The sequence below is a fragment of the Chryseobacterium metallicongregator genome, assembly GCF_031324065.1.
Taxonomy (GTDB): Bacteria; Bacteroidota; Bacteroidia; order Flavobacteriales; family Weeksellaceae; genus Chryseobacterium; species Chryseobacterium metallicongregator.
On the sequence record NZ_JAVIXS010000021.1, the window covers coordinates 1 to 230,686 of the forward strand.

Annotated in this window: 221 protein-coding genes, 2 tRNA genes and 2 pseudogenes (1 of these 225 cut by a window edge); 129 read left to right on the forward strand and 96 right to left on the reverse strand. The window is 36.2% G+C overall.

Annotated elements, in window-relative coordinates; translation table 11 throughout:
• Positions 1-206: pseudogene (locus REB14_RS22310) on the reverse strand (OmpP1/FadL family transporter); the annotation flags it as partial.
• 458 nt (positions 207-664) lie between these two features.
• Between REB14_RS22310 and REB14_RS22315 the strand changes: the two are divergent.
• The 6 genes from REB14_RS22315 (at position 665) to REB14_RS22340 (ending at position 8,787) form a co-directional block, all read left to right on the forward strand.
• Positions 665-2,074 carry a PSP1 domain-containing protein gene (locus REB14_RS22315; protein ID WP_309523339.1) on the forward strand — a complete coding sequence of 470 codons (1,410 nt, stop codon included), beginning with the start codon at positions 665-667 and terminating at the stop codon, positions 2,072-2,074.
• The gene (locus REB14_RS22320; protein ID WP_034691774.1) at positions 2,067-2,531 is read left to right on the forward strand and encodes a gliding motility lipoprotein GldH; all 465 of its coding nucleotides are present in this window, start codon (positions 2,067-2,069) and stop codon (positions 2,529-2,531) included. Before REB14_RS22315 ends, REB14_RS22320 begins: the two co-directional genes overlap by 8 nt.
• A gap of 6 nt (positions 2,532-2,537) precedes the next feature.
• Positions 2,538-4,916, forward strand: coding sequence for a transglycosylase domain-containing protein (locus REB14_RS22325; RefSeq protein WP_034691777.1), 2,379 nt, complete (start codon positions 2,538-2,540; stop codon positions 4,914-4,916).
• Between the two features lie 75 nt (positions 4,917-4,991).
• Positions 4,992-6,533 (forward strand): protein adenylyltransferase SelO, encoded by a 1,542-nt coding sequence (locus REB14_RS22330; RefSeq protein WP_309523340.1) that lies wholly within the window; start codon positions 4,992-4,994, stop codon positions 6,531-6,533.
• An 86-nt stretch (positions 6,534-6,619) separates the two neighbouring features.
• A complete protein-coding gene (locus REB14_RS22335; RefSeq protein ID WP_079240020.1) occupies positions 6,620-7,435 on the forward strand; it encodes a T9SS-dependent choice-of-anchor J family protein in 816 nt (271 codons plus the stop codon).
• A gap of 74 nt (positions 7,436-7,509) precedes the next feature.
• Complete coding sequence (locus REB14_RS22340) at positions 7,510-8,787, forward strand: DUF6080 domain-containing protein (protein WP_309523341.1); 1,278 nt, start codon at positions 7,510-7,512, stop codon at positions 8,785-8,787.
• A gap of 55 nt (positions 8,788-8,842) precedes the next feature.
• Here the strand turns inward: REB14_RS22340 and REB14_RS22345 are convergent, their stop codons facing one another.
• Entirely contained in the window at positions 8,843-9,400 is a 558-nt protein-coding gene (locus tag REB14_RS22345; protein ID WP_034691785.1) for an SPOR domain-containing protein, read from the reverse strand.
• A gap of 184 nt (positions 9,401-9,584) precedes the next feature.
• Here REB14_RS22345 and REB14_RS22350 point away from each other — a divergent pair, with 184 nt between their 5' ends.
• From REB14_RS22350 to ypfJ, 13 genes are all read left to right on the forward strand, one after another.
• Positions 9,585-10,943, forward strand: coding sequence for a c-type cytochrome (locus REB14_RS22350; RefSeq protein ID WP_047426932.1), 1,359 nt, complete (start codon positions 9,585-9,587; stop codon positions 10,941-10,943).
• 23 nt (positions 10,944-10,966) lie between these two features.
• The gene (locus REB14_RS22355) at positions 10,967-14,026 is read left to right on the forward strand and encodes a TAT-variant-translocated molybdopterin oxidoreductase (protein ID WP_034691789.1); all 3,060 of its coding nucleotides are present in this window, start codon (positions 10,967-10,969) and stop codon (positions 14,024-14,026) included.
• Between the two features lie 25 nt (positions 14,027-14,051).
• Entirely contained in the window at positions 14,052-15,449 is a 1,398-nt protein-coding gene (gene nrfD / locus REB14_RS22360; protein ID WP_034691792.1) for an NrfD/PsrC family molybdoenzyme membrane anchor subunit, read from the forward strand.
• Entirely contained in the window at positions 15,436-15,957 is a 522-nt protein-coding gene (locus REB14_RS22365) for a DUF3341 domain-containing protein (protein ID WP_034691794.1), read from the forward strand. Before nrfD ends, REB14_RS22365 begins: the two co-directional genes overlap by 14 nt.
• Position 15,958: 1 nt before the next feature.
• Positions 15,959-16,648: a c-type cytochrome gene (locus REB14_RS22370; RefSeq protein WP_034691797.1), complete on the forward strand. Its 690-nt coding sequence runs from the start codon at positions 15,959-15,961 to the stop codon at positions 16,646-16,648.
• Between the two features lie 8 nt (positions 16,649-16,656).
• A complete protein-coding gene (locus REB14_RS22375; RefSeq protein WP_034691800.1) occupies positions 16,657-17,988 on the forward strand; it encodes a hypothetical protein in 1,332 nt (443 codons plus the stop codon).
• A gap of 141 nt (positions 17,989-18,129) precedes the next feature.
• Complete coding sequence (locus REB14_RS22380) at positions 18,130-19,146, forward strand: hypothetical protein (protein WP_079240019.1); 1,017 nt, start codon at positions 18,130-18,132, stop codon at positions 19,144-19,146.
• Between the two features lie 116 nt (positions 19,147-19,262).
• The gene (locus REB14_RS22385) at positions 19,263-20,462 is read left to right on the forward strand and encodes a hypothetical protein (RefSeq protein ID WP_079240018.1); all 1,200 of its coding nucleotides are present in this window, start codon (positions 19,263-19,265) and stop codon (positions 20,460-20,462) included.
• 3 nt (positions 20,463-20,465) lie between these two features.
• Positions 20,466-21,002 (forward strand): adenine phosphoribosyltransferase, encoded by a 537-nt coding sequence (locus REB14_RS22390; RefSeq protein ID WP_309523342.1) that lies wholly within the window; start codon positions 20,466-20,468, stop codon positions 21,000-21,002.
• Positions 21,003-21,230: 228 nt separating this feature from the next.
• Entirely contained in the window at positions 21,231-21,938 is a 708-nt protein-coding gene (locus tag REB14_RS22395; protein WP_079240016.1) for a YfgM family protein, read from the forward strand.
• A gap of 3 nt (positions 21,939-21,941) precedes the next feature.
• Positions 21,942-22,460: a 6,7-dimethyl-8-ribityllumazine synthase gene (gene ribH / locus REB14_RS22400; protein WP_034691815.1), complete on the forward strand. Its 519-nt coding sequence runs from the start codon at positions 21,942-21,944 to the stop codon at positions 22,458-22,460.
• A 168-nt stretch (positions 22,461-22,628) separates the two neighbouring features.
• A complete protein-coding gene (locus tag REB14_RS22405; protein WP_079240015.1) occupies positions 22,629-24,707 on the forward strand; it encodes an alkaline phosphatase family protein in 2,079 nt (692 codons plus the stop codon).
• Positions 24,708-24,772: 65 nt separating this feature from the next.
• Entirely contained in the window at positions 24,773-25,636 is an 864-nt protein-coding gene (ypfJ, locus tag REB14_RS22410) for a KPN_02809 family neutral zinc metallopeptidase (protein WP_079240014.1), read from the forward strand.
• Positions 25,637-25,702: 66 nt separating this feature from the next.
• Here ypfJ and REB14_RS22415 read toward each other — a convergent pair whose 3' ends face one another.
• Positions 25,703-26,560 (reverse strand): GLPGLI family protein, encoded by an 858-nt coding sequence (locus tag REB14_RS22415; protein WP_309523343.1) that lies wholly within the window; start codon positions 26,558-26,560, stop codon positions 25,703-25,705.
• A 12-nt stretch (positions 26,561-26,572) separates the two neighbouring features.
• Positions 26,573-27,511: a GLPGLI family protein gene (locus REB14_RS22420; protein ID WP_309523344.1), complete on the reverse strand. Its 939-nt coding sequence runs from the start codon at positions 27,509-27,511 to the stop codon at positions 26,573-26,575.
• A 212-nt stretch (positions 27,512-27,723) separates the two neighbouring features.
• Here REB14_RS22420 and REB14_RS22425 point away from each other — a divergent pair, with 212 nt between their 5' ends.
• The 4 genes from REB14_RS22425 (at position 27,724) to sufD (ending at position 32,045) form a co-directional block, all read left to right on the forward strand.
• A complete protein-coding gene (locus tag REB14_RS22425; protein ID WP_027372006.1) occupies positions 27,724-28,053 on the forward strand; it encodes a HesB/IscA family protein in 330 nt (109 codons plus the stop codon).
• Between the two features lie 83 nt (positions 28,054-28,136).
• Positions 28,137-29,585 (forward strand): Fe-S cluster assembly protein SufB, encoded by a 1,449-nt coding sequence (sufB, locus tag REB14_RS22430; protein ID WP_034691827.1) that lies wholly within the window; start codon positions 28,137-28,139, stop codon positions 29,583-29,585.
• Positions 29,586-29,829: 244 nt separating this feature from the next.
• Positions 29,830-30,573 (forward strand): Fe-S cluster assembly ATPase SufC, encoded by a 744-nt coding sequence (gene sufC / locus REB14_RS22435; RefSeq protein ID WP_034691829.1) that lies wholly within the window; start codon positions 29,830-29,832, stop codon positions 30,571-30,573.
• Positions 30,574-30,737: 164 nt separating this feature from the next.
• The gene (gene sufD, locus REB14_RS22440; protein ID WP_079243818.1) at positions 30,738-32,045 is read left to right on the forward strand and encodes a Fe-S cluster assembly protein SufD; all 1,308 of its coding nucleotides are present in this window, start codon (positions 30,738-30,740) and stop codon (positions 32,043-32,045) included.
• A 76-nt stretch (positions 32,046-32,121) separates the two neighbouring features.
• On the opposite strand, the gene REB14_RS22445 is transcribed toward sufD, so the two are convergent.
• Both REB14_RS22445 and REB14_RS22450 read right to left on the reverse strand, forming a co-directional pair.
• Positions 32,122-33,045, reverse strand: coding sequence for a DUF3078 domain-containing protein (locus REB14_RS22445; RefSeq protein ID WP_079240011.1), 924 nt, complete (start codon positions 33,043-33,045; stop codon positions 32,122-32,124).
• A 227-nt stretch (positions 33,046-33,272) separates the two neighbouring features.
• Positions 33,273-34,199 (reverse strand): DUF3078 domain-containing protein, encoded by a 927-nt coding sequence (locus REB14_RS22450; protein WP_079240010.1) that lies wholly within the window; start codon positions 34,197-34,199, stop codon positions 33,273-33,275.
• 251 nt (positions 34,200-34,450) lie between these two features.
• Here REB14_RS22450 and REB14_RS22455 point away from each other — a divergent pair, with 251 nt between their 5' ends.
• From REB14_RS22455 to REB14_RS22470, 4 genes are all read left to right on the forward strand, one after another.
• Positions 34,451-35,218, forward strand: a complete 768-nt coding sequence (locus REB14_RS22455) for a rhomboid family intramembrane serine protease (RefSeq protein WP_309523345.1) — start codon at positions 34,451-34,453, stop codon at positions 35,216-35,218.
• Between the two features lie 33 nt (positions 35,219-35,251).
• A complete protein-coding gene (gene dprA, locus REB14_RS22460) occupies positions 35,252-36,361 on the forward strand; it encodes a DNA-processing protein DprA (protein ID WP_309523346.1) in 1,110 nt (369 codons plus the stop codon).
• Positions 36,362-36,551: 190 nt separating this feature from the next.
• On the forward strand, positions 36,552-37,910 hold the full coding sequence (gene gdhA, locus REB14_RS22465; RefSeq protein ID WP_079243812.1) for an NADP-specific glutamate dehydrogenase: 1,359 nt from the start codon (positions 36,552-36,554) through the stop codon (positions 37,908-37,910).
• 130 nt (positions 37,911-38,040) lie between these two features.
• Positions 38,041-38,409 (forward strand): iron chaperone, encoded by a 369-nt coding sequence (locus tag REB14_RS22470; RefSeq protein WP_079244037.1) that lies wholly within the window; start codon positions 38,041-38,043, stop codon positions 38,407-38,409.
• 44 nt (positions 38,410-38,453) lie between these two features.
• Here REB14_RS22470 and REB14_RS22475 read toward each other — a convergent pair whose 3' ends face one another.
• From REB14_RS22475 to REB14_RS22495, 5 genes are all read right to left on the reverse strand, one after another.
• A complete protein-coding gene (locus REB14_RS22475; RefSeq protein WP_034691849.1) occupies positions 38,454-38,756 on the reverse strand; it encodes a hypothetical protein in 303 nt (100 codons plus the stop codon).
• A gap of 236 nt (positions 38,757-38,992) precedes the next feature.
• Complete coding sequence (locus tag REB14_RS22480) at positions 38,993-39,481, reverse strand: YkgJ family cysteine cluster protein (RefSeq protein ID WP_309523347.1); 489 nt, start codon at positions 39,479-39,481, stop codon at positions 38,993-38,995.
• On the reverse strand, positions 39,482-40,453 hold the full coding sequence (locus REB14_RS22485) for an ion channel (protein ID WP_309523348.1): 972 nt from the start codon (positions 40,451-40,453) through the stop codon (positions 39,482-39,484).
• 347 nt (positions 40,454-40,800) lie between these two features.
• Complete coding sequence (locus tag REB14_RS22490; protein WP_309523349.1) at positions 40,801-43,920, reverse strand: M60 family metallopeptidase; 3,120 nt, start codon at positions 43,918-43,920, stop codon at positions 40,801-40,803.
• A 451-nt stretch (positions 43,921-44,371) separates the two neighbouring features.
• Positions 44,372-45,364, reverse strand: a complete 993-nt coding sequence (locus REB14_RS22495) for a hypothetical protein (RefSeq protein WP_079243808.1) — start codon at positions 45,362-45,364, stop codon at positions 44,372-44,374.
• Positions 45,365-45,565: 201 nt separating this feature from the next.
• Here REB14_RS22495 and REB14_RS22500 point away from each other — a divergent pair, with 201 nt between their 5' ends.
• Positions 45,566-45,946, forward strand: a complete 381-nt coding sequence (locus REB14_RS22500; RefSeq protein ID WP_309523350.1) for a group III truncated hemoglobin — start codon at positions 45,566-45,568, stop codon at positions 45,944-45,946.
• Positions 45,947-46,011: 65 nt separating this feature from the next.
• On the opposite strand, the gene REB14_RS22505 is transcribed toward REB14_RS22500, so the two are convergent.
• The 9 genes from REB14_RS22505 to hflX all read right to left on the reverse strand — a co-directional run bounded on the left by REB14_RS22505 (position 46,012) and on the right by hflX (position 55,482).
• Positions 46,012-47,082: a calcium:cation antiporter gene (locus tag REB14_RS22505; RefSeq protein ID WP_034691860.1), complete on the reverse strand. Its 1,071-nt coding sequence runs from the start codon at positions 47,080-47,082 to the stop codon at positions 46,012-46,014.
• Between the two features lie 66 nt (positions 47,083-47,148).
• Complete coding sequence (locus REB14_RS22510; protein ID WP_309523351.1) at positions 47,149-47,487, reverse strand: DUF6122 family protein; 339 nt, start codon at positions 47,485-47,487, stop codon at positions 47,149-47,151.
• A gap of 28 nt (positions 47,488-47,515) precedes the next feature.
• On the reverse strand, positions 47,516-48,754 hold the full coding sequence (locus REB14_RS22515; protein WP_309523352.1) for a hypothetical protein: 1,239 nt from the start codon (positions 48,752-48,754) through the stop codon (positions 47,516-47,518).
• Positions 48,755-50,773, reverse strand: a complete 2,019-nt coding sequence (locus REB14_RS22520; RefSeq protein WP_309523353.1) for a hypothetical protein — start codon at positions 50,771-50,773, stop codon at positions 48,755-48,757.
• A gap of 17 nt (positions 50,774-50,790) precedes the next feature.
• Positions 50,791-51,459, reverse strand: coding sequence for a hypothetical protein (locus REB14_RS22525; protein WP_309523354.1), 669 nt, complete (start codon positions 51,457-51,459; stop codon positions 50,791-50,793).
• Between the two features lie 132 nt (positions 51,460-51,591).
• A complete protein-coding gene (locus tag REB14_RS22530) occupies positions 51,592-52,308 on the reverse strand; it encodes a DNA alkylation repair protein (RefSeq protein WP_309523355.1) in 717 nt (238 codons plus the stop codon).
• An 8-nt stretch (positions 52,309-52,316) separates the two neighbouring features.
• On the reverse strand, positions 52,317-53,603 hold the full coding sequence (locus tag REB14_RS22535) for a cation:proton antiporter (protein WP_079243800.1): 1,287 nt from the start codon (positions 53,601-53,603) through the stop codon (positions 52,317-52,319).
• A 20-nt stretch (positions 53,604-53,623) separates the two neighbouring features.
• Positions 53,624-54,259: a DUF4919 domain-containing protein gene (locus tag REB14_RS22540; protein ID WP_079243799.1), complete on the reverse strand. Its 636-nt coding sequence runs from the start codon at positions 54,257-54,259 to the stop codon at positions 53,624-53,626.
• On the reverse strand, positions 54,259-55,482 hold the full coding sequence (hflX, locus tag REB14_RS22545; RefSeq protein ID WP_079243798.1) for a GTPase HflX: 1,224 nt from the start codon (positions 55,480-55,482) through the stop codon (positions 54,259-54,261). The genes REB14_RS22540 and hflX overlap by 1 nt, the downstream gene beginning before the upstream one ends.
• Positions 55,483-55,675: 193 nt before the next feature.
• Here hflX and REB14_RS22550 point away from each other — a divergent pair, with 193 nt between their 5' ends.
• The 4 genes from REB14_RS22550 to REB14_RS22565 all read left to right on the forward strand — a co-directional run bounded on the left by REB14_RS22550 (position 55,676) and on the right by REB14_RS22565 (position 59,962).
• Positions 55,676-56,383, forward strand: a complete 708-nt coding sequence (locus REB14_RS22550) for a LytR/AlgR family response regulator transcription factor (RefSeq protein ID WP_238594324.1) — start codon at positions 55,676-55,678, stop codon at positions 56,381-56,383.
• 150 nt (positions 56,384-56,533) lie between these two features.
• Positions 56,534-57,007: a T9SS type A sorting domain-containing protein gene (locus REB14_RS22555; protein WP_079243797.1), complete on the forward strand. Its 474-nt coding sequence runs from the start codon at positions 56,534-56,536 to the stop codon at positions 57,005-57,007.
• 6 nt (positions 57,008-57,013) lie between these two features.
• Complete coding sequence (locus REB14_RS22560; protein ID WP_079243796.1) at positions 57,014-59,536, forward strand: beta strand repeat-containing protein; 2,523 nt, start codon at positions 57,014-57,016, stop codon at positions 59,534-59,536.
• A gap of 6 nt (positions 59,537-59,542) precedes the next feature.
• Complete coding sequence (locus tag REB14_RS22565; RefSeq protein WP_079243795.1) at positions 59,543-59,962, forward strand: hypothetical protein; 420 nt, start codon at positions 59,543-59,545, stop codon at positions 59,960-59,962.
• A gap of 105 nt (positions 59,963-60,067) precedes the next feature.
• On the opposite strand, the gene REB14_RS22570 is transcribed toward REB14_RS22565, so the two are convergent.
• On the reverse strand, positions 60,068-60,502 hold the full coding sequence (locus tag REB14_RS22570; RefSeq protein WP_238594323.1) for an META domain-containing protein: 435 nt from the start codon (positions 60,500-60,502) through the stop codon (positions 60,068-60,070).
• A gap of 86 nt (positions 60,503-60,588) precedes the next feature.
• Here REB14_RS22570 and REB14_RS22575 point away from each other — a divergent pair, with 86 nt between their 5' ends.
• The 3 genes from REB14_RS22575 (at position 60,589) to REB14_RS22585 (ending at position 64,709) form a co-directional block, all read left to right on the forward strand.
• Positions 60,589-62,793, forward strand: coding sequence for a S46 family peptidase (locus REB14_RS22575; RefSeq protein WP_079243794.1), 2,205 nt, complete (start codon positions 60,589-60,591; stop codon positions 62,791-62,793).
• A gap of 80 nt (positions 62,794-62,873) precedes the next feature.
• On the forward strand, positions 62,874-63,350 hold the full coding sequence (locus REB14_RS22580) for a YdeI/OmpD-associated family protein (RefSeq protein ID WP_309523356.1): 477 nt from the start codon (positions 62,874-62,876) through the stop codon (positions 63,348-63,350).
• A 132-nt stretch (positions 63,351-63,482) separates the two neighbouring features.
• Positions 63,483-64,709, forward strand: a complete 1,227-nt coding sequence (locus tag REB14_RS22585; RefSeq protein WP_079243792.1) for a spondin domain-containing protein — start codon at positions 63,483-63,485, stop codon at positions 64,707-64,709.
• Positions 64,710-64,776: 67 nt separating this feature from the next.
• Here the strand turns inward: REB14_RS22585 and REB14_RS22590 are convergent, their stop codons facing one another.
• The 3 genes from REB14_RS22590 to REB14_RS22600 form a co-directional block, all read right to left on the reverse strand.
• The gene (locus REB14_RS22590) at positions 64,777-65,067 is read right to left on the reverse strand and encodes a hypothetical protein (RefSeq protein ID WP_079243791.1); all 291 of its coding nucleotides are present in this window, start codon (positions 65,065-65,067) and stop codon (positions 64,777-64,779) included.
• Positions 65,068-65,226: 159 nt separating this feature from the next.
• Complete coding sequence (locus tag REB14_RS22595) at positions 65,227-68,334, reverse strand: non-ribosomal peptide synthetase family protein (RefSeq protein ID WP_309523357.1); 3,108 nt, start codon at positions 68,332-68,334, stop codon at positions 65,227-65,229.
• A gap of 442 nt (positions 68,335-68,776) precedes the next feature.
• Positions 68,777-70,312 carry a YifB family Mg chelatase-like AAA ATPase gene (locus tag REB14_RS22600; protein WP_079244034.1) on the reverse strand — a complete coding sequence of 512 codons (1,536 nt, stop codon included), beginning with the start codon at positions 70,310-70,312 and terminating at the stop codon, positions 68,777-68,779.
• Between the two features lie 282 nt (positions 70,313-70,594).
• Between REB14_RS22600 and REB14_RS22605 the strand changes: the two genes are divergently transcribed.
• Both REB14_RS22605 and REB14_RS22610 read left to right on the forward strand, forming a co-directional pair.
• Positions 70,595-71,803 carry a PepSY-associated TM helix domain-containing protein gene (locus tag REB14_RS22605; RefSeq protein WP_309523358.1) on the forward strand — a complete coding sequence of 403 codons (1,209 nt, stop codon included), beginning with the start codon at positions 70,595-70,597 and terminating at the stop codon, positions 71,801-71,803.
• A 10-nt stretch (positions 71,804-71,813) separates the two neighbouring features.
• Complete coding sequence (locus tag REB14_RS22610; RefSeq protein WP_309523359.1) at positions 71,814-73,937, forward strand: TonB-dependent receptor domain-containing protein; 2,124 nt, start codon at positions 71,814-71,816, stop codon at positions 73,935-73,937.
• Between the two features lie 133 nt (positions 73,938-74,070).
• On the opposite strand, the gene REB14_RS22615 is transcribed toward REB14_RS22610, so the two are convergent.
• The 16 genes from REB14_RS22615 to REB14_RS22690 form a co-directional block, all read right to left on the reverse strand.
• Positions 74,071-75,273, reverse strand: coding sequence for a hypothetical protein (locus REB14_RS22615; RefSeq protein ID WP_309523360.1), 1,203 nt, complete (start codon positions 75,271-75,273; stop codon positions 74,071-74,073).
• A gap of 6 nt (positions 75,274-75,279) precedes the next feature.
• Complete coding sequence (locus tag REB14_RS22620; RefSeq protein ID WP_309523361.1) at positions 75,280-77,640, reverse strand: TonB-dependent receptor; 2,361 nt, start codon at positions 77,638-77,640, stop codon at positions 75,280-75,282.
• 320 nt (positions 77,641-77,960) lie between these two features.
• Positions 77,961-80,255, reverse strand: a complete 2,295-nt coding sequence (locus tag REB14_RS22625) for a multicopper oxidase domain-containing protein (protein WP_309523362.1) — start codon at positions 80,253-80,255, stop codon at positions 77,961-77,963.
• A 10-nt stretch (positions 80,256-80,265) separates the two neighbouring features.
• Positions 80,266-80,727: a heme-binding domain-containing protein gene (locus REB14_RS22630; RefSeq protein WP_309523363.1), complete on the reverse strand. Its 462-nt coding sequence runs from the start codon at positions 80,725-80,727 to the stop codon at positions 80,266-80,268.
• A gap of 2 nt (positions 80,728-80,729) precedes the next feature.
• Positions 80,730-81,371 (reverse strand): DUF3347 domain-containing protein, encoded by a 642-nt coding sequence (locus REB14_RS22635; RefSeq protein ID WP_099049869.1) that lies wholly within the window; start codon positions 81,369-81,371, stop codon positions 80,730-80,732.
• A 31-nt stretch (positions 81,372-81,402) separates the two neighbouring features.
• Positions 81,403-82,287: a DUF3347 domain-containing protein gene (locus tag REB14_RS22640; protein ID WP_309523364.1), complete on the reverse strand. Its 885-nt coding sequence runs from the start codon at positions 82,285-82,287 to the stop codon at positions 81,403-81,405.
• Between the two features lie 99 nt (positions 82,288-82,386).
• The gene (locus REB14_RS22645; RefSeq protein ID WP_309523365.1) at positions 82,387-82,776 is read right to left on the reverse strand and encodes a hypothetical protein; all 390 of its coding nucleotides are present in this window, start codon (positions 82,774-82,776) and stop codon (positions 82,387-82,389) included.
• Positions 82,777-83,243: 467 nt separating this feature from the next.
• On the reverse strand, positions 83,244-84,206 hold the full coding sequence (locus tag REB14_RS22650; RefSeq protein WP_309523366.1) for a T9SS type A sorting domain-containing protein: 963 nt from the start codon (positions 84,204-84,206) through the stop codon (positions 83,244-83,246).
• 42 nt (positions 84,207-84,248) lie between these two features.
• Complete coding sequence (locus tag REB14_RS22655) at positions 84,249-85,646, reverse strand: outer membrane beta-barrel protein (RefSeq protein WP_079243780.1); 1,398 nt, start codon at positions 85,644-85,646, stop codon at positions 84,249-84,251.
• Entirely contained in the window at positions 85,639-86,205 is a 567-nt protein-coding gene (locus REB14_RS22660; protein WP_309523367.1) for an RNA polymerase sigma factor, read from the reverse strand. Before REB14_RS22660 ends, REB14_RS22655 begins: the two co-directional genes overlap by 8 nt.
• A 103-nt stretch (positions 86,206-86,308) precedes the next feature.
• Positions 86,309-86,887, reverse strand: coding sequence for a DUF4840 domain-containing protein (locus tag REB14_RS22665; protein WP_079243778.1), 579 nt, complete (start codon positions 86,885-86,887; stop codon positions 86,309-86,311).
• A gap of 256 nt (positions 86,888-87,143) precedes the next feature.
• A complete protein-coding gene (locus REB14_RS22670) occupies positions 87,144-88,559 on the reverse strand; it encodes a TolC family protein (RefSeq protein ID WP_079243777.1) in 1,416 nt (471 codons plus the stop codon).
• Positions 88,546-91,704, reverse strand: a complete 3,159-nt coding sequence (locus tag REB14_RS22675; RefSeq protein ID WP_309523368.1) for an efflux RND transporter permease subunit — start codon at positions 91,702-91,704, stop codon at positions 88,546-88,548. The genes REB14_RS22670 and REB14_RS22675 overlap by 14 nt, the downstream gene beginning before the upstream one ends.
• A 29-nt stretch (positions 91,705-91,733) precedes the next feature.
• Positions 91,734-92,855 carry an efflux RND transporter periplasmic adaptor subunit gene (locus REB14_RS22680; RefSeq protein WP_309523369.1) on the reverse strand — a complete coding sequence of 374 codons (1,122 nt, stop codon included), beginning with the start codon at positions 92,853-92,855 and terminating at the stop codon, positions 91,734-91,736.
• 272 nt (positions 92,856-93,127) lie between these two features.
• Entirely contained in the window at positions 93,128-93,892 is a 765-nt protein-coding gene (locus REB14_RS22685) for a LytR/AlgR family response regulator transcription factor (protein ID WP_034691944.1), read from the reverse strand.
• Positions 93,889-95,007, reverse strand: a complete 1,119-nt coding sequence (locus tag REB14_RS22690) for a sensor histidine kinase (RefSeq protein WP_309523370.1) — start codon at positions 95,005-95,007, stop codon at positions 93,889-93,891. The genes REB14_RS22685 and REB14_RS22690 overlap by 4 nt, the downstream gene beginning before the upstream one ends.
• A gap of 229 nt (positions 95,008-95,236) precedes the next feature.
• Between REB14_RS22690 and REB14_RS22695 the strand changes: the two are divergent.
• Positions 95,237-96,061, forward strand: a pseudogene (locus tag REB14_RS22695) (universal stress protein).
• A gap of 141 nt (positions 96,062-96,202) precedes the next feature.
• Here REB14_RS22695 and REB14_RS22700 read toward each other — a convergent pair.
• Complete coding sequence (locus REB14_RS22700; protein ID WP_309523371.1) at positions 96,203-97,072, reverse strand: ATP-grasp domain-containing protein; 870 nt, start codon at positions 97,070-97,072, stop codon at positions 96,203-96,205.
• A gap of 245 nt (positions 97,073-97,317) precedes the next feature.
• On the opposite strand from REB14_RS22700, the gene REB14_RS22705 reads away from it, so the two are divergent.
• The 10 genes from REB14_RS22705 (at position 97,318) to REB14_RS22750 (ending at position 104,211) form a co-directional block, all read left to right on the forward strand.
• Complete coding sequence (locus tag REB14_RS22705) at positions 97,318-97,863, forward strand: hypothetical protein (protein ID WP_079243771.1); 546 nt, start codon at positions 97,318-97,320, stop codon at positions 97,861-97,863.
• Positions 97,864-97,877: 14 nt separating this feature from the next.
• Positions 97,878-98,522: a hypothetical protein gene (locus REB14_RS22710; RefSeq protein ID WP_079243770.1), complete on the forward strand. Its 645-nt coding sequence runs from the start codon at positions 97,878-97,880 to the stop codon at positions 98,520-98,522.
• A 13-nt stretch (positions 98,523-98,535) separates the two neighbouring features.
• On the forward strand, positions 98,536-99,306 hold the full coding sequence (locus REB14_RS22715) for a sensor histidine kinase (RefSeq protein ID WP_079243769.1): 771 nt from the start codon (positions 98,536-98,538) through the stop codon (positions 99,304-99,306).
• Positions 99,303-99,947: a response regulator transcription factor gene (locus REB14_RS22720; protein WP_079243768.1), complete on the forward strand. Its 645-nt coding sequence runs from the start codon at positions 99,303-99,305 to the stop codon at positions 99,945-99,947. The genes REB14_RS22715 and REB14_RS22720 overlap by 4 nt, the downstream gene beginning before the upstream one ends.
• Before the next feature lie 270 nt (positions 99,948-100,217).
• Positions 100,218-101,063, forward strand: coding sequence for a caspase family protein (locus tag REB14_RS22725; protein WP_309523372.1), 846 nt, complete (start codon positions 100,218-100,220; stop codon positions 101,061-101,063).
• Between the two features lie 72 nt (positions 101,064-101,135).
• Positions 101,136-102,146, forward strand: a complete 1,011-nt coding sequence (locus REB14_RS22730; protein WP_309523373.1) for a trypsin-like serine peptidase — start codon at positions 101,136-101,138, stop codon at positions 102,144-102,146.
• Between the two features lie 160 nt (positions 102,147-102,306).
• Positions 102,307-102,816 carry a hypothetical protein gene (locus tag REB14_RS22735; protein ID WP_309523374.1) on the forward strand — a complete coding sequence of 170 codons (510 nt, stop codon included), beginning with the start codon at positions 102,307-102,309 and terminating at the stop codon, positions 102,814-102,816.
• On the forward strand, positions 102,813-103,160 hold the full coding sequence (locus REB14_RS22740) for a tRNA-binding protein (RefSeq protein WP_079243765.1): 348 nt from the start codon (positions 102,813-102,815) through the stop codon (positions 103,158-103,160). The genes REB14_RS22735 and REB14_RS22740 overlap by 4 nt, the downstream gene beginning before the upstream one ends.
• Positions 103,161-103,179: 19 nt before the next feature.
• Positions 103,180-103,881, forward strand: a complete 702-nt coding sequence (locus REB14_RS22745) for a 3'-5' exonuclease (protein ID WP_079243764.1) — start codon at positions 103,180-103,182, stop codon at positions 103,879-103,881.
• A 3-nt stretch (positions 103,882-103,884) separates the two neighbouring features.
• Entirely contained in the window at positions 103,885-104,211 is a 327-nt protein-coding gene (locus REB14_RS22750; protein ID WP_047376050.1) for an SUF system Fe-S cluster assembly protein, read from the forward strand.
• Positions 104,212-104,262: 51 nt separating this feature from the next.
• On the opposite strand, the gene REB14_RS22755 is transcribed toward REB14_RS22750, so the two are convergent.
• Together REB14_RS22755 and REB14_RS22760 are read right to left on the reverse strand one after the other, a co-directional pair.
• Positions 104,263-105,099: a sulfurtransferase gene (locus REB14_RS22755; RefSeq protein WP_309523375.1), complete on the reverse strand. Its 837-nt coding sequence runs from the start codon at positions 105,097-105,099 to the stop codon at positions 104,263-104,265.
• A 203-nt stretch (positions 105,100-105,302) separates the two neighbouring features.
• Entirely contained in the window at positions 105,303-106,151 is an 849-nt protein-coding gene (locus REB14_RS22760) for a hydroxymethylglutaryl-CoA lyase (RefSeq protein ID WP_062672973.1), read from the reverse strand.
• A 187-nt stretch (positions 106,152-106,338) separates the two neighbouring features.
• Between REB14_RS22760 and pepT the strand changes: the two genes are divergently transcribed.
• The 7 genes from pepT to REB14_RS22795 all read left to right on the forward strand — a co-directional run bounded on the left by pepT (position 106,339) and on the right by REB14_RS22795 (position 112,630).
• A complete protein-coding gene (gene pepT / locus REB14_RS22765; RefSeq protein WP_309523376.1) occupies positions 106,339-107,586 on the forward strand; it encodes a peptidase T in 1,248 nt (415 codons plus the stop codon).
• 6 nt (positions 107,587-107,592) lie between these two features.
• Positions 107,593-108,159, forward strand: coding sequence for a hypothetical protein (locus REB14_RS22770; RefSeq protein WP_309523377.1), 567 nt, complete (start codon positions 107,593-107,595; stop codon positions 108,157-108,159).
• A gap of 155 nt (positions 108,160-108,314) precedes the next feature.
• Entirely contained in the window at positions 108,315-109,622 is a 1,308-nt protein-coding gene (locus REB14_RS22775) for a hypothetical protein (RefSeq protein WP_309523378.1), read from the forward strand.
• Between the two features lie 157 nt (positions 109,623-109,779).
• Entirely contained in the window at positions 109,780-110,022 is a 243-nt protein-coding gene (locus tag REB14_RS22780; RefSeq protein ID WP_079243758.1) for a hypothetical protein, read from the forward strand.
• A 151-nt stretch (positions 110,023-110,173) separates the two neighbouring features.
• Entirely contained in the window at positions 110,174-110,767 is a 594-nt protein-coding gene (locus REB14_RS22785; RefSeq protein WP_309523379.1) for a porin family protein, read from the forward strand.
• A 77-nt stretch (positions 110,768-110,844) separates the two neighbouring features.
• Positions 110,845-111,915, forward strand: a complete 1,071-nt coding sequence (locus REB14_RS22790; protein WP_079243756.1) for a sensor histidine kinase — start codon at positions 110,845-110,847, stop codon at positions 111,913-111,915.
• Complete coding sequence (locus REB14_RS22795; protein WP_079243755.1) at positions 111,896-112,630, forward strand: LytR/AlgR family response regulator transcription factor; 735 nt, start codon at positions 111,896-111,898, stop codon at positions 112,628-112,630. Before REB14_RS22790 ends, REB14_RS22795 begins: the two co-directional genes overlap by 20 nt.
• A 53-nt stretch (positions 112,631-112,683) precedes the next feature.
• Here REB14_RS22795 and REB14_RS22800 read toward each other — a convergent pair whose 3' ends face one another.
• From REB14_RS22800 to REB14_RS22820, 5 genes are all read right to left on the reverse strand, one after another.
• Entirely contained in the window at positions 112,684-113,592 is a 909-nt protein-coding gene (locus REB14_RS22800) for a DUF6268 family outer membrane beta-barrel protein (protein ID WP_309523380.1), read from the reverse strand.
• Positions 113,593-113,677: 85 nt separating this feature from the next.
• Complete coding sequence (locus REB14_RS22805; protein WP_145953326.1) at positions 113,678-114,913, reverse strand: multidrug effflux MFS transporter; 1,236 nt, start codon at positions 114,911-114,913, stop codon at positions 113,678-113,680.
• Between the two features lie 169 nt (positions 114,914-115,082).
• Positions 115,083-115,901 (reverse strand): helix-turn-helix domain-containing protein, encoded by an 819-nt coding sequence (locus tag REB14_RS22810; RefSeq protein ID WP_309523381.1) that lies wholly within the window; start codon positions 115,899-115,901, stop codon positions 115,083-115,085.
• Between the two features lie 92 nt (positions 115,902-115,993).
• Positions 115,994-117,046, reverse strand: a complete 1,053-nt coding sequence (gene thiL, locus REB14_RS22815; protein ID WP_079243751.1) for a thiamine-phosphate kinase — start codon at positions 117,044-117,046, stop codon at positions 115,994-115,996.
• 95 nt (positions 117,047-117,141) lie between these two features.
• Entirely contained in the window at positions 117,142-117,636 is a 495-nt protein-coding gene (locus REB14_RS22820) for an acyl-CoA thioesterase (protein WP_034692066.1), read from the reverse strand.
• A 114-nt stretch (positions 117,637-117,750) separates the two neighbouring features.
• Here REB14_RS22820 and REB14_RS22825 point away from each other — a divergent pair, with 114 nt between their 5' ends.
• From REB14_RS22825 to REB14_RS22845, 5 genes are read left to right on the forward strand one after another with little or no spacing between them, the layout of a single operon-like run.
• Positions 117,751-118,953, forward strand: coding sequence for a BaiN/RdsA family NAD(P)/FAD-dependent oxidoreductase (locus tag REB14_RS22825; RefSeq protein WP_079243750.1), 1,203 nt, complete (start codon positions 117,751-117,753; stop codon positions 118,951-118,953).
• A 31-nt stretch (positions 118,954-118,984) separates the two neighbouring features.
• Entirely contained in the window at positions 118,985-120,286 is a 1,302-nt protein-coding gene (locus REB14_RS22830) for an alpha/beta fold hydrolase (RefSeq protein ID WP_079243749.1), read from the forward strand.
• A 19-nt stretch (positions 120,287-120,305) separates the two neighbouring features.
• Positions 120,306-120,707, forward strand: coding sequence for an energy transducer TonB (locus tag REB14_RS22835; protein ID WP_079243748.1), 402 nt, complete (start codon positions 120,306-120,308; stop codon positions 120,705-120,707).
• Between the two features lie 5 nt (positions 120,708-120,712).
• Complete coding sequence (locus REB14_RS22840) at positions 120,713-121,351, forward strand: DUF2306 domain-containing protein (protein WP_079243747.1); 639 nt, start codon at positions 120,713-120,715, stop codon at positions 121,349-121,351.
• The gene (locus tag REB14_RS22845; RefSeq protein WP_079243746.1) at positions 121,348-122,268 is read left to right on the forward strand and encodes a YARHG domain-containing protein; all 921 of its coding nucleotides are present in this window, start codon (positions 121,348-121,350) and stop codon (positions 122,266-122,268) included. The genes REB14_RS22840 and REB14_RS22845 overlap by 4 nt, the downstream gene beginning before the upstream one ends.
• A 24-nt stretch (positions 122,269-122,292) precedes the next feature.
• Here the strand turns inward: REB14_RS22845 and REB14_RS22850 are convergent, their stop codons facing one another.
• From REB14_RS22850 to REB14_RS22860, 3 genes are all read right to left on the reverse strand, one after another.
• A complete protein-coding gene (locus REB14_RS22850; protein WP_309523383.1) occupies positions 122,293-122,694 on the reverse strand; it encodes a ribosomal maturation YjgA family protein in 402 nt (133 codons plus the stop codon).
• Positions 122,695-122,766: 72 nt separating this feature from the next.
• Positions 122,767-123,423 (reverse strand): thioredoxin family protein, encoded by a 657-nt coding sequence (locus REB14_RS22855; RefSeq protein ID WP_309523384.1) that lies wholly within the window; start codon positions 123,421-123,423, stop codon positions 122,767-122,769.
• Between the two features lie 11 nt (positions 123,424-123,434).
• The gene (locus REB14_RS22860) at positions 123,435-123,923 is read right to left on the reverse strand and encodes a TlpA family protein disulfide reductase (protein ID WP_079244031.1); all 489 of its coding nucleotides are present in this window, start codon (positions 123,921-123,923) and stop codon (positions 123,435-123,437) included.
• 135 nt (positions 123,924-124,058) lie between these two features.
• Between REB14_RS22860 and REB14_RS22865 the strand changes: the two genes are divergently transcribed.
• The 4 genes from REB14_RS22865 (at position 124,059) to REB14_RS22880 (ending at position 125,689) form a co-directional block, all read left to right on the forward strand.
• Positions 124,059-124,889: a hypothetical protein gene (locus REB14_RS22865; RefSeq protein ID WP_145953325.1), complete on the forward strand. Its 831-nt coding sequence runs from the start codon at positions 124,059-124,061 to the stop codon at positions 124,887-124,889.
• A 113-nt stretch (positions 124,890-125,002) separates the two neighbouring features.
• A complete protein-coding gene (locus tag REB14_RS22870) occupies positions 125,003-125,164 on the forward strand; it encodes a bacteriocin (protein WP_145953324.1) in 162 nt (53 codons plus the stop codon).
• Between the two features lie 44 nt (positions 125,165-125,208).
• The gene (locus REB14_RS22875; RefSeq protein WP_158521395.1) at positions 125,209-125,364 is read left to right on the forward strand and encodes a hypothetical protein; all 156 of its coding nucleotides are present in this window, start codon (positions 125,209-125,211) and stop codon (positions 125,362-125,364) included.
• Between the two features lie 157 nt (positions 125,365-125,521).
• Positions 125,522-125,689, forward strand: a complete 168-nt coding sequence (locus tag REB14_RS22880; RefSeq protein WP_157885766.1) for a hypothetical protein — start codon at positions 125,522-125,524, stop codon at positions 125,687-125,689.
• Positions 125,690-125,723: 34 nt separating this feature from the next.
• Here the strand turns inward: REB14_RS22880 and mutS are convergent, their stop codons facing one another.
• A complete protein-coding gene (mutS, locus tag REB14_RS22885; RefSeq protein ID WP_309523385.1) occupies positions 125,724-128,318 on the reverse strand; it encodes a DNA mismatch repair protein MutS in 2,595 nt (864 codons plus the stop codon).
• Positions 128,319-128,444: 126 nt separating this feature from the next.
• Between mutS and REB14_RS22890 the strand changes: the two genes are divergently transcribed.
• A complete protein-coding gene (locus tag REB14_RS22890; protein WP_079243741.1) occupies positions 128,445-128,975 on the forward strand; it encodes a GNAT family N-acetyltransferase in 531 nt (176 codons plus the stop codon).
• A gap of 182 nt (positions 128,976-129,157) precedes the next feature.
• Here REB14_RS22890 and REB14_RS22895 read toward each other — a convergent pair whose 3' ends face one another.
• Complete coding sequence (locus REB14_RS22895) at positions 129,158-130,036, reverse strand: cupin-like domain-containing protein (RefSeq protein WP_079243740.1); 879 nt, start codon at positions 130,034-130,036, stop codon at positions 129,158-129,160.
• Between the two features lie 265 nt (positions 130,037-130,301).
• Here REB14_RS22895 and REB14_RS22900 point away from each other — a divergent pair, with 265 nt between their 5' ends.
• A complete protein-coding gene (locus tag REB14_RS22900) occupies positions 130,302-131,180 on the forward strand; it encodes a bestrophin family protein (RefSeq protein ID WP_079243739.1) in 879 nt (292 codons plus the stop codon).
• 12 nt (positions 131,181-131,192) lie between these two features.
• Here REB14_RS22900 and REB14_RS22905 read toward each other — a convergent pair whose 3' ends face one another.
• The gene (locus tag REB14_RS22905) at positions 131,193-131,792 is read right to left on the reverse strand and encodes a hypothetical protein (protein WP_238594322.1); all 600 of its coding nucleotides are present in this window, start codon (positions 131,790-131,792) and stop codon (positions 131,193-131,195) included.
• Positions 131,793-131,847: 55 nt separating this feature from the next.
• Here REB14_RS22905 and REB14_RS22910 point away from each other — a divergent pair, with 55 nt between their 5' ends.
• From REB14_RS22910 to REB14_RS22955, 10 genes are all read left to right on the forward strand, one after another.
• On the forward strand, positions 131,848-132,468 hold the full coding sequence (locus tag REB14_RS22910) for a toxin-antitoxin system YwqK family antitoxin (protein WP_079243738.1): 621 nt from the start codon (positions 131,848-131,850) through the stop codon (positions 132,466-132,468).
• 5 nt (positions 132,469-132,473) lie between these two features.
• On the forward strand, positions 132,474-133,004 hold the full coding sequence (locus REB14_RS22915) for an RNA methyltransferase (RefSeq protein WP_309523386.1): 531 nt from the start codon (positions 132,474-132,476) through the stop codon (positions 133,002-133,004).
• A 187-nt stretch (positions 133,005-133,191) separates the two neighbouring features.
• The gene (locus REB14_RS22920; RefSeq protein ID WP_034694191.1) at positions 133,192-133,845 is read left to right on the forward strand and encodes a CBS domain-containing protein; all 654 of its coding nucleotides are present in this window, start codon (positions 133,192-133,194) and stop codon (positions 133,843-133,845) included.
• 1 nt (position 133,846) lies between these two features.
• Entirely contained in the window at positions 133,847-134,713 is an 867-nt protein-coding gene (locus REB14_RS22925) for an NAD kinase (RefSeq protein ID WP_034694189.1), read from the forward strand.
• A gap of 70 nt (positions 134,714-134,783) precedes the next feature.
• Positions 134,784-135,854 (forward strand): class II fructose-bisphosphate aldolase, encoded by a 1,071-nt coding sequence (fbaA, locus tag REB14_RS22930; RefSeq protein ID WP_079243736.1) that lies wholly within the window; start codon positions 134,784-134,786, stop codon positions 135,852-135,854.
• 90 nt (positions 135,855-135,944) lie between these two features.
• On the forward strand, positions 135,945-136,799 hold the full coding sequence (accD, locus tag REB14_RS22935; protein WP_047426596.1) for an acetyl-CoA carboxylase, carboxyltransferase subunit beta: 855 nt from the start codon (positions 135,945-135,947) through the stop codon (positions 136,797-136,799).
• A gap of 54 nt (positions 136,800-136,853) precedes the next feature.
• The gene (locus tag REB14_RS22940) at positions 136,854-137,363 is read left to right on the forward strand and encodes a DUF6973 domain-containing protein (protein WP_079243735.1); all 510 of its coding nucleotides are present in this window, start codon (positions 136,854-136,856) and stop codon (positions 137,361-137,363) included.
• A gap of 298 nt (positions 137,364-137,661) precedes the next feature.
• On the forward strand, positions 137,662-139,065 hold the full coding sequence (locus REB14_RS22945) for a nucleoside recognition domain-containing protein (RefSeq protein WP_079243734.1): 1,404 nt from the start codon (positions 137,662-137,664) through the stop codon (positions 139,063-139,065).
• Between the two features lie 54 nt (positions 139,066-139,119).
• Positions 139,120-139,485, forward strand: coding sequence for a four helix bundle protein (locus REB14_RS22950; RefSeq protein WP_309523387.1), 366 nt, complete (start codon positions 139,120-139,122; stop codon positions 139,483-139,485).
• Between the two features lie 35 nt (positions 139,486-139,520).
• Positions 139,521-139,913, forward strand: a complete 393-nt coding sequence (locus REB14_RS22955) for a hypothetical protein (protein ID WP_309523388.1) — start codon at positions 139,521-139,523, stop codon at positions 139,911-139,913.
• Positions 139,914-139,928: 15 nt separating this feature from the next.
• Here REB14_RS22955 and REB14_RS22960 read toward each other — a convergent pair whose 3' ends face one another.
• The 4 genes from REB14_RS22960 to REB14_RS22975 form a co-directional block, all read right to left on the reverse strand.
• On the reverse strand, positions 139,929-140,819 hold the full coding sequence (locus tag REB14_RS22960) for a ferric siderophore ABC transporter substrate-binding protein (RefSeq protein WP_309523389.1): 891 nt from the start codon (positions 140,817-140,819) through the stop codon (positions 139,929-139,931).
• A gap of 35 nt (positions 140,820-140,854) precedes the next feature.
• A complete protein-coding gene (locus tag REB14_RS22965) occupies positions 140,855-141,253 on the reverse strand; it encodes an ExbD/TolR family protein (RefSeq protein WP_047426583.1) in 399 nt (132 codons plus the stop codon).
• A gap of 11 nt (positions 141,254-141,264) precedes the next feature.
• Positions 141,265-141,969, reverse strand: coding sequence for a MotA/TolQ/ExbB proton channel family protein (locus REB14_RS22970; protein WP_047426580.1), 705 nt, complete (start codon positions 141,967-141,969; stop codon positions 141,265-141,267).
• Positions 141,970-142,141: 172 nt separating this feature from the next.
• Complete coding sequence (locus tag REB14_RS22975; protein ID WP_309523390.1) at positions 142,142-142,603, reverse strand: hypothetical protein; 462 nt, start codon at positions 142,601-142,603, stop codon at positions 142,142-142,144.
• A gap of 169 nt (positions 142,604-142,772) precedes the next feature.
• On the opposite strand from REB14_RS22975, the gene REB14_RS22980 reads away from it, so the two are divergent.
• Positions 142,773-144,569: a DUF885 domain-containing protein gene (locus tag REB14_RS22980; RefSeq protein WP_309523391.1), complete on the forward strand. Its 1,797-nt coding sequence runs from the start codon at positions 142,773-142,775 to the stop codon at positions 144,567-144,569.
• Positions 144,570-144,647: 78 nt separating this feature from the next.
• Positions 144,648-145,094 (forward strand): DinB family protein, encoded by a 447-nt coding sequence (locus REB14_RS22985; protein WP_185117006.1) that lies wholly within the window; start codon positions 144,648-144,650, stop codon positions 145,092-145,094.
• 177 nt (positions 145,095-145,271) lie between these two features.
• On the opposite strand, the gene REB14_RS22990 is transcribed toward REB14_RS22985, so the two are convergent.
• On the reverse strand, positions 145,272-145,892 hold the full coding sequence (locus tag REB14_RS22990) for an endonuclease III domain-containing protein (protein WP_309523392.1): 621 nt from the start codon (positions 145,890-145,892) through the stop codon (positions 145,272-145,274).
• Between the two features lie 33 nt (positions 145,893-145,925).
• Between REB14_RS22990 and bcp the strand changes: the two genes are divergently transcribed.
• Positions 145,926-146,375 carry a thioredoxin-dependent thiol peroxidase gene (gene bcp, locus REB14_RS22995; protein ID WP_079243729.1) on the forward strand — a complete coding sequence of 150 codons (450 nt, stop codon included), beginning with the start codon at positions 145,926-145,928 and terminating at the stop codon, positions 146,373-146,375.
• A 91-nt stretch (positions 146,376-146,466) separates the two neighbouring features.
• Here the strand turns inward: bcp and REB14_RS23000 are convergent, their stop codons facing one another.
• Genes REB14_RS23000 through REB14_RS23020 form a run of 5 tightly spaced genes read right to left on the reverse strand, consistent with a single transcriptional unit; the run spans position 146,467 to position 150,663 of the window.
• The gene (locus tag REB14_RS23000; protein ID WP_079243728.1) at positions 146,467-147,000 is read right to left on the reverse strand and encodes a GNAT family N-acetyltransferase; all 534 of its coding nucleotides are present in this window, start codon (positions 146,998-147,000) and stop codon (positions 146,467-146,469) included.
• On the reverse strand, positions 146,969-147,631 hold the full coding sequence (locus tag REB14_RS23005; RefSeq protein ID WP_079243727.1) for a hypothetical protein: 663 nt from the start codon (positions 147,629-147,631) through the stop codon (positions 146,969-146,971). Before REB14_RS23005 ends, REB14_RS23000 begins: the two co-directional genes overlap by 32 nt.
• Before the next feature lie 32 nt (positions 147,632-147,663).
• A complete protein-coding gene (locus tag REB14_RS23010; protein WP_238594320.1) occupies positions 147,664-148,746 on the reverse strand; it encodes a mannose-1-phosphate guanylyltransferase in 1,083 nt (360 codons plus the stop codon).
• A 2-nt stretch (positions 148,747-148,748) separates the two neighbouring features.
• Positions 148,749-149,339 (reverse strand): SprT-like domain-containing protein, encoded by a 591-nt coding sequence (locus tag REB14_RS23015; RefSeq protein ID WP_309523393.1) that lies wholly within the window; start codon positions 149,337-149,339, stop codon positions 148,749-148,751.
• Position 149,340: 1 nt separating this feature from the next.
• Positions 149,341-150,663 carry a TolC family protein gene (locus tag REB14_RS23020; RefSeq protein ID WP_309523394.1) on the reverse strand — a complete coding sequence of 441 codons (1,323 nt, stop codon included), beginning with the start codon at positions 150,661-150,663 and terminating at the stop codon, positions 149,341-149,343.
• 183 nt (positions 150,664-150,846) lie between these two features.
• Between REB14_RS23020 and REB14_RS23025 the strand changes: the two genes are divergently transcribed.
• From REB14_RS23025 to REB14_RS23045, 5 genes are all read left to right on the forward strand, one after another.
• Positions 150,847-152,091, forward strand: coding sequence for a bifunctional folylpolyglutamate synthase/dihydrofolate synthase (locus tag REB14_RS23025; RefSeq protein WP_309523395.1), 1,245 nt, complete (start codon positions 150,847-150,849; stop codon positions 152,089-152,091).
• Between the two features lie 42 nt (positions 152,092-152,133).
• Positions 152,134-152,208, forward strand: a tRNA-Val gene (locus REB14_RS23030).
• Between the two features lie 33 nt (positions 152,209-152,241).
• Positions 152,242-152,316, forward strand: a tRNA-Val gene (locus tag REB14_RS23035).
• Positions 152,317-152,377: 61 nt separating this feature from the next.
• Positions 152,378-152,857 (forward strand): hypothetical protein, encoded by a 480-nt coding sequence (locus REB14_RS23040; RefSeq protein ID WP_309523396.1) that lies wholly within the window; start codon positions 152,378-152,380, stop codon positions 152,855-152,857.
• Between the two features lie 69 nt (positions 152,858-152,926).
• Complete coding sequence (locus tag REB14_RS23045) at positions 152,927-154,048, forward strand: hypothetical protein (RefSeq protein ID WP_079243722.1); 1,122 nt, start codon at positions 152,927-152,929, stop codon at positions 154,046-154,048.
• Here the strand turns inward: REB14_RS23045 and REB14_RS23050 are convergent.
• From REB14_RS23050 to REB14_RS23065, 4 genes are read right to left on the reverse strand one after another with little or no spacing between them, the layout of a single operon-like run.
• The gene (locus REB14_RS23050; protein WP_079244027.1) at positions 154,038-154,961 is read right to left on the reverse strand and encodes a glycosyltransferase family 9 protein; all 924 of its coding nucleotides are present in this window, start codon (positions 154,959-154,961) and stop codon (positions 154,038-154,040) included. The genes REB14_RS23045 and REB14_RS23050 overlap by 11 nt on opposite strands.
• A 50-nt stretch (positions 154,962-155,011) precedes the next feature.
• On the reverse strand, positions 155,012-155,431 hold the full coding sequence (locus tag REB14_RS23055; RefSeq protein ID WP_079243721.1) for a SufE family protein: 420 nt from the start codon (positions 155,429-155,431) through the stop codon (positions 155,012-155,014).
• Between the two features lie 44 nt (positions 155,432-155,475).
• Entirely contained in the window at positions 155,476-156,573 is a 1,098-nt protein-coding gene (locus tag REB14_RS23060; RefSeq protein WP_079243720.1) for a glycosyltransferase, read from the reverse strand.
• The gene (locus tag REB14_RS23065) at positions 156,573-156,797 is read right to left on the reverse strand and encodes a uroporphyrinogen decarboxylase (RefSeq protein WP_079243719.1); all 225 of its coding nucleotides are present in this window, start codon (positions 156,795-156,797) and stop codon (positions 156,573-156,575) included. The genes REB14_RS23060 and REB14_RS23065 overlap by 1 nt, the downstream gene beginning before the upstream one ends.
• Before the next feature lie 151 nt (positions 156,798-156,948).
• On the opposite strand from REB14_RS23065, the gene REB14_RS23070 reads away from it, so the two are divergent.
• Entirely contained in the window at positions 156,949-159,483 is a 2,535-nt protein-coding gene (locus REB14_RS23070) for an ATP-dependent Clp protease ATP-binding subunit (protein WP_079244026.1), read from the forward strand.
• A gap of 145 nt (positions 159,484-159,628) precedes the next feature.
• Here REB14_RS23070 and REB14_RS23075 read toward each other — a convergent pair whose 3' ends face one another.
• Positions 159,629-160,156, reverse strand: coding sequence for a hypothetical protein (locus REB14_RS23075; protein WP_079243718.1), 528 nt, complete (start codon positions 160,154-160,156; stop codon positions 159,629-159,631).
• Between the two features lie 193 nt (positions 160,157-160,349).
• On the opposite strand from REB14_RS23075, the gene mnmA reads away from it, so the two are divergent.
• Both mnmA and REB14_RS23085 read left to right on the forward strand, forming a co-directional pair.
• The gene (gene mnmA, locus REB14_RS23080; RefSeq protein WP_079243717.1) at positions 160,350-161,537 is read left to right on the forward strand and encodes a tRNA 2-thiouridine(34) synthase MnmA; all 1,188 of its coding nucleotides are present in this window, start codon (positions 160,350-160,352) and stop codon (positions 161,535-161,537) included.
• A gap of 126 nt (positions 161,538-161,663) precedes the next feature.
• Positions 161,664-161,873 (forward strand): hypothetical protein, encoded by a 210-nt coding sequence (locus tag REB14_RS23085; protein WP_079243716.1) that lies wholly within the window; start codon positions 161,664-161,666, stop codon positions 161,871-161,873.
• Positions 161,874-161,936: 63 nt separating this feature from the next.
• Here the strand turns inward: REB14_RS23085 and REB14_RS23090 are convergent, their stop codons facing one another.
• Complete coding sequence (locus REB14_RS23090; protein WP_309523397.1) at positions 161,937-162,287, reverse strand: DUF2207 domain-containing protein; 351 nt, start codon at positions 162,285-162,287, stop codon at positions 161,937-161,939.
• A gap of 14 nt (positions 162,288-162,301) precedes the next feature.
• Positions 162,302-163,039: a glycine-rich domain-containing protein gene (locus tag REB14_RS23095; RefSeq protein ID WP_309523398.1), complete on the reverse strand. Its 738-nt coding sequence runs from the start codon at positions 163,037-163,039 to the stop codon at positions 162,302-162,304.
• Between the two features lie 113 nt (positions 163,040-163,152).
• Here REB14_RS23095 and REB14_RS23100 point away from each other — a divergent pair, with 113 nt between their 5' ends.
• From REB14_RS23100 to REB14_RS23110, 3 genes are all read left to right on the forward strand, one after another.
• Positions 163,153-164,049 carry a hypothetical protein gene (locus REB14_RS23100; protein WP_079243713.1) on the forward strand — a complete coding sequence of 299 codons (897 nt, stop codon included), beginning with the start codon at positions 163,153-163,155 and terminating at the stop codon, positions 164,047-164,049.
• A gap of 100 nt (positions 164,050-164,149) precedes the next feature.
• Entirely contained in the window at positions 164,150-164,347 is a 198-nt protein-coding gene (locus REB14_RS23105; protein ID WP_145953323.1) for a hypothetical protein, read from the forward strand.
• 170 nt (positions 164,348-164,517) lie between these two features.
• Positions 164,518-165,744 (forward strand): DUF6051 family protein, encoded by a 1,227-nt coding sequence (locus tag REB14_RS23110; RefSeq protein ID WP_079243712.1) that lies wholly within the window; start codon positions 164,518-164,520, stop codon positions 165,742-165,744.
• Positions 165,745-165,836: 92 nt separating this feature from the next.
• Here REB14_RS23110 and REB14_RS23115 read toward each other — a convergent pair whose 3' ends face one another.
• The 10 genes from REB14_RS23115 to REB14_RS23160 form a co-directional block, all read right to left on the reverse strand.
• Positions 165,837-166,580, reverse strand: a complete 744-nt coding sequence (locus REB14_RS23115) for a LytR/AlgR family response regulator transcription factor (protein ID WP_081906405.1) — start codon at positions 166,578-166,580, stop codon at positions 165,837-165,839.
• Between the two features lie 60 nt (positions 166,581-166,640).
• Entirely contained in the window at positions 166,641-166,916 is a 276-nt protein-coding gene (locus REB14_RS23120; RefSeq protein ID WP_079243710.1) for a 2TM domain-containing protein, read from the reverse strand.
• Positions 166,917-166,946: 30 nt separating this feature from the next.
• A complete protein-coding gene (locus REB14_RS23125; protein WP_079243709.1) occupies positions 166,947-167,243 on the reverse strand; it encodes a 2TM domain-containing protein in 297 nt (98 codons plus the stop codon).
• Between the two features lie 125 nt (positions 167,244-167,368).
• Positions 167,369-167,938, reverse strand: coding sequence for a methyltransferase family protein (locus REB14_RS23130; RefSeq protein ID WP_079243708.1), 570 nt, complete (start codon positions 167,936-167,938; stop codon positions 167,369-167,371).
• Between the two features lie 46 nt (positions 167,939-167,984).
• The gene (locus REB14_RS23135) at positions 167,985-168,290 is read right to left on the reverse strand and encodes a 2TM domain-containing protein (RefSeq protein ID WP_309523399.1); all 306 of its coding nucleotides are present in this window, start codon (positions 168,288-168,290) and stop codon (positions 167,985-167,987) included.
• A 4-nt stretch (positions 168,291-168,294) separates the two neighbouring features.
• Complete coding sequence (locus REB14_RS23140; RefSeq protein ID WP_079243706.1) at positions 168,295-169,608, reverse strand: 2TM domain-containing protein; 1,314 nt, start codon at positions 169,606-169,608, stop codon at positions 168,295-168,297.
• A gap of 138 nt (positions 169,609-169,746) precedes the next feature.
• The gene (locus tag REB14_RS23145) at positions 169,747-170,406 is read right to left on the reverse strand and encodes a hypothetical protein (protein WP_079243705.1); all 660 of its coding nucleotides are present in this window, start codon (positions 170,404-170,406) and stop codon (positions 169,747-169,749) included.
• A gap of 50 nt (positions 170,407-170,456) precedes the next feature.
• Positions 170,457-172,703 carry a TonB-dependent receptor gene (locus REB14_RS23150; protein ID WP_309523400.1) on the reverse strand — a complete coding sequence of 749 codons (2,247 nt, stop codon included), beginning with the start codon at positions 172,701-172,703 and terminating at the stop codon, positions 170,457-170,459.
• Between the two features lie 92 nt (positions 172,704-172,795).
• Positions 172,796-173,698: an AraC family transcriptional regulator gene (locus REB14_RS23155; protein ID WP_079243703.1), complete on the reverse strand. Its 903-nt coding sequence runs from the start codon at positions 173,696-173,698 to the stop codon at positions 172,796-172,798.
• Positions 173,699-173,784: 86 nt separating this feature from the next.
• Complete coding sequence (locus REB14_RS23160) at positions 173,785-174,435, reverse strand: 4'-phosphopantetheinyl transferase family protein (RefSeq protein ID WP_079243702.1); 651 nt, start codon at positions 174,433-174,435, stop codon at positions 173,785-173,787.
• 243 nt (positions 174,436-174,678) lie between these two features.
• Here REB14_RS23160 and REB14_RS23165 point away from each other — a divergent pair, with 243 nt between their 5' ends.
• On the forward strand, positions 174,679-175,182 hold the full coding sequence (locus tag REB14_RS23165; RefSeq protein WP_062672846.1) for a superoxide dismutase family protein: 504 nt from the start codon (positions 174,679-174,681) through the stop codon (positions 175,180-175,182).
• Between the two features lie 53 nt (positions 175,183-175,235).
• Here the strand turns inward: REB14_RS23165 and REB14_RS23170 are convergent, their stop codons facing one another.
• The gene (locus REB14_RS23170; RefSeq protein ID WP_079243701.1) at positions 175,236-177,365 is read right to left on the reverse strand and encodes a carboxy terminal-processing peptidase; all 2,130 of its coding nucleotides are present in this window, start codon (positions 177,363-177,365) and stop codon (positions 175,236-175,238) included.
• 343 nt (positions 177,366-177,708) lie between these two features.
• Here REB14_RS23170 and REB14_RS23175 point away from each other — a divergent pair, with 343 nt between their 5' ends.
• Positions 177,709-177,879 (forward strand): lmo0937 family membrane protein, encoded by a 171-nt coding sequence (locus REB14_RS23175; RefSeq protein WP_110008970.1) that lies wholly within the window; start codon positions 177,709-177,711, stop codon positions 177,877-177,879.
• 289 nt (positions 177,880-178,168) lie between these two features.
• Entirely contained in the window at positions 178,169-178,957 is a 789-nt protein-coding gene (gene surE, locus REB14_RS23180) for a 5'/3'-nucleotidase SurE (protein WP_309523401.1), read from the forward strand.
• A 52-nt stretch (positions 178,958-179,009) separates the two neighbouring features.
• Here surE and REB14_RS23185 read toward each other — a convergent pair whose 3' ends face one another.
• From REB14_RS23185 to REB14_RS23195, 3 genes are read right to left on the reverse strand one after another with little or no spacing between them, the layout of a single operon-like run.
• The gene (locus REB14_RS23185; protein WP_079243699.1) at positions 179,010-180,413 is read right to left on the reverse strand and encodes a radical SAM protein; all 1,404 of its coding nucleotides are present in this window, start codon (positions 180,411-180,413) and stop codon (positions 179,010-179,012) included.
• 10 nt (positions 180,414-180,423) lie between these two features.
• Entirely contained in the window at positions 180,424-180,660 is a 237-nt protein-coding gene (locus REB14_RS23190) for a hypothetical protein (protein WP_079243698.1), read from the reverse strand.
• Positions 180,657-181,412, reverse strand: coding sequence for a prolipoprotein diacylglyceryl transferase (locus REB14_RS23195; protein WP_309523402.1), 756 nt, complete (start codon positions 181,410-181,412; stop codon positions 180,657-180,659). Before REB14_RS23195 ends, REB14_RS23190 begins: the two co-directional genes overlap by 4 nt.
• A gap of 61 nt (positions 181,413-181,473) precedes the next feature.
• Between REB14_RS23195 and REB14_RS23200 the strand changes: the two genes are divergently transcribed.
• A complete protein-coding gene (locus REB14_RS23200; RefSeq protein ID WP_309523403.1) occupies positions 181,474-182,514 on the forward strand; it encodes a GMP reductase in 1,041 nt (346 codons plus the stop codon).
• Between the two features lie 43 nt (positions 182,515-182,557).
• On the opposite strand, the gene REB14_RS23205 is transcribed toward REB14_RS23200, so the two are convergent.
• The 5 genes from REB14_RS23205 to REB14_RS23225 form a co-directional block, all read right to left on the reverse strand.
• Complete coding sequence (locus tag REB14_RS23205; protein ID WP_309523404.1) at positions 182,558-183,877, reverse strand: DUF6056 family protein; 1,320 nt, start codon at positions 183,875-183,877, stop codon at positions 182,558-182,560.
• Positions 183,878-183,880: 3 nt separating this feature from the next.
• A complete protein-coding gene (fabG, locus tag REB14_RS23210) occupies positions 183,881-184,624 on the reverse strand; it encodes a 3-oxoacyl-[acyl-carrier-protein] reductase (protein WP_034694056.1) in 744 nt (247 codons plus the stop codon).
• 175 nt (positions 184,625-184,799) lie between these two features.
• Positions 184,800-186,311, reverse strand: coding sequence for a WG repeat-containing protein (locus REB14_RS23215; RefSeq protein ID WP_309523405.1), 1,512 nt, complete (start codon positions 186,309-186,311; stop codon positions 184,800-184,802).
• 6 nt (positions 186,312-186,317) lie between these two features.
• A complete protein-coding gene (gene rsmI / locus REB14_RS23220) occupies positions 186,318-186,992 on the reverse strand; it encodes a 16S rRNA (cytidine(1402)-2'-O)-methyltransferase (RefSeq protein ID WP_076595170.1) in 675 nt (224 codons plus the stop codon).
• Between the two features lie 2 nt (positions 186,993-186,994).
• A complete protein-coding gene (locus tag REB14_RS23225) occupies positions 186,995-188,482 on the reverse strand; it encodes a hypothetical protein (protein WP_079243693.1) in 1,488 nt (495 codons plus the stop codon).
• A gap of 61 nt (positions 188,483-188,543) precedes the next feature.
• Here REB14_RS23225 and REB14_RS23230 point away from each other — a divergent pair, with 61 nt between their 5' ends.
• The 6 genes from REB14_RS23230 (at position 188,544) to REB14_RS23255 (ending at position 197,310) form a co-directional block, all read left to right on the forward strand.
• Complete coding sequence (locus tag REB14_RS23230) at positions 188,544-189,131, forward strand: thymidine kinase (RefSeq protein WP_034694049.1); 588 nt, start codon at positions 188,544-188,546, stop codon at positions 189,129-189,131.
• Positions 189,132-189,329: 198 nt separating this feature from the next.
• On the forward strand, positions 189,330-191,777 hold the full coding sequence (locus tag REB14_RS23235) for a bifunctional UDP-N-acetylmuramoyl-tripeptide:D-alanyl-D-alanine ligase/alanine racemase (RefSeq protein ID WP_309523406.1): 2,448 nt from the start codon (positions 189,330-189,332) through the stop codon (positions 191,775-191,777).
• A gap of 2 nt (positions 191,778-191,779) precedes the next feature.
• On the forward strand, positions 191,780-193,939 hold the full coding sequence (locus tag REB14_RS23240; protein WP_309523407.1) for a patatin-like phospholipase family protein: 2,160 nt from the start codon (positions 191,780-191,782) through the stop codon (positions 193,937-193,939).
• A gap of 5 nt (positions 193,940-193,944) precedes the next feature.
• Positions 193,945-194,364 carry an rRNA maturation RNase YbeY gene (gene ybeY / locus REB14_RS23245; protein WP_047426469.1) on the forward strand — a complete coding sequence of 140 codons (420 nt, stop codon included), beginning with the start codon at positions 193,945-193,947 and terminating at the stop codon, positions 194,362-194,364.
• 147 nt (positions 194,365-194,511) lie between these two features.
• Positions 194,512-196,374 (forward strand): tRNA uridine-5-carboxymethylaminomethyl(34) synthesis enzyme MnmG, encoded by a 1,863-nt coding sequence (gene mnmG, locus REB14_RS23250; protein ID WP_309523408.1) that lies wholly within the window; start codon positions 194,512-194,514, stop codon positions 196,372-196,374.
• A gap of 114 nt (positions 196,375-196,488) precedes the next feature.
• On the forward strand, positions 196,489-197,310 hold the full coding sequence (locus REB14_RS23255; protein WP_079243689.1) for a class I SAM-dependent methyltransferase: 822 nt from the start codon (positions 196,489-196,491) through the stop codon (positions 197,308-197,310).
• A gap of 1,570 nt (positions 197,311-198,880) precedes the next feature.
• Here REB14_RS23255 and REB14_RS23260 read toward each other — a convergent pair.
• Positions 198,881-200,071 (reverse strand): phosphoglycerate kinase, encoded by a 1,191-nt coding sequence (locus REB14_RS23260; RefSeq protein WP_079243688.1) that lies wholly within the window; start codon positions 200,069-200,071, stop codon positions 198,881-198,883.
• Positions 200,072-200,715: 644 nt separating this feature from the next.
• Here REB14_RS23260 and rpiB point away from each other — a divergent pair.
• The 7 genes from rpiB (at position 200,716) to tsaB (ending at position 207,509) form a co-directional block, all read left to right on the forward strand.
• Positions 200,716-201,150, forward strand: a complete 435-nt coding sequence (gene rpiB, locus REB14_RS23265; RefSeq protein ID WP_027372149.1) for a ribose 5-phosphate isomerase B — start codon at positions 200,716-200,718, stop codon at positions 201,148-201,150.
• A 336-nt stretch (positions 201,151-201,486) separates the two neighbouring features.
• Positions 201,487-203,640, forward strand: a complete 2,154-nt coding sequence (gene rnr, locus REB14_RS23270) for a ribonuclease R (RefSeq protein ID WP_309523409.1) — start codon at positions 201,487-201,489, stop codon at positions 203,638-203,640.
• 248 nt (positions 203,641-203,888) lie between these two features.
• Positions 203,889-204,575 carry a LysE family translocator gene (locus tag REB14_RS23275; RefSeq protein ID WP_034694031.1) on the forward strand — a complete coding sequence of 229 codons (687 nt, stop codon included), beginning with the start codon at positions 203,889-203,891 and terminating at the stop codon, positions 204,573-204,575.
• Entirely contained in the window at positions 204,572-205,501 is a 930-nt protein-coding gene (locus REB14_RS23280) for a S66 peptidase family protein (protein WP_309523410.1), read from the forward strand. The genes REB14_RS23275 and REB14_RS23280 overlap by 4 nt, the downstream gene beginning before the upstream one ends.
• A 42-nt stretch (positions 205,502-205,543) precedes the next feature.
• Entirely contained in the window at positions 205,544-205,915 is a 372-nt protein-coding gene (locus tag REB14_RS23285; protein WP_309523411.1) for a YraN family protein, read from the forward strand.
• Between the two features lie 82 nt (positions 205,916-205,997).
• Positions 205,998-206,747 carry an SDR family NAD(P)-dependent oxidoreductase gene (locus REB14_RS23290; protein WP_309523412.1) on the forward strand — a complete coding sequence of 250 codons (750 nt, stop codon included), beginning with the start codon at positions 205,998-206,000 and terminating at the stop codon, positions 206,745-206,747.
• Between the two features lie 81 nt (positions 206,748-206,828).
• Positions 206,829-207,509 carry a tRNA (adenosine(37)-N6)-threonylcarbamoyltransferase complex dimerization subunit type 1 TsaB gene (gene tsaB / locus REB14_RS23295; protein WP_079243681.1) on the forward strand — a complete coding sequence of 227 codons (681 nt, stop codon included), beginning with the start codon at positions 206,829-206,831 and terminating at the stop codon, positions 207,507-207,509.
• Positions 207,510-207,526: 17 nt separating this feature from the next.
• Here tsaB and porW read toward each other — a convergent pair whose 3' ends face one another.
• The 4 genes from porW to REB14_RS23315 all read right to left on the reverse strand — a co-directional run bounded on the left by porW (position 207,527) and on the right by REB14_RS23315 (position 212,066).
• A complete protein-coding gene (gene porW / locus REB14_RS23300) occupies positions 207,527-210,088 on the reverse strand; it encodes a type IX secretion system periplasmic lipoprotein PorW/SprE (protein WP_309523413.1) in 2,562 nt (853 codons plus the stop codon).
• A gap of 148 nt (positions 210,089-210,236) precedes the next feature.
• Positions 210,237-210,800: a Maf family protein gene (locus REB14_RS23305; protein WP_079243679.1), complete on the reverse strand. Its 564-nt coding sequence runs from the start codon at positions 210,798-210,800 to the stop codon at positions 210,237-210,239.
• A gap of 8 nt (positions 210,801-210,808) precedes the next feature.
• Positions 210,809-211,327 (reverse strand): KdsC family phosphatase, encoded by a 519-nt coding sequence (locus REB14_RS23310; protein WP_034694018.1) that lies wholly within the window; start codon positions 211,325-211,327, stop codon positions 210,809-210,811.
• Positions 211,317-212,066, reverse strand: a complete 750-nt coding sequence (locus REB14_RS23315) for a Rossmann-like and DUF2520 domain-containing protein (RefSeq protein WP_309523414.1) — start codon at positions 212,064-212,066, stop codon at positions 211,317-211,319. The genes REB14_RS23310 and REB14_RS23315 overlap by 11 nt, the downstream gene beginning before the upstream one ends.
• Positions 212,067-212,246: 180 nt before the next feature.
• Between REB14_RS23315 and REB14_RS23320 the strand changes: the two genes are divergently transcribed.
• The 5 genes from REB14_RS23320 (at position 212,247) to lepA (ending at position 216,917) form a co-directional block, all read left to right on the forward strand.
• Positions 212,247-212,798 (forward strand): RNA polymerase sigma factor, encoded by a 552-nt coding sequence (locus tag REB14_RS23320; RefSeq protein WP_034694015.1) that lies wholly within the window; start codon positions 212,247-212,249, stop codon positions 212,796-212,798.
• A gap of 76 nt (positions 212,799-212,874) precedes the next feature.
• Positions 212,875-213,357 carry a hypothetical protein gene (locus REB14_RS23325; RefSeq protein ID WP_309523415.1) on the forward strand — a complete coding sequence of 161 codons (483 nt, stop codon included), beginning with the start codon at positions 212,875-212,877 and terminating at the stop codon, positions 213,355-213,357.
• A 6-nt stretch (positions 213,358-213,363) separates the two neighbouring features.
• A complete protein-coding gene (locus tag REB14_RS23330) occupies positions 213,364-213,876 on the forward strand; it encodes a hypothetical protein (RefSeq protein ID WP_034694012.1) in 513 nt (170 codons plus the stop codon).
• A 100-nt stretch (positions 213,877-213,976) separates the two neighbouring features.
• Positions 213,977-214,996: a hypothetical protein gene (locus REB14_RS23335; protein WP_309523416.1), complete on the forward strand. Its 1,020-nt coding sequence runs from the start codon at positions 213,977-213,979 to the stop codon at positions 214,994-214,996.
• A 124-nt stretch (positions 214,997-215,120) separates the two neighbouring features.
• Positions 215,121-216,917 carry a translation elongation factor 4 gene (lepA, locus tag REB14_RS23340; protein ID WP_079243675.1) on the forward strand — a complete coding sequence of 599 codons (1,797 nt, stop codon included), beginning with the start codon at positions 215,121-215,123 and terminating at the stop codon, positions 216,915-216,917.
• Between the two features lie 48 nt (positions 216,918-216,965).
• On the opposite strand, the gene REB14_RS23345 is transcribed toward lepA, so the two are convergent.
• Complete coding sequence (locus tag REB14_RS23345; protein WP_079243674.1) at positions 216,966-217,607, reverse strand: DUF1579 domain-containing protein; 642 nt, start codon at positions 217,605-217,607, stop codon at positions 216,966-216,968.
• A gap of 123 nt (positions 217,608-217,730) precedes the next feature.
• Here REB14_RS23345 and REB14_RS23350 point away from each other — a divergent pair, with 123 nt between their 5' ends.
• From REB14_RS23350 to REB14_RS23430, 17 genes are all read left to right on the forward strand, one after another.
• Positions 217,731-218,426 carry an NUDIX hydrolase gene (locus REB14_RS23350; RefSeq protein ID WP_309523417.1) on the forward strand — a complete coding sequence of 232 codons (696 nt, stop codon included), beginning with the start codon at positions 217,731-217,733 and terminating at the stop codon, positions 218,424-218,426.
• 379 nt (positions 218,427-218,805) lie between these two features.
• Positions 218,806-219,348: an NADAR family protein gene (locus REB14_RS23355; protein ID WP_309523418.1), complete on the forward strand. Its 543-nt coding sequence runs from the start codon at positions 218,806-218,808 to the stop codon at positions 219,346-219,348.
• A gap of 33 nt (positions 219,349-219,381) precedes the next feature.
• Positions 219,382-219,930, forward strand: a complete 549-nt coding sequence (locus tag REB14_RS23360; RefSeq protein ID WP_309523419.1) for a 2OG-Fe(II) oxygenase — start codon at positions 219,382-219,384, stop codon at positions 219,928-219,930.
• 77 nt (positions 219,931-220,007) lie between these two features.
• Positions 220,008-220,343 (forward strand): hypothetical protein, encoded by a 336-nt coding sequence (locus REB14_RS23365; protein WP_309523420.1) that lies wholly within the window; start codon positions 220,008-220,010, stop codon positions 220,341-220,343.
• Positions 220,344-220,345: 2 nt separating this feature from the next.
• Positions 220,346-221,191, forward strand: a complete 846-nt coding sequence (locus tag REB14_RS23370; RefSeq protein ID WP_309523421.1) for a hypothetical protein — start codon at positions 220,346-220,348, stop codon at positions 221,189-221,191.
• 31 nt (positions 221,192-221,222) lie between these two features.
• Positions 221,223-222,293 carry an adenylosuccinate synthetase gene (locus REB14_RS23375; protein ID WP_309523422.1) on the forward strand — a complete coding sequence of 357 codons (1,071 nt, stop codon included), beginning with the start codon at positions 221,223-221,225 and terminating at the stop codon, positions 222,291-222,293.
• 94 nt (positions 222,294-222,387) lie between these two features.
• Positions 222,388-222,858, forward strand: coding sequence for a macro domain-containing protein (locus REB14_RS23380; RefSeq protein WP_079244025.1), 471 nt, complete (start codon positions 222,388-222,390; stop codon positions 222,856-222,858).
• A 53-nt stretch (positions 222,859-222,911) separates the two neighbouring features.
• Entirely contained in the window at positions 222,912-223,334 is a 423-nt protein-coding gene (locus tag REB14_RS23385; protein WP_309523423.1) for an ADP-ribosylation/crystallin J1, read from the forward strand.
• A 75-nt stretch (positions 223,335-223,409) separates the two neighbouring features.
• Positions 223,410-224,045, forward strand: coding sequence for a DUF4291 domain-containing protein (locus REB14_RS23390; RefSeq protein WP_309523424.1), 636 nt, complete (start codon positions 223,410-223,412; stop codon positions 224,043-224,045).
• The gene (locus REB14_RS23395; RefSeq protein ID WP_309523425.1) at positions 224,042-224,551 is read left to right on the forward strand and encodes an O-acetyl-ADP-ribose deacetylase; all 510 of its coding nucleotides are present in this window, start codon (positions 224,042-224,044) and stop codon (positions 224,549-224,551) included. The genes REB14_RS23390 and REB14_RS23395 overlap by 4 nt, the downstream gene beginning before the upstream one ends.
• A complete protein-coding gene (locus tag REB14_RS23400) occupies positions 224,548-225,132 on the forward strand; it encodes a hypothetical protein (protein WP_309523426.1) in 585 nt (194 codons plus the stop codon). Before REB14_RS23395 ends, REB14_RS23400 begins: the two co-directional genes overlap by 4 nt.
• Complete coding sequence (locus REB14_RS23405) at positions 225,129-225,815, forward strand: SIR2 family NAD-dependent protein deacylase (protein WP_309523427.1); 687 nt, start codon at positions 225,129-225,131, stop codon at positions 225,813-225,815. The genes REB14_RS23400 and REB14_RS23405 overlap by 4 nt, the downstream gene beginning before the upstream one ends.
• Positions 225,815-226,780: an ADP-ribosylglycohydrolase family protein gene (locus REB14_RS23410; RefSeq protein ID WP_309523428.1), complete on the forward strand. Its 966-nt coding sequence runs from the start codon at positions 225,815-225,817 to the stop codon at positions 226,778-226,780. The genes REB14_RS23405 and REB14_RS23410 overlap by 1 nt, the downstream gene beginning before the upstream one ends.
• A 13-nt stretch (positions 226,781-226,793) precedes the next feature.
• Positions 226,794-228,824 carry a tetratricopeptide repeat protein gene (locus REB14_RS23415; RefSeq protein WP_309523429.1) on the forward strand — a complete coding sequence of 677 codons (2,031 nt, stop codon included), beginning with the start codon at positions 226,794-226,796 and terminating at the stop codon, positions 228,822-228,824.
• A complete protein-coding gene (locus tag REB14_RS23420) occupies positions 228,821-229,363 on the forward strand; it encodes an RNA 2'-phosphotransferase (RefSeq protein ID WP_079243662.1) in 543 nt (180 codons plus the stop codon). The genes REB14_RS23415 and REB14_RS23420 overlap by 4 nt, the downstream gene beginning before the upstream one ends.
• 1 nt (position 229,364) lies before the next feature.
• A complete protein-coding gene (locus REB14_RS23425; protein WP_309523431.1) occupies positions 229,365-230,093 on the forward strand; it encodes a metallophosphoesterase family protein in 729 nt (242 codons plus the stop codon).
• Positions 230,094-230,223: 130 nt separating this feature from the next.
• Positions 230,224-230,686: the start of a M14 family metallopeptidase gene (locus REB14_RS23430; protein ID WP_309523432.1), read on the forward strand. It continues 1,262 nt past the right edge of the window; the window shows 463 of its 1,725 coding nt (coding positions 1-463); it begins with the start codon at positions 230,224-230,226; its stop codon lies beyond the right edge, outside the window.

The window sequence follows — 230,686 nt, forward strand, 5'->3', positions numbered from 1 at the left end:
TGTGTATAAGAGACAGCCACTATACTCAGTTTGGAAGGGATAAATGACATACCCGCCGGGTTAAAGAATGTCACACTCGCGTCTTCGGCATGAGCACTAGTATGCGCCATTGCCAATTGTTTTACCCCTTGCAGGGAAACTCTGAAGCCTCCTGCGTAAGATAGAACTCCCGCCAATAAAGCAGTTGATACTAATATTTTTTTCATAGACTATTATTATATAAGCCAAATATAAAATTATTTTGAATACGTCTGTTAATATTTGCTAATATTTTAAACAATATCCCAAAAGAAAACTATGTTTAAAATAATAACTCTAAGGAAATAAACCACAAAATAATCATTATGAAAGTCTTAAATAGATTAAAAAACTAAACATCATTTACTGTTTAATTCTAAACAACCGTTTAACATTAAGTCTTAACAGCCTCAAAAAGCATTAGCAGGAAAGCAAAATGATAATAAATGTTAAATTAAACAGAGCTGGAATAAAAAGATTAAATTAAAAAAATAGTATGCCCTTTACTTCCTTAAATGGCAGCCTTTAACGATCATTCTTACTCAAAATAGGAAAATGTTTTATCTCCAATTCAGGTTATTTAACTATTTTAGAATCTCATAAAGATAAAAATACATAAATTTGCAGATTATAAATAATAGAAAATATGAGTTGTGGATGTAAAACATCCGGCGATTCTGCACATTCTTGCGGCCCTAAAAAAACCGCAAATGGCTGTGAAAATGTAAATACCTGCGGGAATAGTTATAAATTAAGTGTTTTTGACTGGCTTTCTAACATCAACAATCCGGCACCAAACAGGTGTGATTTTGTGGAAGTTAGATTTAAAAACGACAGAAAATCGTTTTATAAGAATGTAAATAATATTCCTTTACATATAGGTAGCGTAATTACAGTAGAATCAAGTCCGGGACACGATGTAGGCGTAGTAAGCCTTACGGGAGAATTAGTAAAGATTCAGATGAAAAAGAAAAAGTTTTCTGAAGAATCGGCACTCAAAATATACAGACAGGCCAACCAAAAAGATCTTGAGGTATGGCAGGAAGCAAGAAAAAAAGAAGATGGCGTAAAGCTTGAAGCAAGAAAAATTGCCCAGAGATTAGGCCTTGAAATGAAAGTTACAGACGTAGAATACCAGGGTGACTCCTCAAAAATCACCTTTTATTACACTGCTGATAACCGAGTGGATTTCAGACAACTAATCAAAGATTACGCTGGAGCTTTCCGTACTAAAATCGACATGAAACAAATCGGTTTCAGACAGGAAGCTGCCAAAGTAGGTGGAATCGGATCTTGCGGACGTGAACTTTGCTGCTCTACATGGCTTACAGACTTCAGATCTGTAAACACCAATGTTGCAAGATATCAACAGCTGAGTATCAATCCTCAGAAACTGGCAGGGCAATGCGGTAAGCTTAAATGTTGTCTTAACTATGAGCTTGACAGTTATTTGGATGCATTAAGCAACTTCCCTTCTTCTTCAACGACTTTGGAAACAGAGAAAGGAAAAGCATTCTGTATTAAAATCGACGTTTTCAAAAAGAAAATGTGGTTTGCTTATGTAGACAGTTCAATTGCATGGTATGATTTTGACATCGACCTTGTTAAAAAATTGATTTCAAAGAATAAAAGAGGAGAAAAAACACTTCCTCTTGAAGACCTGAAACAACCGGAAACCTCTACTCACACGATCGATTTGATCCAGGAAAACAATGTGGATCGTTTCGAAAAGAAAAACAGAGGAAACAACAGGAACAGAAACAACCAGAGCAACCAGAATAAACAAAATAACAACCAGCAAAGTCAGGGTCAGGGCCAAGGACAAAAAAGAAACAGACCTGAAAGGCAAGAGAGACCGGAAAGATCTGAAAAAACCGAAAACCCAAATGCTCAATCTGCAAATCAGCCTAGACCTCAAAAGCAGCACCCACAGCAAAAAGCACCTGTGGAAAAAGCAGTGAATAATTCTGACGCTGATAAAAAGCCACAGAGCAACAATCCGAATAAGAAAAAATTCAAAAAGAAATATCCTCCAAAAAAAGATAACAATGCATAAAATTTTAGGATTACTTTCACTTATCCTTTTCTTTAGCTGCAACTCTTCCTCAGGAGGAGATGTCATCATGAATTCCGTTGATAACAAATGGAATAAGAAAAGTGAACAAAAATTTAATCTTGAAGTTTCAGATCCGCAGAATCCTAAAAACATTATATTTGTCGTAAGAAATAACAACACTTATCCTTACAGCAATATAAGGTTTATAGTGAATTTCACCAATCTCCAGAACAAAAAAAAGGAAACAGACACCTTGAATTATGTTCTGGCTAAACCAAACGGAGAATGGCTTGGTACAGGGTTTGGTGATACGAAGGAAACTTTGTTTCAGTATAAAGTAAATTACCAGTTCCCAGGAAAAGGGAAATATGAAATCAGTCTTACTCAGGCGATGAGAAATGACAACCTTCAGGGAATTGAGGATATTGGGGTAAAAATAGAAACGGCTAAACCGTAACCATAAATGGAAGAAAACAAAAAAAATGCAGGAAATAAGGGGAAAACATTTCCTCTGCCTCCCAAGAAAAAGAAAGACACCTCCTGGAGAAAATGGGTTTCGTTTATTTGGATCGGACTCATTGCGGTAGTTCTGGGAATTTCAGGGCTTTTCTTTTCGGTTTCTCAAGGATTCCTTGGGGAAATGCCTGATGTAAAAGAACTTGAAAACCCGGATATCTTTGTTGCTTCTGAAATCATTTCTTCAGACGGAGTAACTTTGGGTAAATTCGAAAAAGAAAAGACTCAGCCAATCGTTTATAAAGACCTTCCTCCTTATCTTATTTATGCCCTACAAGCTAAAGAAGATGAGCGTTTTAAAGAACACTCAGGAATAGATTTATACTCTGTTGCCAGAGCCGTTGCATATGGTGGTGGACGTGGTGGAGGTTCTACCATTACCCAACAGCTTGCCAAACTTCTTTTCACAGGAAATGCTTCTCAGAATAAAGTTCAGAGAGCATTCCAGAAACTGAAAGAATGGGTAGTAGCAGTAAGTCTTGAGAAAAGATACACCAAAGAAGAAATTATCACTCTTTATTTCAACAAATTTGACTTCCTTTTCAACGCTAATGGTATTGAAATGGCTTCCAGAGTTTACTTTAACAAGAAAACATCTGAACTTACATTACCAGAAGCTGCAACATTTGTAGCAATGCTTGAAAATCCAAGAAAAAACAATCCTTACAGATATCCTGAAAAGGCTAAAGAAAGAAGGAATGTAGTATTGGATCAAATGCAGAAAACCGGATATATTGATGCTGCAACTTATGAAAAAGCAGCCAGTACTCCGATTGAAGTAGACTTCCACCCTATCAAAAGCATCACGGATGGATATTCTGCTTATTACAAGTTCTATCTGAGAAAAGAGATTGACAAATATCTTGAAGCTCATGAAAAAGAAACCGGTAAAAAACTTAACCTTTACAAAGACGGTTTAAAAATATATGTTACTCTTGATTCTAAAATGCAGAAATATGCAGAAGAGTCAATCAAAGAGCACTTAACAGATCTTCAGAAGAGATTTGATGCAGAACAGAGAGGAAGAAAGAACAGACCTTTCTACTATCTTAATGATAAACAAATCAAAGACGTAATGGTTCAGGCTATGAAAAGAACCGGCCGTTACAAATTGCTCAAAGCTGACGGAATGCCTGAGGATTCTATTATGATGGAGTTCAAAAAACCTATCAAAACTTCACGATTCACATGGGCCGGAGAAGAAGAGGTGGAAATGTCTCCATGGGATTCTATCAGATACCATAAACAAATTGCACAGGCAGGTTTGATGTCTATGGTTCCGGGAACCGGAGAAATCAAAGCCTGGGTAGGTGGTATAGACTGGCAGCACTTCCAATATGATCATATCAAGCAAGGTAAGAGACAGGTAGGATCTACATTCAAACCTTTCGTATACGCTACTGCTATTATGAAACTGGGAATGACTCCTTGTTCCGCTGTTTCTAACGGAACCTATGATCACAACGGGTGGCACGTACCGGGAAGAGGCGGAATGCTTACTTTAAAAGATGCATTAGCACACTCTCAAAACCCTGTTGCTGCAAGACTAATTGAAATGACAGGAGTGGACGCTGTAATCCAGACAGCAAGAGATCTGGGAGTAACAGAAGATATTCCTAGAAACAATACCATCGCTTTAGGTTCATCAGACATTACGATTTACGAAATGCTAGGTGCATACAGTACTTTTGCCAACTATGGTAACTACAACAAACCAGAGATGATATGGAGAATTGAAGATGCCAACGGTAGAGTTATCAAGGAAGTAAACGTAGAGCCAAAAGAAGTAATGAACCCAATGTATGCCTACACCATGATTGAACTGATGAAAGGTGTTGCACAATACGGAACTGCTTCCGGAGAATTAGGAAGAAGAGGAATCTCAAAAGCGGTAGAAATTGCTGCTAAAACAGGAACAACTCAGAATAACTCCGATGGATGGTTTATGGGAATCACACCAAAACTGGCAACCGGAGCATGGGTTGGATGGGAAGACAGAGCAACCCACTTCTTTGGAACAGGTGAAGGTCAGGGTGCGAGAATGGCACTACCGATCTGGGCAATTTTCATGAAAAAAGTATGGGCTGATAAGAGTTTAGGAGTAACTCCTGATGACAAATTTGTAAAACCTTCAGACTGGAAAGACGGATGTTCGAACCTTAAAGGACTAAGCGGAGGATATGGAGACGATGGAAGTCTTCAGACGATCGATGAGATCAAAAATCCAAGACCAGCAGATCCAACGCCTAAAAAGCCAACAGAAAAGAAAGAGGACAACATCAATGAAAACCTTCATTCTAATGATGAAGTAGATTTCAATAAATAAATTCTCTTTTAGAAATACACAAGACCTTTCAATAATTTGGAAGGTCTTTTCTTTTATAATTAATACCTTTGAAGGATGAATATCGAACGTATCAGACAACCATTTATTGAAACTTTTCCCGGTGATTTTTCAAACAATCCCATGCAGAGAAACACACCAAAGGTTTTATTCGCCACCATTAAACCTGCAGGCTTTGATAAACCTGAACTTATTGCTTTTAACGAAGCTTTATCAAAGGAAATTGGCTTAGGAAAATATGAAGATAAAGACCTGAACTTTCTGGTGGGAAATAACCTTCCGGAAAACGTTCGAACCTATGCCACAGCGTATGCAGGGCATCAGTTCGGAAACTGGGCAGGACAGCTTGGAGATGGAAGAGCTATTCTTGCTGGTGAAATTACCAATGAGGCAGGAAAAAAGACCGAAATCCAATGGAAAGGAGCCGGAGCAACTCCATATTCCAGACATGCTGACGGAAGAGCCGTATTGAGATCTTCTGTACGCGAATATCTTATGAGTGAAGCCATGTATCACCTAGGCATTCCTACAACAAGAGCACTTAGTCTGGCTTTTACAGGCGAAGATGTGATACGTGATATCATGTACAGTGGAAATCCACAGCTTGAAAAAGGTGCAGTGGTTATCAGAACTGCTGAAAGCTTTTTACGTTTCGGTCATTTTGAACTTATGTCTGCCCAAAGAGAATACAACAATCTTCAGGAGCTTGCCGACTTTACCATTGAAAACTATTACCCGGAAATCACATCTACTGACAGTAAGAAATACAGAGACTTTTTTGAAAACATCTGCACCCGAACGGCTAACTTAATGGTTGAATGGTTCAGAGTAGGCTTTGTACATGGAGTGATGAATACAGATAATATGTCAGTTCTGGGATTAACCATTGATTACGGCCCTTATTCCATGATGGACGAATATGATTTGAATTTCACACCCAATACAACAGATCTTCCGGGAAGAAGATATGCCTTTGGAAAGCAGGGGCAGATCGCCCAGTGGAATCTTTGGCAGCTTGCTAATGCTCTTCATCCATTAATCAAGGACGAAAAGTTTTTAGAAGATACTTTAAATAATTTCGGAACTTATTTTTGGGAAGCTCATGACCAGATGCTCTGTAAAAAGTTTGGTTTTGATCAGCTTCAAAAGGATGATGAAGAATTTTTCACCAATTGGCAGGGATTAATGCAGGAACTTCAGTTAGATTACACCTTGTTTTTCAATCAACTGAAAAAAATAACCCAAAACACAAACATACCAGAACATTTTAAAGATGTCTCTTATATTATTCTGGATGAAGTAAAGCTGGAAAAGCTAAATAGTTTTATCAAAAGTCATGAAGCAAGAAAAGCTTTAAACACCATTTCGGAAGAAGACTCTTTAGCCATGATGGAAAAAACAAATCCAACATTTATACTCCGAAATTATCTTCTCTACGAATGTATTGAAGAGATCAGCAATGGCAAAAAAGAGATGTTGGAAAAACTCATTAAAGCCCTCGAAAATCCATATCAGGAAATATACCCTGAGTTCTCCGCCAAAAGACCGTCTGGATACGATGATACTGCCGGATGTTCCACACTTTCATGCAGTTCGTAATTAACAAATATTCATAAAAAACCAAAAAACATGTAATTATTTTCATTTTTTTATTACATTTACTAACAACTTTAAACGTAAACCAAATGAAAACAAAATTACTATTCCTTTTCCTAATCTCTTTTGTATTTGGAAATGCACAGATTCTCACAGAGACTTTTCAGGGTACGACATTTCCTCCAACAGGATGGACAACCGGAACAAATGTGGCTTCAAGACCTTGGGGATTTACCACTATCATATTTAATGCAACCGGACAAGCAACATTCAATATCACAGGTGGAAAATCTGCTTGCATAGGATGGATTGCCGATTCACAGGATGCTCATTTAACAAGTCCTTCCTTCAGTTTAGTAGGGACAACAAGTCCGGTACTAAAGTTCAATGCTAAAATTGGATACGAATACATGGTTGATCCAAATCCTAACGGAGATTTAAAAGTAGAGGTATCCACAGATGGAGGAACTACCTGGAATCAGGTATGGGTTGAAGAAGACTATGGAGTATATACTGATTATGAAACACTAGCGATTACCGTGAGCTTAGCCTCATATGCAGGGCAGGCCAATGTTAAATTCAGATTCCATTATGTTGCCAATGATGCAGACAGCCTTTCTATAGATGATGTACAGGTTTTAGCAAGTGCTACATTAGCTACTCAGGAAGCCAATGCTAAAGTAAAAGACTTCACAAACATTTATCCAAACCCTACAAAAGGAGAAATCAATATAAAAACAGACAAAAAAATCAAATCTGCCACAGTAATTGATGCAAGTGGAAAATCTCTGCTCAACAATACTTCAGAAAGATTGGATATTTCTTCACTTCCAAAAGGAGTCTATCTATTAAAAGTAGACTTCTCAGACGGAACTTCCAAAACCGAGAAAGTAATCAAACAATAACAACGTTTATACAAACTTTTATAACCACCAAAATTGGTGGTTTTTTTATTTTACTTTTGCAAAAAATTTGACCCGTGTCTTTTATCAAAACAAAATTTATCAATTTTCTTAAACTGGTTTTCCCATCCACCTATACCGAGTTGGCGGTATTTCTGTTTTTCATAGTCTGTTATGGAATTCTGGGATCTTATATTGCCCTTCATTACAGGATTATTTTTGACAGCAGGATTCCGTGGGATGCTTACTTCAGTTTTGATAATAAATCAATCCTTATGACAGGAGGCAGTTTTGAAAGACATCCTCTATCCTACTATTTTTTCAACTGGATAAGAGAATTCTCGCTATTTATTTCAGGAGGAAAAACGGATGCCAACTTCAGACTTACGCTGGCATGGCTCAGTAATATTATCATTACATTAAATATTATTCAGGTATTTAAATATTTAAAGAATATCATTCAGCTTCCTTTATGGCTAAGCCTTTTAATCATATTATTCTTTGGAGCTTTTTCCACTAATATCATCTTGTCTTTTACTCCGGAGAACTTTACCTACACCTTATTTTTACTATCGCTATACAACTACTATGCGGCAATCAAACTAAGGAAAGAAGAGAAAATACCTGCTACTGCTTTATCACTGGCTGGAATTACTATCGGAGGGCTTACTATTACCAACTTTGTAAAAGTTTTCATTCCACTTATTTTTGAGAAAGGCATTTTTACCAACTGGAAGAAATTTGGAAATGCAGTTTTAAGAGTGGCAATAGCTGTTATCTGTTTTGTACTGCTTTATCTGAACAGAATTGATTTTAAATATCAGAATATCTTTTCAAAAACCAACCAGCAATATGAAAAGTTTTCCAATGTAGAATCTATGCCGACATGGGATATGATTCTTTCATTCTTTTTCGGAGGCAATATTCTTTTCCCGGGATTTATTATGTCTGACAAACATAATATGAAAGGGTTTAATTTCAAAGGACTTTACATGGATGTTTATTCATCGCCCCTTTCCTACTTTTTCATCGGCACATTATTAATCCTGATCAGTTGGAGTTATTTTAAAAACTTTAAAAACAAATGGGTTCAGGTTATCGTCATTTCATTTTTAGTTGACCTCATTATCCATTGTGTAATGAGGTTTGGTCTTCACACTTCCTATATTTATGGAGGACATTTTGTTTTTGTATACCCTCTTCTTTTAGGATGGCTCTTTTTTGCCTACAGATCTTCACCTAAAATGATGTCGTTTTTAACATTAACAATGGTTGTATTGTTTATCTATCTGATCGTCAATAATACCTTCAGAATGGCAGAGTTCTTCTGGTTTATGGAAAATTATTATCAATAAAAAAAGCTGAGAAAATTTCTCAGCTTTTTGTTTTTTATGTTGAAATAAATTCTTCCTATTTTGCTTCTGCACAGAAAATTCTATACTGTACTGCTACTGCAGATTTAAAGTATTCTCTGATTTTGGAAAGATCACTGGCTGCACTTTGTTTTGTGAAATAACTTCCAGCTAAAATCTTATAATTTGGTCTTAAAGAAGCATCCGTCTCTACTTTCAGATTCGGGAATCTTTTTCTGAAATAAGACTTCACCTCATTAGCCTCCTCATTACTTTTCACCGTTGTAATCTGGATTTTGAACCCTAAAATTCTAGGATTTTTCTTACAGATTTCAGCATTCGTAAGTTCTCTGCTCGGCACAAAGATCTTAGGCGGTTTTGTATTGATTCCTGTAGAAATTCCACTATCATTATTACTGAAATCTTTAGGAGAATTTGTTGGAGCAACTTTCGCACACTTTCCTTCAATTCCTTCCAAAGCAGCATTTATTTTGGAATCCATTGTCATAACAAGCTCTGTTCCTGACAGGGTATCCTTTTTAACAACTTGTTGTGCTTCAATATTATAAAATCCAAATAATGATAATATCGAAAATATTTTGATTAGATTTCTCATTTAAACTTGTTTCCGCAAATTTATACAAATTAAAAAACTATACCAAACTGGTTATTTAGAATCAATACAAATTAAACGTAAATGATATTTTCCCTTTTCGATATACCGTTAAATTCCTGTTAAAAATATTATTTTTGCGGAATTGATTGAATGTTCAATAATTTACTAACATAAGATAATTTAAATGATTAGTTGGAGAAAGCATTATAAAAAAACGTTGATCGCAATAGGCTTATTGCTATCAACCAGTGCTTCATTTTACGGGCAAGACGGCGATCCTAAAAACGGAGAGAAACTTTTCAAAGCGAATTGTACTGCATGTCACGCGCTGGACAAACAAGTTGTAGGACCACCACTAAAAGGGGTTGTAGAACGAGTAAAGACAGAAGGTGGTGTAGACAAAGATTGGCTTCACAAGTGGATCAAAGACAACAAAGCTCTAAGAGCTTCTGGGGATAAATACGCCAATGAGATTTTTGAAAAGTTTAACAAGACTGAAATGCAGGTCTTTCCAAATCTTACAGATAAGGATATTGACGACATTTTAGCTTTCACAACTAACCCTCCTGCTCCGGAGGAGAAAAAACCGGAAGCAACTCCTGCAACTGACGCTACTGCGGCAGCTCCTGCAGACAAAACTACAACAAACGTTGTCATCATTTCACTTTTAGCGATCGCAGGTTTACTGGTTTGGATCTTGGTTAAACTAAGACAATTGGTAAAACTGGGTCAGTCTGAAGATTTAGCTGGACTTAATGAAACAAGAGTTCGTTCTTTCAGTGAAATGTACGAGAAGTTCCACTTCATTGGTAAAGGTCTATTGGCAATCCTTGCTATTTTAGCCGCTTACGGAGTATGGAACTGGTTAATGTGGATTGGGGTTTACAAAGGGTACAAACCTGAGCAGCCTATCTACTTCTCTCACAAAATCCACGCTGGAGAACAGAAAATTGACTGTCAGTTATGTCACTCTAGTGCTAAATACGGAAAAGTATCTGAGATTCCTTCTATGAACGTTTGTATGAACTGTCACAGAACAATTTCTGAATACAACGCAGATCACTACATGGAGCCAGGAAAAGACAAGGCATTCTATGACGGAGAAATCCAGAAGATCTACGCTGCAACAGGTTGGGATCCTGCAAAACAACAGTACACAGGAAAAACACAGCCGGTTGAATGGACAAGAATCCACAACATGCCAGACTTCGTTTACTTCAACCACTCTCAGCACGTAATTGCTGGAGAACAAGCGATCATCAATTCTTTCAACAAAAAGAATCCTAACAACAAAATTGATGTTGTATGTAAAGCTTGTCACGGTAAAATTGATACAATGAATGTTGTTCAAATGGCAAACGACTTTACTATGGGATGGTGTATCGAGTGCCACAGAACGACTGAAGTTGATATGAACAACGGTTATAATAAAGAGTACTTCAAAAATCTACATGACAAGTTGAAAAAACAATATCCACAAGATGGAGGTAAGATCACTGTAGATGCAATTGGAGGTCTTGAGTGTGGTAAATGTCATTATTAATAACTAAAAAATTAGAAGTATAAATGGCTTCAAACAAAATACAATTCAGAAGTATTCATGAACTTAAAGATCCAGCTTTGAATAATAAGCTGGCTCAGAAAGAGTTTCAGGAAGAAATTCCGGTAGAAGATTTCCTTGGAGATGCTGAGAAAAACGGATCAAGTACTTCAAGAAGAGATTTCCTTAAATTACTAGGATTCTCTACAGCAGCAGTTACATTAGCTGCCTGCGAAGCTCCGGTAATCAAAACGATTCCTTATGTGGTAAAACCGCATGACATTATTCCGGGAATCCCTAATTATTACGCTTCAACATATTTTGACGGTTTCGACTTTGCTAGTGTTTTAGTAAAAACCCGTGAAGGTAGACCTATCAAAATTGAACCAAACCCGGCTGGTGGTGATTTAGGTAAAACTAACGCAAGAGCTCAGGCAAGTGTACTTTCTCTTTATGATAACGATAAAGTAAAGCAGCCTAAACTAGACGGTAAAGATGAAACTTTCGATAAAGTAGACAGTTTCGTTATCAAAGGTTTGGAAGAAGCTAAAGCGTCAGGCAAAAAGATTGTTGTTTTATCACACTCTTTTGCTTCACCAACTTTCAAAAAGTTATTCGCTGAATTCAAAGCTAAATATCCTACAGCTGAATTAGTAACTTATGATGCTTTCCCTTACTCTGCAGGATTAGATGCAGCTCAGGAAGTATTCGGACAAAGAGCATTACCTGTTTATGACCTTAACGGTTCTGAATTGGTAGTTTCTTTCCAGGCTGATTTCTTAGGAGATTATAACGCTTCAAGCTTAGAGACTTCTTATGCAGCAGCTAGAAAACCAGGAGCAAGCATGTTGAGACACATCCAGGTGGAGTCTAACATGTCTTTAACTGGAGCTAATGCTGACTCAAGATACAGATTAAAACCAAGTGCTGTAAACAAAACGTTAGTGGAAGTTTACAATGCAATCGTAGGTGGCGGTACTACTGATAAGACTGCAACTGAAATTGCTAACGAATTGAAAGCAAAAGGAAGCAAAGCTGTTGTTTTCGCTGACGGTTCTAAAGGAGCACAGGTTTTAGCACACTTAATCAACCAAAAATTAGGTTCAGTAGCTTTCACAGGTAAGGCAAACTTCCTTAAAGAATTCAACGGTGCTAAATACCAGGAATTCTTAGGATGGGTAAACGGTGGACAAGTTGGTGTATTAATTACAAACAACGTAGACCCTATCTACTCTCATCCAAAAGGAGAAGATTTCAAAAAATCTTTATCAAAAGTTCCTTACGTAGTTGCTGTAGCAGATAAGAAAAATGAAATGTACAAAGCAGCGAAAGCTGTAATTCCGGTAGCTAACTGGTTAGAGTCTTGGGGAGATATCGAACCACAGACTGGAGTATATTCATTAATGCAGCCTACGATCCAGAAAATCTACAAATCAAGACAGATTGAAGAGTCTCTATTGGTTTGGAAGAATGGTAAAAACAATGCAGCAAATAACTACTACGATTATTTAAAAGCAAGCTCTGCTTCTCTTTTAGGTGGTACTTCTTTCAACAAAGCATTGTATAACGGTATCAACGCTTCTACGAATGCAACTTCTCTTGCTTATGCAGGTGGAAACGCTGCTCAGGCTGTTGCTGAACTAGGAAACTTTAAAGCTTCTGAATTAGAATTAGTATTATACACTAAGACTTCAATGGGAGATGGTACTCAGGCAAATAACCCTTGGTTACAAGAGTTACCTGACCCAATCACAAGAATGTCTTGGGATAACTACCTTACAATTTCTCCTAAAGATGCAGAGAAATTTGCAATTGACAACGATCTTAACGCAAGAATGCAGCTAGATGGTTCTATTGTAAACCTTACTGTAAACGGAGTTAAAATAGAAAACGTTCCTGTATTCGTACAACCAGGACAAGCTGAAGGATCTGTAGGTCTTGCACTTGGTTATGGTAAGAAAAACTCAGGAGCAACTGCTGATACTGGTGTAAATGCTTATCCTTTATTTGACGGTTCTAACCTTGTTCTTTCAGGTGTTAAAATTGAAAAAACAGGAGAAGATCACGAGTTCGCAGGTATCCAGCTTCAAAATACATTAATGGGTCGTTATGAAATCGCGAAGGAAGTTCCTTTAGCTGAATTCATTAACGTTGCTTTTGATGACGAGCACAAAGGATGGAACAAGCCTTTGGAATACCACACGATCAGCGGAGCACTTCCAGCGAGAAAAATCGACCTTTGGGATGCTTTTGATGATACAGATGGTCCTCACTTTAACTTATCTATTGACTTGAACTCTTGTACTGGTTGTGGAGCATGTATCATTGCTTGTCAGGCAGAAAACAACGTTCCTGTAGTAGGTAAAGAAGAAGTAAGGATGTCTAGAGATATGTACTGGTTAAGAATTGACCGTTACTACTCTTCAAGACAGAAAGTAGAAGTTTACGAAGGATTGAAAGAAGGAATGGCTGTACCAGAATTGTACGGTACTGCTTTCGGAGACGGAGGTGCATTAAACCACCCTGCAGACAACCCGGATGTAATCTTCCAACCAGTAATGTGTCAGCACTGTAACCACGCTCCATGTGAAACTGTATGTCCGGTAGCAGCTACTTCACACGGTAAGCAAGGTCAAAACCATATGGCTTACAACAGATGTATCGGTACCAGATATTGTGCAAACAACTGTCCGTACAAAGTAAGACGTTTCAACTGGTTTACTTATAACCTAAATGACAAGTTCGATTTCAACATGAACAACGATTTAGGAAGAATGGTACTTAACCCGGATGTAGTTGTAAGAACTAGAGGGGTAATGGAGAAATGTTCAATGTGTATCCAAATGACTCAGAATACTATTCTTGAGGCTAAGAAAGAAGGAAGAAGAGTGAAGGATGGAGAATTCCAGACTGCTTGTTCTAAAGCTTGTTCTACTGGAGCAATGACATTTGGAGACATGAATGATAAAGATTCTTCGATTAGAGAGCAATATGCATCTAACAGAAGATATTATTTACTAGAGGAGATCGGAACAAAACCAAACGTGTTCTATCACACTAAAGTAAGAAACAGAGTAGAAAAATAAAGTTTAAATAATAAATAGGTAAAAAATGTCAGGACATTACGAAGCTCCGATAAGGGAACCTCTAATTATTGGTCACAAAACTTATCACGATATTACAGAAGATATCGCACGACCTATCGAAGAAAGAGCAGGTAAATTATGGTGGATCTCATTATATGCTGCACTAGTTCTATTCCTCTATGGATTCGGCTGTATCGCTTACACTATCGGGACAGGTATTGGAGCATGGGGGCTTAACAGAACTATTAACTGGGGTTGGGATATTACCAACTTCGTATGGTGGGTAGGTATCGGTCACGCCGGGACCCTAATCTCCGCAGTATTATTATTATTTAGACAGAGATGGAGAATGTCTGTAAACAGATCTGCAGAGGCGATGACGATCTTTGCGGTTGTACAGGCAGCAATCTTCCCTGTAATCCACATGGGTAGAGTTTGGGTTGGATACTGGGTATTCCCTTTACCAAACCAATTCGGTTCTCTTTGGGGGAACTTTAACTCTCCTCTACTTTGGGACGTATTTGCGATCTCTACGTATTTCTCAGTATCAACTGTATTCTGGTTCATGGGACTAATCCCTGACTTTGCAATGATCAGAGATAGAGCTAAGACTCCTTGGACTAAGAAAATTTATACATTCCTTGCATTCGGTTGGGGTGGTAAAGCAAAACACTGGCAAAGATTCGAAGAACTTTCTTTGGTTCTTGCAGGTTTGGCAACTCCACTTGTATTCTCAGTACACACCACCGTATCATTTGACTTCGCGACTTCAGTAATTAAAGGATGGCACTCAACAATCTATCCTCCTTACTTCGTTGCTGGTGCAATCTTCTCAGGATTTGCAATGGTACAGACACTATTGTTGGTTGCAAGAAAAGTGTGTCACTTAGAAGAGTATATTACAATGTATCATATCGAAATCATGAACATCGTAATCATCTTAACTGGTGGTATGGTAACTGTAGCTTACGCAACTGAATATTTCATCGGATGGTACTCCGGATCTAGATTTGAAGATTTCACATATCTTTCTCCAGGTGCTGCTGTAGGACCTTACTGGTGGGCATTCTGGTCATTGATCATCTGTAACCTTGTTATTCCTGCTTCTTTCTGGTTCAAGAGACTAAGAACGAACATTATCTGGACATTCATTGTTGCATTAATCATCAACATCGGTATGTGGTTCGAGCGTTTTGATATCATCGTTATCAACCTTTCAAGAGACTACTTACCAGGGTCATGGACAATGTTTAAGCCAACGATCATTGATGTAGGTGTATACTTAGGAACTATCGGATTCTTCTCTGTATTATTCTTATTATATGCAAGAACGTTCCCTGTAATTGCACAGGCTGAATTAAAATCGATTTTGAAAATCTCAGGTGAAACTTATAAAGCAAAAGAAGGAGATGAGCACCACTAAAATTGTATACGGACTTTATGCTGACGACGACGATTTAATGAACGGCGTTAAAGCATTCAACGATAAAGGAATCGCAATTAACGAAGTTTATACTCCGTTTCCGGTTCACGGACTAGACAAAGCTTTAGGTTTAAAGAAAACTAGAATTTCTGATGCCGCATTCTTATATGCTCTTTATGGGGTTACTATCGGTGCTACTTTAACCTGGTATGTAATGAACCACGACTGGCCGCAGAATATCGGTGGTAAACCAGCTTTTGACTGGGGACACAACATGCCTGCATTCGTAGTTCCAATGTTCGAATTAATGGTATTCTGTGCCGCTCACATGATGTCTTTAACTTTCTTAGTTAGAAACAAAATGTATCCAGGAGCTCCAGCTCAGAACCCGGATCCAAGAACGACTGATGATAAATTCATGATGGAATTTGTAACTGAAGATGTAGAATCTGTAAAACAGTTGCTTATTGAAACTGGAGTTGAAGAAATAACTGTTAAAGACGCTTAAAATGAAAAAGAATGTATTAAAAATTACAGCGGTTTTAGGTTTAACTACAGTTTTACTTAACTCTTGCGGACCAAAGGAGAACACTCCGTTGGTATATTTCCCGGACATGTATTTTCCGGTAGCTTATGATCCATTGATGAAAGCTCAGGACGCTTATTCAGATCATGAAAATGAAATTCCTGCTTTTGTTAAAAATAATGGTGCAACAGGTCTTTCTCCGGTAGAAGGATCAGTTCCTCAGAATAAAGACGGAGTTTTTGAAGAAAGCTTATTACCTAAAAACGTTGACGAGTATAACGCAGGGTATGAAGCATCTAAAAAACTTACAGCATCTCCTTTGAACCCAGCTAATGCAGCTAAGGATCTTGAAAGAGGTAAAATATTGTTTGATCACACTTGTGCTGCATGTCACGGTACAGGAGGTGATGGACAAGGACCTATCGTTCAAAGTGGAGCATTCTCTGGAGTACCAAACTATGCTGACAGAGAAATTACTGTAGGATCTGTTCATTATGTATTAACAAACGGTAGAAATGCCATGGGATCTTATGCGGGACAATTGAACGCAGGAGACAGATGGAGAGTAGCAATGTATGTGATGAGTGCTTTCAAAAAAGGAGCAGCAGCACCGGCAGCAGCTACAGCGGCGGCACCAGCAACAACTGAAACGACTACCGAAACTAAAAAATAAGAAAAGAAATGTATAGTTTTTCACCAAAATTAAAATCAACTTCTATAATACTTCTTGTTGTAGGTTTAGTTCTTTTCGGTATTGGTTTCTTTTTGAACAAAGGAATTTCTACTGAGAAAATAGAACAAATGATGGAAGCTGTTCATGCTTCAGGTCATACTGCTCCTACACACTCAAGTGAAATGGTTGGACCTCAGGATCACGCTGCTCACCTTGAGCACGCTACATTACAGGTACACAACCAGCCTTTAGCAGCAATACATTTTGTAGCTGTATTTTTCTTTGGAGTGAGCTGCTGCGTATTATTCTTCTATTCTATTCAGCACGCTGCACACGCAGGATGGCCAATCATCATTACAAGAGTAATGGAAGCTATTGCTTCTTATATCCCTTACGGTGGTGCAATCTTAGTAATCCTGATGATCTTAAACATCACTCATAATGGTCACTTATTCCACTGGATGGACCCTGAATTGACAAACCCGGATTCTCCGCATTTTGATGTGATCTTATTCGAAAAGAAAAAATTCTTAAATATTCCTTTCTACGCAGTAAGAACTTTAATCTATGTGATTGGTGCTTCTTTCTTCGCTTGGAAATTAAAAGCTCAGTCTAAGAAAGTAGATGAAACTAAGTCTAAAGTAGAGTACCAAATGCTTTACAGATGGGCAGTAGGATATATCGCATTCTTCGGATTTGCTTCTGCAGCTTGGGCTTGGGACTGGTTGATGTCTATTGACCCTCACTGGTATTCCACAATGTATATCTGGTATTCAATGGTTAGCTGCCTTTCAAGTGGTATCGCTGTAATCATTCTATTAAGTGTTTATCTTAAGAAAAATGGTTTCTTACCACAGTTCAATGATAACCACTTACACGATTTAGGAGTATTCCTTTTCGCTACAAGTATGCTTTGGACATATACATGGTTCGCTCAGTTCATGCTTTACTGGTATGCAAACGTTCCGGAAGAGGTTAACTACTTCTTCGGTAGATTCCAACACTACTCTCCTACTTTCTTACCGATGTTGATCATCAACTTCTTATTACCACTATTGGTATTAGTAAGTAGCAGCATCAAGAGAAACTATAAAGTAGTTACTACAATGGCAGTAGTAGTGATCTTAGGGCACATCTTAGACTACTTCAACATGGTAATGCCGGGAACAGTAGGACCATACTGGAACACTCCTGAAGTATTCTTGTTAATCCTTGGAGCAATCCTATTCGTAGCTGGATTATTTATGTTTACTGTACTTTCAGCTTTATCTAAACTGAAGTTGATTCCTACAGGAAACCCATTCTTACATGAATCTGAAATTTATGAGTATCCTTTCTAAGGACTTGTAACAAAATAAAATTATAAAAGACTGATTGTTAAAACGATCAGTCTTTTTTTATGCATACCAATCTGCAGGCAACCATTCTGAACGTTATGCGTCTCTATAATGAGATCAATAAACTAAAAACAAAATCTTATTATGAAAATAAAACTTTGCCTTTACTCGTTTTTCATTTTTCTGTTTAGCTTTATTCAGGCACAGACCATCACTTTCGTTTCTGAAAAAAGTAATACTCCCCTTCCCAGAGTTTCAGTGTTTGGGAAAGATGGAACTATTCTGGCATACTCAGATATCGAAGGTAAGATTAACAAACAATCATTGTCCCCCTCGCAGGAAAAGTTTCAGCTTGTCTATAATAATTTTCCGGTTGCCACTTTATCATATGCAGACTTTGAGCAATCCATTATAAAAATCAATGACCAGGTAAAGGAAATTGAAACTGTAGTTATCAAAAATAACAAACCTGCCAAATACATTTTTATCAAAGGAAATTTTAATGCTTACGTGACCGTAAATAATAAACTGAATAGTTATACCGACGGAATTGTAACCTATATTTTTGACAACAAAACAAAAAAACTAAAAAGTACCAATGTTGAACAATACAGGGTTTTCAGATTGACAGAACCTAAAAACGAGAAAAAACAGACTTCATCATGGGATTATGGAAATTCTCTACAGATTCCAAAACTTAAAAATGTAGGAAACCCGGAAGAATATAAAACAAAAAGAAATATCATCAGAGAATTGAAAGGTGATCGTAAAGATCAGATTGAGGTAACAGGAGGAGCGCTTCAGGAAAAAGAATTTTCTTTCTTCGGATATAGATTTTATGATATCAGAACAATTCTTAATATGTCCTTTGAAAAAGGAACAGAAAAAACATTGAAAGATTTCCTTGAATACAATGAACTTGTTTTTGTAAAACTTAAACACAAAAGTGAACCTGAATACAATCAGATTGCCGTTTACACAAATTTCTATCCTACAGAACTCAGCTTCAATAACGACAATGATATTGAAAAAGTAAAATTTGATAAAGAAAACAGTAATTACAAAACTTCTTACTGGCAGGATCCTTCATTCCCAAATATGCAGACTATCTTCAGCAATTTTTTCAAAGGAGACTTAAAAGAACAATCCAATAAAAAGTAAAAATATAGGATTATGGCTACTGTGAAAAAGAAATAAAACAAGCTATAAAACATAAAGTAAAAATAAAATCCAGTATTAATAAAGGTTTTATTAAATTTGCAACAAACCAAATAAAAATGAAAAAGTTTTCTTTTCTACTTGTTTTCAGTCTGTTGCTTTTTACAGCATGTAAGAAAGATCATGTAGATGCTACGAATACTAAAACACTGCAGTCAAGTATCAATGATATGACTTCCAGTTTACCTACCATTAAGCAGATTAAGTTTAATGAAGCTCTTTATATCCTTAAAACATTTGGGGTAGAGGCAGACGGTGATATCAATGAGCTAAAAGCCCTTGGAAAACTGATTAACGGGAAGAAAGTTCCTGAAATCATGTCATTGGCTGATGAAATTGCACAAAAAAACGGAATAGAATGGGCAAGTACTGCCCCACCATCACTTGGAGAAATGAATATCTTCGGGGATGATAAAGCTAAAGAAAGTGATCCTAATGATGTAAAAGCAGGATCATTAAGCCTTGTGACAAGACCTACAGGAGATGACGGAACCGGAGCGCCTACAGCGATTCAAATTGTTCCAAGACTTGTAGATGCGGCCGGAAACCCTGTATCATTCACAGGAGCTGGTCTTGAAGCAACTCTTGAAGTCTACAGTAACGGTGTAAGATTGGCTACTGCTAAAAACCTGATGCAGGATAATAACTTTAAAGGATTCAACTTAAAGTTCTCATCTATCCCTGCTGCAAAAGTAGTGGATAACAAAATTGACATCACGGTTTCAGTAAAAACAACAGCCAAGACTTTCAAAATGTCTAAAATCGGTCTTGATGTAAATGCAGCAGCTCTGAAAGTTCCTGCAATCCCAAAAACTGATTCAACAGCAGTGACTGAGCAACCAAGCGCGGTGGTAGATCCAAACAATCCAACAGCGACTCCTGGAGCAACTACAGATCCTGCAACAGCTACTCCTGCAACGCCTGCTGCTCCAAAGCAACCGACGGCAGACCCCAAAAATACAGTCACGAAGTTTTTGAACAGCGTAAGTTCTCAGAATTTAAAAGCAGCTTACGAAACAGCCAGTAACCCAAGCTGGGGAAGCTATGAATCTTTCTCAAATCCTACTTCAGGTTTTGGATCTGTGAAAAATGTAAGCGTAAAAAACATTACGACTAATGGGACATCAGCTAACAGTGCCAGCGTAAATGCTACTTATGATGTAACGGATAAAAGCGGGAAGACAACTTCTCTAAAAGTAACTTTCGGGCTTAAAAATGTAAATGGAGACTGGAAAATTTCCAGCTATAAAATCAATTAATAAATGGCTTCAGCAGAACTCATCAAAAGATTAGAAGAAACAATTGAAAATATCCCAGATTTTCCGATTCCGGGAATACAGTTTAAGGATATTTCACCCATCTTTTTAGACCCAAAACTTTACGAAGACGTTATTTCAGATCTTGTAGCCTTCAGTAAAGGAAAGATAGACGCAGTCTGCGGAATTGAAAGCCGTGGTTACCTTTTTGGAATCGCAATTGCTGTAGCATTGGAAGTGCCATTCATCTTAATCAGAAAAGCAGGAAAACTTCCACCACCAGTCATTTCAGAAAAGTATGATCTGGAATATGGAAGTGCCATTATTGAAACCCGTGAAGGACAGATAAAACCCGGACAAACAGTTTTAATCCACGATGACCTTTTAGCAACAGGAGGAACTACTGAAGCTGCTGCCAAGTTGGTAGAAAAACAAGGAGCAATTGTTTCACAGTTTAGTTTTCTTATCGGCTTACAAGGTTTGAATGGTGATGAAAAACTGAAAAAATTCGGGGCAGAAATCTACCATATTTTAGGATACTAAGATTTAATATATATGCTTCGACAAGTTCAGCATGACAACGCTAATCATTTACTGTGAGATTAGAACAAACAGTATTAGAAGTGTCTTGATGAGCCTGTCGAAGCATCTTTTTTTAATAAATTCATCATCCAAGATTAACAATTCACAAGATTTCCTCAATAATACTCATAAAGTATTTTGTAAATCTCTCAGAAACAATTAAATTTGCATTTCAATTTTTAAAAACTTATGGCAAAATTGGGAAAGAGTGCTCAGAACGAGCAAGAAGGTAAAGAAACAGTTGAGTTCTTTAAAGACCTTGACAGAGAAGCTTTAAACACTGAAAGATTTGTTGAAAAATATTCAAAACCACTTGGTTTTATATTTGGAGCTTTGATTTTAGGAGTTTTAGGATTCTTTGCTTACAAGCAATTTGTAATTGCTCCAAAGAACACTGAAGCTGTAAAAAGTTTCCTTGCTGCTCAGAAAAACCTTGCTGAAGGTAAAGATAAAGATGCTTTGGGTGGAAAATCTGCTGCTAATCCTGGTTTTATAGGGACAGCAAATGAATATGCTTCTACTGAAATCGGTAAGCTTTCTTCTTATAATGCCGGTTTATTAAAATTCAAAGAAGGAAAGTTCCAGGAAGCTTATGATCTTTTAGATAAATTCTCTTCCAAAAACAAGACTTTAATGGCAATGAAGTATGGTGCTATGGCAGATGCAAAATCAGGTCTTAACAAAAATGATGAGGCTTTAGGTTTGTTAGATCAGGCTGCATCGGCATCTGATGATCCTTATACAACATATTATTTCACAAGAAAAGCAGGTATCGTTGCATTGGGATTAAAGAAAAATGCAGAAGCTAAAAAATACTTCTCTGCAATTGATGAAAAATATCAGGACTACGACAACGGAATGTCTGATTCTTATATTGAAATGACTAAATATTATTAAAAAATGGCAACAGTTAATCTATCCGATTACAAGCCACTTCATATAACTAATGCCGAAGATTTTTCTATCGGCATTGTTTTTTCTGAGTGGAATGATTTTGTAACTTACAATCTTCGTGATGCAGCTTTGGAAATCCTTGAAAAAGAAGGGGTAAAACCTGAAAACATCAAACTTTTCCCTGTACCAGGAGCCTTCGAATTAAGCTATGCAAGCATGCAGCTTTGCAAAGAGAGAAAATATGACGCAGTAATCTCTATCGGATGTGTGATCCGTGGGGAAACTCCTCATTTTGATTATGTATGTTCTGCAGTAGCACAGGGAATTAAAGACTGTAATATCATGACAGATACTCCAACTATTTTCTGTGTATTAACGGATGATAACAAAGAACAATCTATTGCGAGAAGCGGTGGAGATCTTGGAAATAAAGGAGTAGAAGCAGCCGTTACAGCTCTTAGAATGATTGATTTCAAAAAGAAATTATCTGATAAAAAAGGAAATATTGGTTTCGGACATTCTTAACCAATAATTTGCTTCGACAATATAATGGGACTATTTTTTAATAGTCCTTTTTTATTAGTATATAAATAATTCATAAATCTTATTAATAAAAAGGATGTTTTTCTTTTTTTCTGTCAAAAGTTCTCTACAAAAACTATCTTTGTGAAAATTAATAAAGACAGACACTACATGTTTTTAAAAAAAATAAAACCCTTCCTGTATTTAGGAATTTTCTATCTTATTATTTCATTGATAATAAGAACAATATTCTTTTTTCATCCTATTACTACCGCTAGTTTTGGATTTTTCGAAGTCGTAAAAGTTTTGCTCATAGGTCTGGTGAATGACGTTTTTGTTTTCATATTGGCCAGCTCTATTCTCGCCCTTTACTTCCTCTTTCTTTCCAATTCAAAATATAAAAAGCCTTACGGCTATCTTATTTTGGGAGCATTAGTTCTATTCTTCCTTTATATCTGGCTTGTTCCGAACAATATTTTCAAGCAGTATGGAGGTTCTATCATGGAAATTGCCCTTGTTTTCGTAGGAATAAAGACTCTTTTCTTCGGATTGATGCTGTTTCTTCCTACACAAAGAATTAAGATCCGTAATACATTATATTTCATTACATTACTATTATACGTTCTTCTGATTATTTTTAACGGAGTAAGTGAATACTTCTTCTACAATGAATTTGGGGTTCGTTATAATTTTATTGCTGTAGATTATCTTATTTATACCAATGAGGTCATTGGGAATATTATGGAAAGTTATCCGGTTGTTCCGTTATTTTCTGCCATCATGATCGTGACCCTTGCCATCACATGGTTTATTTATAAGAAAACAAAAGATGAATTGCTTGAGCTTCCCGATTTTAAACAAAAAATGGTTCTTCTGGGCAGTTTTATGGTACTATGTGCGCTGAGTGCACTGGCAATACCGTCTTTGATGCAAATCAAATCTGACAATGTTTTCGCAGACGAAATTGAAGCTAACGGACTTCCTAAGTTCTACTGGGCATTTACCCATAATGAGCTGGATTATTTCCAGTTTTACTCACAAATTAACCAACAGCAGGCCGAAAAGAATTTCTTAAGCCAATATCCACAACATACGTTATCAAGGACTGTAGCTGCTGAACAACCGGAAGTGAAGAAAAATGTAGTATTGATCTCTATTGAGAGTCTTTCTGCCGATTTCATGGAACACTATGGTAATACGCAAAAAATTACTCCTTTTCTGGATAGCCTTGCTGATAAATCATTAATGTTTACCAATCTGTATGCAACCGGAAACAGAACGGTTCGCGGCCTGGAAGCTTTGACATTATGTATTCCTCCTACCGCTGGAGAAAGCATCATCAAAAGAGATGACAATAAGAATAAATTCACAACCGGAAGTGTTTTCAAGTCTAAAGGATATGATGTTAAATTCTTATACGGCGGCTATAGCTATTTCGATAATATGCAGGACTTCTTCGGAGGAAACGGCTACGGTATCGTAGACAGAAATAACTTTAAACCTGAAGAAATTACTTTTGCCAATGTTTGGGGTGTTGCGGATGAAGATATGGCCAGAAAGGCTATTCAGGTGATGAATGCCGAAGCCAAGTCAGGAAAGCCGTTTTTCAATCACTGGATGACAGTTTCCAATCACAGACCGTTTACATATCCTGACGGAAGAATCGATATTCCTGGGACAGCAAAATCCCGTGAAGGCGGTGTAAAATATACGGATTACTCGCTTAAATTGTTCTTCGATATGGCTAAGAAACAAGACTGGTATAAAAACACAGTTTTTGTTATCATTGCAGACCACTGTGCATCCAGTGCCGGAAAAACAGAGCTTCCGATGGATAAATACAGAATTCCTGCTATGATTTTCTCTGAAGGATTTATTCAGCCGCAGAAATTCAATGCATTGATGTCTCAGATAGATGTTATGCCTACACTTATGGGATTATTAAATTTCAACTATCAGTCTAAATTTTTGGGCCAGGATGTCTTCAGACAGGAATTCCAACCTAAAGCATATGTGGCAACCTATCAGGATCTAGGATTTATCAAAGGAGAGCGTTTAACTATTATTTCGCCAGTAAAAAAAGTAAAACAATACTCCTTAGAACTGGAAAAAAGTGACCTGAAACCGGAATTCAAGCTGTATTACGACGAAAAATTATTAAAAGATCCAGATCAGAAACTGGTAGATGATGCTGTATCAGCTTATCAGTCTACGTCTTACTGGCTCAAAACAAAACAACTCAACAGATAAATATCTAGATATTTTCGCTTATAATCTGGTGTAAAATATTTAAATTAACCCATAAATTTATTGATATGAAATGGACAGACGACAGAGGCGGAAACGTTGATGACCGCCGTGGTTCAGGAGGCGGAAGTGGAGGTATGATTGTAGGAGGCGGACTCGGAACCTTAATTATAGCAGCCATCGTATTCTTTTTGGGAGGTGATCCGTCCGGTATTTTGAATTCCGGAGGAATACAGCCTTCAGGCAATACAGGAGAACAAAGAGAACTGACTGCCGAAGAAAAACAAATTGGAGAAATGGTTGATATGATGGCCAAATGGAATATTCTTACCTGGGATCAGATTTTTAAGGAAAATGGAATGACTTACAGTGCTCCTGAAGTGGTTCTTTTTGAAAATACAACTTCTTCAGCATGTGGTACAGCGCAATCTGCCATGGGACCTTTCTATTGCCCGGCCGATCAGAAAGTTTATATGGACATGAGTTTTTTTGGTGAGCTTCAGCAAAAATTCGGAGCTAAAGTAACAGAATTTACGGTAGCTTATGTTCTTGCCCACGAAGTAGGACATCATGTACAGACTCTCTTGGGAACTACTCAGAAAGTGGATGCGCTAAGAAGAAGCGGAAGATATTCCGAAGAACAGATGAACAGAGTATCCGTTGCTACAGAGTTACAGGCTGATTTCTATGCCGGAGTCTGGGCAAAAAGAACCAATGACAGCAAACATATTCTTGAACCCGGAGATATAGAATCTGCCATAGATGCTGCAGAAGCCGTTGGAGATGATAATATTCAGAAAAGAGCACAGGGATATGTGAATCAGGAAAGCTTTACCCATGGATCATCTGCACAACGTAAAGAATGGTTTATGAAAGGTTACAACACTGGTGATATCAGACAAGGTGATACTTTCAACCAACTATTAAAATAGTTTTATCACAATTATTGTGATGATATAAAATAAAATGCGGTCTTAGCTTAAGACCGCATTTTTTATTTATTGCAATTCGATTGGATTGGAATTTTTCTTGGCTTCTTCTTTTACCCTTTCTTCCATTCTCTTTCTCATATCGGAAGGATTCTGGTTTCCACCACCACCTCCGGGACCTCTCCCACCTCCGCCTACTCTCATCGGAGCACTGATCCCTCCTGCACCCTGACTCATGAATGACATTGGATCAGTTTTAAACTTTTGCTGCTGCTTTAAATAATCTGTTCTTTTTACTTTTAAAGTATTTCCAAACTGGTTCAATGTTGGAAACTCAGCAATTTTATAGTTTTTCATTAAATCAAAAGAATAATCTCCTTTATCATCTTCCACTTTTACAATCAGTCCAGGAAGCCCTCCGAACTTATAAGGTCCGTCCTGATAAGGAAGATCTGTCGTAAACCATGCAGTCCATTTTCTTCCTCCAAACTCGGTTTCAGCTTTCTGAACTTTGTAATCGCCAATTTTTCTGGTTTCTGATCCAATTTTCCAGTTCAGAGGTCTGTCTTCTTCATAGGAATAGATATCACGACCAATTCTGTCTTTGAAATAGGTCTTTTGATTTGTTTTATCTTTTTCAATGGAATAGTTGATATTGGTTCTCAATCCTTCCATCTGATCTCTGTTGATACTTCCTCTTCCGCCCCCACCTTGAAATGCTTTTTGCATAATGGAGTCTCTTTTGATTCTGTTTTCAGAATAAAACACTGATTTTTCCGGAGAAATATCCAGATAAGCATTTTCAGTTTTGATATCTGTTTTATTTTCAGCATCAGGCTTCATAGTCACCTGATACACAAACCTGTTTGTCTGTGCAGAAACATTCTGTATGAAGAGTGCCAATGCGATAATACCTAATTTTTTCATTTATATTTTTATTTATTTTAATTCAATTGGATTCTGTGCTATATTGGTAAAAGAAGGTATTTCTACAGATGAGCCTTGTGACATGGGTATTCCCTGATTGACTCCACCCATTCCGCCTCTGTGCATTCCACCACTTCCGTTGCCGCCTCCTCTCATTCCACCACCGTTCATTCCGCCGCCATGTTTTCCACCTCCGAAGTTCATATTTCCATCACCATTATTCCCGGCCATCGCTTTTTTGTTTTTACCAAACTCCAGTTCAAATGCTGCTTTATCACCATGGAAATTAATTCTTGTACTTTGCTTAGCATCAGCATTTATCTGTTCTTCAAAAGCATTTTTAAGCGTAAGCTTTTTCACAAGATCAAATTTATAATCTCCTTTGTCATCCTCCAGTTTTACAATCAGTCCTGGCAATCCTGAAAACTTGTAAGGACCGTCAGACAGTGGAATTTCTTTAGTAAACCAAGCTGTCCAGACTCTTCCTCCAAACTCGGCAACTGCTTTTTGGGCAGAATATCCATTCTGTTTCTCAATCATATTAGTGATTTCCCATTTTACAGGTCTGTCTTCCTGATAATAAATTTGTTTTCCGGAAGCCTTCTCATAATAATACACTTTCTGATCCGGAATGGTCTTAGTAATGAAATATTCAAAAAATGTAGGTTCAAAATGTTTTTTTCCTTCCATTTTTGAAAAATCTTTTTCCTCTTTCTTGTTTTCCTTTATTTCTGATCTTAGTTCTGCAAAAAGAGAGTCTCTTTTCAATTTATTTTCACTGATGAATAAGGAACGATCTCCTTTAACATCCAGAAAAGTTCTCTCACTTTTCATACTTACCAGATTGATTGAATCCGGATTTACCAAGGTTTCATAAACAAATCTGGTGGTCTGTCCATAGGATACAATGGTGAAAAACAATACAAAAAAAACTATTATTTTTTGTTTCATGACCAATTTTCTTTATAGATCGAAAATAAGATTCAAGGTTAAATCCTTAATGAAATCTTCACATTGAAAGGCTAAATTTATTATTTTTTAACATAATTTATCCTCTCAGAAATTGCTATTAATAACAGAATCATTAAAATAGATATCTTCGATTTGAGATTGCGGAAATTAGTTCGTATTTTTGCATCATTAAATCATTCTAAATAAATACAATGATAAAAGTATCAGACTATGCAAAGGAGAAAGCCATCCAGTTAATGACAGAAGATGGTTTTAACCCTGCTGAAGATTATATAAGAGTAGGGGTGAAAAGCGGCGGATGCTCTGGTTTAGAGTATGTTTTAAAGTTTGATAACCAAAAAACAGACACAGATCAGATTTTTGAAGATAATAACATTAAAATTATTATAGATAAAAAATCCATCCTTTATTTAGCAGGAACAACTCTTGAGTATTCAGGAGGATTGAACGGAAAAGGGTTTGTTTTCAACAACCCGAATGCATCCAGAACATGTGGGTGTGGGGAATCATTTAGTCTTTAGAGAAAAGACATTAGATCCTAGATTTCAGACCTCAGAGCTACTCTGGATTCTGAAATCTAAAATCTGAAATCTAAAAAAAAGTAATGAGTAAATATACAGAAGACGATTTAAGAGTCGATCTAGAAAATAAAAAATATGAATTCGGTTGGGAAACGAAGATTGATTATGAAGATTTCCCGATTGGTTTAAATGAGGACATCATCCGTGCCATCTCTGCTAAAAAAGAAGAACCGGAATGGATGACTGAATGGCGATTGGAATCTTTCAAAATCTGGCAGAAAATGGTAGAGCCTGAATGGGCCAATATCAAATATGAAAAACCAGATTTTCAGGCAATCCGTTATTACGCTGCTCCTAAAGTAAAGCCAGAACTGGCAAGTCTTGACGAAGTAGATCCTGAGTTGTTGAAGACATTCGCAAAGCTAGGGATTAATATCGAAGAGCAAAAAAGACTTTCCGGAGTTGCCGTAGATATTGTAATGGACTCAGTTTCTGTGAAAACCACTTTCCAGGATACATTGGCAGAGAAAGGAATTATTTTCTGTTCCATCTCTGAGGCTATTAAAAACCACCCTGATTTAGTAAGAAAATATCTTGGAAAAGTAGTTCCAAGAGGAGATAACTTTTATGCAGCATTGAATTCCGCAGTATTTTCTGACGGAAGTTTCTGTTATATTCCTAAAGGGGTAAAATGCCCTATGGAACTTTCTACTTATTTCCGTATCAACCAGGCAGGAACAGGACAGTTTGAAAGAACGCTTCTTGTAGCTGATGAAGGAAGTTATGTTTCTTATCTTGAAGGGTGTACAGCTCCATCAAGAGATGAAAACCAGCTTCACGCAGCAGTTGTAGAGCTTATTGCTTTAGACAATGCCGAGATCAAATATTCAACGGTACAGAACTGGTATCCTGGTAACGAAGAAGGAAAAGGAGGTGTATTCAACTTTGTAACGAAAAGAGGACTTTGCGAAAGAAATGCAAAAATCTCATGGACACAGGTAGAAACAGGTTCTGCAGTAACATGGAAATATCCGTCTTGTATCCTTAAAGGAGACAATTCTATCGGAGAATTCTACTCTATTGCAGTTACTAACAACCACCAGTATGCAGATACAGGAACAAAAATGATCCACATCGGAAAGAATACCAAATCAACGATTATTTCAAAAGGTATTTCTGCCGGGAAATCACAAAACTCATACAGAGGACAGGTGAAAGTAATGCCTTCAGCAAAAGGAGCAAGAAACTTCTCACAATGTGACTCTTTATTGATGGGTAATGAATGTGGAGCTCATACTTTCCCTTATATTGAAATCAAAGATCCTACAGCACAGTTAGAGCACGAGGCAACGACTTCAAAGATTGGGGAAGATCAGATTTTCTACTGTAACCAGAGAGGTATTGATACAGAAAGAGCCATTGCTCTGATTGTGAATGGTTTCAGCAAAGAAGTTTTGAACAAGCTTCCAATGGAATTTGCTATTGAAGCTCAGAAATTACTTGAGATTTCATTAGAAGGTTCAGTAGGATAATATGATCAAAAAAGAACCCTTCAGATAAAAACAAACTGATTTTAAAGGCAAGGTTTTCAGAGTTTTTATCTGATGATCAACCGTTATAAACGGAAATATAAGTTATAATCTTCGTTGAAGATTATTATAAACATAAAATATAAAAAGCTTCTGTCCGTCTATTGAGGAGATATCCTAATACAAAGACGATGTGTACCTAAAGGAAAGAAGCTCATACAATTATAAAAAGCAAAAGTTAGCAAGAATGTTACAAATTAAAGACCTTCACGCCAAAATTGAAGATGGCGCAGAAATATTAAAAGGTATTAATCTTGAAATAAAGCCGGGCGAAGTTCACGCGATCATGGGACCCAACGGAGCTGGTAAATCTACCCTTTCTTCTGTAATCGCAGGAAAAGAAGATTACGAAGTGACTGGTGGAGAAATTCTTTTCGAAGGACAAGACATCAGTGAAGAAGCTCCTGAAGATAGAGCTCACAAAGGGATTTTCCTTTCTTTCCAGTATCCAGTGGAAATTCCGGGAGTTTCTGTAACGAACTTTATCAAAGCTGCTTTGAACGAGACGAGAAAAGCAAACGGACTGGAAGAAATGCCGGCAAAAGAAATGCTTGCATTAATCCGCGAGAAATCTGAAAAATTAGGAATTAAAAAAGATTTCCTTTCAAGATCATTGAACGAGGGATTCTCCGGAGGTGAGAAGAAAAGAAATGAAATTTTCCAGATGATGATGCTTAATCCTAAGCTGGCTATTCTTGATGAAACAGATTCAGGATTGGATATCGATGCTTTAAGAATCGTGGCAGATGGAGTAAATCATTTTAAAAATGAAGGGAATGCAGTTCTTTTGATTACGCACTATCAGAGATTGCTAAACTATATTCAGCCTGATTTCGTTCACGTTTTAGCAGATGGAAAAATCATCAAAACAGGTGACAAGTCTTTAGCATTAGAACTTGAAGAAAAAGGTTACGACTGGCTTCTTAACTAAGAAGAATATATATTATTTCAGAGATAACCTTTTTTCACACTCATTCATACAATGTAGCAAAAAAGAGTCTCTACTATTAAAAATTGGGTTTCCTATTCCTCGGAATAACAATATTTTAGTTAATAAAAAAAGAAAAAATGGTGCAAACCACAGATATACCAGTAATGGCATTAAAAGAACAAATTATAGAGAACCATAATGAATTTTTGGAGAGTCTTCGTCACAGGTTTCTGGACGACAGCAGAAAAGCTGCTCTTCAAAGATTTGCAAACCTTGGTTTTCCGACAAAAAAAGACGAAGAATATAAATATACCAATCTAAAGGAAATCACGGAAAAAAGCTACAACTTCTTCCCGAAAGAGAGCCACAATATCACTAAAGAGCAGTTTGATGAACTGCACCTTGGAGAAGAAAACTTTGATTGGATTGTTTTTGTAAACGGTAAGCTTCACAAAGAGCTATCTAAGGTTTCTATTGAGAATGTAGAATTCCTTTCATTTAATTATGCATTGAATGATGAGAAGCATAAAGAGGTTTTTGAAAAGTATTTCAATACGATTGCTTCCAAAGAACAGGCTTTTACGAACCTGAACCTTGCTTACTGCAAATATGGTTTCTTCCTTAAAGTTCCTAAAAATGTAGTGATTGAAAAGCCAATCCACGTTTTTTATATTTCTCAGAATCAGGAGGAAAACACGTTTTACAATACAAGAAACCTTTTGATCGTAGAAGAAGGAGCTAAAGTAGAGGTCATTGAAAGCCATCACAATTTTGACAGCACTTACGTATTAACAAACTCTGTAACGGAGATCTTTACATACCCTAATGCAAAGGCTGACTGGCACAAACTTCAGAACGATAACAACACAACCTATCTTATCGACAATACTTTTGCAAGACAGGAGAAAGACAGTTTAACAACGGTAAACACATTCTCTTTCGGAGGTAAACTGGTAAGAAACAACCTTGATTTTATTCATAATGGATCTAATATCAATTCATTCATGAACGGAATCACCATTATCGGGAAAGATCAGTTGGTAGATCACCATACGGCGGTTCACCATAACTTCCCGAACTGTGAAAGTTACCAGAACTACAAAGGAATCTTTGATGGGAATGCTCACGGAGTTTTCAACGGAAAAGTTTTTGTGGACAAAATTGCTCAGAAAACAAATGCTTATCAGCAGAATAACAACGTATTGCTAAGCGAAGGGGCAAGTATTGATACCAAACCTCAGTTAGAAATCTTTGCAGACGATGTAAAATGTTCTCACGGTTGTACAGTAGGTCAATTGAATGAAGATGCTTTATTCTACCTGAGAGCAAGAGGAATTTCTAAAAAAGAAGCTCAGGCATTACTTTTATATGCTTTCGCTAATGATGCAATGCAAAACATTGATATAGAACCTCTAAAAGATAAAATTTCCAAGCTATTAGCTGAAAAATTAGGAGTTGATATAGAATTCTAAGACTTATATATATTGATACAAAAAGCACTTCTTTTCGAAGTGCTTTTTTATTTTTATTACAGATTATCTTTCTGTTTTATTTCTTTAACCAACCTTGGTTATCTTTATTATCCGAACGTTTCTTACCATTATCAAAATTATAAGCCAATCCTACGCCTAAAGTCTGCTTCAACTGGGTCTTCCATATCTGATTATGATCATACAAAAGATCCAGGGTAACATTGGTAGAAATATATTTATTGATTTTCATGCTTAAAACTCCGCTGTATCCAAGAACCAGTCTTTCCGGATGATCAAGATAATTTGAAAATACAGAAGCCGTATTCAGCAAGGTAATGTTCTCCATAATCTTCAGCTTATACATTGCTGTTCCCAGGAAACCGAATTGGAAAAGAGAAGAATCTCCATCATTTTTAAGACCATAAGTTCCCGCTTTCTGAAGATCTTCGTCTAAAACAAAAGTCCATCTTGCATTTGCCGGGCGTAAAGTCACGGTAAGATTGTCATTAGGACGATAAGTAACCCCAGCTCCTACACTCAGATATCCGGGAGCCATAAAATTAGAAATCTTTTTAGCATCAGGATTATTTCCATCTTCATAACCCGGAGCAAACTGAGTCTGAAGCCCTGCGCCTGCAGACAAATACCAATGCTTGGCAAATTCTCTACCATAGTTTGTAGACAGGTTAATAACATCCTGAGTCTTTCTTACTCCAGTTCCCTGCGTGTTATTTTGTCCGTAACCCAGAATAATAATATTTTCCCAAAGATCTTTCCCTTTTTCATACGTCAGGTTGTAATTAACACCAGCAAGCCACCCAACATTGTTGGCTCCACCTCCTACCCAGTTTGAAAAGGCAGCCTGATTAAGCATTAATGTATTTTGTCCCTGAATAGACCATGCTTTAACGGTGTCTGATGCCGGAGTTTCTGTCTTAGCCTCCTGAGCGAACGCTACAACCCCAAAAGAGATAGAACTGATCAATAAAAGTTTTTTCATAATGTTGATTTATTACAAATGTATAAATAATAATTTACGCCATCATAAAATTCACTTTAAAATGAATTTAACATAATCGAAAACAATATTACAAACAACTGAAAACAAGAGATTTACAACCAAAACCATTAACTATCAAACTTAAATCAACTTAAAACTACAGTATTTTAAAAAGAAAAAACACCTCATTTTTGAAGTGTTTTTAATTATAAAATAAGTTTTCTAAACTATTTTTTGATCCACCACTGGCTATCTTTACGATCAGAACGTTTTACCCCATTTTCCAGTGTATACGCAAATCCGATTCCAAGAGTCTGCTTCAGCTGTGTTTTTTCTATCTGATTATGATCGTAGAGTAAATCTACTGTTACATTGGATGAAATATATTTATTTACCTTCAGGTTTAATAGAGCTCCATAGGCAAGAACCAGCCTTTCCGGATGATCAAGATAATTTGAAAAGACAGAAGCTGTATTGGTTAAATAAATATCTTCCATTATTTTTAGTTTATACATGGCTGTACCCAGAAAACCGAATTGTAATAAAGAAGTATCTCCATCATTTTTTAAACCATAGCTCCCTGCTGTCTGAAGGTCTTTATCCAATACAAACGTCCATCTGGCGTTGGTAGGACGCAAAGTTACCGTAAGATCATCATTGGGCCTGTACGTGATACCCATCCCGACGTTTACATAGCCAGGAGCCATAAAGTTTGAGATTTTTTTGGCTTCAGGGTTATTTCCATCTTCATATCCTGCCGCAAACTGTGATTGCAAACCAGCTCCTAAAGAGAAGTACCAGCTTTTCGAAAATTTTCTCCCATAATTGGTAGAAACATTGATAACATCCTGTGTCTTTCTGATTCCAAGTCCTTTTGTATCATTCTGACCATACCCAAGAACAATGATATTTTCCCAGAGATCTTTGTCTTTTTCATAGGTGAGGTTATAATTGGTACCGGCTAGCCATCCGACGTTGTTGGCTCCACCTCCAACCCAGTTTGAAAAGGCAGCCTGGTTAATCATTAATGTATTTTTTCCTAAAACCGACCAGTATTTAACAGTGTCTACTACTACGGAATCTTTTTTCAATTCTTCTTGTGCACTAGCATATATTCCTATAAAACAGGAAAGAATCAATAAAAACTTCTTCATTACTCTAAATAATTTTCAATGCAAAAATATTAATATAATTTTTTTTAAAGGTAAATTCAGCTGTAAAAGAATCGAATTTCAATAAAGTTTAATCTCCTCATAACAAGATATTTCTATAAAATCAATGCCAAAATAATAAGTTCAAAAGTTAAATTTAATACCTTTTGTCTTAAAATCAGATCGGTAGGAACGAATTCATCGACAAATTTTCCGAAATTTATTATTGGCTTTTGATTTGACGTAAAATCCACATGTTCAAAAATGTAATTTCCAAAAGAGCGGTTATATACCCATTACTGATGCTTTCAGCGATGTGGTTCGGGTATTTTTTACAAATGCAGGGCTTTTTTCAAAGCTGTTTTGGAGCCATTATTCCTCTCTTACCTGAGGGATTGCTTGGCGTGGTTACTTCTCCCCTTTTACATGGAAATATTGATCATATTATAGGAAATTCTATTCCCATAGCAGCACTTATGTTTTTGCTGTATCAGTTTTATCCATTGGTTGCCAACAAAGTCTTTATCATCGGCTGGCTGGCAACGGGACTTTTGGTATGGCTTCTTCCTCCCATTGATATTCTTACAGGTGAATATATGTACACTTGTACCATCGGAGCCAGTGGTGTAGTTTATGTACTCGCTTTTTTCCTATTCTTAAGCGGGGTATTTAAATGGAATACGAAACTTCTCACTATTTCAATGCTTGTTGTGCTTTATTATGGCAGTTTGATTTGGGGGATGCTTCCCGAAGAATTGTTTTACAATATGCAGGAACCGAGTAAAATTTCATGGCAGGCCCATCTTTCCGGAGCTGTAGTAGGCAGTATTATTGCATTTGCTTTTAAAAATGTCGGCGAAAAGAAGAAAAAGTTCATCTGGGAGTTTCCGAATTATTACAGCGAAAAGGATGATAAATTGTGGCAGGAATACAAAGAAAATCATCCTGAAGACTTTATGGAACTTCCTTACAAGAAAAAAGATGATATATGGGATCATTTGGATGAATTGAGAAAAAGATAAAACTTATTTCATTACATTTGAAAAAAAACACACATGACCTCCGAAGAATACTTTTATGCCATCGCCCTCCACGAATGCAGCCAGATTGGTGATATTCATTTTCATAAACTTGTCCGTACTTTTGGAAGCGCTCAGGAAGCCTGGAAAAGAGCAAAAAAAGAATATAAAAGACTGGAAGGAATAGGACAAAGAACAGTCTCGGATATTGGAAATAAGTCTCATTTGAAATTCGCAGAAGAAGAATTAAATTTTTGCGAAAAAAATAATATTCAAATCAGGTTAAAACATCTCAAAGAAATCCCTTCTCTACTTAATGAATGTAATGATGCTCCGGCTATTCTTTATCAAAAAGGGAATATTGAGAATGCACTGCCCAAGGTAAGTATTGTAGGAACTCGAAATATGACAACTTATGGAAAACAGTTTATTGAAGACTTCTTCAAAGCAACACAATCTTCAAAATATACATCTGTAAGCGGTCTTGCTTTAGGCATCGACAAAGAAGTTCACGAACAGTCTATTTGTCATCAAAAACCCACTGTAGCAGTTCTTGCACATGGTTTTCAATATTTATATCCGGCAACAAACAGAAAACTTTCTGAGAAAATTTTACAGGAAGGAGGTGCATTAATAACGGAGTTCAGCTCTTCCAGAAAGCCAGATCGGGAAAACTTCATCCAAAGAAACAGAATCGTGGCAGGAATATCTCCGGCAACTATTGTAGTGGAAACAGGTTTTGGAGGAGGTTCTGTGAGCACAGCAACATTTGCTAATGATTATAACCGTGATGTTTTTGCTCTGCCTGGAAAAATTACGGAAAGCAATAGCCAGGGATGTAATCAGCTGATTTTCCATAATAAAGCAACCGCTATTTCTACCATAAAAGATCTTATTGGACTCCTTGGATTAAATGATCCTAAAGAAAAAATAGAAGAGTTATTTCCTTATAGCGAGACAAAACCACAATTATCTGACAATCAGAAATTAATATATCAATCTATTCAATCTTATCCTCAAATTTGTTTAGACGATCTCTCACTGAGAATTGATCTCCCTACCCATAAAATCTTACCAATAATTTTAGAATTGGAACTTTTAGGGAAAGTAAAATCATTTTCCGGGAGGCAATTCATCGCAATTTAAGATTTAACGATTTCTTAATATTGCATTATTTCACATATAACATTTCATTTTTAATAAAATTTGAACATAAATTATCAATTTAATAATATTACGGAACATTATTATTTAATTTTTAACAATGTTAAAATATAGTATTGTGAATCTTGAAAAAAAAATTAAATTTGTTGACAATAATATTCAACCTTAATATATGGAACAATATAATATTGACCAGAAAATCCAAGAGTTTATTGCAAAAATTGAAGCAAAAAATCCTAACGAACCGGAATTTTTACAGGCTGTAAAAGAAGTTGCCGTAACCGTAATTCCATTCATTGCTACTAAAAAAGAATATACCGGAATGAAGCTGCTTGAAAGAATGGCTGAAGCTGAAAGAATTATTATTTTCAGAGTTCCATGGGTTGATGACAAAGGAGAAATTCAGGTTAACAGAGGTTTCAGAATTCAAATGAACTCTGCTATTGGACCATACAAAGGAGGAATCCGTTTCCACCCTACTGTAAACTTATCTGTTCTTAAATTCTTAGCGTTCGAACAAGTATTCAAAAACTCTTTGACAACTCTTCCAATGGGAGGTGGTAAAGGAGGTTCAGATTTCGATCCACAAGGAAAATCTGATATGGAAGTAATGCGTTTCTGCCAGGCTTTCATGACCGAATTATGTAAGCACATCGGCCCTGAAACAGACGTACCTGCAGGAGATATCGGTGTTGGAGCAAGAGAAATCGGATATTTATTCGGTCAGTACAAGAAAATCAGAAATGAGTTTACCGGAGTTCTTACAGGAAAAGGTCTTGCTTATGGAGGTTCATTAATCCGTCCTGAAGCTACAGGATACGGTGTAGTATACTTCGCAGAGCAGATGCTTAAAACGATCGGACAGAATTTCCAGGATAAAATCGTAACAGTATCAGGTTTCGGAAACGTAGCTTGGGGAGTTATCAAAAAAGCAACTGAACTAGGAGCTAAAGTAGTAACAATCTCTGGACCAGACGGATACATCTATGATAAAGACGGTATCAGCGGAGAAAAGATCGATTATTTATTGGAGCTTAGATCTTCAGGAAATAACAGAGCTGAAGACTATGCTAAAAAATATCCTTCAGCTGAGTTCCATGCTGGAAAACGTCCTTGGGATGTGAAGTGTGATGTTGCTTTCCCTTCTGCAACTCAAAACGAACTAGATTTAGATGATGCAAGAAAATTAGTTGAAAACGGATGTGTTTGTGTAACTGAAGCGGCTAATATGCCTTCTACACTAGATGCCATCAACTATTTCTTAGACAATAAAGTATTATTCTCTCCTGGTAAGGCTTCCAACGCTGGAGGTGTTGCTACATCAGGATTAGAAATGACTCAGAACTCTATCCGTCTTAACTGGACTTCTGAAGAAGTTGATGCAAGATTAAAGGAAATCATGATCGGTATCCACAAAGCTTGTAGAGACTACGGAAAAGACGAAGACGGTTATGTAAACTACGTAAAAGGTGCAAATATTGCCGGCTTCGTAAAAGTAGCAGAAGCAATGTTGGCTCAAGGAGTTGTGTAACAAAAAAAACAAAGGTTGGGAAAAACTCCCGACCTTTTTTGATATAGCCTGTTCCCGGGATAATGGGAAAAAAGTAAAAAGTGAAAGGAGAAAGCGCTGCTATATGCAGTGCTTTTTTTATTTTTATATCATGCAAAACACCTTTAAAAATATTGATGAATACATTCTTCTGTTCCCGATAGAAGTACAGAAAAAATTGATTGAACTCAGAAAAGCCATCCATTTACAGATTCCGGATTTGGAAGAATATATTGGATATCAGATGCCTGCTTTTCGATACAAAGGAAAACCATTAATTTATTTTGCGGGATATAAAAAACATATCGGATTCTATCCCGGAGCTGAAGGTATCCGTAATTTTGAAAAAGATTTTAAAGAAAGAAAATATAAATTTTCAAAAGGGGCCGTTCAATTTCCAATCACTGAAAATCTGCCACTGGATCTGATCACTAAGATCCTCCGGTTCAAAACAAAAGAAATCGAACAAAAAAAATCCTGAAATACAAGATTTCAGGATTCCGACTAGTGTTTGCTAAAGTGCTTTTACTTTTTCTTCTTTTTGTCTTTCTTCTCTTCTTTAGGAGCATCTGCAGGTTTAGTGGCATCAGTAGGCGTTGTACTTACTGATGGATCCGTTGCAGGTGCAGTTTCCATTGTAGTTGCAGGTGATTTTTCCTGTTGATTCTTCTGATCCGAAGGACTTGTAGTCTGTGTATTCGGTTGTTGAGTTTGAGTTGTCGTAGTGTTATTAGTAGAAGTATCGGCCGGCTTTTGTGGTGTTGATTGTGCTGATACTGCGATTACTCCGACTAATGTAAACGCTGCCGTTAAAAATAACTTTTTCATAATGTAATATTTAAATGATTGTTTAACTTAAACGAGTCATCATTTATAAAATTATGTGTAAAAGACTTATTTAACGTACTTTATAATTATTTAAGAGGAATTTGCAAAAATCAGTTCAGATGATTGGACTGGAAGCGAGATGCTGGAAACTGGAAGTTTATTTCAGTGAAAATATTAGCTGAAATGGTCTATTATCAAGACTTCCTGCTTCAAGCATCCAGCTCCCCGCCTTAGGTTTACTTCGTCACATTCTTCATCATTTTTTCTACGAATTCAAATGCTGCAGGACAGATAACAGTATTTTTCAGCATCAAATTATTGATCTGATAAATCTTTTTACGGTCTGTATGAGGATATTCACGACAGGCTTTTGGTCTTACATCGTAGATAGAACATGTATTATCGTTGTTCAGAAAAAAACAGGGAAGATTCTGTAATACTTTATCATTATCTTCATCTACTCTTAAAAACTTTGCTTCAAAGTCTGCAAACTTCATTCGAAGATGTTTGGAAATTCTTTCAATATCTTTTTCGGTATAGAGAGGTCCCGTTGTTTTGCAGCAATTGGCACACTGCAAACAGTCTATTTCTTCAAAAACTTCATCATGTGTTTCCTGCACTATATAATCGAGATTTTTGGGCGGTTTTTTCTTTAATCCGTCCAGAAATTTCTTGTGTTCTTTCTGCTTTTGTATCGCCTGTTTTTTATAAAAATCTAAATCCATTTATTCTTTGTTTCTCACGGACTCCGGAAGTTCTTCTTTTTTATACTCGTTAATTTTATCCAGATCCAGTACCGTTGAAAGATTTTCTTTGTTTGGATAATACATCGGAACAAATTTAGCTCCGTATACAATTTCTCCTGTAGTATACGACGATCTTTGAACCACCGTATTTGAAAAGACTTCGTCAAATGCGCGTACCTGTACGATAAGCTCAATATCTGTATTTTTAAAATCTTCTTCAGAAAAACCGTAAAACGGAGAGTTTTCATCAATTTTATGCACTACAGTCCAGTTGAGAGCCAAAGTATTGATCTTACTCATCTGCGTGGTAAGTCTGTAAAAATTACTTTTGGCAACTCCATTTTCCATAACCTCAATGGCTACAGTAACAATTACGTCTGCATCCGTCAATGCATTATTTTTATAGGGAGCAAGCCTGAACATCAATGCTGAAGATTCCTGAAAAGGAGCAATAACTGCAATATCAGAAAATCTAAGGTATGCACGAGGTCTTGAAAATCTTCCATAAAAAAGTCCTGTTGCAATGGCAAAGGTAAGCAATCCCAGAAAAGCTTCAAAAGTTGCTACAAGACTTGCCAAAAATCCTACCGGAGCGATTCTCCCATATCCAACCGTGGTGAATGTCTGAGAACTGAAGAAAAAGACATCAATAAATTCATTGAGTGGATCACTCTTATCTATTCCTGTAAGGTGCTCTACCCCAATCAGGTAATAGATCATGGCAAACAGTAGATTAATGAGAATATAAGCGATAACCAAATAAGAAATAAATCGAAATGAGGATAAATTCAGCATGGTGTGATACCAGCTTAACCTGTTGAACACATTCACACCCCTTCTCTGAACATTCGGGAGACCATCTTTATTGATGAACCTTCCTGAGGCATTGGTTCCGAAACCACTGTTCTCCGCATTTTTCTGACGGATCTTTTTTCTGAATCCTCCTGTCATTTTTTAATCATTTTGACTTTGTTATATTATGATTTTCCTCTACCAATAAGCCAGTTGATGATTAGCTCTTTCTTTCAGCATACAGATATTTTAAAAGGTAAAGGTAAGAATAGAACGCATTATGATGCTTAATTTTTTAAGTAATCATTTTTTAAAATTACTTATTAGATGATAGATGATTTTACTATGGACTTTCTATAAAATTTTTACTCAAAATGAATAAAAAAACAGCAGAAATTCAAAATTTCCTGCTGTTTATATCATCTTAATTAAATCTCAATTACGTAATAGTTTTTAATGTGCGTCCAATTGGATAATATCAAATTTCGGCAAATTAATTACAAATATTATTCTTTAATAATCTTAGAGTTATATTTATTGGTTTCATCATTTATTGAAATAACATAAATTCCAGTTTTCAAATCTTTTATTTTATCATTAATTTCCTTATTTATTTCACTTAAAGAACCTTTTGCTGAAATCAATAATGTTCCTGCCATATCATATAATTCTGCATTCAAATTTTCTCTTGAATTTTTAATATGAATAACCAGTTTTTGTCCATTTTTTAAAGGATTCGGATAAACAATAAATTCATTATTATTTGTCTTACTATCCTTAACAGCTAAAGTATTTGCCGGATACACAAGAATTTTTTGTCCGTTATATCCTACTGCATAAACTTTCAAAGCATTAGAAGGGAAATCAACATATGTATTTGCCAATGTAGTATCTCCCGTTCCCACAATAGAAACACTGATGAGCTGGTTACCTGCATCATAAGTTTCAAATGCAACCGCATTATTCCACTTAGAATTATTTACCAATAAAAATTGACCTTGTGCATTGTTTACAACCTGAGCCCCAATTCCTGTAATTCCTGAAACAGGCAGAAGATTCTTATATGCATTCACGCTATTTGCCGAAAGATAATTAATTACAGGAGATATCGGTTTTGCATATTCCTTCATTAAAACATAGGTTTTCACATCATCAATCATACTTTGTGTAATCGTAAGCTGACCGTTTGAGTAATCTGAAATTGTGGCATTAATAGGCTTTAAAAACCCTGTATTGGTAAAGAAATCTGTAAGGTCTTCCTGCACAGCGTCACAGGTATTTTTCACAAAATTCATAACCATTTGCCCTTGGGTAAGCTGGGTTTCGTTTGTATTTCTTACTTTCTCGGCTACTATAGCAAACCAATGTGCATAATCTACTCCGGGAACGGCAGGTGTAACCGTAGGTGTCTCTTCATCCGACATATCTGAATCAAATGCAAGCGTGGAAGCACTTTCTGAGGCACCCGCCAATTGATAATATAATTCTAATTGCCAAAACGGAATAAGGCTTCTGAAATTTGCGTCAGCAGGATTCACATAATCTGTTCTGAACTGATCCATAATACTCTTCCCGTTAATTTGGGTTTGAATAATAATTTCTCCAAATCTGTTTCCTACCACTTTAGGAAAGGCCGTTTTATCAGCAATTTCACCTTCTAATCTAGTAAATCTGTTGGCTCCTGTTGGTGAATACAAATTGTAATATGCCCATAGTGAATATATATTATTTGTGATTTCTGTTGTTCCAACCCATTTTAAGCCGGGTCTTACCTGATTGATATGGCCTAATTCATGAGCTACACCCCAAAAATCCAGTCCGGTTGCTGAAGTAGAGTTTGAAAGTCCCCAAGTAAGATCTAGATGAGCTCCTAAGCCTCCTGCATACCATCCTCCTAAAGATTCTGTATAAACAAGCTGTCTGTTTTTAAGATTTTTATTGAATTTAAAAAAGCCCATCATTTCTCTCTCAGATTTAACAATTGCATCGTATTTATCGATTAAAGGCTGAGCTGTAGTGAAATGGAAATTGCTTACGACAGACTTATCAATTAGCAGTTTCGTATAATACCCTTCTATATCAATTTTTGGATATACATCATTAGTTAGCATTTCAATCCATTCTGCAGACGTTGTACCTTTTTTATATATGCCATTTACAATCCCTGCTGTGATATTTGCCGATATGGGCAATGCATTTACATCATCCGTATAATATGAAATGTACCCGAGTCCGGCATTTATAATATTAATAATGTTCAGCCCATTTTTCAATTCATAAGATTTTTCAGGAGAAGAACCTTCAGTAGCAAAATCTCTTACTTTTAAATAAACTTTGTTTGTAGTTGTAATATCTTTTGCAAAAATAATGGCTGTTGTATTTTTCTGAAACGTAATTCCTGTTGGGTTTTCATAGCCGTTGTAATTTGCTATTTTGTACTGATTGTTTATTGATTCAATTGTTTTATATGCGCTAAAAGTCTGAACTCTGTATTTTCTATTGTAGGTATTATTAAATAAGCACTGCGCTAACCCTTTAATGAAAGGTGAGGAAATTGCATCAATATCCTGTTGGGTTACAGTTGGTTTTAAAGTACTGAAAATAGTATCATTAAAAATATTTGAATAAGCTGAAGGATTAAAACTATTAGGACTGGCCTGAAAAAACTCCATTTCAGCACAGCTGGCAAAATCGTTTTTGCCATCCAGAACCTCAATTTTTATATTTAAAGGAGTAATTGCAGAAGGAAAAACTACAGTTTTAATGGTACTCGTTTGTCCAAAATTTTGAGTAGCAATATCAACATAAGCAGGATTAGAAATGGTATTATAACTTATTTTTATATTTCCGAAAAGGCCATTTGGCCCGCCATCTTGTCTTGGGGTGTACCTTAAATAATTCATAGATGTCAGCCCATCAAACTTATAAATCAGAGAAATAGGAAAAGTGGCTGCTGTTGCACTCCAGCTACAATGATAAAGCGTATTGACGTCACCATCAAAGGATTTCTCTATATTTTCTCCCGATTGGAAACTTGAAGCCGAAGACCCTGCCACTTGCGGCAACACAGGGATATCCGCATACGCTGAAAACTCATTGGTTGGAAGTGTACATTCTGTTTGTATAGGATCCATCTGTTCTTCAGAATAAAACTCCATCTCTGCACAACTTGAAAAATTATTTTGAGCACTTAGAACATCAATCCTAATAACATCTGGATGAACAATTGCTGTTGGCAAATCTATTGTTTTTGCCATATTATCAGATGCCCAGGAAATAACTCCGGTTGCTGTTATAAAAACAGAAGGATTGGATTGCGTAGAATAGGAAATCTTCACACTGGTCCATATTCCATTAGGGCCTGTTGTTCTGGGTTTGTATACCAACCTTTTTACACTTTTTACCCGACTGGAAAATTTGAAATTTAACTGATCCGGCAGTGCTGTACTCAAATTATACCGGGAATGATAAAGTGTATTTACATTATTATCATTACACATTCCTGCTTCCTGTCCAGGTTCTGCTGGTTGTAATGAACTTGCATAAACTACTGGCATTTTATATTGCTGAGCAAAAACTATCTGTAAAAAGAATAGAAATAAAAGAGTAAAAGAATTTTTTTTCATCTTGTTGTAATTTTGATTAATAAAATTTATTCAAAGCTAATTACCATAAAAGCCATGTAATAGAAAGATTTCCAACGTGATATTGCTGTGTCAAAATGATTGAGTAAAGAACGAAAGCTGTCGCGTCATGCATTAGATCTTTCTATAGCCTATCCTATTCTATTTCTATAAAAAATTTCATCAAAAAACTCTCGGTGAAAATCATCTTGAGGGCAAATATTAGCTGCCAGATCATTTTTCTATTATAGCTTTACCAAATACTTATACATCATACTAAAAGTTTTATTTCTAAAATTAAGAATTAAAATAATTGCAAAAATTTATACCTACCTGTTTTTAATTATACACCACCAGTTGAATTATTCTGTCCCGAATCCGCTATACATTAAGCCGCTAAAATGACAAAAAATAAAAGTAACACTCTACTTTTCCTTTTTTGATAAGAGTAATTCTATATCTTTTGTGCCGGTGATTCCAGTACAGTAACACTTACATTGCTGACAGATTTTACTACTCCTGATTCTCCATGTATATTAGAAAGAAAATTAGGGAAGCTTTCAATAGGAAAAGCCCAATAATAATGTCCATCTACCGGAGAAGGAAAATTGGCCTGCAATCTTCCCTTTAATTTCATAGGTACAAAGTATTCAACAGATGATCCTTTTAACTTCGTCAGGACAGAAATTGATTTTTTAGAATGAGCAGGAACAATGGTTTTGTAGCTGCTGGTCTCAGTAATTTCTTCAGAATTTTCTGTACCTTCCGTTGTATCTCCTCCCACAACTACTTTTGTACTTGCAGAAGCTTTTGCCACTAACGGAATATCAACGGATACTGATGCTGCCACTTCAAATGAACCTGAAACAGTCCGCTTCCAGGAAGTAGAATATCCTTTTTTATAAGAATAGGTTACTGTAATTTCACTTTCTCTGTCCCCATTATTAATGGCTTCTGTAGTATAAGCATTATCCGGTAAATCTACTCCGTCAGTTTTTATGGATACCTCAGGAGTTCCTAAAACAATGGAAACATCAGGATTAGGAGCCGTGTTCCGTACATCTCCGTCTACAGAAAGGTCAGGATTAAATATAATTCCGTCCGGAACCTGACCAGAATAAGCAAAAACATTTTTCAATCTCGTCCTTTCACCGGAATAACTAATATCATATCCCATATCCTTCAGATGATTGGATTTGAAAGGGATTTCGCGCTCTTCATTAGATGAACTGTAATTGGTCCTAAAACTATTATTACATGGCAATTGAAAGTCATTTACGATTTTCCAGCCTTGCTGAAGCATCTCTGTCTCAGTAAACTGTGATTTCTTTACTTCAGAATAATTTACTTTTTCTGAATCATCATTCATAGCACTCACTTCATCCCTTGAACATGATACTGAAAACATCAGTAAGAGAATACAAATAGAATTGATTTTTTTGATCATTTTAATAATTTTTTTAGTGTTTAATAATTAAATTTACAAAAAATGAATTCCTTTGAGGTGTTTTTTTGCGAATTAATCAAATTTTAATCTTTCCCAATTTTCCATTATTTTATAATACGTTGTACTCTAAAATACTGTTTACATGAAATTTATCAATTTCGCGACTGGAATTTTTAATACGAATTGTACTAACTTTGAACTATGAAAAAGCTTGAATCAAGAGAAGATATTGAACACCTTGTCAATTCATTTTACAACAAAGTTGTTAAAGATGAAACCATTGGATTCTTTTTTAATGATATTGCTAAAGTAGATTGGGACAAACATCTTCCTAAAATGTATTCTTTCTGGGAATCTATTCTTTTTGGGCAGATGAGCTATAAAGGAAATCCAATGGGTGTCCACTTCCCGATTAATGAGATACAGGCTATGGAGCAGAAACACTTTGACAGATGGCTGCTGCTTTGGCGTACTACTATTGAGGAAAATTTCGTAGGAGAAAATGCCGATATGGCAATCTATAAATCCGAGAATATAGCCAAACTGATGGCTTTCAAAATGGAGTTGGCGAGAAGATTATAATGCAATGTGGGGAGTGGGGATACGAGTTAAAAAATTCCAGAATTGATCAAATAATAATTGCTTTTTTAAGGAACGATTACCGTAAAGATATAGGCTGCCAAATTCACCAACAGAACAGTCCCGTACAGGATATTTGTTTTTCCACGACTTAAAGATAGCATCACAATAAATACGGATAAAGAAAGCAGGATAATGTCTTTTTTATCCAATCCTAATACAAGTGGGATATCATACATAATGCATACCGCTGAAACCGCAGGAATAGTGAGACCGATACTTGCCAGAGCTGAACCCAATGCCAGATTCAAACTGGACTGAATTTGATTGGCTCTTGCTGCACGGATCGCTGCTACGCCTTCAGGAAGAAGAACTACAGCAGCAATAATTACACCAACCAGAGATTTTGGAGCTCCAAGACTTTGCACCATTCCTTCTATTGTATCAGACAATCCTTTGGCCATAAGTACAACAATAACAAGGCAAATCACCAAAAAGACAAAGCTGATAAGTGTTTTAGGTAATGAAGGAATATAATGCTCTTCAGGATGCTCATCAGGAACAATAAAATAACTTCTGTGGCGCACAGTCTGCACCATCAGGAAAACCCCATAAATGGCAAGACATGCAATGGATATAAAAATAAGCTGAGCTTCGTTGTAGAATGGTCCGTTGACACTTGAAGTAAAATTGGGAAGAACTAGGGTAAGTACCAGAATGGAAACAATACTCACCAGATAAGTAGTTGCTGAAGTTCTTGCAAAGAACTGTTCATGATATTTAACGCCACCTACCAAAATACATATTCCCAAAATTCCGTTAAGAATAAGCATTACGGCAGCAAAAACGGTATCTCTGGCCAGCGTGATCGCCTGATCTCCGCCGGCAACCATCAGCGAGATGATAAGTGCCACTTCAATAATGGTGATACAAAGTGCCAGAATAATGGTTCCAAAAGGCTCCCCTACTTTATGAGCTACAACTTCAGCATGATGCACTGCTGACAAAACGCTTCCGATTAATAAAATACCGGCAAGGATATCATAAAGAACACCACTTCCCATCAATCCGGAAAAGTAGTATCCTACCGCCAGAATAGGAAAAATATAGGTATAATGTAAAAGTTCTTTTAGTCTCATATCTTGACTACAAAATACAAAAAATCTATAATAATTTCAATATTAAAAGAAAATATTAATGATATTTTAATGAGGCCAGAAGTTAAAGTCCTGATAATCTGTAAACATATGAAACAGAAGCCCAATTCCTATAATCCTTATATTTCCTTTAAAGAACAGCAGCAAAAAATACACCGCAATGGCATAATAAGAATGTAAAAAATGAAAACCTATGCTTCCTCTTGTCGGATCAAAAATAGGATTGGCAAAAAGATGGTCCAGATCTACCAGCATGGTAGCAAGAAGAATAAAATATGCCTTTTTCCAATTTTTACGATAAAAAACCAATGCAATAAAGACCGGAAAAACGAGATGTAAAAAATAATGAGTAAAAGTTTTGAGCAATGCAATGTCTGATGGAGCCATTAATGAAAATTTTATTCTGTTTCTATGCTTACCACCGTAAAATTAATGGTAATTCTCCTTTCTTCGCTTTTATTTTTATCCAATAATTCTGAGCCTTGTTCCCATACAATACGTAATCGATGTCAGAAATGATCCTTTTCTCAGTGTTACTCAATGTTTTCAAAGAGGAATATAACAAAGCATTATTTCTGATTAGCAGGTAATTTTCTTTGAGCTGGGGAGATAATGATACGGATTTTCGGGTTGACTTTATGATAACCCCTTTATTATTCTTTTTGATTTCGTTGGGTTGAAAAGGAATTGCCGTGAATTGATTATCTTCATTGATCCACTTTTTAGACTGAAAGTATTCCCAGGTCTTTTCGGGATCACTACTTACAATATCAATGGTATAATTCGGTTGGGTAATTTTTTGGAAGGTCTTCTTTTCAACTTCATTGAAATTATCATCATATTCATAACTGATAATAGTATCATTGGCCTGCTCTAGATTTGCAGTGGCTTTTAAGGAAACAGCCTGTGATGAATCTGCGATACTCTTATTAAAAAAACGGGTAAAGTTTCTGATGTTTTCCTTGTCCAGCTCCAGTTCCAGAAATTGATTTCCTTTCTGAAGCTTAGAAGCAATTGTATTAAAAGTCTCAAGATCTGAGTTATTTCTGATCTCAATTTCGTCATCATTTAACTCAATAGAAAAGCTGTGAATTTTCTTGCCTGAAATGAATGAAATACTTCCCGATGTATTTTGAATAAAACGGTCTGCCTCCCAAACATGGTGTACAGAATTCTGAAGAAGCTTTTTTTGAAGGTTTTCAAAAGCATGATCTGAAGTTCCTACAATACAATAATTTCCTTCTATCATAAAGAAAAACTGCTCCTTCTGAAAACGGTTATTTCCTTTAGCAACAAAACTTTGTTTCTTTAAATAGGTGATGAATTTTTGCGAATCTTTAAGCTCTAAAACGCTGTACCATTCTGAAAATTCAGTGTCTTTAACGTGGAATATCTGCAGAAAATCCGGAATTCTGATCCCTGAATTTTTCAATGAACCGGAGGTTTTACTTTTTGCTTTGCTTCCGGACCATTTTGAAGGATGGGTTACTAAGCTGAAGAGGTATTGCCCCGTTAATTTCTTTGTGTCGATTAAGACGACTGCATCTGCATTATCAGGAATATATTGAAGGCTTTTATCTTTGTGAAAAGCTACAAAATATACTGCAACAGCCAGTAATAAAAATAACGGGACAATAATCTTCTTTTTGTTCATCTATAAAATTTGAGGCTTCTTTTCTGTTTCTTTAGCTTTAAAAACCTGATCGAATATATCAAAGAAATACATTAAGCTGTTTTCTGAAGAATCTTTGATGTTATAGTTCATCTCAGTCTGGATACTTTCTCCTTTTACTTCAGTTTTATAATACAACTCTCCTACATTTTTTTTGATCGCCTCTAATGTTTTTCTTTCTTTCGGACTTTTGAATTCTTTATCTAATCCTGTTAAAAGCTTCTGGATATCCAGTCTGCCGGACAATGGATATTTAGCGGAATCTTTGGCCCATTTTCTGGAAATATCAGATTGGTTTACCGGCAAATTATTATCTGCTGCACTCATCAGATACACTACTCCATCCTTCACAGTAAAAAACAACTGATCTACATATCCTCCGTTTTTCTCTTCTTTAAAGGTGTAAAGGTTTCCTTTTTTAGAGAATCTCTTAGACAGTTTTTTGTTGGTTGTCAGCAAATCAAAAATACGATTCCAGTACCCTTCATTCTCTGTTGCAAAAGCGAAAGTGAAGTTAGGAACAGCTATTTCTTTTGTTTTCTTTACTTCTTTTTCATTGAAATCAGCATCGTATTCGTAATCGGTGTATTCTACGGTTTTGGATTTCAATTCATTCAAAACAAAGATTCCGTTTCCTGGTGCAATTTTGGTAATTGCTTCTTCATCCAGTACAATTTTCATGGTTTCCATAATCAGCTCCATTTCTTTTTTGTACTCATTTTCTCCAGAGTTCTGAAGAAGACTGTACATCATATCAAAACATTTTGCCCCATTTACATTCATGGCATAGTAACCAACACTTTTCTCATTGATCAGCTCCAGCAGCTTTTTGTTTTTCTTCCCTTTATAAATGGCAGAAATATTCTTTTGAATGTCAGCATTTTTGTGCTGATAATTGTTAACCAGCCTTACTTTATCTTTGTCAAAGTACAGATTGTATGCATAGTTGGAATTGTACATGTTTTTGAAAAACTGTCCGTAGCCGTAGTACTTCGTCATCTTTCCGTAGATTCCTTCGTTTACAATCCTTCCATAGTCTGTGTATACAAAAACATCGGAATTGGCATCTCGGAATGACAGCATTTCTTTAGGCACTTCAATTTCTAAATTTGAACTGAAATATTGGTCAAAACGATCTTCTGCGTTCTTTTTAACAACCCTGAAGTTTTCTCTGCGGATAGAATCCTGTTCTTTCTGAAAAGCTTTTTCTTCTTCCTCATCATAAGCGTCTTCAGGCATTTCTTCTCCGTTTTCAGAATTTTCAGCAGTTTCTTTCTCTGCAGGATATTTATGATGTTTCTCCAGGTATTTGATATCTTTCTGGATTCTTGCAATCTCGTTGTTGTTATCTTTTATACTTTCTTTCAGATACTTGATATCATCCTTCAGACTTTTGATTTCTTCTTTATAATCAAAAGGTTTTTCCGGTTCTTCTGTATACACTGTATCTCCCGGCTCTGCATAAGCGGAGTCAACCACTGCAACAGCAGTACTGTCTGCAACTGCTTCCTCTGCCCAAAGATTCTTATAAGGTTTTGTATAGCTGATCATGCTCAGAACAGCACGGCTTCCGTTCCACGCTACAAAAATATCATCGTTGATATCTACATAAGAATAGTTCTTTCTGCTGGAAACTTCCTGTCCTTTTTTCTTTACAGAATTAATGAATTCCTGAAACTTTTCCTTATTGTCAATGATAAAATGGGTATTATAGGCTTTAATAGAGTCATTAAAACTTGCATAATGGTATTGAACAGCATCGTATTTGATTCCTGTTTTGGAATAATCTGTCCATGAAAGATTTTCTTTGCTCTTTTTGCTGAGCTCATGCAGCAAAGGATTCAGTTTATTCCAGTTGATTTTATTATTAAGTTGTTTTCCGTTAACTTCCATATAAAATACGGCATCGGAAGGAATTTTCATGCTGTTTTGGGCTAAAATCAATGTAAAGCCAAAGAGAACGAAAATAATTGTTTGCGTTTTTAAAAAGATAGATTTCATGACTATAGTTTAGAAATTTATTGAAAAAGAATGGTGTTTTGTATTTGTTTTTTCTGAAGGATTAAATCCAGGATATCTGCTTCCAGTTTAAGAGCCTTTTTGTTGGGAGAAAGCACGTAATTAGTATTAGTTTGTGATTTCACTGGATTTTCAAACTGCATGATGGAAGTATACCGAGCATCGTTAAAAACTTCTTTATCACCCTTACTCATCTTGTCATAATCAGCCTTGAAAGTATTGACTTTATTCCTTGTCAAGGTCTTTTTCTCAAGATTTTGGCTGTACACCTGAGTTGGAACCATTTTACCCAATATTTTCTGGGTTTTCAGTTTTTCCAGGCCTGCATTGATGTTTTCAATTTTTTTGAAATTACAGCTCAGCTTGATGATGTAACTATCAAAATCCATAGATGTTTTCACATTACTGATTCCTGGTGTTGCTTTAAAAATTTTGGCAGCTTCATTGATTTTATTTTCAATTTCTGCCTTTTTAGGAACTTTTTTTCCGTTGATGGTTTCCATCTTAGAGATAGAGGCCAGTCTTGTTTTGCTCTTGCTGGCGTTAAGGATAATGGTATATTCTCCTGTCCCGTCAGCTTTTATATTCACTTTATCAAGAATATCAAAACAGCTTGTCAGAAACAGTAAAGGAATACATAGAAGAAATAATCTGAGATTTTTTTTCATGATTAGGTTTAAAAGCACAAAATTACTCAATTCTGACCTTAAATCCTTATAATCTTTGATTTTTTGGGCATAAATAGCTGTTTCCCGGTACTTTTTCAGGGGAAAATACGGTGCTATTCCGTATATTATTTTTTATACTCGTCCTTTAAGATAATCCTGACGAAGATCTTCATCCAGTTTTTCAATAGCATACCGAAGACAGGTTCTCGGCATTTCTTTGTAATACTGATTCAGAAAGCTGATCAGCTCGTCTTCATTTTTATTTCCCATTTCCCTTAGCAACCAACCGTTTGCCTTGTGCATCAAATCATGGGGATGTTTAAGATTTCTGGTTACGAATTCTTTGGTCAGATTAAATGAACCCTTTTTTATATAGTGCATAGTTCCCACTACAGCAATTCTCTTATGCCACATTTCCTCAGATTCCGAAAGTTCTACAAGAAGGCTTTCTTTCTGATTTTCAAAAGCATACCTTCCTAAAATCTTATAACAGGTAGAATCTACCAGATCCCAGTTGTTCACATAAGGAAGATGATCCAGGTAAAAAGTGACCACTTTTTCTTTTACCGCCTTATCTTTTGTTTTCTCAAACTTTGAAATCAGCATAAAAAGAGCCGTCAGCCTATGCTCATGGTATTCTGAAGAAAGTAATGTACTGAGTTCTTTTAAATCTATTTTCGAATAATATTCTTTGGCTACAGAGCGCTGATCCGGAACTTTCACTCCCAGAAACAAGTCGCCTTCACCATATTCACCTTTTCCTGTTTTGAAGAATCTTGGAAAAAATTCAGCCTTTTCAGGAATGGATAAAACAGCGAGTGCTTCCTGTATTTCTTTAACGATGCTCATATGACAATTTAAGCGTTTTCTTCTACAACAATATTTTCCTGCTCTTCCTCTTCTTTGGCAATCTTATTAGGGTTCGCCACTTTAGCAATGGTAAGTCCCTGAACAATGATCGAGAATACTACAACGCAATAGGTAATACTTAAAATAATTTCACTGTATTCACTTTTAGGAATAGACATCGCCAATGCAATGGAAACTCCTCCTCGAATTCCTCCCCAAACCAGAACTTTTACCGTCTGCGGACTGAAACTTCTTCTCAGGGAAGTAAATTTTGTAGGCCCCCAGATAGAAATAAATCTTGCAAACAGAACGACCACAATGGCAACTACGCCCGGAATCATGAAATGTCTGAGATCTTTAATCATCAAAAGTTCAAATCCGATGAACAGGAATAATACTGCATTCAGAATTTCATCAATCAATTCCCAGAATTTAATCAGATAGTCCTGAGTAACTGATTTCATTTTGAAACTTCTGTTGAAGTTTCCCATAAACAATCCTGCAGCAACCATCGTCAATGGCCCTGAAATATGCATTTGACGGGCAATAAGATACCCTCCCATTACAACAGAAAGTGTTACTAATACGGAAATAATATAATCATCCACTTCACGCATCAATCTTGAAGTAACCCATCCTAACAGAACTCCAAGTAAAAGACCTCCTCCGGCTTCTTTAAGCAGAAGCAATCCGATTGTTTCAACACTCAGATCCACTTCTTTTCCGATCGCCAGCTGTAAAATCACCGTAAAGACCACAACTGCCATACCGTCATTGAAAAGAGACTCTCCAGCTACTTTTGTTTCCAGTGATTTGGATACCTTAGCTTGTTTCAGTACACTCAGAACTGCTACCGGATCGGTAGGTGAAATCAAAGCTCCAAAAACAAGACAATAGATAAAAGGAAGTTTTACCCCTACATAAGGAAGCAGATAAAACATTCCGAATCCTACCACAAAAGTAGAAATCACAACACCTACTGTGGAAAATATCACTACAGGTCTGAACTGTTCTTTCAGATCATTAATATTAATATGGATTCCCCCTGCAAAGAGTAGAAAATTAAGCATAGCACCCATCAACACTTCCGTAAAGTCTATACCATTCATGAGGTTGTGAAGATGTCCGAAAGTTCTCGGAAGAACCGTTTCTCCAAACAGTACCAGAAAAATTGATACTACAATGGCGATTACCATAATTCCGATGGTACTTGGAAGTTTTAAAAACCTATAGTTAAGATAGGCAAATATTGATGCTAATACGATTAATGCTGAAAATGAATAATATAATTCCACTAAGTGTTTTTATTTTAAGATTAATTGGTTAGTTCCAAATAGAGTATTTTGATATAAATTTGATTCCCATCCTTTTCCCAGATGTCAAACATGGCATCTTTAGAAGTTTTCGAACGTCTTGTGTAGTCTTGTCCTATATTCAGAATATTCAGCAGAATGTATTCATCTCCTACAGAATTGACGACATAAGCTGTTTTTTCTGACTTTCCGTCTCCTGAACTTCTTATCCCTTCAGTAAGGGTACGGAATTGGTTCAGATGATGGATAAAGTTATTTCCATCCTTTACAGAATCGTAAGCCCTGAGAAGAATCAGCAGTACATCCAGGTTGGTAGGATCTTTATCATACAAAGCTTTTCCCTGTTTGATACAATCCGCAAAATTGTTTTGTTTAAAGGCTTCTACCAGACTTTTAAAGCGATCATCTGATGTACTTATTTTATCGTTTCTAAAATTTCTTCCGTAGTACAGATATTGAGATTCTATACTGTCCAGAGCTTTAGGATATCCTTTAAATTTGAAAATAAGCTTGTCGTAATTGTACGGAGAGTCGGAAGTCCTGAGACTTTTCTCAATAGCTTTTAAATCAATTTTGGATTTCTGGCTGAATCCAAAAACCGAAAACAAGATGACTAAAAGAAAAAAATGGTATTTCATTAATCGTTGCTTTCTTCTTCGTCGTTGTCGAAATATTCGAAAAGGAAATCGTTGTATGGGAATCTGGAAATATGAATTTTCATCACCTCATCATAGATCATTTTCTTCATTTCCGGGAAGTTTTCCTTCGTTAATGCAGAGATGAAAACTGTTGGATACTTAGATTTTGCCATCCAGGTCTTTTTCCACTCTTCCAGAGAAATATTTTTACGGGTAGAAGGCGTAAGATCATCTTCATCCTTTTTCTCATAGCTGAAATCATCAATTTTGTTGAAAATCATAATCATTGGTTTCTGATGAGCATTGATCTCCATCAGGATATGATTTACGGATTCTATGTGGTCTTCAAAGCTTTCGTGAGAAATATCCACCACATGAATCAAAAGATCAGCTTCACGAACCTCATCCAACGTAGATTTAAATGATTCTACCAGCTGAGTAGGTAGTTTTCTGATGAATCCTACTGTGTCTGTCAACAAAAACGGAAGATTTCCAATCACCACTTTTCTTACGGTGGTATCAAGGGTTGCGAATAATTTATTTTCAGCAAAAACCTCAGATTTTGAAATAGAATTCATCAAAGTAGACTTCCCTACGTTGGTATATCCTACCAAAGCGGCACGAACCACTTTTCCACGGTTGTTACGCTGAGTAGCCATTTGCTTGTCAATCGTCTTCAGTTTCTCTTTCAACAAGGTAATTCTGTCACGGATAATACGACGGTCAGTCTCAATTTCCGTTTCTCCGGGACCTCTCATCCCAATTCCCCCTTTCTGACGCTCAAGGTGGGTCCACATTCTTGTCAATCGTGGTAAAAGATACTGATATTGTGCCAATTCCACCTGAGTTCTTGCATAAGAAGTCTGTGCTCTTTGGGCAAAAATATCAAGAATAAGATTGGTACGGTCCAGGATCTTAACTTCCATATCTCTTTCCAGGTTTTTAAGCTGTGAAGGAGAGAGTTCATCATCGAAAATTACAGTTCCGATCTCATTTTCTTTTACATATTCTTTTATCTCAATGGCTTTTCCGCTTCCGATAAAGGTTTTGGAATCAGGCTGAGTTAATTTTTGGGTAAAACGCTTTTGTACGGTTGCTCCGGCTGTGAAAGCTAAAAACTCCAGTTCATCTAAATACTCCGTCAGTTTTTCTTCGTCCTGATTTTGGGTAATAACACCCACCAAGACTGCTTTCTCATAGTTATGTTCTTTCTTTTCTAACATTAAGTTCTGTCTATGTTTATGATTTTTACAAGTTAATATTTTTCAGAAAAAAAACAAAATCAATTTTTATTTAATAACATATTTTAATATAAATTTAAGTTTACTGGCGAATGATATATAAAAAATCAATAACTTTATGTAATAAAATTCTGATTTTTAAATATTTAAATTAAAAACTAATCTCCGGAATATCATGATTACGCATATCAGATGTATGATTATTGATGATGATGAACTGGACAGGCTGGTTCTTCAGCATTATATCAGGCAATATCAAAACATTGAAATTGTTGCCACTTTTGACTCTGCAGAAAAGGCGGTTTCCTATCTTGACCTTCCTGTTGATCTCCTGATTACTGAAACCAATTTAAAGGGTATGAGTGGTCTTGAACTCCGCACGTTAGCCCATAAGATCCCTGCCTGTATTTTCGTAAGCTCACATCCTGAGCTGGCTGCCGGAGCTTTTGAGATTAATACTTTAGATTTTATTACCAAACCTCTTACAGCAGAACGCTTTCATCATTCCATGGAAAAGCTTTTGGATTTTTTTGAAGTAAAGGAAAAATGTGAATGTTATGATGCTATGGTGGGAGAAAACTGTATCAAAATAAAAGAAGGAGGCCATATTCATCAGATTAAAATGAAAGATATTCTCTATCTGGAAGCTCTGAAAGATTATACAAGAATTATCACTCTTGAAAAAAATCACTGTATTTTAAACTCTCTGGGAAATCTTCTGCAAAAAAACTTTTTTGATTCTTTTGTAAGAATACACAGAAGCTATGCCGTTCCGCGCCATCTTATCCGAGGGAAAAGCTGTCATGAAATAGAGCTTACACACCACATAAAACTCCCTATTGGCCGTACTTACAAAGACAATCTGTCTTTTTTTAATCCTTAAAAAATCTAACTATAATTCACAAAATGCCATTGGTCGATTATTTCTGCCGTTGGTCTATTTTCTTTCCAATTGATTGAGATAGGTGGTAATTTAGTCTTCCCAAATTCCCCAAGAAAAACACATATCTATTAATCACCAAAACTGTTATCCATGGAAAGAATATCTATTTATTGTATTATTCTGTCTGTCTTCTCCATCCCCATACTACACGCTCAATCTGCAGTTTTAGCAGCGGGATTGGATGCATCAGCAGTTAATGGTTTTGTTTCGTACAGTGTAGGTCAGACCACCTATCTGGAAAAAGGAACAGGACAAGTTCTGGAAGGCGTTCAGCAGCCTTACGAAATTATCACCCTTACCACTATTGAAAACCCTTCTGAACAGAATGGCATTTTGCTCTATCCTAATCCTTTCAGAGATTATTTGTATTTAGATTTTACGTCAAATAGTTTCAAAGGGTCAGAATACCAGTTATTCGATTCCCAAGGCAAACTGGTAAAAAAAGATAAGATCTCACAATCAAAATCTGAACTTAATTTCTCCTCACTTCCTTCTGCTATGTACATCATCAGGATTACCCAAAATGGAGAAAATATTAAAACTTTTAAAATCATTAAAAAATAAAATGCCATGAAAAAAATATTATCACTGTTTTGGATCCTGACAGGTTTCTTTATGGGACTTTCTCAGGCTCCGGAAAAAATGAGCTATCAGGCTGTCATGAGAAATGGTTCCGGACAACTCCTAGTCAATCAAGGAATTGCCGTGAGAGCAAGCATATTACAGGGATCTCCTGCCGGAGCCGCAGTCTATTCTGAAAGACTTACCGGAAACACCAATGCCAACGGACTTATCAGCCTTGAAATAGGAACAGGAACTGTACTCACCGGAACATTTGCCACCATCGACTGGCCTGCAGGAAGCTATTACTTAAAAACAGAAACTGACCCGGCAGGAGGAACCAGCTACACCATAGTAGGAACCAGCCAGTTGCTAAGTGTTCCTTATGCGATGTATGCCAAATCCGCTGGTGGTGGAGGCGGAAGTTTTACAATTCCCTATACTAACACCGTTAATAATGCTTCTACTTTATTTTCATTAACCAACGATGGCGATGGAACATCATTAGAAGGTAATAACAACACAACAACCTCCAATATTGCAGCAGTAAGAGGAGTTGTTACCAATGTAGCTCCCGGAGGATTTTCTTCAGCGGTTCGTGGTATTAATAACGGAACCGGCGGACTTGGAGTAGGTGTATACGGAAGCCAGGCCGGAAGCGGATGGGGTGTTTATGGTACAACACCTAATGGCTTAGGAGTTTATGGAAACGCCACCGGAAATGGTTTTGGAGTATATGCAAACAGCAATACAGGAACAGGTCTTAATGCTACCAGTAATAACGGAATCCCTGCGAGCATTTCAATCCTCAATAACGCGAATAATAATGTTGCTCTTAGTGCATCAAGTGTAGGAAATGGTACGGTTGTAAATGTTACTACCACCGGAAACGGAGCCGGAGTAAGAAGTTCTACCGGAGCAGGATTTGGGGTACACGGAATAACTTCTGCACAGACATCCGCGGGTGTTATAGGTGACAACAACGGCGGTGGTGAAGCAGTAGTGGGTAGAACTACCAGTGATATCGCCGGAGCTGTAGTAGGCCGTAATGACGGAGGCGGATATGGAGTCAGAGGTTTTGTTGCTACCAATACATCCGGAACTGGTATCGGTGTTTACGGGCAGGTAGGCTTAAATAACAGTACTGGTCGTGCCGGAAGATTTGAAAATTTTAACCAAACAAATACTACAGGGAATACTTTTGAGGTAGAAACGAATGGAAATGGAAATATTCCGGACAATACCCAGGGAAATGCAGCCTCTTTTCTAGTTGACAATACCAATAGCGTTGGTGCAGCAGTAAGAGGAGAAGTAAATACTATTTTCGGAAACTTTGGTGCCGCCGCAATTTTTGGAATTTCTTCAGGAACGGGAGGACGCGCAGGTTTATTTTATGCCTCAAATCCTTCAGGAAACGGAGCTTCATTGATTGCCCTTACTGATGGTAACGGAAATGCTATCACCGCCAATGCAGGAAAAGACGGAAATGGTGTTGAAACCAATATTGACGGAGCAGGAAATGCTCTCTATGCATGGGTTCCTTCTTTTTCTACCGGACGAGCTGGAAGATTTGAAATCTTCAATGAGAATAATACCAGTGATGTTATAACAGTAAACACAATTGGAAATGGTATTGCAGGGAATTTTAAAGTAGATCGAACCACAGGAACTTCAGCAGCAGTGAGGGGAGAAGTAAATTCACAGTTTGCCAACTTCGGTACTGCAGGGATTTATGGAATATCTTCCGGTACAGGAGGATATGCAGGTTTATTTCATGCCAGTAATCCTGCCGGAAACGGCCCTGCTCTGATTGCTATTGCAGATGGTAACGGGAATGGTATAACAGCCAACGCATCCAATACCGGAGATGGTGTAGAAACCACTGCAGATGGAACAGGAAGTGCGATCTACGCATGGGTTCCTAATTTCGGAGAAGGACGCGCTGCAAGATTTGTGAATTACAATACTGCCAATACCAACCCTCCTCTTACAGTAGAAACCCGCAGTAACGGCTCTATTGCTGTATTTAGATCCGGAAATCCGGGTGCAGTGAATGTGGCAAGAATCAATTCTGCGGGACGTGGATTTTTTAATGGAGGAACTCAAAACAGTGGTGCTGACGTTGCTGAAGCATTTGATGTCAATGGTCATATTTCTGAATATGAGCCTGGTGATATTCTTGTCATCTCAACGAAAGCAGACAGAACTGTTGAAAAATCTTCAACTCCTTATTCCACTCTTGTTGCAGGTGTATATGCCACAAAACCGGGTGTACTGCTTACAGAAGAGCATATTGACACTGACATTTCCGATAAAGCTCCAATGGGAGTCATTGGGGTAATCCCTACCAAAGTATGCCTTGAGAATGGAAAAATAAAAAGAGGTGACCTGTTGGTAACTTCATCCAAACCAGGTGTTGCAATGAAAGCCAATATCAAAATGGTAAAAATTGGACAGGTAATCGGAAAAGCGCTTCAGGATTATGACCAAAAAGAGATTGGAAAAATTCAAGTATTAGTCAACATAAAATAAACCGTCATGAAAATAGCATATATTATCCCATTATTATTTCTAAGCACTTTTATTTATGCTCAGGAAAGTAAAAAAACGGTTCCTGTAGAAGAAGATCAGGCTCTGGTTGTAAAACAGGCAAAAGAACAACAGGCTGCCCAAATTCAGGCCGCTAAGGAAAGAGCTGAAAAAAATGCAGGAAGTACAGGTTTGGCTTCTGATCAAGGTCTGGAGGTAAAAAAACAGGAATCCAAGCCTAAAGCAGCTGCAGATAATTCAGGAAAGCTTCTCCCCAATACAGCAAGTCTTGAAGACATTAAAAAAACAATCCCCAACAGACAGGCATATCACAATACTATAAATTCTAGGAACACAAAAATGACAGTTACCGGGCTGCCTAACACAGCAACCCTGGAAGAAATAAAAAAAACGATTCCAAAAAACTAATGACTCTCAAAAGCTAATAACCGCAAAAAGCTGATAACCAAACTAGATTTTTCAAACAAAGAAGTCCGCTGCAATGCGGACTTTTTATATGATAATAGGCCATTATTAATCCCAGTCAGCAGCTACAAATTTCATTGAATTCCCCTGATCATCGGATAACGTAAGAAAATGTCCCTCGATAGAATAATGAGTCATGGTCTCAATCTTTTTCTGAAAATAGCTTTCAAGATTCATATCCTGACAGGCTTTCATTGTACTTACTCCTTTTGAAAACTTTACTTTTCCTCCTTTTTTAAATTCAGAAACAAAAGACATCCGGTTACATCCCATGTAAGCATTTGCCTGAATTTTACCCTTCATCATATTACCTGTAAGATTCATTTCGGCTTTATTGGCGATCAGTTGATCTCTTGAAAAACCATCCAGTGAAACCAGCATCCATTGTCTTTGAAGGGCAGGATTTTTATCCGACATTACAGAGCAATTCAAAACAACACCTAAAAGTAAAACTGCAAAAAGTGAGAATAGTATCTTTTTCATTCGGATTATCATCCCATTTTCATACCATTCGGGGACAGAATCTCGTAAAAATTAGTAAATTAGCGACACAAAAATTATTTTATAAAATGAAAAGACTATTTCTACTATTCACTTTCTTACTGGGCTTTGCTCAGATGAGGGCGGATGAGGGGATGTGGCTGCTAATGCTCATCAAAAGACTTAACGGTGTTGATATGCAAAAAGAGGGTCTACACCTTACGCCTGAAGAAATTTATTCTGTAAACAATTCAAGTTTAAAGGATGCTATCGTAAGTTTCGGTGGATTCTGTACAGGTGAAATTGTTTCTGATAAAGGACTTATATTTACCAACCACCACTGTGGTTATGGTGCAGTTGCTGCGGCTTCTACACCAGAAAAAGATTATTTGAAGAACGGTTTCTGGGCAATGAAACAGAAAGACGAATTCAATGCAAAGGATCTTTATGTAAGATTTTTAGTGAGAATGGATGATGCTACGCAAAGAATCAATTCTAAACTAAACAACAATATGACCGGAGCAGAGAGAAAAGCTGTTATTGATGCTGAAACAAAAGCAATCCAGACAGAAAACTCTGAAAACGGGAAATATACTGTAGTAGTAAGAGATTTCTTCAATGGAAATGAATTCTACTATTTCGTATATCAGGATTATAAAGATATCAGATTAGTAGGTGCTCCACCTTCATCATTAGGAAAATTCGGGGGAGATACAGACAACTGGGAATGGCCAAGACACACTGCTGACTTTACAGTTTTCAGAGTATATGCTGATGCTGCAGGAAACCCTGCTGAATATTCTCCAAGCAATACTCCTTTGAAGCCTAAGCATTTCCTTCCGGTTTCTCTTAAAGGAATTAAGCCTGGTGACTTCTCGATGATCTTAGGATACCCTGGAAGAACAAACCGTTACCTGACTTCTTACGGAATTCAGCAAATGGTAACTAAAGATTACCCGGCATGGGTTGAAGCTTCTAAATTGGCTATGGATGTAATGAAAAAGTACATGGACAAGGATAAAGCAACTCAGCTTAACTATGCTTCTCAATATGCTTCTGTAGCTAACTACTGGAAAAACAGACAAGGAACTATCGACGCAGTAGAGAAAAACGGAACAATTTCAGACAAGCAAAAGATCGAAGAAACTTACAATAAGTGGGCTGCAATGCCAGGAAACGATCAATACAATGGCGTTTTAGAAGATATTGGCACTTATTATAAGCAAGTATCTGATAGAAATGTTGAAAGAAACTATGCTTCTCAGTTTTCAAGAAATGCAAAATATATTACCCTTGCATTACAAGTAGGTTCTGCACTTAAAGCTTATGCTGCACAGGATATGCAGGGAAGATTAGCAATGAAAGCTAAAACTGAAGCGGCCATCAAAGCTGCTTATGAAAACTTCAATCCATCTTTGGAAGGAGAAATGCTTGCTGCTATGACCAGTCTTTATCAGGCGAGAGTTAAAAACCCTGACGTTGCTTCTGCTACTATTTTAGGGTTAGATGCTAAAACAGTTTCAAATTTAGCTTACTCTTCAATCTTTGCTAATAAGACTTCTGCTACAAACTTCTTATTGAACCCGGATGCTTTGAAACTTGATGCTGATCCACTTTGGAAAGCAGCTAACGGAATTGTTGCTGATCAAAAAATAAGCATGGAAAGATTTGTTAAAATAGATGATAATTTTGCAAAAAACAACCGTATGTTCTTAGCAGGTCTAATGAAGGCTATGCCTGAGAAAAAATTCTATCCGGATGCTAACTCTACTATGAGATTAACTTACGGTACAGTAGATAAATTACCTATCAGAAATGACAGAAACTATTTCGGTATTACGGATAACTACTATACGGATATGACTGGTCTTGTTGGAAAATACAAGAAAGGTGACGAAGAATTCGATCTTCCTCAAAGAGTGATTGATCTTTACAACCTTAAAGATTTCGGACAGTATGCTGATGCTGCAGGATATATGCCTGTAAACTTCCTTTCTAACAACGATATTACAGGAGGTAACTCTGGTTCTCCGGTAATTGATGGAGACGGAAACCTTATCGGTATTGCTTTCGATGGTAACAGTGAAGCATTAAGCGGTGATATTGTATTCGAGCCTGAATGGCAGAAAACCATCAACGTAGACGTTCGTTTTGTTCTTTGGACAATCGATAAATATGCTGGTGCAAGAAGATTAGTTGACGAATTGAAGCTTGTAAGAGATGCAAACACTCCAGCTGATACAAAAACTAAAAACTCAGGTACTACAACAACACCTAAAAAAGTTAAAAAATAATTATCTCATTTGATATATTTTTGAAACCGTGAAATTTACTTTCACGGTTTTTTTATTTTTGATTCTTAAAATATTTTATCATGAAGCTTAACCCTATTGAATTCATAGCCATTATTCAGCAGAACGGAGAAATGAATGCTGCATTTGTAGAATTTCCATTTTCTACAGAGGAATTGTTTCATACAAAAGGACAGGTAAAAATTAAAGCCCTGTTTGATGATAAGATTGAATACCGCGGAAGCCTTGTCAAAATGAAATCCAACTGTCATATTTTAGGACTGACTCAGGAAGTAAGAAAGATATTGGGTAAGACTTTCGGAGATAAAGTCTCTGTTGCTCTTACTGAAGATAAGGAGGAAAGAGTGGTTGAAATTGCAGATGATATCGCTTCTGTTTTTAATGAAAATCCGGAAGCAAAAGCCTTATTTGACAAGATGAGCTATACTCACAAAAAAGAATACATCCGCTGGATTGAAGAAGCCAAGAAAACGGAAACAAGAGAGAACAGAAAAATAAAAATGATCCAGATGATTCTGAATGGGAAAAACGGGATATAGACCGCTTTACTTTTCCCTCTCAAAACGATACATTTAAAAAAAATTGAATTAAGAAAATATTTTTTGTCAGGATCTCAAAAAGTAGCCGACTATAGTTACAGATATCAATTGTAACTATAAAAATTTACTTTTATGAACAAATTTATTTTCAGAACATCAATTTTAGCTGCAGCTACTCTAGCTGCATTTTCCTTAACTTCATGCAGTGATTCTAATAACGACATGATGATGGACATCGGTTTTCAAAGATCCATTACTTTTGAAAACGTTGTAACTCCCAAAGATTTTGTAGAAAGCGGAAGTTTTCAGGGAACAGGAACGCCTCCTATTATTTTACCCGGTCAATCTGTTTCTATTAAATTCAGTGCAGGAAAAGCACAGGCTTTAATGTTTGCAACGATGTATGGAGCTTCAAAAGACTGGTTTTTTGCATCCCAGCAGCCGGGTATCAAATTGTTTGATGCTAATGGAAATGCTATTACCGGAGATGTTTCTTCAAGTGTCCGATTGTGGGATAACGGAAGTAAAGATGACACCACAGGGCAGGTTGAAAGCAAGCCCATTATGCAGGTTCCTAATGTCAATGCTTCACAACTTATGAAGCTTAATCTTACTTACAATGACGTAACTTCAGAATTTACCCTGACAATTACCAATACCTCCGGCGGAACAGCCAACGAAACTCCTTTTTCTCCCGGTGTATGGGCAGTTTCCAATTATAACGGATCTCAACTGCTGAACAACGCTCCGTTTTTTACACCTAACGCTTTATCCAATCCTGAAATCACAGATATTGCTCAAATGGGAAATATCAGTAAAATGATGACAAAACTGAATGCCAATACAGGAATTATGACGGGGCTTTCTCCTGCTCTGGTGGTTGTTTATCGTGGTGATAAAAATCCAATTTATGAATTAGGCAAATTAGACAGTGGAATGGGACTGAAAGATATTGCCCAGTTTGGAAATGTAGCCAAACTTCAAAACAGTTTAAAATCTTTACCTAATGTAAAAGGAGTATATGTTGCAGGAAATGCGCCTGTAACTCCTGGAAGTAAGGTAACCACCAACTTTAATGCTGAGCCAGGTGATAAAATTGCCTATGCAACCATGTTTGGCTTTTCCAATGACTGGTTCTATGCCAATGAACAAAGTATTGATGCTAATACTAAAGGAGACCTCAGCTTAAAAACTTCATTATTTGATTCCGGGACTGGTATTGACCAATATCCGGGTGCGGGAAATCATCAGGCATTGTTTGGTGGAACCCCACAAAGTGAAAATAAGACTATTTCCAAGGTAGGAAACTTTTATCCTGTTCCTGCGGTACAGAATGTGATTAAAGTAACAATCAATTAATCTGCAGATAAATAAAAGATCAGACCTTATTGTCTGATCTTTTTTCTTTATAGAAACCTATACCTGATTATAGCTTTAGCTGGCCTTCCAAATATTGTTCTCCTCCTCCATTGGTAACCGTTATAAAACCTTCATATTGGCTTACCTTCACACCCAGATCATTGTTTATTTCCTTAAAATATCCAGCTTTTTCTTTGTTATAGATTGTATCTCCCTGCCAAAGAAATTTTGCAGACTGTCCTGTTTTATTGTGAAATGTAAGAGCTTTCAATGAGTTTGTAAATCCCTCGGATCTAAGATCTACCACTGCACTTTCATTTGCTGCAAAATCTTTAGACAATACAATAATATTATTCATTTATTTTTCTCAGGTTTTCGGTTAATTAAAAGCTGAGCAATACTTTCTCATTGCCCTGATACAAATGTCATTCTCCACTACGACAAAACTTGACGTATTTGCTCGCCAAAAATTAAAAGCCCAAACATATTCTGCCTGAGCTTTTCAATTATTAAAATACTATTCAACCGGAATTCCCAGATATTGTAAATAGGAATCCAACAGTTTTTTATCAAATACCGGTTCCTGAATGCCTGAACCCTTCAAATATTGAATAACATTGGAGCAATCCCATACGTAAGTGTTCTGGTAAAGCTCTACAGTAGATAATCCTTCATGCATATTGTCTCTGAAAAGACTGGTCAACGGATACAAACGGTTTTTACTGTCATCTTCCCATTGTTTTCTCCATTCTTTATAAGGAAGGTCTTTGAGTGTGAAAGGATAATATTTTTTCATGAGTCCAAAGAAGTCTTCCAAAGTAAGATTGGTTTCAGGACGGGCAATCAGGTTGAATTTCTTCCCTATTGCTTCTTTATTTTTCGTGATATGAGCCATGGCTTTCGTCATATAATCTACGGTAATAAGACCTTCTCTAAGCTCAGTGAGCGCGGGATAAGATTTGAATTCTATACAATTTTTCACCAATCCGGACCACCATTGATAAGATGCACTTGCGCCTGTTTTACTGTGACACATGGCATATCCGAGACGGTAAGTAATCAATGGCAGCCCTTCTTTTGCGGCTAAATCAGCAACGGCTTCCATCACCCATTTACTTCTTACATAACCAATATCTTTACTTACAGACATCAGGTTTTGTTCAATATCATCAGATTCCAACATTACTGTTTTTCCTGTAAATACATGCCCCCAGCTGTACACGGAAATAGTTGACAGCAAAGCGAGACATTTTGTTCTTTCTGCTCCTGCCAGTTTGATGATTTCCCTTAGTCCTTCTACATTCGGTGCTTTCATATAAGAATAGGGTTCGATGAAGTTAACTGAGCTTCCGGAGTGGTAAATCAGATCAGTTTGTTGAGCCAGTTTTGTAAATGTTTCTTCTGAAAGCCCTAAAGATGGTAAAGCCAGATCTCCAATAACAGGAATAATTCTTGATTTCTGTTCTACATGTTGAGGAATATGATATTGTTTAAAACACCTGTCAATTTTTTCCATTGCATAAAACTCATCCTGAGCCCTTACGAGACAATAAATATCAGCATTTGTCGTATCAAGAAGCTCCTGTAACAGGTGAATTCCTACAAAACCTGTGACACCTGTTAAAAATATTGTTGTTGGATTTTCCACCTGCTGAGGATCAAATCCACCTGCAAAAACAGTTCCCGGAGCAAGATAAACATCTTTCTGGAGCTCAACATATGGTTCTACATCTTCCATGGGGATTGATTCCCTTGTCTCTTTGGACCTGTTAATAAGAACTTCTGACAGTTGCTGCAATACGGAATACTGATATATATCCCGCAGATACACTTTTACATCCAGCTTTCTTTGTAAAGCAACCGCTACCGTTGCAACCAACAGAGAGTTTCCTCCAATGTCAAAGAAATTATCTGTGATATTGATGACAGGGCGTTCCAATGCAGACGACCAGACATCTGCAATAATTCTTTCGGTTTCGTTGGTTGGTGGCTCAAATGAAATCAATTCTTTAGCTTCTTTGTCGGCCAGATCTTTTAAGACCTGCGTATCTGTTTTTCCATTTGCTGTTAACGGAATTTTATCTATAAAAATAATTTGTGCGGGAATCATGTAGCCCGGAAGCTCTTCTTTCAACGCATTTCGGACTGATGAAATATCTGCTATTGCTCCAGGAGCCAATACAATAAAGGCAATCAGATATTTGGTACTTCCTTCCGTTTCTTTACCAATAACCATAGCTTCTTTAATGTTTTCATGCTGGATCAATGAACGTTCTATCTCTCCGAGTTCCACTCTGAAGCCACGAATTTTTACCTGATTATCAATCCTTCCCAAGAATTCAATATCACCATCCGGATTCCATTTGGCCAAGTCTCCTGTACGGTAGATTTTCTCTGCTTCATTGAATGGGTTAGTTATGAATTTAGCATCAGTAAGTTCTTTATTATTAAGATATCCTTTTGCTAAAAGATTTCCTCCAATACAGAGTTCTCCTACAGCTCCTACAGGCAGCAATTCCTTATTTTCTCCCAAAATAAATGCTTTTGCATTGGCAATCGGCCTGCCTATAGATGAAACATATTTCCCACTAATATCTTTCACTTTTTTATAAGTAGCATATACAGTACATTCTGTGGGACCATAATAATCTACCAGCTCGTAGCTTAATTCTGAAGTAAGCACTGGTTTTAGCTTTTCTCCTCCAGTAAAGAGATATTTCAGTTTCAGATCATGATAATTACCGGAATAATTAACGACAGACGGAGCCAGAACAGAGGGTACAAAACCATGGGTAATCTGATTTCTTCCATAATAATCAAGTAAAGCAAGTGCATCCGTTCTGTCTTCATTATCAGCAATAAAAATAGTGGCTCCGGAAGCAAGAGCAGACCACATTTCCCATACAGAGATATCAAATGCTAACCCTGCAACAAGAGTTAATTTTGAGCTATGATCCACATGAAAATGATGATTATGCCATGTTACCAGATGTTGTATAGCCTGATGGTCCACCATCACACCTTTGGGCTTACCCGTTGAGCCTGAAGTATAAATTGTGTATGCCAGGGCATTCTGATGAATATTAATTCCTGGATATTCTGATGATAAATGATTAAGATTCTCCATATTACTTAGATCAAATACTTTTATCTTTTCAGTTTCTGATAAAAGTTCTCCAAGAATTTGATTGGTAATAATAAGTTCAGCAGAGGTATCAGAAAGAATATATTCTACTCTTTTCACAGGATAAGCAGGGTCTATCGGAACATAGGCTGCACCTGTTTTGATAACTCCAAGTATCGCAATGGCCCATTCCAAAGAACGGTCCAGCCAGATGGGAACATATTTTCCTTCTTTGATACCACGACTCAATAACAGGTTGGCGAGCTGATTGCTTCTATGATCCAACTCTCCGTAAGTAATCTCTTGATCCTGGTAAACCACGGCAGTCTTATCAGGATGGAAGATAGCCTGTTTCCGGAAAAGAGATTCCAAAGTATCTTCATGATGATAATCCCAACCGGTTTTATTGAACCTGTTGAGTAATTTTTCTCTGTCTTCAGAGGACAATAATACTGTTGAACCTGATGACAGACTTTCTAATGAGGGAATGGTGTTTGCCATAATAATTTGATTTGGTTTGGGTTAAAAATTTGTAAAGTGGGATTTCAATTATAGAAAACATCTAAAAAATAAAGACATGAGGGATAACCACCGTTTATTTACTAAATGTGTTTCCTGTTAGTTTATCAAAACTGAATGATATAGGGTATAAACCTACCTCTCTATGAGAGGGACGGCAGGCCGTATTCAAACGTTATGTATCTATTCGAAAAAGAAGGAAGAGTTTGTTTCATCTATCCTTTATAAGTGGGATACACCTCCTACGTAGTATTTATGAATTTGATTTCCATAATATAATATTTTAAATAATTTGGTAATCAAACCTAACATAATATTTTAACTTATGCGTTACATAATTACTATGTTAACTTCACATATAAGAATTAAACTTATGAAAATAAAACTGAGTATTTAGTTTTAAATCAATTAAATAGAACAAAAATCAAGCGTTCCAGAATTCACGATCCAAACTTCTGTATTGTATGGCTTCGGAAATATGATGGGACAGAATATTTTCGGATTCTTCAAGGTCTGCTATTGTTCGGGCTACTTTAAGGATCCTGTCATAAGCTCTTGCTGAAAGATTGAGTTTCTCCATCGCTAATTTGATGAGGCTGAAAGAGGTTTCATCCAGTTCACAATAGGCTTCAATTTCCTTAGGTCCTATTTGGGCATTACTGCTGATATTGAGGCTTTGATATCTTTTATTCTGAATATCCCTTGCTTTCAAAACCCGCTCTCTGATATCTTTGCTCTTCTCTCCTTTTCTTTTCTCGGAAAGTTGCTCAAATTCTACTTTCTGAACTTCGATATGGATGTCTATTCTATCTAAAAGCGGCCCTGAAAGTTTGTTCATATACCGCTGCATTTCATAAACAGATGAGGTATTATTAGGATCATCGGGAAAGAATCCGCTTGGACTGGGATTCATAGAAGCTACCAACATAAAACTTGCGGGATAGTTTACCGTAAATCTGGCTCTTGAAATCGTTACTTCCCGATCTTCCAAAGGCTGTCTCATGACTTCCAGCACTGTTCTCTTAAATTCGGGCATCTCGTCCAGAAACAAAACCCCGTTATGAGCAAGAGAGATTTCTCCTGGTTGCGGATAACTTCCTCCTCCCACCAGTGCAACATCCGATATGGTATGATGTGGAGATCTGAAAGGACGAACTGTCATCAATGATGTTTCTGTTCCTATTTTCCCGGCTACAGAATGAATTTTTGTTGTTTCCAAAGCTTCTTTCAATGTCAATGGAGGCAAAATACTGGGAACTCTTTTGGCCAGCATTGTCTTTCCGCTTCCGGGTGGACCGATCAGAATAATATTGTGTCCACCAGCTGCAGCCACTTCCATTGCTCTTTTGGCTGTTTCCTGACCTTTAACTTCGGAGAAATCGAAAGGAAAATCATTAATCCTTTCATGAAATTCTTTTCTGGTATCCAAAATCATTTTCTCAAGAGGCTTTCCTTCGTTAAAAAAATCAATAACCTCTCTGATATTTTCAACTCCGTACACTTCAAGTTCATTGACAATAGCTGCTTCCCTTGCATTTTGTTTGGGCAGGATGATTCCTTTAAAGCCTTCTTCTCTGGATTGGATCGCAATGGGTAAAACACCTTTAATAGGTTGTAAACTTCCGTCCAGTGAAAGCTCTCCCATAATAATATAGTCTTTAACATTCTCAGCGAGTATTTGATCTGAAGCAGTTAAAATACCAATAGCAATACTGAGATCGTAGGCAGAGCCTTCTTTTCTAAGGTCTGCAGGAGCCATATTAATGGTAATTTTCTTTCCAGGAATTTTAAATCCTACATTTTTCAGGGCTGCAGAAATTCTATAACTGCTTTCCTTAATAGCGTTATCAGGAAGCCCTACGAGATGATATCCTACTCCTCCGGTATCTACATTCACTTCAATAGTAATGGTCTGTGCAGCCACTCCATGAATGGCACTTCCATAAATTTTGATCAGCATGGTGTGTTTTTGAAGTAAAAATAAACAATATAATATTTTGAAAATCTGAAAGTTACAAGAATTATTTTCTATAAGAATAAGCATATTTAAAAACATATTAATAAAAGAGCATTGAGGTATCTTCTTCAAAGCTATTAGGATGTCTATGTTGTTCAGATAGCATACATCCTAATAAAAATCAGGTTTTAAGGGAGAAATAAAGTTATCTCTCTGTTTAGAATTAATATAAATAAAGTTATATTTGTGGCTTATTTATTTTTAATAAGACTAAATAGACATAAAATGCAGCAGATCGGTCATAAAAAAACCAAAGGAACCTTCAAAAAATATATTCTGAAAGCTCATTTATGGCTCGGGTTATTATCAGGTATTATTGTATTGATAGTTTCGCTGTCAGGTGCATTTTTTGTTTTCAATGAAGACATTACCGCTGCCTTGCGCAAGGAAACAACCTTTCATGGAGAAAAAGATATTCAGCATAAGAAGCCAATTCCTATACGCGAGTTAAAAGATATTGTGAATGCCCAGCTGAAAAATGAAATCGTAAAAACAGATGAAGTCACCATTCCTATAGATCCTGCCCGTTCTTATCAGTTCGGACTGATTAAAGTCAATGAAGAAGGTTGGAATCACTTTAATACCTTTATTGTTTATAAAAACGTTTATGTAAATCAATACACAGGAAATGTGCTCGCCATATATGATGTAAAAAATAATCCTTTCTTCATATGCATGACTCTACACCGCTCATTGTTGCTAAGCAATAAAATTGGTGGTACTATCGTGGGAATATCGACCATCATCTTTGTAATAATGTTGATTACCGGAATTATCCTATGGTGGCCGAAAAATAAAAAAATGCGTCAACAGCGTCTATGGTTCCGTTGGGAGAAGGTAAAAGGCTGGCGACGTAAAAATTACGATGTACACAATATCCTTGGGTTTTATGCCTCTTTTCTTGCGATTGTTGTAGCTATCACGGGCATTATGTATTCATTTCGTATTACGCAAGTTTGGGTATATGCATTACTGAATGGCTTTTCCACTGCTACTCCAGATTTCAGTCAATATAAAACAACCGCTCCGGAATCTGTGGAGACTGCAACAACTATAGACCGTATTATAGAACAGGTAAAAACTCATTATCCTCAAGCTTATTCTTTTGGAATTGATCTGGAAGACCATGCTGAAGCAGATCACAAACACGATAATTTAAGTATCTGGATCAAGGATAGAGAGTTTACTTATGCCGAGTCTTCGATGATGATTTTCGATGAGCATTCCGGGAAGCTTTTATTTAACCATCCCCACGAAGACAAACCTATGGCTGAAAGAGCTACAGATGCTACGTATGATCTTCATGTAGGAGCTTTTTTCGGAATGCCAGGAAAAATTTTAGCATTTATCATGAGTTTATTCTGTGCCTCATTGCCCATAACCGGATTTATGATCTGGTGGGGAAGAAAAAATAAAAAAAAACCAACAACCTAAATCTATTATCATGAAGAAACACTATATATGGCTCCCTTTAATGGCGAGCCTGAATGCTTACGGACAGACAGAAAGTCAAAACGATTCTTTACAGACAGATAAAATCTCAGAGATTAGTGGCATTGTAGTAAAAGGAAGTAAAGCCGTTTTTCAGCAAAAAGCTGATAAAATGATTTTTAATGTAGAGAATAGTGTATTGTCTGATGGTACAACAGTTTTGGAGTTGCTTGGAAAAACCCCTGGTGTGGTAGTTTCGCAAGAAGGTGAACTGTCATTACGGGGCAAAAAAGGAGTAAGTGTAATGATTAATGGTAAGCTGAGCTCGCTCTCTGCAAAGGAACTTGCTAACCTGTTGCGTTCTACCAATTCCACACTGGTAAAAAATATTGAAATAATTGCCAATCCTTCCTCTAAATATGATGCTGCGGGAAATGCCGGCATCATTAATATTGTACTGAAAAAAAGCTCATCAGAAGGACTGAGCGGCAACTATTATCTGAACGGAGGAAGGGGTCGTAAAAACAGAGTAAATACAGGATTGAGCCTGAACTATACTCATCATAAACTCTCTCTACACGGAGATTACAGCTATACTTTCCGTGGCGAGGAAGAAAAACGGGACTTTAGTCAGGTTTTCTTCGATGAAAAGCAACCTCAACAAATAACCCGGAGAACAGATCAGAACTCCATGACCAATGAGCCTTTAACTTCTAATAACTTTAAGTTTGGTGCTGATTATGCTTTTAGTGACAAAACAACTATTGGGGCTTTATTTGATGCTAAGATAGGACGATATGAAGATTTTTCGAAGGGAGAAAACAGAATATTTCAGCCAACAGATAACCTGTTTGCTCATGTACTTTCAGATAATAAAAGCAAGGAAAACTGGTACGATTATACCTATAATTTAAAAGGTACGCATATCTTCAATGACAAGGATTATAAGGTAGATGTGGATCTTGAATACGAAACTTCACGTTTTTCTTCCCGTCAGAATCAGATTTCAGATGTATTGGTGAATCTGGGAACAGAGAAATTCAACAACAGAAGAGGCAACATTGCTTCCCGCCTGAAAGTTTTCAATGCTAAGGTAGATTTTACGTTGCCTTTCAGCGAAATGCATAATCTGGAAACAGGATTAAAGTCAACTATAAAGTCTAATAATAATCCTTCGGAGTATTTTATACAACAGGATAATGAATGGATTAATGATGATAAAGCAAGTAATGAATATGCATACAAAGAGCAGATACATGCATTGTATGCCAACTACAAACTTAATCTGACGAAATGGACATTTCAGCTGGGGTTGAGAACAGAAATAACCCATACAGATATCAACCAGAAAACTTCCCAGGAACAACGAAAAAGAGATTATACCAACCTTTTCCCAAGCGCATCCATCAAATACCAGATGAATGATCAACATGGATTTTATGCCTCATATAGTAAAAGAATCAACAGACCAAGCCACTTCGATTTGAATCCGTTTCGTTTTTATGATGATCCTTTCAACTACTGGCAAGGAAACCCGAATCTGAATCCGGAATTTACCCACGCAACAGAATTGGGATATACCTGGGGCAAATACATTATTGCATCAGCTTATTTTAGTGTTACAAATGATGTCATGACGGAAGTATACAATTATCAGCCAGACACAGGAATCCTTGTAAAAACACAGGACAATCTAAACAAGTCTTATGTGTATGGTGCCAATATTACAGCCACCACAAAGCTTTTTAAATGGTGGTCGCTTACTTCTATGCTGAATGTATTCAATAGTGAATATAAGGGTAATTATCAGAATTACTCTGTCAACAGTTCACAACTGGCATTTACGTTGAACGCACAAAATAGCTTCAGCATTGCAAAAGGATTGAAAGCAGAGGCTAATGGACAGTATTTTTCAAAATCTAATATTGGCCTGTTTATCCGTGATGCTTATTTTGACCTGACACTAGGGGTTTCTAAAACATTATTAAAGGATAAAGCAACCGTAAAACTTGCAGTAACGGATTTATTAAAGACCAATAATTACCGTGTAACAGGAAATAACTTCAGCTCTACCATCCGACAAAAATACAATCTGGACAGCCGGGTGGTAACGCTGTCATTCAATTATAAGCTTTAAAAGAAATAAAACCTCTTAGACGGCTTAGAATAATCGGTAATCATTTAACAAAAAGCCGGTTCTCAAAATTTTTGAGAACCGGCTTTTAATCAAATCAATATTCTATATTTTCTACGAAATTTATATGCTATAATTAGTCATAAAATTTATCAAAACGGGCAAATCCGGAAATACTGTTGGGAAGCTTCATTCCTTTAGTTATTTTATCCGTTTGCTGATCATAAATCCAGACATAGTTTCCTCCTTTACTGGCATTTACAGCGATGTATAATTTGTTATTCTGAACAAACATCCCTTGTTCGTAAGGTTCGTCTCCCGGCAATTCGTCCAGAACCCTTACCAACTGCTTCGTTTCGATATCTATAATAGCATACCGACCATTGTAGCTGCCTCCTAATGCAGGATCACGATACAGCACTACCATTTTATTGTTCCCAATGTAATCGATAACTGTTTCCAGGGGCTTGTTCCCAACAAGATTGGTAAGATTAATCTGATATCCTGCATCCGGCGAAGTTGCGCCTTTGAGAGCCCTGAAAAGGAAAATATCACTTGTCCCAGCTCCTGCACGAGGAAAACATGTATAATAAAAAGCTTCCTTATCTTTTGTAAAAGTTGTTTTGAAATAAGGAGAACCATTGGCTACTCCAGAACTTCGGTTATCCGTTATGGAATTTTTTACTTTGAAGGTGTTATAATCTATTACAGCAAAATTGTAATATTCAGGAGTGAGCCATTTGCCATCGCGGAAGCTGTATTGCAAATAGATCTGTCCATCCATATAGGTCATAGCGCCCAGTGAATAAAAGTTATAAGCATTTGGGAAAGGCTGAAATCCTTCAATCTCACCCTGACGGATAATACTAAGGTCAGCAGCATTGAAAACGGTATATCGTATATGCTGACCATCTCCTGTATCTCCAACAATAACCAAAGTATTATTATCTATCCAAACATAGCTGGTAATGTCACTGATATAGGTATAAGGCACTTCTTTTACAGTTGTCAGCCTATCCTGTGTATATTTAAATTTTTTGAAGATCCCCTGATCGGTTTTATAGTTGTAGATAAAGCCATTTTTTACAATATAGGAGTAAGTTCCTTTGGAGTTAATTTCATCTCCTTCTTTGGTAATATCCATTTCACCTTTTGTCAGGTCATTGGTAGCTGTCATGTAATGTACAGTATTGGGCCAGCTTCCGAGAGCGGAAAGTAAAAAATATTTATAGTCTTTTTCGCCACTTTCAGAGTCACCGAAACCAGGTTCGCGTTCGCAGCTAAAAATGGTTAAACATGCAAGTATTAAAAGTATACTGTTTTTGAAATATTTTGTCATGATCTTTTACTTAAGTAGGTATCTGAATTTTAAATAGAAAGCACGTCCCTGCTTCTGAAGTTTGAAGTTGTCATATGCCAGTGCATCCCCAACGTTGCTTACATCGAACGCCAGATTATACCTCCCGTTCTTCATGGAATAGCTTATCCCTATGTTATGAAGCGTTTGTCTTGGAATAATCGGAATGTTGCGTGGATTTCCATAAGATTTCCAGTTTTTGTAGAACCATTCTGTCATCTGCAGTCCGTAGTAAAGCTCTATCCTGCTGTCTTTCTGAAACCAGTCGTCTTTACCCACGCTTACATTTACATTTCCAAATAACCAGGGCTGGTTGGGAACATCTTTTTTATAAGTAGCCGAAACGACATCTTCACTATTGTTGGCAAATTTTGTATTGTCATAAGCTTTGTTGTAACTCACATTCATTAACACGTTCAGGAGTCTTTTATATTGGTAACTGATCTCTCCTTCAAGCCCTCGTGTAAAGATATTAGACAGGTTTTCATATTTGAAAGTACTGTTATATAAATTGGGAACGGTATAAATAAAATCCTTTGTATCCCGAATATACCCTGCCCCTTCTATACGAAACGCATGCTGCCCCCAATGGTGGCCATAGTACAAACCCACGTTTACATTATTACTGGTTTCAGGCTTCAGATCCATATTACTGGTTACAGCAACCCCGTCTCCGAAAATTTCCTGTGGTTCTACCAAACGATAAGAACGTTCAAAAGATCCTTTTATTCCTAATCCTTTTGTAATTTTCACAGTGGTAGCAAAACCATAGCCCCAGCTGCTAAAATTGTCTTTTGCCGGATTATCTGTTCTGGTTACCGGATCGAAAACCATTTTCTGAAGTCCTACCTGATAGTATTTAGCAAAGAAAATATTAGTCCAATGCTTATTGAAAAACTCCTGTTGATAAGCCATAGACAAGATCTGTTTGGTCATCTTTGCCGGAGGTACATTCTTTTTTTCCTCTTCAAGTTGATTGAATGTGGTATTCTTAAGGTAATCAAGTACATAATTGAAGATAAGCTTGTGATGCTCAACAATTTTGTAAGTAGCCCCAACCTGTGAGTAAAGACGGTCTTCATGCTGCATGATAATAGTCCTTCCTCCTTTTTCACTTGTAGCTGAAGGCTCAAAAGTGTTATCCCAGCTGTATTTACGCATAAGAGTATCTGTTGCTTTCTGAACACTTTTTGAGAAACCGGCATACACATTCACATCCAGATGATCATTGAACAGACCTGTTTTTTTATACTTCATAAAGTAATTATGAGCCTGTCCGTTTTGCTTTACCCCACCATATACTACTTCCTGATTGGAACCGGTCTGAATCTGTTTATCAAAAACGGATTGTGACATTCCTACAAAGAAAGAATCTGCCCAGCTTTTGTTTTCCAACCCTACTTCAGCCATCCCAAAAACAGATTGATATCTGTCATTAAAACGTTTCAGGTCTTTTAACTCATATTCGTTTTTAGCAGCATTCCAGATTTTCATATCTTTCATCAGATAGTTGTTATCTGAATGGTTATAAAAACTGTTGATACGCATGATAATTCCGGTTTTGTCATCTTTAAACTGTCCATTCAGATTGATACGCTGTGTATTAAAAGAACCAAGACTTATACTTGCATCCAGGTAATTTTTGCTGCTTGACGGCGTAATGATATTGACCGCTCCACCCATAGCATCTGTACTTAAATGGATAGGAACTACGCCTTTATAGATCTCTACACGATCAGCCATATTTACAGGTAACGTACTCAGATCCACTCCTTTTCCAAGCATTTCCAAAGGAACACCATCGATAAAAAATTTCACAGCTTTACCAGACATTCCATTGATAGAGAAGTTATAATCGGAACCTATACCACCCTGTTGGCGAACTTTAATCCCTGTTGTTCTGTTCAGAACCTGGTTAAGATCTGCCGTGGTATTGGCCAATTTGGCAACATCTATAGCATTAACCGTAAAAGCACCGTCTTGCAGTGCTTTTACTTTACCTTTGCCGTGTACTACAACTTCTTGCACAGCCGCATGATCATCAGCTAACTGAATAATTACCGGAGATACTTTGCTACCGAAGTTTATTTTCTTTTTGAGTTTTTTGTAGCCATCCAGGCTGAAGACCAATGTAGCTTCTCCTTTTTTGTAACTCAACTTGAAATTTCCGTCTTGATCGGTTTTTGTATTTATTTTTGTGTTTTCAACAAAAATGTTTACTCCATTTAATCCCTGCATTGCGTGATTCTGTACAGCTCCCTGAACTGTAAAATCAGCATCCTGTGCTTTAATGAGGGAAATTGTAAGGGTAAAAATGAGAAAGATAAAAATACGCTGATACAATTTCATTATTTATAATTATTATAAATAGCAAAATTAAAGGTTCACTTGTAAACTCCCAAAGGAAAAAGGATTTTATTTTTAATTGTTCTAATTATAATTAATATCATTTTACTTATAAATCCTTTTTAAAATTGTAACAGGCTTACATTCAGATATAAATATAAAAGCATTCTATAATTTATTTTTGTCTGTATGAAAAAAGTCATGTGGAAAGCAAAACATTCCGCTAAAGCATATTCGTCCTATAGATCTAAAAGAAAGAATCAGCTATTAAATAGCTGATTCTTGTAATTGAGTAATTATTAATCTTTCTTTTCCTCTATCATTTAATAAGCTAAAGAAATTCCTGCTCCCCATCCCATATCACTGTCATAGTGGGCACGAATACTTACATTTTTATTAAGAATATACTTCAATTCGGTCATGTATTCTTTGTCGGTATTGACCATAAAACCTCCTCTCAAACGTTTTGAGATTGGAATGTCTTCCCTCATCAACTGTAAACGAACAATACCGTCATGATATACTTCTGCCTGAAAGTTCACAAGCATCGGAAGAGTATACACAAAACCTAAGCTGACCGCTCTTCGGGTATCTTTTTCGTTCTTTTGTCCAAAGATATTTTTCTCCTGTTCATCAATTCCCATTTTTCTATAACGGAAGTCGAATCCTACAAATGGCATAAACCACTGCATCTTCCCGATGTATCTTCCCAAATGCGTTTCCACTTCATATCCGTGCATATCATTATAACCTAAACGCCATTCTGTAGAGAGGTTCCATCTTGCGGTCTGAAGCATTGCATCCCCGTCATTTCCATTGGTTGCAAAGTCATTCTGAATCATAAAATGAGGCATATTGCTTTCTCTCTGAAGCATGTTATAGGCTTCTTTTTTGTCTGGTAAATAAGGATTTTTATAATCATCTACCGCAAAAACCCTGTTCATTCCTGCCATCATATGATAAAGGATATGGCAGTGGAAGAACCAGTCTCCTTCTTCATTAGCCTGAAATTCAATTGTATCGGTTTCCATTGGCATAACGTCCAGTACATTTTTCAGAGGAGACTTTTCTCCTTTGCCATTAATTACCCTGAAGTCAAAACCATGTAAATGCATCGGATGCCTCATCATGGAATTATTATAGATAGTGATCCGTAATATCTCTCCTTTTTTTACAGGAATTTTATCGGTTTCAGATAAGATTTTATTATCCATACTCCACACATAGCGGTTCATGTTTCCGGTGAGGGTAAATTTTAATTCCTTTACGGGAGCATCTTTAGGAAGTTCTGTGTTATAAGGAGATTGCAGCATGGCATAATTTAGGGTTTTAATACTTCCTAAAGCATTGGCATTATACCTGTTGCTATCCATATTCATTTCCTTATCCATTCCTTTATCTGCACTCATATTGTGCTGGCTGTGATCCTGTTTCTTCTTCCCTTCACCTGTGATCTCAGGGTACATCACCACATTCATATCCATTTGATTAAGGCTCATTTTCATACCCATATCATTCAGGTCTCCATTCATTTTCATCATGTCATTCATCATTTTCATTCCTTCAAAGTATTTAAGTTTGGGAAGAGGAGAAATGAGTTGTTTGATTCCATTACCAACGAAGTAACTTGCAGATTGGGTTCTGTCTTCTGTAGTGGCTAAAAATTCATAGGCAACACCATCCTGAGGAATAGTTACTACGACATCATAGGTTTCAGAAACAGCAATAATCAGTCTGTCTACTTCTACCGGTTCCACATCGTTACCATCATTGGCCACAACGGTAATTTTACCTCCTGCATAACGTAACCAAAAATAGGAAGAGGCTCCTCCGTTTGAGATTCTTAAACGTACTTTATCTCCTGCTTTTAGTTTTTTGCCGTGCACAGTTTTTAAATCTGTACTGTTATTTCCATTGATTAGCACTTTATCATAATACACATCACTTACATCCATGGCCAGCATGCGTTTCCATTCATTAGTCAATTTTGTTTTAAAGTGACCTTCCTTAATGGCTTCCACGTAAGACTGTGTAGCGTTTTTTTTAATGGCCGCCCAGTCATTCGCGTTATGCAGCATTCTGTTGATATTATCCGGATTCAGGTCCGTCCATTCGCTTAGAATAATAGGAACGGTCGGCAGATCATCAATCCCTTTTCTGAAGGTTTTGTCATCTTCTCTTTTTTTCATGATGAAGCTTCCATACATTCCAATCTGCTCCTGAAGCCCGGAATGGGAATGATACCAGTGTGTTCCGTGTTGAATAATCGGGAAACGATAGGTATAAGTAGCTTCTGGCTTTATAGGTTTTTGCGTCAGCCAAGGCACTCCATCTTCTTTATTGGGTAAAAATACTCCATGCCAATGCAGTGATGTACTTTCTTTCAGCTGATTGTGGACTACAATTTCTGCGGTATCTCCTTCTGTAAAGGTAAGCGTAGGCATTGGTATCTGTCCGTTAACAGCGATGGCTCTTTTTTCTTTTCCGGCGTAGCTGACCAGTGTATCTTTTACATACAACTCATATCGTACTACTTTCTGTGCTAAAATCCCTTGCCAGCAGAAAAAAATCAAAACCGCCTGAAGTAATCTTATGTTGATATTCTGAGGTATATTCATTGTATTATTTTTATTCATAAACTTTGCTCTGCTCTTTTAACCATTCCGTCATTATTTTAATTTCGTCATCACTCAGTTTTGCTTTTCTGTGCATTAGAGTGTAAGACGACAATGGCATTTGTCTGTTTATAATCTGTTCTTTTATTGAATTCAACAATCTTTCCTGCTTCCGGTTGGAATAGGTTTCCCATTCACTGAAATTCAGGTCATTTTTCGCCTCTTTAATATGGTTTTCTACAAGTAATCTTGCAGGCTGTATATAATCGTACCAGACATAATCGGTGTTATTACTATGACAGTCATAACAGGAATTCCGAAACAACGTTTGTACTTCAGCCGGCATTTTATATACTCTTGTAAAATCTTTTGTAACAGCCTTTCCTTTATCCATATTAAAGGCGGGCTGATACAGTTGTATTGCAATAAAAAGAAACAGAACAAATACCAAAACTCTTTTCAGTATTTGTTTCATTCTCAGAACTCTTTTTTCACAGAACCACAGCTCAACATCTGATTTCCATAATAAGGATTTTTGATGGCTTTGGTTTCACTGATCCATACCGCTCCTTTCCCGTCATTATACATTGGGCAATAATCCTGATACAGTTTTTGTGAACTGCCAAATAAGGCAATAAGATCCGAAACATCCTTACTTAAAGAAGCCAGATGCTCGCGCTGATGATCAATTTTTCCGGCATTATCACCGATATGTTCAGCGTTTTCCTTTGCGTTGTCTGCTATTTCCTGATATTCTTTTTGTTTCCCGGAAGGAATACTTTTCACATCCACATTCTTGATAGTCGCCAGCAATTTTTTTCCTGCATTGGCAGCTCCTTTGTCATTGTCTGCAACAAGTGCATTTTTAAGGGCTAAATAATCTTTAACAATAGGTTCAATGCTAAAGTTTTGGGTTTGAGTCTCTGTTTTAACCGGTTCAGTTTTCTGAGACTGAGCACTTACCGGTTTAGCAGAAACAACTGAATCCTGTAATGATGATGTCTTTGTTTCAGATACGGATGCGCTGTCCTGTGTTTTTAGCTCAGTGTTTTTATTTGGAGATCTTTTGCAGGAAATTACGGCTGTTAATATGATGATTGATACTATTATATGTTTCATTGTATTGATATTTGTCTATTAAAGTTTCTTATTATTGATTGCTGATGGTTTCCTGAACACTCCCGCAGGTAAGCATTTTAGAACCGTAAAATGGATTTTTGATGGATTCTTCTTTACTCAACCAGTTTGCTCCTTTTCCATTATTAAACATTGGGCAATGCTGATAATACACCGTTTCGCTCTGTTTTGAAACTTTTGTAAGCGCGTAGATATTTTCAGACAGAAGCGCAAAAGTGCCTCTCTGTTTTTCAATGTCTTTAGTAGTTGCTATCTTTTCTGCCTGTGCTGTCAGTTCTTTTAAAACTTTCATCCAAACGGTATGTTCTTCATTGGAAAGTTTTCCCATTTCAACATTCTGAATGGACTTTACCAGAGAGGAAGCTTTAGCAGATGAGGTTCCTGCATCAGTATTTACCAGTGCATCTTTTAAAGAAAAATAATTGTCAAAAACTGCTTTAAGCTGAGATTCGTTTTTATTTTCAGAAGTGTTGGCCTGAATCATTTTGCTGTGATCATGATTGGAGTGTCCATTATTCATATTCATCTCCTGATCTTTATTCATACTGGCCGGTTTTAGCTCTCTTTTGTATTGGCAGCAGCCTGGTAGCTTACTGTAAGCATCGTCCGGAGCTAAGAATTTTTCACTGTCATAACCAGCTAATGCAATTCGCTTTAGTATTTCTTCCTGATTTGTTTTTTGGGCATCATAATTCAGGGTAGCCATTTTTGTATCTTCATTCCATTCTACAGATGAAATATTTTTTAGATTCCCGGCTTTTTCGATATTGATTTTACACATATCACAGTTGCCATATACTTTTACCTTCTCTGTCTTTGCATTTTTTATCTGTGCAAAGCCTATGGTGTATGATAGTAATACAGTGATTACCATCAATATTTTTGATAATGATTTCATTTTTTGATTTTTAAAAATTGATAATTGGAATACAACAGATTGTCCGAAAACAAAAGTTTGCTTTCGACAAGACCTATTTCTGGCTGTACGGCCAGGTAATTATCCTATTTTGGGAGGTTGCCAGATAGAAGAAAACCCTGAAGAATAATAGGTTTGAGTAAAACTAAATTTAAGTTTCATTTCTTCTCTGAAATGATTTTTGATTTTCAGATCGGCCATAACAGGAAGTCCTGTTAATGAGATCACAGTTCCGCATCGGCAGGAATTATGTTTGCATTTGCCATTGCAGTCATTATGGTCTTTATCTTTTTTACAAAAACCGGGTTTACAGCAGAATTTATCTGATAAGCTGCTTGTCTGACACTTATAACCTAAAGTTTGATCCTTTTTTATATCTTTCTTTGTGCACGCAAATCCTAAGTTCGGTACTAAGAAAAGCACCAGACACAGGATAAGAGTGTGACCGATATGTTTGTTATAAGTTTTCAACCAAACAAAGTTACAATATTTATCATTTACATCTTTTTTTATAAAATAATTTTTATAAAATTTTCTGCAAGTTTATATTATTTATAAGAAACACAATGTATCCCTGAAAAGAAAATTCCTCAGGGAAAGCTTGCAACAAAGGAATTTATCTCATCATAGAATAAAAAAAACCGGTACAAAAAAAATTGTACCGACTCAACCATTATTAAAAACTAACGAAAAAGATTATTGGTCTGAATACTGAAAAAAATAAGTGTGAGTCAGGAAGCCGGATGCCAGAAAGAGAAAGCTCCTTTTGGGGGTAATTATGACCGTCATTAGATTAACAAGGATGAAATGTATCTATGAGCGTAAAGTATTAAAATAAATCACTTCAGTTCTTCTTCAATACAAGGAACATCCCTCCTCTGACATCCATTCTTCCTTCCCACAATCAATTTTTAACCTCTTCAGATTGTATAATCCTATTATTTCTTTATAAATCTATTTTTATATTCTGTTCCATCTGTGCTTTTAGAAACAATGATATAATTTCCTGGTACCAGACCACTTACATCAATCGCCTGGTTATATCTGTGATCCGCTTTCTTCAGGACAAGTTTTCCAGACATATCAATGATGATAACTTCCTTATAGACTTTATCCGATTCTTTCCCAATGTAAAGATGCTGCGCCGTAGGATTAGGATAAATTTTCAGATTATTATCTTTTATTTTTGTCTCTCCTGTTCCCAAATTGCTGCAGAATTCCCAATCTCCGAAATTCAGTTCCACAAATGCAAACGGGTCTAACATCTCACACTGATCCGGACAATATTCCGTACAGGCATAAAATCCGTATTTGCCTGAGCTGGTTGCCACATAAGTATCTCCTACTACTCCCGGGATAATGCAAGGATCCCCCACTACCGGCGGATTACTGCTTGGCACACATCTAAACCAGGTATGTTTACCATATACAACAGGAAAAATATTATCAAACTGTACAGAAGCTCCGTTGCAGACATTCACTGTTCCCGCATTTTCCTGATATGTTCCAGGCGTATAAGTGGTCATCATAGCCGGCAGACCATATACAAAACCATCTGCAAATGCCGTAGGACTTTCTGCTGTACAGTCGCCCTCAGAAACCACTACTTTAAAATAATTCAACTGATCGTTCCCACTAATAGTTAACTGTTGAGATGTTGCTCCCGGAATAGCTACCCATGGGTTATTATTAGGTGTCTGCCATGTCCATTCCTGTTTGTACCACTGATACGTTGTATACGTCTGTGTCGTGGAAAGAACCTCATCTTCAGTACTACAGAATAAAATCGTTCCCGGATACTTTTGTCCAAGTCTTGCACTGGTAATTGTGGGTGTACATTGTGCTTTAATATTCAGAATGCTGAATAGTACAGCCACTAAAAAAATTAGTTTTGTTTTCATATATATAGATTATTAAGTTTGGTGTTGTAAAAATGGTGTGCCTTAATCCAGCAGCACTCTGATTCCGAATTTCATATTAAATTGAAGAGGTTTTTCTTTGTAAATGGTATTGGGAGCATTTTCTTCTTTAAAATGGTACCCTATTCCCGGTTCTGCATAAATTCCGACTTTATCAATAAGTTTTAACTGAAATCCTACAGCTGTATTGACGGAAAACTGCAAAGGTTTGGGCTCCACACGTTCTTTTGAGGACTCCTTAATTTGATCATCGACAACATAAGTTGTTGTAATATTACCTGCTATTGGTTTTTCTACCAGCGCTCCAGCTGTAATATATCCTGTGAATTTCCCTTTTTGAATGACGTTATAATTAACCTGAACAGGAATTCCTATATAATGAACTGTCTGATCTCCTTTAATATAATTATTGTCACTTCCCGAATGCAGTTCTGAAGACAGCTTGGTATAATTCAGCCCTGTTCCTATTCCCCATCTTTTTCCCCAATTATAGTAAACAGAAAGTCCGAACGTCACCGGTACTTTATGTCTGATTCTCGCTTCTACCGGCTGACTTTGATTGGCCAATAATATGGCCGTCAAAGGATCATCATGATATTCAGAAGTAGCCCATACCTGATCAACATTCATTGCTTTTCCAGTGATTGAAGCATAGCCGGGAAACTGCTGTTCTGCAGAATTGGAACCCATATTTCCTGTAAGCATACCTAACATCCAGGACTTTTTATCCCTGGATTTTGTGGCTTTACGCTGTGTATTTTCTGCATAGGCTTCCTTTACTTTTTCCTGATTAAAGAGAACCTCATCAGAAACCTTTTCTTTTATAGTTTCTTTCACGGTATCATCAATAACTGATGTTTTCTGGGCGATCTTACTTTCCTGCTCAAAAGACTCCGATGCTGTCGGAAGCTTGAAGACATCCTGGATCTTCTGATTGCTTCCAGCCTGATTTTCTGCTCCATTATCAGCATATCTTTGTGTCAACGTTTTCTCCGAAGCACTGGTGTTCAATATATTTTCAGCTAAAAAATCATCTATTTTTGATTTTATTTCACTGCCTGAAATATTCTCATTTTCTGTAGTTTTTACATAACTTTTTCCCTTTTCTCCTTTCACATCTGCCGGTTTCTGAGACAGAGTTTTTCCGGTATCATTCTGGGGTAGTATTTTGGTCAGCAAAAACAATAATGCAATGGCCGCTGCAATCCCTCCAACGCGATAAAATATGGATCTGTTTCCTGCATTTGTTCTCATTTCTTTCTTTGCTCCCTCTTCATGAACCTCAGGAATAAATCCGGGAATACTGTTATTTTCTTCTCCGGAAAATAATTCATCTTTAATGTCATCCCACAACCCTTCCGGAACGTCCTCTTCATGGTCATCCATTCTGCTTCGCAGATTATTTAGCCATTCGTTATTCATATTGTGCTTTTTTTGACATTTTAAATTCTTTTACTTTCTGAGCAAGCATTCCTTTTGCCCTGTGAAACTGAGATGCAGAAGAGTTTTCTGCAATCCCCAGCAGTACGGCAATTTCTTTATGGCTTTTTTTCTCAAACACATACAGATTAAAAACAGCTCTGTAGCCATCAGGAAGTGCTCTGATCATCATCATAATATCTTCACGGGGAATCTCTTCAAAATCCGGTTCTTCTTCATTAGGAATATCTGGAAGGTCATTTACTTCTACAGCAGATTTAAAGTTTCCTTTCTGCTTTATATGCTTCAACGATTCATTGACTGTGATACGGGTCATCCAGGCTTTTAGAGAACCGTTTCCTCTGTACTCAAAAGATTCTATCGAACGGAACATTTTAATAAAACTGTTTTGGAGCACATCATGAACATCTTCTTTTTCTGTCAGATAACGAGAGCATACATAGGACAGATTTCTGGAATAAGCTCCAAAAAGCTCTTTCCAGGCAGCTTCCTCCTTCATCAGAAGGTGCTTTACCAAAATCTGTTCTTTACTTTCTTCCATATAATGCTGCTGCCTCCGTATCCACTGGGATGTTAAACTGTCAAGCAAAAATAGATTGCATCTTTTTAATAAGGCGCAATCCATTGATGATAATATCTATTAATTAATTTTTTATACAGAATGGAAAATTATAATCAATCACCTCATAAGGAGTAATCAATGTACCATCTACTGTAATTTTTTCTGCTGTGAGAGCATATCTAAGCGTTTGATCCAACCCTACATAATATCCTTTCTGCTTAGAAACAAATTCTACCACTGTCTTTTTATTCACACCGTCTACAGGAATCTGAAGTTCCATTGCTTTTGGGGTCAAAGTAAGCTCTATCACATTATTCGAAGTATTGATTACTGCAGCATATTTAACCTCATATTTCACTTTTCCAAGTGTTTTTATGGCATTTTCTGCTTTTACAGGATCTTTCACCACAGTCTTTACAATTTCACTTATTGGAAATTCTGCAAATGAGATGGTGTCTTTCTTTACTTTGAACTCTTTTACTCCTTCTCTTTTGATATTTCCCTGTACAATAATCAGTTTTCCTTTATAGTTACCTGGTAAGTTTTCTATTTTTACAGGTGGAATATCCGGTCCTTCATTATCATTACATGAGTATAGGGTAAATCCTACTAAAACCATTAAAACTGTTATAAAAAATCGGGGTACTGTCAATTTTTTCATTGCATTACATTTTCGTTAAACATTAATTATTTTCGAGTACTCATCTATATAAATCCTGTTTTCTGAAAATCTTGCGTACTTTTTTTAAAAAAGAATAAAAAAAATCATAACACCTTGATTTTGTGAATATAAAATTTCATCATCTCATTGCAAATTCCGTACCTGTTATAAAAATGAAGCTCTATCTGTCTTTTATAAACAGCAAAAAAGGAAACTATATGACATAGCTTCCTTTTCGTTATTTACCTGTTGTATTTTATTGTACTCCACCGCCAAGTGCTCTGTAAAGATCTACCTCAGCATTTAATTTTTCAAGGGTGACGTTGATGGCTTCCAGATCATTCTGAAGTTTATTATTCTGGGCAGTAATGACTTCAAGATAGGTTGCCATTCCACTTTTATACAGCTTCAGCGCATCATTGATTCCTTTGTCAAGAATAGCTGTTCTCTGTTCTAAAAGGTGTAATCTTTCTGAAGAACCTTTAGATTTCGCCATAGCATCGGAAACTTCTCCCACCGCATTCATTACTGACTGTTTAAAGTTGATGCCCGCTTTTTCCTGTTCAATTAAAGCAGTATCATAAGCTGTTTTCAACTGTTTTTTCTGAAAAATCGGGGCAGCAAGATTGGCAGCAATTGCTTTGGTAATAGATCCGGGAATATCAAACCACGAGCTGAATTTATTGGAATTCACTCCTATCTGCGGGCTCAGGCTGATACTTGGATACATTGCGGCTTTTGCCAATCCGGTTTTTGAGTTGAGGCTAATTACGTTAAACTCTGCCATTTTTAAATCTGGTCTACGGCTTAGCAATTGTGCAGGTAATCCTTCTGACAATTTGTTTTCAGGAATCATTGTTTTCAGATCTCCTTCTCTTTCTATTCCGGTAGGATATTCTCCACAAAGAATACTCAAAGCATTTTCCTGGATAGAAATATTCTGTTTTGCTAAAGGAATCAGCAATTCGGCTGTTTTTTTCTGCGCTTCCGATTGCTGAACAGCTAATGAATTAATCTGCCCTGCTTTAAACTGAAGATTCATCATTTTAAGTGTATTGTCACTCAATTCAATATTCTGTTCGGCTATTTTCAGCTGTTCATCAAGACTGATCAGATTATAATAAGCCTGAGCTACCTGGACTACGATTCTGCTTTTGATGGCATTTAAATTTTCTTTTTGTCCAAAATATTCTGCTGCTGCAGATTCTTTCTGCATTTTAGCTTTACCCCAAATGTCTACTTCCCAGGAAAGCCTCAGGGCAGCGCTGAAATCATCCATATATTTTGTACCGACAAACTGTTCGTTCAAAGAGCCGTTAAGCGTATTGGTGGAAGCCCAGCTTCTGTTGGCTCCTGCTGTAAGATCTAATGTTGGCATCAACCCCAGCTTAGCTTGTTTATAAATCAGATCCAGCTGTTCTATATTTTTCAAAGCGACATTTACTTCATTATTTCTTGAAAGGGCTTTATCTATTAAGCCTATCAATTTTGGGTCTTTGAAGAATGTCTTCCACGGCAGTACCACAGTATCTCCCGTTACCTGCACATGTTCTTTGTAAGTTTCAGGAAGCTGAAGATCTGTTCTTGTATATTTTTTCCCTACGGCACATGACATCAGTAGTGATACCATTGCGCCTGAAATAAGGAAATTCTTTATATTAAATATTCTCATTTGTCAATTGATTTTCTATTGTATTATACTTCTTTTTGGTAGAGAATTTCTCATCCAGATACTGAAAGAACATGTATAGTACAGGAATTACAAAAACTCCTAAAACCACTCCGCTCAGCATTCCCATGGCTGCACTTGTACTGATGGATTTGTTTCCGGAAGCCATTCCTCCTGTGGAAATCATCAGTGGAATCATCCCTACAATAAATGCTAATGAAGTCATGATGATCGGACGTAATCTCGCCTTTGCTCCTTCCAATGCAGAATCCAGAATCGAAAGACCTGCTTTTCTTCTTTGTATGGCAAACTCTACAATAAGAATCGCATTTTTAGCCAGCAAACCAATAAGCATAATCAATCCTACCTGCACATAGATATTATTATCCAGTCCGATTGCTTTTATTCCTAAGAACGCACCTACAATACCCGTTGGGATAGAAAGCATTACCGCCAGAGGAAGAATATAACTTTCATATTGAGCTGCCAGTAGCAGATATACAAAAAGTAAACACAGCCCGAAGATGGCAATTGTTTGATTTCCTGCGGACTTTTCTTCCAGACTCAATCCTGTCCATTCATAACTGTAATCAGATGGTAATTTGCTTAAAGTCTGTTCCAGTTTACCCATCAATTCTCCGTTACTTACTCCAGGTTTTGGAGACACGTTGATATTTAATGAATTGTAAAGGTTGTATCGCTGAACGGATTCCGGACCGTAGACTTTTTTCAAAGTAATCAATGTATTCACCGGAACCATATCTCCCTTTTCATTCTTTACGAAAATATCATTGAACGCCTGCTCGTCCATTCTGAAAACTCCATCTGCTTTAATATTCACTCTGTAGAACTTCCCGAATCTTGAGAAATTCTGAGACTGGTCTCCTGAGAAATAGGTCTGAACAGTTCCCAACAGATTTGAAATGCTTACTCCCAGTTGTTTTGCTTTGTCTTCATTCACTTCAAGCTCCATCTGGGGATAATCTGCTCTGAACATCGTGTAGGCAAATGCTACTTCCGGAACCTGCATCAGCTGACCGATCAGTTCATCTGCTTTGGCTTTAAGAACCTGAGGATCTCTTCCCATGCGGTCCTGAAGCACGATTTCGGCATCATTCGTCATTCCGTATCCTTCTACCGGAGGCATTCTGAAGGTCATTACACTTCCTTCTTTGATCACTCCCAGTTTTGCATTCGCCATGTCAACCACTTCCTGAATATCCTGAATCTCACCTCTTTCTTTCTTGGGTTTCAGTTTAACGAATCCCATTGCATAAGCAGGTCCCGCACTGTTACTAAGCAGGTTATATCCGGTAATGGAAGTATTTTCCTGCACGGCTTCTACTCCTTTTAAGATTTCATTGATCTTGTTGGAAACTTCGGTCGTTTTGGTTAATGCTGTCCCAGGAGGCATGCTTAAAGTGTACATGAAGAATCCGTCGTCTTCCATTGGTACAAAACTCTTAGGCGTGCTTGACATCAGCCATCCTGCAACACCAATAACGGCTACAATTAATCCTCCTGCAATCCATTTTCTTCCTATTAAAAAGCGTACTCCTTTTGCATAACGGTTAGTCATATTATTGAATCCAGCATTGAATGCTACCGCAAATCTTTGCCCGAATCCCTTTGTTTTTTTACCTTCTCCTGAGTGATTGTTTTTCAAAAACACGGCACACAAAGCCGGAGTTAAAGTCAAGGCATTAACTGCAGAAATAATAATTGCTATGGCTAATGTATAGGCAAACTGCTTATAAAACAATCCTGCAGAACCGGACATAAACCCGATGGGAATGAATACTGCCGACATCACCAATGTAATAGAAATAACCGCTCCTGTAATTTCACTCATCGCTTTGTGGGTAGCTTCTCTTCCTGAAAGGTCTGTTCCTTCCATATTGCTATGAACGGCTTCCACCACTACAATGGCATCATCTACTACAATACCGATGGCCAGTACAAGGGCAAAAAGGGTCAGTACGTTGATCGTAAATCCTAAAACCAGAAGGAAGAAGAAGGTACCAATAATCGCTACCGGAACTGCTACTGCCGGAATAATTGTTGATCTGAAATCCTGCAAGAAAATAAATACCACGATAAATACCAGAATAAATGCTTCTATCAAAGTAGATTTCACCTGTCCTGTAGCCTCATCCAATCTTTCTTTGGTACTCATTACCTTGGTGTATTTGATACCAGGAGGGAATGATTTTGATAGTTGATCAAGCGCTTTGTTTACCCCAATTTCAATCTGATTGGCATTGGATCCTGTGGTTTGCATGATGGCTACAGTAACCGCATTTTTCCCATTGGAAAGGTTGTCTCCCGTATTTGAAATGGCTCCGAATTCTACACGGGCTACATCTTTTAACCTAATAACCTGGCTTCCTGTATTTTTAACGATAATACTTTCATATTGTTCAGGCTTGTTCTTTTTTCCTTTGTATCTGATTACATATTCTAAAGCAGCATCAGATTCTTCTCCCAGTTTACCCGGAGCAGATTCCAAACTGTGGTCTGCAATGGCTCTGGAAACATCCGCCGGTTCAAGTCCGTACGAGGACATTTTCTGAGGGTTAAGCCATATTCTCATGGAATAATCTTTCAATCCGAATACCATGGCCTGTCCTACTCCTTTTACTCTTTTAACCTGCGGGATAAGGTTGATATTCGCATAGTTCTGAAGGAAAGTTTCATCGTACTGTTTATTATCTTCAGTATAAATATTGAAAATCAATACCATACTGTTCTGCTGCTTTGAAGTGGTCAATCCCATTCTTACGACCTCCTGCGGAAGGATCGGAGTGGCCTGCTGCACTCTGTTTTGTACATTCACAGCAGCCTGATCGGCATTCACTCCCTGTTTGAATATAATGGAGATGGAAAATGTACCGTCATTACTTGCGGTAGACTTCATGTACTCCATATCTTCCACTCCATTGATCTGTTCTTCCAGCGGAGTTACCACGGAACGAATCACGGTTTCACTGTTTCCTCCGGGATACGATCCTGAAACGGTAATCGTAGGCGGAGAAATGTCCGGGAATCTGGTCACCGCCAACTGGTTTAATCCTATAATCCCTAAAATGACGATGATCAGGGATATTACCGTCGCCAGTACCGGACGGTCTATTATCTTTTTTAACATTTTTGAATTTTCTAAGAATGGTTATACAACTATTTCAAAGGAACTGTGTGTGCCACCACCTGTGCTCCGTCTGTAAGGGCATCAATTCTGTTGATGGCAATCTTATCTCCTGCATTCACTCCTTCTTTGATAAAGTAATCCTGAGAAGTACTTCCTGAAACGGTAATCTGTGTCATTTTTACTTTATCCTTACCATTCAGTTTATAGACAAAGAATCTGTCCTGAATATCTTTTACAGATGTTTTCGGAAGTTTAATCACTCCATTCAGAGCATTGTGAATCATAACTCTTGCAGTTCCTCCTGCTCTTAATAATTTATCAGGATTCTGAAAAACAGCTTTCATCTGAATACTTCCGGTGTTTCTGTCAAAGTTTCCACTGGCATTCTCCAGTTTCCCTTGAAGAGAATAAGTGGAGCCGTCTGCCAGAATAAGCTCAACATTTTCTGCAGTATTTCCTGATGCCGATGCTCTGCTGTGGGCAATAAAATCCGCTTCATTCATTGAAAAGTATACATTCACGCTGTTGATGCTTGAAAGGGTTGTCAACGGAGAGGCATCTGACGGGCTGATAAGGTTTCCTACCCTATTCGGAATTCGCCCAATATATCCGCTAACCGGAGCTTTGATGTAGGTAAAATTGGCATTGATCTTTGATGATCCTAATGATGATTGTGCCTGTGCTACCTGTGCTGATGCTGCTTTATAACTTGCCTGTGCTGTTTTCAGCTGCATATCTGAAACTACTTTCCCTTCCACAAGGGGTTTTAGTTTTTCCACTTCAAGTCTTGCTGTTTCCTGTGCTGCAATAGCAGATTTCAAGGCGGCTTCATTGGTATTTACCTGCTCGTTATACACGGATGGATTTATTCTGAAAAGGGTCTGTCCTTTACTTACATACTGTCCTTCTTTGATATATACCGCTTCCAGATATCCTGTCACCTGTGCTTTAATATCTACATTATCCTGTCCTTCTATGCTTCCGGGATATCCTGTAGACACGTCTGCATCTCCGGACTTCACCTGGATAAAATCTGTAGGCAATGCCTGCTGCATCTGCTGAGCATTTTCCTGGCCGTTCCCGGAACCACACGAGTACAATATCACTGCAGCTGTAAGTGAAAGTACCAGATATCCTTTTCTGTAATTCATAACATTGGTTTTTAAATTTTACAGGAGCAAAATAACTTCATCTTATAGGGATATTCATTCAGAAGTTGGGTGAAGTGTCATTAATTGCAGGTGAAACGTATGATAGCAAAAATGAAAGGAAAACCGTTATTTTCCTTTATAATTGTGACAAAAAAGAGATTTTCATGTGGAAATAAGAGTGGAATCATTAAGGATAAACTAATGTATTTCACAAGTAAAAAGAAAAAGAGATTGCTCTTTGTAAAAGCAATCTCCTCTGTATTTTTTTAGAATTAATAATCCATCCAGGATTTAAAAATGGAAGCTTTTTCCCGGCTTACAATGACTTCCATATCAGGTTGTTTCCTCAGTTCCAGCTTTAATTTTCCATTAAAATGATTAAAGATCTGTTTTACGGAATTGATGTGAATGATAAATTGTCTGTTGGCACGGAAAAAGAATTTGGGATCTAACTGTTTTTCAAGCTCTTCCAGGGTTTGCGGAACATTTTCTACCACTCCGGTATTCAGCATGGCTTTGCTGATTCCCAATTCGGTATAAAAGTATAGGATATCTTCTGCCAGAACGGTTTTATATCCATCTCTGTGAGCGATGAGAAAACGTTTTCTGTAATCTTTTGGCTGTATGTAATTCAAGAGTCCTTCGATGGCTGTTCCTACTACCGGAACGGATTCCATAAAGGTTTCATAGCGTTTTAAGGCGGCATCAAGTTCTTCCTCTTCAATAGGCTTCAGAAGGTAATCTACACTGTTATACTTGAATGCCTGTACTGCATATTCATCATAGGCTGTAGTGAAAATAACAGCACTTTTAATTTCATGCTTGTTAAATATTTCAAAGCTGAGCCCATCCGCAAGGCGCACATCCATCATAATAACATCCGGAACCACATTATTTTCCAGCCAGTGTACCGTTGAAGTAATCGAGTCTTCTACAGACAGAATTTCGATATGGGGTCTTAACTTCAACAACAGTCTTTTTAATCTGTCGGCATTAGGTCTTTCGTCTTCAACGATTAAAACTTTATTAATCTTCATATCAATGGGAGTTTTACAATAAATTTATCTTCTGTTTTTTCAATCACGGGTTTAGGGTATCCTAAGATTTCGTACCGTGCAATAATATTGGTAAGCCCTACTCCTGAGGAATCCGGCTTATTGATTAAAGGCAGAATAGTATTAGAAACAACCAATTCTCCTTCCTCATTTGTATAAACATGGATTTCCAGTGGACTTACTTTGGATGTCTGATTGTGTTTAATGGCATTTTCAACCAATAACTGTAAAGACAGCGGAAGGGTGAATCTGGATCTGTATTCTTCTTCAATATCTATTTTGAATATCACTCCTTCACCAATTCTTTTTTCAATCAGAAAGATGTAGGATTCTAAAAATTTGAGTTCTTCTTCTACTGCGATAATGTCTTTTTTGGAATTGACCAACAGGTATCTGTATACTCTCGCAAACTTCTCGGAATAATCATACCCTAGCTGCTGGTCTTCCAGAATAAGTTCTGACAACACACTTAAGTTATTAAAAATAAAATGAGGATCTATCTGAAGCTTAAGAGCCTGAAGCTCTGCAGCCATTGCAGCCTGCTTATGTTTGGAAGCCCTCAGTTTATGCTGAGCTGCTTCTACTGCTGTTTTTTTCCAGTTTTCCAATAAATAATCTACGGTATTAAAAGCACTGATAATCAATGATATTACAATATTAGTTGCGATCCATTGTCCAAGAAGTGTATATTCTTTGCGGGAATCCATTTCGGGTAACGTGACTGAGGTACAGTCTACAATGGCATTAATAATGATCACAATCATCACACTTCCCACGATCTGAAGCAAACACTGGATAAACAGTCGTTTTACCGTTCTGTTTCTCCAGGGAAGCCACTTATTGAGTGTTCTGTCAATAAATATACTTACCTCTGAAATGATGATGGAAAAAAAGACAATCCATGTGGCATCTTCCAGAATCATCTTCAGTGGAGCGTCCAGATATCCTTTCCAAACAGGATCAAAGGGATCAATAAGGTAGGAGAAAACACAGAAAGTAACAACTGCCAATGCCCAGATTACGAGCCTTCTTTTCATAGTGGAAAGAATCTTCTTATTCCGTACTAAATTTTTCCTGATGGTAGAAATCCTATTCATATCCGGGACTTTATGAATGTAAATATAGAAATAGATTTTATATGAGTATCCTCCATTTTAGACGAGACCGCCAAAACAGGACATGAAACGTAAAATAACAGTGTTCAAATGGATGTGACGGTTCATCACCTGAAAAAGACATTTCATCATCATTTTATGCAACATCACATTATTTTTAGAGTAAGGGAACAAGTGTCTATCATAGTTTTGCAGTATTAAATCCGGTACAATGAAAACAATAATTGTCTGCACAGATTTTTCTCACGAAGCTGAAAATGCCACGCATTACGCAGCATCTATGGCAAAAGAAAATAAATACAGGATTATACTTTTTAATCTTCAAACGGTTTCTGTTCATGCTTTGAATGCATAGGCTTCGGCCGATTTTTTCTATAACCAAACGCTTAAAAATCAGAAACACCTGGAGGATAAGGCGGCTGAGCTTAAAAGATTATATGCTGTCGAAACCCAACATCATCTGGCTTCCGGCAATTTTATTGAAGAGCTTGAAAACTGTATGCAAGTCCACGAATGTGATTTTGTGGTGATGGGAATGGCGGAGAAAACCCTTGAACAAAAGCTTTTAGGAAACAGTGTAACAAGGGCGATTCACAGAATTAAAAAACCGATACTCATTGTTCCTGCCCACATAGAATATACTGGAATCCAAAAAATACTTTTTGCTTATGACACGCACAAAAGCATGACCTGGTCTGCCATGAATGATATTTACCACTTTATTAATGAATTCAATGCTGAGATTGAGGTTTTCAATGTAAGTGAAAGATTAGAAGATTTTGCTGAGGTTATTCATGATATTGATCTGAATTCCGGATATGATCTGGATGACATTAAGTATAGCTTTAAAATGATTCAATCTATTGAGATCATCAAAGCTATTGAAGAGGAAATAAGACTAACGGGGCCAGACCTTTTAACTATGGTTCCTTATAAATACAATCTTGTGGAATCCCTGTTTCATAGAAGTAAAACAGCTATAATGGCTTATAAGAATAAAATACCATTACTATCAATTCCCCTAAACATAGATTAAGAATCAATAAAAATCTGTTCACATTTGAATTATCCTTTTTGCCTTTAAAGGCTAAATTTTACACTTAATCTTGTTTGACAGGACCGGGAATAGATTTCCGGTCCTGTTTTTATTTTAATTTTAAAAATTATTTACTCTAAATTATTTTGTCAGAACCATAAGTGCTTCATAATAGTTTTCCAGTAAATCAGGATCTCCATTCAAAAACAAATAAGGTTCTATGAGTTCCAGCTCCATTAGATGAAATGAATTATTAATTAAAACACCATCCACTCTTGCATAAAGAGTTTTCTCCGGCAGACTTTTCAAATACAATCCCGCTTGCTCGATGTGCAATGGATTTGGTGTAGGATAGCTAATACTTCCCCCATGATAATGCTGTACTCTGAAATCTCCCTGTTTAGGTGTTTTTAATGAACAATGACTGTATTTTCCATTAAAAAACAGGAATGACCATTCTCCGTTTTTAATCTCCTCTACAAAAGGCTGCACCATATAATCCTGCTCTTTCAGAAGAGTTTCAATTTCTGCAGAACGCTCGTTGAAATTATCTTTGCTTACAGTAATTGTATTTTGTGCTCCAGCGCTTACACAGGGTTTTACCACCAGTTTTTCAGTATTAAAATGATCAAAAAAACGTCTTTCCAATACAAATCCTTTTTCAAGATATTCTGCGGGAATGACGGGAAGTCCTTTTTCTTCAAGATCTTTCAGATAATGCTTATCACTGTTCCATTGCATGATTTCTACAGGATTCAGTACTTTTACTCCTAATTTTTCAAGACTGTTCAGCCAGCCCAGGAATTCACTTAAATGATTGTGATAATCCCAGGGAGATTTGATGACAACAACATCATAACTGCTCCAGTCTACATTTGGATCATTCCAGATGGTGGGAACGATGTTTAATCCTTTATTGATTAAAAAATTAATCAGTTCCGTATCCTCATCATTGGTTACTCCCTGTAAAAATCTTTCTTCTTTTCTATACCCCGTGATTGTGATTTTCATGCTTCTTTTTGAGTTTTATTTCCGATTCAATTTCGGGATACCTTATGGATAAACAGAGACACAGATTTTTCTATTTTGAAGGGTACAATTGGAATATTATTTTGAGAACAAAAACAAACTAACACATTCTATTCATCTGAATATCAAAAAGTCGTAAATTTATTAAAGGATAAAAACAGTGTTTTCCCCCTTTTTTATAGTTGTGCCGTTAGCTAATTTTGTTCCATAAAATTAAAACCATAAAAATGAAAACTTCCTTTTTTACTAAGATTTTAAATCTGATTTGTGCAGCATTTCTTTTGACTTTTTGTCTGATTAGCTGCTCCGAACCTCCTAAAGAACCCGTTAGCAACAGTTATAAAAAGAAACTGATCAGCTATCGTGAGGGCAGGGTTCTTTTTGATGAATACACCAGAACCAATCATGAAATTCTCATGAAGTACAGAAATGGGGAACCCGATTCCCGATGGTACTGGTTTTCGCTGGAAGATATGGAAGGATATATTAAATACGTAAAAGAAAACGCCAAAAAACAAAAATTAAAAAATCCGGGTATCAGGATTTACATGGGAAAATATCCCATGAATCATCCTAAAAACAGAATGGCCAAACCTGAATATGCAGGTTACCAGACTATATTTTTAGTACCTACTGCCCAAAAAAGAGAACGAGAGAAGGCAATGTCCAGATCAGCCACCACCGAAGAAAACACAGACGTTACTTCAATAGAATCTATGAACATGACCAATCTGGCACCTCCACCAAAAGCATTATCAGAAACAATGCCTTAAAAAAACACAAAATTATGAACTGGAATATTGAAACAGGGAAACAGATATCGATGATCATTTCCATTATAGTGATGACTTTAATGATCATAAAATATAGAAAAACCGGAAAGGAAAATTTATTTTTTATCATTGGATATCTGTTGTTTTCCCTGATTGATATTTCCTGTTATTTCTATTTCAAGCTGACAAGTCTGCCTACGGATATATTTTATGTGATTGGTTTTTTAATGATCGTATTCTTTCTATACTTATTCTATTATTACCAATTACTGTATGTTCCGATGCTCAAAAAGATACAGGTAATCATCCTGATTCTTTTTGTCCTCAATATTGTGATTATGTTTTACACGGAAGACGATCTGCTTCATCATTTTTCTTTTAATATGCTGTATGTAGATATTCTTCTGTTGCTATTTTCAATTATTTTGTTCCTGTACCAAACCTTTAATTCTGATAAAATACTGGAAATTAAAAACTATCTACCATTCTGGATTTCAGTTGCTCTACTGATTTTTTTCATTGGAAGTATTCCAATTCTATTTTTTAGAACTACTGTTTCAGAAAGTATTTATTTCTTCATTTTATTTATGCTGAATCTGATCAGTAACGGAATACTCATATTGGGTTTAGTTTGGAACAAGCAAGAAAGAATCAGATAAATCCTTTTCAGATATGGAAGAGAATAATTTGGTCATCATCTTTACGATTACTTTATTCATCGTTGTATTGACAATGATCTTCATTTATGCGGTCTTTATCAAGAAAAAAACGACCCTGCTGATCGCGCAAAAAGAAAAAGATCTTCGGTTTGAAAAGGAACTCGCCACTTCCCAGGTAGAAATGAAGGAGCAGACCCTTAATTATATCGGACAGGAACTGCATGATGATCTGGGGCAGAAACTTTCTGTCGTCCGCTTACGCCAGAACCAATTGATTACCAAACTCAAAAGTACAGAAAAAGAAGACCTGATTGAGCTTAATGAACTATTGGGAGAGTGCATACAGGATATAAGAAACCTGTCTAAAACTTTAATCACAGAACAGATCATTCATTTCGGACTGGCAGAATCCATTGAAAGAGAAGTGAAAAGGATCAAAAAACTGAAATTATTAAAAATAGAATTTATTACTCAAAAGCAGGATATTGATATTTCTCCCAAACATGGCCTGATCCTCTTCAGGATTATTCAGGAAAGTATCAATAATATACTGAAACACTCCAAAGCCAAAAATGTTTCCATACAGATGGAAGATGACTGTGAGAAACTACACATCAGCATCTCCGATAACGGAAGAGGCTTTGATACCAGCAGTATTCAGGACGGTTCAGGATTAAAAAACATGGAACTGAGAGCCAAACTGATTCATGCTGAACTGTCTATACATTCAGAACTTAATAAAGGAACACAAACATTGATAACCTATCATAAAAATTTATTATGAAAACTATTCCCATAGCAATCGTTGATGATCATACTCTAATCTCCAAAGCACTGGAGAATATGATCACAGAAAACACTCAATATCGGGTAATTATGAATCATCCCAACGGAGAAGAATTTATTGCAGGTGTGGAACAGGCTTCAGAATTACCCGCCGTAGTCCTGATGGATGTTAATATGCCATATAAAAATGGTATAGAAACCACAGAATGGCTTACCGAGCATTATCCCGATATCAAAGTCATTGCCCTTACCATGGATGATGATGAAAGAATTTTGATTAAAATGCTGAAGGCCGGAGCAAAAGGATATTTACTCAAAGATATGCAGCCATCTATTCTCTTTCAGGCCATTGATACGGTATTTGAAAAAGGCAGCTTTTATACTGATTTTGTGGCTCAAAAACTATTGAAGGTAAAAACAGAAGAGGCCAAAAATGCTTCTTTGCTTTCAGAACTGAAAGACCGGGAAAAGGAATTTATAAAATGGGCATGCAGTGAACTTACCTACAAGGAAATTGCTGATAAAATGTGCCTTAGCCCCAAAACCATTGATGGCTACAGAGATTCTGTTTTTGTAAAACTGGATATAAAAAACAGAGCCGGATTGGTGCTTTTTGCCTTAAAACATGATCTGTGCTGATTGAATATTCTCATTATTAATCTTATTTCAATACTATAAAACAAACATCTTTACATTCTATTTACGTATCCGGCAGCTTTTCAAGCTGCCGGATCTTTATCTTATAACACTCTCATATACAGCTAAAAAGGTGTTTTCCCTTTTCCAAAATACGGTTTTCTCCTCTGTTTTTGTCTTTCGGAATAGCGGAATTTTGTGATAGAAAAAAACACAGAAAGGCAGAACCCGAAAAGCCGAAACAGAGTAGGGAATATTTTTAAAACTAATACAATGAAAAAAGCACTTATCGTAGGTATTAATGATTATGCACCCATCGGATACGGAGGTCCGGACCTTAATGGCTGCGTAAATGATGCGAGGGATATGGCAAATACATTGGTTATCTGTGGCTTTAGTCCGGCAAAGATTAAAATCCTGACCAACCAAAATGCCACAAGAGCGAATATATTGAACTATCTGAAATCCATGATCAGCACAAGTGTAAAAGGAGATTCTCTTGTTTTTTATTATTCCGGCCACGGAACAAGAGTCGCCAATATCGGAGCAGATCTGGAATTGGATGGTCTGGATGAAGCTATTTGCCCACATGATTATGCCAATAACGGAGTCATTCGTGATGATGATTTTAAGACCGTTCTCAGCAAACTAAAAGCCGGAGTTAATATGGAAGTGATCTTCGATTGCTGTTATTCCGGAACAGGAACCAGAAAAATGGATCTGGGACTGGAAGCAGATTTTATGAACGAAACTGCCCGTTACATTCCTCCTATGCTTGAGGATGAATTCTATCTTACCTATGCCAGTGAAATGGAATCATCTAAGAATTCAAAAAAATCAACTGTTCTTGCAAAAGCACTTGTCCCTGTTGCAGGAATGAACCATACGTTGTGGGCCGCAGCAAAAGACAATCAGGTTTCCATGGAAGGCAGTATCAGCGGACAAATACGAGGATATTTTACTTATCATTTCTGTAAGGCATTACGTGCTACCAATGGAAATATCGTCCGAAAAACACTTGATAAGCAGGTGGCTATTGCACTGGCTGCTATGGGAGCCGCACAAATTAACCAGACAGAAAGCATGACTGCAGAATTTTCTCAAAAAATATTCACTTAACCAATAACCATTACGGCGGAATCCGAAAAGCCATCAAAAGAGTAGGAATATACCAGATTAAAAATAATAATCATGTCTAAAATTGAAAACAACAACCCAATGACAACTGAAGAGGTGTCAAGACTTAGAACTGTTAAAGCAAAATTAACTGAAAAACCGGCCGCAATTGAAAAATTATTCAGCCAGCTTCCTGCTATGGAAACCATTAACGGAAGAACTTTTCCAAAAGGAATGAAAACCATAGGAATGCCTATGGATGAAAAAACAGCAGAAAACCGATCGTTGGAAACTGATCATTTCTATCCTACCCATGCTGATTTTGAATACAACCCAAAACTGGAACCTAAAAAAGACAGAAAGCCTAAATTCATTGAAAGAGATTCTTTCCTGACTCCTGAAAATGCAAGAACTATTTTCGGAGCAGATCAAAGAAAGGTCTATAATTCTACCGCCTATCCATGGAGATGTGTGGGAAGAGTAGAAAGCTCTTTAGGTTCAGGAAGCGGTGTAATGATTGGCCCAAGACACCTTCTTACCTGCTCTCATATTGTTGACTGGCAGCCTAATAACACAACCGGATGGCTGAAATTCACTCCAATGTATTATAACGGAAGCGCTCCTTACGGAACGGCTTGGGGTACATTAACTTATTATAAGTACAAAGTAGCAGGTCCTTCTATTGATTCAACAGAAATCCAATACGATTATGTAGTGATTGTATTAGACAGACCTATCGGAAACAGCACAGGATGGCTAGGTTCAAAATCCTACTCTGACTCATGGGATGGAGGTGCTTACTGGACTCACGCCGGATATCCGGGAGACCTTACAGGAACTCAAAGACCAACATACCAAACAGGAATCGCTCTGGATGGAGATTTCTGGAGTGCTGATGACAACGAAAGCATGAGCCATAAAGCAGATATATGGCCTGGACAAAGCGGAGGCCCTTTCTGGGGATATTGGGACGGCTCTCCGTATGCTGTGGCTACTCAAAGTGCCCACAACCCAAGCGATAATTTTGCAAGTGGCGGCTCAGATTTAGTAAATCTGGTCATCAGAGCAAGAAATGAACATCCTTAATTTTTTTTAGTTTCAAAAACCCGCCCGCCTTTTAAAGACGGGCGGATTTTATGTTAAAGATGATATTTTAGCATATCCAATAGTATGTTTCGAAGCATTTTTAAGTAATCCCTCTCAGTATTCTCAATATTTTAATACATTTGTTTAAAACATATTTCAGATGAATTTCGAGCAGATCAATTTACACCTTGAGGCTTACAAAGAACACAACCAGATTCTGGATGCAGCAAAATATCTGCTCCATTCCTTTGATCTGGAACATGAAAACTTTGCGGGGTTCGGATTCAGGGAAGAACTCTCTCCTACTTCGATGCTTCTTACAGCAGAAGGAGAGCTCGGAGGCCCTCAGACCGTAATGATCCCACGAAATTTATTTGATTTTGATCTGAACCTTGTTCTAAATATGGTTGCCCATGAAATGCTTCATGTAAGGCAGAAGGCTCCCGGACAGGTCATTGAAGACAAGAATGAAAGAGAATTTCAGGCCTATTATGAGATGCTTTTTCACAAAGTTTTTCCGCAGATCCCTGAGGTTTCGGATTTTCATAAAAAATTCTTCGGCGGGAAAGCGTTGGAATATTATAAAAGAATGGGTGAAGGTTCAGTATTACAACAAAAATATGCAGATCAGAAAACAGAAGTAGAACATCTAATTAACGAATTACCATGACAGTAAAACCAGATATCACCTGGGCAGATTTTGAAAAAATAGACATCAGATGCGGAACCATTCTTTCAGTAAATGATTTTGAAAAAGCAAGGAACCCATCTTATCAGCTGGAAATAGATTTCGGAGATTTAGGAATCAGAAAATCATCTGCACAAATTACTTCTCTTTACGAAAAAGAAGAACTTGTGGGAAAACAGATTTTAGCAGTGGTCAATTTCCCTAAAAAGCAGATTGCCAACTTCTTCAGTGAATGCCTTGTATTAGGATTATATGGTGAGGACAAAAAAGATGTTACTCTTTTAGCACCTTCATTACCCACAAAAAATGGAATGCAGGTAGGATAGACACTCAACAAAAACACATATGATACAGAACATACCCTTAGAAAGAGTTTTATTCCTTGATATTGAGACCGTTCCACAAGCTGAATCATGGGACGATTTATCCGAAACCGATCAGTATCTGTGGGATAAAAAAACAAAATTTCAGAGAAAAGAAGAGGTCTCTGCAGAAGAATTTTATGACCGGGCCGGTATTATGGCCGAGTTTGGGAAAATCATCTGCATCACCATCGGAATGGTTGAAAAGAATGAAACCTTAAAAATAAAAAGCTTTTCCGGGCATGATGAAAAGAAAATGCTTCAGGAATTTGGAGAAATCTTCAACAGTCCAAGGCTTTACAATGTCATTCTTTGTGCGCATAACGGAAAGGAATTTGATTTTCCATGGATTGCCAGACGATATCTTATCAATGGAATGCTCCCTCCTGCTCCGTTTCAGATGTTTGGAAAGAAACCCTGGGAGGTTCCTCACATAGATACTATGGAACTGTGGAAGTTCGGGGATTATAAGAGTTTTGTATCGCTGGAACTACTGGCTCATGTCTTTGGTATTCCTACTCCGAAAGATGATATTGACGGCTCAATGGTTTCATCAATTTACTACATAGAAAAAGACTTGCAGAGAATTGTTGACTATTGTGAAAAAGATGTCTTAACTTTGGCAAATATTTTCCGGCGCATGCGTCAGGAAGATTTGTTGAAAAGGAATATCAATCTAGATTAAAAAATGAAATTTACAGACGATCAAATTGCTGACATTGGTGAGGAAATCATCGGTGTACTAAAAACCGTATATGACCCTGAAATTCCGGTAGACATCTACGAATTAGGGCTGATTTACGATGTCCAGATCTCCGATGATGCTGACGTAAAAATTATAATGACACTGACAACTCCCAACTGCCCTGTTGCAGAAACTCTTCCACAGGAAGTAAAGGATAAAGTGGCAGAAGTAGAGCATGTAAAAAGTGTAGATTTAGAGCTTACTTTCGAACCAAGCTGGAATAAGGATATGATGAGTGAAGAAGCAAAGTTTGAATTAGGAATGCTTTAAATACTCTTAACAATATAAAACCCCGAAGAATTATTTTCGGGGTTTTTGTTTTTAGATATCTTTTGCAATTTCTTTTCCTTCTCTCCTGCTCCATTCGCTCCATGAACCGACATACAGATCAGGAATGGGAAATCCCGCATAATCCAGCGCTAAAATAGTATGACAGGCAGTAACTCCCGATCCACAGTGAATAATCAGATGATCAGGCTTATTTTGTAATAACTTACTGTATTTTTCTTTTAAGCTTTCCGGACTTAGAAAGTTTCCGTTTTCATCCAGATTTTCAGAAAAAGGAATATTAATTGCTCCCGGAATATGCCCCGCAACCAGATCAATAGGCTCAGATTCACCTTTATAACGATAGGCATCTCTCACATCAACAACTGTAGAAGAATTGTTTTTCAATTCATTTTCAACCACTTCCAAGCTTGAAACAGGAAGAACCCATTCATTTTTTTTGATTAAAGAAGCTTTATCAAATATCTCTTCTCCAGAAGAAAATTCTAAACCAGCTTTTTCCGCCGCCTGCATTCCACCATCGAGAACCTGAACTTTTTCCAATCCAAAAGATCTTAGCATCCACCATGCACGCGCTGCTGCATTCGAAGCATTTTTATCGTCATAAACAACAATATGAAAATCATCTGATATCCCAAGATCCGAAAGGGTTTCAGCAAACTTTTCTACAGAAGGAAGCGGATGTCTGCCTCCGAAAGCTGCATTTTCTCCTATCTCAGCAAGATCTTTATCCAGATCAATGAATCTTGCTCCTTTTATGTGCTTTTCAAGGTAATTTTGCTTTACATCTTTTCCGGTTCTTGCATCAAGAATGATGAGATTTTCTGTTGGAATATTCTTTAATTCGGAAGGGGAAATTATTGGAGACATTTTGTTGGTTTTGGGGTTAAAACTAGATATGACTATGGACACATTAAGACAAATAGTTCAGTTGTATTTTTGTCATTCCGTAGGAATCTTAATTTCGTTATTGAAAAAGATAATCTGGATTCCTACGGAATGACAAATTTAGGACCATACCATCCAAAGATCTAATAAATTGTTAGATCTGTGAAATTTATAATGTATTCTTCTTAAAAATGAAAAATATCCTTCGCTTTGTTATAAGAGCTTTCAAAGTTCAGTAAGTTCAGTTTATGTTCTGCCTTTTCAACACTCATAAAGTTGATAACCTGCTCTGTAGGCATGTTTCCTACAAGATCATCTTTAGCCATAGGACATCCTCCAATTCCTTTAATAGCACTGTCAAATCTTCGACAGCCTTGATCATAAGCGGCTTTTAATTTTGAATAAGAATCTTCATAACGGTTATGAAAATGTCCTCCGAAGTTGATTTCAGGATATTTTGAAGGTATTTTTTCAAACAAAAGAGCAATCGTTTCAGGAGTTGCTACTCCGGTAGTATCTGATAATAAGATATCTTTCACTCCGATGTCTGAGAATTTTTGTGCCCATTGGTCAACATCTTCCCATTTCCACATCTCACCATATGGATTTCCAAAGGCCATAGAGAAATAGATATTAAGTTGTTTCCCTTCACTTTTTACCAGCTCAAGCATTTTAATGATTTCATCGAAAGCTTCCTCCTGACTTTTATTGGTATTTCTATGTTGAAAAGTTTCAGAAATAGAGAACGGGAATCCAAGAATATCTACTGACTCGTGTTTCAATGCTTTTTCGGCACCTCTGTAATTACCAATAATAGCAGAAACTTTGGTCTTGGAACGTGATTTGTCGATATTTTTGGCCACCTCATCAGAGTCCGCCATTTGCGGAATCGCTTTTGGAGAAACAAAACTCAGACAATCCAATACATCAAAACCAACATCCATCAAGGAGTTGATATAATCTATTTTTTTATCGGTAGGGATAAATTCTCCCCATCCCTGCATAGCATCTCTAGGACATTCGGTAAGAAACATTGTTACTTTTTGATTTTCTCAAATATAATAAAACTAAACTACTTAGTATACTGTACATACAAAGCTAACACTATTTTGATTTTCAAAGATTTATATCTGATTAATAATTTCAATAACTGATATTAAATCGCAAATAACGTATTCTCAGCATCAAATTTGCTAACTTTGTTAAAATTTATGATATCTGATGAGTACAATAGAATTCAACCCATTGTGGAAAGAAAAGTTACTGAACCGTTTTCTTAGCTATGTAAAAATATATTCAACCAGTGATGCAGAGAGTGAAACTACACCTTCTACTCCCCGCCAGTGGGATATTGCCAATTACATCACTGAAGAACTGAAAACTATCGGTCTGGAAAATGTTTCAATTGATGAACATGGTTATATTATGGGATATGTTCCTTCTAACCTTGAAAATGATGACAGACCTACCATCGGATTTATTTCACACTATGATACTTCACCAGACTTCAGCGGAGAAAATGTAAAACCTCAGGTTTGGGAAAATTATGACGGAAACGATCTTCTTTTGAACCAGGCAACAGGATTCACATTGTCTCCTTCAAGATTTGAAAGCTTAAAAAAATATATCGGTCAGACATTAATTACTACTGACGGAACCACTCTTTTGGGAGCTGATGATAAAGCAGGCTGTGCAGAAATTGTAACAGCGGCTGAATATCTTATCGCTCATCCGGAGATCAAGCACGGAAGAATTGCTATAGGATTTACTCCGGATGAAGAAATCGGAAGAGGTGCTCATAAGTTTGATGTGGCTAAATTCGGTGCAGAATGGGCTTATACAATGGATGGTGGAGAAGTTGGAGAACTTGAATATGAGAACTTTAACGCTGCCGGAGCAGTAGTAAAAATCCATGGATTAAGTGTTCACCCTGGTTATGCTTACGGAAAAATGATCAATGCTGCTCTTTTAGCCGCTGAATTTGCTCAAATGCTTCCTGCTAACGAAACTCCTTCAACCACAAAAGGGTTTGACGGATTTTACCATTTAATGGATATCACTGCTGATATTTCTGAAGCAAAACTTCAATACATCATCCGTGATCATGATGCAGATAAATTTGAAGCCAGAAAGAAATTCATGGAGGAAAAAGTAGCAGAATTCAACCAAAAACATGGTGAAGGAACTGCTGAAGTGGAAATCAAAGAGCAATACAGAAATATGAAGCAGCAGTTTGAAGGTAAAATGCACATCGTAGATCTTGCTGCAAAGGCAATGACTGAAGCTGGAATTGAGCCTAAGATCAAGGCAATCAGAGGAGGTACAGACGGTGCGCAACTTTCTTATATGGGACTTCCTTGCCCGAATATCTTTGCGGGAGGAATCAACTTTCATGGACCCTACGAATATGTAGCTTTGGAAAGCATGGAAAAAGCAACTGAAGTCATTATTAATATTGTTAAAGCATAATAAATCATGAAAAAGGTCTTAGCATCAGCATTCATTTTCACTTTTATTTTCAGCAGTGCCCAGGTTTCGGAATTTGAGAGGGCAGATTCACGCTATGAAAGAAAGAAAACGGCTCTGTATAATAAATATCCTAAGCCTAATGATTTAAGAACCAAGAAAGAATGGCTTTTGACAGAGGATAAAATAACAGCATACAAGACGGCTTTAGATAAAGCCACTCTTGAGGATCAGAAAATGATCACTGCAGATCCTCCTACAAAAACAAAAGTCACTAAAGATGCTGAATATGATAAAGGAAAAACAGGTTTTCAAAAGCTTTTATATGAAGCTGTAGACCTTGATTTTTTAAATTTTTCTTCGGATTCTTACAAAGCAACATTAACTTTTGTTGTTGATTCTAAAGGAAATCCTCTTAACCCTAATGTAAAAGGAAATAATGAAGATGTAAACGCATTCATTGAAGCCGCTTTTTACAGGATTAAAGAGAAAGGCAAATGGAAAACGGCAGAAGACAAAGGAAAACCCGTCTCCTCCAATGTTACCATTCCTTTAGTAATGTCTTTTAAAAAATAATATACAAAACCCGCTATTCTGATAGCGGGTTTTTATTTTTCATATACCGAAAACATAATCGAAGATCATTATGTTGTTGATATTAATTTAACACAATTCTTTTGTAAGTTTTAAATAATTCACTTAATTTTGATTAAACCTTAAAATCACTTTATATGAAAATGAAATCCACCCATTTCAAAATCAACAGAAATTTTTACTTTTCATTTCTTTTTTCTATTTTCTGTTTGTTTCTTTTAACGTCTTGTTCTCAGGATGATCCGGCGGATGATCCTGCTGAAAAACCTTCAGAGTCTACTCCTATGAAGACTTTGGGAAATCTGACTTTACAGAAGAATGTTATTATTCTAAATGATGAATCAGTAAATGCCATTTCTACTCATAATGAAGGAGAAATTACATTCAGCCGTATGACTCCACAAACTGACAGTATTTCCGTAGGAACTGTTATTGTAGGGACTAAGATAGAAGGTGATCAGGTGAACACCATTCTTTCGAAAGTAAGTTCTGTTTCAAAATTGAATAACCAATTTAAAGTACAAACGTCAAGTGCCAAGCTTGAAGAATTTATCTATAGCGGAACATTGAGCGGTGTGTATGATCCATCCGGGAAAGCTCCTGTTAATATTGATGGAAAAATGGTTAACTACGTTCCTGTAGAAGGGATGGTTTCTGAGCAGATCAACCAAAGAATACATTCTATCGAAGCGAAAAACCTTCAAAACCAGAAATTAATTACGTTTAACCGTTTTGATTTTAATAGAACCTTTTCATTTCCTTTATCTTCAGCAGGAACATCAAGTGTCAATGTAAAAGGAGGATTTACTCCAAAAATTGATTATAATATCACATTCTCATGGGGGCATCTGTCCAACTTCTATGTTAACCTCATCATGGATGATATCAAACTTAAGAGCTCCGTAACTATCGCAGGAAGTCTGGGCTACACCGCAAGCACAACAGATTACCTGAATATTCCTATCGTTCCTATCGTTCTGGGACCTACAGGGCTGATCTTAAGTCCTACTCTTTCTGCAGGTCCTTTTCTGGGGGTACAGGCTACTGGAAAAGTACAGGCCCAGCTTTTAGATCTTGAGGGAAATGCTAACTTCCTTGTAAGCAAAAATCCAGAGATTAACATTAATCTCCAAAAGACATCAGAACCTGCCATCACTGTTGCAGAGGGAAATTTATCTGCTGAAGGTGGTTTAGAAGCAAAAGGTGCAGTAGGGCTGATGTTTCTTACCATTCCTATCGCTAATTCAGGAGTAAAAGGAAGAGCTTCTGCTCTTTCGTCTTTAGGATTAACATTGATTCCTCAAAGAAAAGGAGTGATTACTGTAAAAGGTAAAATCCAGGCTGATATGTTCTACGGTTTTGGAATCGCTCCTTTACGATATGAAGGAACTATTCCTCTTTTTACAAAAGAACGTCTGCTGTATCAGAAGGAATTCAGTTTCTAATACAAAAAGTTTGTATCTATTATAAGAAAGCCACTCTAAGAGTGGCTTTCACTACTATATAACACTACATTCAATTCATTTACAATTCTTTAAGGCAATTTTATTATATTTACCAGAATGTACAATTTTAAACAATAACATTTAATACCAAATTATCATGAAAACAATGAAAAAACTTTTGAGAAAAGACTTATCTGAAATTTTAGGAAGCGGAAATGGAGGCTGTCATATGGGAGGAAACTCTTATAATTGTCAGGACGATTGCCAATGTGCCTGGGGATATGCCTGTGAAATGTATGAAGACGGAAATCCGGGACAATGCATCGCTGTAGGAGGCGGTGGAAATCCGGGCGGTGGCGCATGTGTTCCTCCTTCCATCTGTGAAGAACAACCTTTTTAGTAATAGAAAACCGGAAGTAGTAATGCTTCCGGTTTTTATTTTCATCCTAAAACAGATCCTTGTCAAAGTGTTTCTGCCATTCATCAAATAAAATTTCATTTCATGCTTCATCGTTGTTGTTTTGCATTAGATTTTTAACAATAATTAATTTATGAAGCAGCAATTTTTCGCGCTAAGTGCATTGTTATTATGTATTTTTTGCGGTATGGAAACTAAGGCACAACAGACTCCGGCTTTTCACATTGGGGTCAAGGGAGGGGCAAACTTTACAAAAACCTCCACAGAATCTTCATTGGAAGGGAAATATGGATTCGGTTATCAGGCAGGAGTAATGACGAGAATGGACCTCGGAAAACTATATGTACAGGGAGAGGCTCTTTTCAGCAAAAGAAAAACAACCTACGAATCCCAAGACGGAAGCTCTTCAAAACTTTCATGGAACGCTATTGATATTCCTGTAGTCGTGGGATATAAGTTTATTAAAACTGATGATTTTAATGTAAGGATATTTGCCGGAGGCGTATACAGTTATGCCTTCAACAATAATGTATCTACTTCCCAGGCTCTGCTGGAGAGCTTTAAAAAGTTTGACAAGTCCAATATTGGAGTCACAGGAGGCCTGGGATTAGATTATAAGAATTTCACAGTAGATTTGAGGTATGAGACCGGTCTTACAAGCATCAGTAAAGAATTTAAGTCCAAACCACATAGTTTTTCCCTCGGAATAGGGTATTTCCTGTTTTAAGAAACTTAAATTATCTTTACCATTAGAAACTGTTTTTCCCTGCAGTTTCTAATTTTTTATAATCCATTTCCAGTTCCATGACAAAATCTTTTGTTTTAAAAGAATACATATTTACTTTTATTTTCTGGCTTGTTCTCGCTATTGTACTATGGTGCAATTTTCAGATCACCACAGAAAAATACCTTGCAATGATTCAGGCAGCCATCATTGCAGTATCCTCTTTTACCTTCACCCATTTTTTAACCAATAAACTTCTTCCGAAAGCTTTACGTGAAAAAAAGATGAAACGGTTTCTGATGCAGGTTGTGATGGTTATTTTCATATTGAGCCTCATCTTCGCTGTTATTTTCACTTATCTCGAAGTAGCTCCAAAAGATGAGCTTCCAAAAAATTTCTCAGACCATCTCCCTTTTTTATGGAAAGGCTTTTATATGTCCTTACCTGCCTCATTTTTGATCAACGGAGCAGCATGTGGCATTAAATTTTATAAAGAGCATGGCAGAATAGAACGGGACCATATTCTCCTGCAGCAGGCTCATCTGGAAAACCAGCTCAAACTTTTACAGGATCAGATCAATCCTCATGTGGTATTTAATATCCTGAATCATATTCATATTCTGATGAAAACGGATACCCAGCTGGCCGATTTTTTACTGATGAAATTTTCGGATATGCTCAGGTATCAGTTGTATCATTGCAATCAGGCTATGGTTCCTTTGGATAAGGATATTGAGTATCTCCAAAACCTTGTTGAGGTAGAAAAACTGAGATGGGGAAATGAACTGGACGTAAAAGCCTCATGGGACATTGATAACAGAAAAGCCTATATAGCACCTTTACTTCTCGTTCCTTTTATAGAAAATGCATTTAAGTATGTCTGCAGGCTTCCCGGACATAATGGCTATGTAAAAATCTCCTGTAAAGAAAAAGACAATCATCTCTATTTTTATGTTGAAAATTCTTATTCGGATATGGTAACCTATAAAAAGAAAGACGGAGCAGGTGGAATTGGTCTTCAAAATGTAAAAAAACGGTTAAAATTACAATATATGGATTCCCACGACTTAAAAATTGAAACAGATCAACATATCTTTAGAATAACTTTAACGCTAACACTTTCAGACCATCATGAGCAATACAATTCCTAAAATGAAATGCCTGATCATCGATGATGAGCCTCTGGCAAGATTCCATCTTAAAGAACTGGCAGACCAGATTGACTTTTTATCGGTGGAAGGAACATGCGCTACCGCTCTGGAAGCCAATACCAAAGTAAAGGAGAGTGAAATAGACCTCCTTTTTCTGGATATCAATATGCCTTATCTCACAGGATTGGAATTTTTGGAACAGCTTGAAAATCCCCCTTTATGTATTCTTACCACAGCTTATTCCGAATATGCTTTGGAAGGATTCCGTCTGCAGGTTGTGGATTACCTTTTAAAGCCCATTGCTTTTAACCGTTTTTATCAGGCAGTTAATAAGGCACAGCAGCAGTTTATCATTGGTGAGAAATTAAAAAACAACACTACTCTCGATGATCCTTTTCTCTATGTAAGGCAGTCTGATACTTTCATTAAAATTTCATGGGTAGACATTCTGTACATTGAAAGTATGCAAAACTACACCAAGCTTCATTTTAAAGATAAATCACTGATTATTCATCAGACTATGAAAGCTATTGAAGAATCTCTTCCCTCAGACCATTTTTTCAGAATTCATAAATCCTACCTCATCAATATTACCCATATTGATATGATTTCAGGAGGACGCCTTTTCATTAATAAAATTGAGCTTCCCATATCCCGTACCCGAAAGGAAGAGCTGCTTAATCAGGTTGTTTATAAGAAATTAATCAGTAAATAGAAGAAAGAATCCGGAAGCAGGGAATTTAATAACTCCAGGCTTCCGGCATTTTTTTATGGTAGATTCCAGCGTAATGATACTGCCGCGTAAAAAGTACTTGAAAATCTTGGATCTGCTATTTTTTTGTCTCTGAAAATACTGCTGATTTTCCGGTCATTTTCGCTGAAGCTCCTCAATATGGCAGTTCCCCCTGTAAGACGTAAAGTAAGCCTGTCATTAATTTTTATTTCCGGTCTGAGCCCTGCAGTGATCTGCTGATACCCCAGCAACATCGATTTTCCGTTTATATTTCTCTCTGCAGTCATTCCGTTCAGTTCTACAACAGCCTTTAAAGTAAATTTATCTGAGAAAAGATATCCGGCTTCCATCCCTTCCGGGAAATTGATCTTAAACTTAATTTTACCATTCGTTTTCCAATCGAAATAAATCCAGGGTAAAATCATGGGAACTCCAAAAGCCGTCGTAAGCACAGGACCTCCACCTAAAGAAATATTAGAATTAAAATGTCTGATAAATAAAAGTCCACCCTGACCCAACACATCATCAAAATCTATTTTTTCAAGGTCTGTATACACTCCTACGGATGCCATCATCATCATACTCCACTTTTTGCCTAAAGGTCTCATATGCTGTATTCCGACCTGTGCATTCAGCATCTGATCAGGAAACAACTGAGTTTCGTAATTTTTATGTGTCATCTTTGCATAAGAGCCACTCAATAGCATAGACCACAACCTTATCTTCCCGTCAGTATCTTTCTTTACCGATAACGGAATACTGAGATTCAGGTCTACTCTTTTAAAATCACTTTTAGAATTGGTCTTTGTGCTGTCCTCAGGCCGGATGTAGTTGGAAGCAGGAATATACTCTGTTTTAAGTTCTGCAGAGAGCCCGGACTGTGCACTTACCCAATATCCCAATGGCAATATACAGCATAGAGCTGTCGAAAGGGTTCTTTTCATATTTTAAATTTTATGCAAAGAGAACCCTTTGACTATTTTTTACAAAAAATACTTGATTAAGTGCCCGGATTGTATGACAACCGGATTAAATAACAGGATCAATTTCTGGATTAGAACTGGTATCTAAGCTTTCTCTTTTTTGAGTTTTAAAAATTCGGTATCCGAACCACACTGCAATCAATGCCATTGCAGAACGTGTTACAACCATAGGAATAATAGAGTCTGCTTCTAAGAAACCTATCAATCCTGATATTAAGAAGGTTACCATCAACTGCATAAAGCCCAGCAGTGCCGCCGCAGTTCCTCTTCCTTCTTTGAATGGAGACAAAGCATGAGCTGATGTAATAGGAAACAAAATTCCGATAGCCAGTAATGACAGATACAACATGGCAATTTCTAAGGCTACAGACAGATTTTCAGCTGCAATCAGAATATGAAGTGTACATACCACCAACAGAACAATTGTAGCAGCAAATAAAAGTGTTGAATTGCTTATTCTTTTAATCAGTTTAGGCGTAATATAAGCGGCTGTTATCAACGCCAGTGAGTTAAAAGCAAAAATAAAACTGAATGTACTGCTCGAAAACCCATGGATCTCCATGAATAAAAATGGTGCATTGGAGATATAAATAATCAAAGAAGCAAAGGCAATACTTCCTACCATGGTGCTGTTGATAAAATCTTTGTTGGAAATGATCATTTTCAATTGGTCTTTCAATCCTTTTTCATTCAACATCTCATCATCGGAAAGATGGATTCTGGTATTGGTTTCGGGTACAAATTTGTACACCATAAAAAAGGTAATCAGTCCCATAATGCATAAAAATGCAAAAGAACTGTTCCAGCCCCAGAATTTAAGGAATACACTTCCCAGTAACGGAGCTACAATCGGAGCAATACCGCTGATCTGTGACTGTTGTGAAAAGATGGTAACGGCTTTATGTTTATCATAGAGATCAATAATAATCGCCCTTCCAATAACAATTCCTGCACTTCCTCCGAACGCCTGCAGAAAACGCATAGCCCATAATACATAAATATCAGATGTGAAGTAAATGGCCGTAGCTCCTATAATAAAAAGCAAAAGTCCGCAGTACAACATGGGTTTTCTTCCTTTTTTATCAGATAAAGGTCCCCATAACAACTGCCCGAAAGCAAATCCGGCAAAAAATACAGAAATGGATACCTGAATGTGTCCGATATCAGTATTAAAAATCTTCGCCATACTTGGGAAAGCGGGAAGATAAAGATCTATACTTAGCGACTCTAATGTGTTGAGTAGTGCGAGAATAAACACTACAATATTCAAATTCTTCTTCATAAATAACAATAAGCCTTCGCAGGCGATTTTTTCAACTGCAAAATTGCTGTAAAAAGTATCGTTTTTCAATAAAAGAACTGAAGGAAGGACAGCACAAACTGAGGATTATCCGGTCTGATTATGCCCGAATTATTAAATTAAAACAAATAATAAAGGAACATTCTGAGGATTAGCCTTTTCCAGGTCTGAATCCATCGGGATTCTGCCGGGTATGTTTTTTAAAAAACCGGGAAAAGTAAGAAGCATCGCTAAAACCTAATTTAAATGCAATCTCTTTTACCGTTAAAGCACCAAAACTGAGCTCTCTTTTGGCTTCCAGAATAAGTCTCTGGGCAATCATTTTTTTCACTGTTGTTCCTCTGGAAAGACGGACAATGTCATTAAGGTGATGAGCACTTATTTTGAGCTGTTCGGCATAAAAGTCTGTATTTTTCTCTGTGACATAATACTCTTCTATCAACGCTGCGAGTTGCTGAATTCTCGGTTTATCATCTTCTGGTGTATTCTGCATCGCGATCTGATCTGTAATGATGAGGCAGAAAGCTCTCAGATAAGCTTTTAAAACTTCAACGCGGCCGGATCCTAGATATTCTCTTTTAATCATTGAAATAAGCATATTTCCGGTTTCACTGCTTTCTGCATCCAAAAAGAAAGGTCTTGCTCCGTTGGACAAAACCACTTCCGTATCACAGGCTTCTTTGAAAATTTCTTTGCTGATGGCCAGCACATAGCCTTTTTCATCACGGAGTTTCATATTAAAAACCTGGCCGGGAACGATAATACAGAGCTGGTTGTTTTTTACGGTATAGCTCTCAAAATCAAGTTCAAGACGGCTGTCTGTATGCACTTCTTTGAACCAGATAATTTCAAAAAAATTATGCCGGTGAATATCCTCGAAGTTCTCCGGATGTCCATTTTCTAAAGTGTTAACCTGAAATTCTTCAGACACCAGATTATGAACAGGAATATTTTTTTCAGATGAATTCATTGCGAATGTATTTGATCAGAGAAAGCGAAAACCGCAGCAAAAGATACTACGGTTTTCTTACAATATTTAAAATTAAATATAATTTTTCAGTTTTATTGGCTTAAAAAAGCATCCCATCCTTGAGCAGTAAGTGCTACCAGTTGGTTTGATCCTCTTGCTACCATAAAGTTTCCTTCTTCTTTTTCTACGGCATGCCCGATAATGGTAAAATCAGGGTGGTTTTTAATTTTATCAAAATCTTCTGATGAAATGGTGAATAAAAGTTCATAATCTTCACCACCACTTAAAGCCGTCATTACAGGATTTAAGTTCATTTCATCTGCTGTAGAGATCGTAAGATTGTCTAACGGAACTTTTTCCTCGTACAATCTGAATCCTACCTTGGACTGATCCGAAAGGTGAAGGATTTCAGAAGCCAGACCGTCTGAAATATCAATCATAGAAGTTGGTTTAATATCCAACTCTTCCAGAATCTTTTTAACGTCTGTTCTAGCTTCAGGTTTCAGCTGTCTTTCAAGGATATAGTCATAGCCTTCCATTTCCGGCTGCATATTAGGATCAGCAAGATAAACCGCATGTTCTCTTTCAAGAATCTGTAATCCCATATAGGCTCCGCCTAAATCTCCTGTTACAACAAGAAGATCATTTGGTTTTGCACCACTTCTTTTTACGATGTTTTCTTCATTTTCAATTCCTACAGCGGTAATGCTCATCACCAGACCTGAATTGGAACTTGTTGTATCTCCTCCGATAAGGTCAACCTTGTATCTTCCACATGCTGCCTGAATTCCTGAATAGATTTCTTCCAATGCTTCCACAGGAAAACGGTTAGACACTGCAAGGGAAACCAATATCTGTGTAGGCGTTGCATTCATTGCCGCAATATCGCTCAGGTTTACTACTACCGCTTTATAACCTAAATGCTTTAAAGGAACGTACCCTAAATTAAAGTGTACACCTTCCGCCAATACATCTGTTGTAAGAACTACTTTTTTGTTGTCAGGATTAATAACTGCCGCATCATCTCCTACTCCAAGCTCCGAAGATTCATTGGATAGTGGAAAATGCTCTGTCAAATGTTTAATAAGACCGAATTCTCCTAATTTCGAAATGGGCGTCAGCTCCTGTGATTTATCTTCAAACATGATTTTTTGTATTAATGTCCAATGTAAAAAGTATGAATGATCTTAAAATTGCTTCTCCAACTTTAAACATTAAACCTTGAATTTTAAACTTTGAATTATTGAGTAAGTTCTGCCGGGTCAATATTGTGCGGGTGGAAAGGAAACTTTTTGAAGTCTTCTTTCGATAATACAACAGTGTCCGGGGTTTTATACTTATTCATTGCTTCCACTACATCATCCGGTGGCGTGGTCATTTTTCTAAGCATCATATCAATCCATACGCCTGTAGCTTCTGCAGTAGCACAGTGCATTCCGTCCGGAGTATAGAACTTGTGTACGAAACGGTAGATGGAAGAATCTTCTGCACATCCGTCTATTTCTACACTTACGATGACGATCTGATCTGCATAGATTTCTTTGAAGAAAGAATATCTTTCATGCAGGATCACCGGGCCGATTCCCCATCTGCTCAGCTGGGTAACTCCCATTTTCTCTTTAGTCATAAAAGCCATTCTGGCTTGTGCACAATATTGTACATACGATGAATTGGCCAAGTGCTTGTTGGCATCAAGATCGCTCCATCTTACTTCAAATTTATGGTAGAAAATCATATGAAAATCGTTTTTGATATAATTAAAATTATAATCTTCAAAAATACTCAAATAAGATGGTTTATAAAAATTGTACTTTTGAAAAAATAATCTTCCGCATAGGATTACCCATACATGAAACAGATCATTATTATCGGAGGCGGTGCTGCAGGCTTTTTCTGTGCATCTAATCTTGACGAAAAGAAATATACAATTACGATTTTAGAACAGAACTCAGATGTCCTTCAGAAGGTTAAAATTTCCGGAGGCGGACGCTGCAATGTCACTCACGCGTGCTTTGATCCAAGAGAATTGGTTCAGTTTTATCCCCGTGGAAACAAGGAATTATTAAGTGTCTTTACTAAATTTCAGCCTGGCGATACGATGGAATGGTTTGACCAGCGTAATGTTCCGTTGAAAATTGAGAACGATAACAGAACTTTTCCTGAAAGTAACTCTTCTCAGACCATCATCAATACTTTTCTGAACGAAACTCAAAAGAAAAACGTCAAAGTGCAGACAAAATGTGCGGTAAAAGAGATTGAAAAACAGGACGAAAAATATATTGTAAAAACCAATTCAGGGGATTTTGAAGCAGATTATATCGTTTATACGACCGGAAGTTCTCCAAAATCACTGAAAATTGTAGAAAATCTGGGTCATAAGATTGTGGATCTTGTTCCTTCCCTTTTCACATTCAATATTAAAGATGAATTGCTGAAAGATCTTCCGGGAACAAGCTTTGAAAATGCAGGAATTTCAATTCCAAAACTGAAAACGGAAGAAAGCGGACCATTACTAATTACCCATTGGGGACTTTCCGGACCTGCTGTATTGAAAATTTCAGCATGGGAAGCCATCAGTCTGGCAAAGCTTAAATATAACTTTGAAATTGAAGTGAATTTCGTTTCCATAGAAATGGATGAAGCGGAAGAAATGTTCCATAATTTCAAGCAAAGCAATCCTAAGAAGACCATCGGACAGTCAAAGATCTTCGATATTACCAACAGGTTCTGGCAGAAAATTTTAGAGAGTTCAAAAGTTGATCTTAATAAACAGGTGGCCAATATTTCAGGAAAAGAGATGCAGAAAATACTGGAAAATCTTTGCCAAAAGAAGTTTCAGGTAACCGGAAAATCTACTTTCAAAGATGAGTTCGTAACAGCCGGAGGTGTTGATTTAAAGGAAATTAACTTCAAAAACATGTCTTCCAAATTACTTCCTAATTTCTATATTGCCGGAGAAGTTCTGAATATAGATGCTGTGACCGGAGGATTCAATTTCCAGGCATGCTGGAGTGAAGGATGGCTGATTGCACAGGATCTCAACAACTTGTAAAAAAATATTACTTTTAATAAAAACTAAACACATGAAAAAACAATTCGGGTTCTTTCTTATACTCTGCTTCTTTTTAGGATACAGCCAGGAAAAAACGATTGTCTCTGACTGGACTTCATTCACGCAAGCTGTCAATATAGAGCATAAACAGAATTGGAACTTCCGTATAACGGCAAAAATCAGAAAAGATAATGAGGATAATGGTTCCAATTGTGGGTTATGGTGCAGAATAGATAACAAAGATGAGTCTACCAGTTTCTTTGAAAATCAATATTATGGAATCCAAGTAACCCATGAATGGAAAACCTACGAAATAAAAGGAACCATCAATCCTTCTGCGAAGACCATGAATATCGGAGCTTTTGCACAAAGCAACGGGGATTTTTATTTTGACGATTTTAAGTTGGAAGTCAATGATGGAAAATCAAAAAAATGGACTGAAGTTCCACTGGAAAACTCAGGTTTTGAAAAAGATATTGCCTCTTCGAATGGTTGGTTTGAAGGAATCCGTTCTCAGAAAATAAAGCACGTAAAACATTTTACAATTGAAACTTCAGATTACAAGCCATTCAGTGGTAGAAAATCATTGTTGATCAAAGGTCGTGGTATTATCGGAGCAATGCCGGAAGGAAAATTTATGGATGTTAACGGCATCAAATTATACTATGAAGTCTATGGAGAAGGTGAGCCGGTTCTTATGCTTCATGGCAATGGCCAATCCATCAGTGCTTTTATGAACCAAAAAGATACATTTGCCAAAAAATATAAGGTGATCATTGTCGATTGCCGTGAACGGGGAAGATCTACGTATGACAAAACGAAAGAACTTACTTTTGATATTCAGACAGAGGATCTTAAGCAGTTTTTAGAGAAGCTGAACATCAAAAAAACAAAGATTTTGGGTTGGAGTGACGGAGGAATTCTCGCACTTTCTATGGCAATGAAATATCCGGAGATGGTAGACAAAATAGCATGCTCAGGAGCCAATATTTTTCCGGAAGGAGTCAAAGATAATGATTTAAAATCCATGAAAGAAATGCTCGTGAACCTTATTAAAGAGAATAAAGACCACAAAAATGATATCTTTATTGACCTACTGAATCTGGATTTGAAGTATCCTCAATGGAAGTATGAAGACCTGAATAAAATTCAGTGTCCATCATTGATTATTGCTGGTGATAATGATCTTATAAAAACAGAACATACGGTAAAAATCGCAGAATCTATCCCAAAGGGACAATTAGCTATTATCCCCAATGCCAATCATTATGTTCCCGAAGAAAAACCGGAGTTATTCAATGAATTAGTAATTGATTTCTTTGAAAATAAATAATTTGAATACAAAATAAACCATGAAAAAAATAGTAACCTTCACTTTGTGCCTTGGATTTGGACTCGCATTTTCTCAGAAATATACTCTTCCCGACCATGGCATTTTTAAAGAAAAAACTACAGAACGTAAACCTGCACAATATCCGGGTGGAATCTCTATGTTTATAAATGATGTTACCAAGGAAATTAAAACAAATAAGATAAGAAATTCTAAAAATGAAAAAGTACGGTCCAATGCACAATTCATTATTAATACTCAAGGAGAAATAGAAAAAATCGTTATAACGGGAAATAATAAAGATCTTAATAAGGAAGTCGAAAGAGTATTGAAATCTATGAAAACAAAATGGGTTCCTGGGGAACTTGATGGAAAACCTGTATCAGTTCCATATAACCTCCCCTTCATTGTTAATTTTGAATAATTAAAATGCTATCAGTCAAAAGAAATACTGCAGTTTTCTTTAAAATCCTTTTAGTTCTTGGATTTGCATATTTCTTTTGGCTGATGCTAAAGATTACCTTAGAATATATTCCTTTTAATCCTGAGGTGAGCTTTCTGATGATCAAACAGACAGAAGTAACAGAAAGGCCGGAATATCTTCCGTTTTTCTATACCCATGTTTATACAAGCATTTTTGTACTTCTTTCGGGTTTTCTTGCTTTGCTCAGAAAGGATTTTGGATTCAAAAATTTCCACAGGAACATGGGAAAAATCTATATTTTTCTCATCCTGATCTGTGCGGCACCTTCAGGAATTTATATGGGACTTTTTGCCAATGGAGGCATTTTATCGAAGATTTCTTTTATTATTTTAGGCTTTTTATGGTGGTTTTCAACGTTGAAAGCCTATCAGCTGGCAAGACAGAAAAGGTTTAAAGAACACAAGCAGTGGATGTGGCGGAGTTTTGCTTTTACTTTATCTGCTATTACCCTGAGAATGTGGAAGGTAATTATTGTATATTTATTTCATCCCAATCCTATGGAGGTCTATCAGATCATTGCATGGCTGGGCTGGATTCCCAACATCCTTATTATTGAATATTTAATCACAAAAAAACATCTATGAAAATTGTAAATTACACACTGATTTCCTTGCTGACAGTTGCTCTGTTAAGCTGCAAAAAAGAAGGAAAGACTACCGAATCAGGAAAAGATTCTCTGACCGCAAAAAAGGACTCTGTGGTAATCCCTGAAGTCCACCAGGAATATTACGGAATTTATACCGGGGAATTTGCCGGAATGGAAAAGGTAGTTGACCAGACAGATGGCTCTGAATATGATGTCAGTAACTATAAAAGAATTTCTTTAAAAATCAACAGAATCACCAAAGACAGCGTTTACGGACAAAGTATCGTTAATGGAAATCAGCGGCCGTTCAGAGGTGTTTTTAATGAATCTACGGCATCTTTTGTATTGGACGAACCCGGCAATGATAAAACAGATGGAAGATTTGAAGTAAAATTAAAAGGAGACAGCTTAACCGGAAAGTGGAATGCTTTTGATAAAACAAGCGTTAAAGCTCCTTCAAAAATGCTTAAACTGACTAAAAAAGAGTTCGTTTATAACCCGAATTTTATGCTGGATAAGGATTCTGATCTGGTAGACTGGTCAAACCCAAAAGAGTTTACTGAAAAATACACCGATGAAGAAACCGGAAAAACAGAAAGCTATAAAACCTCTAAAAACCGTATAGCATCTGAAGCAATTTTCAAACTGAATGCTTCCAAACAGAAACTGTCAGAAAAGGATCTTAAAAACTTAAGAAAGCTGGATCTTGAGATCATCAAAAACTCTGTATTTGCAAGACATGGTTATTCCTTTAAAAAAGAAACCTACAGAAATTTCTTTGAACAAACAGACTGGTATATTCCTGTTTCCAGCAATGTAGACAATGATCTTTCGCCTATGGAAAAGGAAAATGTGGCTTTACTGAACCGTTTTACCAAATATGCGGAAGATAAGTATGACAGTTTTGGAAGATAGAGAAAAGGTTTTAGGTAGCAGGAGTTAGGGATTAGGGGTTGAGGTTAAGCCATCACTGTTTGTCATTCTTACGATAAGATAGAGAATCAGGCAGCCTACCGCATAGCAAAGATTATCTATCCATGAGAAAGAATTTCCAATAACAATATACATCAGGCTTCCAGGACGGAAGCCTAGTTTTTCTGCAATATTGAAATACTGTGCAAATTCTACCATCAATGAAAAAATCAGAATTCCCAGAATAAGTTTCTGATCATTTATTTTTACAAAGCTCTTTACAAACGTGTAAAGAAGCATTACCACAATCACATCCCCAAGATAAGCTCTCACGAAGAAAATATCACTTAGTTTGGTGGCAATCAATACTTCTACAAGAAAAACAAATACGGTGAGAAGCAGATACTTCAGGCTGAACTGGAATTTCATTTCAAATTGAGTTTAAGGCATAAAAAAACGGTATTCTAAGAACACCGATCTTATTTTATACAGGCAAATATATTATTTCTTTACTTTGATTGTACATCCAATGGCTACTGTTTTTGTCATTTTCACCGGTTCACCTTTGATCAGAGCATTTACGGCATCCTGAGCATAATATTCTGAGACATCATTCGGATTATCATAATTGTTGTCGATAGCACCAATGTACTTTACAATATTCTTTCCGTTTTCTTTTTTCAGTACAAAAACATGTGGTGTTTTTGTTGCTCCGTACTGCGGATAAATTTTTTGCCCTTCATCTACCAGATAAGGAAAAGTAAATCCTTTCTGCTTTGCTCTTTCAATCATTTGCTGATAGCCATCTTCCGGCTGTACATTCGGATCATTAGGATTAATGGCAATGACCGGATAGCCCTGAGCCTTATATTTTTTATCCAGCTCAATGATTCTGTCCTCATATTTTTTTGCATAAGGACAATGATTACAGGTAAATACTACAATGAATCCCTTTGCGCTTTTAAAATCACTTAGGGAAACCATTTTCCCGTCAATATTTTTAAGCTTAAAATCGGCGGCTTCGTCTCCTACTTCATAGCCTTTTACAGATGAAACATTCATTTTCTGACTAATATTTCCATCATGATCTTTCGCTGTAAAGCTTAGTAATCCCAGCCCAACGATGCATGCGGTCATTAAAATTTTCAGGTTTTTCATAATTTAATTATTTATTGGAGGTTTTCTTTAATTGTTTTTTCCAGATCTTCTTTGCTCATTTCACCGTCATTGAAATGGATTTTTAATCCGTTTTTGTAGAATAACGTTACCGGAATATTTCCGTCCCAGTCTTTTTCAAATCTTGGAATCCAGGTGTTCATCCTTTTGATATCATCTAACAAAAGTACTTCAGCGGTTAGATTTTTATTTTTAATGAATTTCAGGACTCTTTCTTTATCAGCCAACCTGTCCAGTGAAACCAAAATCATCTTATACTTCTGATTATCTGTATATTTTGCATTAACATCCATAAAATGTGGCAGCTCTTTTACACACGGACCACAGGTTGTAGACCAGAAGTTGACCACAAGCAATTTATCTTTTTCCTGTTGAATTCTCTTCTCCAGATCTTCATATTTTAGTACAGAAACACTTGTTTGTTGGGCTTTAAAAACCGTACAGAATAAAAACAGTGTTAATATTTTTATTATATTTTTCATTATCAAGATATAAACAACTACAATCCAACAATATACAAAAATAAAATTCATCAATTCTGTAAATCTTTTACAAATAAACATTTTTTTGGTCACTGATTCATTTTTTTGATATTTTTACAGCCTTAAATGAAAACCATGAAAAAAACTTATTTACTTCTGCCAATTTTCTTTTTGGCATCATGCACAAGCAGCAATGACGATGATACTTCAACAGGTAATAACGGAAACAATAACAACAATGATCCAGTTTTGGTAACCAAAATGACTATGGATGGAGATGTTTTAACGTTTACCTATAACGGATCAAAAATTTCTCAGATCAAGAATATCACAGAAGGAAGCGTAACTACATTTCTCTATTCAGGTGATCTGATAACACAATCTGTAGTGAACGGTTCAAACACTTCTCTTAATACTAAATTTACTTATGACAGCAATAACAGGCTCATCAAAAAAACAATCTCAGGAACTGATTTCGGAGGAGCTTGGAATTCAGAGTCCAACTATACCTATCAGGCCAATAACAATGTAAAAATTGTATATACAGCCACTACTTCATCATCAACAAGAAGTGAAACCAGAAATGCAATTTTGAATGCTGATGGTTCGATGAGCAGCTGGACTGGTACTCTTTCAAGAACTCAGAATAATACTACTGAGACTGCATCCTCTACCTTAAAAACAGTAGTATATGACTCCAAAAATGCTCCTTTAAAAAATATAACAGGGTATTTAAAAATTATTGATAATGAAGATGAAAGTGGATCTGCCCACAATACATTAAGCTACAACCACATCATCAGCTATAATAACGGAACTGGAACTGAATGGACCATATTCAAATCTAATTTCGAATATAATTCCAGCGGTTATCCTACCAAAGAAATCCGAAGCTATTATGATAAAAACGGGACCACAACTACAGGTTCCACAGACGTTAATACTTACGAATACAATCATTTATAATACAAAAGAGCCGCTGAGGCTCTTTTTTTTTACAGACATGTTAATTTTTTCACAAGTAATAGAATTATATAGATGATTTTTATATATTTGAGTTGAATCAAACTAAAAATACCATGAAAAAATTAAACCATCAGAAAAAACTGACTAAAAAAGCATTGAAAAATATCACAGGAGGAAATGGACCTGGGATATGCTGGGAAGGTCTTTGCAGGGTAAGAGGAACAGATGATGAATATACTATAGGACCTTTAGACAGCACCGGATTTTGCTGCTAATCCAACACACTTAAAACTAAAAACAATAACCAAAACAAATCATCATGAAAAAATCAAATATTCAAAAAAGAAAACTGACAAAAAGTGAGTTAAAAGAAATTACAGGAAATGGCAGAGTATGCTGGGACGGATTCTGCCGCAGAGGAGAATTTGAAGAATGGCAGCTTGGAGCTGGTGACAAAAACGGCTATTGCTGTTAGGATCCCATACACTTTGTTAGATAAATAAGGATTGAGGCCGCCCTCAATCTTTTTTTATAAAACAGATTCTCTTCTAAAAAAGTTAACAATTTGACTCACAATATTTTGAACATAATAAAATATCTTGTAAATTAGCTTTTACCAAATTAAAATTATTATGAAAAATTTAAAAAATCAGAAAAGAAAATTGAGTAAAATTGAGCTGAAAGAGATCAGCGGTGGAGCAAACAGACCTGTATGCCCAAGAGTAATAAGCTGTACAGATCCTCATACCGGAGAAGAACGATATGGTGTTCCGGGGATGCAGGATGGATTCTGCTGCTAATTAATATAGAATAATAGTAAAAAAAATGATTGGATTACCCTCCAATCATTTTTTTTATCGAGTTCAATTTCATTAAAGCTTCAATTGGTGTCAATGTATTGATATCTATTTTCGTCAATTCTTCACGGATATTCTCCAGGACTGGATCATCCAGCTGGAAAAATGAAAGCTGCATGTTTTCTTCTGTGACTCTTTTAATACTCTCAGAAGTACTTCCGCTTCCCTGCGTTCTGCTTGCTTCAAGAGTTTTAAGAATCTCATTCGCTCTGTTGACCACTTTGGCAGGCATTCCGGCCAGTTTTGCAACGTGGATACCAAAACTGTGTTCACTTCCTCCCGGAACCAGTTTTCTCAGGAAAATAATATTCCCTTTGTTTTCCTGAATAGAAACATGGAAGTTTTTCACCCTTTCGAAATTGACCGTCATTTCATTCAGCTCATGATAATGCGTTGCAAATAACGTCTTCGCTTGTGTAGGATGCTGATGAAGATATTCTGCAATAGCCCATGCAATAGAAACCCCGTCATACGTAGAAGTTCCACGCCCGATTTCATCTAATAAAATAAGGCTTCGTTCTGAAATATTGTTCAAAATATTGGCTGCCTCATTCATCTCTACCATGAAAGTAGATTCTCCTGCAGAAATATTATCGGTAGCTCCTACCCTTGTAAAAATCTTATCCAGCAATCCGATTTCAGCATGTTTTGCAGGTACAAAACTTCCAATTTGAGCCAAAAGACATACAATAGCCGTCTGACGCAGGATTGCCGATTTACCGGCCATGTTGGGTCCTGTTACCATGATAATCTGCTGGGAATCCTTATCCAGGAAGATATCATTCGGAATATATTTTTCTCCTAGCGGAAGCGCATTTTCAATAATCGGGTGTCTGGCTTCTTTTAAATCAATGGCATAGCCGTCATTCAAAACAGGCTTTGTATAACTCTCAGAAACAGCCAGTTCAGATAATCCCGCAGCCACATCAAGTTGGGCAATAATATTGGAATTTCCCTGAATCTGATCTATATAAATCATCGTTTCCCCACATACATTTCTGTACAGTGATGTTTCCAGGACACCTATTTTTTCTTCAGCACCAAGGATCTGGTTTTCATATTCTTTCAGTTCTTCGGTAATATATCTTTCAGCATTCACTAAGGTTTGCTTTCTTACCCAGTCATCCGGAACTTTATCTTTATGGGTATTTCGGACTTCAATATAGTATCCGAAAACATTGTTAAAATCAATTTTAAGACTGGTAATCCCTGTTCTTTCAATCTCTCTCTGACACATTTCATCCAGGAAACCTCTTCCTTTACTCTGAAGATTTCTCAGTCTGTCCAACTCTTCAGAAACCCCTTCTTTAATGATATTCCCTTTCGCAATACTTACCGGAAGCTCTTCATTAAGATGGTTCTGCAGAAATTTAATCAACTCTTCAAGATCAAATAAAGGCTCTAACCACGCCAGCACATCTGCATGAGGATGCAATAAAGCTTTGATTTTATGAATATTAATTAAACTCTGGCGTAAATATCCAAGTTCTTTAGGTGAAATTTTCTCTGCAGCCAGTTTTCCCATTAATCGGTCAAGATCAGAAATGGATTTCAGAAGCTGACAGATTTCATATTTCAGCGTATCATTTTCGTTTAAGAAATCAATCAGAGATAATCTTCTCATGATCTCATCTACCGATTTTAAAGGAAGGATAATTCTTCTTCTCAATAATCTTCCTCCCATCGGAGTAGATGTTTTATCAATGATATCCAACAGTGATTTCCCCTGTGGATTGCTTGGATAAACAATTTCCAGGTTTCTCAGGGTAAAATTATCCATCATCAGATAATCTTCCTGAGGAATGATCTGAAGCTTTGTAATATGGGCAAGCAGATTATGATGGGTATCTTCTACCAGATACGCAAAAATAGCTCCCGCTGCTGTAATCGCCAATGGAAGGTTTTCTATTCCAAATCCCTTCAAAGAATTGGTTTTGAAATGATTTGTGAGTTTTTCGTAGGCAAAATTATATTGGAAAGCCCAGTCTTCAAGCTTAAAGGCATTTTTATTTTTGATCTGTTCCGGAATCTGTGTGCTTCTCTGGAAAATAATCTCACTCGGATCAAAGGTATTGATGATGTGTAAAAGCTTTTCCAGGTTTCCTTCACTTACCAGAAACTCTCCGGTAGAAATATCCACTAAGGCAATTCCGTATTTCTCTTTTTCTTTGTGTAATGAAAGCAGGAAGTTATTCTTTTTGGAATTCAAAACCTGATCATTAAAGGTAACACCAGGCGTAACCAACTCAGTAACACCACGTTTTACAATCCCTTTCACCATTTTCGGATCTTCCAACTGATCACAGATCGCAACCCTCATTCCTGCTCTTACCAGTTTTGGAAGATAAGAATCTACAGAATGATGTGGAAACCCAGCAAGTTCTATATGCCCCTCACCATTGGCTCTTTTGGTAAGCACAATACCCAGAATCTGAGAAGTTCTGACAGCATCCTGACCAAAAGTTTCATAAAAATCCCCAACCCTGAACAATAATAGAGCATCAGGGTATTTCGCCTTGATGGTATTGTACTGCGTCATTAACGGGGTTTCTTTCTTCGCTGCTTTTGCCATAGTAAAAAATGAGCCCCAAATTTAAAAAAATAAATTCAGGGTAAGAGAATTGTTTAGGGGTTAATCTTCTATACTTTTCTTTATCAGTAATTAATCGTATTTTTCAGCCATCAAATCACATTATTCATGGAATTTCCTGTTTTAGAAACTGAAAGGCTTATTTTGCGTCAGCTTACTTTTAATGATACCCAAGATCTTTTTGAATACTTTTCTTTAGATGAAGTTATGGAATATTATGATCTGGATACCTTCAAGACGGAAGACGACTCCCGCCGCATCATCCAGCATTTTAACAGTGAATTTGAAAAAGGAAAAGGCTTCAGATGGGCTCTGGAACTGAAATCCACCGGAAAAGTTATTGGTACCTGTGGCTATCACAACTGGTACAGAGAACATTTCAGAGCAGAGGTCGGTTATGAGCTCAATCCCAAATTCTGGCAACAATCCTATATGAAAGAGGCCATTCTTCCTATTTTAACCTATGGATTTGAAACGATGAGGCTTCACCGTGTGGATGCTTTCATAGATCCATCCAATATTTCTTCCGAAAGGCTGTTGACTTCTTTAAATTTCAGCAAAGAAGGAACGTTGAAAGATTATTTTTTTGAAAAAGGAAAATTCGTAGATGCAACCATCTTCGGGCTTATCAATAAATAAACTGATCTAAATCTAACGCTAAGAAGCAAAGAAAATTGATATTGATGCTTCTTATTTTCGTTCGCAAAGGTATTTCATTTAGCAATTGACGAATTTTCTTCGCTGAGTGAAACGCCTTTGCGAACCCTTATCAGCAAATAAAATTTGCGTTCCTTGCGTTAAAATAATCTAAGGTATACAGCCTATTGTCCGGACTTCATGTGTTTTCCCAGTGCTTCCGAACTCTTTTTATAAGCCCATTTCTGTTTATAACTCACCCATTTGGCCTTGAAAATTTTTCGCATAAGTTTATCTGTGTACCTCATAATGAAAACATGATACAGCATATTGGCAAAAACATTCGGCTTATTGGGAAGTGCCCGTAGTGAAAGTGAAAAACCAGGCTCCAGATATCTGTTGAAATGCCAGAAAGCACCCGGAATAAAGAGTGCATCGCCATGTTCCATAAATATTTCATATCCTTTTGCATATTTCAGCGCCGGAAACTTTTCATAATCCGGATTTTCATAATCCACATCATAAATGGTATGAACGGATAAAGGGACTTTATATAAAAACGGAGACTGTTTCTGATCAAACAACAGGATTCTTTTCTTTCCTTCGAAATGGATATGCATAAAATCTCCCAGATCAACATCATAATGCATTAAAACATGGGCTTCACTTCCACCGAAGAATAAAGTGGGTAACCTTTTAAAGAACTTAATTCCAAGATCAGGGTAAGTAAAGTTTTTCAGCAGCTCAGGAAGCCTGTCTGTGATGATATAGAAAAAGATTCGCAGATCTGAAGGTTTGCTTTTTATCGTATCAATATACTCCTTCATTTTCATATGGGTAACCGGAGCATCGGAACTTTTCGCAGCATCAGCCGGTTTATTGTCATATAACGGAACTTCCTGATCTCCTGCTTTTTCTTTGATATAGGCAAGATTCCATTTGTCAAAAGCGTCCCATCGGCTGGCAAAATTCTTAATCAAAAGAGGTTTCTGCTTTTTAAAATAATTTTTCTGAAAATCTTCTTTACTGATATCATTTACAATATCTACGTTTTCGAGGATCATGTATTTTGTATTTAATGCGAACTAAAAATAGTGTTTTTTTGAAACCTGAGAAAATTAAGATTAAAATGGTTGGAAGCTGGAAGAGGGATGCTAGAAGTTAAGATTTGTCTTGCAAATGTCTATACATCATTCTATAAAAAGATTTTTATGAAAAACTTAGAGCTCTTATTCAGCGTCAATAACTTCCCGCTCCCAGCTTCAGACTTCCTTACTTAATTAGCAGAGCTCACATGAAAAATTTATATTTGTAGTAATAAGTGAATTTATGAGAGTCTACAATACCAAACATTTCATTAAAATCCTTTTCAGTTTACACAAAAGTGATACCTTAAAAATTCTTTTTCCGAGTATGATTCTTGTAGGATTATATTCCTGGGGAATTCAGTATCTGGAAGTTGAATATTTGCATCTTACCACAAAATCAGGAGTGAGCAATGTGGGTATGATTCATTCTCTACTCGGATTTGTACTTTCTCTTTTACTGGTTTTCAGAACCAATACGGCTTATGACAGATGGTGGGAAGGCAGAAAACTTTGGGGAAAACTAGTCAACGACACCAGAAACTTTGCCATAAAAATCAATACTATTCTTGGTGATAATCGTCAGGATGCTGAGCAGATTGCAAGATATTTAAAATACTTTCCTCACTTTTTAGCCAAACACCTTTCCAAGGAATCCACAAGACTGGCTTTGGATGAAGATTATTCTGAAATTGAAAATTCTTTGAAAAATCATGGACCAAGCGAAATAGTGATTCTGCTGAGTCATAAATTGAACCAGTTAAAAAAAGAAGGAAAAATTTCAGAAGTTGAAATGCTGTACTTAGATACACAACTTTCAGGATTTCTGGATGTATGCGGAGGTTGTGAAAGAATCAAAAACACTCCGATTCCTTATTCTTATTCTTCTTTTATCAAGAAATTCATCATTCTGTATGTTTTTGCTTTACCTATTGCATACGTTATTACGATAGGTCTTTTTATGATTCCTCTGACGGTTTTTGTATATTATGTTCTGATGAGCCTGGAGCTTATTGCGGAAGAAATTGAAGATCCTTTTAATAATGACGAAAATGATATTCCAATGGAGACTTTAGCTCAGAATATTGAGAAGAATGTGCATCAGATTATGAGTAGAAAATAAAAAATCAAGCTTTTAAAGCTTGATTTCTTTCAGTTCACCATCCTGTTTTATTTCCACAAATTTGCTTTCCCTGTTGGCTGCAGAATATCCGTAGAAAAATGTACTGTATATGGGTGTTGAATACAAATAGGCTCCATATCCATTATAAGCATTTGAAGTTCCGGTTTGCTGCTGATAGCTTGCCGTCGCTGTAAAATTGACGATGGTTTCAAGGTAATATTTCCCGGGTTTTAATTTTTCAAATTTAAACCTCCCGTGATCATCTGTTAGAGCTTCCACTCTGTATTTAAAGGCTTCTTCAGACATATATACTGTTGTTTTTTTATTTTCATATTTCTTTCTCATGTTATAAAATTCCTCAAAATAAGGTGTAACAGGAAAAAGCATAACAACGGTTCCTTTGGGAGCATAATGTTTTTCTCCAAGCAATGGCTTGATGCCCCAGTTATTTTTTTGTTTTGTGGAAGCTACTCCTTCAATGGTAGAATTCCCGAATCCAAGCATATCTCTCGCCAGTTTTTTATCAAAAAAAGCTTGCGGATAATACGTGTTTTGTGCACCCAGGTACATAAATCCCCATATTAATATGAATAAAGTGAATAATTTTTTCATAGTATATTTTTGAGTCAAATATAAGTATTTTACTATTTTTGAAATAAAAATAGCTATGAAGTACATGTTTCTATTGTTTTTTTCCACTTCTGTTCTAATCACAGCACAGAAACCTTGTGGATATAAGGATGGGCTGCAGGAAGGCTCATGCAAAGAATTTTATGACAACGGCCAGGTAAAAAATATGGTAGAATGGAAAAAAGGGAAACTGGATGGTGATGCTGTTTTTTATCACGATAACGGAAAAGTGCAGTCAAAAGGAGAATATAAAAAAGGATACAAAGTAAAAGAATGGTCCTATTTCGATAAGACCGGAGTGCTGACTTCCAAAGAAGCTTTCAGAAACGGAGAAAAGAACATTTATGATAATAGTCTTACTGCCACGTTCTATTCTCCTGTAGGTAAAATAGTTGAAATTTCTAATTATAAATTCAATAAATTACAAGGAGAAAGCAAAACCTTCCATGAAGACGGAAAATCAATAAAAGATATCGGCCAATACGATAACGGGCTTGCTACCGGGAAATGGAAAGTGTTTTATCCATCAGGAAAATTACAGCGTGAAACAGAGCTTGCCAATGATAAAAGAAACGGCAACAGAGTTCATTACCGTGAAGACGGAAGCATAGAAAAAACAGAGGTCTATAAAGACGGAAAATTAATCTCAACAAAATAATACAATTGGTACAGAAACTAAAACTGGAAGAACTAAACAGAATAGATGTAGAAACATTTAAGAAGGTTGAAAAAATTCCGGTGGTCATCATTTTAGATAATATCAGAAGCATGCACAATGTAGGTGCAGCCTTCAGAACGGCGGATGCCTTTTTAATTGAAAAAATTATTCTTTGCGGAATCACTCCACAGCCACCTCATCGTGAGATTCATAAAGCGGCATTGGGGGCAACGGAAAGTGTAGACTGGTCTCATGAAGCAGAAACAAATACAGCTATTGCAGACCTGAAAAGCAAAGGATACGAAATCATCGGGATTGAGCAGACTACAGGAAGCCAGCTTATTACTGATTTTACCATTGACAGATCAAAAAAATATGCCTTGATTTTAGGAAACGAAGTGGAAGGAATCAGTGATGAAGTACTTCCCAATATTGATGTGTTTTTAGAAATTCCACAGCTTGGGACGAAACATTCTCTTAATGTAAGTGTGTGCGCCGGAATTGTGATGTGGGAATTTGCAAAAGCATTAAAATAAAAAAACTGCATATGTCCTTAATAGACAGTGCAGTTTGAAATAAATCTAATAAAAAGTAAAAATGAAAGGCGACAAAGGTACTTTATTTTTTTTTACAAACAAATTTTGACGGCATTTTTTTTGTTTCATCTTAAAAAAAGTCGGCTTTTCAGAAAAAGTTTCGTTTAATTTTTTATAAATTAGCACAATGTTTATCAAGGACTATATCTCAAAAGACTTTCCATGTTTTAGCCTGTCTGACTCCATAGAGTCGGCCAGAAACCTGTTGGAAGACTTTGGATATTCCCATATTTTCATCAAAAAATCTCATCACTTCTTCGGAGCCATTGCCATGGATTTTCTGTATGAAGAAGATGGGGGAACACTAAAGGACCTGGAACACCAGATTGAACGGTTTGCAATTCTGGAGGATAACAATGTTATGGACAGTATCCGTCTGTTTTATACTTTCAGCTCCAATGTGATTCCGGTGATTAATAAAAATGAAAAATATCTCGGGTATATTACCTGTGAAGATGTTTTTCAGGACCTTTCCCGTTATCCTTTATTTTCAGAAACAGGAGCTATTCTTACCGTAGAAACTCCGGCCAGAAAATATTCAATGACGGAAATTACCAATATTGTAGAAAGTAACAATTCGAAGTTTTACGGAGGATTTATAAGCTTTATGTCTGAAGAGGTAGTCCAGGTCACAATAAAGATCAGTAATGAAAACCTGGCCTCGATAGATGCTACATTTGACCGGTACGACTACAGAATTGTTGAAAAATACTATTCTGATGAGAAATCCGATCTGTTTAAAGACCGTTATGGTTTTTTACAAAAATTCATAGAAATATAACATGAAGGCAGCCATATATTCTCAGAAAAAAGATCTTGATACTTTTTTATATTTAAGCAAGTTTATCTCTGAACTTGAAGCAAGAGGTGTAAAATCTGTTCTGTATGATGAAATGGCTGAAGCTCTTCAGTTTTCAAAAATATTCGAAACTTTCAACTCCAAACAGGATCTTCTTGATAAACAAGTAGATTTGTTTTTCACTTTTGGTGGAGACGGAACGATTGTAAATTCTTTAACCTTTATTGAGGATCTTGAAATTCCCGTGGTAGGAGTTAATACAGGAAGACTTGGGTTTTTAGCCTTTTTCACAAAAGAAGAAGCCTTTAAAGAACTGGATTCCATTTTAAAGGGAGATGTAAAAACAAGTCGCCGTTCCGTAATTGAGGTAGTTTCTCCCAAACTGGAAGGAGCCTTCCCTTATGCATTAAACGATGTTACCGTCTCCCGAAAAGAAACGACATCGATGATTACCGTGGATTCTTATATCAATGATGAGTTTCTGAATGTATTCTGGGGCGATGGTGTCATTATTTCAACACCTACCGGTTCTACCGCTTACTCTCTGAGCTGTGGCGGACCAATTATTTCTCCCAATAACGAAAATTTTGTTATTACTCCTATCGCTCCTCACAATCTGAATGTGAGACCTTTAGTAGTGAATGATAAAGTAGAAATAAAATTCAGAGTGGAAAGCCGTGTACCTCAATACTCTCTTTCCTTAGATTCCCGACTGATACATATAGAAACCGATAAGGAAATCATTATCAAAAAGGCAAAATTCCAGCTTCTTCTGGTGCAGCCCAACGGTTTGAGTTTTTACGAAACCATCCGTCAGAAGCTCCTTTGGGGCCGAGATAAAAGAAACTAGTAATTTCTTAAAAATGATTACCTTTACATGAAATTAAAACACCTAATAAATTTATAATAAAAAGTAAAACATGAGCAGAATTTTTCCGGCAGGAGTTGCCACAGGTCAGTTAGTTACTGATATCTTTCAGTATGCTAAAGAAAACAAATTTGCATTACCTGCAGTAAACGTAATTGGATCAAGCAACGTCAATGCTGTAATGGAAACTGCAGCGAAATTGAACTCTCCTGTAATTATCCAGTTTTCTAATGGTGGAGCCGCATTCAACGCAGGAAAAGGATTAAACAATGACGGACAAAGAGCTGCTATCCTGGGATCTATCGCTGGAGCAAAACATATTCATACTCTTGCTGAAGCTTACGGAGCAACGGTAATTCTACACACAGACCACTGTGCAAAGAAATTACTTCCTTGGATTGACGGATTAATGGATGCTAACGAAGATTTCTTCAAGCAGACAGGAAAATCTCTTTATTCTTCTCACATGCTGGACCTTTCTGAAGAATCTTTAGAAGAAAACCTTGAGATTTCAGCTCAGTATTTCGAAAGAATGGCTAAGCTTCAGATGACTCTGGAAGTAGAAATCGGAGTAACAGGGGGTGAAGAAGATGGTGTAGACAACTCAGATGTTGACAACTCTAAATTATATACTCAACCTGAAGATATCGCTTATACTTATGAAAAATTAAAAGCGATTTCTGATAACTTCACTATCGCTGCTGCTTTCGGTAACGTACATGGAGTTTATAAGCCAGGAAACGTAGTTCTTACGCCGAAAATCCTTGACAATTCTCAGAAATATGTTCAGGAAAAATTCGGAACAGCGGCTAAACCTATCAACTTTGTATTCCACGGAGGTTCAGGATCTACTTTAGAAGAGATCAGAGAAGCTATCGACTACGGAGTAATCAAAATGAATATCGACACTGACCTTCAGTTTGCATACACAGAAGGCGTGAGAGATTATATGGTAAACAATATTGAGTATTTAAGAGCTCAAATCGGAAACCCTGAAGGAGAAGAAAAACCTAACAAAAAGTTCTATGACCCAAGAGTTTGGGTAAGAAAAGGTGAGGAAACATTCTCTACAAGATTGGTAAAAGCATTTGAAGATTTAAATAACGTAAATACTTTAAAATAAGAACTGTAAATTTGTACCAATGTAAAAAGTATTCATAAGAAATGCATTTACATTGGTACATTTTACATTTATACATTAATACAAACAAAAATGGCATTCGACTGGTTTAAAAGAAAAGCAAAAAACATTACCACTTCTACTGATGAGAAAAAGGACGTTCCCAAAGGCCTTTGGCATCAGACTCCATCCGGAAAAGTAGTGGAACATGATGAACTAAAGAGAAATAACTATGTTTCTCCTGAAGATGGATTTCATGTAAGAATAGGAAGTGCAGAATTTTTTGACATCCTTTTTGACGGTGGTAAATTTACCGAACTGGATGCCAATGTTGAAAGTATTGATATCTTAAACTTCAAAGATACAAAGCCTTACAAAGATCGTTTGAAAGAAGTAAAAGCTAAAACTAAGCTTACAGATTCTATCAGAAATGCTGTAGGAACTGTAAAAGGAACTGAAATGGTAGTTTCTTGTATGGATTTTGCTTTCATCGGTGGATCTTTGGGTTCTGTAATGGGAGAAAAAATCAGAAGAGCAATAGACTATTGTATTGCACACAAACTTCCGTATATGATTATCTGTCAGTCCGGAGGAGCAAGAATGCAGGAAGCCACTTACTCTTTGATGCAGTTGGCAAAAGTTCAGGCTAAATTGGCTCAGCTTTCTGAAGCAGGACTTTTATACATCGCTTACCTTTGTGACCCTACATTCGGAGGAATTACCGCTTCTTTTGCAATGACTGCTGATATCATTATGGCAGAGCCGGGAGCACTGATCGGTTTCGCAGGACCAAGAGTAATCCGTGAAACAATCGGTAGAGACTTACCGGAAGGATTCCAGACATCAGAATTCTTACAGGAAAAAGGATTTGTAGATTTCATCGTAAAAAGAACTGAAATTCAGGATACTGTTGCCAAAACAGTTAATTTATTAGCTGTAAAAGCATAGTTTCTGTAACAAAAACAATACAATCTCTCTCTAATTAGGGAGAGATTTTTATTTATGAGGACTTTTAAGATATTTTTCAATACCATCAGAAGTATGAGTTTTAAAAAGATTATACGTCTTTTATCACTTGTTCTTCCCCATCCTCTTTTCGCTTTACTCAGTTTTCATGCCACGATAAAAGCATTTACCATTGCACAGAAGAAGTTTCCTAAGACAGCTTCCACTAATGGAAGCGGAAATGCCTTCAGACATGCCCTGTGGTGCTGCTTCATCATGATGTACTGCTGTAAAATTTCTTCTCCTAAAAAAGCACTGGATTTCTGCAAGAGAATAACAGATATGCATGAAGAACTCTTCCCCAATGAGCCTTTAGAAACTAAAATGGATCTCCATAACAACAAAATCGGAATGGATTATTTCATGGAAATTTTACCCGGAATTCACCGTCAGTTTTTTGAAAAAAGCTTCTTTGTAGATGTATTAATCAAAAAAATGGATGATGCTAAAGTTCTGAAAAATCTGGATGATGATTTTGAAGGGCACCTTGTTTATCTGGAAGAGTAAATTATTTTTATTTTAAACGCTAAAGATCGCAAGGAAAATATAAACTTTATGCATATTTTCGTCCGCAAGGGCATTTCATTAGGCTATGTTCACTAATTTAAATTCTCTTTGCTTAGTGCTAACGCCTTCGTGAACGAAAAAATATTTCATTACATAAAACCTTTGCGAACAATGCGTTAAAATTGGATTAAACTGGCAAACCATCATTAGCCCTCTTTCATACCGGAATAACAAAAGACTTTAGTTATTTTTGTGGTTTAAAGTATTTTTGATAAGTTTAAACAATTAAATCAATCAGATGGTTCTCAGCAGAATTTGGTCGGCTTTCATTATCATTGCCATTGCCATTGCCAGTATAAAATACGTTTCGTCAGGTAACTACAAAACCATTTTCAATGATATGGTGGTGGGAAAAGGAGGTGATACAGTGAAGATTGCTTCCCAGCCTATGAACAGCCTCTCTCCTATTGTTCGGGACAGTCTGATGAAAAAAAATGATTTTGCAGACAGCAGAATTCATTATAAAACAGATTCTTTAAAACAGAATGCAACCGTTTACCGTGTTCAGGAAGCCGACGGAGTTATCGGAACTTCAGAAACTGCAGTGAAGATCTGTCTTGGTCTTATCGGAATTATGACCCTGTTTATGGGGTTCATGAGTATTGCTGAAAAAGCAGGAGGAATCAACCTTCTAAGCCGTTTGATCCAACCTTTTTTCTCCAAATTATTTCCGGAAATTCCGAAAAACCATCCTGCATTTGGGCATATGCTGATGAATTTCAGTGCCAATCTATTGGGATTGGATAATGCCGCCACTCCTTTTGGTTTAAAGGCTATGGAAAGTCTCCAGACTTTAAATCCTAATAAAGATACTGCCAGTAATTCACAGATCATGTTTCTGTGTCTTCATGCCGGAGGTATGACTTTAATTCCGGTTTCCATTATTGCAATCAGAGCATCTATGGGATCCAAAACGCCTACAGATATTTTCCTACCGTGTATGATTGCTACTTTTGCGGCTACACTGGCTGCAATGATTATTGTTTCTTTATATCAGAAAATCAATCTTCTTCGTCCGGTAGTTATAGCTTATGTAGGAGGAATTTCAGCGATTATTGCTTTATTAGTTCTATACCTTGTACAATTGAGTAAAGATGAGCTAGATGACTTCAGTAAAGTACTAAGCAATGGTTTAATTCTATTTATCTTCCTTGCGATTGTATTAGGAGCCGTTTATAAAAAAATCAACGTTTTTGATGCCTTTATTGAAGGTGCAAAAGAAGGTTTCACTACCTGTGTTAAGATTATTCCTTATCTGGTTGGGATGTTGATTGCGATTTCTTTATTAAGAACTTCCGGTGTTTTTGATGTCATCATTGATGGGATGAAATGGGTTGCTAACGTTGCCAATATGGATCCAAGATTTGTAGACGGACTTCCGACAGCGTTAATCAAACCTTTATCCGGTTCAGGAGCCAGAGGAATGATGGTGGATACGATGACCACATTCGGGGCTGACAGTTTTCAGGGAAAATTAGCCGCTGTACTTCAGGGAAGCTCAGATACGACGTTCTACGTAATTGCAGTATATTTCGGTGCCGTTGCCGTTAAGAATACAAGATATACGGTAATTGCTATGCTTCTGGCCGATTTAGTAGGTGTTATTACAGCAATTGCATTGGCATATTTGTTCTTTGCTTAATAAAACAGTTGCTGGTTGGGTAGTTGCTAGTTTTTTACCGTTAAAAATGTATTAATGAGTTACGAAAAACTTGATATTTATAATATTGCTTTTGAGTTGTTTATTGAAACACATAAATTATCGCTCAAACTACCCAACTATGAATTATACGAACTAGGTAGCCAATTGAGACGATCAGCTGATTCAATTGTTACAAATATTGCAGAGGGATATGGAAGAAACTGTTACAAAGGTGATTTCATTAGGTTTCTCACCTACTCTCAGGCAAGTTGTGACGAAACAATTTGTCATCTATCGAAAATAACCAGACTTTATCCGGAATTACACTCAGACTTTAAAGAAAAATCAGAACAATACAAACTCTTAGGAGGAAAAATCAATAACTTTATAAAATACGTGCAGTTAAACTGGAGAACCTAACCCCAAACTAGCAACTAGCAACAAAATACCCCATTATGATTACAGATAAAGAATTTACCCTAAGACTCATTCGCCAACTGACCCAGGCATTAGAAAAACTAATCCTTGACAAACCTGAAGAAAGTTTAATGCAGAAAGAACTGGATTTTGATACGTTGATGAGGGACATCTTCAAGATGAGCTTTACAGAAGTTGCTTCTAAAACCAAAGAAGAAATGATCGCCATTGTGAATGAAAGACAGGAAAGAGATCACAAAGATTATTATGAAATGCTGGGAAATTTATTCTATTTCAACAGCAGATATGATCAGAATAAAGATTTTCAGGATAAAGCAAAGACATTCTACGAACTGTATCTTCAGACCAGTGGTATTTTTGCACTCCCAATTATCAACAGAATAAATGAATTAAAAAAAGCACTTGAATAAAGTGCTTTTGTATTTTTAGAATGTAATTTTATAAGTTCCGGTAGAAGAAGTTCCGGCTTTCTCAGCCTTCACATATTTCTTAACCCAGGCTACAGATGTAGAGGCTACACAAGGATCTGAAACGCCTCCGGCTCTTCTTGCAGACACTACATTTCCTGCTTTATCTACGGTGTAAGCAATAGTAATTGATCCGCTTGCTGTACAACTGTGAGAGGGCTGTGCACCTCCTCTTCCCATTGTTCCGGGAATATAGCCTACCAGTTTTCTGTCGATCCCTACTTTACTATCTCCGTTTCCATCTCCTCCTAAAGGATCTCCTGCATTTCCAATGCCTTCACCAGTTCCCTGGCTTCCGGCTTTGGTTCCTCTTCCTTTGATCAGGTTTCCGATAGCTGCAGTTCCTTTTCCGTCTCCATTTCCTGTTTTTGAATTAGCCGTAGCTGCTCCTGATTTTTTAGTATTTTTTGAAGCATTTGTGCTCGTGGCTTCTTTTTTCTCAGCTTTTTTGGATTCCTCTTTTTTAGGAACAGTAGTTTTTGAATTATTTCCTGTAATGACTTTCTCCTTAATCTCAGTTTTCTTTGGTTCGGGAGTAGGAACCGGTTCTGGTTTTATAACTGTTTTTGTTTCCGGAACGGGAGTTTCTGCAGGCTCTGGAGTTACTTCTTCTGTTGCAGCGGCAAGACTTCCAGGCTGTTCAGCGGGTTCTTCAATCCCTTTTCCGTTTCTGTTGTCTCCGAAGTTCACCAGCATGGTAGTAACGACTTCAGGGTCTTTATCCAGTTCAGGTTTTAATTTATACAAAAAAACAAAAAGCAGAATAGCAGCCCAGATGAGAATAGAAAGCAGTGCACTCTTTACTCTATCTTTATTTTCTTCGTTTCTGTTTGCTGTATAGCTTTTCATCTTAAAACGTAATTCTTTCCGGAAATCCGGGTGTGTTATTTATCTTTAACGGTTGCAATGGCAATGTTAAATTTATATTTCTCAGCAATTTCCATTACAAAAACAACATCTTTGTGCAATGTGTTTTCATCAGCTCTGATCGTAAATGATTTATTGGGCTGGCTGGCTAATTTATCTACAATAATTTTCTCCAGTTCTCCTCTATTTGCAGGATTATCATCCACAAAGAATGAGCCATCCGGCTTGATGCTTACCGTCACAGGATTCGGAATATTATCGTCAACGGCTCCGGCTTTCGGCAGATTCACATCAATAGCGCTTTGATTGGCAGCTGATGAAGTAATCATAAAGAAAATCAGCATCAACAGGATAACGTCTGTCATCGCTGCTAAACTGAATTCCGGATTTGCTTTATTTCTTCTCTGAATTTTCATCGTAAGAAAATTTATAAAGGTTTATTGATAAGGTCTAAGAATTCTCCTGACATATTCTGAGCTTTCAACACAAACTTATCAATTCTTGTTAAAAGGATATTATAACAGAAGTTAGCAGGAATCGCTACGGCTAAACCTACAGCGGTCTGTCCTAAAGCGGTATAGATCCCCTCTGAAAGTGTTTTCGGAGAGAAAGACCCTGTTGCGTGGGAAAGATTAAAGAAAGCAATAATCATCCCGATTACAGTACCTAAAAGTCCCAACATGGGTGCGATACTTGGTACTACAGCCAAAAGGTTCAGGTTTTTTTCCATATTGGCAACCTCTACCTGTGCCTGCGATTCCATAGCACTCACAATATCAGAAACTGGACGTCCTAATCTTGAAATTCCCTTTTCTAAAATTCTTCCTTCAGGAGAGTTTTGCGTTTTGCAATAATCGGCTGCTGCCTCTATTTTTCCGGCCTTGATGAAGTCTTCGATATTGTTCATGAAGTTGGAATCTGTTTTTGAGGTCAGCCTTTTGATAAAGAAAAATCTTTCAAAAAACAGATATAGAGAAAACACTCCCAATAGTAATACAGTGACCATCACTATTTTAGCGAAAGCTCCTCCGTGGAACATAATTTTCCAGAAGGAGAACTCTAAGTTGTCTGCAGCAACTGCAGGAGTAGCGATTTGTGCAAATAAAATCTGAGAAAGTTCCGTTAACAGCATTAAATGTAAATTTTATTAAATTTCAACGACAAATGTAGGAGAATATTATGAATTGAACTCTTAAAAATTGCTTAAAAACAACTTAAAATTTGTTACAATTTTGTAAACAGCAAATTTCTTTCCAAAAATAATTTTGAAAAGAAATTGGATATTAAAAGAATGAAGGTAGTGACTAATCTTCGTCTACCTCAATATCATCCTGTCCGAACTCACATTTTAATCTAAAAGGAATCGGAGTATCTGATCCGGTATAGAAATCATCAATGGTTCCTTTCCAGATGACCTGAAGCTCCCCTTCTTCATTTCTTTCAAAAAGAAGCTCATTATCATAGATATAAGCATCTTCGTCATCGAAAAGATCTACTTCTGTGTAGGTTTCTTCATCAGAATCATTGATTTTGATTGTTTTTCCTTCAATTTCCGCAGAATCAATAGGGAAATCGAACACTTCAAGTGAAAGCTGTGGAAAGTTGTACTGTAATGAATCATCATCTACGTGATCCAAACTGTCATCCGTAATCACTTCAACCTCTAAAAAATGTTGCTGGTTGCTGTAAACTGCTTTACAATAAGTATTTCTGATATTGTATTTTAGCGTTTCCTCCGGATGGTAAATTTTTAAAATCCCTTTCATTTTTTCTTAAAAAAGAACTGTAATAATATGATTGTTAAACGTTTTAGACAAAGATAAAAAATTGATTCAAAGTTAAAAGGATTTTGAAAATAATTTTTTAAAATCAATGCATACAATCATTCTGAATCTCCTAATAATACTTACTTTTGTTTCCATAAAGATTCTGAAAATGAAAAACATTTTATCGAAAAGTATTCTTGGATTAGGATTGATGATCGGTCTTGCTTCCTGCAAAAAATCGGATTCTCCCCTTACAAAAGTAACGCCCAGCAACCTGGATTCTATCGCTTCAAACTATTATGAGCAGTATCTTAAACTATATCCTTTAGATGCTACCGCACAAGGAGATACAAGATATAACGATCAGCTTCCTATCAATATTGATAAAGATTTTATCTCAGGAGAAATAGCATTCTACAATTCTGTGCAGAAACAGCTGGAACATGTAGATTATAAAACTCTTTCTGATGAAGATAAAGTAGTGTATGATGTGTTGGATTATACTTTAAAAGATAAAACTGAGGCCTACGCCTACCATCCGGAATATATTCCTTTCACCCAATTTGGAGGACTGCCGCTTACGTTCCCATTGTATGGAAGCGGAGAAGGAAACCAGCCTTTTAAAACAGAAAAAGACTACAGCGACTGGCTGAAAAGAATGGAAAAATTTCCTGACTGGATGAATGCAGCTACAGATAACTTCCGTGAGGGAATCAACAATAAAGTAGTGCTTCCTAAAAAACTGGTTGTCAAGATGATTCCTCAGATGAGAGCAGAGGAAATCACTACTTCCGATATGGAAAAGAATATTTTCTATGGCCCTATAAGAAAATTCCCAAAAAGCTTAACTCAAGCTCAGAAAGATAAATTTTCAGCTCTTTACAAGGATATTATCATCAAAAAAATCATTCCTGCTTATACTAAAATGGGAACATTTTTAGAAAAAGAATACCTTCCGAAAGCAAGAGATACAGATGGATACAACAGTCTTCCTAACGGAAACGAGATCTACAACTATTATGTAAAAAGCTGGACAACCACTAAGAAATCTCCTGAAGAAATTAATAAAATCGGACTTCAGCAGGTAGCTATGCTTCGTGCAGAAATGGAAAAAGTAAAACAACAGGTAGGCTTTACAGGAACGCTTGAAGAGTTTATCACTTTTGTAAAAACGGATCCAAAGGCAATGACTTATAAAACGTCTAAAGAGGTTTTAAATGCATTCAACGGAATCTTAACGAAAATCACTCCGAAGCTGAAAACAATGTTTAATGTAACGCCAAAAACAAAGTTTGAGATCAGACAGACAGAGAAATTCAGAGAGGCAAGTGCCAGTGCCGAATATATGCCGGGAACTCCGGATGGAAAAAGAGCAGGGATATTTTATGTTCCGCTTCCGGATCCTACAAAATTCAATGTTACTTCAGGAATGGAATCTCTTTTCCTTCATGAAGCCATTCCAGGGCACCACTATCAGGTTTCTCTTCAGCAGGAAAACACAAAGCTTCCTAAGTTCATGAGATTTGGATGGTTTGGTGCATACGGCGAAGGATGGGCACATTATTGTGAGACATTAGGCCCTGAATTCGGTTTATACACAGATCCTTACCAGAAAATGGGTTACCTGAGTGATCAGATGCTGAGAGCGGTAAGACTTGTTGTAGATACAGGACTTCATACCGGAAAAATGTCAAGAGAAGAGGCGATCAAATATTTCCTAAGTAATATTTCTTATGACGAGGGATCTGCCACTGCAGAAGTAGAAAGATATATGGCAATGCCGGGACAGGCATTAGGCTACAAAATAGGGTCTTTAAGAATCCGTGAGCTGAGAGAAAAATATCAGAAAGAACTGGGAAGCAAATTCAATCTGGCAAGCTTTCATGATGAAGTATTGAGCCAGGGATGTCTTCCTTTGGATGTTTTGAACAGAAAGATGGAACTTTGGGCTAAAAAACAAAAATAAAATTATATTAATAAAAAAGGGTACCGATTGAACGAAGTACCCTTTTTTATTTCATTCTTCTAAATAAACAAAATTGATATGATCACAGAAAGCCTCAGATCTCTTTTCAACAGAGATTTAAATAAATTAAAAACAGAGATAGAAGCCTATCAAAATGAAGAAAATCTTTGGAAAACTGATAAAAACATTTCCAATTCTGCTGGTAACCTAACCCTTCATCTGGTTGGAAATATCAATCATTTTATAGGAGCACAGCTTGGAAACACGGGCTACATCAGACATCGTGAGCTGGAATTTTCTTTAAAAGATGTTCCAAGAGCTGAACTTATTGAAAAAGTACAAGCCACCATAGCGATGATAGATTCTGTTCTGCCCCAATTGTCTGAAGAAGATCTTAAAAAAGAATATCCTTTGATTGTCTTTGAAAGCAAAATGACCACAGATTACTTTCTTATTCATCTGGTTGCTCATCTGGATTATCATTTGGGGCAGATCAATTACCATAGAAGGTTACTGGACATTTAATCCATCAATAAAAATTAACGCAACGATCAAAAAGTAATTGTTGCGTTTTCTTTTTCGTTCTCAAGGACGTTTCACATAGTCAGGGAAATATTGTCTTTGCTGAACGAAGTGCCCTTGCGAACTATTTCAACGTAATTTTTATAAAATCTTAGTGATCATAGCACTAAAACTACTGAATTACTTCTCGAACATCATTTTCGTAATAAAATCTTTCTCTCCTTTTCCTCTTGCCGGAGAATATTCTCTTCCATAGAAAATGATCTGGAGGTGAAGTTTGTTCCATACTTCTTCAGGGAATAAATTTTTAGCATCACGCTCTGTTTCCACCACATTTTTTCCGGAAGTAAGTTTCCATTGTGTCATCAGACGATGAATGTGTGTATCTACCGGAAAAGCAGGAAATCCAAATCCCTGGCTCATAACAACAGAAGCTGTCTTGTGCCCTACTCCAGGAAGTGCTTCTAATTCCTCATAAGTCTGTGGAACAATACCATTATGCCTTTCTAACAGAAGCTCAGCCATTCTCTTCAGGTTTTTAGCTTTTGTATTGGAAAGTCCGATTTCTTTGATCAGTTCTTTGATTTCAAATTCTTCAAGCTTAGCCATTCTTTGAGGAGTTCCTGCCACGGTAAAAAGATCAGGCGTAACCTGGTTAACTTTTTTATCCGTAGTCTGCGCAGAAAGTGCTACAGCAACCATTAATGTATAAGGATCGGTATGATCTAACGGAATAGGTGTAGTGGGATATAATTTTTCCAGTTCTATCTGAACGAGCTCAGCTCTTTGTTTTTTTGTCATGTATGCCTTAAATTTGAACAAAATTAAATCATTATGCTGAAAGTTGGAGATAAATTACCTGAATTTGAAGGATTCAATCAAGACGGAGAAACAGTAACCTCATCAAAATTAATTGGAAAAAAACTGGTCGTTTTCTTCTATCCGCAAGCGAATACACCAACCTGTACAGTGGAAGCCTGTAACCTGAGCGATAATTATTCTAAGCTTGAAAAAGCAGGGTTTCAATTACTGGGAGTAAGCGGTGACACAGTAAAGAAACAGAAAAATTTCCATAGCAAATTTGCATTCCCATATGATCTTATCGCAGATGAAAAACGAGATATTATCGAAAAATTCGGGGTATGGCAGGAGAAAAAAACGTTTGGAAAAACGTATATGGGAATTGTAAGAACCACTTTTATTTTTGATGAAAATGGAGTTTGTACAAGAGTGATTGAAAAAGTAACTTCAAAGACTGCTGCTGAGCAGATTCTGGAAGGTTAATTCTTTTTTGAAACACCAATGTCACAAATGCTTTCACAAATAACACGATTTATATCACTGTGTTATTTGTGAAAGTATTTTTTTGTCTTTATTATTCCGTTTCGTAGTAATTTAATTCTTCTGTTTCACCGGGAAGTGTAACGTGCTTTTTAAACCTTAACCCCAGCTTTTCGATCAGTTTTTGGGAAGAAATATTATCTTTTGAAATGATGGCAGATATTTTTGTTAATCCAAAGTCATCCATGCCAATAGATTTAACCTTCTGAGCAGCTTCATAAGCATATCCCTTACCTTCGAACTCTTCCAGAAGAGAATATCCTATATCGACGATATCCAGCCCTTCCCTTTCGAAGATTCCCACTGCACCTACTTTTTCATTTCCGTCTTTTGTTACTAAAAGATAGTTTCCAAATCCCAGTCTTTCAATCTGTGGAGCAAATCTGTTGAGAATATAATTTTCAGCATCTTCAATGGAATTTACATTGCGGTTGCCGATATGTTGAATGAATTTTGGTCTGTTATAAAGTTCAAAGACAAAATCTTTGTCTTCACGGGACATAGGGCGAAGGATTAATCGCTCAGTCTCATAGGTATTATTTGCGCTTGGGTGTTTTTTTGGGCTCATCTTTCTTTGGTTCTTCTTTTTTTTCGATTTTTAAAAGTCTCGGGTTATTAGCACATTTTTTATTGTAAAGCTCAATATAAGTTCCATTGTCTTTGACATTGCTTACAGCACCTGTAGATTTATTGACTGTGACTGTATAATGTGTTTTCTGGTATGGACATTCTTTTGAGGTTAGTTTTCCAAGGTCCAAATAGTAATTCGACTTATCTTCATGATAATTACCAGCAAGGTCCTTAAACTCCTCATCTACCATATATCCGTCAGCAGCTAATACAATAGCTGCTTCCTGAGCATTATCAATTCTATCTACAAATTTCTTCAATCCTTCGACATCCGTAATGTAATTTACTTTACCTCCTTCCGAATAAGCGATATAATAAAAGCTGTCTTCACTAGGGAAAAGATTGAATCCTGAGAATTGAGGAGTATAGTCTACCTTACCCGAAATCTTTATTTCCTGTCCTTTCCCATAGCTGTTGTATACCAACACCCATGAATCTGCCCTATTACCAGGGTTGATCTGCTGCAAAATAGCAGGAATGCTTGAAAACTTTTTCTTCTCCTGGGCAAATCCCAAGACTCCCAAAAGTAAAAATGTAAGAATTGTAAATCGGGTTGCAGTTTTAATCATAATTTAAAAATCAGCAGAAAATATACCAAATATTACATAAACTTCTCGCCTTTCTTAAAGTTTTTTAAGTCAAGAACATAATCTTTAATGAGCTGATCATTATCTCGAGGGCAGATAAGAAGCGCTTTATCTGTATCTACAACAATGTAGTTTTCAAGACCGTCAATGATCACTGCCTTGTTATTGTTCTTTAAACGGATGATATTCCCTTTTGAATTATAAGAAAGTAAATGTTTCAGTTTTACAGCATTTCCGTCTTTATCTTTTTCTGTATTTTCATATACGGAAGTCCATGTACCAAGATCACTCCAGCCTAAGTCTGAAGGAATCACGTAAACATTCTTTGCCTTCTCTAAAATCCCGTTATCAATGGAGATTTTCTGAACCTTTGGATAGATTGTTTCAATGCAGTTGTTTTCTTTTTCGGAGTTGTACTCACAAGCCATAAAATGCTGCATCATCTCAGGAAGATAGAGATCAAAAGCATGGTGGATACTTTTCACATTCCATACAAAAATTCCTGCATTCCAAAGGAAATCACCACTTTCCAAAAAGCTTTGGGCAATTTCAAGAATAGGTTTTTCTGTGAATGTTTTTACTTTAAAATATTCTGATCCTTTTTTTTCTACAAACTGAATATAGCCATAACCCGTGTCGGGTCTTGTTGGAGTTATCCCTAATGTTACCAGATAATCATGCTGTGAAGCCACCTCAAATGCCAGCTCCACTTTTTCCAGAAATACGTCCTCTTTAAGGATCAGATGATCTGCCGGCAATACAATCATTGTGGCATCCGGATTAATCTCAGCAATTTTGTTAGCCATATACAGATTACAAGCTGCTGTATTCTTCATCAACGGCTCACCCACAATATTCTCTTCAGGAATTTCCGGAAGCTGCTGATGGGAAACAGGAACATATTCTTTATTCGTGATCACGAATATCTGCTCTTTAGGAATTACCTTGCTGATTCGGTCATAGGTCTGCTGAATCATAGTACGCCCGGTTCCTAAAATATCCTGAAACTGTTTTGGAAATTTCTGCGTGCTCATAGGCCAGAACCGGCTTCCGATTCCCCCCGCCATTATAACGCAGTATCTATCTGATTTTAACATTCTTAGCTACATTTTTCTACCCTCGCTAAAGGCTTGAAAGAATACTTCCTTCCAGTAGCCAGGTTCTTACAAAGATAGTTTTTTTTAACCAGACCTTCTAATAAATACTTTTCGTTGCGATAGATAAAAAATTCTCCCTTTTTAAGTTCCTCGATAAATTGAAGAGTATCATCCTGTTTCTCAGTATGGAAATATCTTACCAGATCAGGGCTTGCCATGAAATTGGCTTTGGGTGATTTTGAAAATTTTATGATGATAGGTTTGAGTTCTTCATCATAAATCTCAAGACTTTCCAGGAGCATATTTCTGAAAGTTTCTTTCCATTCGTTGCCGTGTGGAGAAATTCTACGTCCATATTTTTCGAAAGCAATCAGATGGGCAAGCTCATGAGTGAGTACAAAGAAAAAAAGCTGCGGGGTAAGGGTAGAGTTTACCGTAATTTCATGAGAATTGTCCGGAAGTTTTCTGTAATCTCCCAGCTTTGAATTTCTGTTTCTTGTGACCTTTATATGTATATAGAAATCTGAAAACCAGATTCTTAAATATTTAAGAGTATTTTGAGGTAAATATTTCTCTAACGATTTAATTGGCATTTTACAAACTTAATGGAATTCCTGCATAGAAATTCAATAGTTTAAGACTAAAAAGATAATTATATTTTGCCTGCGCTACTGATCCCTGTGCATTTGCATAATTATTTCTCGCCACATTGACGTCATAGATGGTTGTTCTTCCCGCAGTATAACTTTTATCAGCAAAATCAAGAGCCAGTTTCGAGCTTTTTTCTGCTTCTACTGCTGACAGGTAGGTTTCATAATTGGCATCAGCATCAAACTGTGCTTTCTGTACGTTTTGTCTTACAGTCTGTTTCTGTTGTTCCAGGGAATTCTTAGCTAAACTTTCATTTATTTTAGACTGTTCTACCTGAAGTTTTGTTTTTCCTTTATTGAAGATAGGAATATTAAGTGATAATCCTACATTTTGTCCAAACTGATCTTTGTATTGTTCAAAAAAAGTTCCCTGAATAGTACCTGGCATAGGATCAAACTGCCTGTTATAGAAAGTATTAAGACCTGCACTGGCTGTTAACGTTGGCCAGAATGCTGTTTTGGTTACCTCAGTTTGTGCTTCGGCAGATCTTATGCGGCTTTCCGCTGCTTTGATCTGCGGTTGTATCTCATACGCCGTTGTAAGCACTTCATCTGCGGTAGTAAGCTGCAACTCAAGTTTTTCCGGAATATTCACATCTTCCACATCAAAACCCTTATAATCCGAAAGCTGTAAAAGCTGAACGATGGCAAACAAAGCACGGCCTACATTTACTTCTGCTGTTTTAAGATTTTGTTTTTCTCTTGCCAATGCAGCTTCAGCCTCTGCAAGAACCGTTTGGGAAGTTGTTCCAACCTGAGTTGTAATTTTAGCTCTGTCAAATTGTTTCTGCGCATTATCCACGGCACTCTGAGAGATTTTAACAATCTCTTTATTCAACAAAGTGGTCAGATATTGCTGAGCAATCTGAAGAGAAATATCATTTTTAATGGTTTCAATGTCATATTGACTTGCTTCTACATCAAACTGAGCCTTTCTTACATTCTTCTCTAGTCTTCCATTATTATACACCAAAACATCGGCTCCCAGACCAACACTGTTATTGAACCTATCATTTCTAAAGCTTCCGGCTCCTAATGATCCTTGTCCGAAACTCACCCCACTCGTCACACTTCCAGATAGGGAAGGTAAATATTCTTTTTGGGCTGCTTTAAGGTTGTATTCTTGGTTTTGTTTGTTATACTGATTTTGGATAACCTGAAGATTATGCTCAACTGCATAGCTTACACATTCTTTTAAGGACCATTTCTTCTGAGCGCTTAAACCCAGATAACCTAATCCAAAAACGATGATCCAAACTTTTTTCATATTGTATATGTTTATTTGTTTTTAATGGTCATATGGAATCGTGTTATCTTCATGAGTAGTATACCATGTAAATCACAGCGATTTCATATTAAGATTTTTCAATATTAGACGAATTAAATATAAAAAAGTTACAGATTGAAAAATTATATTTTATTTTAAAAAAACTTTTGGGAATTTTGCACTATGACAAATGAACAATATCAGGAAGCTATCGACTGGCTTTTCGTACAGATGCCCAACTATCAGATAGATGGACAGAAGGCTTATAAACCTGGGCTTAATAACATTACAAAGCTTTGTGCTTTCTTTGGAAATCCTCAGGATAAAATAAAATGTATTCACATTGGCGGTACTAATGGAAAAGGTTCTTCAAGCAATATGCTGGCATCGGTTCTTCAGGAAGCTGGTTATAAAACCGGATTATACAATTCTCCGCACCTTATAGACTTCACGGAGCGAATAAAGGTGAATGGAAAAAACTGTAATAAAGAATTTGTCTTTGATTTTATTCAAAAATTAAAAACGATTCCGGAAGATATCCGTCCCTCTTTCTTCGAGTTTACAACCATCATGGCTTTTGAATATTTTTATCAGCAGCAGGTAGATTTTGCCATTATTGAAGTAGGATTGGGAGGAAGACTGGATTCCACCAATATTATCAATCCATTGATTTCGGCTATTACTAATGTTCAGCTGGATCATCAGAATATTCTTGGAGATACCATCGAAGAAATTGCCACCGAGAAAGCTGGAATTATTAAAAGCAATATCCCTATTATTTCCGGTGACGAGAATGAAGCCGTTAGAAATATCATTCAGGAGAAAGCAACGAAAGAAAATGCACCGTTTATAGATGCTACTCTTATAAATACCAACCTTGAATCTGATCTGAAAGGAAATTACCAGAAAAAGAATATCAGGGTTGTCTTAGCTGCGGTAGAAGAATTAAAAAAACTGGGAGTCCTTATTTCTGATGAAGATCTTGAAAACGGATTGCTTCATGTTCATCAGAATACAGGATTTATTGGCCGTTGGTTTGAGTTTTCACAAAATCCGCTTACGATTTGTGATACGGGGCACAATCAGGCAGGTTTGGAGTATGTTTTTTCACAATTAAATTCAATTAACAAACACAAGCATGTTATTTTGGGGTTTGTGAACGACAAAAAAATAGATGATGTGATGAAACTACTTCCTGAAAATTCTGAGTTCTATTTTGCAAAACCATCCATTAACAGGGGAAGACATCCCGAAGATTACGAAAACCTGCTTAAGGAGACGAAAATTTTTTATAAAATTTTTGATTCCGTACAGGAAGCGTATCTGTCTGCAAAAGAACGATGTACAAACGAAGAAATGATTTTTATTGGCGGAAGCAACTTTGTAGTGGGAGATTTTTTGGAAAAAAATTTGGAGATTAAAGAATAAGTCGTATATTTGCACCACTCTAAACAAGAGAACAAGTCTAGAGGGTTCTTAGCTCAGTTGGTTCAGAGCATCTGGTTTACACCCAGAGGGTCGGGGGTTCGAATCCCTCAGGACCCACAGAAAAGGAAACGAAACCTTTCAAAAAAATTCGGGTTCTTAGCTCAGTTGGTTCAGAGCATCTGGTTTACACCCAGAGGGTCGGGGGTTCGAATCCCTCAGGACCCACAAAAAATCTCTCAGATTTCTGGGAGATTTTTTTATTTTTATCCTGATCAATATTTCTGCGATGAAACCAATATTTGTATTTCTAATTTTTCTTTTATTTTTTTCAAAAAACTATTCTCAAATAATTATTGAAAGAGCAGTGATTACAAAAAACTCAGGCAATGCAGATCCAAATTTTGATAACGCCAGAAGATTTGAAAGCTCCTTAGATATTAAAAATATGGATTATATTAATCCGGAACAGGTATATTCAAAGATTTTTATTTTTATTGGTGATAATAAAGTTTTCTATCAGGAGTGCTATCCTTCCGAAAAAGTTAAGTTAATCAACCATTCAATAAGAGATTCTAATTTCGAGAGAATATTAAAAAAAGAAACTTTTACATTTAAAATCCAAAAAAAATCTCTCATTCTCAAAAACACTAAAAATAACTCCGAATTAATTCTGAGAATAGATAAATCTGGAGAATATGTAAAGTTAATTAATGAAAAAACAAAAGATATCTATATAGCATTAGAGAAAAAAATATCTGAAAAATAAAAATCTGAGATTAGTAATCCTTTAGTGATATTCTTACCTTTGTCACTTTGGTATTAAACATCCGTTTTTTTGAATAAATTCCATATCATATCATTCAATTATCCCTACCCTCCTTCTTATGGTGGAATCATTGATGTGTATTATAAAATCAAGGCTTTATCTGATCTTGGAATAAAAATTCACCTACATTGTTTTGTAGACCAGATCCCTGATAAGATTGATCCGGAAGTCAAAGAGATTACGGAAAATGTGTCTTTTTATCAAAAGAAAAAGAACCCTTTGCTTTATTTCTCGTCAACTCCTTTCGCAGCTGCTATCAGAAATTCTGAAGAACTCATTAAAAATCTGGAAAGGAATAAAGCACCTATCCTGTTCGAAGGCCTACAGACAACCTCTATAATACGGTTTCTGAGAAATAATGACCACCAATTCTATCTTCGCTACCATAATAACGAAACAGAGTATTATAAAGGTCTTTCTGTGTCAGAGAAAAACATATTCAAAAAGCTCATCTACAAAATTGAATCTTTAAAGCATACCAGATATCAGAAAAAACTTTTAAAGAAATTTGAAGCCGTATTCTGCCTGTCTGAAAAGGAATATAATGAAGTAGAAACTTATTCGGGAAATGCCCATCTGATTCATATCTTTCATGGTAATGAATCGGTAAAGGAATTGGATACAAAAGGAAAGTATTTTCTTTTTCATGGAGACCTTAGTACCGCTGACAACAAAAGAGCATTGAATGAGACTATTGACTTATTTAAAACCCTTCCACAATATCAATTAATTGTAGCCTCAGATCGTGCCACTGAAGATATTAAAAGAAAGATTTCCACAGTTGAAAACATCAGCCTCACTCCTATTCAGACCACTGAAAATCTTCTTAGGCTTCTGAAAGATGCTCATGGCAATATCTTGATTTCTTATCAGAATTCGGGCACAAAAGTGAAGCTTTTTAATACGCTTTACAACAGCCGTTTTGTCATCATCAGTGAAAATATTACAGATGATCCTATTTTGAAGAGTGTATGCCTGTTTGGATCTGATATGAATGAAATTCGCCAACGAATTATCACCTCAGCTGAAAAAGAGTATCACGACACCGAAAAGAGAAAGGAAGTCTTAGAAAAAAAACATTCCGATAAAGCTAAGGCTCATGAGATGCTAAAGATTATTTTTAAAAATTAATCCTGTCCACCACTTTCTGAATATTGAATTCTTCAAGGCAGGCCCAGTCGCCTCTGTAACATTCTTTATCTCCAAAAACCGAACATGGTCTGCAGCTCAGATCTTTCACCTGAACAACATCTTCTTCACTCTGCCCAAATCCTAAAAATCCTGCATATGGATGAGTCGCTCCCCAAATAGAAACACATCTCGTTCCTACAAGACTTGCAAGATGCATATTGGCAGAATCCATAGATATCATCAGTTTGAGCCCGGCAATATAATTGAGTTCTTCTGTAAGGTTTAATTTTCCGGCAAGGTTTTTTGTATTAGGAATCTCTTCTTCCCATTTTTCAAGAGTTTCCGTTTCTTTTTTACCTCCTCCAAAGAAATATACTGTATGTTTCTGAGCCAGAATCCTAACCAGTTCATAGGATTTCTCCAAAGGAAGCATTTTTCCTTTATGCTGAGCAAAAGGAGCAAACCCAATTCCTGATTTTTGTTCTGAAACCGGTCTTAATTGATGAGAGAGTTCAACTTTGAATCCCATTTCACGGAAAACGTCAGCGTAGCGTTCTACGGTTTTTTTCAGTTGCACTTTTTCCAGGTTCCAGACATCCGTAAGATGTTCTTTCTCCTCTTTACCTTTGTTTATCTTAAAAACCTTAAGTCCTTTTCTTCTGTATATCCTGTCTAAAATCTTCGTTCGGATTACATCATGAAGGTTAGCAATACAATCCGGATTAAATTCACGGATCAGTTCATTGCTAAGTTTCCTTAATCCAAAAAAGCCTTTGTAATCATCCAGATCAATCCCCTTAAAAGTTACATTAGGAACTCCCGCAAAAAGAGCCTCAAAATTTTTCCTGGAAACCATAATAATTTCCACACCGGGGTTCTGCTCCAGAAATTCTCTGAAAACAGGCACAGTCATCGCAACATCTCCGAATGCGGAAAAACGATATGCTAAAATTCTGGTCACGGCTATGATTTCAGTTGGTAAGCAACTGCATAAAACTTGATCTGCTTTGTCATCGCCATCAGTCCGTTCGCTCTGGAAGGTGAAAGAAATTCCTGTAATCCTATTTCTGCAATAAAATCAAAATCAGAATCCAGAATTTCCTGAGTGGAATGTCCACTGTAAATACTTACTAAAAGAGAAACGATCCCTTTTGGTAGAATACCATCAGAATCTGCATTAAAGAAAAGTTTCCCGTCTTTAAATTCAGCATCAATCCAAACTTTGCTCTGGCAGCCCTTAATCAGATTTTCTTCGGTTTTCTTATCTTCAGCTAAGCCTTTCAGTTCTTTTCCAAGATCAATGATATACTCATACTTTTGCTCCCAATCGTCAAGAAAAGCGAATTCGTCTATTATTTCCTGCTGTTTTTCTTTAATGGTCATTTTAAATCAAATTTCTTTTGCAAAGATAACCAATTTTGTAAAAATTATTTACGTGATGCTTTTTCAAAAAGTTGCAGGATTTTTGTTTCTTCATTCTCCCAGCAAAAAACATCTGCTGCCTTATTTAATTCGCTTTGATAACGCTGTCTTCCTCTCTGAAGAACAAGATTAATTGCTTTCTCAATGGTTTCAGGCTGATGATCCGGAATAATTTCTCCTACATCAAATTGATTTTTTATCCTTTGCATCTCCGGAAAATTAATCATCACAAGCGGCACTCTCGATTGGATATAGTCACAAACCTTATTAGGAAGTGAATAATAGTAACTTACTCCATTGTTTTCTTCAAGACTGAATCCAGCATCAGCTGTTCTGGTTATTTCCCTGAGGTTTTCCGGTTTCAGCTTGCCCAGGAAAAATACTTTATCCTGCAGTTTTTCCTGAATAACAAGTTCCTCATATTCTTTTTTCTTCGGCCCATCCCCTGCAATTTTCAGAACAGCATCTTTAATGTGATGCATGGCGACAATCATTTTTTCTATACCTCTGGATTGATTAATCGCTCCCTGATATAAAATAATTTTTGGATGATTCTCAGGAATTTCCGGTACAGAAAGAATTTTTCTCGGAATATTTCTAACCACTACAGGATTCACATTGTATTGCTCATGAAACCATTCGGCATAGCTTTCACTTTCTGTCATCATCAGTTTCATATGAGGAACCAGCTTTCTTTCAAGCACTCTCCAGAATTTCTGAGAAAATCTGTTTTGAACGGATGGCATTTCTGTGAAAATTTCATGACTGTCAAAGACTAAAGGAATGTTCAGTTTTCTGGCAATGAGATAATTTGGCAGAAGTGCATCTATGTCATTAGCATGAAGGATAGTATCTTTGTCCGCTTTTTTCTTTAATTCTTTATAGAGTTTCCAGTTGAATTCAAAATAAGCAGTCTTCAGGCTTTTTGATTTCAATCTAATCCTTGAAAAGGAATAAGGACGCTCCATTTTTTCATTCCCTTCCCAATCATTACCGATCAGATCTATGGAATAACCGTTATCAAAAAGGGTTTTGCACACCTTTTCTATCCGTTGGTCAGTATACAGATTACTAAAAGCAGAAGTAATTATTTTTTTCCTCATCAACTCTTCTTACCTAGTATTAAATGATAGATCTGAATGAAGCAGATTAATCCGTTTGGTATAATTACTGGCCAAAGCGGTCCGCTAAAGAAGCCATAAATGACAAAACAAATGCAGCCAATCATATTGACAATTCTGATTTTTCTTACATCTTTCAGTATGAAACTCAATACGATAAAAAGAGAAGCAGAATAGCCGATGTAAGTGGTAAGTTCAGGATTCATGGGGAAAATTTAAGGATAACAAACTTAATCATTTTCAATAAGATAATAAAATTTTTTCTGCCATAAAGTCATTAATTGATTTTTGGTAAAATATTTGTAATTTAGATAATGAATAAAAGGTAATGTTGCCTTTGTTCTAATGAGATATATTATGGATTATAAGTTTTCACAAGGTTTGAGCCAAGTGTTCAAACAAAGCAAAAGCGAAGCTAAAAGGCTGAAAAGTGAATTTCTTAATACAGAACATCTACTTTTAGGTATTATAAAAACGGAAAACTCTGCAAAAGAAATCCTTCAAAACCTTAATGCGGATTTAACACAAATCAGAAGAAAAATTGAAACTTTAAATACAGCAAGTCTTAATCCTATTTCTGAAGAGGTTACCAATATTTCTTTCACTAAGATGGCAGACCATGCCATTAAACGTGCAGAGTTAGAATGCCGTCAATATAAAAGCAATGAAATTAATACCGTTCACCTGCTTTTAGGTATTCTTTATAAATATGAAGATCCTACTTCAAATATTCTGGGAGCTTATGACATCGACTACGAAGGAGTTTCAAGAGAATACCAGACTATGCTTAAAAATTCAGGGCAGTCTCCTCAGATGAGTGCTTACGATGACGATGACGAGAGAGAAGAATTTGAGCAAATGAGAAAGCCTACAGGAAATCTAGGTTCTGCAAAAAGTAAAACGCCTACATTGGATAACTTTGGTAGAGACCTTACTTCTTTGGCAAGAGATGGAAAACTAGACCCAGTAATCGGGCGTGAAAAAGAAATTGAGAGAGTTTCTCAGATCTTATCGCGTAGAAAGAAAAACAACCCACTTCTTATCGGGGAGCCGGGAGTTGGTAAGTCTGCCATTGCTGAAGGTTTAGCACTAAGAATTCAACAGAAAAAAGTGTCGAGGGTTCTTTACGGAAAACGTGTGATCACTTTAGACCTGGCAAGTTTAGTTGCCGGAACTAAATACCGTGGTCAGTTTGAAGAAAGAATGAAGGCGATTATGACGGAACTGGAGAAAAACAGAGATGTCATCCTATTTATTGATGAGCTTCATACGATTGTAGGAGCCGGAAGTTCTACGGGAAGTTTAGATGCTTCCAATATGTTCAAACCGGCTTTGGCAAGAGGTGAAATTCAATGCATCGGGGCAACTACCCTGGATGAATACCGTCAGTATATTGAAAAAGACGGAGCTTTAGAAAGAAGATTCCAGAAAGTAATGGTGGAACCTACTTCTATTGATGAAACCGTTCAGATCTTGAATCAGATCAAAGATAAATATGAGGAACATCATAATGTAATCTATACTCCGGAAGCAATTCTGGCTTGTGTCAATTTGACCTCAAGATATATTACAGACCGTTTCTTACCGGACAAAGCAATCGATGCCATGGACGAAGCCGGATCCCGCGTTTATATTAAAAACATGAAAGTTCCTACAGAAATCATTGATTTTGAAAAGAAAATCGAAGATATCAAAGAACTGAAACAGAAGGCTGTAAAAGCTCAGGACTATCTTGAAGCAAGAAAGCTGAAAGATGAAGAGGAACGTCTTCAAATGGAACTGAATGCTGCTCAGGAAAAATGGGACAAAGATGTAAAAGAGAAAAAAGAAACCGTAACAGAAGAAAATGTAGCGGAAGTGGTTTCTATGATGAGTGGTGTTCCGGTAACGAAAGTTGGTAAGAACGAGCTTGACAAATTGGCCCAAATGGATGAGAAGCTGAACGGAAAAGTAATCGGTCAGGAAGATGCAGTGAAAAAAGTAGTGAAAGCTATTCAAAGAAACAGAGCAGGTCTTAAAGACCCTAACCGCCCTATTGGTACCTTTATTTTCCTTGGAACAACCGGGGTTGGTAAAACCGAATTGGCAAAGGTAATGGCAAGAGAACTTTTCGAATCTGATGAATCTCTGATCAGAATTGACATGAGTGAATACATGGAGAAATTTGCGGTTTCAAGATTGGTTGGTGCGCCTCCGGGATACGTAGGATACGAAGAAGGTGGTCAGCTGACAGAAGCGGTAAGAAGAAAGCCTTATGCGGTGGTTCTTTTGGATGAGATTGAAAAAGCTCACCCGGATGTATTCAATATTCTGTTACAGATTTTGGATGAAGGACACGTTACAGACAGCTTAGGAAGAAAAATTGACTTTAGAAATACTATCATTATTCTTACCTCAAACATCGGAACCAGAGATCTTAAAGACTTTGGAGATGGTGTAGGATTCGGAACTTCTGCGAAGAAAACCACTTCAGATTCAAGAGCAAGAAGTACCATTGAAAGTGCTCTTAAAAAAGCATTTGCTCCAGAATTCTTAAACAGAATTGATGATATTGTAATCTTCAACTCTCTTGTACAGGATGATATCAAGAAAATTATCGATATTGAACTGAACAAACTGTATGGCAGACTTGAAAAACTAGGATATAAAGTAGATCTTACTGAAGAAGCGAAAGACTTTATTTCTGAAAAAGGATGGGATAAAGATTTCGGAGCAAGACCATTGAAACGTGCCATCCAGAAATATATTGAAGACTTATTGGCAGAAATGCTGGTAAACAAGCAATTGAATGAAGGAGAAACCGTGGTTCTTGACCTTAATGAAGCAAAAGACGGATTGATCGGAAAAACGCAAAAAGCTAAGAAATCCGCTGAAAAGTCTTCTCAATCTTAATTAAATAAGAAATTAAATTTCAATAAAAAATCCCCGGGAAGTTTCCCGGGGATTTTTATTTTTATATGTTTTGGCTAAAGCCGAATGAATTTTGTTTTCTAATTATTAAACGGGCTAAAGCACATTTCTATTGATAAATCAAACATTAAAGTCCCACCACAAAGCCGATATTCGGGATCAGACCACTGGAAAATACACTGGAGTTCTGTTTCCAAAGCACATTATACATTAATCCCAGCTGCATAAAGGAGTTATTTCCAATTCGCTGCATATAACCTCCTCCAAGATACAGAGCATTTTCTTCTGTATTGTATTTATAATCGTAGTATTTATCCTTGTAATCCACAAAATAATGCTGGTAGTTAGCCCCCACATAAAATGATCTGGCAAAATAATAATTGACAAAAGGGCCTACTCCAAACATGGTAGATTTATAATAATCAGAAGTCTGCCACGAAACACTTCCTATTACCCCGCCTTCAAAATCATTAGTAAACCTGTAGCCTACTCTTGGTGATGCAGATAGGTTAAAAGCGCTGTTACTTCCAAATCCTAATCCAATGCCTCCTCCAAAAGTCCACTTGCTGTTTTCCTGTACGGGTGCACCCACTGAAATTTGAGAAAAAACTGATCCTGAAGATATCAGCATCATTGAAATAATAAACTTTTTCATATTTTATATTTTTGGTCTTACAATTATATGCTCATCTGTTTCCATCTGCAGAGAGGTTGATAAAAAGATGACATATAGCTCTATCGTTTTTATCAATGTTTAAAATTATGGTTTTTTTACGAATTTATTTAGTTGTATTTTTGCCGAATCAAACTAAGAACTCCCGTTAAGAGTTTCGTAAAATTGAAATACAATGAAAATAGTAGTAGGCCTCTCCGGAGGTGTAGATTCTAGTGTTACAGCTTATTTGCTGCAACAGCAAGGCCATGAGGTAGTGGCTTTATTCATGAGAAACTGGAACGATGCTTCCGTAACACTTGAAGATGAATGTCCCTGGATTGAGGACAGTAATGATGCCCTTATGGTGGCACAAAAGCTTGGAATTCCTTTCCAGGTGATAGACATGAGTGAACTTTACAAAGAACGCATCGTTGACTATATGTTTGCCGAATACGAAAAAGGCAGAACTCCCAACCCTGATGTATTGTGTAACAGAGAAGTAAAATTCGATGTTTTTATGAAGACTGCCATGTCTTTAGGTGCAGATAAAGTAGCAACAGGACATTATGCAAGGGTAAATTCTACTTTTGACGAAAACGGTAAAGAAATTTTCCATCTTCTGGCCGGGAAAGATAATAATAAAGATCAGTCTTATTTCCTTTGTCAGCTCAGTCAGGATCAGCTTTCAAAAGCTTTGTTTCCTATCGGAGAACTTACAAAGCCTCAGGTAAGAGAAATTGCGAAAGAAATCGGACTGGTAACGGCAGATAAAAAAGATTCTCAGGGATTATGTTTTATCGGGAAAGTAAGCCTTCCACAGTTTTTACAACAGCAATTAAAACCTAACGAAGGTGAAATCGTAGAAATTTTCAAAGATTCTCCTTTATTTTCGGAAGAAAAACCTGAATTCTCCTCCAAAGAAGAGGAACTTGAGTTTTTATCCAAAAAAATCCATTATAAAAAATCTGACGGAAAAGTAATCGGGAAACATCAGGGAGCCCAGTTTTTCACGATCGGACAAAGCAAAGGACTTGGTATAGGCGGCCACAAAGAAAGCTGTTTTATCATCTCCAGAGATATGGAAAACAACATCCTTTTCGTAGGAGAAGGAAGCCATTTCCCGGGACTTCACAAAAAAGCTTTGAAAATAGACAATTCTGAACTGCACTGGGTGCGTGAGGATTTGAGACTTCAGAACGGAGGATCTATGGAAGTAATGGCAAGATTCAGATACAGGCAGCCTTTGCAGAAAGCAACCCTGTATCAGTTTGAGAATGCTTTTTATATTGAATTTGATGAGCTTCAGTCCGCTATTGCCGAAGGACAGTTTGCTTCATGGTATATCGATGAGGAACTGATCGGTAGCGGTGTGATTTCGTAAGAGATTCGGGGTACGGGATTCGGGTCATTGAGATTGTTTTTTTAAGAAAATATTTTTTTGAAATTTTTCTGTAACGTTTTTTAAGTTGTCATACATACTGAGTAAATAACAATAAAAAATACTACTATGAAAACATCTACAAAAAACCAGTATGCTTATGTAAACAATATTCTGATTGCAGTTGTATCCTCTATTTTCGGTTATAATCTTTATCAGGCCATTGTACATCCGGAAAACTCCAATATCGCGATCAGTCTTATTTTAGTCGTCCTGACTTCCGTTATGGTTCGAAAATATGGCTATCAGCCCGTAAAAGAAAAAAAGAAAGATATTTAATATCAACAACACATGATAAAGCCCGGAACATTTTTGTTTCGGGTTTGTTTTTAACAATAGATTCTACTTTATCTTTTCATTGACATGACCTGAGATAAAAATCAATGTAACAATACATTCTGCTATTAAGATCATAACCAGAAATCCAACTGGTTTTCCCAATATGATACCTCTGACAAACTTGATAATTCCCAATAAGAAAATTAATCCCACAAAATAAAATGTCGTTCCCCAAATGGTTTCTTTCAAAGAATTTAGAATGAAAAGCGAAGCATAAAATCCAAAAACCAGGATAAGATAGAACCTCAGAAAGTCTGGACCTTTAAGAATAATCGGATTAAATGTCTGCGTTACTGCCATAAGCCATATAAAGCTTATCACAACCGGAACTGAATGAATGATGAGTTTTTTCATAATAATTAGTTTTATTATCCTCCACAGCCTCCACAGCCCCCACAACCACCGCAGCCGCCTCCACAACCACCTCCGCCGCTGCAGCTTGATCCGCCACAACTTCCTCCGTCATTGTTTTGCTTATCTTTTCTGTTAGGATCAGAAACCTCCTGATCTCCTATAATTGAAACGATTGTTCCCAGAATGAAAATAATCCCAAATACGACTCCAGTAACCATTAATCCTGAAAAATTATCTCCTTCTGTACACGAAAATAGAAGCAGTAACACAAATATGGGAGCAAAGAAGGCCATTCTTCTCAGCCAGGATTGTACTTTTGACTTTTTCTTACTCTCTCTCCAGATTTCGTCTGGTGCTTCTTGCTGAAAAATCTGCCGATAACCTGTTAAAGTATCTTCAAACCAGTTCTGATGTTTTTCTTTTTCCGCATAGCCACCTTTCGAAGGATGATGATGAAGTGGTTTTTTTAAAATATGCGGACAGAATTCTTCCCAATAATTCTGGGTATAGATAAGATGCATATGCCAAACCTTATCAACTATCTTACTGGGAGAAGCTCCATGAGGAAGAGTACAACAGAGATAAACAAACTTTTTGTATTCTTCAATTGCTTTTCGTGTGAAATCAAGACTCCAGCGTTCTTCCTTTGCTAGTTTTTTTGAGAAAGGGAACTCGACACCGGGAACATCCAGAGAAAATTCCTGTATGCGGCTCCAAAGAGATTCGTCTTTTACTATCATTTTTGTTTCCATTGTTTTGATTTTTGTTTTCTATTCAAATATCAATGGATTATACAATATAAAAGTCTTTCAAAAATCTTTTTTAGTTTGATAAAAATCTTAAATTAGTCTTACAAATAAACACCATGAAAAAGGAAGATATTCTGCATCTTGAAAAGCTTATGAATTTCTTAAGCAGGCAATTTTTAAAGAAAAATCATTGGGAAGACGTTACCAAAACTGAATGGTCTTATATAAGTGCTGAACTGAATGAACTGATTATCAATGATCATTCAGAAAAAGAGATCAAAAAAAAGCCAGATCTTTTGGGTACTAATTATCTCTATGAGCATCTGATTATCAATAAGCTGAAGAAATTCAGACAGAATGAAAATGCAGTTCTGAGCAGACCCAACCTTGCTAAACTGAGTTTAATTGTCAAGGTTTTGGGTTATTCAAATTACATAGATTTTATTAACTCCAATACGGAAGCATTTAATTTCAATGATCTGAGGATTGATATGAATAATGCCAATATGAATACCGCGCTTTTAGACCGTTTAATAGGCTGCTGGTATTCTTACAACAGAAATCTGCCCGATAATCCTTTGATGGCAAAAGAAGACCGCATATGGCGTTCTGCCATGGAAATTTACAAGTCTGAAACCACCGGAGAATATTTTATTGAAAGAAGCGGTGGCGATCACCATAAATATTTCGGAAAGGTAACCGCTTATTCGGATTATGTGTTTATCATCATGAACAGCAATACATTTATTCGTCAAAGGCATTTCATTTCAAGGATAAAGGACATTAAAGAAAAACTTAAGAATCCGGACTATAAACTCCACGAAATCCACTTCATAAGTACCTGCATCAGTTTCAACCAGGAGCCTATTGCTTTGTTTGAAATTTTCAGAAAAGCGGACAGAAAAAACTTTATTTCTGATTCTATCAGTTTTCCCATTGACAGTGATGAGATCCCAGAATCAATTGTAAAACAACTTGAAGACACAGAATCTAACAGGATTGATTACAGATAGTTAAACAATAAAAGAGTGAAATTTTTAGAGATATTGAAAAATTATTGTAACGTTTTTAAAGTTGATATACTCACTGATTAAACAACAATATACCATCACTATGAAAACAACAATCAAACCCCCATATACATCTGCCAATAATGCACTTATTTTCTTCGTGTCCATGCTCGTTGGATACAATATCTATCAGGAAATTTTTCGCCCTGAGAAAGCTGACCTTATGTTATGTATCGTTATGATGGCTATCACTGCTATCACTGTACAGAAATATGGTGTTAAAACCAATGGAAAGCTATAAAAATAAACATCATTATCAATCTATATATCAAGACCCCGGAATAAAACTGTTTCGGGGTTTATTGTAATTCTTCTATGCTTAGAATACATTTAGATCCTAAAAATCAATTCATTACCACAATATTTATCTAACTTGATAGTTCTAAACATGAACCTTTCAATCGCTATGCTATGGAATATTATGAATTGTATGAAGTTTTGAAAAATCATTTTGATTCCGGAAAAAACAGGGCTGAACTTAAAGAACTGAATCTAAGCATTGAATCAATTTCATTTGAATCTAAGGTTTGCGACCTGCTTTACGGTTCAGAAAATCAACATTGCCACAAGCATCAGCAAACACTTGAAATCAACAAAAACGGCTATCTCTTTTATAGCCAGCCTGCAGTAGATATCAAAGATTTTGATATTGAATGCAATAAAAAGTTTGAATATCATATCCTGAAGAGAGCAGATATAGAAACAGCTAAAGAAGTTATCCTTTTCTTTCATGGCCTAAATGAAAAGAAATGGGATAAGTATCTTCCTTGGGCATATGAACTGGCCCAAAGAACACAAAAAGCCATCATATTATTTCCTATTGCTTTTCATATGGATCGTGCAGAACCGATATGGAGTGACCGCCATCACATGATGGAAGTGGTAAATTTCAGGAAGAAAAAGTATCCGGAAAACATGAATTACTCTTATGTGAATGCTGCCATAAGTTCCAGACTGGAAGCTCATCCTCAAAGAATGTTCTGGTCCGGTCTGCAGACCTATTCTGATATTACGGAAGTGGTAAAAAGTGTTAAAAACGGTCATCTTAAAAGTATTGCTCCGGATGCAAAACTGGATTTATTTGGATATTCGATAGGATCATTTCTGGCTCTGATTATCAAAATGGCAGATCCCCATCATTATTTTACCCGATCAAAAGTGTTTTGTTTTTGTGGAGGAATGACGATCGACAGGATGTTTCCTATATCCAAATATATCATGGATACTCAGGCAACCGTTAAAATGCAATCTGTTTTTACTGAATTATTAAGCTCTGATTTTAAATCGGATCCACGTTTGAAACATTATCAGACTGAAGCTTTACATCCACAGGAAAGCTGGTTCAAAAAAATGCTTCGCTACAATTATTTTCAGAAGGAAAGGGAGGAAAGAATTCAGGAAATCCAATCCCAGATCAAAGCCTATGTTTTGGAAAAAGACAGTGTTGCCCCTCCGATAGAAGCTTTAAATACATTGAAGGGCGGCTACAGGAATATCAATGTAGACATTGAAATCAAGGATTTCCCGTTTGAATATTCCCATATGGTTCCTTTTCCTCTTACCCATAAACATAAGAAAGAAGTTACGGAAGCCTTTCATCAGTTTGTAAAATCTGCCAGTGATTTTTATATGAATTAATTAGGTCACCATTTCAGGGATAAAATAGCGAAAGGAATAGTTTAAAAAATAATAATATAAGATCCATGGTGTTTGTTTTAGGTTAATTTTTATCAACTGACCAGCCAGTCTTTAAAATCTTTTACACGGTCTCTGCTGACAGTTATTTCCTCTTCAGGCTGAAACTCAAGGTCCACTTTGTAGTAAGGTGAAGTATGGATATTTTTAATATAATCTGAACTGATAATAAACTGCCTATTGACACGGAAAAACTTTTTTGTATCCAGAACATCTTCCAGCTCATCAAGGGTAAAATCTGATGGATAAGTACGGTCTTCCGTCTGAAGATAAACGATTTTATTCTCACTGAAAAAACAGCTTATCTCATGGGTTTGTATAATCTTAAGGTTATAGCCTATTTTAACCAGAACTCTAGAAAGGGTAGATTTTTCTTTTCTGATTAACTGTTTGATATCCTGAGAACCATTGGTGTCATTGGCAGGAATAAAGGATTTAAATTTCTCCACGGCTCCTTCCAGGTCTTCATCAAGAATAGGTTTTAAAAGATAATCAATGCTGTTCAGCTTAAAGGCTTTCAAGGTATATTGGTCAAAGGCTGTCGTATAAATAATGAAACCTTTGGTAGGTGCTTTTTCAAAGATATCAAAAGACAGTCCGTCACCCAAAACAATATCTGAAAAAATCAGCTGCGGATGTTCGTTTTCAGAAAACCAGGCAACTCCTTCTTCCACCGATTCTATTTTGGCAACTATCTCTATTTCAGGAAAATTATTCAACATTCTCTCTAATTTCCTTGAAGCAGGTTTTTCGTCTTCTATGATGACAGTTTTGATCATTGAGTTTTAATTTTGGTTTTCAGATTTTGGGAAATAAAGTTAGATAAAAGTGGACAGATTTTAATAGTTTATTGGCTTTTTCTCTTTTTTAAGCTCTTTTTCAATCATGTCTTTTTCCCATTCGGAATCAAAAAGAAACAGTTTTGCAGCTTTTACAAGAATGATAAATGCCCAAATTCCAAGGAGGGTATATCTGTCAAACCAATGAAAGCTAATCATCTTTTCGCCAAAAATATCATCAGGAATGAGAAGAAGAGCGAAGATGGCAAATATAAAAATGCTTTTATAGAATTTTCTAATGTTGTTCGTTTTTGTACTAGCAGTTTCGTAATCCATGATCGTGTAAGTTTTTAGTTATGATTATTGTTAGAATTTTTTTATTTTCTCTTTTTCCTCTTTCTCCATCAGTTCTTTTATTTTTCTTTCTTCCCAGCTTTTTCCGATTCCAAATACGCTGATGGCATGAAATGCAATTCCTATTCCCCATCCCAGTGCAGGCCATAAAAACCATAAGTATCCGGGAGCTGTCATAAGGTTCAGTATTGCTAGAAATGGAATCACAATACAATAAGAAGTAAGGTTTCCGTAAAACTCTTTTAATTCTTTTACTCTTCTGGATGCTTTTCTGTAAGCAATCGTCTCTTTATTTGGTAAAATTTCCATAATGTTTTGTTTTTAAAAGGTTAATTTGTTTTTTCTTGAATCAAAGGTAGTTCAGGAAAAGGGCACAAATCAATTTTACATTACCGAATGGTAGATTATGCTAGCCGAATCGTAAAAACCTGTCATTAATAGATAAAAGGGATCAGTTTCTTTGTGCTTTTTCTGTATTCAAGATACTCATCGCCAAACTGTTCTACCAAAGCCTGCTCTTCGATCTTAATCCTGTAGGCAAAAGCCAAAAACGGAGGTACAAAAGCAAAGAGTAATGACAGCCAGTTATTCAAATACAAACCTAGCCCAAGAGAGGTCAGCAGAGAAAAAGCATAGGAAGGATGTCTCAGATATTTATAAAATCCTTCTTTTTTGATTCTATGATCCTGTCTTATGGTAACATCTACAGTAAAATATTTTCCCAGAGATCTGATGATTACATATCTGACAATAATCCCGATAAGAATAAAAAACTCACCAAGATATAGAATCCAACTACCGCCAGCCATCGGAAAATGAGTATTATAGGACATGAATATTGAACTTGCAATAGAAAATGGAATGGCCAGCCATAAGATATTCAAGGTTGATTTATCTTTGTTCTTTTGATCTTCTTTACCGGATTTCAGCATATTCTTGTACAGAAATTCCGAGAGAAACCAAGCGGCCATTGAAATATAAAACAGAGTTGACAAAGTATTCATCTTCAATAAATTTAAAGTTAAAAGTATTTTGAAAAAGACAATTTCTTTAGTGATCTTTCTGTTTATCCATCAGTTCCTTGATCTTCTTATCTTCCCATTTTCTGATAAAATTAACCTGGGGCAGAAAAACGGTAACCGCATGGGCTGCAAGCCCTATTCCCCAGAAAGTTGCTGTGAAAAAGTTTTTGAACTGAAAATAACTTTCACCAGGTTTCAGGTGCATACAATTATAGACAACAATCAGAGCATTCACTGCGATATAAGCAAATAAATGTCCGTAAAATCCACGCAGTCTTTCTACTTGCCTTCTTGCCCGTTGATATTCAATATCGTTTTCGTTAAATGTTCCCATGGTTCTATTTTTTTTGTTTGTTCATAATTTCACGAATCTTCTTTTCCTGCCAGGATTCTCCTACTCCAAACACCTGAAATGCGTGGGAAGCAACGCCTATTCCCCATCCCAATACAGGAAACCAGAACCAATGATTTCTGTTGCTCGTAAAAAGATTAATAAAGATTAAAAAGGCACTTATGGTACAGTAAGAAATAAGGTTCATATAAAAACTCTTAATCTCTTTTACTCTCTTTTGCGCCCGTTGATAAGCCGCAGAATCATCTTCAGGTTTCGAGGTGGAAACTTGTGGTTTAGCCATCAGCATTGGAAGTCTTACTTTAAAATGATCTTCGGATTTTTCTATGAATACATTTCGTTCTGTAAGAAGGGAATAACGCTGTACAATGTTAGCAAGACCAATTCCCGAGCTTTCTTTGATCTGTTCTCTGACCTGCAGATTATTTTCAATGCAAAGCGTATTTCCGTCTGAAAAAATTCTGATGGTCAAAGGTTTTGATGATGTCGCAAAATTGTGCTTGATACAGTTTTCCAACAGTAACTGCAACGCCAATGGAACTACATATTTCTGATAGTCTTCCTTGGGAACATCAAAAGTGAAATCTACACTGTCTTCAAACCTTGTTTTTAAAAGTTCACAATAGGTTTTGGCAAATTCTATTTCATCTTCTACTGTTACCAGCTCTTTATCTTTCTGTTCAAGTACATACCGGTAAATCTTTGACATAGAAGCAGTAAACTTTTGTGCCTGTCTTGGGTTTTCGTCAATCAGAGAGCTTAAAACATTCAAGGAATTAAAAAGAAAATGAGGATCCAGCTGATTTTTTAAACTTTCAAACTGGGCATTTGCTGATTTGGCAATAAGCTTCTGCTCTACGACTTCTTTTCTGGAATTCTTTTTAAGCTCTTCCATAAAGCTCTTAGCATGAAGAAAAGCAGAGATCAGAAGAGCAATATTAATCATGAACCAATTGGTTACCCCATACTTTGAAGAGAAAAACTCTTGTATAGTAGCCGTTTTCTGAATCACCACATAGTTCATGTAATTGCAGAAATAGACCAAAATAAAGTTCCCGATGATGATAGAAATAATACTTAGAACAGCTCTCGTTCGGGTCGCTTCTGACCAGGGAAACTTTTTGTTGAGGAATTCATTGATAAATCCGTTTCCAAATCCCAATACAAAAGAATACATGGTTGAAAGAAGCAGCGTGATCAGAAAAGTCTGCAAAGTCTTTTCATTATTAAAAAATAAAAAGAAAAACAAAGTGGTTCCTAATGACGTCCAAAGTAATATTTTAAAGTATTTACGCTTCATGATCTGTTTTCTTGACTCAAAATTAGTTTTTATTAAAGGTATCAAAAATTAATTGTTACCGAAGGGCTGATTTTCTTCTCTGAACGGTATAAAAAAACCTTCACGAATGAAGGTTAATGGATATAAATACAGTGAAAACTATTTTGCTTTTTCAACAGGTAAGCTTAAGAAATAATCTGCTTCTCCTTTTCCCCAGCTGGGATCTAAAGCCGTCTTAGGTTTGTATGCTTTAAATTTTGCCTGAGCATCTTTAAACATTTCCAATCCTTTGGTTTTGCTTCCTCCGTACTGTTCCGGTGTAAAATACACATCTTCTGCCTTGATAAGAGCAATTCTCGGATTTGAAGGATCTAATTTCTCTGCAATGCTCATTTCCTCAGCAGCTCTGGCACCATCTGTCATATAACGTTGTGCAGGGTTCACCATCATTCTCAGGGAATAAGACATTTTTCTCAGTAAGTGTATTTCCGCATTATCAGTTCCGGCAAGATTCTGAGCCATAGAAAGGTGTTTTTCAGCCTGATCTGCGATACCATCCAATTCCTGCATTTTGCCGTCTCTCATCAGGGTTCTTCCTTTTTGGATATAAGAAAATGCAGCATAGTAAGCAGGAAGCCATTTTGTGCTTTCTTTACTTCCTATTCTCTGGAAATCATTTGCCAGAGTCTGGAAATCTTCTGAGGTTTTGCAGGTTTCAATTCTGGCTATTTTTTCAGACATTATTTTATCATAATCTGCCTGTGCAAAAGCAGTTAAGCTCACAAAAGCTAAAGCAAAACTTAAAAGGTATTTTTTCATGATATCAAATTTTAAAAGTGAGTTATATTTGTTTGTTCTAAGATATGTTTTTATAAATTATTATTGATGGCATCATCTGTTTTGTCTACTCCAAAACTTATAAATGCTCCAATGAATACAAAAGTGTTGACTGGCGGAACGATGGCTGAGCTTCTGGATCCATTAGCAGAGAAATTGTAACCATATACATTTTTTGATCCTAAAATATTACTGATACTCAATACAAATACCGGAAACGCTTTTGCATCTTTTTTACCGATATTGGGAAGATAATTAATACTGAAATTCAAAGCATTGTAATCTTTTAATCTTCCTTCTGTTCGGGTATAATTAACGGTCTGTCCGTTTTCAAATTTGGAAGCGATATCGTAGTAAGGACGTCCTTTTGCATACGTATAAGATAAATTCACTCCCAGTTTCCATTCCGGAATAAATCTTTTAGCCACTGCCGAAAGGGTATGTTCAGCGGCAAAACTTGGCTGCAGGCTTACCGGATAATTAAGAAAATCTCTTTTTGAATCCAGGTATGAGTAACTGATCCAATAATCAATATTTTCAAATGTTTTTTTATTATCTCTCCAGAAGAATTCCACTCCTTTTGCATATCCGTATCCACTGTTGTTTAAAGCAGACTGAGTTTGCTGATTTTGCTCCTTATCCGGGTTAATATTAAAAGTTTTGATCAACTGATCGTATTTTTTGTAAAACGCTTCAAAACGTAGAGTTCTGCCCTCTGAAGCTCTCTGAACCTGAAAAATATAATGTTGAGATTGCTGAAAGCCAAGATTTGCAGGACCATTGATGTACTTGCTTTCCGGGTTTTGGTAGAAAAGTCCGTACGCTAATGAGGTTGTCCAATCTTTTGCAAGGCGGTATGCGATCGCAAAACGAGGAGCAATATTGTTCTTTCCTAAAAATGAGGAATGCTCTGCTCTTACTCCTATCTTCGCTGACAATGCATTACTGAATCCAAGATCCGTTTCCACGAAGGCCGCAGAGATTAAATCTGTATAATGTTTCTGTACAGCTTCAAAATTCAGATTTTCATCGGTATTATTCAGTTCAATTCCTCCTCTTACCGCACTGATTCTGTTGATTTTTCTTTCCAGAACAGCTTTGAAATTCAGATAATTTCCATCAGTCAGAAGCTGGCTTCTGTTCGCTTCAACCTCATTCGTTTCTGTAGAAAAATGAAGGTCAGATTTATTGTATGAATAAGAACCACCCACATTCAGAAGATATTTTCCAAATTTCTGTTTAAATGACAGATTATGAAAAGTATTTTTCCCGTTCAGTTTTACCAGGCTGAAATCGGATCCGGGTTCAAGGCTTTCTGACCTTACCCCCATTTTATTGGAATTAAACATTCCATAGTATTTAAAGAAACCTCCTGATTTTGTTTTAAATCTGAAATTCACATCTCCGTTAAGTCCTTGTGGTGCTTCAAAAAAATCTGTATTAAAGTTAAATACTTTTTGCATCAGGCTTAAAAGAGAATACCCTGCCGTAGCGCCATAGGAATAGTTTTTATTATCTCCCAGCTTTTGAAATCCGGCACTCAGGAAAATAGGTGAAACACCTAAACTGTAAGAACTCTCATCCGGAAGATCAACACTTTCCAGCATCAATGCTCCTGAAAGAGCCTGCCCGTACAGCGCAGAATAGCCACCACTTGAGAAGATATTTCCTTTAAAAAGAGAAGTATTGAACTGATCTCTTCCAGCAATCCCCGGAACAGAGTTGGAAAAATAATTGTTGATAAGACTACCGTCCATAAAAATTTTAGATTCCGTTCCTGTACCTCCACGGATAAACAGTCCTTCCGTCCCTCCTACTTTCTGCACTCCCGGAAGATAGGTCAATGCTGAAGAAATCTGTCCGTCTGCTCCTGCCGTTGTATAAATATCAATGGGAGTAAGCAGCGCTGTTGCTCTTTTCTTATCGCTGGCTTCAATAGATCCGGCAGAAACCACTACTGCATCAATCTCGCTGATCTGCTCTTTAAGATCAATATTCAGCGAAACATCTTGGTTTTCAATAGAAATATCTCTTTCTACATTTTCATATTTAGGATGGGCAAACGTTATTTTGTGAGGTCCTTTTTCCGAAGTTTCAAAGGTAAAATTACCCTGAGCATCTGTGGTAGCACCGTCATAGGTATCTTTTAAAGTCACGTTTACTTCACTTATTCCTTTATTTTTGAAGGATACTTTTCCTGATATTTTCACCTGGGAATATCCCATAATGGAGGTGAGAAGGAGAATCAGAAACAGGATGTTTTGTCCTTGTGTTTTCATTTTTATTGTTTTCTGGATCAAAAATAGGATGAGAAATACCTTTTTGTAAAAAAATTATTACCGAAAGGCATTCTTTTGCTTCCGAATGGTAATTACTGAACCGGAATACAAAAATCCACGATCATCTTTCCCTCCGGATGTTCTTTAAAATTGGTGTGATAGATTTCATAGGGAAAGGTTCTTCTTGTAGAATAATTGTTTTCATTCATCCATAAAAACAAAGAAACCCAGCACTGCTCAAAGTCGGCGAGAGTAACTTCACCGCTTCCCACAATGTATTTTCCGCCATGTATTGTTTCGGGAAATATTTCGCCCTCGTGTTTTGAGAGTCTTTCATCCAAAAGCATACAGGCATGGATTCTGACTTTATCGAGAGGTGTTATTTTGCAGCTGTCATGATACACAGAAATCATTTTCAGATTCTCCCGTGGAAAAAGGTTTTTGCTTTTTGCCCATTCTATTAAATGGTTGAAAGAAGGCTCTACGTTACCTATTCCAAAGCTCATCACGGATGCCAGATTCATTTCAGGCATTTGTTTTACTTCGATTTTTAAATTCATTTTAGTCCAGTTTAACAGGTTTTCAATATTACAAATGTATTGGCTGAAAACTGTATCCACTTGTCCATTCTTGCTTTGTTTTTGTATAATCTTACAAAAATTCTCAGGAGCTGATTGGCGGAATTTTGTTGGAGCAAGACCATAATATTTTTTAAATGTCTTGCAAAAAACTGAATGGTTAGAGAAACCCAGATCCCAATAGATATCTTTGATTTCCCTATTTTTATGAACCGCCAGATGAAGGGCACTTTTTTCTATTTTCTTTCTGGTAATATAATTCTGAAGGGTTTCCCCTGTAACCAGCTTAAATATTCTGTGAAAATGAAACGGTGAATAGGCACTTACCTCTGAAACTTTTTCCAGAGACAGATTCGCATCAATATGACTATCAATATATTGAATTATTTTTACAATCCGTATTTTATATTCTTCCACTTCAAAGTTGTTAGTTCACAAAGATATTTTTCCATAGCGGAATTAAGTTGTCTTTTATTGCTATTATCAGAGCCCTGTTTCATTTTTTATAGTAAAATATCTTCTTCAATGCATTTAATAATCGGCATCACTTCTTTAATTTTCTGATCTGAAGAGGCAATACAGCTATGATACTCTTCATGAATGAAAATCTCTTTGGTAAAGAACTTTTCATCCATAATACGGCATTCATTATTTATTATTTCAAAAGAATCCAGAGGAAGCATCATTCCGGCTCCGTGGGCCTTTATTACGGCTTCTTTTCGTGTCCAATACATGAAAAATTGTTTCATCTTATCCTCAGAATTTTGGATTTCCTGAAGCTCTTTGTCGGTCATTTGAAATATAAAATCCTGATAGCTAATTTTCTGATCATTAAATTCAACATCTATTCCCAAGGGATATTCTGCAATAGCACAGGCAACAAGGTCTTTGGAATGGGATATATTAAAATGAAGATCATTTCCTTTTAAATAAGGTTTTTTGTTAGTGAGAACACCTGTTTCAATATCAGAAATGTTATAAAAAGTCTTTAATCCATATTGTAAAAGGATTTTTCCCAGCAAGGAAAGCTGAGCATCCTGCCATCTCCTGTATCTCAGAATATTCTGTTTACTTTCCTGAGAAAAAACAGGCAGATATCTGTCAAGAAGAGACTGGTGATTTGCTTCACTAATGAATGTATACAGAATAATCATGCTCTATTTTTTCTTACTGCAGATACTGGATTAATAGGTTACTTTCTAAAGACTAAAAATAAGCTTTTTTTCGCCTCTTTTTAAAGAAGTTACCCTTCAGACAACCTTTCAGAATTTAAGGACAAAACAGGCTGTATTAAAGCAATCATTCAAACTAAGTTTTTCAAAAAAGAGTGAGATCATAAAGCCTTTTGGAAAATCTTTTTTAAATTTATCGTAAAATCACTATAAATCATTTAACAAATGAAAGTACAAACATTAGCATTATTGGCGGGATTTGCAGTTTTTGCCGTTTCGTGCGGAACAACAAAAACATACTCGGTAAATGCCAAAAGCGGAACACAGACAGGAGGAACAGCGAAGTTTACTCAAAATGGAAATGAAGTAACAATGAAGCTGGATATTACCAACCTTACTCCTGGAATCCATGCAGTACACATTCATGAAAAAGGAGACTGCTCTGCAGCAGACGGAACGTCTACCGGTGGACACTGGAATCCTTCCAAGAATGATCATGGTAAATGGGGAGCTGAACACTTCCATATGGGAGATATAGGAAACCTGGTTGCTGATCAGAACGGAACAGCAACATTAACTTTCAAGACAGACAAGTGGTGTCTTGGCTGTACTGATGAATCTAAAAACATCATCGGAAAAGGTCTTATTGTACATGCAGCAGCGGATGATTTCCATACCCAGCCTACCGGAAATGCCGGAGGAAGAGTGGGATGTGTAGAAATTAAGTAATCTACTGTATTCAATAAAAAACCGCTAATGAAAAATTAGCGGTTTTTTTATGTTTAGGATTTAGCTCCCATATCTGATACAATATTCATTGCTTCCTGCAGGTAAAGATCTTTTTTCAGATTCTTGATCCACATTTCAGATTTTTTCTTGAAAGCTTCGTCTTTTTTCTCTCTTTCAATTTCACTTGGATACATCATGAACTGAAGTCCGTTTTCAAATTTTGTCAAAGCTTTGAACTTTTCAATCTGAGATTTTCTGTTCTTCATCAGCTCGTTGAACTTGGTGATATTCAAAGTGATATTTTCTTCTTTATCCAGTTTTTCTCTCCATTGAGCAGATTCTAGTAACAACTGATAATTGCTGTTTTTAGCCATTCTGTCTGCACTTGCTTTCTCCAGCGCCTGGATGTTGAAATAATTCAGTTTCTGGAATTTTGTAGGTGGAATTTTATCCCAAGCCAGTGCATAATCATCATATCGTTCTCCTACTTCAGCATACGTAAAGAAGTCTTTCATCTGGATATCAGACACGATTCCTTTTCTCTGTGTAGATTCTCCGGTAATTCTGTAGAACTTCTGAATTGTCAGTTTTAGAGATCCGAAATCATCTTCAGTGTTCAGGAATCTGTTCAGGTCAACAAAAGTCTGAACGGTACCTTTTCCGAATGACTGCGGAGATCCGATAATCATCGCTCTACCATAATCCTGCATTACTCCTGCAAGGATTTCTGAAGCTGAAGCGGAAAGTTCATTTTGCATGATAACCAACGGACCTGTCCAGATTGGAGTTTCATTTTTGTTCTTAAGCGTCTGTATTTTACCGTTTCCGTCTTTCACCTGAACGTAAGGACCTGCTTCCATGAAAAGTCCCATGATATCTCCTACTTCCGTTAAGGAACCTCCTCCATTATTTCTAAGGTCAAGAATAATTCCCTGAATGTTCTGTTCTTTAAGCTTAATGATTTCATTTTTGATATCATCAGAAGCATTTCTTCCTTTGGCATTTTCAAAATCAGCATTAAAGCTTGGCAGATTGATGAAGCCGTATTTTTTTCCAGTTGGAGTATTCACCACAATACTTCTTGCAAAAGTATCTTCAATAGCAACCTCTTCACGGATCATGGTTACATCTTTAATGGTACCGTCTTTTTTCTGAACAGTTAATGTTACCGGAGTTCCTTTCTCTCCTCTGATTAATCTTACCGCTTCATCAGAAAGCATTCCTACCACATTTACAGCATCTTCTTTCGGTTTTGATCTTACTTTCAGGATTTTATCTCCTTCTGAAAGCTGCTTTGATTTCCATGCCGGTGCACCAATGGTAAGTGCTCCCAAGTAAAGATTTCCTTTTTTCTCCTGAATCAGAGCTCCTATACCAATTACTTTTCCTGTAAACTGAGTATCAAAATCTTCTTTATCTTTTGGAGAATAATAGTTTGTATGTGGATCGAATACTTCTGTATACGCATTCATATACACGGTAAACCAATCCATTTTCTTTCTCTTTTTGAATCTTGTGAAAGTATCTTTTACAAGGTCTTTTACTTCATCAGTCGCTTTTTTGATCTTTTCGTCCTGAGTAAGTGGCTTAAACTTGATAGTATCTTTCAGTTTGTATTTCTGAACAGAATCTTTCTTTTCTTTCTGAGCCTCTTCTTTGCTGTTCATCGACTCAACTTCCTGAAGGATGTTGTATTTGATGAATTTTTTCCACTCATTATACTGTTCCTGTTTGTTGGCAGGTACTTTTTTTAGTTTGGGCTCAAGAGTAAGCGTTTCATCTTCCTGAAGATTGATGGGTTTGCTGAAAATATCCTGCGTGATTTTATCAATCTCATCTACTCTTTGGTAGAGTCTGTCAATCGTAAGCTTATAGAATGTAAGATCACCTTGTCCGATATAGTCATCAAGCTTGGTTTCATGCTTGCTGAATTCATCCATATCAGATTGCAGAAAATATCTTTTCGCTGGATCTACCAATTCGAAATAATGCTTATAAACATCCTTCGAATAGGCATCATTGATAGATTTCGGGCTATAATGCAGATAAGAAAGTGTGTTTTTTACGCTCACCATTATCGTCTGCATCTTTTCATCGTCATTCTGTGGCGAGTTGAAACAAAACATTAGACTGGTTAATGGAATCAGGAGTAAAAATTTATTCAGTTTGAAATTTTTCCACATAAACTGTCTTTATTTATTAATTTTTTTAAAATAAGTATAATAATTAGTAGCAGTAAGTTTGGTACTGTTACAAATGATCAAATTTAATACCTTATTTACAAATATCGACAGTTTTGATCATTTTTATTTAAAGAGATTTGCAAATAATCAAGACAGTATGAGTCATTTCCTATTATCAGACAGTTTCATTATAAAATGATACTGACCATTCCTTTTGTCAGGCATATCCAGATTTTAATTTTTTAATCAAAAAACAAAAAACACATACCACAAAAATCAATTTTAACCCATAAAGGCATAAAATATGCAGAGAATTTACCATACAAATTCAAAATATTAAGTCATGAAAAGTTTATTATGGTTAGTAGCAGTCATCTGCATCGTTGTTTGGCTATTGGGAATGTTAGGAGTCGTTCCTGGAATGAGCACAGGTTATTTAATTCACGTTTTACTGGTCATTGCCATTATTGTTATTCTTTATAATATCATTTCCGGCAGAAAACCTCTCGACTAGTTTATTATTTTGTATAACCACTTAAATTAAAACTGAAATGAAATTCATATTAAATTTCCTTCATTTCAGTTTTATTTTCTGCACTAGTTGTTTTTCTTTATCTATGCTTTGTTCTTCATTCTATTAGTCAAAGTATGAGAATTTTATTTCTCTTCTTGCTACAGCCATTCCCAATCCGGTATTTTATTGCGTCTGATTTTTACCTACATTTGATGTGTTGAAAATCTATTTGTTCAATTCTGAAAATGAACAAACTCATTCTATTTAAATAAAAAATTAAAGATAATTTATGGAAAGACCACTTATTCTGGTGACTAATGATGACGGAATTACAGCTCCTGGTATCAGAAATCTTATCAGTTTTATGAATGAAATCGGAGAAGTAGTGGTTGTAGCACCCAACTCTCCTCAAAGTGGAAAAGGCCACGCTATTACTATCAATTCTACCCTAAGTTACGAAGAAGTTACCCTGGATGGCCCGCAGACAGATTTTTCTTGCAGCGGAACTCCTGTAGACTGTGTAAAAATGGCTCTTGATAAAATTCTGACCAGAAGACCTGATATTGTAGTTTCAGGGATCAATCACGGAGCAAATTCTTCTATCAATGTAATCTATTCCGGAACAATGTCTGCTGCGGTAGAAGCTGGTGTAGAGGGAATTCCTGCTATTGGATTCTCATTACTGGATTTCAGCTGGGAAGCGGATTTTAGTCAGGCTAAGGAATTTATTCAGAATATTGTAAGAAGAACATTGGAAAACCCAATGCCAAAAGGAGTTGTACTGAACGTAAATATTCCTAAACTTCCAGCAGAAGAGATTAAGGGAGTAAAAGTCTGTAAACAGGCCAATGCCAAATGGGAAGAAAGCTTTGACGAAAGAATCAATCCGCACGGTAAAAAATATTACTGGCTAACCGGTTATTTCAACAATATGGATGACTCTGAAGATGCTGATGAAACAGCATTGGCTAACGGATATATTTCTATTGTTCCGGTAAAGTTTGACCTGACAGCTTATGAGTATATGAAAACATTGGAAGAAGTGATGACTTTTGAAAATATAAAAGAAGTAAAATAACCAAAGAGATATAAAAGCGTGAAATTGGATTTCACGCTTTGTTTTTGTATTGTTAAAATAATACTTTATCTTCTTTCCTGAGTTCTTCCAGATAAGCCTTTTTTTCATCTCTGTAAAAAAGGTTCATGGTTTCAAAAGGGATTAACTTCAGGTCTTTATTGACAATATGTACGCAAGACTTCTTCACCGCTCTTACATCAAAATCATGAGCATCCATAAAGTTCATGATAATTATTCTGAAAAGGTTATCATAGTCAAGATCCGGAGCACAAACATCCGGCAGACAGCACAGTAACTGATTGATTTTAGGCTGAACTTTATCTACGGAAATTCCGGTACTGAAAATATCCAGCAGCTGCATATGCAACCCCTTATCCTGTTCGTAAACAATGGTATTCCTTGACTCATTATTCAGAAGATCTGCAGGATTGATATATCGGGTTAAAGGAATTGTTTCGCCCTGAAGTTTCAAGATATATCCCATAGCAAGCGCGTCCGGATTACATGGAACGGGAATAATATCATCAGAATTTAATAATGGAAACTGATTGATAATTTCCTGTCTTACCTCCGTTAAGGTAATTTTTTCATGAGCAGAGTCTTCCCGGTTTCTTCCGGCAATTTCAACAGGCTGGAAGGTAATTCCTCTTACGCACTTCTGTTTCAGGGCAAATTCTATAATTTTTCCTATTTCATCAATATTTTTACCTTTTTGAAGGACAATCACCAATGTGGTAGAAAGGTTAAGTTCATTGAGTTTTTCCAGCGCCTTCATTCTGACTACAGTAAGATCCTTTCCTCTGAAATCTTCCAGAACTTCAGGTTTGAATGAATCAAACTGAAGGTAAACTTCAAACTCAGGAGCATACGTCGCCAATTGTTCTGCAAATCCCGGATCATTGGCTATTCTGATTCCGTTGGTGTTCAGCATCAGATGTTTGATCGGTTTTGATTTGGCAATATCCATAATTTTGAAAAATTCCGGATGGATTGTAGGTTCTCCTCCACTGATCTGCACCACGTCCGGTTCCCCTTCATTTTTTACAATAACATCAAACATAGCCTCAATTTCTTCCAGACTTCTGTGACTTCCATAATGGGGTGAGGACATCGCATAACAGGTGGGACAGGTCAGATTACAACGATCTGTAACTTCTACGATAGAAAGACAGCTATGCTGTTCATGATCTACACATAGTCCACAATCATAGGGACAGCCATATTCCACATCGGTTCCGAAATGAAGGGGCATTTCAGAGGCTTTATTATAGTTTCTTATATTTTTATAATACTGTACATCAGAAGCTATTTTTGTTTTAAAAAATCCATGATCCGGACATCTTTTGGTCATAAAAACAGTTTCATCCTCAATAATGATTTTGGCACCTACCCTTTTAAGACATTCCGGGCAAAGACTGATTGTATAATCGTAATAAGTATAATTTCTTACTGGCATAGCAAATTTTTTAAAGTCCTCCGCAAATATAACCGCTGATCAATCCACAGATCAGAAGGGAGATAAGCATAGTCTGGATAAATTGTTTCCTGGTGAATTTCCGGTCTTCTTTTCTTTCATAAATAAGTTTTGTAATAAAAGCGACGATGAGGGAAAAAACCAGTGCTATCAAAATAATTGCACCAATAATCATTATCACTACCCCAGCCAGATTGAGATTCCCTTCTAAAATAGTTAATGTTTTCATCTTGAATATTTCAAATATAAAGATCCGGTATTTTTAATTTTATAAATGTAGTAAATAATTACACAGATACACACCATTTGAATCGTACCCATATTTCCAATGATTTCTACCCTTGGTTTTATAAAATCCAAAAGGAATCTGAATGTAAAATAGCTGAGCATAAACAGCTTAAATATAAAACCGGAAGGGTATTTTTTACTACTCTGAATATACTTTAATCCAATCCAAAGAAGAATTAAAAAGGCTATTTCATACAAGGCAACAGGATGTCTGAGATATTGGTCCCCCAAATGCATTCCAAAAACAGAATCAGTAGGAATACCATATGTTTCTTCATAAACCCCTGTAAGAAAACACCCTATTCTGCCTATAATCATGGCCAATATCAGGGGAAAAACAATAAGATCTCCCGTACTTTCTTTATGATGTACAATCTTTTTTGCCAGCTCTACTCCCATTAAACCAAAAGCCAGTCCGCCTACAATAGTATTGTTTGACCAGAACTTTCTGATAGAAAAATTTTCAAATAATGCATAAGGGTTTTCAAGATTACCAATCAGCTTGGAACCTATCAAAGCTCCGGCAGTAGCACCAATTAAAACTGCAGCAGAAGTATTGAAAGAAAGTTTTTCCTTAGACTTACGTTTCAGATAAAAATAATATCTCATGCCCAGAAACATTCCGGCAGCCTCAAAAAGCGGATGTGCAAGGATTGTTTTGCCGAAAATATGAAATGTTACAGGAAAATCCATTATTTCAAAAATACACTATTTCATATTATTCACTACCTTTATTCTGACAAATAATTACAAAATGCGTATAGAATATGACATAAAACTGGGGTTCAAGGATGTAATGTTCCGCCCTAAACGTTCTACTTTAAAATCCCGTTCAGAAGTTGATTTACAAAGAGAATTTACCTTTAAGCATACGAAGAAAAAATGGACAGGAGTTCCCGTAATTGCTGCCAATATGGATACGGTAGGAACTTTTGAAATGGCCGTAGAGCTGGCAAAAGAGAAAATTATTACTGCAGTTCATAAACATTATACTCCTGCTGAATGGAGCCAGTTTCTGGACAGCCAGCCTGAAAGTATTCATCAGTATATTGCTTTGAGTACCGGAACAGGAAAAGCAGATGAAGAAAAAATAAAACAGATTCTCGAAAAGCACCCAAAAATTGAGTTTCTCTGTATAGATGTAGCCAATGGATATTCTGAGCATTTCGTTGAATTTGTGAAGAAAGCAAGGGCCAATTTCCCGGATAAAATTATTATGGCCGGAAATGTGGTTACCGGAGAAATGGTGGAAGAGCTTCTATTGGTAGGTGCAGACATCATCAAAGTAGGCATTGGCCCCGGATCAGTATGTACTACCAGAGTAAAAACCGGAGTTGGATATCCTCAGCTTTCTGCAATCATAGAATGTGCTGATGCGGCTCATGGACTGGGCGGACATATCATCGCTGATGGCGGATGTAAAGTTCCCGGTGATGTAGCAAAAGCCTTTGGTGGAGGTGCAGATTTCGTCATGCTGGGCGGAATGTTTGCCGGACATGATGAAAGTGGCGGAGAAATGATTGAAGAAAACGGTAAAAAATATCGTTCTTTCTATGGAATGAGTTCTAAAACAGCCATGGACAAACATTCCGGAGGCGTAGCAGAATACCGTGCTTCTGAAGGAAAAACTGTGAAAGTAGCCTATAAAGGGCCGGTTTCAGACACTGTAAAGGATATTTTAGGAGGTGTAAGATCCACATGTACTTATGTAGGTGCTTCGAAGCTTAAGGAACTGTCCAAAAGAACAACTTTTATAAGGGTTCAGGAACAGGAAAACCAGGTTTTTAAGGACTAGAAATAAAATAAAAGGCTTTAGATAAATTTTCTAAAGCCTTTTATTATTCTTTTGTTCTGATGTATTTTTTATTGAAATATTTTTCAAGCTGATCATTTACATAGGTTTTTTCCTCTTTTACAGAAGCCATTTCATCCATATGTAAAATTCTTGGAACTTCTTTTATTTTGTCTACCACCACGGAATCCTGAGAAGAGTTTTTAATCATATCAACTCTTTCATTCATCTCTCTTTCATATTCCTTAAGATCTGTAGCCAAAAGCTCCATGACTATATTTTCACCATTAAGATCAATATTAAAATAAGAATATTTCTCCGGGAAAACTTTGAGCTCAGGAAGGAAAATAATGAAAAGGGAAATCCACCAAAGTTTTTTAATTTTTTCAAATTTAAAAAAGACAATCAGTGAAAAGGTAATTAAGAAATAGAAGATAATACTTTCAAACTGCCTCGCGATAGAGGTAAGAATATACCCTGTAAATAACAAAGGAATCAATGAAACCATCCAGAATAAAACAGCTTTTTTAAAGGTTATCTGACTGGTTATTTTTTTGAGTTCTTCTTCAAAAACCATCATCAATAAAGGGAGTATTAAAAGAACTTTAGCTGTAACATAGAGTGTATTGGCTCCAAAAAGGCCTATTCTTTTTGCCCATTTTATAATTCCTTGTTCGGTTTCACCCATCCTGTTGAAGTTCCCTGGTGCAAGAAAACTTACCATTAAAAAGACGCTTGCAGTCAATACCAAAGTCAGGTTTTTTTTATTACGTTTCTGATAATAAGACACCAACAGAATTCCCCATATAATCAATGCCAGAATTTCATTAGAACCCATCAGCATTACGACAAGCAGTATGGAAAGATAAAACCATATATATTCTCCTGTATCTTTATTTTTTTTAATAAAATAGAGTAAAATACCCGCTAAAATTGCAGGAACGAAGTAGATATTGGAACCTGTGATCCAGAAGTAATGTTCAGGCAGGCTTACCAGAAGTATGGTATAAAAGAAAAATAGAAGAAAGCCTTTTTTAATAGACTCTTTGAAAGAATAGTTGAAATATTCTTTCAAGTTTAGTGCAGAAACTCCAATAAAGGAAAGCATTAAAAAAACAGGATAGATTTTCGGAACAATATTTTTACTGTCATAAAAGACAGGATTAAACATATTAATAGAATATCCGAAATACCTTCCGCCCCATGTTGTATAGGTATCTATAAAACATTGCAGCAATCCTAATTTTCTGGTAGAATAGGAGCAAAAATAATCATCGGTCTGATATACATTAAAGAAACTAATGTATGCCAGACCGATGCCTATTAAAACTGACAAGAATAATACTATATTCTGTGCTTTTTTCATTTTTTAAGTTAACATTCCACCGTCAACGTTTAATGTCTGTCCGGTAATGTATGCTGACATTTCGCTGCCTAAGAATACACAAGCATTGGCGATATCTGCTGGCTGTCCTCCTCTCTTCATTGGAATTTCTTCTCTCCATCCCTGAACTGTTTTTTCATCCAGAACAGCAGTCATTTCTGTTTCAATAAATCCGGGTGCAATCGCATTACATCTGATATTTCTTGATCCTAACTCCAGTGCCACAGATTTTGTAAATCCGATTACCCCAGCTTTAGAAGCTGCATAGTTGGCTTGTCCGGCATTACCTTTCACACCTACTACAGAAGTCATATTGATGATAGATCCTGATCTTGCCTTCATCATCGGCTTGATTACCGCTTTTGTAAGGTTGAAAACTGAATCTAAGTTTACTTTGATTACTTTATCCCAATCTTCTTTGGACATTCTCAATAACAGGTTATCTTTTGTAATCCCTGCATTGTTTACCAAAATATCAATCTGTCCGAACTCTGCCATTACATCTTCCACCAATTTCTGTGCTGCATCATAATCTGATGCGTCAGACTGATATCCCTTAATTTGGGTTACAGAACTTAAAGCTGCTTCTAATTCTTTTGCTTTGTCTACAGAGCCAGCGTAGGTAAATGCCACTTTTGCTCCTTGTTGAGCAAACATTTCAGCGATACCTTTACCGATTCCTCTTGTAGCTCCGGTAATTAGTGCTACTTTTCCTTCTAATATTTTCATATCTATTGACAATTATTTTCTTTTATAACTCGTTCAGCTTGTGACAGCTGCCTCTTCATGTTTCTACAATTCCTTTCTGGAATTAAACGGTTTGCAAAGATATTATAAAATGTTATTCAACCCATTTAAATTGTCAAAATACTACTATTTTTTTTGATGATTATCAGGATTTTCATTAAAGTTGACCAAGATTATTTCTAAATCTGGTGAAGTAAATAAAGTCTGTTTTTTTACTCTTATCCAGTCTTAATACCTCTTTTTGCCAGAAATATTTATCATAAATAATTTCTTTCAAAGGCTCATTCTGAAAATTGGAAACTCCGAATTTTCCTTCTTTTTTAACGACAATTTCGTTTTCAGCATTCCCGAATGTGATAATATCTTCGTAAACAAAGGGTACAATTTCTTTTCCTTTCCCATCCAGAATTCCATATAAATTGCCTGTATTTCTGCAGACCAAAGGTTTTGAATACTGATTAAGAGGATTAAAATATTCAACATCTTCATTTTTTATCTGGCTGATATTCTTCAATTCAGATAATGACTGATCTTCCAAAGAAAACCTGTAGTACCGATTCTCTTTTCCAACAATAAGATTATCAGGATAAAAGCCCAAAATCTGAACTCCGGTTTCTACCATATTTTTAAGATTTTTATCAAGAAATTTCTCTTCATTTCCTTTTTTAAGGTAAATAAAGTCTTTTCCTGAAATGGTAAAACTTCTGATAAAATCATATTCCAGAGGAAGAATAATATTTCCTTCCAGGTCTATAATTCCAGATTTCTTTATCTTATCATTGTAGACACTGAAATAATTATTCAATAAAGGATTTAAATATTTAAAAGCCTGTGCATACAGCTTCTTGTCTTTTTTACTGAAAACTGTTGTTTTTCCTTTTTTTGTAAGATAGATATACTCTTTTTTACCAAAGTATTCAGGGGTGATATCGTTATAGATTTCGTCAGCAATTGTATCTCCATCAGCATCAATCAAGCCATATTTTCCTGTAGCCTTATTTTGGGTAATCAGATAAGGATAGGCATTGATATCGACCACTTGTTTTGAAAATTTGTGCAGAGTCTGGCCATTACTTCCAACAATTTCTTTTTCGTTGTCTTCATTGATGATTAGTGCTCTACCCTCATCAAAGCTATAATCTTCTTTAAATTCACGATTGCTGAGCTGTTTTCCATTAAGGTCATACAAAAACCATTTTTTATCTTTTAAAACAAAAAGTCTGTTCTTACCTGAAAAACGGATTTTTTCAGAATAAGGAATGATTTCCTTTCCGTTAAAATCATAGACCGCTTCTGTATTCTTTTTTGATGAAATAATACAATCTTCACTCCACCACGGTGTATTAAACTCTTGATCGTTCAGGGGAATAAGTTCTATCCCTTTTTCGTCAATAACAGCTGATTTTCTACTATTTCCTTCTTCAGAATAAAGGATAAACCGGTTTTTGAAAACATGCAGAATACTTCCTTTGTAAGGAGATTCAAATGTTATAGTTCCTAAAGAATCAACAATTCCCTGTTTCTTGTAACCAGTATCATAGAATGTTCCATATCCCTCCGAATAAGAACTGATTTCTTTCCCTGTTTTTTTCGACAGGATTACCTTCATATATTGGTTAGTCTGTGCTGTACAGACTACAGAACACAATACAAAAACTAATTTTTTCAAAGAAAATTAAATAGAATTATTGACAATAAGAACGATCTCTCCTTTTAAAGTTTTACTCTTGGAAAACTCAATTAATTCATTGATTGTTCCGCGTTTGGTTTCTTCAAATTTTTTAGAAATCTCTCTGCTTAAGCTTACTTTGGTTTCTTCTCCGAAGAATTCTTTAATCTGCTCCAGTGTAGTATTGATTTTATGAGGACTTTCGTACAAAACAATGGTCTTTTTTTCTTCAGCAAGCTGTTTCAGTTTGGTTTGTCTTCCTTTTTTCTGCGGCAGAAATCCTGCGAATAAAAATTCATTATTAGGAAGTCCCGAAACCACAAGTGCCGGAATCAGAGCGGTTGCTCCGGGAAGGCAAATCATGTCAATATTATTATCTGCTCCTGCTTTTGCCAGCAAATATCCGGGATCTGAGATACCAGGTGTTCCCGCATCGGTAATAATAGCAATATTCTGCCCGTTTTTAAGATCTGTAATCACTTTCTCCGTTGCCTGATGCTCATTGTGTAAATGATAGGACTTTAAAGGCTTGGAGATCTCAAAATGTTTTAAAAGTACTCCTGAAGTTCTGGTGTCTTCACATAAAATATAATCTACTTCTTTCAGCACATTTACTGCCCTGAATGTCATATCTTCCAGGTTCCCGACAGGTGTGGGAACAAAATATAGGATTCCGCTCAAAATTATAAGAATTTATTTTCTACCAATATCCAAAGTCTCTGTGCATATTCATCCACCTTATTCCATTTTCTGTCGTAGTACAGATCGCTGAGATATTCTTTGGCTTCTTCCAGCGTTCTGAATTGATTCAGCTGATAAACAGTATCGTTCAGATCTGCCTGGCTTCCTTCAAAAAGCATCTTCGTGAAGGCAAGCCTGTCATTCAGATCCAGCTTAAATTCAGGTTTCAGCTTGTCTGCTTCCATGAAATTGGTCGGAATATTGGATTTCAGAATACTTCCTGAGTCTTCTTTTACAACAGGAGAAGTTTTCTCTTCTTTGGGAAGCTCCAGGTGGTCGTCATCAAAAAGTGACTGAACAGCCTTCATTCCTTTGATATTGGCTAATTTTATTTTTTTCTCCCGATGATATTCTTCTAAATTTTCGAAGCTTTCATCAGAAGGATGTTTATCTGTTTCTTCGGGAACAGGTTTATCGATTTCAACAATTTTTCTTCGGTCATAGACTTCAGCAAGGATGCTTTCTTCTTTTATAGGTTCTTCTGAATGGTCATTTTTTATCTCACTCAGAATATTTTCCACATTAGAAGTTTCTGTCGCCATTTCTCCCTGCTCTATGGAAACATTTGAAGCTACAAACTGTTCTTCGTTTTCTTCAATCAGGATTTCATCATCCAGCGTTTCCGTATCAAAAATACTCGGAATTGTTTCCGTTACTGGAGGTTTTACATCATTTACAACAGCAAAATCCGTTTCTTTTTCAGACTCCGACTTGGCAATTTCTTCTTCCTCCTGCTCTTCTATTTCATTAAGCTGATTATTGAAAATAGCTTCTTCTTCTGTGACTTCATTATGAAACAGATCTTCATTAAGATCTTCATCCGAATCCGGTGTAGAATCCGCAAGAATTTTATCTTCATCTACAAAGCTCAGAACCGCTCTCTGTTCCTCTGAAATTTCATTTTCATCAATTTCGTTCAGCTGATTATTGAAAACGGCTTCTTCTTCCAGATTTTCATATTCAGGAGTCTCTTCCTGAATATTTTCAGCTAATTTTTCTTCATTATTTTCTTCTACAAAGCTTACGATATTTTCATGGAATTCATTTTCAACAATTTCATTCAACTGATTGTTGAAAACAGCCTCTTCTTCTTCAGATTCGTCTGAAAAAACTTCATTTTCATCAATTTCGTTCAGTTCATTATTGAAAATAGCTTCTTCTTCCATCACTTCATTTCCGGTATCATGATGTTCTGTTTCACCTGAAACAAAAGAGGTATACTGATAGTCCGGATTCTGTGTCGTATTGTCTGCTACGAAGTATTCAATATTTTTTTCCAGCAGTTTCAAAAAAGAAATCCTGTTAGCAAGCTCATCTACAAGATCTTGCTTGGAAAGTAATTCGTCTATATTGCTTATTTTGTCCAGATTATCAATGATATTCATGGATTCAAAAAAAATCTTTTCCTTTAAATCTTGGATATTCTGCATAATAAGATTCTTATTAAAATTGCTTACTTTTGATGTTAAAAATATACGGCTAATTTAACAAATGTTTTTAGAAAATACAATTAATCATTCCAAACAAAGTGGTTGGATGGAAGTAATTTGTGGCTCTATGTTTTCCGGTAAAACCGAGGAACTTATCCGCAGATTACGAAGAGCGGAAATGGCAGGACAGAATGTGGAAATTTTTAAACCTAAAATGGATATACGGTATTCTGAAGAGGATGTAGTCTCTCATAATCAGAATAAAATCCGTAGTACAGCAGTAGAAAACCCTAATGAAATTCTTCTGTTGGCTTCCAATTGTGATGTAGTAGCCATTGATGAAGCTCAGTTTTTTGATGAAAGCATTGTGGATGTTGCCAATCAGCTTGCCAATAGTGGTATCAGAGTAGTTATTGCAGGATTGGATATGGATTTTTTGGGCCGTCCGTTCGGACCAATGCCTAATTTGATGGCGACTGCCGAATATGTTACAAAAGTGCATGCTATTTGTAAGAGAACAGGTAATCTGGCCAACTATTCCATGAGAACTTCTCAGGGAGATAATCTGGTAGAATTAGGAGAAACAGAAAGCTATGAAGCAGTAAGCCGCCGTGTTTTTATTGACGAAGTACTTTCAAAAAGAAAATAATAAATGGATAAAGGCAAAACAGAGAAAAATGCTGTTTGCATCAAACCATACAATATATTCACTTAATATTAAAATGAAAAGCGAAAAAGCTTTATTGTAAAATATTAAAAAAGGAAAGAAGATGATAAAATGGTCTTTATTTCTTTTGCAATTTTACCTTTTTGCAGTTTCGCTCTAAATAAAGCAGAAAGGGTACCAATGAATTATACAGTACAACACATTGCAGAGATCACCAATGCACAAATCATTGGAGACGGAAATTTATTGATCAAAAATATAGCTTACGACAGCAGAATTATTTATTCTACCAAAAATACAGCCTTTATTGCGATCAATACTCAGAAAAATTCCGGAGAAAAGTTTATTGAATCTGCAATGGACAGAGGTATCAATGTCATTATTTCTGAACATCACTATCCTGAGTTTGAAAATATTACCTGGATTATTGTTGAAAATTCCGTAGAGTTTCTTCAAAAATTAGCAAAGTATCATTTCGAAAATTCTCATTTACAATCGATCGGAATTACAGGAAGTAATGGTAAGACTATTTTAAAAGAATGGTTATATCAATGTGTATGGAACGAGTTTCCTACTGTAAAAAGCCCTAAAAGTTTTAATTCTCAGATCGGTCTTCCATTGTCTCTTCTTCAGATCAACAACTCCCATCAGCTGGGGATTTTTGAGGTAGGGATTTCAAAACCGCATGAAATGGAAAAACTTGAAAATATTTTCCATCCTCAGATCGGACTGCTTACCCACATCGGAACTGCCCATGCTGCCAACTTTTCTTCTGACGAAGAATTGATAGATGAAAAGATCAGTCTTTTTAATAATTCTGAAGTCATCATTTATAATGGAGATAATTCTCTGGTGGATCAAAAAATTAAAAATTCCTATTCCGATAAAAAATTAATTTCTTACGGTTTTAAAAAAGACAATCAGGTTTTCATCAAAAACAATATTTCCAAAGATGAAAACATCATTGTTGAATATTTGGGTGAAGAAATCAGTTTTCCTGTTCATCAGAGAGACGAAGCTACATTAACCAATGCTATGGCGCTTATCTCCGTACTCAAGGAACTGAATATCGAAAATAAAAAGATCGTTGAAAAAATCAACCTTTTAAAAGCCGTTGAAATGAGGCTTGAAGCGATTGAAGGAATTAAGGGCAATATTGTCATTAATGATTCTTTTAATCTAGACCTCGATTCTTTGAAGACTGCTCTGCAATTTTTGAATGAATACAACAAATCTAAAAAATCTCTGGTCTTAACAGATATTGTAGGAGTGAATTCCAACGCCAAAGAATTGTATGAAGAAGTTTCTGAGCTGGTGAATGAGCAGCATTTTGATTCTGTATTCTTAATCGGAGATGAAATATCAAACTTTAGTGAATTATTTAAAGCTAAAACATATACTTTTATTGACACCAAAGAGCTCATTGAAAGTAAACATCTTACTGAACTAGAAAATCAGATTATTCTGCTTAAAGGAGCCAGAAAATTTGAAATCGAAAAGCTGAAAGATATTCTTGAACTAAGAAAACATGATACGGTACTGGAAGTGAATCTTAATGCAATTCTTCATAATATCAACTATCATAAATCGCTCCTGAAACCGGGAACTAAAATGATGGCTATGGTAAAAGCCAATGCTTACGGACTGGGAAGCTTTGAAGTTTCAGAATTTCTTCAGCATCATCATATAGATTATCTTGGGGTAGCCTATGCAGATGAAGGGGTAGAACTTCGTAAAAAAGGGATCACGACTCCTATTATTGTTATGAATCCTGAGCAGCACAGCTATCAGACTATAATAGAATACAACCTTGAGCCTGAAATTTACAGTTTCAGAGTTCTGGAATTATTCTATGAAGCAGTTCAGAGATCCGGATATGATAAGAAATATCCAATCCATATTAAGCTGGAAACAGGAATGCACCGTCTTGGTTTCAAAGATTTTGAGCTGGATCAGTTAAGCGAAACTTTAAGTCAGAAAAACGTAAAGGTTCAAAGCCTTTTCAGTCATTTATCATCTTCTGATATGCCTGAAGAAAAAGAATTCACTTTAAAACAACTTGATGTATTCGAAAAAAATTCAAGTTATCTTATTGAAAAACTAGGCTACACCCCTATCCGTCATATTCTGAATTCGGCAGGAATTACAAGCTATAAAGATCATCAGCATGACATGGTGAGAATCGGTATTGGTATGCTGGGAGAATCTGCAGATCCTGAAATACAGAAACAATTACGATCTGTGGTAAGCTTTAAAACCGTAATTTCACAGATATCAACTGTTGAAAATGGTGAATCAGTAGGCTACAGCAGAAAATATAAAGCAGATCATTCTACGAGAATTGCAACGATTCCTGTAGGATATGCAGACGGAATTCCGAGACTCATTGGAAATCAGGTAGGAAATGTAGGGGTAAATAAGACTCTTGCACCTATTGTCGGAAATATCTGTATGGATATGATGATGATTAATGTAGACCATATTCCTAGCATAAAAGAAGGCGATACGGTAACTGTTTTCAATGCCAAACCAAGCTTAAAAGAATTCGCAGGATACTGCAAAACGATAACCTATGAAGTATTAACCTCCATTTCACCCCGGGTGAAACGGATTTATATAAAAGATTAACTATGAGAAAACTCCTGATTCTGCTTTCCATATTCCAATTATTATTGATCCATTCTCAGGTAAAAAAAAATTTGGTAATTCCGAAAAATCCAAAAATAGGGTTATCACTTGCAGGTGGTGGTGCCAAGGGTTTTTCACATGTCGGAGTTCTTAAAGTATTAGATTCTTTGGGAGTGAAAGTAGACTATATTTCCGGAACCAGCATGGGAGCTATTGTAGGTGGATTGTATGCCGCCGGCTATTCCGGGAAAGAAATAGAAAAAATAGTCATGGATACGGATTTCTATTCTCTGATTATGGATCCAAAGTCCCGGCAGGAAGCCAGCTTTTTTAATAAATCTGTAGACAAATATCTTTTATCCATTCCGCTTAAAAACGGAAAAATCACACTTCCCTCCTCCATCAGTACCGGCCAGAGAAATGTTTATCTTCTGAAAGAACTTTTTAAAAATGTTTCTAATATTGAGGACTTTTCCAAAATGCCTATTCCATTCCTTTGCGTCGCTACCAATCTTGAAAGCGGTAATATGCAGATCTTTGAAAAGGGAGATCTGGTACAGTCCATTATGGCAAGTTCCGCATTCCCTTCTTTAATGGATCCTGTAAAAATTGGGGATAGCATTTATATTGACGGAGCTATGACGGTAAACTATCCTTCAAAGCCTTTAAAGGACAAAGGAATTGATATCGTCATCGGTGTGGACCTTAATCAGGATCTATCCAAAAGAGAGGATTTAAACAATATTATTGCCATTCTGAACCAGGTTATTGATTTCGGAATCAAAAAAGATACCCGAAAACAATATAAATATACAGATATTAATATCAAACCTAACCTGAAAGGGATGTCCGCAACAAGCTATGATGATAAAAAGAAAATTCTGGATAGCGGATATGTGGAAGGATTAAAATATTCCCAGATCCTGGACCAACTTCCAAAGAAACCATTTGATCGCCTCAGACAACGTGTAAATCCGATATATTCCAATGTTTATAAGATCGATAGCATTTCTATTGAAGGAAGTAAAATTTACGGTAAAAACTATACCCTTGGTAAAATGGGATTACGCCTCCCCTCTTTGCAGACCTATGGAAGTATCAATAAAATGATCGATAAACTGGTTGCCACCAACAACTACAAATTTATTAATTATGATATCGTTCAGGAAAATGACGCCAACTACCTGAAGCTTTACGTCACTGAAGATGATGCCCGCCATTTTTTAAAATTCGGACTCCATTATGACGAAGTTTTTAAAACAGGACTTCTTTTAAATTATTCTGCAAAAAGACTTTTATTCAAAAATTCTAACCTTTCCCTGGATGTCGTTGTAGGAGATCGCTTGAGATATTACCTGAATTATTTTATAGATAACGGATACATTCCGGGAGTTGGCCTTTATTCATCCGGGATGAGTTTTGATATAAAGAATGTAGACAATTACGTAGTAGACCGTTGGGAATGGATCAGAAATGAAGCCTATATACAGTCCATATGGAAGGACAAATTCGCCATTGGTGGTGGTATAAGCCATGACTATTTTAAAGCAGAAAACAGCAATGGAGATAACAGACGATACAGCCGTTTTTTAAATCCTTATATTTTCATAAAAACCGACACACAGGATGATAAGGAATTCCCGACCAAAGGGGTTTATTTTGCTGCTGAAGGAAAGGTTGTAGATCTATTAAAGTCTGAAGTTGATAAAAGAATCATTCAGATTAAAGCAGACCTAAGGCTTAACATTCCACTTGGCAAACAATTCAGTTATCGTCTGAATTTATTTGGAGGGGTTACACTTGGTGAAAATCTTCCTGCCTATTACCAATATAGATTAGGAGGAATTTTTGAGCAGAATCTTATGAATTTTAAAAGTTTCGGAGGATTCTATTTTGCTCAGCTTTATACAAACAATGTAATACTGGCTTCTAATGATGTACAGTTTAAGTTTAATAAAAACTATTTTATCAGCGGAAACTTTACCTTTGCTAACTTATCAAACGATATCAAGTTTGAGGATGCAGTTAAAGTAAATTATAGTTCACTGGGAATTACGGCAGGTTACAAATCTCCTTTCGGGCAGATAAAAGTAAACTTTAGCCACTCCCTAAAAAATAACCAAAAAGGTATATTCAGTGTTATATTAGGACACTGGTTTTAAAAAAAATGATACAGTTCTTTTATGAAAACTTACCAGAGTCGGTAAGTACAGATTACAAAAAATGGCTGGAAGATCTTATTCTTTCAGAAGGAAAAAAAACAGGAGAAATCAATTACATTTTCTGTGATGATGAATATCTTCTTAAGATCAATCAGGATTATTTGCAGCATGATTATTATACAGATATTATCACTTTTGATTATGTAAAAGGCAAGACAATAAGCGCTGAGATTTTCGTATCTTTGCAGCGCATTTCTGATAACGCCTCTACCCTTTCCCGAGATTATGAAGAAGAATTAAGAAGGGTTTTAGCCCATGGTATTTTACACCTTGCAGGCTATAAAGATAAGACGGAAGAGGAAGAAAAAGAGATGCGGAGAATGGAAGATCTGTACCTGGATAAATACAGGGATTTAAAGTTTTAGAATTGAACAATCACTTAAAGTCCCATATCTAAAGTACTCTATTCTAGCAACAATATAAGTTTATCTAGAGTGCATTCTTCAAAAATGTTTCACGTGAAACATTGGTTATAAAGATAAGGTTTAAAGCTTAAAACAAGCGAGATAAAAATGATTTCAGAAATATATGATGTGATAGTAGTAGGTGCCGGACACGCAGGTTGTGAAGCCGCTGCCGCAGCAGCTAACCTCGGTTCAAAAACCCTACTTATTACAATGAATATGCAGACCATCGGACAGATGAGTTGCAACCCGGCAATGGGCGGAATCGCAAAAGGACAGATCGTAAGAGAGATTGATGCAATGGGAGGATATTCCGGAATTGTGGCAGACAAATCTGCTATCCAATTCAAGATGCTGAATCTTTCAAAAGGTCCTGCGATGTGGTCTCCGAGAACCCAAAATGACAGAATGCTTTTTGCTGAAGAATGGCGCTTAGCATTAGAGAATACTCCCAATCTTGATTTCTTTCAGGATATGGTAAAACAACTGATTGTTGAAAATAATAAAGTAGCAGGAGTTGTTACTTCTTTAGGAATTGAGATCAAAGGAAAATCTGTAGTACTTACTAACGGAACTTTTCTTAACGGATTAATTCACGTTGGAGATAAACAATTAGGCGGAGGAAGGATGGGTGAACCAAGAGCTTTTGGAATTACAGAACAATTGGTCACTTTAGGTTTTGAAGCAGGAAGAATGAAAACCGGAACTCCACCAAGAGTAGATGGAAGAAGTTTGGATTATTCAAAAATGGAAGAACAGAAAGGAGATCAAAATCCTCAAAAATTCAGCTACCTTGATACTCCGAAACTGACAAAACAATTAAGCTGTCATATCGTATACACTAACGAAACAGTACACGATATTTTAAGAGAAGGTTTTGACAGAAGTCCAATGTTTAATGGAACTATTCAAAGTTTAGGTCCAAGATACTGCCCAAGTATTGAAGATAAAATTAATCGTTTTGCAGAAAGAAACAGACATCAGCTTTTCGTAGAACCTGAAGGATGGAAAACAGTAGAAATCTATGTAAACGGATTCAGTTCTTCTCTTCCTGAGGATGTACAGATCAAAGCAATGAAACATATTCCAGGATTTGAAAATGTAAAAGTTTTCCGTCCCGGTTATGCTATTGAATACGACTACTTCCCTCCTACCCAATTAAAGCATACACTCGAAACTAAACTAATTGACAATTTATATTTCGCAGGACAGATCAATGGAACAACCGGATATGAAGAAGCAGCAGGTCAAGGATTAATTGCCGGAATCAATGCACACAATAAAGTTCATGAAAAAGGAGATTTTATCTTAAACAGAGACGAAGCTTATATTGGAGTATTAATTGATGACCTGATTACAAAAGGAACTGAAGAACCTTACAGAATGTTTACTTCACGTGCAGAATACAGACTTCTTTTAAGACAGGATAATGCCGATATCAGATTAACAGAAAAAGCATATCAGTTAGGATTAGCAAAAGAAGACAGATTAAGACGAGTTGAAACTAAAATATCTGAAAGTCAGTCACTTGAAGAGTTTCTTCGTGAAACTTCTTTAAAACCAGGCATTATCAATCCAGTTCTGGAATCTATTGAAAGTAGTCCTGTAGATCAGGCCTACAGAGCAGCTCAAATTCTTACCAGACCTAATATGACATTAGAAAAACTGGATGAAATTGATTTTATCAAAGAAGTTTCTACTCAATATAATGATGAAGTAAGAGAACAGGCAGAGATTAATATCAAGTATAAAGGATATATTGAGAAAGAAAAAGAAAATGTTGCTAAGTTAAATCGTCTGGAAAACATTAAAATTCCTGAAGATTTTGATTACACAAAGCTTTCCAGCCTTTCTGCAGAAGCAAAGCAGAAGATGTCTAACGTTCGTCCGAAGACTATTGCACAAGCTGGAAGAATAAGTGGTGTTTCTCCAGCTGATATCAACGTTTTATTAGTTTACCTAGGGCGCTAAAAAAAATGTTTCACGTGAAACATTAGAAAATAAAAACAAAAATTAAGGTATTTATAAGCGTAAAACACTTCTGAATATCTTAATTTTTTTACCATATAAAAGATATTTACTTCAATGAAAATAAAAGATCATTTTCTTTCACAGGAAATATTTGAGATTAAAGAGACTGAAACAAAAGGAGTCTTTAAAACCACTCCTATTCCATCCAATATTTCCAGATATTATGAAAGTGAAGATTACATTTCTCATCACCAGGATTCCGGAAGTTTAAAAGAAAAACTTTATAAATTCCTACAGTCTTTTAATCTGCAGTATAAAAAAAACATACTGGTAGACAGAATAAAAAAGGGATCAAAAGTTCTTGACTACGGATGCGGTGCCGGAGAGTTTGTAAAATATATAGAAAATGATTTTGAAACCTTCGGCTTTGAACCGGATGCTGATGCCAGAAAAGCAGCACAGGGAAAAATAGCAAAAGCTTCAATTTTAGATGATATTCATAAAATTGAAGATAACACTTTAGATGCTATTACACTCTGGCATGTATTTGAACATATCGAAAACCAGGATGAAATGCTCCGCAAATTTCATGGAAAATTAAAAGAAAAAGGAATACTTATTATCGCAGTTCCCAACCCTACTTCTTATGACGCCAAACATTATAAAGAATATTGGGCTGCTTATGATGTGCCAAGACATGTCTACCATTTTTCTAAAAACGGAATGGAAAATTTATTTTCTAAAAATCCAGACTGGAAAATGAGAAAGATCAAACCTTTGGTACTTGATTCCTACTACATCTCGATGTTGAGCGAAAAATACAAAAAATCACCCCTATTTTGGGTAAAAGCTGTTGTTTACGGAACGATTTCGAACGTAAAAGCGTTGTTTTCCAACGAATTTTCGAGTTTGATATATATTATTGAAAAAAGATAGAAAATCGATTTTTGACCCATTTATGAAAGCCGATTTTCAGCATTTTTAACTTAAAAATAAAAACTCAGGATTTATTTCTCCTGAGTTTTCTTTTTCTCTATCATATCCAAAATAATAATTCTTCCTCAATTTTATCAAATCAAAAAATAAGATTGAAATTTACCTTCCTTACCGATCAATAAAAAATATCTCCCCTACTCCATTTAAAAAATAGAGAGAAATACAAATTACCTATCCCTTGATTTATCTTCTTAAAGTATTCCTTGAACTTTTTAACTCAAATTTTAACAAAAGCATAAAAACAGCGAAAAAAAAGAAGAAATTTAGTTTTTACAATACAAATTACCACAAAAACAATTTAAAATTAACTTCAAAATAAAATAAGATACAAATACTCTAAAAAAGTTAGAAAATCGATTTTTAGGCTATTTATGAAGGTCGTTTTTCGACGATTTTATTGAAATGAAAAAATTAAAGCTGTTCTGCCAAATATATTACTGACGATAAAGAAATAGAAAATCAAATTTCGTTCTAAAGTAATTCTTCTATGATAAAAAAAACCTACCCTACTCCACTCCATCATTTTTGATGAAAAATAATTTTACTCTATTTCAAAAAAAATAAAATTGATAAAAATTGACAGTTTCTGTTTTTTATGAAAACTGGAAAAAAGTAAAAATTAATAATTGCAGAGAATTTCAAAAATCAATACTCAATAAAAAAATTTAAAAATTGAAAGCACCTAAACGATTTTAAACTTCATGGAAAATTTTTAAGTCTAAGAAATAAAAAATTAAAACTCATTTAAATTTATCCTGGAAAGAGGTCTTAAAAATTCTAAAAGCAAATAACTTATTCATTTTGTTGTAGTTACCTATTGATTTCTGTTATTGCAGTAAGAATATCAAATGAAAATAATAAAGGATAATATAGTTAATAAATTAGTTTAATTATTAATAATCAATAAGATACAACACTATCACTGATATGTGAAATAAATAAATCATTGAATTTAAATATTTAAAATTTCCAAAAATTTATATCTTCCTTTTTCTAATAGAAATTTAAAAATTAAAACAATATAAAATACTATTCCAAGAAACCGGTAATTTTAATACCACTCTCTCAAGTTCTTATTCAAAAAGGTAAATAAAGCCTTATTATAATTGGAAAAAAAATCACAACTCTCTCCTACCAATCCTCTAATACTTTTCATAAAATCATATCAATTACTTCTTTATACATTTCGAAATACAAAGTATAATTCATAGAAAAAATCTTTTTTATATATCAATAGTACTGCAAAAATCATGGTCATTTACCAAAGCAAAAAGAGAATAAAACAAGAATTAAAAACACTTAAATTGATAAATTTTATAAGAATATCCTGATCATAAATTTCCTGAAAAACATAAGTACCTGAAAGAGAATTCAACCCCTCTATATATAACTATAAGTTATATCTAAAATATTATTAAAACTACGATCAATAAAGGATTTTCTTTAAGTTTAAGAAATAAAAAAGCCTGCTAATATAATTAGCAGGCTTTAAAATATCTTTTATTTTCTATTAATTATTGATTGCTGCTACTCCTGGTAATTCAAGTCCTTCAAGACTTTCAAGCATTGCTCCACCTCCGGTAGAAACGTAGCTTACCTGATCAGCATATCCGAATTGCTTTACGAAAGCAACACTGTCTCCTCCTCCTACTAAAGAGAAAGCTCCTAATCTTGTTGCTTCAGCAATACTCTCACCTAATGCAACTGTTCCACCCGCAAAATTTGACATTTCAAAAACACCGATTGGCCCATTCCAAAGGATCGTTCTTGAATTTAACAGTACATCATTGAACTGATCTCTTGATTTGTGGCCAGCATCAAGTCCCATCCATCCTTCAGGAATTGTATAAATATCAACTTCTTTTCTCTCCACATCATTACTAAAGCTTTCAGCGATGATGGCATCAGACGGAAGATATACTTTTACTTTGTGCTCTTTAGCTTTTCCTAAAATTTCAAGGGCCAAAGGAAGTTTATCTTCTTCTACAAGAGAATTCCCGATTTTACCTCCAAGCGCCTTAATAAAAGTAAATGCCATACCACCTCCAATGATCAGATTATCTACTGCAGGAAGAATATTTTCTATAATGGTGATTTTAGTTGAAACCTTCGAACCTCCCAGGATAGCAGTAACAGGTTTCTCTCCACTTTTTAATACTTTATCGATTGCCTGAAGCTCTTTAGCCATCAATAAACCGAAATATTTAGTTGATGGAAAATATTGAGCAATTACTGCTGTGGAAGCGTGAGCTCTGTGTGCCGTTCCAAATGCATCATTTACATAAGCATCTCCTAATTTTGAAAGCTTCTCTGCAAAAGCAGTATCTCCTTTTTCCTCTTCATTATGAAAACGTACATTTTCCAATAGTAAGATTTCTCCTGGTTTTAAATCTGCAGCTGCTTGCTCTGCCTTTTCTCCAATGCATTCATCAACAAATTTCACTTCCTGTCCTAAAACTGCAGAAACTTCGCCAACAATATGTTTAAGGGAAAATTCATCTTTAACCTCTCCCTTAGGTCTTCCAAGGTGTGTGATTAAGATGACAGAACCACCATCATTAAGGATCTTTTCCACCGTTGGTTTCACAGCAACAATTCTTGTGTTGTCTGTCACCTTCAGTTGATCGTCCTGTGGAACATTGAAGTCCACTCTTACCAGAGCCTTCTTATCTTTAAAATTAAGATCATTGATTGTTTTCATAAGTAGATTTATTTTTTGCTAAGCCCTATGAAACCGCCGTGCTCAAAATCCGTTTTAGCTTTCGGTAAAATCTCGCAAGAACAATTTCATAAATCTCATTGAATTTTTGTTTCACAAATGTAAGGTTTTAAACTTTTTCAACAGTTTGATTAAAATAAAAGTTTTCAAAAACTTTCCCCGAACCCAATCACCCATTAATCAACAATTTTTTCTCTTTTAAAAAAAAGAATAATGTAGTTGTTGTTGAGTGTTGTTAGTTTCGGGGATAAGTTTTAGGCTAAAAATTGATAACATTCAACTTTTATTCAACTCATATTTAATTCACAATATAAATCTCTGTAAACCCGCTATTTCACATACTTATTAACAAATGTTGATAACTTTGAAATGAAACCATTATTAGTTATTTTATTATGGAAAAATCTGGGGATAGCTGAAGAAAACATCTGGAAAGTTGTGGTAAAAGTTTGAGAAAAGATTTTCTATTACGAAATAAATTCATCTTTAAAAATAGAAAGTTGATAAAAGTTTTCCACAGTTATTCACATACCTTTTCACAATTAACTCAGGGTTTACTAACACGAATTGTTATTATTCTTACCTTTGTAAGGAAATAGAATCTAATAAAGCTTAATAAGAGTATTATGAAAAGAAAAATTGCTATCGCAGCGGACCATGCAGGCTATGAATATAAGGAGATTGTTAAGAACTACCTTTCAGAACGTTTTGAAGTTCAGGATTTTGGAACGTTTTCCACAAACAGTGTGGATTATCCGGACTTTGTACACCCTGCTGCAACCTCTGTGGAAAACGGAGAAAATGAGCTGGGAATTCTGATCTGTGGAAGCGGAAACGGAGTTCAGATCACTGCGAACAAACACCAGAAAATAAGATGTGCTTTATGCTGGATGCCGGAGATTGCAACACTGGCAAGACAACATAATGATGCTAACATGATTTCAATGCCGGCAAGATTTATATCTAAAGAACTGGCGATTGAAATTGTAGATAAATTTCTTTCAACAGACTTCGAAGGTGGAAGACACCAGAACAGAGTTGACAAAATTGCAGTTTGCTAATTATAAATAAGGCTTGTAAATCACTTTACAAGCCTTATTTATTTTTTATTTGTACATTTGCAGTGTCCAATAGAAATTACACTCTATTATTCTCCAAAGCCTTTCTTATATTTGAAACATATTTAATAAAAGGTTTTTCTCTTTTCTTCTCCAGAATTGTATTAAATTTATACAAAACTAAAGCTCTCGTTGTAAGCAAAATGAAAGATAATTTCTGATGATTTACGGAAAGATTCTAATGATGAAATTGAATAACCTTATACAAAGGAACGAATAAGGAAGATTTAGAAAAAGGTCTTAGTTGGGAAAGACCAAAACAATTAAAAGAAAATTAAAATGCCAAAAAAAAGAAAATATATAAGTCATAAAAATGATTTAAAAATGATGGAAATCGGAAGAATGATCCTCCGTTTTATGAATGCAAATTCATCCAAAATTTATAATTATAAGCAGATCGCTGACGGAATAGATTACAAAAATCCAAGACAAAGAGAACTTGTAATCCAGGCACTGCACAAACTTCAGGGATCTGAAAAGATCAAAGAAGTAGAAAAAGGAAAATATATAGTGAACCTGAAAATCGCAGGAACGCTTACCGGAACTATTGACTTTAACCAAAGTGGAAATGCTTACGTAAGTGTGGAAGGTTTGGAAGATGATGTCTTCGTTCACGCCAAAAATGTGAAGGATGCATTGCAGGGAGATAAGGTTCTTATTATAACTTATCATTATAAAGGAAAGAAACTGGAAGGCTCTGTTTTGGAAGTTTTGGAACGTACCAGAACAGAATTTGTAGGGACGTTTCAGAAGGTTGCTCACAAGGAATTTGGGTTTGTGGTTTGCGATAAAAAATCAATTAATACAGATATCTTCATTCCAAAAGGAAAGTTCAACAACGCTGAAGATGGTGATAAGGTCATTGTAAAAATGACAGAATGGAGACCTGGTGATAAAAATCCGGAAGGTGAAATCATTCAGGTGCTGGGTGCTCCGGGAGAACATGAAACGGAAATCCACTCTATTCTTGCAGAATATGGTCTTCCATATGAATTTCCATCGGAAGTTGAAGCTGATGCAGATAAAATAGACAGAAGTATTACGGATGAAGAGGTTACAAAGCGATGGGATATGCGTAATATCTGTACATTTACCATTGACCCTAAGGATGCGAAGGACTTTGATGATGCTTTGTCCATAAGAAAACTGGAAAACGGAAACTGGGAAATCGGAGTTCATATTGCTGACGTATCTCATTATGTAGTGCCGGGAACAATTCTGGATGATGAAGCCTACCAGAGAGCTACTTCGGTATATCTTGTTGACAGGGTTGTGCCGATGCTACCAGAAGTTTTGAGTAATGATGTTTGTTCACTTCGTCCACACGAAGATAAGTATACCTTCTCAGCTGTTTTTGAACTGAATGACAATGCTGAAATTCAGAAACAGTGGTTTGGAAGAACGGTTATTCATTCAGACAGAAGATTTACTTATGAGGAAGCACAGGAACGTATTGAAACCGGACAGGGAGATCTGGCGGAAGAAATCAATACGCTTGATAAACTAGCGAAAATAATGCGTCATGAACGTATCAGAAAAGGAGCGATTACTTTTGACAGAAGTGAAGTAAGATTCAATCTTGATGAAAATAATGAGCCGATTGGTGTGTACTTTAAAATCAGTAAAGACTCCAATCACCTGATCGAGGAATTCATGCTTTTAGCCAATAAAAAAGTATCAGAATTTGTATCTCTTTCAAGAAAAGGTGAGATCACCAATAATACATTTATTTATAGGGTTCACGACGATCCGGATCCTGCAAAATTGGAATCGTTGAGAGACTTCGTTGCTACTTTCGGATATAAAATGGATCTGGCCAATACTAAAAAGGTTGCCGCATCTCTGAATAAACTTCTTCATGATGTAAAAGGAAAAGGGGAAGAAAATATGATTGAAACGCTTGCCATGAGAAGTATGAGTAAAGCGGTATATTCTACAGAACCTATTGGCCACTACGGTCTGGGGTTTGAATATTACAGCCACTTCACCTCTCCTATCCGTCGTTACCCGGATTTGTTGGCACACCGTCTTCTTCAGCATTATCTGGATGGAGGAAAATCTCCGAACAGAGGTGATCTTGAAGAAAAAGCAAAACATTGCAGTGCTATGGAGAGACTGGCAGCAGATGCAGAAAGAGACTCTATCAAGTTTATGCAGGTGAAATTTATGGAAAAACATTTGGGAGAAACATTCAAAGGAGTGATTTCCGGAGTGGCAGAATTTGGTTTCTGGGTTGAAATCCCTGAAAATGGAGCTGAAGGACTTATCAAGCTTAGAGATCTTGTGGATGATTCCTATATGTATGATGCAAAAACCCATGCCGTATATGGAATAAGACACGGAAATAAATACCAGTTGGGAGACGAAGTTCAGATTAAAGTGGTAAAAGCCAATCTGATTCAGAAGCAGCTTGACTTCCAGATTGTGAAGTAGAATAAGTAGGTCTTTAATAAGACTGTAAATAAAATTATAAGGACTGATGGATTACAAAAACCATCGGTCTTTTGTTTTTAGCATTAAAAAGTATGAAATTAACGCTCCTCTCCTATTTCTTAAAATTTTTACATTAAAGTCTGATTAAAATCTACTTGATATATCACAACTTTATTGAATAATTAAATCATAAAGTCTAACTTTGTATTAAACGAAATGAATTTTTATTCATTTTAAAACACCACTTAATGCTAGAACTTGTACTATCTGCCATCATATTAGGATTTATGCTGAGCCTGGTTTTCATAGGACCTATTTTTTTCCTGTTAATTGAAACCAGCTTTTCCAGAGGCCCCAGACATGCCTTATCACTGGATCTTGGTGTGATTACTGCAGATTTATTATGCATTGTAGCGGCGTATTATGCCAGTACAGATATTGTTTCTTTAATTGATAAACATCCGGGTTTCTACAGGATCACCTCTATTCTTATTTTCATCTATGGAATTGTGATGCTGGTGACCAAAACCAAAATGCACATGCCCGGAGAAGAAAAGATCATTGGCCAAAATTATATTAAGACCTTTTTCAATGGTTTTTTCTTTAATCTTTTGAATGTTGGAGTCATCCTTTTCTGGCTGGTAACGGTAATTTCCGTAAGGAATCAATATCCGGACACCAGCAGTTTTATTTTATACATCAGCATAGTACTGGCCACTTACCTGTCTATAGATCTTGCCAAGATATTTCTCGCCAAGCAATTTCATGATAAATTAACACAAAAACTAGCCAACCAAATCAGAAGAGTTGTTGGCTGTATTCTTATTATCTTCAGTTTCTTTATTTTCCTGCAGAGTTTCAAAAAGTTCAACCAATTTGAAAAACAACTGGAGGAAGCAGAAAAGAAAGAAGTAAAATATCAAAAAACAAAATGAAAAAAATGATCTTTCCAAAGTCTCTTAAAAAAGGAGACAAAATAGCTGTTATTTCCCCTGCAGGAGCTGTAGATGCTACTCAACTGGAAAAGGGAATAGAAATGATTAAAAGCAGAGGTTTTGAACCCGTTCTCGGAGAACATCTCTACACTAAATTTTCAAACGGATATAATTATGCCGGAACAGAAAAGGAAAGAACAAAAGATATCAACTGGGCCTTAAATGATACGGAAATAAGAGCTGTATGGGCTTCCAGAGGTGGTTATGGATGCCAGCATCTGCTTCAACACCTGAAGTTGAAAAACTTTACAGAACATCCGAAATGGTATATCGGATATTCAGACAATACAGTAATACAAAGTTATCTGCTTAAGAAAGGTTTTGTTTCCATTCATGGACAAACCGTTAAAACATCCAGTTTTGGAGTGACAGATGAAAGCTATGATCTGATCTTTGATATCCTTAAAGGCAAAAAGCCTAAATACAGCCTTAAATCTCACCCTTTGAACAAAAAAGGGAATATTCAGGGAGAATTGGTTGGAGGAAATTTAGCCCTTATCTATGCCCTTCTGGGAACCAAATATTCTTTTGACTTTAAAGACAAGATTCTGTTTATCGAAGATATCGGAGAAAACTTCTATGCACTGGACCGTATGATCATGAGTCTGGAGCTGGCTGGTGTATTCCATAAAATCAAAGGATTGATTGTTGGTGGAATGACCAATATGGGAGATGAAAAGGAGAATGAAAGTTATGAAGAAAGCTTTGATGAGTTCGTTTATAAGCTTATTTCTGACAGAATTTCAAAGTATAACTTCCCGGTAGTATTTGCCTTCCCGAATGGACATATCAAAGACAACAGACCACTTTTAATCGGTGCAAACGTGAAAATGAAAGTGGATGCTGAAGTAAAAATAGATTTTTAAAGTAGTACTACTCTCCTATCTCCAAACTCTTAACTATACACTATGGCTCATCATAATGATTTTGGAAAAATAGCAGAGAATCTTGCTGCTGATTATCTTCGGAAAAATGGCTATAAAATTAAGGCCAGAAACTTTCGTTTTAAACAAAACGAAATTGATATCATTGCTGAAAAAGATAACCTGATTATTATCGTGGAAGTGAAAGCAAGATCTACCGATGCTTTTATGCTTCCTCAGGAGGCTGTAACAAAAACAAAGATAAAATCTATTGTCTCTGCAGCCGATCATTATATGGAGGAATTTAATAAAGATCAGGAAGTCAGATTTGATATTATTTCCGTTCTTCCTGATGATAATAAAAACTTAATCATTGACCATATCAAAGATGCTTTTCAGGCCTTTGATGCAAATTAATAAATCAATACAACAATGTTTGAATGTAACGGAATCATGACACTGATAGAGGAGTGCATTCAGACATTTAACAACCAATTTTATGAAGACAATATTGATCACCGGAGCCACTTCTGGCATAGGTAAAGCCACTGCAGAGCTTCTTGCAAAACAAGGAAACAGAATTATTATTTGTGGAAGGAGAAATGAGGTGCTGGAATCTGTAAAAACAGAGCTTTCTCAATTTACCGAAATGTTTAGTTTGATATTTGATGTAAGAAATCTTGAAGAAGTGGAAGCAGCCATTAATTCCCTTCCTGAAAACTGGAAAGAGATTGATGTTCTGATTAATAACGCAGGGAATGCTCATGGGTTAGATCCTCTTTCTGCGGGTAAGACCAATGACTGGGATTCTATGATTGACGGAAATGTAAAGGGATTACTCTATGTTTCCAAAATGATCATTCCAATTATGAAAACTAAAAATTTAGGTCATATTGTAAATATCAGTTCTGTTGCAGCAAGACAAACCTATGCGAATGGAGTAGTGTACTGTGCAACGAAGAAAGCAGTAGACGTTATTTCGGAAGGAATGAGATTGGAGCTTACCGAATTTGGAATCAAAGTAACCAACATCCAGCCGGGTGCTGTAGAAACAGATTTCTCTTTGATAAGATTCAAAGGTGACAGTGAGAAGGCTTCAACTGTGTATGCAGGTTATGAACCTTTGAAGGCAGAAGATATTGCTGATGCTATTGCTTACTGTGTGAATGCACCGAAACACGTTACCATTTCAGATATGACCATCTATCCAAGCGCTCAGGCTGAACCAAGAACGATTTATAGAAAATAGTCCAAAATAATGGAGTAAATTTGCAGAATATTAAATGCGATTTTGCTTTTGCAATATTGCTGTTTAGCTTAAAACAAAAAAATGAAAATTCTATATCTGGAAACATCATCCAAGAACTGTTCAGTAGCCATATCAGACAATGAGAAGCTATTATGCCTTTGTGAAGAAGTTTCTGAAAACTATAAACAATCCGAAAGTCTTCACACCTATGTAGAATGGGCATTGGAAGGAGCGGGTATTTCGCTTAAAGATATTGAAGCCGTTTCTTTAGGAAAAGGTCCCGGATCTTATACCGGCTTAAGAATCGGAGCAGCCTCAGCAAAAGGATTCTGTTATGGACTGAAAGTTCCTCTGGTAGCAGTAAACTCTCTTGAAAGCATCATAGAGCCTTTTTTAGGCGATAACTATGACTTTATAGCGCCATTGGTGGATGCAAGGAGAATGGAAGTGTATACGGCCGTTTACGACGGTAAAACAGGGGAGGAGTTATCAAAGACCGAAGCTAAGATTTTAGATGAAACTTCTTTTGAAGAATTTAAAGATAAAAAAGTTCTGTTTGTAGGGGATGGTGCTAAAAAAGCAAAAGAGATTCTGAATCTCCCTGATGCTGTTTTTAAAGAAGATGTTTATCCTTCTGCACAATATCTCATCAGAAAGACTCTGGAGAAAATACGAAACAAAGAATTTGAAGATATGGCTTATTTTGAGCCTTTTTATCTCAAAGATTTCCATGGAGTAAAGAAAAAGAAAAGCGAAGAATAAATCTTCGCTTTTTTATTTTATTGAGGTCTTGGCGGGATCTTCGATCCTGATTTTGTCTCATTGGGTTTTTTAGGATTTTGCTGCTGACCCGGATTTACCTGTTCCTGAACAGTACTCATATTATCCAGCTTCTGTACTTTTCCGCTGTTCATTTGTGGCAGTCCCGTATTTTGGGTGTTAGGTTGTGCAGGTGCTCCTGATGGTTGCTGAGGAATATTATTTCCTTTATTGTCCGTTGCCTGGAAGCTAAGGTCACTTCTCAGATAATTCAGCATTTCTTTAGCTCTTATCCCTTCAGGTGTTTTGGAATAATTCAGGGCAATCTGTTCCAGCTGCAGAATCATAACTTCCTTTCCACTTGATTTTCCTGCATTGAAAGCATTTAATAAATACAGCTTAGGAACAAGAGCATCTTTCGGAAACTTCTGAATCGTCTGATCTATAATATCTTTACTTTCTGCAAACTTTTCGGATTCAAATAGTGCATAAGCCTTTTTGTATTCGTTTTCAACTTCTTCGGTTGATTTTACAAATGACTTGTTCTTAGGATTTCTGGCAAATTCTGCGTAAGAAGTATAAGGGTAATCAGCCAAGAGAATTTGTTTCGCTCTTTCAGAAGCCTGTGGATTTTTCTCATAATTCATGGCAAAAATCTCATACAGTGCCTGTAGCATTACTTTTTCTTCCGGTTTTACATCTACAAGATCATAAAGCGTTTTCGTAGCCAGTGGAGTATTGGTAAAATAATTCTGATACATAATTCCCAGACCTAATGAAGCAGTATCTCTGTCCTTTTTTAACTGAGATAATTTTCCCTGATCTGTAGGAATCTGTTCAATATAATACGCAGGCTCAAAACGTCTTGGATTAGGCGCAGAGGTTACTCCTAACGCTTCGTTTTTCATATCTTCAATAGAGGCCATTTTTTTGGAAGAACGCCAGTTATCAGCAAGAGCACGGTCTCCCCAGATTTGCTTAAATGAAGAGGTACCTTTGCTTACCGTTCCTGAATTGCTGAAATAAAAACCTTTTGTAGTTATTCCAAAATCCTCAAAAGAATTGCCGCTATTGGCAAAAATAGAATTGGCACTATAATCTCCGGTATCAAAACCTTTACTTCTTTCTGCACGTCTTCTTTCCTGTTCTTCTTTCTCTTCTTTGATCTTTAGTTTGGCAATATATTTTGTGAAATAATCTGTTTTTTGGCCATCATTCATCTTTGCCAGAGAAAGAATACTGTCATTCTTTTTAATAAGATAGTAGTTTTTGGAAATCTTTTTAATATACTCAGATTGATCCTTTAACAGAATTTTTGAAGGTTCATAAGTCATGACAGCAAGCGCAGAATCATAATAACTTCCGGCTCCGATATAATCATTTTTGTCAAGGTAGCTTTTTCCTATTTCATAATAAGCCAATCCGCGGATCTGAGGATCAGAAACCTTTTCAAAAAGAGATTTTCTGAAGAATTGCTGAGCTTCATCCTTTTTACCAGCTTTATTGGCCATTAACCCCAAAGCATAGTAAAATTCATTTTTTCTTGAGCCATACATTCCTTTTTTACTGATTCCTTCCAGGTAATTTTTTGCTCCGGCATAGTCACCTTTACCGTTAAAAGTTTTTGCAATGGCAACCTGAGATTTTACTTCAAATTCGAAATCACTGGCATATTTATACGCTGCAGCATAGCTTTCTCTTGCTTTATCATTCTGGTTCAGATTTTCCAGAACCTGACCTCTCAGATAAGCGATTCTACTCTTCAGTTTTCTGTTGCTATTCAGTTCAAAAGCATTATCAAGTTCTTTGGCTGCCTCTTCTTTCTTACCGGCATCAAGCAAAGATTCAGAATAATAAATGCTGAGTAATTTTGCATAGCTTTTACTGATATCTTCACTTTTCAGTTTGGCAAAAGTTTCATGGGCCCTGTGATAATCTTTGATTTTATCATAAGCAAGACCCTGATAAATTCTTGCGAGTGCAATCCTTTTATCATCTTTCATACGGGTGAAAACATAATTCAGAGCATCAAGTGCCTCAAGAGATTTACCCCGATAAATTCTTGCCTGAGCAAGGATCATGTAGGCATCAAAAATCTGTTTATTTTTCTCTTCACCATTTCTGGTTACAGAATATTTATTGATTGCTTTTAAAGCTTTTGCTTCTGCAATTTCCAGCGTAGTAGCTCCTTTAGCCTGTTCTCCGTCAGGTCTTGAAGGGCCGCCTCCCGGAGGTCCTCCAGGGATATTCGGAACTCCTGAATTACCTCTTCCTGAAGGTTTGTTGGCTACTTCAGCCATCTTCATAGAATTTTCGGCAAAAGCCTCAGTCTGTCCAAGATCACTTCCCAAAGGCTGTTCTTCGTAAGTCAGAATAGGAATATAGGGAGCATAAAAGTTGTCCTTATGCCCTTTGTCTCTGGTGGTAAACTCACTGTTTAATGCATCTTTTGCATTAAATAATGTGTTATAATATGTGGAAAATCCTTTCAATACTCTTGAACGCTGCTCCGGCTTTTTTGTTTTGGTAGCACATGAAGCAACAAGACATATGACTAAAAGGAATAATATATTCTTTTTCATTATTCAATATAACTCGCTAATCTGCTTTTTATTATCAGCAGTTTGATGATTTTGTAAAAATAATAAAATTTTATAATGAATAATATTTATATTTCTTCAGGAAGTATTTTATTTCTTCTTTAATGAGCGTTTTGAACCAAATAATCTTTTAAATAAGAGAAGATTCTTTCAGAATTTTATAAACAAGATGGGTAGGAAGTCCCATAATAGTATAATAGCTTCCTGTAAGGCTTGTGATCTTTGCCATTCCCAGCCATTCCTGAACACCATAACTGCCGGCTTTATCAAAAGGCTTATAATTCTGAATATAATAGTTTATTTCTTCATCTGAAAGTTTGTCCAGAGTAACATCCGCTACATCTGTTTCTGTAAAAGACTTATTGGCTGTTTTGATGGTAATTCCCGTGTAGACCTGATGTGTTCTTCCCGAAAGACTTTGAAGCATGGTAAAAGCGTTTTCTTCATCTTTAGGTTTTCCCAGAATCTGATTATCGATGGCAACTATGGTATCAGCAGTCAGGAGCACTTCATCAGTCTCCAGATTTCTGAAAGCCGATGCTTTTAAGTCAGAAAGATAAGCTGCAGCTTCTTCTATTTTGATATTTTCCGGAATAATTTCTTCGCAGTCTATTTTTACGACCTCAAATTCAAAACCAAGGCTGGAAAGAAGTTCTTTTCTCCTTGGGGATTGTGATGCTAAAAGTAATTTCATACAGATACTTATACAGATTGAGTATTATCGTCGTGCCAGTTTCCCTGAACTTTCATTACCTGTTCAATTACATCACGAACTGCACCCGTTCCTCCTTTTTTAGGGGAAATATAATCGGAAATTCCTTTTACTTCCGGAACCGCATTTTCAGGACATGCTGCAATGGCTGAACTTTCCATGATATGAATATCCGGAAGATCATCACCCATGGTAAGAATTTCTTCATTTTTAAGATTATATTTTTTCTTAAAGTCTTCGAAATCATCTATTTTATTGTGAGACTTCGGATAGTAATCCTGAATACCCAGATAATTGATCCTGTGTTTTACCATTTCATCATTTCCTCCTGTAATAACACCGATTAAATAATTGTTTTTTAAAGCTTTTACTACCGCATATCCGTCCAGAACATTCATTACCCTGCACATATTTCCTCCCGGAAGAAGATAAACACTTCCGTCTGTGAAAACTCCGTCAACATCAAATACAAATGCTTTAATATCTTTTAATTTCTCTTTATAGCTCATACATTTTCTGAATAGAATGATTCATTGTTTTATAAATTTCAAGACTTTCGTCTTTTAATAATTGTTCATGCAGCTGTAAAATCCTTATATCATTTCTTACTGCCGGACCTGTTTGTGCCGTTTTGGGCTCAATTTCATGAATTTTCTGAACCGTTTCATCGATGAGCGGTAAGAAATAATCAAACGGAATATCCTGGGAATCTGAAATTTCTTTAGCTCTTGAAAAAAGATGATTCACAAAATTACAGGCAAAAACAGCTGTCAGGTGAATATATTTTCTTTTTTCATGATTGCTTTCCATTACTCTTTCCGAAATCTTTGAAGCGAGATCAAACAATATTTTTTGATCTTTTTCATTTTCCCCTTCTATAAAAAAAGGAATTTTTTCATATTCCAGTTCTTTGGATTTTGAAAACGTCTGTAAAGGGTAGAAGCTGGATTTTCTATACTCACCAGCAAGAACTTCTTTTGGCAGAGATCCAGAGGTATGGGCAACCAGACAATCTTTTTTGGTAATAATTTTCGAGACTTCTTCTACAGAATGATCACTTACACAAAGAATATAAAGATCTGCTTCTTCCAGATGATCTGTGGAATAAGGAATATTTAATTCTTCAGAAATTTTACCTAATTCTTTTTCGTTCCTCCCAAAAACCTGAGCCAGAGGAATACCTTTCAAAGTGAAAGCTTTTGCCATATGATAAGCTACATTCCCGGAACCGATGATTACAATTTGCATATAACAAATATAAGATTTTAAGCTGAGCCGGGAAAGGAAGAGACTTCAGAAATCCTGTACTTCAATATAGGCACGTTTATTGCGTAAGTGTCTCATATTATTTTTAATATTTACATTGAAAATTGAATTTTTAATTTAACTTTCAGCTATTTTTGTAATCCAAAACAATGAAGGCATCTTATGAAGATTAAGGACGCGGAAATTATTTCGTTGATGCAGAATCCACGGACCCAGGATAAAGGGGTTCGTGCCTTGATGGACGCCTATCAAAGCAGATTGTACTGGCACATAAGAAGAATTATTGTGGACGGAGATCTTGCACAGGATACTCTGCAGGAAACTTTTATTAAAGCATATCAGAATTTTCATCAGTTCAAAAATGATAGCCAGTTGTATACCTGGTTGTACAGAATCGCTACCAACGAAGCGTTACAGCAGGTCAACAAAATGAAAAAAATGCAGAAAACTGATGAGGATCCGGAGTATCATATGCAGAATCTTGTTGCAGATAATACAGAAGGTGATGCTGAAGAAATACAGATTTTACTGCAGAACGCTATACAGAGCCTGCCCGAAAAGCAGAAACTGGTATTTATGATGCGGTATTATGATGACTTACCTTACGAAGAAATATCAAAAATTGTAGATATGTCGGTAGGGACGTTGAAAACGAATTATCATTATGCCAAACAGAAAATAGAAGATTATATTAAAGAAAATTACGAAAAATAATTTTTGACCAACAAAGATGAAAGAGTTCGACATAGAAAAATTAGAGCGTAAAAACATTTACACAGTTCCTGATAATATGTTTGAAAATATTCAGGAGAGCGTTATGAATGATATAAAGACAAGTAAAAAAGCACCTGTCTTTAAGCTGAATTGGATGTATGCAGCAGCTGCATCGCTGGCTTTGATTTTTGGAGCAACTTATGTTTTTAATTCAGATAAAGATTCCACAGAACAAATCCTGAACTCTAAAACAACCTATGTTGCCAATAACGGAGAGCCCAAAACAGAAAGCGAGCTGGCTTATGAAACTTTAAAATCTGATTTAACTTCTGTTGAAAATAATAATCAAACAGTTGAAAATCAAAAAAATAGCAATGTTTACGCTTCTAAAGGGTTAATTGAAACTAAAAAAACAACAGAGAGCCCTAAACCGGTGAAAACTGTAAAGAAAAAAGAAGAAACACGAATGAATGAATATCTGGACTCGTTTTCTAATTCTGAAATTGCAGAGTTAGCAAGTAATTCGACTCAGGACGTTTATTTGGATATTTATAATTAAAAGAAAATGAAAAAGATATTATTGACGTTTTTGATTATTTATGGCTTTGGATTAAATGCCCAAAGAACAGATTATGATTGGAAAAAGATGGATCCTAAACAAAGAAAAGAAGTCATCAATAATCTTTCTCCGGAAGAGAGAAAAGATCTCCTGAAGAAATTCAGGAACAATATGATCATGGATAATCTGAATGTTGATCCGGATGATAAAGCAGAATTTACACAATTGTATAACGAATATCTGGATAGCCAGAAGCAGATAAAAAGTCAGTTTAATTCCAACTTTGATCCCGAAACTTTATCAGATGACGAAGCGAAAGCTAAACTGCAGCAAAGTTTTGAAGTAGGGCAGAAGCTATTGGATAACAGGAAAAAATATGCAGATAAAATGCAGCAGGTAATTCCCTGTCAAAAAGTTCTGAAATTATTTCAATCCGAAAAGATGATGAAGGATAAAATGGATGAAAGAAAACCTCACGGAAATAATAACAATGCTTCCGGAACTAAACAGAACCCATAATAGTTTATTTTTTTAATGTTGGACGGCTCTTCCAGATTTTTTCTGTGAGAGCCGTTTAATTTTACAACAAAAAAAATTATTTTTACCCCAAAGTTTATCTATGAAAAAAGTACTTTTCTTTTTATTGTTTTCGATCGTATTATGGGGTCAGAAAATAGAAACAATTGATCTTTCAAAATCTATTAAAGACAGCAAAAACTCTATCAAAAGTTTTACGGTGATAGATCAAAGAGCCATTCAGGAAATCGGAATGGTCATGTATCATAAGGATGAAGTGAAAGTTGTTTTCGAAAATAATGCAGGCAAAGACATACAGGATTGGTTTTATAAGTACAATCCGACACGAGGAAATAATGATATGGTTTTTTTGCTTGAAAATTTAAGTATTTCAGAAGATAAGAAGGAAAAGTACTCTATCGGAAAGCTTGAACTAAAGGCAAGTACATTTATTAAGAAAGAAGACGGATATCATTTTATAGATAGAATAGACACTATCGCAACCGTCTCATCACGTACAACACCTTATCTGGCACAAAGCCTTGCAAGAAAAGTGACTTTAATTCTTACTGATCTTTTTAAAGACTCCTATAAAGCAAGCCCTTGGGAACTTAGCATTTCAGAAAATGATTTTCCTGATTATGTCTCTGTATTAAAAGAAAAACTGAGTATTCTAAAAGCAAATGAACTTAAAGAAGGGGTTTACAAAGACTATTACAGCTTTTTTACTCACAATCCTGAACCTGGATTTACTTTGCAGGCTAATGATAAGGGAATCGTTACAAAGGCCTTAAAAGGAGATGAAAAAACAGCAATAAGACATTTCTATGCTTTTGTCTATAAGGGCATAGCGTACAAAAATATTCCTGTAGGTTACACTGAGATTTTCAAAGATGATCATGGAGTTTTTATAGAGGTAACAAAAGCAGAATTATTTCCTGAAACGGCTACAACCGGCGTTACAATTGGTGCTGCTGCAGGTGGTTTGATTGGTGGCGTTATTGGAGCTGTGATAGATGTCAGTTTATCAGGCAAAAGAAAGAATACTGTAGGACCTAAAGTTTATCTTGATCCTTTTACTGGAAATTACCTGTTACCGGAAGACTTTGGCAAAACAAAATAATATTTGAAAAGAGGGAAAATTTTTCCTCTTTTCTTATTGTTATCTGTGTTTCAGTTAAAAGAAAGAATTAAGAATGAAAAATTCTCCTGCATTTTCTTATCTTTGCAAACTACAAGATTCTTAAATGAAAAACATACGAAATTTTTGCATAATCGCTCATATCGACCATGGTAAAAGTACCCTGGCAGACCGTCTATTGGAGTATACGAATACCGTTACCCAAAGAGAATTACAGTCTCAGACGCTGGATGATATGGATTTGGAGAAAGAACGTGGGATTACGATTAAGTCACACGCGATCCAAATGGATTATGAGTATAAAGGAGAAAAATATATTTTAAACCTTATTGATACCCCAGGACACGTAGACTTCTCTTATGAAGTTTCCCGTTCTATTGCTGCCTGTGAAGGTGCACTTCTTATTGTAGATGCTGCACAGAGTATTCAGGCTCAAACCATTAGCAACCTGTATCTTGCATTGGAAAATGATTTAACGATCATTCCGATTTTGAATAAAATTGACCTTCCATCTGCCAACCCTGAAGAAGTAACCGATGAGATCATGAACCTTATCGGATGCGAATATGAAGATGTATTGAGAGTTTCCGGTAAAACAGGAGAAGGTGTTCATAACCTTTTAGAACAGATTGTTGAAAGAATTCCTGCACCGGTAGGAGATCCTGAAGGACCACTTCAGGCTTTGATCTTTGACTCTGTATACAATCCGTTCAGAGGTATTGAAGCTTATTTCAAAGTAGTGAACGGAAGCATCACTAAAAATGAAAAGATTAAGTTCTTCGCTACAGGAAAAGAATATGGAGCTGATGAAGTAGGTACATTAAAACTAAAGCAGGTTCCAAAGAAAACAATCCATTGTGGTGACGTAGGATATCTTGTATCGGGTATTAAAGATGCCCGTGAAGTAAAAGTAGGAGATACCATCACTTCATTTGAAAAGCCAGCTGACGGACCAATTGATGGATTCGAGGAAGTAAAACCAATGGTATTTGCCGGGATTTATCCAATTGATTCTGAAGATTTTGAAGAATTAAGATTCTCTCTTGAAAAATTAAGACTGAATGATGCTTCTCTGGTTTTCGAGCCGGAAAGTTCTGCAGCACTTGGATTTGGTTTCCGTTGCGGATTCCTGGGAATGCTACACATGGAAATCGTTCAGGAACGTCTAGACAGAGAGTTCAATATGAACGTAATCACAACGGTACCGAACGTTTCTTATTTTGGATATACTAAAAAAGAACCTGAAGTTCCGATTTTGATCAACAACCCGTCTGAAATGATGGATCCTTCAACGATGGATAGAGTAGAAGAACCTTTCATCAAGGCTTCTATCATTACAAAATCTGATTTCGTAGGAGCTGTAATGACTTTATGTATCGAAAAAAGAGGAGAAATCGTTAACCAGAGTTATCTGACATCAGAAAGAGTAGAGTTAATTTTCAATATGCCGCTTGCTGAGGTTGTATTCGACTTCTATGACAGATTAAAATCTATCTCTAAAGGATACGCTTCATTCGATTATCATCCAATCGGATTCAGAGCTTCCAAACTGGTAAAAATGGATATCCTGATCAATGGGGATATGGTAGATGCCTTATCATCTTTGATTCACGATTCTAACGCTTATTATATTGGTAAAAGAATGTGTGAAAAGCTTCGTGAGCTGATTCCTAGACAGCAGTTTGATATTGCTGTTCAGGCTGCATTAGGGACGAAAGTAATTGCCAGAGAAACGATTAAAGCCTTAAGAAAAGACGTTACTGCAAAATGTTACGGAGGAGATATCTCCAGAAAACGTAAACTATTGGAGAAACAGAAAGAAGGGAAGAAGAAAATGAAGCAGATTGGTAGAGTAGAAGTACCACAATCGGCATTCATGGCTGTATTAAAACTGAATGACTAATTCATTATAAAAATAGAAAACCGCTTCACACGAAGCGGTTTTTTTGATTTATTTTTTACGGGTATATTTTATTTCCATCGTTTTGTACTCTTTTCCTGTCTTAGAATCAGGGCCGTACATTTCAAGTTTTTGAGTGTTATCATCCACAAAGGTGAATACTTCTCTGAAATCACAATCCTTTCCGGGTCTTGAAGGATCGGTCATTTTTCCTTTAAATTCAACAGATTTTGTAGAAGGATTCCAGTCTCCTTCGCTATGCATGATTCCAGTTCCCATATTGTCTATCCAGGTACTGACAAACTTCTTTTTTGAATTGTCATATCCTACAATGCTCATCCCTTCAAAAGGCATTCCCATAAAGTCACCTTTGTGATTAGTAATCTGATAACGTCCGCCAAACATCATTTTATTGGTAGCCTCGGATTTACTCATCATAGGTTTTGCTCCGTTTTCCATCCACATGGTAGTTTCTCCGTTCCAGGTTCCATCAGATTTTGCAAGCATTTTTTGCATTTCTCCCGGAGTTGAGTATGCCATCCAGTCTTTCATGGCGGTTGCTGAATCTACAGGTTTCCATTCAGAGGTAGATGCTGAATCTGTTTTGTCAGAGCCAGTGGCAGCTGTTGTTTTTCCTTTCTCACAAGCTATTAATAATAAAACTGCAGAAAGAATTGTTAATAAATTTTTCATAATAATTTAGTTTTAAGATGGTTAGAAAGATAACTTAAAGATAAGAACTTTTATTATAACGGAAATTATTTTTTAATACAGGCATAAATCGTAGCTTTGTGTATTCGTAACGCAAATCAATGTATGGAGTCTCCTAAAAAATTACAGGATATAAAAGTGGCTGTAGATGCCGTTATTTTCGGATATTTTGATAAGAAAGATCTTCAGATTCTTCTGATTAAAAGAAATATTGACCCTTTTAAAGGTGGATGGGCTCTTCCGGGAGGGCTTGTTCTTGATGATGAAAGTGTAGATGATGCGGTAAAAAGAGAACTCTATGAAGAAGCCGGCATAAAACCCGATTTTTTGGAGCAATTGTATACTTTTGGTAATCTGGGTCGTGATCCGAGAAACAGAGTGGTTTCTGTTGCTTATTTAGGGCTTGTCAACCCTTCTTATCATGAGCTGTTTGCTGACTCAGATGCCGAAGACGCGCAATGGTTCAGTATCAATAAACTTCCTTCAGTTGCTTTTGATCATAAAACAATCATTGAGATTGCTCTAAAAAGACTTCGCACAAAAATTCAATACCAGCCAATCGGCTTCAATCTTCTCAACGAAGAATTCCCTTTTTCAGATCTTGAAAACCTCTATAAAACTATTGTCGGACAGGAAATCGACAGAAGAAACTTCCGTAAGAAAATCATGAGCTACGGACTGCTTAACGAAACCAACAACGTCAAAAAAGAAGGCAGCGGCAGGCCCGGAAAACTTTTTACTTTCAATAAAGAAAAGTATAAAGAGCTGGAAGAGCAGGGGTTTTATTTTGAAATAAAATAGGATCTCTAACCACAAAGTTCACAAATGAATTCACACTAATGCTCACTAATAGATAGGAGTGAGAAAAAGAAGATCACTCAAAGTAAATTCAATAAAAAATGCCTGTCGCAAAGGTCATCCTGTTTGTCTTTTGTCATTCTGACGAAGGAATAATCTCCATTTTGTCATCCTGTTTAAATTCTTCAAATTCTTTCGCTTTAGCCTAAGCATATTCAACATTTGTGTCATTCGTGATTAAAATTTGTGTGATTCGTGTTTATCGAAATTAAATTTTTATCACTGTAAATCAAGTAATTATGTTTATTAGCGTAAAATTAACACAAATAAATTTGGTGCAAAGACTGATAATATTTTAAATTTGTGTCAAAATAACGCAATCATGAAATACACCATACAAAATATTACAGAACGCTTTCAAAAAAAGGAAAGGATAAAATTTCTCTTTTTCTGGGGACATTCAGCAAAAGATATTATTACCAAATCATGTTTCAGTCAATGGTTTCCGGGAAGATTTGAAGAAAACGGAATCATTTATAAAACTGCAGAACATTATATGATGGCTGGAAAAGCCAGATTGTTTAATGATCCTGAAACCGAAGCGGAAATTTTAAAGGCAGATACTCCTAACCAGGCAAAAGCGCTGGGAAGAAAAGTAAAAAACTTTGATCCGAAACGTTGGGATGAGCATAAATTTGAACTGGTAACCCAAGGAAACCTTTTGAAATTCTCTCAGAATCAGAAATTTAAATATTTTCTTTTGTCAACAGGAGATAAAATTCTGGTAGAAGCCAGTCCCTATGACAGAATCTGGGGCATCGGAATGCTGGAAACAGATAACAGAGCTGAGAATCCTTTATTATGGAACGGAGAAAACCTCTTAGGATTTGCTTTGATGGAAGTAAGAGATCAATTAAGAAGGTAAAAACACACACAACACCAACACAAAATAGGAATTATGGAAAAAATAGAATTACACCCACAGATATTTCTGATAGAAGATTTTCTTACTGAAACCGAATGTGATCAGTACATCAGCCTTTCACAGGAAAAGGTTTTTGAAGAAGCAAAGATCAATGTATTTGGGCGTCAACAAATGAATAAAGGAATCAGAAATAATGATCGATTGATGATTTTTGATACTGCAATGGCTCAAGATCTTTTTGACAAAGCAAACCAATTATTACCTCAGGAATGTGATGGATATCAGCTTTTTAACTTTAATGAAATGCTCAGAGTTTATAAATATGCTCCCGGACAGCAATTCAAAATGCACAGAGACGGAAGCTATATCCGAAATGAGAAAGAGAAAAGCTTTTATACCTTTATGATCTATCTGAATGATGATTTTGAAGGAGGAGAAACAGAGTTTGAAAACCTATTTACAGTAGCTCCCAAAAAAGGAACAGCCCTTATCTTTCATCACCCTTTAAGACATGAAGGAAAAACATTGATCAGCGGATTAAAATATGTATTGAGAACAGATGTAATGTATTCAAAAGTATAAATTATCCGTAAAAAAGGAAGGCATTCCTATGTCTAGTTTAATTAGTGTATTATTAACACAAATAAAAATATTTGATCATGGAAGATGAGTTTAAACCAAGATTTATCGAATCATTACAAAGAAATAATGATCAGATCAGAGAAGACCGTGCAAAGATCATTGGAGCAGATTCCGAATTCATCTACAGACGAAGAGTTGAAGATATCGAATTAAAAATCAAAAGACTTGAGCGCGAACAAGAAGGGCTTATTGATATCAGTCCTTTAGACAGAAACAGTCTGACTTTTGCGGATTTCAATCCCGAAGCATTCGTTCAGAAAGACATGGAATTATCATTAACAATCAGAAATCTGAATATTCAGCTTGAAGTAACCCAGAAGAGATTTGAATATTTATTTGGAAAAAAATTATAATCATGGGAAGTACAAGATACGATTTAGACGCTCGTTATGATAGAGCAAGCAAAGCAGGTTACGGAACAAAATCCGTAGGGGAAATTTTCACCCAAAATGCCAAAAGAATGGCCCATGAATCAATGAATCCCCATGGAATTTCTTTCAGAGAATCCAGAGATTCAGAAGTTCACCCTCACTCAGTTCCGATTATTTTAGGGTTAGATGTTACCGGAAGTATGGGACATATTCCCCATGAACTGATCAGAGAGGGATTACCAAAACTAATGGGCGGAATTATTCAGGGTGGAGTTCCGGATCCAGCCTTATTATTCCTGGGAATTGGAGATCATGAATATGATGGCTATCCGCTTCAGGCTGGGCAGTTTGAGTCAGGCGATGAAGAACTGGATATGTGGCTGACAAGAACCTATATAGAATCCGGAGGTGGCGGAAATGCCGGTGAAAGTTATCTTTTAGCATGGTATTTTGCAGCATTCCACACCAGAACAGATGCTTTTGAAAAAAGAGGACAAAAAGGATTACTGTTTACCATTGGCGATGAACCTTGCTTGAAAACACTTCCTGCTTCAGCCATCAGGGAAATTATGGGCAAAGGACAGCAAACGTATACCCATATTGAATTATTGGAAGAAGCAAAGAAAAAATATGAAGTATACCATATCAGTGTTTTGCATTCTGATCAGGCACTCAGAGCAGACCGGGGATGGAGAGAATTGTTAGGTCAAAACTGTATATCCATTGAAGATCACAGAGAAATCCCCAATGTTATCAAAGGAATTATCTGTGATAAGTTTAAAAATAAAACCTTAGGAACAACAGGTTTAGATCAGTTTCAGATGCTTTAGAACAAGGCATTGACATTTAAAATAAAAGGACATGAAAAAGGCGCAAATCGTAATAGGACTAGGTTTTGGTGATGAAGGGAAAGGAATTACCACAGATTTTCTGGCTTCTCAGCATCCTGAGGCTGTTGTGATCAGATTTTCAGGAGGTCAGCAGGCGGCACATACCGTAATGATGGATGAAAGAAAACATGTACATTCCAGTTTTGCAAGCGGAGCACTCAGAGGGCTGCCTTCTTACTTTACCGAGCACTGTACGATACACCCTGTTTTTCTGTTCAATGAAAGAGAAGAATTAAAATCAAAGAATGGAAATATTGAACTGCATATTCATCCATTGGCAAAAGTGACCACTCCTTTTGATGTATGGCAGAACAGAACCAATACCAGAAATCTGGAACACGGAACCTGCGGAAAAGGAATAGGAGCAACGATGAAAAGAAACGAAAGTCCTTATAAACTTTTTGCGATAGATCTTATTGGACCAAGAGAAATGCTCATGGAAAAACTAAAAGGGATTGCTTATTATTATGGCTTTGTCGAAGAGAATGAGATCAGCGAACTCTTGAACCCTTTTTTAGAGGCTATTGATAAAATTGATTGGGAAATAAATGATTATACCTGGCTGGCTTCATTCAACCACCTTATTTTTGAAGGAAGCCAGGGTATTTTACTCGATATGGATCATGGCGTTTTTCCCAATGTGACCTATGCTCATACCACTTCAAAAAATGCATACGAAATCTGTAAGCTTTTAAAAATTGAAGACATTGAAATGTATTATGTCACCAGAAGCTATGCAACCCGTCACGGAAACGGCTGGATGAGCAATGAAAAACAAATGAATCTGAAAAATAATGAAGAAGAAACCTGTACATTTAATGAATATCAGAAGGAGTTAAGAACAGGAAAAATAGATTACAGCCTCTTGAATTATGCTTTGAAGTTAGATGGAGCTTATGTATTTCCGGCTAAAAAGAACCTTGTGATTACCTGTTTGGATCAGATGGATGAGCAATTTAAGCTGGAAAATCTGGATATAGAATTTGATGCTGTCTACGGATCTTATTCTCCCTATTCAAAAGATTTTAAACAGATTTTTTAATTTCTAAAGAAGTAAGAAACAGAAGGATAAAAGCATTAATTTTATAGTTAATGACAGAATAGAAGAATGATTTAATGATTGAAAAATAATGACCATGAAAACAATACAATATATAAAAGGAGACGCTATCCGACCAAATGTTGAAGGAAACAAAATAATTTCTCATATCTGCAATGATATAGGAGGTTGGGGAAAAGGTTTTGTAACTACCATTTCCAAAAGATGGAAGCAGCCGGAACAAGCGTACCGTGAATGGTTTAAGAGCAAAGAAAACTTTATCCTAGGCGAAATTCAGATGGTTCAGACAGAAAAAGATATCTGGATTTGCAATATGATTGCTCAACATAACATTATTACTCATTCGGATATTCCTCCTATTAGATATAATGCTCTGGAAGAATGTTTATTGAAGCTTTCTTATGAGGCTCAGGAACAGTGTGCTTCAGTACATATGCCGAGAATAGGATGTGGTCTGGCTGGAGGAAAATGGGAAGAAATAGAACCCATTATTGGAAGAACACTGCTTGCAAAAGATGTGGAAGTGTATGTATATGATTTTGAATAAAAACTAAAGTTATAAAAACAATTACATTATACAGACCAGTAGGAGAAAAAGAAATGATCTTGATTATAGAAAGTGGATTTGAAAAATTTCCTCCAAGATTGGATTGGCAGCCCATTTTTTATCCTGTACTTAATGAAGAGTATGCTTCTGAGATTGCTGAAAAATGGAATACCAGAGATGAAGCTGGAAACTATCTTGGTTTTGTAACCCAATTTGATGTACTGGAAGAAGTGGCAGCTCAATATCCTGCTCAGAATGTAGGAGCAAGAAACCACAACGAACTATGGATTCCATCAGAAGAGCTGGAGAGTTTTAATAAAGCCATTGTAGGAAACATCAAAGTAACCCAAGTATTTATAGGAGATCAGTTTGAAAAAGCAGGAAATATGGAGTTGGGAGACCTGATTTCTAATATAAAAGAATTAACTATTACCAATAATGGAATGGCAAAAGATACATCTCCTGACAAAATATAAAAATAAATTTAAGAGAGTGGTTTTTGCAGTACTTACCAAGAAAGAAGAAATGCTGAAACCAATTGAAGAAATACAATGAAAATCAAATTAAAAGAATATAAAGAACAACTGCAGGATTGGCCTGAACAAGGATATCACATCATGGCTCAATATGATGATGAGAAAATTATAGTGTATCAGTCTTATAGAAAAGAAATTGGAGAATTTGCTGTTAAGAACCAATTCTTCGGTGGAGGTTTCAGCCTCGAAAGAATGACTTGGATAAAGCCAAATTTTCTTTGGATGATGTACAGAAACGGATGGGGTAGAAAAGAAGGTCAGCAAAGTGTTTTAGCACTTCATTTGAAGAAAGAAGCTTTTATAAAATATCTGGAAAATTCTGTATATTCTTCTTACAATAAAGGTTTGGGGATTGCAAGAGATGAATGGCAGAAGCAGATAAAAGAATCTTCAGTGAGATTGCAGTGGGATCCGGATCATGATCCTTTTGGAAATAAACTGGAAAGAAGAGCCATACAGATTGGTTTACGGAATGAATTTATTAAGTCTTTTGCTAAGGATGATATTCTTTTGATCGAAAATATTTCAGATTTTGTAACAGAACAATATCAGTTTGTACTGAATGATAATTTAGATAATCTGATCATCCCTGAAGAAAAACCTTTATTATTTGATGATGAGGTTTTAAATAGAAAACTCAATTTAAGATGAAAATTGAATTAATAAAAGGAGACATCACAAAGATCCAAGCTGATGCAATTGTCAATGCTGCCAATTCATCCTTACTTGGTGGAGGCGGTGTAGATGGAGCTATTCACAGAATGGGAGGGCCACAGATATTGGAAGAATGTATTGCGATCAGAAATAGACAAGGAAAATGCAAAACGGGAGAAGCGGTAGTAACAAATGCAGGAAATCTCCCTGCAAAATATGTTATTCATACCGTAGGTCCTGTTTGGAACGGTAACGAGGAAAAGGAATCAACTCTTCTGGCAAACTGTTATCGCAATTCTTTGAATTTAGCAGAAAGCCTTGATGTGAAGACGATTGTTTTTCCTAATATTAGTACAGGAGTTTATAGATTTCCAAAAGAACAGGCAGGAAAAATTGCGGTAGATGAAGTAAGAAAATTTCATTCAGATATTATTGAGAAAGTTATTTTTGTCTGTTTTGATGATGAAAATGAAATGATTTATAAAGACCTTTCACAACTGTGAAAAAAAATAATTTCAGATTCGTAGATCAACCTGAAGATCCTAATATTGGACTGACAAATGAAGAAATTGCATTTCTTCAAAAAGAATTGAATCTGCAGTTTCCTGAAAATTATATTTATTATCTTCAACATGCTGGAAAAAAATCAAATGTTTTCCCAGTGGAAAATAATATTGTAAAGCTGAAAAAATACCAAAGTCAATTGAAAAAAGCTTTGAAGCAAAGGGACTTATTGAGCACTGAAAGTCTTTTTTGTTTTCAGTATAATATCGAATATGAACCTCTGGTGGGACAGGATTTTGAAACCTTTTATTTTTTTAATTTATCTGATTCTAAATCTCCCAATCTGTATATTTTTGGTGATTTTATCACAAATTTTGACTGGTTGGGGTATGATAAAGAGCTTACGAATAAAGAAAATTTTGTAGATTTTATTAACTATAAAACGAAAGAAAAATTCAGAATAAAAGAAGTCATAGGAGTAATAGATATTTTAGTATGGATATTACTAATTCCTGTTTTTATCATCATTTTGATCATTATTATTTTTCAGAATGTAAAAGAAAAAATTAAAAAACCATGAAAAAACTAACCATATTAAGCGGCGCAGGAATCAGTGCCGAAAGCGGAATAAAAACTTTCAGAGACGGAGACGGTCTTTGGGAAAATCATAATGTAACAGATGTGGCAAGTCCGGAAGGATGGCGAAAAGACAGAGCTTTGGTGCTGGAATTTTACAACCAGAGAAGACGCCAGCTACACGAAGTACAGCCCAACGAAGCCCATCACTTACTGGCAGAACTGGAAAAATATTTTGATGTTCAGATCATTACACAGAATATTGATGACCTTCATGAAAGAGCAGGATCTACTAAGATTCTTCATATTCACGGAGAATTGTTCAAATCATGCTCATGCAACAATAAAAGTCTGATTTATGAACAAAAAGAAGATATCAAAATTGGGGACAAAGCTGAAGATGGAGCACAATTAAGACCATATATCGTTTGGTTCGGAGAAGATGTTCCTTTGTATCAGAATGCAAGAGAAATCGTGAAAGATTCAGATATTTTACTGGTTATCGGGACATCTTTACAGGTATATCCTGCAGCCGGACTGATTCATGATATCAAGGATGACTGCCTTTTAATCGTTATCAATCCCAATGAAACTGGATTTGGTTACGGGCAGAGAGCGGTTGTAATGAAAGAAACAGCAACCCAGGGAATGAAATTATTATTTGATAAACTGGTCAATCTTGCCTGATGGAAAATAAAGTAAAAGCCGGAATCATGGGCGTTTGCATCGGAGATGCGCTTGGTGTTCCGGTAGAGTTCAAAAGCAGAGAACAGCTTAAGTGCTCACCTGTTACTAAAATGCGTGCTTTAGGAACCCATCACCAACCTGCAGGAACATGGAGTGATGATGGTTCTTTGACACTGTGTCTTGCAGATAGTTTGCTTAAAGGATATAATCTCAAAGACATCGCAATGAAATTTTTGCAATGGTATAATACAGAAATATGGACTCCTCATGGGAGTGTTTTTGACATAGGCATTGCAACTTCACAGGCTATTCATAGAATTGGAAAAGGGGTTTCTCCTACTTTATGTGGTGGGAATTCTGAGTTCGACAATGGGAATGGTTCTTTAATGCGAATTATACCACTCGTATTTTACATCAGGGATTTTCCTGTTGAGAAGCGGTTTGATATTATAAAAGACGTTTCCTCTATTACACACAGACACATCCGTTCAGTTTTGGCCTGTTTTATTTATTTGGAATTTGCTTTGGAGATTCTGAAAGGGAAAGAAAAGTGGGAAGCATATAGAACAATGCAGAAAACAGTTAGGGAATTTTTGGATTATAATCTTATTTGTTCGCAAAATGAAATGGATAAATTCCATCGGATTTTAGAACTAAAAATAGGAGAATATGATTTGGCTCCCCTGCATACTTTACAGGAAGAGGAAATAAGCTCTTCTGGCTATGTTCTTCACAGTCTGGAAGCCTCACTATGGTGTTTTCTCAACTCAGAAAGCTATTCAGAAGCAGTTTTGAAGGCTGTAAACCTAGGAGAAGATACCGATACCACCGGAGCAATCACAGGAGGTATTGCAGGAATTTATTATGGATTTGAAAATATTCCGGAAGATTGGATTTCAGAGCTGGTGAGAAAGGATGATATTGAGAAATTGTGTGAGAAATTACATCAAAAATTAATGAATTAAAATTTGAATAACCATGAATAAAAACACAATAGAATATCTAGCTTATTTGTTAGATGAAGCACGAAATCAGGAAGGAAAGGAAAAAGCAATAGTTTTTTTGGGAGCTGGTGTATCAGTTTCAGCTGGTATACCACTTACCGGAACTATAGTTGAAGATATTAAAGAAAAATTTGGAAATAATCCTATTATTAAAGAATGCATCAATAATAAAAATGATGATTATTATAGCTTAATGGGTGCGCTAACAGCAGATGAAAGAAGAGATCTATTTCATTTTTACGTTACACGAGATGAAGTAAAACTTAATTTGGCCAACATCTATTTAGCACAGTTATTGAAATTAGGCTATGTTGATTACATTGTTACCGTAAATTTTGATGATTTAATTCTTAAAGCATGTACTTTATTTAATTTTTTACCGCCTGTTTATGATATTTCCAACATAAAAACTATTACAACAACTGATATTAGAAAAGGCTCTGTAATTTATTTACATGGGCAATATTTTGGACAATGGTTACTAAATAATCCTGATGAATTAAAGAAAGTAGAAGATGAAGTTTTACAATTATTTAATGCCATAAAAACAAGAAGAACTTGGATTGTTGTTGGTTATAGTGGTAATGATGGAATTTTTGAGAAAATAAAATCATTGGGAAGTTTTTCTAGTGAATTATTTTGGATCAAGAATAAATTCTCTGAAGGGGATGAAACTGTTATAGAATTTATTGAAACCCCGAATATAAATGCTCATAAAATAGAAGGTTATTATGCAGATTCATTTTTTTTAAAATTGCATGCTGAGCTTTCGAAATTAAATAAAAATTTAGAAGCTCCAGAAATCATTTCTAGACCATTTACATTTGTTAAATCTGTTTTACAAAGTATTAATGAAATTAAAGAGGATGATGAATTAAATGACAATGTAAAAAAAATGGTCATAAGCTGTAATGAAAGAATCGATAAGGCAATAGCTGAATATGAAGATGAAGAAACAGAAGAAAATTTAAAACAACGAATTCTTGATGCCATACTTAAAGAAGATTTTAGTGAAGAAATGGCACTATCTTTTGAAAATGAAGCTAAACAAAAGAATTATAAAAATGTTTCAGAGTTATCTTCATATTATAACGACTGGGGGGTTTATTTATTACGTTTAGCTAGACAGCAAAATGATGAGGGTTTATTTAAAGAAAGTATTGAAAAATACAAAAAAGCATCAGAATTAAATCCTAAGGACGTGTATGTTTATAATAATTGGGGGAATGCTCTTTTAGGGCTAGCCGGAAAACGAAATGATGAGGGTTTATTTAAAGAAAGTATTGAAAAATATAAAAAAGCATCAAGATTAGATCCTAAAAATTCAAGTGTTTTTTACAATTGGGGAAACGTTTTATTTGGCTTGTCAAATAATAATAATGATGAGATCTTATTAAAAGAAAGTATTGAAAAATACAAGAAAGCATCAGAATTAGATCCTAAAAATTCAAGTATTTTTAATATTTGGGGAATGGCTTTACAAAATTTAGCAAGAAATGAGAATAATGAGATTTTATTTACGGAAAGTATTGAAAGATTTAAAAAGGCTTCAGAATTAGACTCTAAAAATGCATCTATTTTTTATAATTGGGGAGTAGGGTTATCTGGTTTAGCAAAATTGAAAAATAGCGAGGATTTGTTTAGAGAAAGTCTTGAAAAATATAAAAAATCCTCGGAATTGGATCCTAAAAACCCAAGAACTTTTTATAATTGGGGATATTCTTTAATAAGATTAGGTCAATTATTAAGTGATGATAAATATTTAAGGAAAGCATTGGAAATAACACAAAAAGGATATGAATTAGGAGGAAACCCATATAATATGTCTTGTATTTATGCTCTTTTAAATGATAAAGAAAACGCGCTGAAATATTTAAAGGAAACTCTAGATAGTAATTTTATAACGTTAGAAGAAATTTACAAAGATGATGATTGGAATATCTTTAAAAGTGATAATGATTTTCTTAATTTAATAAATCAATATAAAATTAAACACAAACCATGAACGAAATAGAAAAGAAAAAAATAAGTAAATTTTTAAGCCTGATCCTGCGGCATCAGCCGGAAAGTATAGGACTTACACTGGATGAAAAAGGTTGGGCAGATGTAGAAGAGCTAAGAGCAAAATCAGCCCAAAAGAGAATGCTTTTTACTCCCGAAGAATTAGATGAGGTAGTAGAAACCAACAATAAAAAGCGTTTTGCTTTTAACGAAGATAAAACCATGATCAGAGCAAGCCAGGGACACTCTATTGATATCGATCTGGCGTTGGAAGCCAAGCAGCCTCCGGAATTTCTGTACCATGGAACAGCAGAAGCCAATATTTCTTCCATTTTAGAAAAAGGAATTGAAAAAAGAACACGTCAGCATGTACACTTAAGTGCTGATAAAGAGACCGCTGCAAAGGTCGGGATGAGACACGGCAAACCTGTGATTCTGACCATCAGAACCGGAACAATGCATCAGGAAGGATTATCTTTCTATCAGTCTGCAAATGGAGTTTGGCTTACAGATTTCGTGGATGCAAAATATATCTCGAAGTAAAATGAGCAAAACATTAGTCATAGGAGACATCCACGGAGGATTTAAAGCCTTGTTGCAGGTTCTTGAAAGAGCAGGAGTGACCGAAAATGATCGGCTGATCTTCCTCGGCGATTATGTGGACGGATGGAGCGAGTCTTCACAAATCATACAGTTCTTACTGGAACTTTCCGAAAGACAGGAATGTATTTTCATCAAAGGAAATCATGATGCATGGTGTGAAGACTGGCTGAGTTTGGGACAAAACCCCAATGTATGGCTTTTCAATGGAGGGAAAAGTACAGTAGAAAGTTATGCTGATTATTCCCTTGAAGATTTGGATATTCATCTCGAATTCTTTCAAAGGATGAAAAATTATCACATTGATGATCAGAACCGACTGTTTATTCATGCCGGATATGCTTCTATGCACGGTCCTGAAAAAGAAGTCTATTCCAGCAATTACCGCTGGGACAGAACGCTCTGGGAAACGGCTGTAGCCATGGATAAAAAACTAGAAAAGAATTCAGAATTATATCCTAAAAGACTGCTTTTGTATAAAGAAATATTCATCGGACATACGCCTACTCTTGATATTGGAATCAAAATACCCGCCAATAAAGCCAATATCTGGAATATGGATACCGGAGCAGCCTATACCGGATCTTTATCCATCATGGATATTGATACCAAACAATTCTGGCAAAGTGATCCGCTTCCCTCCTTATATCCTGAAGAAAATGGCAGAAATTGATACTATCGGAAACAAACCTCACAGGTTTTTAAAGCCAGTGAGGTTTCTATTTTAAAAACATTTTACCCATCAACATATTCTCATTTCTCCTAAAAGATAACTACTTTTAAAGTCTGAAAATATGACTTCAATGAAACTGAAATATCTTTTATTCACCCTGAGTTCTACTTTGTTTTTTGCTCAAAAATCATTTCAGACTCCTTTTGAAAAAGGAAATGGAAATCAGACGGTTACCTACGATGAAATGAACGGCTATTATCAGGATCTGGCGAAAAATTTCAATACCATTCAATACCTTAAAAAAGGAGAAGATGACAACGGAAAACCCATTTATGTAGTGGTTTATAACCCTTTTCCTGAAAAAGATCTTGAAAAATTAAGAAAAGACAAAGCCATTCTCTTCGTCAATAATGGAATTCATCCCGGAGAACCGGACGGAATTGATGCAACCATGATGATGATGAGAGATCTTGCCACTAAAAAGATTAAAACTCCACAGAATTTTATCATTGCCGCTATTTCTGCGTATAATGTAAGTGGAATGCTCAACAGAGGTTCGTATTCAAGAGCCAATCAAAATGGTCCGGAACAGT

Excerpts from the sequence above, each read along its gene's own strand:
- REB14_RS23330 (WP_034694012.1), top strand. The coding sequence starts at position 213,364 with ATGAAAAAGATATTATTGACGTTTTTGATTATTTATGGCTTTGGATTA.
- REB14_RS22370 (WP_034691797.1), top strand. The coding sequence starts at position 15,959 with ATGAAAAAGAATGTATTAAAAATTACAGCGGTTTTAGGTTTAACTACA.
- REB14_RS23050 (WP_079244027.1), bottom strand. The coding sequence starts at position 154,961 with ATGACTGTGCCTGTTTTCAGAGAATTTCTGGAGCAGAACCCCGGTGTG.
- mnmA (WP_079243717.1), top strand. The coding sequence starts at position 160,350 with ATGAAAATAGTAGTAGGCCTCTCCGGAGGTGTAGATTCTAGTGTTACA.
- REB14_RS22700 (WP_309523371.1), bottom strand. The coding sequence starts at position 97,072 with ATGAAAATCACAATCACGGGGTATAGAAAAGAAGAAAGATTTTTACAG.
- REB14_RS22845 (WP_079243746.1), top strand. The coding sequence starts at position 121,348 with ATGAAAATTGTAAATTACACACTGATTTCCTTGCTGACAGTTGCTCTG.
- REB14_RS23070 (WP_079244026.1), top strand. The coding sequence starts at position 156,949 with ATGGATTATAAGTTTTCACAAGGTTTGAGCCAAGTGTTCAAACAAAGC.
- REB14_RS22455 (WP_309523345.1), top strand. The coding sequence starts at position 34,451 with ATGTTCAAAAATGTAATTTCCAAAAGAGCGGTTATATACCCATTACTG.
- REB14_RS22985 (WP_185117006.1), top strand. The coding sequence starts at position 144,648 with ATGATCACAGAAAGCCTCAGATCTCTTTTCAACAGAGATTTAAATAAA.
- REB14_RS22780 (WP_079243758.1), top strand. The coding sequence starts at position 109,780 with ATGAAAACAATGAAAAAACTTTTGAGAAAAGACTTATCTGAAATTTTA.
- REB14_RS22570 (WP_238594323.1), bottom strand. The coding sequence starts at position 60,502 with ATGAAAAAGATACTATTCTCACTTTTTGCAGTTTTACTTTTAGGTGTT.
- REB14_RS23190 (WP_079243698.1), bottom strand. The coding sequence starts at position 180,660 with ATGAAAACATTAACTATTTTAGAAGGGAATCTCAATCTGGCTGGGGTA.
- REB14_RS22450 (WP_079240010.1), bottom strand. The coding sequence starts at position 34,199 with ATGAAGAAGTTTTTATTGATTCTTTCCTGTTTTATAGGAATATATGCT.
- REB14_RS22920 (WP_034694191.1), top strand. The coding sequence starts at position 133,192 with ATGTTTATCAAGGACTATATCTCAAAAGACTTTCCATGTTTTAGCCTG.
- REB14_RS22650 (WP_309523366.1), bottom strand. The coding sequence starts at position 84,206 with ATGAAAACAAAACTAATTTTTTTAGTGGCTGTACTATTCAGCATTCTG.
- REB14_RS22425 (WP_027372006.1), top strand. The coding sequence starts at position 27,724 with ATGATAAAAGTATCAGACTATGCAAAGGAGAAAGCCATCCAGTTAATG.
- REB14_RS23145 (WP_079243705.1), bottom strand. The coding sequence starts at position 170,406 with ATGAAAAAATACCTTTTAAGTTTTGCTTTAGCTTTTGTGAGCTTAACT.
- REB14_RS23390 (WP_309523424.1), top strand. The coding sequence starts at position 223,410 with ATGAAAATCAAATTAAAAGAATATAAAGAACAACTGCAGGATTGGCCT.
- REB14_RS23165 (WP_062672846.1), top strand. The coding sequence starts at position 174,679 with ATGAAAGTACAAACATTAGCATTATTGGCGGGATTTGCAGTTTTTGCC.
- REB14_RS22925 (WP_034694189.1), top strand. The coding sequence starts at position 133,847 with ATGAAGGCAGCCATATATTCTCAGAAAAAAGATCTTGATACTTTTTTA.
- REB14_RS23170 (WP_079243701.1), bottom strand. The coding sequence starts at position 177,365 with ATGTGGAAAAATTTCAAACTGAATAAATTTTTACTCCTGATTCCATTA.
- REB14_RS23335 (WP_309523416.1), top strand. The coding sequence starts at position 213,977 with ATGAAAAAAGTACTTTTCTTTTTATTGTTTTCGATCGTATTATGGGGT.
- REB14_RS23275 (WP_034694031.1), top strand. The coding sequence starts at position 203,889 with ATGCTAGAACTTGTACTATCTGCCATCATATTAGGATTTATGCTGAGC.
- REB14_RS22525 (WP_309523354.1), bottom strand. The coding sequence starts at position 51,459 with ATGAAAAAAAATCTCAGATTATTTCTTCTATGTATTCCTTTACTGTTT.
- REB14_RS23115 (WP_081906405.1), bottom strand. The coding sequence starts at position 166,580 with ATGATCAAAACTGTCATCATAGAAGACGAAAAACCTGCTTCAAGGAAA.
- REB14_RS23230 (WP_034694049.1), top strand. The coding sequence starts at position 188,544 with ATGTTTTTAGAAAATACAATTAATCATTCCAAACAAAGTGGTTGGATG.
- REB14_RS23225 (WP_079243693.1), bottom strand. The coding sequence starts at position 188,482 with ATGCAGAATATCCAAGATTTAAAGGAAAAGATTTTTTTTGAATCCATG.
- REB14_RS23305 (WP_079243679.1), bottom strand. The coding sequence starts at position 210,800 with ATGAAATTACTTTTAGCATCACAATCCCCAAGGAGAAAAGAACTTCTT.
- REB14_RS23410 (WP_309523428.1), top strand. The coding sequence starts at position 225,815 with ATGGAAAATAAAGTAAAAGCCGGAATCATGGGCGTTTGCATCGGAGAT.
- REB14_RS22385 (WP_079240018.1), top strand. The coding sequence starts at position 19,263 with ATGAAAAAGTTTTCTTTTCTACTTGTTTTCAGTCTGTTGCTTTTTACA.
- REB14_RS23365 (WP_309523420.1), top strand. The coding sequence starts at position 220,008 with ATGGAAGATGAGTTTAAACCAAGATTTATCGAATCATTACAAAGAAAT.
- REB14_RS23160 (WP_079243702.1), bottom strand. The coding sequence starts at position 174,435 with ATGATTATTCTGTATACATTCATTAGTGAAGCAAATCACCAGTCTCTT.
- REB14_RS22690 (WP_309523370.1), bottom strand. The coding sequence starts at position 95,007 with ATGAATAGGATTTCTACCATCAGGAAAAATTTAGTACGGAATAAGAAG.
- REB14_RS23350 (WP_309523417.1), top strand. The coding sequence starts at position 217,731 with ATGGAGTCTCCTAAAAAATTACAGGATATAAAAGTGGCTGTAGATGCC.
- REB14_RS22910 (WP_079243738.1), top strand. The coding sequence starts at position 131,848 with ATGAAGTACATGTTTCTATTGTTTTTTTCCACTTCTGTTCTAATCACA.
- REB14_RS23425 (WP_309523431.1), top strand. The coding sequence starts at position 229,365 with ATGAGCAAAACATTAGTCATAGGAGACATCCACGGAGGATTTAAAGCC.
- REB14_RS22615 (WP_309523360.1), bottom strand. The coding sequence starts at position 75,273 with ATGACAAAATATTTCAAAAACAGTATACTTTTAATACTTGCATGTTTA.
- REB14_RS22730 (WP_309523373.1), top strand. The coding sequence starts at position 101,136 with ATGTCTAAAATTGAAAACAACAACCCAATGACAACTGAAGAGGTGTCA.
- REB14_RS23195 (WP_309523402.1), bottom strand. The coding sequence starts at position 181,412 with ATGGATTTTCCTGTAACATTTCATATTTTCGGCAAAACAATCCTTGCA.
- REB14_RS22940 (WP_079243735.1), top strand. The coding sequence starts at position 136,854 with ATGAGGACTTTTAAGATATTTTTCAATACCATCAGAAGTATGAGTTTT.
- REB14_RS22900 (WP_079243739.1), top strand. The coding sequence starts at position 130,302 with ATGAGAGTCTACAATACCAAACATTTCATTAAAATCCTTTTCAGTTTA.
- REB14_RS22530 (WP_309523355.1), bottom strand. The coding sequence starts at position 52,308 with ATGAGCATCGTTAAAGAAATACAGGAAGCACTCGCTGTTTTATCCATT.
- REB14_RS22490 (WP_309523349.1), bottom strand. The coding sequence starts at position 43,920 with ATGAAAAAAAATTCTTTTACTCTTTTATTTCTATTCTTTTTACAGATA.
- mutS (WP_309523385.1), bottom strand. The coding sequence starts at position 128,318 with ATGGCAAAAGCAGCGAAGAAAGAAACCCCGTTAATGACGCAGTACAAT.
- REB14_RS23090 (WP_309523397.1), bottom strand. The coding sequence starts at position 162,287 with ATGAAAAAACTCATCATTCATTCAGTTCCGGTTGTGATAAGCTTTATA.
- REB14_RS22855 (WP_309523384.1), bottom strand. The coding sequence starts at position 123,423 with ATGAAAAACCTGAAAATTTTAATGACCGCATGCATCGTTGGGCTGGGA.
- REB14_RS23130 (WP_079243708.1), bottom strand. The coding sequence starts at position 167,938 with ATGAATACTTTGTCAACTCTGTTTTATATTTCAATGGCCGCTTGGTTT.
- bcp (WP_079243729.1), top strand. The coding sequence starts at position 145,926 with ATGCTGAAAGTTGGAGATAAATTACCTGAATTTGAAGGATTCAATCAA.
- hflX (WP_079243798.1), bottom strand. The coding sequence starts at position 55,482 with ATGTTAGAAAAGAAAGAACATAACTATGAGAAAGCAGTCTTGGTGGGT.
- REB14_RS22565 (WP_079243795.1), top strand. The coding sequence starts at position 59,543 with ATGAAAATAGCATATATTATCCCATTATTATTTCTAAGCACTTTTATT.
- REB14_RS22970 (WP_047426580.1), bottom strand. The coding sequence starts at position 141,969 with ATGCTGTTAACGGAACTTTCTCAGATTTTATTTGCACAAATCGCTACT.
- REB14_RS23175 (WP_110008970.1), top strand. The coding sequence starts at position 177,709 with ATGAAAAGTTTATTATGGTTAGTAGCAGTCATCTGCATCGTTGTTTGG.
- REB14_RS23100 (WP_079243713.1), top strand. The coding sequence starts at position 163,153 with ATGAAAAAGGAAGATATTCTGCATCTTGAAAAGCTTATGAATTTCTTA.
- REB14_RS22705 (WP_079243771.1), top strand. The coding sequence starts at position 97,318 with ATGAAAACTTCCTTTTTTACTAAGATTTTAAATCTGATTTGTGCAGCA.
- REB14_RS23415 (WP_309523429.1), top strand. The coding sequence starts at position 226,794 with ATGAATAAAAACACAATAGAATATCTAGCTTATTTGTTAGATGAAGCA.
- REB14_RS23240 (WP_309523407.1), top strand. The coding sequence starts at position 191,780 with ATGAGAAAACTCCTGATTCTGCTTTCCATATTCCAATTATTATTGATC.
- REB14_RS23010 (WP_238594320.1), bottom strand. The coding sequence starts at position 148,746 with ATGTTAAAATCAGATAGATACTGCGTTATAATGGCGGGGGGAATCGGA.
- REB14_RS23205 (WP_309523404.1), bottom strand. The coding sequence starts at position 183,877 with ATGAAAAAAGCACAGAATATAGTATTATTCTTGTCAGTTTTAATAGGC.
- REB14_RS22870 (WP_145953324.1), top strand. The coding sequence starts at position 125,003 with ATGAAAAAATTAAACCATCAGAAAAAACTGACTAAAAAAGCATTGAAA.
- REB14_RS23285 (WP_309523411.1), top strand. The coding sequence starts at position 205,544 with ATGGCTCATCATAATGATTTTGGAAAAATAGCAGAGAATCTTGCTGCT.
- REB14_RS22685 (WP_034691944.1), bottom strand. The coding sequence starts at position 93,892 with ATGAAGATTAATAAAGTTTTAATCGTTGAAGACGAAAGACCTAATGCC.
- REB14_RS22660 (WP_309523367.1), bottom strand. The coding sequence starts at position 86,205 with ATGGAAGAAAGTAAAGAACAGATTTTGGTAAAGCACCTTCTGATGAAG.
- REB14_RS22620 (WP_309523361.1), bottom strand. The coding sequence starts at position 77,640 with ATGAAATTGTATCAGCGTATTTTTATCTTTCTCATTTTTACCCTTACA.
- lepA (WP_079243675.1), top strand. The coding sequence starts at position 215,121 with ATGAAAAACATACGAAATTTTTGCATAATCGCTCATATCGACCATGGT.
- REB14_RS22850 (WP_309523383.1), bottom strand. The coding sequence starts at position 122,694 with ATGAAATTCCAGTTCAGCCTGAAGTATCTGCTTCTCACCGTATTTGTT.
- REB14_RS22375 (WP_034691800.1), top strand. The coding sequence starts at position 16,657 with ATGTATAGTTTTTCACCAAAATTAAAATCAACTTCTATAATACTTCTT.
- mnmG (WP_309523408.1), top strand. The coding sequence starts at position 194,512 with ATGATTTCAGAAATATATGATGTGATAGTAGTAGGTGCCGGACACGCA.
- REB14_RS22950 (WP_309523387.1), top strand. The coding sequence starts at position 139,120 with ATGAGTTACGAAAAACTTGATATTTATAATATTGCTTTTGAGTTGTTT.
- REB14_RS22600 (WP_079244034.1), bottom strand. The coding sequence starts at position 70,312 with ATGCTGATCAAAATTTATGGAAGTGCCATTCATGGAGTGGCTGCACAG.
- REB14_RS22640 (WP_309523364.1), bottom strand. The coding sequence starts at position 82,287 with ATGAAATCATTATCAAAAATATTGATGGTAATCACTGTATTACTATCA.
- REB14_RS23260 (WP_079243688.1), bottom strand. The coding sequence starts at position 200,071 with ATGAAAACAATCAATGATCTTAATTTTAAAGATAAGAAGGCTCTGGTA.
- rnr (WP_309523409.1), top strand. The coding sequence starts at position 201,487 with ATGCCAAAAAAAAGAAAATATATAAGTCATAAAAATGATTTAAAAATG.
- REB14_RS23025 (WP_309523395.1), top strand. The coding sequence starts at position 150,847 with ATGACAAATGAACAATATCAGGAAGCTATCGACTGGCTTTTCGTACAG.
- REB14_RS22770 (WP_309523377.1), top strand. The coding sequence starts at position 107,593 with ATGAAAAAGGTCTTAGCATCAGCATTCATTTTCACTTTTATTTTCAGC.
- REB14_RS22905 (WP_238594322.1), bottom strand. The coding sequence starts at position 131,792 with ATGAAAAAATTATTCACTTTATTCATATTAATATGGGGATTTATGTAC.
- REB14_RS22790 (WP_079243756.1), top strand. The coding sequence starts at position 110,845 with ATGACAAAATCTTTTGTTTTAAAAGAATACATATTTACTTTTATTTTC.
- REB14_RS22335 (WP_079240020.1), top strand. The coding sequence starts at position 6,620 with ATGAAAACAAAATTACTATTCCTTTTCCTAATCTCTTTTGTATTTGGA.
- fabG (WP_034694056.1), bottom strand. The coding sequence starts at position 184,624 with ATGAAAATATTAGAAGGAAAAGTAGCACTAATTACCGGAGCTACAAGA.
- REB14_RS23110 (WP_079243712.1), top strand. The coding sequence starts at position 164,518 with ATGGAATATTATGAATTGTATGAAGTTTTGAAAAATCATTTTGATTCC.
- REB14_RS22605 (WP_309523358.1), top strand. The coding sequence starts at position 70,595 with ATGCAGCAGATCGGTCATAAAAAAACCAAAGGAACCTTCAAAAAATAT.
- rpiB (WP_027372149.1), top strand. The coding sequence starts at position 200,716 with ATGAAAAGAAAAATTGCTATCGCAGCGGACCATGCAGGCTATGAATAT.
- REB14_RS22590 (WP_079243791.1), bottom strand. The coding sequence starts at position 65,067 with ATGAATAATATTATTGTATTGTCTAAAGATTTTGCAGCAAATGAAAGT.
- REB14_RS22635 (WP_099049869.1), bottom strand. The coding sequence starts at position 81,371 with ATGAAACATATAATAGTATCAATCATCATATTAACAGCCGTAATTTCC.
- REB14_RS22415 (WP_309523343.1), bottom strand. The coding sequence starts at position 26,560 with ATGAAAAAATTAGGTATTATCGCATTGGCACTCTTCATACAGAATGTT.
- REB14_RS22550 (WP_238594324.1), top strand. The coding sequence starts at position 55,676 with ATGATTACGCATATCAGATGTATGATTATTGATGATGATGAACTGGAC.
- REB14_RS23200 (WP_309523403.1), top strand. The coding sequence starts at position 181,474 with ATGCGTATAGAATATGACATAAAACTGGGGTTCAAGGATGTAATGTTC.
- REB14_RS22420 (WP_309523344.1), bottom strand. The coding sequence starts at position 27,511 with ATGAAACAAAAAATAATAGTTTTTTTTGTATTGTTTTTCACCATTGTA.
- REB14_RS22720 (WP_079243768.1), top strand. The coding sequence starts at position 99,303 with ATGAAAACTATTCCCATAGCAATCGTTGATGATCATACTCTAATCTCC.
- REB14_RS22975 (WP_309523390.1), bottom strand. The coding sequence starts at position 142,603 with ATGAAAGGGATTTTAAAAATTTACCATCCGGAGGAAACGCTAAAATAC.
- REB14_RS22755 (WP_309523375.1), bottom strand. The coding sequence starts at position 105,099 with ATGTCTCCAATAATTTCCCCTTCCGAATTAAAGAATATTCCAACAGAA.
- REB14_RS22725 (WP_309523372.1), top strand. The coding sequence starts at position 100,218 with ATGAAAAAAGCACTTATCGTAGGTATTAATGATTATGCACCCATCGGA.
- REB14_RS22990 (WP_309523392.1), bottom strand. The coding sequence starts at position 145,892 with ATGACAAAAAAACAAAGAGCTGAGCTCGTTCAGATAGAACTGGAAAAA.
- surE (WP_309523401.1), top strand. The coding sequence starts at position 178,169 with ATGGAAAGACCACTTATTCTGGTGACTAATGATGACGGAATTACAGCT.
- REB14_RS22835 (WP_079243748.1), top strand. The coding sequence starts at position 120,306 with ATGAAAAAAATAGTAACCTTCACTTTGTGCCTTGGATTTGGACTCGCA.
- REB14_RS23075 (WP_079243718.1), bottom strand. The coding sequence starts at position 160,156 with ATGAAAAAGTTTATTATTTCAATGATGCTGATATCTTCAGGATCAGTT.
- REB14_RS23315 (WP_309523414.1), bottom strand. The coding sequence starts at position 212,066 with ATGCAAATTGTAATCATCGGTTCCGGGAATGTAGCTTATCATATGGCA.
- REB14_RS22630 (WP_309523363.1), bottom strand. The coding sequence starts at position 80,727 with ATGAAACAAATACTGAAAAGAGTTTTGGTATTTGTTCTGTTTCTTTTT.
- REB14_RS22810 (WP_309523381.1), bottom strand. The coding sequence starts at position 115,901 with ATGAATTCATCTGAAAAAAATATTCCTGTTCATAATCTGGTGTCTGAA.
- REB14_RS22750 (WP_047376050.1), top strand. The coding sequence starts at position 103,885 with ATGAAATTTACAGACGATCAAATTGCTGACATTGGTGAGGAAATCATC.
- REB14_RS22800 (WP_309523380.1), bottom strand. The coding sequence starts at position 113,592 with ATGAAAAGAACCCTTTCGACAGCTCTATGCTGTATATTGCCATTGGGA.
- REB14_RS22625 (WP_309523362.1), bottom strand. The coding sequence starts at position 80,255 with ATGAATATACCTCAGAATATCAACATAAGATTACTTCAGGCGGTTTTG.
- REB14_RS23140 (WP_079243706.1), bottom strand. The coding sequence starts at position 169,608 with ATGAAGCGTAAATACTTTAAAATATTACTTTGGACGTCATTAGGAACC.
- pepT (WP_309523376.1), top strand. The coding sequence starts at position 106,339 with ATGAGTACAATAGAATTCAACCCATTGTGGAAAGAAAAGTTACTGAAC.
- REB14_RS22505 (WP_034691860.1), bottom strand. The coding sequence starts at position 47,082 with ATGAGACTAAAAGAACTTTTACATTATACCTATATTTTTCCTATTCTG.
- REB14_RS22515 (WP_309523352.1), bottom strand. The coding sequence starts at position 48,754 with ATGAACAAAAAGAAGATTATTGTCCCGTTATTTTTATTACTGGCTGTT.
- REB14_RS22680 (WP_309523369.1), bottom strand. The coding sequence starts at position 92,855 with ATGAATTACAGAAAAGGATATCTGGTACTTTCACTTACAGCTGCAGTG.
- dprA (WP_309523346.1), top strand. The coding sequence starts at position 35,252 with ATGACCTCCGAAGAATACTTTTATGCCATCGCCCTCCACGAATGCAGC.
- REB14_RS22955 (WP_309523388.1), top strand. The coding sequence starts at position 139,521 with ATGATTACAGATAAAGAATTTACCCTAAGACTCATTCGCCAACTGACC.
- REB14_RS23360 (WP_309523419.1), top strand. The coding sequence starts at position 219,382 with ATGGAAAAAATAGAATTACACCCACAGATATTTCTGATAGAAGATTTT.
- REB14_RS22585 (WP_079243792.1), top strand. The coding sequence starts at position 63,483 with ATGAACAAATTTATTTTCAGAACATCAATTTTAGCTGCAGCTACTCTA.
- REB14_RS23120 (WP_079243710.1), bottom strand. The coding sequence starts at position 166,916 with ATGGATTACGAAACTGCTAGTACAAAAACGAACAACATTAGAAAATTC.
- REB14_RS22320 (WP_034691774.1), top strand. The coding sequence starts at position 2,067 with ATGCATAAAATTTTAGGATTACTTTCACTTATCCTTTTCTTTAGCTGC.
- REB14_RS22520 (WP_309523353.1), bottom strand. The coding sequence starts at position 50,773 with ATGAAATCTATCTTTTTAAAAACGCAAACAATTATTTTCGTTCTCTTT.
- REB14_RS23085 (WP_079243716.1), top strand. The coding sequence starts at position 161,664 with ATGAAAACATCTACAAAAAACCAGTATGCTTATGTAAACAATATTCTG.
- REB14_RS22475 (WP_034691849.1), bottom strand. The coding sequence starts at position 38,756 with ATGAAAAAGTTATTTTTAACGGCAGCGTTTACATTAGTCGGAGTAATC.
- sufB (WP_034691827.1), top strand. The coding sequence starts at position 28,137 with ATGAGTAAATATACAGAAGACGATTTAAGAGTCGATCTAGAAAATAAA.
- REB14_RS22945 (WP_079243734.1), top strand. The coding sequence starts at position 137,662 with ATGGTTCTCAGCAGAATTTGGTCGGCTTTCATTATCATTGCCATTGCC.
- REB14_RS23000 (WP_079243728.1), bottom strand. The coding sequence starts at position 147,000 with ATGAGCCCAAAAAAACACCCAAGCGCAAATAATACCTATGAGACTGAG.
- REB14_RS22540 (WP_079243799.1), bottom strand. The coding sequence starts at position 54,259 with ATGAAATACCATTTTTTTCTTTTAGTCATCTTGTTTTCGGTTTTTGGA.
- REB14_RS22865 (WP_145953325.1), top strand. The coding sequence starts at position 124,059 with ATGAAAAAAACTTATTTACTTCTGCCAATTTTCTTTTTGGCATCATGC.
- REB14_RS22595 (WP_309523357.1), bottom strand. The coding sequence starts at position 68,334 with ATGGCAAACACCATTCCCTCATTAGAAAGTCTGTCATCAGGTTCAACA.
- REB14_RS23105 (WP_145953323.1), top strand. The coding sequence starts at position 164,150 with ATGAAAACAACAATCAAACCCCCATATACATCTGCCAATAATGCACTT.
- REB14_RS22805 (WP_145953326.1), bottom strand. The coding sequence starts at position 114,913 with ATGAAGAAGAATTTGAATATTGTAGTGTTTATTCTCGCACTACTCAAC.
- REB14_RS23355 (WP_309523418.1), top strand. The coding sequence starts at position 218,806 with ATGAAATACACCATACAAAATATTACAGAACGCTTTCAAAAAAAGGAA.
- REB14_RS22395 (WP_079240016.1), top strand. The coding sequence starts at position 21,231 with ATGGCAAAATTGGGAAAGAGTGCTCAGAACGAGCAAGAAGGTAAAGAA.
- tsaB (WP_079243681.1), top strand. The coding sequence starts at position 206,829 with ATGAAAATTCTATATCTGGAAACATCATCCAAGAACTGTTCAGTAGCC.
- REB14_RS22795 (WP_079243755.1), top strand. The coding sequence starts at position 111,896 with ATGAGCAATACAATTCCTAAAATGAAATGCCTGATCATCGATGATGAG.
- REB14_RS22405 (WP_079240015.1), top strand. The coding sequence starts at position 22,629 with ATGTTTTTAAAAAAAATAAAACCCTTCCTGTATTTAGGAATTTTCTAT.
- nrfD (WP_034691792.1), top strand. The coding sequence starts at position 14,052 with ATGTCAGGACATTACGAAGCTCCGATAAGGGAACCTCTAATTATTGGT.
- REB14_RS22610 (WP_309523359.1), top strand. The coding sequence starts at position 71,814 with ATGAAGAAACACTATATATGGCTCCCTTTAATGGCGAGCCTGAATGCT.
- REB14_RS22825 (WP_079243750.1), top strand. The coding sequence starts at position 117,751 with ATGAAACAGATCATTATTATCGGAGGCGGTGCTGCAGGCTTTTTCTGT.
- REB14_RS22745 (WP_079243764.1), top strand. The coding sequence starts at position 103,180 with ATGATACAGAACATACCCTTAGAAAGAGTTTTATTCCTTGATATTGAG.
- REB14_RS22775 (WP_309523378.1), top strand. The coding sequence starts at position 108,315 with ATGAAAATGAAATCCACCCATTTCAAAATCAACAGAAATTTTTACTTT.
- REB14_RS23290 (WP_309523412.1), top strand. The coding sequence starts at position 205,998 with ATGAAGACAATATTGATCACCGGAGCCACTTCTGGCATAGGTAAAGCC.
- REB14_RS23235 (WP_309523406.1), top strand. The coding sequence starts at position 189,330 with ATGAATTATACAGTACAACACATTGCAGAGATCACCAATGCACAAATC.
- REB14_RS22470 (WP_079244037.1), top strand. The coding sequence starts at position 38,041 with ATGCAAAACACCTTTAAAAATATTGATGAATACATTCTTCTGTTCCCG.
- REB14_RS23310 (WP_034694018.1), bottom strand. The coding sequence starts at position 211,327 with ATGAGCTATAAAGAGAAATTAAAAGATATTAAAGCATTTGTATTTGAT.
- REB14_RS23405 (WP_309523427.1), top strand. The coding sequence starts at position 225,129 with ATGAAAAAACTAACCATATTAAGCGGCGCAGGAATCAGTGCCGAAAGC.
- REB14_RS23135 (WP_309523399.1), bottom strand. The coding sequence starts at position 168,290 with ATGGGAACATTTAACGAAAACGATATTGAATATCAACGGGCAAGAAGG.
- REB14_RS22785 (WP_309523379.1), top strand. The coding sequence starts at position 110,174 with ATGAAGCAGCAATTTTTCGCGCTAAGTGCATTGTTATTATGTATTTTT.
- thiL (WP_079243751.1), bottom strand. The coding sequence starts at position 117,046 with ATGTTTGAAGATAAATCACAGGAGCTGACGCCCATTTCGAAATTAGGA.
- ribH (WP_034691815.1), top strand. The coding sequence starts at position 21,942 with ATGGCAACAGTTAATCTATCCGATTACAAGCCACTTCATATAACTAAT.
- REB14_RS23015 (WP_309523393.1), bottom strand. The coding sequence starts at position 149,339 with ATGCCAATTAAATCGTTAGAGAAATATTTACCTCAAAATACTCTTAAA.
- REB14_RS22960 (WP_309523389.1), bottom strand. The coding sequence starts at position 140,819 with ATGAAAAGCTATACAGCAAACAGAAACGAAGAAAATAAAGATAGAGTA.
- REB14_RS22580 (WP_309523356.1), top strand. The coding sequence starts at position 62,874 with ATGAAGCTTAACCCTATTGAATTCATAGCCATTATTCAGCAGAACGGA.
- REB14_RS23185 (WP_079243699.1), bottom strand. The coding sequence starts at position 180,413 with ATGCCAGTAAGAAATTATACTTATTACGATTATACAATCAGTCTTTGC.
- REB14_RS22760 (WP_062672973.1), bottom strand. The coding sequence starts at position 106,151 with ATGTTTCTTACCGAATGTCCTAGAGATGCTATGCAGGGATGGGGAGAA.
- REB14_RS22880 (WP_157885766.1), top strand. The coding sequence starts at position 125,522 with ATGAAAAATTTAAAAAATCAGAAAAGAAAATTGAGTAAAATTGAGCTG.
- fbaA (WP_079243736.1), top strand. The coding sequence starts at position 134,784 with ATGAGCAGAATTTTTCCGGCAGGAGTTGCCACAGGTCAGTTAGTTACT.
- REB14_RS22710 (WP_079243770.1), top strand. The coding sequence starts at position 97,878 with ATGAACTGGAATATTGAAACAGGGAAACAGATATCGATGATCATTTCC.
- REB14_RS22560 (WP_079243796.1), top strand. The coding sequence starts at position 57,014 with ATGAAAAAAATATTATCACTGTTTTGGATCCTGACAGGTTTCTTTATG.
- sufC (WP_034691829.1), top strand. The coding sequence starts at position 29,830 with ATGTTACAAATTAAAGACCTTCACGCCAAAATTGAAGATGGCGCAGAA.
- REB14_RS22380 (WP_079240019.1), top strand. The coding sequence starts at position 18,130 with ATGAAAATAAAACTTTGCCTTTACTCGTTTTTCATTTTTCTGTTTAGC.
- REB14_RS22655 (WP_079243780.1), bottom strand. The coding sequence starts at position 85,646 with ATGAATAACGAATGGCTAAATAATCTGCGAAGCAGAATGGATGACCAT.
- REB14_RS23385 (WP_309523423.1), top strand. The coding sequence starts at position 222,912 with ATGATCTTGATTATAGAAAGTGGATTTGAAAAATTTCCTCCAAGATTG.
- REB14_RS22510 (WP_309523351.1), bottom strand. The coding sequence starts at position 47,487 with ATGGCTCCATCAGACATTGCATTGCTCAAAACTTTTACTCATTATTTT.
- REB14_RS23375 (WP_309523422.1), top strand. The coding sequence starts at position 221,223 with ATGAAAAAGGCGCAAATCGTAATAGGACTAGGTTTTGGTGATGAAGGG.
- REB14_RS22735 (WP_309523374.1), top strand. The coding sequence starts at position 102,307 with ATGAATTTCGAGCAGATCAATTTACACCTTGAGGCTTACAAAGAACAC.
- REB14_RS22480 (WP_309523347.1), bottom strand. The coding sequence starts at position 39,481 with ATGGATTTAGATTTTTATAAAAAACAGGCGATACAAAAGCAGAAAGAA.
- REB14_RS22860 (WP_079244031.1), bottom strand. The coding sequence starts at position 123,923 with ATGAAAAATATAATAAAAATATTAACACTGTTTTTATTCTGTACGGTT.
- REB14_RS23150 (WP_309523400.1), bottom strand. The coding sequence starts at position 172,703 with ATGAAAACACAAGGACAAAACATCCTGTTTCTGATTCTCCTTCTCACC.
- REB14_RS23020 (WP_309523394.1), bottom strand. The coding sequence starts at position 150,663 with ATGAAAAAAGTTTGGATCATCGTTTTTGGATTAGGTTATCTGGGTTTA.
- REB14_RS23280 (WP_309523410.1), top strand. The coding sequence starts at position 204,572 with ATGAAAAAAATGATCTTTCCAAAGTCTCTTAAAAAAGGAGACAAAATA.
- REB14_RS23055 (WP_079243721.1), bottom strand. The coding sequence starts at position 155,431 with ATGACCATTAAAGAAAAACAGCAGGAAATAATAGACGAATTCGCTTTT.
- REB14_RS22830 (WP_079243749.1), top strand. The coding sequence starts at position 118,985 with ATGAAAAAACAATTCGGGTTCTTTCTTATACTCTGCTTCTTTTTAGGA.
- REB14_RS22675 (WP_309523368.1), bottom strand. The coding sequence starts at position 91,704 with ATGTTAAAAAAGATAATAGACCGTCCGGTACTGGCGACGGTAATATCC.
- ybeY (WP_047426469.1), top strand. The coding sequence starts at position 193,945 with ATGATACAGTTCTTTTATGAAAACTTACCAGAGTCGGTAAGTACAGAT.
- REB14_RS22500 (WP_309523350.1), top strand. The coding sequence starts at position 45,566 with ATGAAAAAGCTTGAATCAAGAGAAGATATTGAACACCTTGTCAATTCA.
- REB14_RS22390 (WP_309523342.1), top strand. The coding sequence starts at position 20,466 with ATGGCTTCAGCAGAACTCATCAAAAGATTAGAAGAAACAATTGAAAAT.
- REB14_RS23320 (WP_034694015.1), top strand. The coding sequence starts at position 212,247 with ATGAAGATTAAGGACGCGGAAATTATTTCGTTGATGCAGAATCCACGG.
- REB14_RS22840 (WP_079243747.1), top strand. The coding sequence starts at position 120,713 with ATGCTATCAGTCAAAAGAAATACTGCAGTTTTCTTTAAAATCCTTTTA.
- REB14_RS22365 (WP_034691794.1), top strand. The coding sequence starts at position 15,436 with ATGAGCACCACTAAAATTGTATACGGACTTTATGCTGACGACGACGAT.
- REB14_RS23065 (WP_079243719.1), bottom strand. The coding sequence starts at position 156,797 with ATGAATCCTGAACTTACCACTTACATCGGCTATTCTGCTTCTCTTTTT.
- REB14_RS22575 (WP_079243794.1), top strand. The coding sequence starts at position 60,589 with ATGAAAAGACTATTTCTACTATTCACTTTCTTACTGGGCTTTGCTCAG.
- sufD (WP_079243818.1), top strand. The coding sequence starts at position 30,738 with ATGGCATTAAAAGAACAAATTATAGAGAACCATAATGAATTTTTGGAG.
- REB14_RS22980 (WP_309523391.1), top strand. The coding sequence starts at position 142,773 with ATGAAAAACATTTTATCGAAAAGTATTCTTGGATTAGGATTGATGATC.
- REB14_RS22895 (WP_079243740.1), bottom strand. The coding sequence starts at position 130,036 with ATGATCCTCGAAAACGTAGATATTGTAAATGATATCAGTAAAGAAGAT.
- REB14_RS22345 (WP_034691785.1), bottom strand. The coding sequence starts at position 9,400 with ATGAGAAATCTAATCAAAATATTTTCGATATTATCATTATTTGGATTT.
- REB14_RS22350 (WP_047426932.1), top strand. The coding sequence starts at position 9,585 with ATGATTAGTTGGAGAAAGCATTATAAAAAAACGTTGATCGCAATAGGC.
- REB14_RS22715 (WP_079243769.1), top strand. The coding sequence starts at position 98,536 with ATGGAAGAGAATAATTTGGTCATCATCTTTACGATTACTTTATTCATC.
- REB14_RS22890 (WP_079243741.1), top strand. The coding sequence starts at position 128,445 with ATGGAATTTCCTGTTTTAGAAACTGAAAGGCTTATTTTGCGTCAGCTT.
- REB14_RS22875 (WP_158521395.1), top strand. The coding sequence starts at position 125,209 with ATGAAAAAATCAAATATTCAAAAAAGAAAACTGACAAAAAGTGAGTTA.
- REB14_RS23255 (WP_079243689.1), top strand. The coding sequence starts at position 196,489 with ATGAAAATAAAAGATCATTTTCTTTCACAGGAAATATTTGAGATTAAA.
- REB14_RS23060 (WP_079243720.1), bottom strand. The coding sequence starts at position 156,573 with ATGAGGAAAAAAATAATTACTTCTGCTTTTAGTAATCTGTATACTGAC.
- accD (WP_047426596.1), top strand. The coding sequence starts at position 135,945 with ATGGCATTCGACTGGTTTAAAAGAAAAGCAAAAAACATTACCACTTCT.
- REB14_RS23040 (WP_309523396.1), top strand. The coding sequence starts at position 152,378 with ATGAAACCAATATTTGTATTTCTAATTTTTCTTTTATTTTTTTCAAAA.
- REB14_RS23380 (WP_079244025.1), top strand. The coding sequence starts at position 222,388 with ATGAAAACAATACAATATATAAAAGGAGACGCTATCCGACCAAATGTT.
- REB14_RS23345 (WP_079243674.1), bottom strand. The coding sequence starts at position 217,607 with ATGAAAAATTTATTAACAATTCTTTCTGCAGTTTTATTATTAATAGCT.
- REB14_RS22740 (WP_079243765.1), top strand. The coding sequence starts at position 102,813 with ATGACAGTAAAACCAGATATCACCTGGGCAGATTTTGAAAAAATAGAC.
- ypfJ (WP_079240014.1), top strand. The coding sequence starts at position 24,773 with ATGAAATGGACAGACGACAGAGGCGGAAACGTTGATGACCGCCGTGGT.
- REB14_RS23395 (WP_309523425.1), top strand. The coding sequence starts at position 224,042 with ATGAAAATTGAATTAATAAAAGGAGACATCACAAAGATCCAAGCTGAT.
- REB14_RS22965 (WP_047426583.1), bottom strand. The coding sequence starts at position 141,253 with ATGAAAATTCAGAGAAGAAATAAAGCAAATCCGGAATTCAGTTTAGCA.
- REB14_RS23095 (WP_309523398.1), bottom strand. The coding sequence starts at position 163,039 with ATGGAAACAAAAATGATAGTAAAAGACGAATCTCTTTGGAGCCGCATA.
- REB14_RS23420 (WP_079243662.1), top strand. The coding sequence starts at position 228,821 with ATGAACGAAATAGAAAAGAAAAAAATAAGTAAATTTTTAAGCCTGATC.
- REB14_RS23370 (WP_309523421.1), top strand. The coding sequence starts at position 220,346 with ATGGGAAGTACAAGATACGATTTAGACGCTCGTTATGATAGAGCAAGC.
- REB14_RS22555 (WP_079243797.1), top strand. The coding sequence starts at position 56,534 with ATGGAAAGAATATCTATTTATTGTATTATTCTGTCTGTCTTCTCCATC.
- REB14_RS22485 (WP_309523348.1), bottom strand. The coding sequence starts at position 40,453 with ATGACAGGAGGATTCAGAAAAAAGATCCGTCAGAAAAATGCGGAGAAC.
- REB14_RS23125 (WP_079243709.1), bottom strand. The coding sequence starts at position 167,243 with ATGGAAATTTTACCAAATAAAGAGACGATTGCTTACAGAAAAGCATCC.
- REB14_RS22495 (WP_079243808.1), bottom strand. The coding sequence starts at position 45,364 with ATGATCAAAAAAATCAATTCTATTTGTATTCTCTTACTGATGTTTTCA.
- REB14_RS22670 (WP_079243777.1), bottom strand. The coding sequence starts at position 88,559 with ATGAGAATATTTAATATAAAGAATTTCCTTATTTCAGGCGCAATGGTA.
- REB14_RS22820 (WP_034692066.1), bottom strand. The coding sequence starts at position 117,636 with ATGATTTTCTACCATAAATTTGAAGTAAGATGGAGCGATCTTGATGCC.
- porW (WP_309523413.1), bottom strand. The coding sequence starts at position 210,088 with ATGAAAAAGAATATATTATTCCTTTTAGTCATATGTCTTGTTGCTTCA.
- REB14_RS23325 (WP_309523415.1), top strand. The coding sequence starts at position 212,875 with ATGTTTGAAAATATTCAGGAGAGCGTTATGAATGATATAAAGACAAGT.
- REB14_RS22315 (WP_309523339.1), top strand. The coding sequence starts at position 665 with ATGAGTTGTGGATGTAAAACATCCGGCGATTCTGCACATTCTTGCGGC.
- REB14_RS22325 (WP_034691777.1), top strand. The coding sequence starts at position 2,538 with ATGGAAGAAAACAAAAAAAATGCAGGAAATAAGGGGAAAACATTTCCT.
- REB14_RS22665 (WP_079243778.1), bottom strand. The coding sequence starts at position 86,887 with ATGAAAAAATTGACAGTACCCCGATTTTTTATAACAGTTTTAATGGTT.
- REB14_RS22445 (WP_079240011.1), bottom strand. The coding sequence starts at position 33,045 with ATGAAAAAACTTTTATTGATCAGTTCTATCTCTTTTGGGGTTGTAGCG.
- gdhA (WP_079243812.1), top strand. The coding sequence starts at position 36,552 with ATGGAACAATATAATATTGACCAGAAAATCCAAGAGTTTATTGCAAAA.
- REB14_RS22355 (WP_034691789.1), top strand. The coding sequence starts at position 10,967 with ATGGCTTCAAACAAAATACAATTCAGAAGTATTCATGAACTTAAAGAT.
- REB14_RS23005 (WP_079243727.1), bottom strand. The coding sequence starts at position 147,631 with ATGATTAAAACTGCAACCCGATTTACAATTCTTACATTTTTACTTTTG.
- REB14_RS22330 (WP_309523340.1), top strand. The coding sequence starts at position 4,992 with ATGAATATCGAACGTATCAGACAACCATTTATTGAAACTTTTCCCGGT.